The organism is Haloplanus sp. GCM10025708, assembly GCF_042663985.1.
Taxonomy (GTDB): domain Archaea; phylum Halobacteriota; class Halobacteria; order Halobacteriales; family Haloferacaceae; genus Salinirarus; species Salinirarus marinus.
This window is the reverse complement of record NZ_JBHSZA010000011.1, coordinates 1,228,189-1,454,866: the sequence shown is the minus strand read 5'-3', so window position 1 is coordinate 1,454,866 and position 226,678 is coordinate 1,228,189. Positions and strand designations below refer to the sequence as shown.

Sequence of the window (226,678 nt, the reverse complement as noted above, 5' to 3'; positions counted from 1 at the left end):
CGGGGACTTCGACGACAGTGCCGCCGACGTCCGCGCCGGCGAGGAGCGCGATCATGCGCCGCCCGGCGATGGCTCCGGCGAGGCGGACGGCGCTCCGGTCGCCCGTTGGCGACTCGCCCCGCTCCCCGTCGCGCGTCGACGCCACTCGCGCCCGGAGGTCGGCGTAGCCGGCCGACCCGGTGTCGAACACCGAAACGGCGGCGTCGAGGTCGGGGAACGCGTGGCCGCCGAGGCCGCCGATTTCGACCGCGACCCACCGATCGGCGGCGTCGGCGGCGGCGTCGAACGCCCCGCCCCCGCGGGCGCGACGACGGCACCGAAGTCGACGGCACCGAGGTCGGCGGGGTCGGCGTCGCTCACCGTCGCGTCGACGTCGGCACACGCGGCCCGGAACGCCTCGGCGGCGGGCCCCGTCCCGACGAGTCCTGCGTGCATGCGTCGGGAGAGGGACGACGGGGTGAAAAAAGTACAGTCGCCGGGTCGGGCGTTCCGGTCGCGTCCGCAGCCGGCGTCAGGCGAGCAGCGACGTCGCGACGGCGGCGAGTTCGTCCGCGTCGGCCCCGCGCAGCCGGTCGTCGCCGAGTTTCAGGCGGAGGCGCGGGCGGCCGACGTCGATGGGGACCTTCTCGGTGTCGACGAGTCCCCGGTCTTCGAGTCTCGTCTTCGTCCGGGAGAACGTGGCCTTGCTCGCGATGCCGACGTCCTCGCCCCACTTGCTGATGTCGTAGAGGAGGACGTCGTTTTTGGCGGCGACGAGGAGACAGAGCGTCACCTCGTCGATCCCGTCGCCGTCCCCGCGGACGGCGTCGAGCGACGACAGGACGGCGTCGAAGTCGTCGCGGGTCGCCTCGCCGATCTCCTCCGCGAGCGTCTCGCGCACCCGCGAAAGCGGCGGCGTCCGGAGGTTGTACGGGTCGGCGTCGTCCCACGCCGTCTCGTAGGTCTCCTCGACGGCGGCGACGAAGTCGGGGTCGTCGTCGGCGAGGGCCGCCACCCGGTCGCCCGCCGAGACGAGCGCCAACACGGTCTCGTCGGTCAGGACCAGGGCGTTCTCCGCGTCGCCGTCCGGCGTCCGCAGGTCGAGCACGTCGGACGCGACGAGGTCGGCGGCGTTGCTGGCGACGAGGAAGTCGTCCAGCACCGACTTGAGGAGCGACCCGTCGGCGAGGATCCGTACCGACGGCGACTCGTCTCCGAACTCGGTGGCGACGTCCGTCACCCCCTCGACCACTTCCGCGGTCGGATTCACGACGAACAAACCGTCCGTCGACGCCTCGAACAGTTCGTCGACGAGCCCCCTCACGTCTGCGGCGTGGCGGTTCGAATCAATCGTCATGGCGCGAATATTGTGGTATCTCTATTTAATTTTAACGTCGTCGACGATCCGTAAAGAGCGTTTTCCGGGGCCGGCTTCGGCGACGGGTTCCCCGCGGCGGCGACGCCCGTCGCCGTGGGCGGTCGGTGGAAGGATACACTTATTGGTCGCTTTGCCGGGGTTGTACGTATGGAGTACGAACACGTCCGCGACGTCGATCCGGCGGTCGCAGACGCCCTCGCCGGCGAAGTAGAACGGCAGCGAGACACGCTGGCGATGATCGCGAGCGAGAACCACGCCAGCAGGGCGGTTCTCGAAGCGCAGGGGAGCGTCTTCACCAACAAGTACGCCGAGGGGTATCCGGGCGCGCGCTACTACGCCGGCTGTGAGTACGCCGACGAGATCGAATCGCTCGCCATCGAACGCGCGAAGGACCTCTGGGGGCCGAACACGTCAACGTCCAGCCCCACAGCGGGACGCAGGCGAACATGGGCGTCTACCTGGCCGTCCTCGAACCGGGCGACCGCATCCTCTCGCTCGAACTCGAACACGGCGGCCACCTGAGCCACGGCCACCCCGCGAACTTCGCGGGCAAGCTCTTCGACGTCGAACATTACCGAGTCGATCCCGAGACGGGCTACGTCGACTACGAGGGCCTCGCCGAGACGGCCGACGAGTTCGACCCGGACATGATCGTCTCCGGCTTCTCGGCGTACCCCCGCGAGGTCGAGTGGGAGCGCGTGCAGGCGGTCGCGGACGCCGTCGACGCCTACCACATGGCCGACATGGCCCACATCACCGGCCTCGTCGCCTCCGGCGTCCACGACTCGCCCGTCGGCGTCGCCGACTTCGTCACCGGGAGCACCCACAAGACCATCCGCGCCGGCCGCGGCGGCATCATCCTCACGAGCGAGGAACACGCGAGCGACGTCGACTCGGCGGTGTTCCCCGGCGCGCAGGGCGGCCCGCTCATGCACAACATCGCGGGCAAGGCCGTCGGATTCAGGAGGCGCTCCAGCCCGAATTCGACGAGTACGCCCGGCAAGTCGTCGAGAACGCGAAGGCGCTCGGTGAGGCCTTCGTCGACCACGGCCTCTCGCTGGTCTCCGGCGGCACCGACACCCACCTCGTCCTCGTCGACCTCCGGGACTCCCATCCCGACCTGACCGGCGGCGACGCCGAGGAATCCCTCGAATCGACGGGCATCGTCCTCAACGCGAACACCGTCCCCGGCGAGACACGGTCGGCGTTCAACCCCAGCGGGATCCGCGCCGGCACCGCCGCCCTCACCGCCCGCGGGTTCGACGCCGAAGCCACCCGCGAAGTCGGCGACCTCATCTGCCGCGTCGTCGACGCCCCCGACGACGAGAGCGTGCTCGACGACGTGAGCGCCCGGGTCGACGACCTCTGTTCGGAGTTCACCCTCTACGAGTAGGGACCGGCCGCTCCGTTATACACGCATGTGAGCATTTTGGTGGTCCTTGACCACGTATTATGCACGAATCCGAGCATTGAAGGGCGAGGCACGCCCTCTTTCGTCCATGACCGAGACGATCGACGGGAACGCCGTCGCCGAGGAGATCCGTGCGGGCCTCGACAGCGCCGTGGGAACGCTGGCCGACGCCGGCGTCACGCCGTCGCTGGCGACCGTCCTGATGTCGGACGACCCCGCGAGCGAGACGTACGTCTCGATGAAACAGCGGGACTGCGAGGAGGTCGGCATCGACGCCGTCGACGTGGAACTCGATCCGGACGCGCCCGCCGACGACCTGTACGAGACGGTCGACGAACTGAACGCCGACCCGTCGGTCCACGGCGTCCTCGTCCAGATGCCCGTCCCGGACCACGTCGAGAAGAGTTCGGTCCTCCGTCGCATCGACCCGATGAAAGACGTCGACGGCTTCCACCCCGAGAACGTGGGCCGCCTCGTCGCCGGCGATCCGCGGTACAAACCCTGTACGCCCCACGGCATCCAGAAACTGCTCGACCACGCGGGCGTCGACCCCGAAGGGAAAGACGTCGTCGTCCTCGGTCGGTCGGACATCGTCGGCAAGCCGATGGCCAACCTGCTGCTCCAGAAGGCCGAGGGCGGTAACGCCACCGTCACCGTCTGTCACTCGCGGACGCAGAACCTCGCGGAGAAGACGCGTAACGCGGACGTCCTCGTCGCCGCCGTCGGCGTCCCCGAACTCGTGGACGGGTCGATGCTCTCTCCCGGCGTCGTGGTCGTCGACGTCGGGGTCAACCGCGTCGACGCCGACAACGACAAGGGGTACGAACTCGTCGGCGACGTCGACTTCGACAGCGCCGTCGAGAAGGCCAGCGCCATCACGCCGGTCCCCGGCGGCGTCGGCCCGATGACGCGCGCGATGTTGCTCTACAACACCGTCAAGGCGGCCAGCCTGCAGGAAGGCGTCGCCGTCGACTTACCTTAGAGGCGGTCGCGCGCCGACGCGAGCGCCGCCTCGTCGCCCTCGCGGAGGTAGGTCGCGATCTCCCGCGTCGCCGTGACCAGACGCTCGGCGTCCCGCGGCGACACGTCTCCCTCCAGCGCCTGAACGCGTTTCACCCGTTCGCTGACCGTTCCCAGTGCCGTCCGCCCCGCCGGATCGGGGTTCTCGTCGAGCCAGTCGACGGCGTCGCTCCGGTAGGCCTCGACGGCGTCGGCGTAGCCGAGGCCGCGAGCCGCTGCCATCGACTCGGGGACGTCGTCCGGTGCCGGTCGCTCGCCGGCGTCGGCCCCGCGCAACAGCGAGAGGACGTACAGTCGGTCGTCGTCGCTCGGATCGCGGGCCCGGGCGTAGACGTCGATCGCCTGGAGCAGTTCGTGGGCCGCGAGGAAGGCGTCGTTGAGGTCGGCGAGGTCGCCGGCGTCGACGAACCCGCGCTGTCGGACGTACTCCCGGAGGTCGGACTTCAGATCGTCGGCGAGGTCGGTGGGGTCGCCCCCGTCGAACGCGTCGCGGTGCGAGGAGAGGTCCAGCGACACCGGCGTCGCCGTGTGGAACGTCCGTTCGTCGACGCCGACGCTCCGGAGGCTCCCGCAGTTCGGACACTCAACGCGTCCCGTGTCGTAGTAGGACCACTGGCGGCCGCAGTCGTTGCACTCCCGGTGGCCGCGGACTCTCATGGCAGGCGGTAGGTGAGCGGGCCGCAAAAGGACGGCGTTCCTCACTCCGCGTCCCCGACTCGCCGGTAGGCGGCGGCGTCGACGCTGCTCGACCCGCGGGATTTATACGTCGCTCGCGCCTCGAAGCCAGTACTCATGTCGTCACAGGGTTCGGCAGATCCCGAGACGGAGGATAGAGGAAGTCGCCACCGCGCGGCTGAGCGGGAAATTCTCCCGGCAGTCTGAGTCCCGGTCGACCGACGCCGGCGACGTGGCCGTCGCGGCCGACGGAGCGGATCTGACGCTCGTTCTCGACGGCGTCGAGCGGTCGCTCTCGCGCGAGGCGGCGACGGCGCTGCGCGACGAACTCGCCGACGCGTTGACGCGCCGCGAGGAGTTCTTCCGGACGGCGGGCGAACACCGCGAGGACGGCAGCTACGTCGTCTCGCGGCGCGGCGTGGAGTCGGCGGGCCACCGCAAGGTGTTCGACTCCTTCGAGGGGCTGTGTCGGCTCTACGACCGGCTCCCCGGGAGTTCACCGCTTCCGACGTCGGCCGGACGGGTCTCACCGGCGGCCGGCGGCACATGGTGCTTCGCCACTTCGTCGAACATCCGGCCTTCGACTGCGAACTGGTGAACCGACAGCCGCTCCGCGTCCGCAAGTCGACCGCGGCGAGCGAGGGGGTGACGTCCGCCGACTGACGCCATCCCGGGGTTCTTGACGCCCCGGACGCAAGGGGCGTCCATGCGCGACGAGGAGGAAGTCCGCGAGCAGTACGAGTTTCTGAAAGCGCAACTCGACAGCGACGAGATGAATCACCAGGGCGTACGACAGATGTTCACGCATTACAAGCGCGCGCTCGGATGGGTTCTGGAAGAGGAGTACATCTGACCTCGGGGACGCTGGCCACCGAGCGGACACCCGACGGACGCCGGTGCGACGCCCGTCGCCGGTGTCGGGGCGGTCCAGCGACGCTCGACGACACACGCCGCCCCGGCGCAGAATCGGTCGCCTGTATCAAAAGCCAGTTGACGGGGTGGGTCCAACGTGGAGTATGCGAATCCAGAGCCGTGGTCGCGGCGAGGAGGGGCGGACCCGTCTCACCGTGGTCCCCGAGAACGTCGACGACCTCTGGCATCTCTCTCACGTCCTCGAACCCGGAGATCTGGTCGAGGGCGACACCACCCGCCGAATCCAGCGGGACGACGAGCAGATGCGCGACACCGGCGGGCAGCGCGAGCACCTCTACGTGACCCTCGAAGTCGAGGACGTGGAGTTCGCCCGCTTCGCCAACCGCCTCCGGGTCGGCGGCGTCATCGTCGACTGCTCGCGCGAAGACGAACTCGGCCACCACCACACCCTCAACGTCGAGGAACACTCCGAGATAACCATCGAGAAACATTTCAAGCCGGACCAGATGGCCCGCATCGAGGAGGCGGAGGAAGCGGCCGAGAACCCCGACGTCGCCATCGCCACCGTCGAGGAGGGGAAGCCCACGTCCACACCGTCGCTCAGCACGGAACCGAGGAGTACGCCTCCTTCACGCGCCCCACCGGCAAGGGCGAATACGCCCGCCCGCGGGCGGAACTGTTCGACGAACTCGGCTCGGCGCTCTCTCATCTCGACGCCGACGCCGTCATCCTCGCCGGTCCGGGCTTCACCAAACAGGACGCCCGCGACCACATCGCGGAGAACTACCCCGAGGTGAGCGAGAAACTCACCGTCGTCGACACGTCGAGCGTCGGCGACAGGGGCGTCCACGAGGTGCTCAAACGCGGGGCCGTCGAGGAGGTACAGGCGGAGACGCGCATCGCGCGCGAGGCGGAACTCATCGACGAACTGATGGAGCGCATCGCGGAGGGCACGAAGGTGGCCTACGGCATCGACGAGGTGGCGGAAGCCGCCGACTTCGGAGCCGTCGAGGACCTCCTCATCGTCGACGAGCGACTCCGCGAGGAGCGACAGGGCGAGGGCGACTGGGACGTCGACGTCAACGACGTCATCGAATCCGTCGAGCAGAAAGGCGGCGAGGTGACCGTCTTCTCCTCGGAGTTCGACCCCGGCCGCCAGCTGAAGAACCTCGGCGGCATCGCCGCGCTGTTGCGCTACCGCCTGGACTGACCGCCTCGCCGCCGCCCCTCCCCGTCGCCGCTACTCCCGTCCCGTGAGCGCGTCGCTCGCGGCCGCGAAGGGGATCGTCTCGCCGAGGTTTTCGGCGCTTGCCTTCTCGTAGACGAGGGCCGCACCGGCGGCCGTTTCGATGGCCGTGCCGCCGCTGTCGAAGACGGTCACCTCGTCGGGGTCGGTGCGTCCCGCCGCGTCGCCGGCGATGACCTCGCCGAGTTCGGCGTGGACGTGGTCCTCGTCGACCACGCCCGACTCGACGGCGTGGATGAACGACCCGGCGTCGCGCATGACTCGGTCACGCAGGTCCGGAACGTAGGTGGCGCGGGCGACGGTGTCGGCGTCGAGTTCGCGTTTCTTGGGGTTGTACTGACCCATCGCCGTGACGTGTGCGCCGTCTTCGAGGTTGTCGCTGTCGAAGACCGGTTCCGATGCGTTCGTCGCCGTGACGACGACGTCCGCCCCTTCGACGGCGGCGGCGGCGGAGGAGACGGCAGCCACCGCCGCGTCGAGTTCCCGGTCCATCTCGCCGGCGAACGTCTCGCGGTGCTCCTTGGTCGGCGAGTAGACCCAGACGGAGTCGAGGTCGCGAACCGTCGCGACGGCGCGCAACTGGCCCCGGGCCTGCGCGCCGCTTCCGAAGAGCGCGAGCGTCGAGGCGTCCTCGCGGGCGAGGGCGTCGACGCCGACGGCCCCCACCGCGCCCGTCTTGAAGGGGTTCATGCTCGCGCCGTCGATCAGCGCGAGCGGTTCGCCCGACTCCGAATCGAACAGCGGCGTCATGAAGTACGCGTCGCGTTCGCCGAACCCGGCCGAGTAGGTGTAGCCGCCCATGACGCCCGTCTCGGGGAGGATGGCGACGTACGACGTGAGCATTCCCGGTGGGTCGCGGTTCACCAGCGCGGTGCGTGGTTCCGCCGGGGCTCCCTCGCCCCGCTGTCGGTACGCGTCGCGGACTGCGTCGACGTACTCCGCGGGCGTCGCGAGCCCGGACACGTCGGCACTCGTGAGAAACAGCGCGTCGGCCATACCCGCGAATGGGGTGGCCCGCACTTCAAGCGTCGGGTATCAGTCGGCGTTGACCGGTTTCGCCGTCGGGGGCGCGTCGACGGGCGCGTTGACGAACAGGGCGTGCCCGATGACGAGAACGGCCCCTCCCGCCCCGACGGGGACGGCCTGCGTCAGTTGCAGTCCGACGCCGCTGAGGACTGCGGTGATTCCGATGAGCACGAGCGGAATGACGCCGAGCACGTAGTCGTAGTAGCCTGTCATAATATGCCTCTACATAATAATATGCATTACATTCATATAATTCTTTCCCGTAGGCGACGCCTAACCGTAACGGCGGATTCTAAAATAGCACTCATAAGTTTTAAATGAACAATAGTGACGTATCTGCGGGGCTTGCCTCCACGTCGAGAGTTAACTGGGCGGGGACACAGAGTTCGAGTGTGAACCGGAACGACCGCGCGATCGTCGGCCTCGTGATGCTCGCTCACGCGATGGTCCACACCTACGAACTCTCGGTTCCCATCTTCGTGACCATCTGGCTGGCCGAGTTCGAGACGATCCAGTTCGCGGGCCTGCAGGTGGGCGTCACCGAGGCGACGTTGGGTCTCGTCGTCACCGCCGGCTACGGTCTGTTCGGCCTCGGCGCGTTGCCGGGGGCGTCCTCGTGGATCGCATCGGATCGCGTCGCCTCATCAGCCTCTGTCTGTTCGGGATGGGCGGCGCGTTCCTCCTCCTCGGGGCGGCACCCGGCCTCGTCGCCGTCGCCGTCGCCCTCCTGTTGTGGGGGCGTCGGCCAGCGTCTACCACCCCGCCGGTCTGACCCTCCTCAGTAAGGGCGTCGAGAAACGCGGGACGGGCTTTGCCTACCACGGCATGGCCGGCAACCTCGGTATCGGCCTCGGACCGTTGGTGACGGCCGTTTTGCTCCTCTTTCTCGGCTGGACGGCCGTCGCCGCCCTCCTCGCGATCCCGGCGCTGGCGGCCGGGGTGTACGCCACGCGCGCACAGTTCGACGAGACGGCGGCCGTCACCGCCACCGACGGCGGCGAGTCGAGGGCCGGGGGCGGCGTCTCGTCGCTCGCGGAGTTTCTCGTGGAGTCGAAGACGCTGTTCGGCGGCCTCTTCGTCGCCGTCTTCGCCATCGTGATGTGTTCCGGCCTCTACTACCGGGGGTGTTGACGTTCATGCCGAACCTCCTCGAGGGCCTTCCCGGATTCGAGCCGATCCCGCTCGACTCGCTCGTCCCCGGCGTCGACGGCGGCCGAACCATCCACCCCGAGCGATACTTCTACTCCGGCCTACTCATCGTCGGCGTCGTCGGCCAGTACGTCGGCGGGAAGCTCACCGACCGGATGCCCGCCGAATACGGCATCGTCGCCACGTTCGCGGGACTCGCCGTCATCGCCCTCCTCTTCCTGCCGGCGGCGTCGCTCGGCGTCGGTCCCCTCCTCGTCCTCGGGGCGGCGCTCGGCTTCTTCCTGTTTTTCGCCCAGCCGTTCTATCAGGCCACCGTCGCCGAGTACACCCCCGCCGACACCCGCGGCCTCTCCTACGGCTACACCTATCTCGGCGTCTTCGGCGTCGGCTCCCTCGGCGGGGCCGTCGCCGGCGGCATCCTCGCCTACGCGAATCCGCAGACGCTCTTTTTCGCGCTCGCGGGGTTCGCGTCCGTCGCGCTGCTCATCGGCGTCTATCTGGTCCGCGTTCGGTCGGCGTGAACGTCAGCGCAGTTCGAAAAAGAGGACGCGCCAGACGCCCAGGCCGACGGCACCCACCAGCAGCGTGACGGCCGCGAAGAGAGTTGGACGCCGCCGTGGAAGACGGGCGTCGCCCGGAGGCCGAGGCCGACGACGTCGGCGACGACCCACGACCGGAGGGCGAGCGGAACGGCGGCTTTCGCCGTCTCCGTCGCGCCGGGAGCGTAGGCTCCGAGCACCGGCGCTGCGACGACCCAGCCGAGGAGGAACGGCGCGAGGACGCCGGCGAGATACACCGGGTTCGAGAGGACGAAATCGAGTCCGTTGTGACGGACGGTGCCGCCGGTCAGGAGGAGGGCGATGACGAGGACGTCACCCACCGCGATCGGGGTCGCTCGGGCGTCGATGCGACGATCGAGGAACGACGCGACTGCGCTCGCCATGCACGCCCTTTCCCGTCGTCCCTATTGGCTTCCCCGCTTTACGCCGGCGACGGTGTAGCCGAAGCCCCGATCGAGCACGGCGGCGTCGAGGCCGGCGTCGGCGACCAGGCGGGCCAGCGCGTCGGGCCCGTCGAACGTCGAATCCATGCCCATCACCCGTTCGCTCGAAACGAGCAACCGGCCGAGGAGCGTTCCGGGGTCGAAATCGCGGACGACCAGCACGCCCCCGTCGGCGAGGGCCCGCGCCGCCTCCGCGAGGGCCGCCTGTCGGTCGGGGACGTGATGGAGCGCGTCCACGACGATCACCGCGTCGACCGTCCCGTCCCGGAGCGGGAGCGTCGCCGCGTCGGCCTGGGCGGCGTCGAGACCGTGCGCGACGGCGCGGCGGAGCATCCCGCGCGACGCGTCGACGACGAGCGGTCGGTCGACATCTAGCGCGCGGACCGCGCGCCCCGTGCCGCCGCCGAGGTCGACTACCCGCTCGACGTCGCGTTCGGCGAGCGCCAACCCCTCTCGAAGCGGCGCGCGCCGCGCCGAAGGCATCACGAAGTCGTACGCCCGGGCGAATCGGTCGAAAAAGCGGACGTCGCCGAAGCCGTGCATACGCCGTCTCGTCGCCGACGAACCAAAGGTCTACCCGCTCGCCGGCCTATCCGAATCCATGGATCCGGCCTTTCGCGTCCTCGGCTGGCCGCCGGACGGCCCGCAACTCCGTCTGGACTACCGGCGCTTTCGCTACGCCGGCAAGTTCGTCATGTCGAATACGGGCAAAGCCGTCGCCTGCGACCCGGACGCGACGCGCGAGGGCGAGTACGACGCCGCCCTCGCGGCGGTCGCGTTCAACGAAGATCGGACCGATCCGGCGACGTGGTGGCTCCGGTATATCACCGTCCGCGACGATCTGCGCGGCGAGGGCCTCGGCGCGCGCCTCGCGGCGTTCGCGGCCGACCGCATCGAGTCCCGGGGCGGGGACCGAATCCGCATCGCCGTCAACAACCCCTTCGCGTACCAGGCCCTCTACAAGGCGGGGTTCGGCTTCACGGGCGAGGAGACCGGCATCGCCGAACTCGTCCTCGAACGCCCCGATCCGCGGGATACGGAGGCGTACCAGTCGGGACTCGACCGCTACCGCACCCGCGACCCCGGCGACCCCGAGGCGACGTTCCTCGACGACAAGCGGGGGCCTCGCCGCCCGGCCGCGTCGACGCGGGACCTTGAAACCCCCTGCGCGCGTACGGTCGCCAAATGGGTAACGCAGACCTGCGGGCGCTCGCGGCGCTCTCGGACGTGGCGTGGGCCGACATCGAGGGGAGCGTCGTCGCCGTCGACGCGCACAACTGGCTGTATCGCTACCTCACGACGACGGTGAAGTGGACCCGCGACGAGATCTACACGACCGAGGGCGGCGAGGAGGTGGCGAACCTCGTCGGCGTCGTCCAGGGCCTCCCGAAGTTCTTCGAACACGACCTGACCCCCGTCTTCGTCTTCGACGGCGGCGTCACCGAACTGAAAAGCGCCGAAGTGGCCGAACGCCGCGAGAAGCGCGAACGCGCCGAGGAGCGCTTGGCCGAGGCGCGCGAACGCGGCGACCAGGTGGAGGCGGCCCGCCTCTCGGCCCGGACCCAGCGACTCACCGACGTCATCCTCGAGACGACCCACGGACTGCTGGACCTGCTGGACGTACCCGTAATCGAGGCACCTGCTGAAGGCGAAGCACAGGCCGCCCACATGGCTCGCGTCGGCGACGTCGACTACGCGGGCAGCGAGGATTACGACACGCTGTTGTTCGGCGCGCCGCTGACGCTCCGCCAGCTCACGAGCAAGGGCGCGCCGGAACTGATGGACCTCGACGCCACGCTCGACCGCCACGACCTGACGCTCGAACAGCTCGTCGACGTCGCCATCCTCTGCGGGACGGACTTCAACTCCGGCGTCTCGGGCGTCGGCCCGAAGACGGCGCTCTCGGCGATCAAAGAGCACGGCGACCTCTGGGCCGCGATGGAGGCCAACGACTGGCACGTCGAGAACGCCGACCGCATCCGCGAACTGTTTCGCGATCCGCCGGTGACCGACGACTACGCGCTCGATCTCGACCTGAACCCCGACCTCGACGCCGCCCGCGACTACGTCACCGACGAGTGGGAGGTCGACGCCGACGAAGTCGAACGCGGCTTCGAACGCATCGAGGCGTCGGTCGTCCAGACCGGCCTCGACCGCTGGACGTAGTCGCCCGCGACGGGATCCAGACGCGTCGCCACCGGTCGCCGTCGGGAGGGCCGTCGCGTTCCGTCGGCGACGGAACCGGCGTAACCGGGCGGCTCCCGCGACAGGCTTTTCCCGACCGCCGTTTCCCTTGTGGTATGGCGTTCCACGACGTCGATCGATTCCGGATCGGCTGGTGGCTGTTCGGCCTCGCCCTCGGCGTCGCCCTCACGTACGTCGTCTACGCCTTCGTCGGAACGTTCGTCTTCGGCCTGTTTCTCTACTACGCGACGCGGCCGATCTACCGCCACATCCGACGGCGGGTGTATCCGCCGAGTCTGGCCGCCGCGATCGCCCTCTTCGCGCTGGCGCTGCCGGCGCTCCTGCTCGTCATCTACTCGCTGAGCGTCGCCGTCCGGGAACTGCAGAAGCTCCTCGACGGCCAGGGCATCGACGTGGTTCAGTATCTCTCGATCGATCAGCAGTTGCTCAACCGCGTCGTCGACCCGGCGACGCTCCTGCAGCTGGACCTCGAACGGTATCTCACGTCCGGGGGATTCTCCTCGATGATCCAGTCGCTGACGTCCGCCGCCGACACGCTCGCGTTCGTCGGCGTGGGGCTCGTCCACCTGTTCGCCATGATCGCCCTCGCGTTCTACCTGCTCCGTGACGACCGGAAACTCTCGCGGTGGGTCCTCTCGCGATTCGGCGACGAACGGGGCATCCTCCGGGCGTACGTCCGCACCGTCGACCGCGATTTCAACGGCATCTTCTTCGGCAACATCCTCAACGCCGTCCTCACCGCCACCATCGGCGTCATCGCCTTCTCGCTGCTGAACACGGCCGCACCGGCCGGCGCGAAAATCCCCGCCGCCGCGCTGGTGGGGCTGCTCGCGGGCGTCGCGAGCCTCATCCCCGTCGTCGGCATGAAACTCGTCTACTTCCCCGTGGCGATCTACGTCGGGATCCGCGCCTTCCTCGTCGACCCCCAGACTCTCTGGTTCGTCGCCGTGTTCGCCCTCGTCGCCTTCGTCGTCGTCGACACCATCCCCGACCTGGTCCTCCGGCCGTACGTCTCCGGGCGGAGTCTCCACGTCGGCGCGCTGATGATCGCCTACACCTTCGGACCGCTCCTGTTCGGCTGGTACGGCATCTTCCTCATGCCGATGCTGCTGGTGCTGACGATGCATTTCGCTCGGCTCGTCCTGCCGGAGCTGTTGACGTCGAAACAGCTCCAGCCGTACGCGGTCGATCCGGGGTATCTCACGGACCCGACGGACGAGCGGGCGGAGGACGACGGAGAGCTGCCGACCGACTAGAAGTCGACGTACTGCTGTTCCCACTCGCGTCGCGCTTCGAGTTCCCGGCGGCCGCGGCGGGTGAGCGTGTAGTAGTTCGTCCGGCGGTCGCGCTGTCCCTTGTCCACGAGCCCTTTCTCGACGAGCGTGTCGAGGTTCGGATAGAGCCGCCCGTGATGGATTTCTTTCTCGTAGTACTCCTCGAGTTCCTCCTTTATCGCCAACCCGTGTGGTTCGTCGAGTCCGGCCACGACATACAGCAGGTCGCGCTGGAATCCTGTCAGGTCGTACATCGGTATTCTCTACTCGCCGATTAGTGTTCGATTGGAATAAATATGTCGAAGCGACACGTTCCGAGTCGGTGACATACCCGGTAAATCGCCCGACACAACGGGTTCCGAAAAGGTCACCAAATCGAATAATACCCCGCACGAATCAGATAGCATATCTTTCGAAGCGAGTACTTATTTCGCTGGCGACCGTACTGGCGGTCGTGCCCGAAGAAATCCTGTTCGAGACGGAGTCGAAACGGAGTCGTGACGACGTCGCCGAGATGCTGCGGTCCATCGCCACCAAGGTCGAACGCGGCGACCTCACGCTTCGCGCCGGGGACCAGTCGGTGTCGATCGACATCCCCCAACAGCCCACGTTCGAAGTCAAGGTCGAACGCGAGACGTCCGCCACCGGTCCGTCGGAACTCGGCCTCGAACTCGAACTCGAGTGGACCGAAGGCGAGGGCGGCGACGGCGACCTCTCTATCGAGTAACGTCGCTCCCGAACTGACGTCGAAAAGGTAGCAAGCCACGCGAAAAACGCGTGGTGCTTGCCGCCCTGAATTGGTCCCCGCTGACGCTTCGGCCCTCCAGACGAAGCGTCACCGACGACTCTTACACGATTCCACTTAAAGATACCGACGCCGTGGACGTTCGGCAGCGACACCCACACCCCGCGACCGCCTCACTCCTCGACGATGGTGCTTCCGCCCGGCGGAAGGAACTCCTGGATCAGGTCGGCGCTCGCCACCTTGCGGACGAACGACTCGTCGGCGAACCGGTCGCGGAACTCCCGGTAACACCGCGTCGCGACGTCGTTCTGCGCGAACTTCCCGGGTTCGAGGCGGATCGACGTCTCCGCCCGGGGTTCGATGGCCGTCGGCGGCCCGCCGATGACCCGCGTCTCCTCCTCGCAGGTGATGCCGACGGCGACGCCGACGCTCACGTCGCGGAAGTAGGTCCGGTCGCCTCGGATGGCGAAGCCGCCCTTCTCCAGGTACTCGCCGCTCTCGGGCGTCTTCGACACCTGGTCCGGCGACACCACGTACGCGTCGCCGGCGAACCGCCCCTCCTTCCACACCGACGAGTACGAGACGGCGAACTGCGCCGCCTCGTCCAGACTCGACTCGGGGAACTCCACCTCCCGGGAGGGTTCGCTCGGCCCCGTCGCCTTCAGGAGCGTCACCGGGCCGCCGTGGGCCTGCGCGTGGAAGAACCGGTCGTTGGCGTCCATATACTTCTTGACGAGTTCCTCGTTCTGGTCGGCGTTGCGCCCGCCGATGACGAGGAAGTCGTCGCTGGTGTGGAACCACCGGAACCGCTCGTACCAGTGGTCGGGCTGGCGGACCGGAATCGACGACCGGGAGAGCCAGTCGACCTCTTCTGGCTCCGCCGCTTCGCTCTCCTCGGGTTCCTCCTCGCTCTCCTCCCACTCTTCGCGGCGGCGTTCGAGTTCCGCGAGGCGCTCGCGGGTGTCCTCGATGGCCGCCTCCGCTCCCTCCTTTTTCCCCTCGATGCGTTTGGCTTCGTTGTAGAGGCGGTCGGCGTTTTCTCGACGCCCGTCGACACGTCGAGAGGGACGCGGGTGTCGTCGAGTTCGACGGTGACCATCCCTTCGGCTTCGTCCACGTCGACGACGGCCTCCGCGGCGGGGATGTCCCGTTCGGCCCCCGCTTCGAGTTTCTCCTCGATTTCGTCCCACGGGACGTTCGCTTCCCGCGCCTCGCGGACCGTCGTCAGCACCTCGTCGACCAGGTCGTAGTTGGCGTAGAGCAGTTCCGCCCGTTCCCGTTCGGCCTCCGCCTGCTCCTCGAACCCCTCGATCGCCTCCTTTTGCTGTTCGATGATGCGCCGTTGTTTCTCGATCTGCGCCTCGAAGTCCGGGCGTTCGGTCGTCCCCTGTTTCTCCTCGCTCTCGCTCTCGCGTTCGAGACGGACGAAGTACTCGTCGAGGGCGGTGTTGAACGAGTCGTAGGCCTCGCTGTCGAGGCCGGCGCGTTCTTCGAGGGGAAACGGCGTCGCGTCCACCACCCGGTCGTCGTCGAGGTAGACCCGCGGGTCGAACTCGCCCGACTGGAGCTGCTCGGCGAGGCGGGAGATGGCGTCGTAGACGCGTTCGTACTCCGACTCGCCCGCGTCGGCGATGTCGAGCGTCTTCTCGACGCCCGCCCGCGAGCAGAGTTCCTCGCCGTAGAGGCCGCCGAAGTTCAACTGCGTCGCGATGGTCCGCACCACGTCGGTGTCGGACTCCTCCATTCGCTGGACGAACGCCTCGTAACTCATCGTGAGGGGTTGATTCGGGACTGGGGGAACTCGTACTGTGACCCCGGCGCGACGGTTCGCGACTTCAGCCGGACGGTTTCGAGGCTCTGGACCACCTCGCCGTTCTCGTCTAAGACGGCGACGTTCCCCTCGCCGAACAGTTCGACAACGATCTTCGTGTTGGCGTCCTCGCGTTCGAACTCGAAGACGAGGATGCGGTCGAACTCGAACTGCTCGACGCCCGCGAGGTCGGCCCCCGACAGGCGGTTGCGCAGCATCATCGCGAAGTTCGGCGGCCGTCCCGGCGCTTCCGGGACGTTTTCGGGGGCGGCGACGTGGGCCCGTTTCACGTCGCCGACCTCCAACAGCAACTCGACCCGCCCCCGGTCGAAGTCCCGCATCCGCAGTCTCAGAAGGTCGTCGTCGTAGAGGTAGGCCTTGTCGACCTTCGCGCCCGCGTAGCCCCGGAGTTCGGTGACGAGGGCGGCGAGGTCGACGCTCGTCAACTCCCGCTTCGGTTCCATGTCCTCCCGTAGTCGGCCCGGCCGAAAAGGCGTGTCGTTACCGTCGGACGGTATCAGGCGGCCGCGACGGCGGCGCGGACGCGGCCGACGAGCCGTCGGCCGCCCGCGCCGACGAGAAAGCCCGCCGCGCCGAAGACGACGGCGTAGCCCGTCCCCGTCGCCAGCGCCCGCAACACCGTCTCACTCGGGTACGTGAGTTCGAAGATCGCCAGCGGGAGGTAGTAGCCGAGCGACGGCCCGCCGGCGAGGGCGACACAGACCAGCAGGCCGTCGTTGAGGTAGCCGCCGACGACCGACAGGACGAACATCAGCGCGAACAGCGCGGGGAGAAAGAGGCCGAACGGCGTCGACAGCGACCCGACGAGCCGCGGCGGCAGGTGGACGAGCGCGGTCAGGAGGAAGGCGACACCGGCGACCGACGAGAGCTTGATCGCCAGCCGGGGGTCTCGGCCGAGGAACAACCGGTCTGCGGCGTCGGAGAGCGACATACCGTGACCGTCGGTGGGCAGGTACGTGGATTTTTGGGTCCTACAGTCGCTTCGAGACGTACGGCCCGTCCTGGTGGTAGCCGAGTTTCTCGCGGTAGTACTGGCGGACGCCGATGCCGCTGATGACGGCGAGTTTGTCGAAGCCGGCGTCGGCCGCGCGGCGTTCCGCCGCTCGGAGGAGGCGGCGGCCGTAGCCCCGGTGTTGCCAGTCGTCCTCGCCGCCGTCTCGCGGCGTTCCGCCGCTCGATTGCTTCGAGGCGCGTCGCGCCTCGCTAATCCCGACTTCGCTCCCGTAGACGTGGAGTTCGCGGACGAGGGCGGCGTCGTCGAGTTCGCGCCGCACCGGGTCGCCGGGGAAGCGCAGGCGACAGAAGCCGACCAGCAGGTCCTCGACGGGGTCCTCGAAACTGATGAACTGCTCGGTGCCCCCGGCTGCCTCGTACTCCAGCACGTCGAGTTCGACCCGGTCGGGATCCGGGTCCGCATCGTTCATTCCCGCCTCGCGGGCGCGGATGTCCCGGGGCTCGATGCCCTGCTCCTCGGCGCGTCGGGCGGCGAGTTGCCTGAGGTTCGACTTCCAGACGCCGGCGTCGATGAAGTCCGCGGGGATGTCGCGTTGCACCCGCTGGAGGCGGGTGTACTTGGGGATCATCCCCATCACCTCGGCGACGAGGTCGGCGGCCTGCTCGTTCGTCAGGGGGTCGTAGTCGTCGCGCCGCCACATGTCGTAGGTGCGGGTACCGCGGACGACGAGCGTCGGATAGATCTTGAGGTAGTCGGGCCGCCACCGGGGATCATCGAACAGTTGGCGGAAATCTTCGAGGCACATCTCCTCGGTCATCCCGGGCTGGCCGGGCATCATGTGAAAGCCAACCTTGAAGGCGGCGTCGCGCAGGCGGCGGTTCGCGTCTATCGACGCCTGGATGCCGTGGCCGCGGTGCATCTCGCGGTTGATGCGCTCGTAGGTCGTCTGGACGCCCACCTCCACCTTGGTCGCGCCCAGATCGAGCATCCGGTCGATCTGTTCGGGGTCGCACCAGTCCGGCTTCGTCTCGAAGGTCGTGCCGATGTTGCGGACGTCGGCCGTCTCGTTTTCCGCGATGACGTCCTCCAGATACCGGAACTCGCGCTCCTCGGGGTCCTGTGCGAACGACCGCCCCTCGGCCGGGTTCGGCTCCGAGTCGACGTCGTAGTCGTTCAGCGCCTCCAGCGCCCGCTTGACGAACCACTCCTGGTAGTCGTGGCTGCGGGCGGTCATCGTCCCGCCCATGAGGATGAGTTCCACCTTGTCGACGGGGTGGCCGATGTGGCGCAACTGTTCGAGGCGGAGCGTCACCTGGCCGTACGGGTCGTAGTCGTTCTGTTCTCCCCTCGCGGCCGCCGGTTCGTGGCCCGTGTAGCTCTGGGAACTGTCGAACTCGGAGGCCGGGCCGCCGGGACAGTAGAGACACTTCCCGTGCGGGCACATGTGGGGGCTGGTCATGATGGCGACGGGCGAGACGCCGGAGGCGGTGCGGACCGGTTTGCGCTGGACCACCTCCCGTACCTCGTCGCGTCGCTCGTCGGGGGCGTACTGGAGGATGTCGGCGTTTTTCGGCACCTTCGACGCGGAGTGTTCCGAACAGGCCTCCAGTTTCGCCGACTCCAGATCGTCGCGGTCGACTGCTCCCGAGAGGATCCGCGCGACGAGGTCCTCGCAGACGCGTTCGAACGCCTCGGTCTCTTCGGCGGCGTCCGTGCTCATGCGGTCACCTCGCGGGGAGTCATTACTCTCAGTTGGTGGATTCGGGCGGTTAAGGATGTCGTTCGGTCGCGCCGACGACGTCGCGGCTTACGCCTGTTCGACCGTGGCGTCGATGACGGCCTCCGTCGTCGCCTCGCGCATCCCGGAGAGGAACTCGAGTTTCCCTTCGCGGACGCTCGCGGTGTCGACGTCGGCCTCGGGGACGCGTTCGGCGGCCGCCGCGGCGACGTCGCGGACATCCATCGGGAACGTACTCCGGAGCCAGAGTTCGTCCGTTCCGAGCCCGACGGTCACGAAGTCGCCCTCGCGGTTGCGCCGGTGGAGTTCGTCTACCAGCAGCCCCGTCGGCGGGAAGTCGAAGCGGTGGGTGTAGGCGTCAGTGTCGAGGACGGCGACGCCGACGCCGTTCTCGTCACGGCGTTCGAGGTTCGCCTGCGCCGTCTCGATTTCGTCTTCGAGTTTGATGCGGAACTGCTCGCTGACGTGGCCGGCGAGGCGACCCGTCGGCGCGGGCGTCTCGCTCTCGCCGCGCGCGCCCGCTTCGCTCTCGTCGAACAGGAGGTCGGTGATGAGTTCGCGCTTGTCCTCGTAGGACTGGTAGTAGGCTTCGAGCGCCACGGCCTCGCGGAGTTCGCGGACGCGGTCGGCGTCGTAGCCGGCGTCGGCCGCGAGGTCGACGTAGGCCCGCGGCGTCGCCTCCCAGTAACTCACCGCCGGCAGGTGGGTGAGGTCGTCGCGCACGTCGTCGTTGACGGCGGCCGCGAGGTTGGCCGACAGCGCGCCCGTCGAGAGGTCGTCGGCGTCGACGCCGGCGAGTTCGGGGTTCACCAGCACTTCCGTCTCGCCGTCGACGGCCTCGTCGGCCGCGGCGGCGTCGACGACGATTCGTCGCGCGCCGTAGACGCCGAGCAAGCCGAGCCCGTCGCTCGATTCGACGGTGCTGCCGATGCCGACGAGGACCACGAGCGGGAGTTTCTCGTCGAACCGGTCGCGCCCCTGGAGCATGTTCGTCACGTCGTTCGTGGCGGCGTCCATGTCGTAGACGGTCGAGTCGAGGGGGCGACGGTCGAAGTAGTGGTACTCGGCGTCGGACGTGGCGTACTCCTCGCGGACGAGCGGGAGCACGGCGCGCTCGATGGCCGCGCCGGCGACGTAGCCGTCGGCGGTGGCGGCGTGGCGGACGACGACCGGCCGGGATTCGAGGACGGCCCGGCGAATCGCCTCTGCGGCGTCGCGCAGGCGGTCGCTCACGGCGTCGACGGCCTCGTGACCCGCCAGCGGATCGATCTCGTCCGGGCGCGCCTCCGCGGTCATCGCGTCGGCGAGTCGCTCCTCGACCGCGGCGGCGTCCTCGCCCGTCAGACGCGTCAGTTCCTCGGTCTCGATCTGGAGTTCGTCGCGCCGGAGTTCGACTTCGCCGTCGAGGCGAACGACGTGTCCGACCTCGACCTCGGGGTAGGCGCGGACGCCCGCTTCCACGAAGGCCGCACAGTCGACGACGCCCGTCTCGTCCGAGAGTTCGAACACCGTCGGCCCGCTGGTCTGCCGGACGCCGACGACTTCGCCCTCGACGCGGACGACGTCGCCGACGCGGTCACTCAGGGAGTCGACGGTGACGCGTTCGAGTTCCCGGGCGGCCGGCTCGGCGCGCGGCTCGGTCGGTTCGGGCTCAGTCTCCGTTTCGGGCTCAGTCTCCGTTTCGGGCTCAGCCTCCGTTTCGGCCTCCGTCTCGGCTGCTTCGCGGCCGTCGCGCGTCGTCCGGTCGCCGCCTTCCTCGCGCGGTTTCGGCGTCGTCCGCACCGGTTTCTCGCGCTCCGTTTCCTCGCTCTCGATGGGTTCGCCGTCGTGTTCGCCCTCGGGGTCGTGGATGCGAGCGCCCCGGAACTCGCTCTCGCGCTGTCGTTTCGACCATCCGAGGTCGACGTCGCCGTTCTCGCGGACGTTTTTCACCTGGACGAAGACGGTGTCGCCCGGGTCCCAGTCGAGACTTTCGAGACGGCGGTCGAGTTCGCTACGGTGTAAGAGCCCGGTGACGCCGGGCGAGAGGTCGACGAAGACGCCGAAGTCAGCGAACCCGTCTACCGTTCCCTTGTAGTACCGGTTGGGTTTCAGCTGCTTCGGGTCCGACCCGCGAAAGTCGAACCAGACGTCTTCCTCGTGCGTTATCCAATCCATTACCGATACCGAATAGGCCCAAAGTAAAACGATTGTCGAAAGCTACTCGGAGATCGGCCCCTCCTCGCGCAGCACCTCGACGGCCTCGACGAGCGAGGACACCTGCTCAGGATCGAGGGCGATCTCCACCTCGTTGCCCTCCTCGTCGTCGAACGCGAGTTTCACCTGGCTGTCGCCGAACTGGCGGGCCGTCGCCGCCGTCGCGTGGTAGAGTTTCACCGTCGCGCTCGTCGTCGACGCGCCGACGTGTTTGACGGTTCCGTCTTTGAGTTCGAACGCGAAGTCGTCGACGTCGATCGTGAGCATACGCCCCCTTCGCCCCCAGTCAGATAATATACCAGTCCCGGAGCAGGAACAGGACGGCGTCGAAGCCGCCGAAGCCGTAGCCGAACAACAGCGCCGCCGGAATCACCGTAGCGGCGACGGCCCGGCGGGTCGTCGTCTCGTGAACGTCGCGGACGCCGACGGCGAGGAGCGCCGCGCCGTACAGACAGCATCCCGCGCGGAGTTCGGGAACGGGGAGGCCGGCGGCGACGCAGGGGGCCGTCGCGTACGCGACGACCTGGACGGTCTCGCTCACGCCCGCCCGGTCGCGCACGAACGCCATCAACAGGAGCGTCTGCAGCGCGGCCAGCAGGTGGAGCGTCGCGGGCGCGATCAGGAGGCCGACGGCAAGAAAGACGAAAGCCGTCGTGAGCGGTCCAGCGCCGCCGACGACGGGGAGCGCCGCTGGAACGCGGAGGGTGCCGGCGACGAGGGAGACGCCGAGATAGAGGAGCGCGACGCCGACGCCGAAGACGAGGCCAGGAGCCTGGTCGCCCGGGACGACGCGCTCCCGGAAGAACCGCTTCGGGTGGACGAGCACCGCCGCCCACGCCTGAACGAGGCCCCGTGGTCCGCGTGCCCGCCCACCGGTCGAGGGATCACCACTCGCCATCACGCCCGGAACTGACGCCGCCGGTGGCATAGAGATTCCGACAGCGAGCGGCCGTCCCCGCGGTCGCGACGCCGCTATCCGTCGGCACCGACGTTCTGTCCGCTCTCGAACGTCGGCGGATCGGGTTCGATGGCGGCGTACTCGACGGCCCGGCGACCGAGCGTCAGGACGCGCTCTTCGAGGTCCTCGTCGGCGAACTCGCCGTCGTCGAACGCCGACGACGCGCGCGGGATCGCGGCCTGGTGGGGCAACACCCAGGCGTCCAGCGCACGGCACACCGACCGCAGATGTTCGAGCGCCGTGATGGGGAAGGCACCACCGGCGACGGCCAGCAGCCCCACCGTCTTGCCGTCGAACTCGTCGAACCCGCAGTGGTCGAGGCCGTTCTTCAGGACGCCCGAGAACGACCCGTGGTACGTCGGCGTCCCGAGGACGACGGCGTCCGCCTCGCGCACCCGGCGCGCGAACGCGGCGCTGTCGCCCTGTTCGTCGCGGTCCGGATTCAACGGCGGTAGCTCGAACTCCCGGAGGTCGAGCATTGTTCCCTCCCACCGGCGTCCTCCACGCCGCGCAGGGCGTGTGTGAGCGCCGTTCGGGTGTGGCTGTTCTCGCGGAGGCTGCCGGCGATCGCGGTGACTTCGACTGGCACGGCCCGGATATGGAGACGGGGCGACAAAGTTCCTTACCGCTCGGCGCTCACGGCGTTCGTGTCTCTGGACTCCGGTCACGGTACTCCGTGACCCTCACTCGGATCGGTCGTCAGATCGACCCCGGATATTTATGGCGTTGGTTTCGGAAATGATGGCTGTGCTAGCATATCGGATAGCGAACGTTCGGTGGGGATCCCCGAGATGCGCTTGATGGTCGACCTGTCCGCGCGAGCGGACGCGACATACCAAAACAATTACCACAACAAGCTCCGGGGACGGCTCTGGCGTTCGCTCCAGGGGACGCGATTCGAGGAGGAACACGGCGACGGACGGCCGATGGGGCTCTCCTTTTCGAACGTCTTTCCGTGGGGCGAACTCTCCGAAGGCGACGAGCGGACGCTCCTCGTCGCGTCGCCGCGGGAGGAACTGCTCGCGGCGATCGCCGAGAACCTGCAGGCCGACCGGGAATTTAACGTCGGTGAGATGCCGTTCGAGGTCGACGGGCTCACACCCGTCGACGTCGACGTGGGAGAGCCAGGAACCCGAGGCGTCGTCGAGACGTCGACCGGTGTCGTCGTTCGGTTGTACGAGCGCCACCGCGACGAGTACGGTATCGACGGCGACCACGGCGACACGCCGACGTACTGGCGACCGGAGTACACCATCGAGCCGTTTCGGGACGCGATTACGGAGAACCTCCAGCGGAAACACGAACGGTTCGCACCGGAGTACGTTCCCGGTCCCGACGATGTCGAATCGGATCTGTTCGACGGGTACGAGTTCCTCAAGACGTACGCGTTGCCGACGACGGTCACGGAGGGCGTCGAACTGGAGCTGGTCGTGAGCAAGTGGCGATTCGACTACCGCGTCCGAGACGACACCCACCGGCGACATCTGAACCTCGCGCTCGACACCGGCATCGGGGGTCGAAACGGCCTCGGCTTCGGATTCGTCAACGTCGTCGATCGGACGCGACCGGGCGAGACGGAACTGGAGGAGAGGATGCTTTCGCCTGAGGAGTTCCGCGAGGAGTACTCGGAGGACGAACTCGCAGACGAACTTCCGGACTCGCCGATCGGGTCACTCCGCGACGTCCAGTACCTCTACGGCAAACTCTACACGCTCGCGACGACGGGCGGTGGCGACTACGCGCCCTACCTCACGCCGGACGCCGCGAGCGACATCATCGACACCGACGACAGCCTCGTCGTCGTCCGCGTGGACCTGTCAGGAGACGAGTCACGACTCGCTGCCGACGACGAACGCGGCCCGGTGTGGGTGACGCGTTACAGCGACGACCTGGTCGAGAAAGTCGCACACTGCAAGTACCCCGCGGCCCGCGGCATCGACCACAGCGTCACCCATCAGGCCGGCCGGAACAGCGGTCCGGAGAAACTCGCCCGCTACGCGAAAGAGCGGCTGACGAAGTGGGCTCGCGACGACGTCGTCGCCGAAGCGGCTGACGCACACGAGGACGGCTGGATCATCGACGCCCTCGCGGAGATCGGGGCAGACGAGGATGCACTCGACGCCATCGAAGACGCGCTCACGACCGCTCTCGGCGGCGAATCCGCGACGGCGTTGCTCACGGTGAAAGTTCGGCTCGACGCGGACGAGGCGTATCGGTGGCCGGGGAACTCGACGTGTTCGCCGAGGCGATGCGTCGCCGGAAACTCTCGAAGCTCGTTACGAAAAACGGGGCGGACGATTCGTCGGGCGACGCGACGGACCTCGTCACCGGCGAACCGGCGCGAACGGTCGGCACGTCCGAGGACCCGCAGAACTACTTCCTCGGCAAGCAACTGGAGACGTTTCCCGGCCTCGACGTCGAGGAAGCGTGGCGGACACATCCGATCTCGGAGGACGCGGCAGTGACCGTGATGAACGCGGACACGTTCGTCGAGGCGTGTACCTACCGGACGTTCGGCGCGAAGGTGTACTATCTGCCGTACGTGTGGGGTCGCTTTTCGGCGGCGAACGCACACGATCTGTACGAACTGCTGTACCTCGCTACCACTGAGGAGGACGACCTGACGCCGGTCGAGCGCGCGTACCGCGAGCGGGACGAACTGTTCGGCGACGCCGAGCTCCGCTTCTACGTCTCGGCCGTGATGCCCCACCAGATGTCGCGATACGACGTCTTCGGCGAGACGCTGAACGGACGACTGCTCTACCCGAAGGAACTCGCCGTCACGCACGACCGCCTCGTCAGAAACGCGGCCGCGTTTCGCTCCGAAACGGAGTGGACCGCACCGCTGCCGACCCACGAGAACTGGGCCCTGCTCGCCGGCGACGACGGTCGTCTCCACTCCGTCGCGACGGGCTGGTACTTCTATCAGACGTTCGCCGAGCGGGAAGACGACGACGCCGACGCCGACGATCCGCGTATCCAGGCGCTCGTTGCCGTGTTGAGCGGCGACGCGATTTCGGTCGAGACGGTGCTGGAAGAGTACGTCGACCGCATCGTCGACGAAGAGACCGACCAAGACGTCGAGGGTTTCCTTCCTTTCGCGTCGCTGGCCAGTTCGCACAGCTGTGTGCGCTCGCGACCGACGAACTCGGCCTGCTGACGACGACCGACGAGGAAAAGAACCGATCGCGCGGGAACCGACCTACGAGGAACACACGATGGAAATCCAACACGAACTACTCGCAGCCGACGGCGGAGACCCCGCCGCAAAACTCGACTCGTTCATCGAAGACACGCCGGCGCTCGCGCGAGACGCCGACGCGCCGCACAACGACCAGCGACGCGGCGCGTTCCTGCTTGGCGCACTCGTCGGAGAGATCGGAAGTTATCAGGAGTACGATCAGGATCGATCGACGACGCTCGTCGACCAGTTCCCGGTGAAATCCATCACCAGCTCGCGGATCAAGAAGGTGACACAGGAGACCATCGGGAAGACGCTCACGTACACGCGGCAGGAGAAAAAGAGCGGCCGGAGTTATCCGGGAACGAAGGCCGAGCACGTCGTCGAGCGGCTTCGTGAGGCGATACTCCGGCCCGACCCGGACGAGTGGACCCTCGACACCGACGATCTCCGGTTCTACTACGCCCTCGGTGTCACCTACGGTATGAACGATCACCCGGACTGGAACAGCGCGGAAACCGACGACGCCGAGGAGGAACTCTAACATGACCGACACCACCGACACCGTCACGAATCGCTCCGAAATCGTCTTTCTGTACGACGCGGTCGACGCGAATCCGAACGGCAACCCGCTGAGTAGTGCGAACCGGCCGCGAATCGACCCCCAGACCCAGCAGGCCATCGTCACGGACGTCCGGCTGAAGCGCTACCTCCGTGACCAGCTCGACGACGACGGCCACGGGGTCTACATCCGGAACGTACAGGAGGAAGGCGAGCAGTACACGCGGGCGGACCTGCTCGAAGACCGGCTGAAGGCGGTCGATCCGGACGACTACGACCTCGACGACGACGCATCGGCCGAACAGTTCCGCGAAGACGTCTTCGGCGAGTATCTCGCCGAGAGCGCCGACGTCAGATACTTCGGCGCGACGATGTCCGTCGACGCCGACGACGAGTACGCAACCCACCTCCCGGGCCATTTCACCGGCCCGGTGCAGTTTTCGCCCGGGAAGTCCATGCACGCCGTCAACGAGAACGAGGAGTACGACAGTCTCACGAGCGTCATCGCGACACAGGAGGGAAAAGAGCAGGGCGGGTTCGATCTGGACGACCACCGCATCCAGTACGGGCTCGTTCGGTTCCACGGGCTCGTCGACGAACACGGGGCCACGGATACGAAACTCACGACGGCCGACGTCGAGCGACTCGACACGCTCTGTTGGCGTGCGCTGAAGAATCAGACGATAAGCCGCAGCAAGGTGGGCCAGGAGCCGCGTCTCTACTGCCGCGTCGAGTACGTGGAAGGGAGCTTCCACCTGGGCGGACTCGACAAGGACCTCGCGCTCGACGCCGACGAATCGAAGGCCGACGAGGAACTCCGGAACGTCAGGGATCTCGCTGTGGAGACGGACGCGTTCGTCGGCCGACTCGCGGATGCGAGCGAGCAGATCGAACGCGTTCGGGTCGTCGCGAGCGACGTGCTCCGGTTCACGCACGACGGGGAACTCGGTGGTCCGGACCTGTTCTACGACGCGCTTCGCGAGGCCGTCGGTGACGACGCCGTCGACGTCGTGGACGTGTACGAGGAGTACCCCGAGACGCTCCCCGCGGACGACGCGACGTGACGATGGACCAGGAATCGCTCGACGAGTGGACGGACGACCGGGAGTGGTCCCCGGAACGGTGTCTGTCACTCACGGTCCGCGGTCCGTGGGGACATTTCCGCCGCGTGGAGGGAAACGTCGTCAAGCAGACGTATCGGATAATCCCCCGAACGACCGTCGCGGGGCTTCTCGCGGCCGTCCTCGGTATCGAGCGCGACGGCTACTACCAACTGTTCGGCCTGGAGCGGTCGGCCGTCGCCATCGAACCCGTCCGGGAGATCCGGACGCTGAATATGCCGGTGAACGCGCTGTCGACTGCCGCCGAGAACCTCCGCTCGCTCAACGGCCGCGGCAAACTCAGCGTGAAGCTGCCCGACCCGACCGACCTCCGCCAACAGCACAACTACGAGGTTCTCGTGGACCCGGCCTACCGCCTCGACGTCGCGCTCGCGGATGAGGACAGATATCAACGGCTCCGCGAGCTGCTCGCTGCCGGGAAGTCACACTACGTTCCGAGCCTCGGGCTCTCCGAACACCTCGCCGAAATCGAGTTCCACGGCGAGTTCGACGTCACCCCGGGGCCGGACGAGGGCATCACTGCCGTCGATTCGGCCGTACCGAACGCCGTCGACGACATCGTTCTGGGGCGTGAGACACGGTGTGGGATCGAGGAGTCTCCCGCGTTCATGGCCGCGGACTCGGGCGGTCGAACGACCACCGCGTTCGCGACGTACGCGTACAACCCCGACGCGGAACCGCTCGAAGTTCGTGGGATCGAGTCGTCACGAGTCGACGAACGCACCGTGGTGTTCGTCTGAGATGCCCCCGCCTACTCACATCCCCCCGATGGCGACCGGGACGGAGTCGAACTCCGAGATCACCTCGCCGACGTCGCCGGACGAGTTCGTCACGTCGTCCCCGCGGACGCGACGACCCCAACCGGAGAACCGCTCCGTCCCGTCGTCGAGACGCTCGGGCACGTCCACGACCTCGGCAAGGCGACGACGTTCTTCCAGGCGTATCTGCTCGACGGGCGCGATCCGGACATCCCAGCGCGCCGACACCACGCGCCCCTCGGTTCGTTCGCTGCGTATTACGCCCTCGACGAACGGGGGTTCGGAGCGGAGACCTGTCTGGCCGGCTTCGTCGCCGTCGCGAAACACCACGGTCGACTCCCGGACGTCGCCGACTACGTCCACACCAGCGCCTACCGTCGCGACGGCGTCTCAGGAGTGGACATGAACTCGGCAGAGCGACGACAGGCCGCCGTCGCCACCCAGATTCACGATATCGACGAGCACGCGCCGAACCTCGCCACGGACGTGCTCGACGACGCCACCGCCGGCAGCGGGGGTTGGGCGTCGTTTCGGGATGGGTTCGGGGACCTGCTCGGCGACGTCGCGTCGACGGTTGCGACGTCGGGTACCGTCCCCGGTGTCGACCGCGATGCGCTCTCGGCGTCGTGTTACGGCCTCGTCCTCCAGTCCTGGAGTACGCTCGTGCTCGCCGACAAGACGAGTGCGGCCGGGACGGACGACGCTCCGCGAACGTACGCGGCACAGCCTCCGTCGTCGAGTCGCCTCGACGAGCACGTGGCGGAGTTAGAAGCGGCGGCGAACGCAGATCCTGACGGATCGCGCGCGGAGCGACTCGACCACCTCAGATCGTGCGCCCGCAGGTCCGCCCTCGACGGCACCGAGTCGTTCGCCGAGACCGGCGGCGGCGTGGCGACGCTCACGCTCCCGACGGGGATGGGGAAGACGCTCACCGGTCTCTCTGCCGCGTTCGACCTCCGCGACCGGTTCGGCGGGGAGCGAGTCGTCTACGCGCTCCCGTTTACGAGCATCATCGACCAGGTCGTCGACGAAGTCGCGGACGTCTACGACACCGACGCGACCGGGAGGCTCCTCACTGCACACCATCACCTCGCGGAGACGGTCGTTAGAGACGAGACTGACGCGGAGGACGCCGACCGCTACGACGACGTTGCGGGGATGCTCGCCGAGAGTTGGCGTGCGGGCTTGACGGTGACGACGTTCGTCCAGTTGTTCGAGAGCCTCGCCGGCCCGGCGAACCGCCAGTCGATGAAACTTCCCGCCCTGCAAAACAGCGTCGTCGTACTCGACGAGCCACAGAGCCTCCCGCTCGGCTGGTGGAAACTCGTCCCCCGGCTCGTTTCGATGCTGACCGAGCAGTACGACGCGACGGTCATCGCGATGACGGCGACGCAGCCGAAGTTGTTCGAGGACGCGACCGAACTCGTCGACGATCCGGATCGCTACTTCGAGGCCGTCGAGCGCGTCACCTACGAACTCGACGAGTCGACGACGCGGTACATCGACGAACAGGCGGGTGCGAAGTCGTACGACGACGCTGCCGACGCGCTCTGTGGGTCGCTCGCCGACGGGGAATCTGCCCTCGCGATCTGTAACACGATAGACAGCGCACGCAAGCTCACCGAATACGTGGACGAACGTGCCGATCCGGTGGACGTCGCCGAGCGATACGCGGCCGAACTCGACGCAGCGGGTAAAGCGACGTCCGTCGACGCGGCGGCGGTCGCGAACCGAGTCGAAGCACGCGGGGAGCCCGCTCTCTTGCATCTATCGACACGACTCCGCCCCGCGGACCGACTGACGCTCGTCGAGGCCGCGAAGGCGCTCACGGAAAGCGGCCATCCGCTCGTCGTCGTCTCGACCCAGCTTGTCGAGGCCGGGGTAGACATCAGTTTCGACCGGGTGTATCGAGACCTCGCGCCGATCGACAGCGTCGTCCAGGCAGCGGGTCGCTGTAACCGCTCGTTCGAACGAGAAATCGGGCGGGTCACGGTCTGGTGGCTCGATGCACCCGACGGACAGCGCAAGACGCCTGCGGCGGCCGTCTACAACCGCGGCACGTCGCTTCTCCCCGTCGCCGCGGCGACGCTCGACTCCGTCCGGGCCGACGACGGAACGCTCTCGGAGACGGCGGTCGCCCGGACCGCCGTCGAGCGGTACTACGAACGGCTCCGCGCCGACAAGGACGTGGGAACACGGGCCTACGCCGAGTACGTCGACGACGCGAGAGCAGACGCGCTGGGCGAGCTATCGCTCATCGACCAGCGCCGGGCGGCAGACGTCTTCGTCTCTCGAACCGACGCCGAACGGGACATCGCCGAACGGATTCGCGAGACGACGGCTGCCGCCGACTTCGCGACGCTCCGGTCGCTGCTCGACGAGACGAAGCCGCTCCGGGTGTCGGTTCCGTACGACCGGCCGGACAGCGAGACGGCCGACGCCATCACGGACCTCCCGACGCTCGTCGAGGACGAGGGTGTGTACCACCTCGACGTCCGACGATACGGATCGTATTTCGACGAATCTACCGGGTTCGTCGTCCCCGAAAGCGCCGTCGAACACCAGTTCTTATGAGCGACGACCGATCTGCCCCCGACGATCCGGTCGAGAAACTCCTGCGCTCCGCCCGCAACGAGGCGGTCGACGAGCAGTTCCACGTCACGGGCGTGATGATGCAGTATTACGAGGTCTGTGAGCGCGAACTCTGGTTCGCGTCGCGGCATCTCGAAATCGACCGTGATAATCCGGCCGTCGTCCAGGGGACACAGGTCGACGACGACGCCTACGCGGAGAAGCGCCGAAACGTCTCTATCGATGGCACCATCGCGATCGACGTCCTCGACGACGGCCGCATACTGGAGGTCAAACCCTCCTCTTCGCTGGTCGAACCGGCGAAGCTCCAGCTGCTGTACTATCTCTGGTATCTCGACCGGGTCGTCGGCGTCGAACGCGAGGGAGTCCTCGCACATCCGACCGAGCGCCGACGAGAGTCCGTCGAGCTCTCGGACGCGAACGCGGAGTGGGTCGAGGAATCGATCCGGGGCGTCCATCGCGTCGTCACCGGCGACAGCCCGCCACCAGCCGACGAGAAGCCGTTCTGTGACTCCTGTGCGTATCACGATTTCTGCTGGAGCTGTTGATCACTATGAACGACAACTATCACGTCTTCAGCGACGGTCGACTCGAACGGCACAACGACACCATCCGTCTCGTGACCGCGGCCGACGAGAAGAAGTACCTCCCCGTCGAGAACGCGGAGGCGCTGTTCCTTCACGGGCAGATCGACTACAACACGCGACTCGTGTCGTTTCTCAACGACCTGGGCGTCGCACTCCACGTCTTCGGATGGAACGACTACTACGCCGGGTCGGTGATGCCGGAACGCGGTCAGACGTCGGGTCGGACGCTGGTCGAACAGGTTCGCGCGTACGATACGCCCGAGCGACGCCGGAAAATCGCCCGGAAAATCATCCGTGGAAGCGTCCACAACATGCGAGCGAACGTCAAATATTACGACGGCCGGGGATACGAGTTCGGCGGCGTAATCGAGCGGCTGAAACCCAGCAAGGATCGCTCTCCCCGGAGATGGATACGAACGAACTGATGGGCGTCGAAGCGACCGCACGGCGCGCCTACTACTCCATCTTCGACGACGTACTCCCCGAGGGGTTCGTCTTCGCCGGTCGTCAGTACAACCCACCGGACAACGAGGTGAACAGCCTCATCTCCTTCGCCAACTCGCTCGTCTACGCGAACGTCGTCTCCGCGATTCGCGCCACCGCGCTCGATCCGGCCGTGAGCTTCCTCCACGAACCCGGTGAGCGACGCTACTCGCTCGCGCTCGACCTCGCCGACCTCTTCAAACCCGTCCTCGCCGATCGCGTGATCTTCCGCGTCGTGAACCGGAAGCAACTCGGACTCGACGAGTTCGAGGACGAACTGAACGCCTGTCTCCTGACCGAGACGGGGCGAAAGACGTTCTCGAAAGCGTTCGAGGAGACGCTCGACGAGACCGTCGAACATCCGCGGTTGAATCGAAAGGTGAGCTATCAGTACCTCCTCCGCGTCGAGGCGTACAAATTGAAGAAACATCTCCTTACCGGCGAGGAGTACGTCCCGTTCGAGCGGTGGTGGTGATACGTGCCTTACGTCATCGTCGTCTACGACGTACAGGCCGACCGGACCGCGAAGTTCCTGAAGTATCTCCGACGATTCCTTACCCACGTCCAGAACTCCGTGTTCGAGGGCGAACTCACCGAGGGCACCCTGAAGGAAGTGAAGGGCACCCTCGAATCGATGCTCGAATCCGAGGAATCCGTGATGGTGTACCGGATGTCCTCGGAGAAGTACGTCGAGCGATCGGTGTTCGGTGACGATCCGATGGAAGACGACCAGTTCCTGTAAGTCCGTCATCGACCTCCCCGGGTGACGACGGGTATTGCGGGTCGACGGAAGTTCTAAGTCATGAGTGTCGAATACATGGGCTGAGTGCCCAGAATAGGGCATGGTTTCAGACGAACCCTTGTGGGGTTGAAGCACTCCCACCGTACTGATAGAAATAAGATTGATTTAGTTTCAGACGAACCCTTGTGGGGTTGAAGCAATGCCACGCCTTAGCATGGATAAGTTGGCCACTGGTTTCAGACGAACCCTTGTGGGGTTGAAGCCTCTTTGCTACAGTAAGGACATTTTTTACTCATTGTTTCAGACGAACCCTTGTGGGGTTGAAGCGCTATACGAGTCGTATGCCACGATGGTACTGACTGATGGTTTCAGACGAACCCTTGTGGGGTTGAAGCCCTGTATTTGCATGGAATTATCGCAAGTAAGGCAAAGTTTCAGACGAACCCTTGTGGGGTTGAAGCCACTTGAAACAATATCACGGGCGTGGCTGTAAGCGTGTTTCAGACGAACCCTTGTGGGGTTGAAGCTATTTTCGCCACGTTACTAAGAGAAACGGCATTGTTTCAGACGAACCCTTGTGGGGTTGAAGCCTCAACGTCTTCACGAAGGAACGGCGTTCGTGCGAGTTTCAGACGAACCCTTGTGGGGTTGAAGCTTAAAGCCGAGTCTAAAGAAGAGTTAAAAGAGATTGTTTCAGACGAACCCTTGTGGGGTTGAAGCTTCTTCGATGGTGTCGTAGTCGGTCTGGTTCATGGTTTCAGACGAACCCTTGTGGGGTTGAAGCGCTCGTCCGTTGCTCGTCATGACGGTCGCCCGGACCGTTTCAGACGAACCCTTGTGGGGTTGAAGCCACGCTTAAACACGAGGGACGACCCGTCCTCACTGTTTCAGACGAACCCTTGTGGGGTTGAAGCGCTGGAATCCATCCGGTCGTCGAGTTGATCGAGGGGTTTCAGACGAACCCTTGTGGGGTTGAAGCGACATGTCGAAGACGAGTCGGTACTCCGACTGCCGGAGTTTCAGACGAACCCTTGTGGGGTTGAAGCTTGGTGCGAGACAGGCGATCGCGACGAGAGTCGGGGTTTCAGACGAACCCTTGTGGGGTTGAAGCCGCGACCCGACCGGATCGGGGGCGGCGACGACCGGGTTTCAGACGAACCCTTGTGGGGTTGAAGCGTGTGCTCCTGGATCGAGGTCGACGGCCGCTCCGAGTTTCAGACGAACCCTTGTGGGGTTGAAGCGACCGGCGTCGAGCCGTCCTCGACGTCGAACCATGTTTCAGACGAACCCTTGTGGGGTTGAAGCGGCGGCCGAGCCAGCTGCGAGGCCGACAGTAAGTCCGTTTCAGACGAACCCTTGTGGGGTTGAAGCCGGTGAGGGTTCGACGGATTCACGACGACGAGCACGGTTTCAGACGAACCCTTGTGGGGTTGAAGCGAGGACCGCCCCGACGTGCTCCGCTGGATGCAGGACGTTTCAGACGAACCCTTGTGGGGTTGAAGCCTCGGCGATGGAGACCTTGCCGCCCGTACCCTGCGTTTCAGACGAACCCTTGTGGGGTTGAAGCGGCGTCTTCACGGGGCTCGATCAGGGCTTTCGCGCGTTTCAGACGAACCCTTGTGGGGTTGAAGCGCCCAGCCGACGACAGTCTCGGGAAGCGTGCCACCGGTTTCAGACGAACCCTTGTGGGGTTGAAGCCCGTCGGGATTGCGTCCGGTGCCGAATTCGCGCTCGTTTCAGACGAACCCTTGTGGGGTTGAAGCTCATGATTATCTTCTCCCCACGTTGAACAGGACTGGTTTCAGACGAACCCTTGTGGGGTTGAAGCTCTCGTTGTTTTCTGCGGGGAGATTCGCCGCCCGTGTTTCAGACGAACCCTTGTGGGGTTGAAGCAGCTCGTCTTTGACCTTCGTGGTGTAGAAGTCCTTGTTTCAGACGAACCCTTGTGGGGTTGAAGCCTCCAACAGGCTGGCCTCGACCTTGAACCATCTGTTTCAGACGAACCCTTGTGGGGTTGAAGCTGTTCAACTCCCCCTCTGATTGGGCGTCGTCACTCGTTTCAGACGAACCCTTGTGGGGTTGAAGCGTTTCGGTTTCGAGTTCGAGCCCGACATCCAGCCCGTTTCAGACGAACCCTTGTGGGGTTGAAGCGAGGAGTTAGCCCACATCCGGGAGTACTACCGACCAGGTTTCAGACGAACCCTTGTGGGGTTGAAGCCAACCGCTAATGGGAACAGTGGGAACAGACCGCTGGTTTCAGACGAACCCTTGTGGGGTTGAAGCGACGATGGCGAGTATCACGTCGTTGAGTACGACCCGTTTCAGACGAACCCTTGTGGGGTTGAAGCACAAAAGACTCTGGGTCCGTAACGTCCCTCAAGCCTGTTTCAGACGAACCCTTGTGGGGTTGAAGCCTCGGCAGTTCGTCGACGGTCGACCCCTCGATGAGTTTCAGACGAGCCCTCGTGGGATCGCCACCGAACCCACAGTCAGATCACATCTTCGGTCTCCTGCCGTCGCAATCGGTCGATTCGGTCCCCGAGGGCGACGTTGATCGAGAGCGGATTTGGAAAACGTCGGCGTGTCGGCTCCAGGGCGTGGACGTCGGCGTACCGTTCGAGCGCTTCCGCGACGGCCGCCGGGGTCGTCCGTTCGCCCGCGTAGTCGTCAGCAGTTCGGACGGCCCGGCGAGAGCACCAGAAGCCGCCGAGAAGAACGGCGAGAGATACGCCGAGCAGCGGCCAGCGCGGCCCCACGCCGGTGACCGAGGCGACGAGGGCGAGCCCCGCGACGACGACGGTGCTCGCGCGAAGTTCGAGCAGGGACGCGCGAAGGCGGCCCGCCTCGACCGCCAGCAGCGCCGTCGCCGTCCCGTCGTCGAAGCGTTCCAGGAACGTGGTCGTGACGAACAGCCGTCGGTAGCCCGGCGGCCCACGGACGAGCGTGTTCGCCGTCTCTTCGTCGTCCGTGTCGAGGACGTGGACGTCTCGGACGTCCAGGCCGGCGCGCCGACAGAGCGTGGTCAACCGCTCGGCCGTCCCGTCGGTCGGGGCTTTCGTCGAACGGAGGATCGGAACGAGCCACGGCGAGGCGTACAGGAACCCGAGCCCGATACACGCGAGCCCGATCCCCAACACGAGCGGTGAATCGCCCGACGGAACGATCTGCAACGGGGTGACCACCGACGTCATAACGACGCTCAGTCCGACGACGTAGCGGCCCATCTTGGAGAGGGCCTGCCGAGTCGACAGTTCGAGGTCGCGAACGTCGCGGACGCCTCGTACTGTGGGTGCGTACGCCACGAGCCAGACGAGTCCCGCAGCGAGGAACTCGACGAAGTTGGCGACGCCGCGGCCGAGTATCTCGGTGGGAACGTGCAGCCAGTCCGCCAGGGCGGGTCCGAGTCCGAGAAACGCGAGAAACGCGTACGAGAGGAGTACGAGCGGAAAGAGCACAGCGGCGTACAGCAGCCGATACTTTCCCACGGGGTTCGGCAGCCGCCGGACGACGGCGTCCCCGAGCGCGCCGGCGGCGAACCCGACGAGGAGGAGTACCGGGATCACGGCAACTGCGGGACCGAGAGAGGCGGGAGCCGTCTGGAGGGAGACCATGTCTCGGTGACCGAACTGAGATGCCAAAGTCGTGTCGAACCGTCCGGTGACACAGCGCGGACCGCGGGACGCTCCGTCCCCGAAGCAGTGTGTTCGGGGGCGATCAGCCTGCTGTCGGTGTGTGCGACGGCGTCGTTCCTCGCTCAGATGTGGCAACAGGGGTGTGCCCCAGCGTGTCAACGACGACGAGACTTACTCCGCCTGGTTCGGGAGGAATCTCCGTTCGGAGGTCGATCGTGTCTCTACGCCGACGAACGCTACTCCGCTTGACCGGGCTCGGGACCGCCGCGACTGCCGGGTGTACGCTCGAGTTCGGAGGAACGAGCGACGAGGTCGGCGTCGCCCTCGAAAACCAGACGGATACCGTACATCGGCTCTCGGTCACCGTCTCGTTCGAGAGTTCGACGCTCGTCGACGAGACGGTCACGCTCCGACGAGTCGCGAAACGAGAGGGCGACGGCTCCGTCGCGGGATCGACGCTCCCGCGGTCAGTCGTGTCCGATCCCGTCGCCGGGTAGCCGACGAGGAGACAGCACTTTTCTCGTTCGCACGGGAACGGGGTGTATGGTCCCAGCCCTCCGCACGGTGCTCGTCGGCCACGCCCGCAGTCGCTTTCAGTGGACGCTCGACGTTCTCTTTGCCGTCTCGATCCTCGTGGCGACGTTTGTCGCGTACGCGCTCGGGCTGTTTCAGGCGTCGGGCGGTGTGATCGTCCTGCCGGCAGACGCGACGCTCGTCGGGTTCGCGGTCGCCGTCGGGGTCGGCGCTCATCGGGGCGGACTGCTCGTCGCGTGGCTCGTCCAGTTCGCGGCCTACGTCGGCTTCCGGGCCGACTGGGCGTTCCTGGGGCTCTCGAGTCACTCGCTCGGCGGGAAACTCGCGTTCCTCTTCGATCCGGTCGGACTGGCGGTACTTGGCGTCGCTACCCTCACCATCGGTACGTTCGGGTTCGGCGTCGGGTACGTTGGCCGGTGGAGCATCGAGCGACTCAGAGAGCGGACGGGATCGCAACAGTCCCATGACTGAACACGCGCTTCTCACGGTCGGAGCCGGGATTTTCGTCGGCGTCCTCGGCGTGCTGATCAAGTACGCGGGGATGACGGAGCTGGTCGCTGGATACGACCCCGAGAGAGTCACCGACGAGGAGGGATTGGCCGACTTCGTCGGAACGAACGCGCTCTACGTTGCCGTTCTGACGATCTGTGTCGGCGTTCTGGAACTCAGGTCATCGACGGCGGACGCCGAGTGGTACTGGATCGTCTTCGTGATCGCCGTCGTCGCCATCGCGGTCCGGATGATTCGCGGCGCTCGCCGATACGAATCGTCCACCGAACGGAGAAACGCCGACTGAAGGCCAAAGACGAACGTCGCTCTCGGAACTGTCGCGAGCCACAGAGCCGGCGCGATCGGGACACTACCAGAACGGAAATCCTCGAGTGCTCACGACGCGCCGTCCGGACACGCCGTCGGGCGCTGGTCGGGAAACGACCTGGCGGTCGACCCCGGGATCGAGTGCGAACTCGCCCCCGACAGAGACCGCCAGGTGCTTCTAACGCGCAGCGAGACGCGACGGGAACGCCCGTTCGGTTCGACGGGTCGCGACGCGTCTTTGGACGGGTCGTCGGGACACCGTGTAGTTATCCCCGGTAATCTTTGTCAGACACCGCGTCTCGCCGAGCGAGGCGATTCCATGCACACCATCCGAATCGGGACGTGTGGCTACCGGGATTACGACCCGGAGGAGGGCTGGAAGGACGACTACGAGAGCAAACTCCAGGCCTACTCGGACGCGTTCGCGGTCGGCGAACTCAACCGCACGTTCTACGAACTGCCGCAGGTGTCGACTACGGAGCGCTGGCGACGCGAGGCGGTCGACGATTTCGAGTTCACGCTGAAAGCCTGGCAAGCGATCACACACCCCTGGAGAAGCCCGACGTGGAACAGCCACCGCGACGCGGTGTCCGAGGACCGCACCGACGAACTCGGCTATCTCCGGTCGACGGAGTTCGTCGAAGAGGCGTGGAAACGGACGCGAAAACGCGCAGACGCCTTGGATGCCGGCGTCGTCGTGATACAGACGCCTCCCAGTTTCGACTACTCCGAGGACCACGAGGCGAACGTGCGAGACTTCTTTGCCGAGGCCGATCGCGGCGGCTTCGACGTCGGATGGGGGCCCCGCGGGGACTGGCCGGACCACCCCGACCGCGTCGGCGCGATCTGTGACGACTTCGATCTGATCCACGTCGTCGACCTCATGCGCGACGACCCCCTCACCGACCGTTCTGCCGTCTACACGCGGCTTCACGGGCTCAACGACGACCCCTACGACTACGATTACGACTACTCGGCCGACGAACTCGACGAACTCGCGGTGAAACTCCGGGAGTACGCCGCCAGCCACGAGCGAGTCTACTGTCTGTTCAACAACTACGAGATGTATCCGAACGCCCGGTCGCTCCGGACGCGACTGGGGCGGTAGCCGGGACGCGCCGTCTCACTCCTCTATCGCCCGATGCGGGGCGATATGCGGCCCGGTCGCGCTCTCGCCGTCGACGCTGGCGTCAACGCTGGCGTCGACGCGGAAGACGTCGGCCAGCAGTTCCTCGGTCACGACGTCTGCCGGTGGCCCCCAGTCGTACAGGCCGCCGTCTTTCATCGCGACGAGGTTGTCCGCGAACCGCGCCGCCTGCCCGATGTCGTGGAGGACGATGCCGACGGTGACGCCCTCCTCGTGGTTGAGCGTCCGGACGACCTCCATGACTCGCAGTTGGTGGTGGAGGTCGAGGAACGTCGTCGGCTCGTCGAGCAACAGGAGGTCGGTGTCCTGTGCGAGCACCATCGCGATCCACGCGAGTTGTTTCTGCCCGCCGCTGAGGTTGCTCATCTCCTTGTCACGCAGGTGTTCGACGCCGGCAAGCCCTATCGCTCGGTCGACCGCCGCGTGGTCGTCGTCGCTGAGCGAGTCGAAGAAGCCACGGTGTGGATACCGCCCGTGATACGCGAGGTCCTCGACGGTCAGGCTGCCGGGCGATTCGTTCTCTTGCGAGAGCAATCCCAGTTCCTGGGCCAGCGTCTTCGAATCGAGCGTCTGGACGGACTCGCCGTCGAGAAGAATCCGACCGTCCGCGGGCGAGAGCTGGTTCGCCATCGCTTTCAGGAGCGTGCTCTTTCCGCTCCCGTTCGGCCCGACGAGCGCCGTCACCTCACCTTCGGGGAGGACGACGGTCTCACACTCTACCACCGGTTCGTCCGTCGTGGGATAGCCGACAGCGAGCCCTTCGCCGACGAGCTTGTGCGTCGTGGTCCGTTCGTTCCCTCCGTCTCGTTTCCCGTTCGTCCGCGGATCCCCGGATCGATCGGAGTCGGAAGCGAACGAGCCCGTTCCGAATCTCTCGTTCGACATTCAGATCTCCCCCATTCGGTCCTGTTTGCGCATCAGGTACAGGAAGTACGGGCCGCCGACGAGACCGGTGACGACGCCGACCGGAATCTGGACGGGGTTCAACGCGAGGCGCGCCCCCACGTCGGCGGCGACCATCAACGCCGGCCCGGCGAAGATACAGCCGACGACGAGGTTCTTGTAGTCGCTCCCGACGACGTTGCGGACCATGTGCGGGACGATGAGCCCGACGAAGCCGACGATGCCCGCGACGGCGATGCTCGCCGCCGCCGCGAGGACGGCGACTCCGGAGAGCGCGAAGCGGACCTTCTCGACCGACATCCCGAGCGACTTCGCCGTCCGCTCCCCGAGGAGGAGGACGTTCAGTTGTCGCGAGCCCAGGAGGGCGAGCGACATCGCGACGACGGTCCACGGGAGCGCCATCCGGACCTGCTCCCAGTCCGCCCCGGTCAGCGACCCCGTCGTCCACGCGATGGCCGGCTGGACCACGCCGATGTCGTCGGCGAAGAAAAACAGCGCCGTCTGGACGGAGCCGAAGACGGTGCCGACGATGACGCCCGCCAGTACGAGGCGAACGGGTGACGTGCCGTTCTTCCACGCGATGACGTAGACGACGAGGAAGGCGACGGCTCCGCCCACGGCGGCAACGAGCGGCAGGAACGCGGTCAGCCCGGAGAACACCACGAGCGTGACGAGAATCATCAGCCCCGCGCCCGAGGAGACGCCGAGGATGAACGGACTCGCGAGTTCGTTCCGGGTGACCGCCTGGAAGATCGCTCCGGAGACGGCGAGATTCATCCCGACGAGGATACCGACGAACACGCGCGGGAGCCGGATGTTCCAGACGATGAGGCTCCGCTCGTTCATCTCGGGGAGTTCCCCCCGAACAGGAACGCGTTCCACGCGCGGCTATCGAAGACCACCTCGGGGTTGAAGACGGCCTGCCACGCTTCGACCAGGGTCATCGAGAACGCGCCGAAACTCACCTGCACCAACCCGCCGGCGACGACGACGAGGAGACTCCCGAGACAGAGCGCGAACAGCGACCCGTCGAACCGACTGAGCCACCGTTCTCTACGCGTCGTCCCGGGGCTGCTGGCGGTTTCGCTCGCCATTCAGTCACTCACCCCGACCCCCGCCGATCGGCGTCGAGGAACGCTCGAATCGCGCCGGCGTCCGTCGCATCGAGGAGCGCCCGTCACCGACGACGTCGTGATCGAACGGGGAGTCCGTCGCCGTGGTGGTCCGCATGCTCAGTCGCCCTCCTCGACGATAGCCGCGACGCGCTGTCGGTCGAACAGCGCTCCCTCGAAGCCGTACAGTTGTCGCGCCGTGCGCTCGGTGAGAACGAGGTTCGTAATCGGCCCCTGATACAGCCCACCGGCGCGGTAGACGTCGCCGTTTTCCACTGCCGTGAGTTCGTTCGCCGTCCCGTGGCCGGCGAGGAAGTCGACGACCGAGGTCCGGAACTCGGATTCGGATTTGGACTCGTATCCGCGGAGCATGAGCACCTCGGGGTCGACGTCGAGCAGGGTTTCGAGGTCGATGGCCGCTCGACTCCCGTGGAAGTCTTTGACGTCCGTGTCCGCGAGCGCGTCACGCACTCCGAGGTCGCGGAAGTGTTTGAAGCCGGTGCCGCCGCCGACGATGTACGGGTAGAACTTCTCGGGCTGGTCGCCGACGCCCCAGAGGACGCCGACCGACGGGCGTTGGTCCTGCCCGGGGACGACGGATGCCAGATTCTGCTGGAAGTCGTCGTGGACGCTTTCGAAGGCCTCGTAGCGGTCGGTCCGTTGGAACACCTGCGCGAGCCTCTCGAACCCCTCGTAGAGCGAGTAGTATCGGTAGTCCGAGTGCCACGGATAGTGCTGGGCGTAGATGCAGTTCCCGAAGAACGGCGCGACGTTCTCCCGGAGTTCGTCGACGTCCGACCGTTCCCAGCCTTTGAATCGATTCAGGAGGAAGTTGGGGTCCAGCACGTGGACGTCCCCGTCGAGCTCGTAGAACAGCTCCTTGCTCACGCTGTCCCGATAGAGAGAGACCATGTCGCTCTTGTCGACCGACACGCCCGGGATCGCGTCGTAATACTGGGTGTGATACCGTCCCGTGAGCCAGACGGCCTTCGGCGGTTCGAGGCCGAGCGCGACGCCCATATCCGCCCAGCTCCCGTTGTTCGCGACCCACGTCTCCGGAACGGATTCGAACGTCACCTCGCCGACGGGCTCCATCGAAACAGCGTACGAGCCGTCCGCCGAGGACGCCGCCCGGGTTTTCGTGTCTGCTCGCGTCGGCGTCGTGGACTCCGGCGTCGAGGCCGCTCCCGTATCCTCTGCACAGCCGGCGAGGAGGCCGCCGCTGACGAGCGCACCGCCGTATTTCAGATACGCCCGCCGCGTCGGTGTCCCACGGCCGTCCGTCTCGTTCGACATGTGGTTTAGGCCTGCCTAAATGGATATATCACTTTCGAACTTTGGGCAAGCCTAAAAATAAATCCGCTGTCAGGAGGGCGGATGTCGCTCCCGGACGGACAGCTGTTATCGGAGTCGAGCGACCGTCTCGCCGTCCCGTACGTTCACGTCGACGAGGCCGTCGTCGGCGAGGTCGGAGAGCAACTCGCGGAGCCACTCCCGTCCGTACTCGCCGTCGGGCGCGTAGTCGACCCGGATCCGCGGCCCGAGTTCGTCCAACGCGAGTTCGTCGTGCTCGCCGAGCGTTCGAACGATTCGCCCCCGGAACTGCCGCCGGCTCCCGTCGAAACTCGGCTGTGTCGGCACGTCGGGAGCAGTGAAATCGCCCGTCTCGTAGGCGTGACACCAGCGCCGCCACGGGCAGCCTTCCTCGTCGCATCGCGGTTTCTTCCCGCAGGCGACGCCGCCGAGTTCCATGATGGCGTTGTTCCATACCCGCGACTCCCCCTCGGGCATCAGTTCTCCCGCCGCCCGCTCGAACGCGTCGTCCGAGTCCTCGACGCCGAACGCGCGGTGCAACACGCGTTTGACGTTCGTGTCGACGACGGCGTCGCCGGCGTCGAACGCGAAACTCGCGACGGCGTTGGCGGTGTACGGGCCGACGCCCATCAACTCGGAGAGGCCCGCGGGCGTGCGAGGAAGTCGCCGTCGTAGTCGTCCCGGATCTGTCGGGCGGCCTCGTGGAGATACTTCGCACGGTTGTTGTAGCCGAGGCGGTGGTCGGTCCAGAACCGTACGACGTCAGCCCGATCGGCGGCGGCGAGCGCGTCGGCGGTCGGCCAGCGATCGAGAAACGCCTCCCAAGCGTCGACGACCCGGTCGAGCTGGGTCTGCTGGCTCATCACCTCCGAGACGAGGATCTCGTAGGGGTCGTCGGTCCGTCGCCACGGGAAGTCGCGGTGGTCGCGTTCGTACCACTCGACGAGTGCCTCGCGGACCGCCTCGACGTCCTCGGGGAGCGACGGCGCGCCGTCGGTCATCACCTGGGGTTGGGCGGACCGCCGCTTATCGACTGCGGTTCGGGACGGGCGCGGAGTCGAAAGGGGTATTCCGCGTCCGCCCTTTGCCGGGTGCATGACCCTCGACGAACTGAACGCCGACGTGAAAGAGGCGTACAGCGGACTCGACGACGAGATCGGCGTCGAACTCGACCGAGAGACGAAAAACGAACTGGCGATGCTCGCGGCCGTCTTCGACGCGACGGACGTGGACGAACTGATCCGGCGGGGCGTCCACGCGCTCTTCCGGTCGACCGTCGACACCGGCGACCTGGATTTCCACCTCCGGCAGGGGTACGACGTGACCTACGACGAGTATCTTGCGGGGATGACTTACGACGAGATGACCGGCGAGGACCAGTATCCACAGCGGGACGACGAACGCCGCTATCAGATGTAGGGCGGCGACGCGTTCCGGACGGCTCGTCCCGGGGACCGCCCGCTTTTTATTCGTCGGCCCCGCCACGTCGGGTATGGATACGGACCGCATCGAGCGCATCATCGAGGAGAGCATCGAAGACGCGACGGCGAGCGTGCAGACGACGCGCCACCCGGAAGACGAGGACCACTTCGCCGCGGTCGTCGTCTCGCCCGCGTTCGAGGACGTCCCCCTCGTCCAGCAACACCAGATGGTGTACGACGCCCTCGGCGACCACATGACGACGGACATCCACGCCCTCGAAATCCAGACGTACACGCCCGAGGAGTACGACGCGGCGTAGCCGGACCGACCGAACGTGGACGGTTTCGGTAGGTTTTACCACCGCACCTCACGTCCTCGGGCGTATGAGCGAGGATTACCGAATCGAGCGCGACAGTCTCGGAGAGATGCAGGTGCCGGCGGAGGCCTACTGGGGCGCACAGACCCAGCGCGCGATCGAGAACTTCCCCATCTCGGGCATCACGTTCGGCTGGCGATTCGTCCGCGCGCTCGGCGTCGTCAAGAAGGCGGCCGCGCAGGCCAACCGCGACCTCGACCTGATCGACGCGGACGTCGCAGACGCCGTCGTCGCCGCCGCGGACGAGGTCATCGCCGGCGACCTCGACGACCAGTTCCCCGTCGACGTCTTCCAGACGGGGTCGGGCACCTCCTCGAACATGAACGCCAACGAGGTCATCGCCAACCGGGCCGCCGAGATCATGGGCGAGGAGATCGGCGACCGGGTCGTCCACCCCAACGACCACGTCAACTTCGGGCAGTCCTCGAACGACGTCGTCCCGACGGCGATGCACGTCGCCTCTCTCGAAGCGGTCGAGAAGGACCTCCTGCCCGCCCTCGAAACCCTCCGCGACGCCCTCGACGAGAAGGCCGAGGCGTTCGACGGCGTCGTCAAGACGGGCCGGACGCACCTGCAGGACGCGACTCCCGTTCGTCTCGGGCAGGAGTTCGGCGGCTACCGCACGCAGGTCGAGAAAGGCGTCACGCGCGTCGAGAACGTCCGCGCCCACCTTGGCGAACTCGCCCTCGGCGGGACGGCGACGGGGACGGGTCTCAACACCCACCCCGACTTCCCGGAACTCGCCGCGGAGTACATCTCCGAGGAGACGGGCGTCGACTTCCGCGAGGCCGACGACCACTTCGAGGCGCAGGCCGCCCACGACGCGATGGGCGAGGCCCACGGGGCCCTGCGGACCGTCGCGGGGTCGCTCAATAAAATCGCCAACGACCTGCGACTCCTCGCCTCCGGCCCGCGCAACGGCCTCGGCGAAATCGAGCAACCCGAGAACCAGCCCGGGTCGTCGATTATGCCCGGCAAAATCAACCCCGTCGTCGCCGAGGCGGTCAATCAGGTCCACAAACAGGTCGTCGGCAACGACGCCGCCGTCGCCGCCGGCGCGGCGGAGGGCCAGATCGACCTCAACCTCTACAAGCCCGTCCTCGCGCACAACTTCCTCCAGTCGGCCGAACTGCTCGCGAACGCCTCCGAGACGTTCGCCGAGAAGTTCGTCGCCAAACTCGAGGCCAACGAGGAATACTGCGCCGAACAGGTCGAGCGCTCGATGGCGCTCGCCACCGCGCTCAACCCCGCCATCGGCTACGACAAGGCGTCCGAAGTCGCCAAGGCGGCGCTCAAGGAGGACAAGACGGTCCGGGAAGTCGCCGTCGAGAAGGGGTATCTCACCGAATCGGAGGCCGACGAGGTGCTCGACCCCGAGAAGATGACCCACCGGGGCATCCTCGGCGACGACTGACGCTCGAACGGCCGAGTTGGTCGACCGATCGAAAGTCGGAGACGCCGCCGCGAACGCCCCAATTCGCCGCCGTCGCGTCGCGTACTGCGCGGAAGCGACACGTTGAAGCCGGTAGCAGGTGACCCTCGGAGTATGCGGGGAACCCAACTCTCCAAGGAGCGCGGTCGGGACTTGCTCGCCTGTCGAAACTGTGGTGCGGAGTTCCCCGAGGGACGTGCCACGAAAGACGGCTGGTACTACCAGTGTCCGGAGTGTGAGGAGGGCGAGGGGCTCGGCGACGGCCTCCGGCGAGTCTGACGCCGTCACGTTCTGGACGCGGCGACCAGTAGCGCCGCGAGCGCCGCTGCGATGCCGAATCCGGGAGCCATCGCCTCCGTTTTCGTCGGCGTCACCGGCTCGGTCGCGGTCGGCGTCGACGATTCCGTCGCTGTCGGCGTCGCGGTCGGCGTCGGCGTCGCCGTGATGCGGTCGGGATTCGTCGGGTAGCGGTCCGCCGCGTCGTCGACGCCGTCGCCGTCGGTGTCGCGTTGCGTCGGGTCCGTACCGATCTCGAGTTCGCGCCCGTCGTCGACGCCGTCGCCGTCGGTGTCGTTCAGGAACGGATTCGTTCCGACGTCCCGCTCGCGGCCGCTCGTCAGACCGTCGTCGTCGGGGTCGAGTTCCTCGCCGACGACGTAGCGCGACGGCTCGTTCGGGAGCGGCGGCAACGCGCCCGTCGTGACGTATCTGTCGAGCCACGGCCCCAGCGACTCTTCGCCGGTCACTTCGACGACGGCCGACCGGAACGACGCGTAGCCGTCGAACTCCTCCGGATGGCGTACGTAGACGTCCCGGAGGGTGCGCGCGCCGTTCGTTCGCTGGCGAATCTCCGCGTCCAGCGCCGCGAGTACGTGCGCGCCTTTCTCGTAGTTGCCGAGGTTGTTCGACCACGTCGACCGGTTTTCGAGGACGACGCGGGTTCCGTTCGGGCCGAACGACTCCGCCGAGATCTGCCGCCGGAACTGGTCGTAGGAGCCGACGCCGTAGTTGAGCGCGAAGACGTGACCGTAGTACTCGGCGCTCGCCTCGTTCAGCCACTTGGCCCCGTCGGCACCGACCGTGCCGAGTCGTGTGTGGACGTACTCGTGGGGGAAGACGGCGCTCACGTCGTCGATGCGGACGCCGGGTTCGGTCACCCAGAAGGAGGCTTCGATCGTCGCGCCCGCGACGTGTTCGACGCCCCGCGACTGCAACGGCAGGACGAACACCGTCGTCTCGTCGCGCTCGGCGTCGAAGCCGAACCGTCGATGGGCGACTTCGAGAAAGCCCGTCGCGTCCGAGAGATTGACGTCCGCATCCGCACCGAGGACGAACGTCGTCCGTTCGCCGTCGACCGACACCGACCGCGTCCGGTACGGGCCGACGTAGGCCATGTGGTCTCTGACGTAGCCCTCGCCGTCGACGGCGAACTCCTGTGAGTACTCCGGCGGCGCGCCGCGGTAACTCCACCTGACGTTCGTGTTCGGTTCGACGACGAAGGCCCACTCGTCCCCTTCGACGCCGTGGACGCCCCGCGCCATCCCCTCGCCGACGCCGAGGCGCAGCGTGATCGAGGGGGTGGCCGTCCGCTCGTCCCACTCGAACCGGGCCGTCCCCGAACGGCGGAAGCCGCTGCCGGAGACGACGGTCGCTTCGCCGTCCGCGACGGCGGGGACGTCCACGGCGAGATTCGTGACCTGCGACGGAACGGTGTAGGTCGCAGTGACGGTAACCGTCCCCGAGTCCGGGTTCCGGACGACGATCATCTCCTGGTGGAGCGTTCCGCTCTCGACCTGTGCCGTGCTTCCGCCGACGTCTCCCGGCGACCGACCGGCGTCTCTCGCTCCCGACGCGTCGGCGGTGACGGGAGCGGCGACTCCCCCGACGAGCAGGAGGCAGACGAGAAACGCCCGGCCGGCGACAGCGCTTCGCATGGCCTCCGATTCGACCCCTGTCGACTTAGGCCTGCATCCCACGCACCTTCCGGCGGGGCGTCAGGTCCGCTTGCCGATCTCCTCGCGCAGGACCTCGCTGACGACTTCGCCGTCGGCTTTCCCGCGGAGCGCGCCCATCGCCTCGCCCATCAGCGCCGAGAAGGCACCCATGCCCTGCTCTTTCACCTGCTGTTCGTTGCGTTCGACGACGTCGACGACGGCCTCGCGGACCTCCTCCTCGCCGACGCCCGCGAGGCCGGCCTCCTCGATCGCCTCTTCGGCGGTCAGACCGGGCGACTCGGCGAGCGTCGTCAACACGTCGCCCACGCCCTCCTTGGCGAGGTCGCCGTCCTCGACGAGGTGAAGCACCGAGAGCAGGTGGTCGTCGGTGAGGTTCTCGACGGGCACGTCGTCGCGCCGGAGTTCCGTGAGCGTGCTCTCCAGGGTTCCGGCGGCGAAGGTGGCGTCGATGCCCTCCTCGACCGCCTGCTCGAACAGCGGCATCCGTCGACCGTACGCCACCTGCTCGGCGAGGCCGGCGTCGAGGCCGTACTCCGCCTGGTAACGCTCGACCTTCTCGGTGAGGAGTTCGGGCGTCTCGACGTCCGAGGGGTTGGGTTCGACCGGTGGCACGTCCGTCTCGGGGTACATCCGCGCCGCGCCGGGGAGCGGTCGGAGATAGCGGGTCGTGCCGTCCTCGTTCGCGCCGCGCGTCTCCTCGGGGACGCCCTCGAGAGCGCCCGCCGCCCGATCCGCGACGGCGTCGATGGCGAGTTCGGCCGTCTCCGCGCCGGCGGCGACGATGGCGACGGCGTCGCCCTCGCCCGCGTCGACGGCGTCGTAGAGGGCCTCGACCTCCGCTTCGGTGATGCCGTACGCCGGGAGTTCGTCGGTGTGGAAGATGCCGCCCGCGCCGTGGCGTTTGGCGTGGTCCGAGAGCTCCGTTCCGAGGCGGCGGTCGGGCTGAATCTCCCTACCCACGACGCCGTCGAAGCCGTAGAGCGGGACGGCAGTCACCTTGCCACCTGCGTCCAACGCGCCGCGGACGACGCCGCTGTCGGTGTCGGCGAAGACGCTCGTCACGTCCCGTACCGCGCCGACGTCGGCGTCGCGCTCCCGGAGCGTCTCGGCCACGTCGAGCAGTTCGACCTGCCGGCCGACTTCGAGTCGGACGATCTCCGAGATCTGGTCGAGCGCCTGCACGCCCTTGATCTCGACGCGCGCCCCTCCGCGATGGAGACGTTCACGTCCTGTCGGATGGTGCCGAGGCCGCGTTTCACCGTCCCCGTCGACCGGAGCAACATCCCGATGCGTTCGGCCGCCTCGCGGGCCTGTTCGGGCGAGCGGATGTCCGGTTTCGTCCCGATTTCGACCAGCGGGATGCCGAGTCGGTCGAGGCTGTACCGGACGCCTGACTCGGTCCCGGCGACCTGACCGGCGCTCTCCTCTTCGAGGAGGAGGTCCTCGACGCCGACGGGGCCCTCGCTCGTCTCGATCTGGCCGTCCTGTCCGACGAGTGCCGTCCGCTGGAAGCCGGAGGTGTTCGACCCGTCGACGACGATCTTTCGCATGACGTGTGCCTGGTCGACCACCGTCATGTCGAGGAGTTCGGCGATCTGCAGGGCGACGTCGAGGGCCTCGTCGTCGATGCGGTGGGGCGGCTCGTCGTCCGCTTCGACCAGACAGGTCGAATCGAACGCGAGATACTCGAACTCGCGGTCGACCATGCTCTCCTCGACGGCCGCCTCGTCGAGTTCGCCGAGTTCGCTCTTGGTCGGGTGGAGATAGCGGGTGAACGTCCGCACCGTCTCCTCGGGTTCCCGGCGCTCCGTCGGACACTCGCAGAACAGCTTCGTCGCGGTGTCGAGTTGCTGGTGGATCTCCAGCCCCGCGACGAGTCCGAGTGCCTCGTAGTCGTACTCGCTCATTGCCGATACGTGGACGCGGGGGAGTAAAAGGATTCAGTCTGGCCTCGCCCCGGGAGCAACTTTCATGTCGATAGCCGGCAACCGCCAATCGATGACGGTCTTTCTCGACGACGTCGACACCTGGGACGGCGAGAGCTACGGCGAGTACGAGATGACTCGTGAGGAGATCGTGGAGTTCGCCGAACAGTACGACCCACAGTGGTTCCACACGGACCCCGAACGGGCGAAAGACTCCATCTACGACGGCCTCATCGCCAGCGGGTGGCACACCGCGTCGGCGTCGATGCGCCTGTTCGTCGACGGCTTCCTCTCCGAGACGGCGACTCTCGGCGCGAAAGGCGTCGACAGACTGCGGTGGCCGCACCCGGTCTATCCGGGCGACGTACTCACCATCCACTCCGAGATTCTCGACGTCGACCCGATAGACGACGAGCGGGGATTCGTTCGCTGGAAGGTCGACGCGACGACGCAGGACGGCGACACCGTCTTCTCGATGGAGGCGTTGCCGCTCTTGGAGCGCGAGTAGGAGGAGACGCTCCGCGGAGCGTCGAGTCAGGACAGCCGGTCGGGCTCGTCCGATTCGGCCACCAGTTCGTTGCGGTGGCGGAGCTGTCGGTTCGCCCGCCGGAAGAGCCCCATGAGCGTGTGGATCTCCCGATTCGTCGGGTGGGAGCGACCGACGAGCCGGCGCAGCAGGCGACCCGTCTTGGCGCGCTTGTGGTCGCCGTAGCCCGTCGCGTCGAGGAACTCCTCGAAGAAGTCGTAGAAGCGTTCGACGTCGGCCTCGTCGGCGCGTTCGCGTTCGACGTCCGGCAACTGCGTCTCGTCGACGGTCAGCTCCCGGAGTTCGTAGAGGAGGACGGTGGCGGCCTGCCCCAGATTCAACACGGGGTACTCCGCGCTCGCGGGGATGGAACACACCTCGTCGATCCGCGAGAGCTCGTCGTTGTTCAGGCCGGTTCCCTCGCGGCCGAACACCAGTGCGGTCCGCGTCTCGACCGTCTTCAGGCTCTCTCTCAGTTCGACGGGCGTCTTGAAGGGATAGCGGACGTGTCGCCGGCTGTCTTCGCCCGTGATGGCGGTACAGCCGACGGTGTGGTAGTTCTCGACGACTTCGTCGAACCTCACCTCCTCGGCGTTCGGGAGGACGTCCTCGCGGGCGTGACCGGCGAAGCCGTACGCCTCGCTGTCGCGGCCGAAGTCGGGCGGGTTCACGAGTTTCAGATCGGTCAGCCCGAAATTCTTCATCGCCCGGGCGATGGTGCCGACGTTCCCCGGCGTCTCGGGTTCGACGACCACGACGACCGGTTTCTCGCGGGTCATCGCGTCGGATAGTCGGTGTCGAGGTCGACGGCGTCGAGGTCGAGGTCCTCGCCGTCTTCCCGCGCGCCTTCGTCGCCGTCGCCGTACTCGTGGAGGTCGATGCGCCGCCCTTCGAACTCGGCTTCGGCTTCGATCCGTTCCTGGACCTCCTTCGGGTCCGGCGGGTCGGGGAGGGCGTCGGGGTCGGTCTCGACGTGGTCGAGACCCGCGTACCCTCCGGCGCGCGGCCGCCGTCCGCGAACCACTCGTGGAAGGCGTCGCGAAACTCCGCCTCGCCGCGGTACTGCTTCCCGCCCGCCTCGCGATACCAGTAGAGGAAGTCCGCCTCGTGGTCGTCACAGAGGACGACCTCCTCCAGCGGTTCGCCGTAGACGATGGTCGCCTGATTGCACCGTCGCTTCTCTCCTTCCCCGTAGACGAGATAGCAGGCGTCGCAGGGCTCTTCGACGAGGTCGATGAGGCGGAGGAGGCGCTGGCGCGCGTCGTCCGGCACCTCGTCGAGCGGTCGGAACTCGCCGTCTCCGGTGAACACCTCGCGCTCGTCGAACCGCCAGCCTCGCAGTCCGATGCTGACTTTGGCCATCGACCGAATCTACCGCGCCAGCGGATAAAAAGAGCCTGACTCGCGACCGCACATCGGACTTCCTTTGGTCGTCGCGCACGACCGATCCGACATGCGAAACGTGGACGCCGCGGGCCTCGGCATCGGCGACGACTACCCGCCTCGAATCATGGGCGTGTTGAACGTGAGCCGGGAGTCGCCGTACGAACCGAGCGTCTTCGACGACCCCGGCGAGGCCGCCGAGTACGTCGACACCGAGCTGATCGACGAGGGGGCCGACATCGTCGACGTGGGGCTGGAATCCGCGAACAAGCGCTTCGAGGTGCTGTCGGCCGCGGAGGAACTGGAGCGCCTCGACGTCGCCCTCGAAACCCTCGAGAGCGTCTCCGGCGACGCCGTCTTCTCCATCGAGACGCGGTATCACGAGGTGGCCGAGGCGGCCCTCTCGGCCGGGTTCGACGTGGTCAACGACATCTGTGGGTTCACTGACCCCGAGATGCCCCGCGTCTGCGAGGCGTACGACGCCGCCGTCGTCAAGATGGCGAGCCCGCCGGACCTCACCCGCCCGGGTGCCGTCGAGGACGTCGACGACATCTACGAGGCGCTGCAACGCGAGGGGCTGACCGAGAAGACCATCGTCGACCCCGCGTTCGGCGGGTGGAGCGAGGAGAAGACCCTCGCCGACGACCGGGAGACGTTCCATCGGCTCCGCGAGTTCAGAGGGTTGGGACAGCCGATTCTCGTCTCCATCAACCGGAAGAACTTCCTGCGAGACATCGCCGGCCGGTCGACGGAGGCGGCGCTACCGGTCAGCCTCGCGGCCACGTCGATGGCCGTCGAGCGCGGCGCGCACGTCGTCCGCACTCACGACGTCGCCGAGACGCGGGACGCCGCCCTCGTCGGCGAGGCGTTCGCCCGCGACCGCGTCCGCCACGGGGACGGCATCGAGGTGGAGGAACTCGACGTGACGACGACCCGCGAGGCCGCCAGACACGTCGAACGCGTCGGCGGCGACGCGGACGCCGCGGCGTCGAGCGTCGTCCGCGTCTTCGAACTTCGGGGGCTCTCCGACGCCGAACGGGCCGCCCTCGACGGCGCGGCCGCCTCGGCCGGCGTCACCCTCGTCGCGGGAACGGACGGCACGCTGGTGATGGGGACGCCGTCCGCGCTCCGATCGTTCGCGGCGGGCGCGAGCGGGGTCTCCTCGGCGCTCGACGCCGCCCTCGCCGCCGTCGACGAACCTCCGAGGTAAGAGAAAACTTATGCCGGACCCTCCTGAAACCACGTTCTGGAAGCCGGGACGGCACACAGGTAGGGGTACTTGGTGCCACTCCGGCTCATACAGTATTCTGCCCCGGGAGCGACGGCCGTGAACTTCGCGGAGTGGGAACCCGTCTACGAGCGGATATTGTCGGATTTCGGCTACGACCGCGCGGCGGACGAACGCGCCCGGGACGTCCTCGCCGGCTACGCCCGGCCGTTCGACCGGTCGCGCCTCGACGACGTGGCCGACGCGACCGTCGCCGTCGCCGGTGCCGGGCCGTCCCTGGTCGGTGAGGTCGACCGCGCCGCCTCGGCGGATTTCGTCTTCGCCGCCTCGACGGCTGCGGACGTCCTCCGCGATGCGGGCGTCGCCGTCGACGTGATGGTGACCGACCTCGACAAGAACCCCGAGACCGCCGCCGAACTGAGCCGTCGGGGCGTCCCGGTGGCCGTCCACGCCCACGGCGACAACGTCGCTGCGATCGACCGGTGGCTCCCCGAATTCGACGTCGACGACGTCCTCGCGACGACGCAGGCGCGACCGGTCGACGCCGTCGTGAACCCCGGTGGCTTCACCGACGGCGACCGGGCGGCCTTCCTCGCCGACGAACTCGCCGCCGGCGGGCTGCGATTCGTCGGGTGGGATTTCGACGACCCGTCGATCGACGCCGCGAAACGGAAGAAACTGGCGTGGGCCGAACGACTCCTGGCGTGGCTCGAATCCCGGCGCGACGACCGATTCGACGTCCTCGACGGTCGACGGGCGGCCATCGAACCGATACGCTGACGCGGACCCCGACGCGAGACCGCTACCACGCGGCCGCGAGATGCCAGGCGACGACCGCGGTCGCGAACAGATACGCGAGCAGGACGAGCGCGTTCCGCCGCGGAGCACGCGGGCGAATCCCGGGCAGACGGTGAATCGGAGCGAAGACGCGGCGTCCCCCGGATCACTCCGCGGAACCACTCGCGTCTCCGCCGGCGTCGCCATCGCCGGAGTCCCCAGCCGAACCGCCCGCGTCACCGTCGCTGACACTCCCGCCGACGGATTGCGTTCCAGCGTCGCCGTCCGTGGAGTCGCTGGCGTCGTCCGTGGAGTCGCTGGTGTCGTCGTCACCGTCGCCGCCGGGCGCACCGTCACCGTCGCCGTCGGCTGCCTCGGTGTCTCCGTCGTCCGTGGCGTCGTCAGAGTCGCCCGTCGCATCACCGGAGTCGTCACTCACGGCCGGATCTCCCGCTTCGACCTCGTCGTCGGAGCGATCGGCGTCGCCGGAGGCCTCGTCGTCGGAGCGATCGGCGTCCGGTGTCTCGGGCTCGCTGGCCCCGCGGGAGTCCGCCGTGGCGTCCGGTGCGTCGGTGGCGCTCGTGGCGGGATCCGACCGGGTATCGTTGCCGCCGGCCGAATCGAGGGCTGCGTCGGTCGCGTTGCCACCGGGCGGGACGCCTGACACGCTCACGGGTACGGGGGTTCGGGCGTCGGCAGGTCGTCGCTGATCTCGACGGTGACGGGGACGGATGCGGTGTCGGTGAACGTCGCCACGGTGACGCCGCCGGCGAACGTCGCCACGAACAGGCAACCCACCACGGCGGCGGCGGAGAGTGGGGAGGTCATCGTGCTCGCTCCCCTCCGTCGGAGTCGGCCGCCGCGTCGTCGTCGTCTCCGGAACTGTCCGCCTCGCTCCCGTCGAAAACCGCGCCGTGGCTGTAGACCACGTCGCCATCGACGACGAGGTACGTGCCGTCGGCGGCGTCCTCGACGATCGGCCGGTGGGCCTCGGACGCCAGGTCGGCGAGGTCGGCGAGCGAATCGACGCGCACGCGGGGGAGCGATCGGTACTCGTCGTCGACGGACACTTTCGGGATGTGGCGCGTCGTCGCCACCGGTGTCGGAGACGGTCGAACCGCGGGGTCCGCGGCGTCGTCCGCCGCGGTCGTTCCGCCGTCGGTCTGAGGCGTGGCGGCGGGAGCCATCCCGAACTGCCGGACGCCGACGGCGAGCAGGAAGGCCGTCGCGGAGCCGACGGCGACGGTCACCGAGAGCGGTGTCGCCCCGTTCAGGGCGACGTAGCCGCTGTAGAGGGCGAACGCCGCCAGTCCGACGCTGGTGAGCGTGAGGTCGTCTCGGGTGAGCATGAGGTAGGTATCGTCGGTCGTGGTGTCGATCGTAGCGTCGGGCGTAGCGTCGGTCACCGCGACGTCGTCGGGTTCCACGTCCGTCGCCGAGTCGTCGCGCCCGGGAGCTCGCATCCCGAGGACGAACTCTCCGATCTCGGTGATCAGGAGGACGCCGAGGGGAACGACCACCAGCGCGAGGAAGCCGTACTGTGAGTTGACGAAACTGACGACGTGGCCGATATACGGGATCGTCAGTGTCACGACGCCGACGACGGCGGCGGCGGGGACCGGCGAGGCGTCGGGGTCCTCGTTGGCGTCGCCCCGCGTCTGGAACAGCAGGCCGTCGTCGCTCTCTATCACCTCGGCGACGCGGTGGGTCACCGGGATCTCGCCGCGGCCCCGCTGGTGGGTGATTACGTCGTCGACGCGGATTCTCCTCGGGTCGACGGCGGTGACGACGACGACGTCGCCGGGATCGATGGCCGGTGCCATGCTGGCCGTCAGGACGACGTAGCTCTCGTCGGCACCGACGGTTTGCGGGACCGAGTAGACGACGAACGGGACGACGAGCGCGACCAGGAGAACGACCCCGAGGACGTTCAGCCAGGTTCGCGCGGTGTAGTTCAGGGGATTCATTGGATGGGATTCGTGTATCGCGTCGGTGCGCGCGCCGACGGCCGTGTGGCCGTGCGCGGGGTCCGTACTCGTCTGCGCGTCGGGGCGCTCCCCGCCGGAGTGCCGGCGGTCACCGCTTCGGCCCTCCGCCCGGGTCACTCGGGCCACCGGGAGCGCTCGGGCCACCAGACTCGTCCGAGTCGTCGTCGCCGGCGTCCGGTCTACCGGATCCCGGCTTCCGCCCGGTCGAGTCGTCGTCCCAGCCGCCGCCGTTCCAGTCGAATTTGACGCCGGCCGAACCGTCCGGACAGGGCGCGCTCGGCGTCACCGACCCCGGCGTGCCGCCGTCGGCGCTCACCGTGCCCGACGTGGCACCGCCGACGTCGTAGCGCTGCCCGCCGTCCCCGGCTTTGACGATGACGGTGTCGACGGGGACCGTCGACGTCCAGTCGACCACGTACGGGTCGCCGTCCTTCCACGAGGCGACGGTGAGGGTGACGTCGCCCCCGTCGACGCCGCCGTCGGCACAGAACGCGAGGAAACTGATCGCCGGTTCGTCTTTCGACTCCACCGGCGGTTCGCACGGCGGCACCGTACACGCCGACGTGAACGGGTTCGACGCGACGACGTGTCGCGTCTGCTCGGCCACCGCGTCGAATCCGAGGCGCAGGTTCGCTCCGCGGACGTCCTCGATCGCCGCCTGATCAGGTCGGACGGCAGCGACAGCGTCAGGACGAGACAGATCTCGTCGTCGTCGCCCGCGAGGTGTTCTCGATCGTTCCCGGCCACGAGGACGCCCTCGGACAGCGATCGGCCGTCGAAGGCGACGCCCGTAAGGACGTCGTAGAGCGAGCCGCTGACGGTCACGTCTCCGGCGAAGTCGCTCGCGCCGGTGATCGTCGCTTCCGCGTCGAGGACGCACAGGACGGACGCGTCGCTTTCGGCGACGCAGAGTCGGATCCACGTCCACGCGGGATTCGAACCGTCCGCGAGACTGACACAGAGCTCGCCGACTTCGACGTCTCCGAGGCCGACGTCGTCGAAGTCGAGAATCGTGCTTTCGACGCCGTCGGTCTCGCCGTGCGCGTCGAGCACGACCGTCCCAGCCGTTACGTTCGCCGGCACGCGCTCCGTATCGAGCAGGTACGAGGCGGTGCCGACGCCGGTGAGCGATCCGACCGCACCCATCGCCGTCAGTCCGGCGAGAAGCGCCCGCCGGGAGACCTTCGGTTCCTCGCTCATTGGTCGCCTCCGGTCGGGGTGGTCGCGTCGTCGAACGGATTGTTCGTGTCGTCGCAGGTGGTGACGCCGAACTCGATCGTGAACGCGACCGAGTCGGTCTGGATGACGTTGCCCACGTCGGGCGCGACCCGCCACTCCAGCCCGAGACAGCGCTCGCGACCCACGGGAAGACAGCCGTCGTCGAGAAGGCCGAAGTCGAGGCCGCCCCCTCGCCCAGCGCGGCGTCGGCGCTCAGATCGGTGAGCGTGCCGTCCGCTCGCGGGCTGGCGCTCGTCTCGGGGAGGGCGACGAGCGACTCCACGGCGGCGTCGTAGACGCCGTTACAGCCGACGACCATGCCGGTGTCGAGGACGCCCGTGTCGTACCAGAGGCGGACGTCCACGTACTCCTGAAGCTCGCCGCCGCCGGTGACGAGGCTGCCGTCGCTCCCGAAGACGTCGTCCGTCGTGTCGGCGTCGACGATCTCCGGTTCGGTTAGGCGGTTCTCGCGGAACTCGGCAGCGGCCAGTCGGAGCCAGACGCGGGCGTCGGCGTTCTCCGCGAGGAGGCCGAGGACGAGCGTCCCGCTGTCGCCGGGGTGGACGTTCGGCAGGTCGACGACCGGCGGCGCGTCCACCTGATTCGGACCGGTCCGGTCGACGAATCTCTCGGCTGTCGCCGATTCGTTGAACGAGTCGGAGGTGTTTTCGAGCTTCTCGCCGTCGGTGAAGCGGTTGCTGTCTTCCCGATACTCGCCATTGTAGGTTTCGTACCACGCTACACGGAGGTCCGGACCGTCCTCCGTCGTCTGGGCGTAGGTGTAGTTCGCGTACGGCGGCTGTCCCCGGAGGGCGCGCACGACTCCCGGTCCGGTGGCTACGAGACCGACTGTCCCGAGGCCGGCGAGGAGCGTCCGCCGCGAGAGCCGTGGTGAATCGTGTGTCATAGTGAATCCCCGGGGAAGCCCGTCGACGGAGTCGAACCGCCGACCCGGCCGGGACAGCGTCGATCGACTCGACACGTCCGCCGCGCGGGCGTCGGAGGTTCGACTCCGACAGACCGAGTTAGGAGACGACGCTTCCGACGATAGGTATAGTGCGCGTACCTGGATATTCCGGTCGGTAAGGCGTCCATACCGGTGATCGGCCGATATTTCGTGCACCTCACGCCGGCGCATTCGCCCCACCTGTGTCGGTCGGTTCGGTCGGCGCGCCAGCGCCGTCCTTGTGGCGGCACTGTTCGGCGTAGAAGCCGACGTCGAAGGCCACGCTGTCGGACTGGGCCGCGTTGCCGACGGAGCGGGGGAGCCACCAGCCGATGCCGACGTAGCCGCCGGAGTCGGCGGCGAAACAGCTCCGGTCGGTCGCAGTCCCGTCCGCGGGTTCGCCCGCGTAGCAGACGGCGATTCGGCGAATCGTCCCCGGGTCGCCGTCCGGCGGGTCCGGGGCCGAGAGGCCGCTCCCCGATGTCGCACCGTCGGCGGATTCGTAGACGTTCGCGGCCTCTTCGCCGGCGACGACGACCGCCCGCATCGGGAAGGCGGCGGTGACGTCGACGCTCGCGACGCCGTCGACGCCCGGTTGGACCGCCGTCACGGTCACGTCACCGACGGGCGTCTCGTAGGTGCCGGCCGACAGGTCGACCGCGGCCACGTCGAGCGCGCGGAGCAGGCCCCGGTCACCGCAGGTCGGGTAGCCGGGCGTCGGGCTCTCGGCTGCGAGGGTGAGCGTTCCGCCGCCGTCGCCGACGGCGACGACGCCGGTGAGGTCGGTCACTGCGCCGCCGCCGAACGGAATCCCGTGTCCCGTGTTCAGGAGCGCGGCGACCGACGAAAGCGCCCCCGAGACGATGAGGGGTTCGTCATCGCCGGGGACGCCGTCACCGTCGTCGTCCCAGACGGTGACGAGGAGTTCGTCCGCGAGTTCGCCGGCGGCGGTGCCGTCCTCGCCGTGCGCTCCCATCTCGGAGTCGACGATCCCGTTCTCGTCGTCCCCGAGGAGTTCGCCCTGCATCCAGACGTAGCCGGGATTGCCACAGAGGTGATAACTCAGGGTGAGCGACCCCGAATCGCCCGGTTTCACGTCCGGGAGATCGAGCAGGGGATCACCGGATTCGGTGCGGTGGCCGCCGACCGTGCCGCGGGTCCGCAGGTCGGACGAGAGCCCCGACGGCACGTCGGCGTACACGTCACAGGGCGCGTCGGGCGTGGCGTCGCGTCGGCCGTCGTCGTTCGCGTCGGGGGAGGCCTCGACGGCCGTCGCGTCCGCGAACCTCGCGAGGTCGGTGACGACGCGCCGATCTTCGCCGAAGGGCCAGACGAACTCGCCCGGACCGGGAGCATCGCCGTCGCCGAGGGGGCGGACGACGGCCGCCTCGTCGCCGCTGCCGTCGACGTAGCGTTCCTCCCAGTCGACCGTGAGGTCGAGCGCGCCGGCGACGAGGTCGACCCGGGCCGTCTCGCCGTCGCTGAGGAACGCGGCGGTGCCGAGGCCGGCACCAATCGCGGCTACGCCGGCCGTCCCGAGGCCGGCGAGGAGCGTCCGACGAGAGAGCGAAATAGGGGTATCGCGTGTCATATAGTTCCCGCGTGGGGAGGCCCACCGGCGGAGTCGAACCGCCGCCGAACCCGTTCCGGGGTTCACGAGGCCGCTGTGGGTCGGGGGTAGTCAGGTGGCTACGCGAGTCGCACGCAGACGAGCAGTCCGGCCGGGTTCCCGCCGGTCCCCGAGTGGTTCTCCACGACTGCTCTGAGCGTGTGTTGGCCCGGTTCGACGTTCGGAACCGGGGCGATCGTCGGGTTCGACGGGATGTCGGCGAACGCGCTCGCCCCGCTGGATCCGCCGATGGAGGTGCCGTCGAGGAAGAACTCGACGGAGTTGTCGGCCCCGTAGGCGTCGACGTACAGCGTGTTCAGTGCGGCCGGTTCCGTCGCCTCGAAGGTCAGTTCGTAGACGTACGTCCCGACCGGATCGGCGACGAGACCTCCGGTTCCGTACGGGTCGATCCAGTCGGCGCAGGCGACCGCGTCCCACGCGCTCGGCGCGCTGATGGTCTGGGCGACGCCGGTCGTGCCGTCGGGGCTCTGGACGACTTCCCAGTCGACTAGACCGGTGCTGTACGTGTGGTTCTCGTCGACGCCAGCGCCGTCGTTGTGGCGGCACTGTTCGGCGTAGAAACCCACGTCGAAGCGAACGGAGTCGGACTGAATCTCGTTCGCGTGGTCGACCGGGAGGTGCCAGCGGAAGCCGACGCAGTAGGTCGTGGAGTTGGCGAAACAGTCGCGCGCGCCGCTGACGCCGTCCGCGACGCCGAGGTCGGCGTCCGGGAGCCCGTCGCCGTCGGTGTCGTCGCCCGTAACCGCCGCGTACGGGGTCGACGAGTCGGCATCGAGCGGGATGCCGGTCCCCGACGAGAGCAGGGAGAGCGCGTCCGCGAGCGACCCGCGGAAGACGTAGTCGTCGGCGTCGCCGTCGTACTCGCCGTCGCAGTCCGCGTCGTACCAGACGTCGACTCGGATCGCGTCGGCGAGTTCGCCGCTGGTCGCGGTGCCGCTGTCGGGACCGAGCGGGTCGTCCTCCTGTGGATCCTTCGATTCGGGTTCGTTGACGCCGTTCTCGGCGTCGTCGAGCAGGACGCCCTGCATCCAGATGTAGCCGGGATTGTCGAAGAGATGGAGGCTGAAGCTCAGTCGTCCCTCGTCGCCGGGTTTGACGTCGTCTATCTCGACGAGCGCGCGTTCCAGCGGAGCGAAGTAGTCCGGGACGTCCTCGAACTGGCTCCGGAACACCGACTCCACTTGCGGGTCGTCGACGCCGAGCGACAGATTCGCTGCGATCTCCTCCCGAGTGAAGATCGGGTCGCGGACGGCGTCTGATCCCTGTTCGGGAAAGCCCATCTGGTCGCGCTGGAGTTGGTCCGGATTCGCGGGGTCGTTGACGTAGCTATCCGGGTAGGCGTTGACGTACACCGTCCCCTCGGGGCCCGTGTAGGTCTGCTGCCAGTCGAGTTTGAGGTCGAACTCGCCGACGGTCAGCTCGTTGTCCTCGTAGGTCTCGACGTCGCTGAAGTACGCGGAGGTGCCGAGGCCCGCGCCCATGGAGGCGAGGCCGATGGTGCCGAGCCCGGTGAGGAGCTTTCGCCGATTGAGATCGAACGTGCGTTTCGGTTGTGTCATGGTCGAATCGTGAGTCCCCGGTTCGGGGAGGACCCGCCGGCGGAGTCGAACCGCCGGGCGTGCTTCCGGGCGCGGGTCGGGGGCGTGAATCAGGCCGTCGCGTGCAACGGGTGCAGCGAAGTCGCTGAGACGGCTACTGTTGGGGCGTCGGGGTCGACGTCTGGGTCGGCGTCGGGGAGGGCTCGGCGGCTTGGCCGCTGCCGTCGTTGTGGCGGCACTGTTCGGTGTAGAAGCCGAGGTTGAACTCCACGGAGTCGGACTGAATCTCGTTGGCGTGGTCGACCGGGAGCCACCACGCGAAACCGACCATGTTCGTCGTCGAGTCGACGAAACAGTCACGACCTTCCATCGTGCCGTCGTTGACTTCGCCGTTGACGATTTCGTCGTAGGCGGTCGCGCGATTACCGTCCAGCGGGATGCCGTGGTTCTGTTCGAGAACGTCGAACATCTCCTGGAGGGTGCCGCGGAAGAACACTTGCTCGCCGACCAGGATCTGGGCGATCTGGCCGAGGATCTGGTTGAGTTCCGCGGGGCTGGCCGCGAAGCCGACGTGTGCGTCGTCGACGGGGTGGGCGAACGTTTCGAGGCTGGTCTCGGTTGCGCCGCCGGTCCCGACCGCGAAGATCTCGTCGGTGTAGTCGTCGGCGTCGGTGCCGGTGACGTCATCGGCCGCGATACCGGGATTCTGGCCGGCGTTGTTCTCGCCATCGGTAATGACAATCATGACGTGCTGGAGGCCGTCGGGATCGTTCTGGAAATCCTCGTCGGCCGTCAGGATGCCCTCTCCGATGGCAGTGTCGCTGCCGTTCGCCGGGAGCGTGTCGATGACACCGTGCACTTCGCTGACGTCCTTTGGAGCGTCGACGGTGTCGCTGTCAGTGTCGTCCGTGCTACCGACCGACAGCTGCACTTGCGCGCTCTCGTCGTATCCGTCGCCACTGAAGAACGTCACGCCCACGCGGTTGTCGGGGTTGGCGGTGAGGACGTCCTGGGCGAGCGTTTTCGCTGCAGTCTTGGCCTCGGTGTTGCGAGACCCCTCCATCGAGCCGGAGGCGTCGAGGACGATCTGAACCGCGACAGGTTCGCCTTCGTTCCCGCTCTGGTAGATGTTGTCGCCGTTCTCGTCGTACCAGAGCATCGTCTGGATGGAGCCGGCGAGTTCGCCCATCGACGTCCCGTCTTCCTGCGGATCCTTCGATTCGGGCTCGGTCAGGCCGTTTTCGGCGTTTGCGAGGAGTTCGCCCTGCATCCACACGTAGCCGGGATTGTCACAGAGGTGGAAACTGAGCGTGAGTTCGCCGAAGTCGCCGGGCTTGACGTCGTCGAGCGAGACGAGCGGTTTGTACCCCGTGGGCATCTCGCCATCGCCGAAGATGAGCGTGTCCTCGTTGGCCGTGCGGAGTGCGTCGTCGCCGCGCGGATCGAGGTCGGCGGGCGTGTCCGCGAAATCGACACACGCGTCGTATTCGAGGAGATCGTCCTGGACGCGGTCGTTGTTTTCGTCCGGGTACGACTCGAGCGTCGTGTTGTCCATGAAGACCGGGACGTCGTCAGCGTGGATGTAGACGAGCGGGGATTCGGGGTCGGGGAAGCCGACGTACTGGTCGGCGTTAGCCACACCGTCGAGCGAGCGGCGGATGGCGTTCTGGAGGCCTTCCTTCTCGCTCGCGGCGTCGTGGAAGTAGTGTTCTTCCCAATCGACCTTGAGGTCGAGCGAGCCCGCGGTGAGCACGTTGTCCTCGTACGTTTCGACGTCGCTGAAGTACGCGGAGGTACCGAGGCCTGCGCCCGCGGAGGCGATGCCGATGGTGCCGAGCCCGGCGAGTACCTTGCGCCGCGAAATTCGGAATTGGTTGTCGGATGTCATTGGTCTGTTTTCTCCCGCCGTCGGTCGAGGCCCGCAGTGGGTCGTCCGGCGTCGGACTGCCGCGGTCGGGAACAGCTACCACTCTACCGGGAGGGGTCTTAGGTAAGAACTGCCCCCGTGAGGCTACGCCCTCCATAGCGCCTCACAACGCCGAATTCAGCTATTTCAACGGGATCGTCGGGCATCGTAACCACACCGTACCGGTCTGCGAGCGACGGACAGACACTCCCTACCGTTTCGGTAGGCGGTGGCTATACAGTCCCGCACACGCGGACGGCGGTCCATACCTATGTCCTCGCCGCGTCTCCCATACGTCGACAACGCGCCACTCGGCCACGGGTCGGGACGGCGACGGAGTTCACCATGTTTCAGGTACGACGCCACACCCTACCCGAATGTCAGATCCACCAGATTCTCGCCAATCCGCGGCGGCGGGCCATCTTCCAGCATCTCGGCTCGTCCTCGTCGGGCGCGATAACGATCCGTGCGCTCTCGGAATCCATCGCCACCGCGGAGTCGGGCCAGTCCCCCGCGCCGCGGAAGGTCCGCGAGAGCGTCTACACCTCGCTCCACCAGACACACCTGCCCAAACTCGACGCGCTCGGCGTCGTCGAGTACGACCGCACCCGGAGCGAGGTCCGCGTCCTCGACCGCGCTCGCGACGTCGATCGCTACATGGACGTCGTCACCGGCGCGGGCGTGACGTGGGGCGAGTACTACCTCGGCCTCGGCGTGTTCAGCCTCGTCGTGATCGTCACGGCGCTCGCGGGCATCCCGGGCGTTGGCCTCGTCGACCCGTTGCTCTGGGCAGCGGCGCGCTCGCGACGTTCGCCCTCTCAGCGGGCTACCAGCTGTGGACCGACCGCTGGGGCGTCCTCCGAACGCTCCGGCGCTGACTCGCCCGTCCACGTTCGATCACGACCGGCTGATCCGATACTCGACAACGGCGTGACCGTCGCCACGCCCGACCCCCGCGACGGACACCAACACATGCACGTCTCAACCCTCGTCGACTCGATTCGACAGCCCGAATACACCGGCGCGAACCGGTGTCTCCCCTGTACCGTCACGAACCTCGCCATCGCGGCCGTCATCTCGGTGGTCGTCGGCGCGTTCGTCCCGCCGGCCGGTCTCGTCCTGTTCGTCGTCGCCGTCGCCGCCGTCTACCTGCGCGGCTACCTCGTCCCCGGGACGCCGGCGTTCACCCGCCGGTACCTCCCCGATCGGCTCCTTGCCGTCTTCGAGAAAGGCTCCCTGTCCCCAGATCTCGCGGCGCTCGACGTCGAGACGTTCCTCGTCGACGCCGGCGTCGTCGTCGAGACGGCCGACGACCTCGATCTCGACTCCGACTTCGAGGCGGCGTGGTACGACCGGATGCGCGGCCTCGACGACGGCGAGACGGACGTCGACGAACTCGCCGTCCTCGCGGGACTTCCGCCCGAGGAGTTCCGCATCGACTGGCACGGCGACGCCTTCGTCGCGCTCCTCGGTCAGGAACGCGTCGGCCAGTGGGAGTCCCGCGCCGCGTTCGTCGCCGACGTCGCCGCCGCGCGCGAACTCGCGGCCCGCTCCCCGGCGTGGGCCGACGCCCCCTCGCGTACCGCAGTCGCGTCCTCGGTGCGCTCCGGCTCTTCCTGGAGCGGTGCCCGACCTGCGACGGCGAGGTCGAACTCGCCCAGGAGGTCGTCCAGTCGTGCTGTCGGAACTACGACGTCGTCGCCGCGAACTGCGTCGACTGCGGCGCGCGACTGCTCGAAGCCGACTTCGACACGTCCGCCCTCGAGGGCGACGCAGCCTGACGAATCTTTCCGACTTCGCTCCGTTTTCACCCTCACTTTGACGCCCGCGGCGGCCGAGAGCGCCCGTATGTACCTCCACTGGCACCGACGCGACCTGCGCGCGAGCGACAACCGGGCGCTCGCGGCCGCCGCGGCCGACGGCTCGGTCGTCCCCGTCTTCGTCTTCGACGACGCCCTCCTCGCTCACGCGAGCGCGCCGCGCGTCCGGTTCATGCTCGACGCGCTCCGCTCGCTCCGGGCGGACTACCGCGAGCGCGGGAGCGACCTCGTCGTCGCCCGGGGGATCCACGGGACGTCCTTCCGGACCTGCTCGACGGCTACGACGCCGACGGCCTGACGTGGAACCGGGACTACTCGGCGGTTGCTCGGCGGCGCGACACGGCAGTGCGGGACGCCGTCGACGTCCCGGTGGAGGCGTCTCACGACGCCCTCCTCCACGAACCGGGGTCGATAACGACGAACGCGGGCGATCACTACTCGGTCTACTCGTACTTCTGGGAGAAGTGGCGCGACCGAGAGAAAGCCGACCCGCGTCCGACGCCGACGGACGCCCTCGCCGACGCCGACGGCGACCCCTCCCCACCGTCTCCGATCTCGGCTTCGACGACCCCGCGGCGTCGACCCCGAAAGCGGGGACGACGGCGGCCCGGCGGCGACTCGCCGAGTTCTGTACCGGACCGATCTTTCGCTACGAGCGGGACCGCGACTACCCCGCCCGCGAGGGGACGTCCCGCCTCTCGGCCGATCTGAAGTGGGGCACCGTCGGGATCCGGGAGGTGTACGCCGTCACGGAGGAAGCGATGGCGGACGCCGAGGACGACGCGGCGCGAGCGTCTGTCACGGAGTTTCGGTCGCAGCTGGCGTGGCGGGAGTTCTACGCGCACGTCCTCGCCGCCGAACCCCGGATCGTCTCGGAGAATTACCGCGAGTACGAACACGACGTCGAGTGGCGAAACGACCCCGCGGAGATCGAGGCGTGGAAACGCGGCGAGACGGGCTACCCCATCGTCGACGCCGGAATGCGGCAGTTGCGAGAGGAGGCGTACCTGCACAACCGAGTGCGGATGATCGTCGCCTCCTTTCTGACGAAAGACCTCATGGTCGACTGGCGGGTGGGGTACGACTGGTTCCGCGAGCGACTCGCCGACCACGACGCCGCGAACGACAGCGGCGGGTGGCAGTGGGCCGCCTCCACCGGCACCGACGCCCAGCCCTACTTCCGGATCTTCAATCCGACGACGCAGGGGAACGCTACGATCCCGACGCCGAGTACATCACGACCTACGTCCCCGAACTCCGCGGCGTCGCCCCCGAGACGATTCACTCCTGGCCCGACTGTTCGCCCGCGGAACGCGAGGCGGTCGCCCCCGACTACTTCGACCCCGTCGTGGACCACGACGACCGCCGGGCGGATGCACTGGCGATGTTCGAGGCGGCACGAGGCGACGATTAGGCGACGACCGATCGCTCTTCGTCCGGCGGTATCTCTATCCTCCGGGCGGTTCTACCCGGCGGTATCTCTATCCTCCGGGCGGTTCTGCCCGGCGGTACCTCTATCCCCGCTCCCGTGGACTGGTACCTATGGACACACGAGTGGAGATAATCGTCTACGACGGATTCGACGAGCTCGACGCCGTCGGCCCGTACGAGGTGTTCGAGATGGCCGAGGAGAACGGTGCGGACCTCGACACGTCGCTCGTCACTCTCCTCGAAACCGACCGGATCACGGCGGCTCACGGCCTCCGTCTGGAACCCGAGGGGACGCTCTCCCGGGACGACCCGGCGGACATCGTCGTCGTCCCGGGCGGCGGATGGAACGACCGCCGCCCGGTCGGTGCACGCGCCGAGGCCGAACGCGGAGCGATCCCCGAGGCGTTGCGCGACCTCCACGCGGCGGGGACGACCGTCGCGGGCGTCTGTACCGGAGGGATGTTGCTCGCGCGCGCGGGTCTGACTGAGGGCCGACCCTCCGTGACTCACCGCGGCGCGCTCGACGAACTTCACGCATCGGGCGCGAACGTCGTCGACGCCCGCGTCGTCGACGACGGCGACGTGGTGACGGCGGGGGTATCACCTCGGGTCTCGACCTCGCGCTCCATCTCGTCGAACGCGTCGCCGGCGAGGCGGTCGCCGAGGACGTCGCGGCCCAGATGGAGTACGACCGCCGGGGCGACGTCATCGAAGCCGAGGACTAACGGCGAGGCGGCCGACGAAGAGGGCCGCGACGAGGGTACAGGTCCCGAGGGCGTACCACCCGGTCGCGTAGCCGGCGGTGTCGACGAGGTAGCCGAACGCCGGCGGCGCGACGAGGCCGCCGATGTTGAGCGTCAGTTGGCCGCCGGCGGTGGCCGCGCCGACCCGGTCGTCGGGGACGAGCGCGGTCATACAGGAGTAGTAGATGGCGGGGACGCCGAGGGTGAACACGCCGAGGACGCCGAACGCGAGGGCGGCGGCGAGGGGGTCTCGACGAGAGCGACGACGACGAACAGGGCGGTGGCGAGGACGCCCTGCGCGACCAACACCTGAGCGCTCGCCCGCGCGTCGGCGGCCGGGAGTCGATCAACGAGCGCGCCGCCGCCGATGCGGCCCGCGCTTCCGGTTAGCTGGACCAGCGCGAGCACGCCCCCGCGACGCCGGCGGCCGTGCCCACGGACTCCGTGAGGTGGAGGACGACGTAGCCGGTGGTACAGAAGACGGCGGCCCCGAAAAAGAGGCCGGCGACGACGAGCAACTGGTAGCCGGGGAGTCGAGCAGGCTCCGCACGTCGGGGACGGCGAGCGCCCCCGACCCGCCGTCGCCGTCGTAGCCGGCGGCGAAGACGAGGGTGACGACGAACGCGAGGGCGGCGACGACGAGAAAGCTCGCTCGCCACCCGAACCGGGTCGCCGCGATGCCCGTCACGAGGAGGGCGCTCAGGCCGCTCCCGGCGGTGACGCCGACCTGTTTGACGCTCATCGCGAGGTTGCGCCGACCGTCGGGGGCGACGGCGAGAACGGCCCGATTCGTCGCGGGCATCGCCGTGGCGTAGGTCGCGCCGACGAGAAGCAACGCCGCGAGCAGCGTCGGATACGACGGGGCGACGGCGACGCCGACCGAGCCGATACCGAGGCCGAGGAGACCGCCGATCATCACCGGCCGTTCTCCGTAGCCGTCGACCGCCGCCCCCATCGCGAACAACAGGAGCGTGTAGCCGAGCATGGTCGCGGTCACCGTCACGCCGACGAGCGTCCGCGAGAGACCGAACGTCTCGCGGACGAACGCCGTGCCGGCGAAGATGGCGTAGAAACAGACGCTCGCGGTCAGTTGCCACCCGCCGACCAGTCCGACGCCGCGCCACTCACGCATTGACGGGGTCGTCGTCGATGGACGTACAAGGGCCTGCTCATTTCGACGTGTGCGTCGTGTTACCGTACGCTTCCTCAAAGTTTAACAGGTTTCCGACTGTTCTGTTTCTGGAGGTTTCATTCCATGAGCTACGAACTCGACCCACTGCCGTACGACTACGACGCGCTGGAGCCCGACATCTCGGAACAGGTGATGACGTGGCACCACGACACCCACCATCAGGGCTACGTCAACGGCTGGAACAGCGCGGAGGAGACACTGGAAGCGAACCGCGAGGAGGGCGACTTCGGCTCCTCGCCGGGGGCGATTCGGAACGTCACCCACAACGGTTCCGGTCACGTCCTCCACTCGCTGTTCTGGCAGTGTATGTCGCCCGAGGGCGGCGACGAACCCGCCGGCGCGCTCGCCGCTCGCATTCAGGAGGACTTCGGCTCCTACGAGGCGTGGAAAGGCGAGTTCGAGGCCGCGGCCTCTGCCGCCGGCGGCTGGGCGCTCCTCGTGTACGACTCGTTCTCGAACCAGCTTCGGAACGTCGTCGTCGACAAACACGACCAAGGGGCGCTCTGGGGCTCGCACCCCATCCTCGCGCTCGACGTCTGGGAGCACTCCTACTACTACGACTACGGTCCGGCCCGCGGCGACTTCATCGACGCGTTCTTCAACGTCGTCGACTGGGAAGAGCCCGCCGACCGCTACGAGGAGTGCGTCGCTCGCTTCGAGTAGACCCGGTCTACCTTCTTCGATTTTTCGCCGGCCACCCAGTGGCGTCGCGACGGCGACCTCACGCCCGTTCGGGTTCGCGGACCGGTAGCGTTTACGCGACGGACGCCCTACGCGCGGCCATGCCGAGGCCGAAATCCGAGTTCGACGGCGTCTACCCGTGTGACTTCTACACGCCGGCGGAGTTGCTCGACCCCGGTCAGATGTACACCGTCTACGAGATCGCCCGCCTCCTGCAGGGCCTGGAGTCCGACGCCGAAATCGACGAGGGAACCGAGGCGATACTCCTCGACTGGGCGATCCCGTGGATCATGAACAACGCCGACGACCTGGTCGTGGCCGAACCGCCGACGGAGGCCGACCCCGGCTACTACGGCCTGAAAGAGGACTAACCGAGGCGGGCGGCCCGACTCGCCAGTTCGATGTCGTCGTAGGGCCGGCCGGTGACGCTCGGCCCGTGACCGACGTGCATCGCCGCCAGATCCTCGTCGACGACCGAGAGGAGTCGGTCGATGCTCCGGATCAGCGTCTCCCGGTCGCCCTCGTCGAGGTCGGTCCGGCCGAAGCCGCCGTTCTCGAAGACGAGGTCGCCCGCGAAGAGGACCTCCGCCGTCGACGCGTAGAGACAGACGTGGTCGTCTTTGTGTCCGGGCGTGTGGAGGACGCGGTAGTCGTGATCGCCCATCCGGACGTCGTCGCCGTCGGCCAGTTCGTGGTCGACCGACGGCTGGGCGGGGTCGAACCCCCACGTCTCGACGTCGAACGCGTCGCGGACGGCGTCGACGTTGCCGACGTGGTCCGAGTGGGTGTGCGTGAGGACGACGGCGTCGACGTGGTCGCGGATTTTCGAAACGACGTCGAAGTTCGCGCCGGCGTCGACGACCACCGTCCGGTCGCCGGTCACGAGGAAAGCGTTGCTGGTGAACGCGCGGACGTCGCGAGCGAGGTTCGGTATCACGGACAGTGGTACGTCGTCGCGCTCCCTTTGGTGTTCCCATAGCGTTTTGTGGGCTGGGGTCCCCGTCCCGTCCATGGACGTTCGCCTGCTCGAAGCCACGCCCGATCCGGAACGCACGATCTGTACGGCGGCGCGCAACGACTACATGTCGGAGTTCGTCGGCGACCGCTCGTTCGAGGAGATCATGGAGTCCGTCGAGGGCGACACCCTCGAGGAGAAACAGCGGACGCTCGTCGGTCACCTCCTCGACCACGGTCACTTCGGCCCGTTCGAACACGCCCAGGCCACCTTCGCCGTCGAGGGCGTCAGTCGGTCCTGTATGGCCCAGATCACGCGCCACCGCCACGTCAGTTTCGACGTCCAGAGCATGCGCTACGTCTCTTTCGACGACGTCGACCCCGCGGCCGTCGAGGCGGGCGAGATGGTCGTCACGCCGCCGTCGGCCACCGACCCCGACTGGGTCGGTCGCAATCAGAAGACGGGTGCCGTCGACGCCGAGACGGTCGAGAAACGCGAGGAGCTCTTCCGGGAGTCGGTGCGCCAGTCGGTCGAGGCGTACCAGGAGCTGCTGGACCTCGGAATGCCGCCCGAGGACGCCCGATTCGTCCTCCCCATCGGCACCGAGGTCAACATGGTGATGTCGATGAACGCCCGGATGCTGATGCACGTCGCGGACATGCGGGCGGCCGCAGACGCCCAGTGGGAGATCCGGACGCTGACCGAGGAGATCCTCGACCTCGCCGCCGAGTGGTGTCCCATCACCTTCGACCACTACGAGAAACACATGAAAAACCGGAAGAACCGCCTCGCGCCCTGACCGTCCCGTACCTATTTGCGGCGCTCGTGCGAATAGGCCGTTTATGAGCGCGAACGACGCGCCGGTCACGAGCGGCGAGACGCACGTTCTCGAAATCAGGGAACTCGGCTCCGAAGGCGACGGCGTCGGCTACGTCGGCGACTTCGCCGTCCTCGTCCCCAACGGCGATCTCGGCGAAATCGTCCGCGTCGAGATCACCGACGTCGGACCGAACTTCGCCCGCGCCGACATCCTCGAACGCGAGTTCGGTGGGTAATCTCGGTACGTAATTCGAGCAAAGACGTTTCACGGTGGCTCCCGAACGTCCCGGATATGGGTGCGACGTTCGAACTCTTCGAGGACGACGCGGGCGAATGGCGCTGGCATCTCCGCCACGACAACGGCAACATCATCGCCGACAGCGGCGAGGGGTACGCGACGAAACAGAAGGCGAGACAGGGCTTAGAGAGCGTCAAGCGCAACGCTCCGGACGCGGCCGTCGTCGAGGCGGCGGACTGATCGGTCGTCGATGGCGGACCGCCGCGGTGGCGCGCCTGACCGTCCGTCGAGGGACCGAACCGTCTCCAGCGGGACCGCCGCTCCGGTCACCAGCCGTCGAACTTGTCGCGTCGATAGAGGTCGATCTCGTGGACCGTCGAGCGCTCCTGTGACGCGGCGAAGGCGATGGCCTCGGCGACCTCTTCGGGTTCGGTCACCTCTCCCGGGTCGAAGTGGTCTTCGAAGGCGGTGTCTGATTCGCTGGCGAACTCCGTGCGCACCTCCGTGGGGTTGACGACGCTGACGCCGACGCCGTCCGGGCCGATCTGCCCTCGAGGCTGTGTGCGAAGCCACGGACCCACCACTTCGTCGCCGCGTAGGTCGGATTTCCGGGCCGGGGGTACTGCCCCGCGAAGCTCCCGACGAACACGAGGTTCCCGTCCGTCTCGCGAAGGTGGGGGATGGCCGCCTGCGTCGCGAAGAAGACGCCGTCGACGTTCGTCTCCATCATCAGGCGATACTCGTCCGTCGTCACGTCCGCGACGTCGCCGCCGACGCCGACCCCCGCGTTGTTCACGAGGACGTCGAGCCGGCCGAACTCCTCGACTGTCGTCCGGACCATCGCCTCGACTGCCTCCTCGTCGCGGACGTCCGTCGGGACGACGAGCGTCTCCACACCGAACGCCGACGCGAGTTCGTCCGCGAGCCCTTCGAGCCGTTCCTCGCGCCGCGCCGCGAGCGCGACGTTCGCCCCTTCCCGCGCGAGGACGCGCGCCGTGTCTTCGCCGATGCCCGCGCTGGCCCCCGTGACGAGTGCGTACTTGTCCTGTAACGTCATAATCGGTGCGTCGCCACCGAGGCCCTTGATTCCTCGCCCGAGCCGACGCCGCGTCCGGCGTCGTCCGTTCCGCGAGATCGCGTAGCGTCGAGAGCGGTTCCGCCTGCGAATCTACCTCACGGCGTGGCCAAAGCGGAACTGTTTTACTTCATTCCCCAATAACTGAGATTGCGCTCCGTTGGTGTAGTCCGGCCAATCATCTTGCCCTCTCACGGCAAGGACCAGGGTTCGAATCCCTGACGGAGCATTGCAGCGAGCGTCACTGCGTGACGCGAGCGAAATGCGGACGAAGGGATTCGAGCAAGCGAGTCGCAGCGACCGAGCGAAGTGAGGTCGACCGTCTCGCCGAGTTCGAATCCCTGACGGAGCACTCCTTTCCCTTCGCCTTCTCGCAGTTTTCCCTCGTTCTCAACGACGAAGGCAGACTACGAGGAGCAAGCCAATTCAGTCGACCGAATCACCCAACCGCTATCAATGTGGACCAGCCAGCAGCCCGGCTGCCATTGTCTCGAGGAGGGCGCGATGCGATAGCGGGGGATTCGACTGCGGAAAACGAGTGGCGAAAGCGTTCGGGTTTCGGGGTTCGCCTGTTGGTGATTACCCGATTCCGCCCCACTTCCACCGGCAACCGACTTTCCTCTCGACACTGAGACGGACTCGGTGCTCGAGCGCCTTCCAACCGTCACCCATCGAGTATCGTGACGCTCGCCCCTCGGACTTTTCGACGATGTTCTCCAGCGTGTGAGGGCGGCGGGATGTTCGATAGTAGCGGTCGCGACCGCGAGGCGGACTGTCATCGAGAGCGCTTCCAGAGACCGGCGGTCGCCAGCTCACTCGCCGTCAAGAACGTTCGCCGCGTCGTCGCATGCCATTGAGGATATCATTATTTCGCCCATAGCCGGCTCCACGGCGGGAGAGTCGTCCGTACTCTCTCCCTGTTCACCTCGCCAGCAGATCTTCCCCGACGACGTCGACCACGGGACCCGCTCACTGGCCGACGATTCACCGCATCGTCGGTCCACCGTAATTCAACGGCTAGAACATTTTTCACAGGAGGGCGAGACTGGATAGTATGTCGCTACCAGTCCTCCAATTCGGCGTCCCGGGCGGCCCTGAACTCCTGATCATCCTCGTCATCACGTTCCTCTCGTTCGTCGTCCCGCTCGTAATCTCCGTTTTCATCTACCGAGATGCGAAAGGGCGCGGGAGCAGTCACGCCCTCGCGTGGGGGTCGGCGCGTTCTTCGGAAGCCTCGTCGTCTGGGTTCTCTACTTCGTCGTGCGTGACGAAGTCGGTGGGCGCGGGACGGCGTAGTGATGACTGTGTCCACTCTCCCAACACGTCGAGTCGCTCCCCGAAAGCGATGAATCGTCGTCAGATTCTCACCCTCTTCGCGAGCGGCGTCCCTCTCGCGGGATGTACGGGCGGTCCTAACGACCCGATCACGATGCTCGCTGTCAATCAGGACGACGTCGCTCACTCGGTGACCATCTGGGTCGTCCGGCGCGAGCGATTAGTGGTGGCGAATACTGTCGACGTGTCGAGCGAAGGAACGAATCAACTCGGGCAGATGCCGTGGAAGAACGGTCGATACCGCATAACTGTACAGGTCGACAGCGACGTCGTCCTCGCTCACGAATTCCGGTCCGAGGAGTGGTTCAATCAGCTCGACGTCTTCGTCGATAGCGGCGGATCGGTCGAACTGAACCGCGGTAGGGCTGCCTGAGACGCCGTCTCACGACACGTATCCACTCGTTCGACCAGATGGCGAGGAACTCGAGACGACAGAAGTGTCATTCACACGATGATTGTGTTCGGTGGGAAAGAAAATCCGCGCGACGTACATCGGTGAGCCGAGACGTTCGGTGATAGACCGATAGCTAACGGGATGTTCCTCACGTCCGACGGCACGAATCCGGTTTTCAGCGGGGTTCTCAGAGGATACCGTAGCGCCCGATACGACGACGACCTACGGGATACCGCCGAGTAGCCTCGTCAGTCCATTCGGGTGCACAAGGAGGTAGAAGGCAGGCCGACGACGTCGCCGGGATACAGCGTCTGGATCGCCACGTCGCCGCCGTGAGTGATCAGTACGGCGAGGGCCCACCACGTGGGGTCGGTCTGCTCGGGCAGCGACCAGTCGTGCTGGGCATGGCCGCCGTCGGTCGTGGACACCGAGAGAGAATACTCCCCGGCCGTGCGAGTCACCCCCGGTTGCACAGTTAGCGGGAGCGAGGTTCGGTAGTCTCGATCCAGTACGGATTCCCCATCGGCGTCGGAGACGCGGACGTCCACCTCGTGACCACCCCGATCCGGCTGGTCGTAGTTCGGCGGGGTTTCGAAATCGTAGATCTGGAACCGTGCCGACGATCCGCCACCCCCTCGTCGGATTCGGTGACGACCGGCTCCTCACACCGATAGGCGTTGAAGGGAATCCGCCGGTGGACGTCCGACCCGACGAAGTGGGCGACGCTGGCGGCGTTTCGTCCCGCTCGGCTCGGTGAGCCGTCCGGGTCGTAGTACCGAGCGGAGCCACGACACGTCGACAACAGATAGTAGCCCCCGGCAGTGGTGTACCCGACGGCAGCGTCCGTGGACTCGACGGTGATTTTGGTCGCGGGTTGGGTAGTTCCGAACCCGTCGACGAGTTCGTTATAGACGTACCGCCGTTCGTGCGTCTCGACGAACGATCGCGCGGCCGTCTCGTTCGAGACGTCATCCGGGGTCGGCAGCGGCTTTTTCTCGGTGAGGGTACCCACGTCCGGAGGCACCGTCGGCTCCGGTGTCGGGCTCAGCTCTCGGTTCGGTCCGGGATCAGTCGAACACCCGGACAGCGCTCCGATTCCACACGCCGCTGCTGCGAGGAAGTCACGACGTCTCATCGGTACCGTATGTGGAGACGCCGTGAGAACGGTCGAACTGTCTGGAGGGCATGGGACGGATGTTCGTGGGGCGGATACTCAAGCCTCACGGACTCGTCACACGTGGCGTCGTCAGGCTGCGACCGGAGTGACTCGATCTCTCGACGATCGTACGAAACGCACTGTCTATTCCCGCTTGCAGAATACACACCCCCGAACGACACCGTCAATTACCCGGGTACCGATCGAAGACACGCCGCATGTCCCTCCACTCTGAATTCGCAGTCCGCCAAACGAGACTCGCCGTCGTGATCATCGGCGGTACCGTATACTCGATCGCGGTCCTCTGGTGGCTGTTCTCGTCAGGTGTTTCCGTCTCCGGCCGTGGCCTCGCGGCGGTCGCCGGGATGGGATACGCGTGGCTCGGGATGTTTCTGACGGCCGCTGTGTCCCTGTATCTGTTCGGACGCTTCTCACTCGTCTCCCCGCCGCTCGTAACGCTCTGGATACTGGGGAATACGGTGTATCAGTGGCTATACGGAGCGCATCTGCATCCGCTCTCGTCGTATCTCACCGTCTGGCCCCTTCTTTTGGGCGTCACGCCAGCGATCACACTCGGTGAAGCACTATTCAGAACCGCTCTCGACCGTACTCTCGGGCGATTTGGACTTCGTCCGGTCTTCTAATCACCGACGTCGTGTTTCGATTGCCACGGCTCCGCACCCGACTCTCGTCCGCGACACCCGCCTCCACGAGGCTGTTTAGGTGGACGTTCTGGAGCGGGGTGTCGACGTCGGTGACGTCGTTCGCAGTGCGGTCCATCATACAGAACCGAGCCCTACTGACTGGCGTTTTTCGACGGATTCTCTCCTTCCTTCTTCGGGAGATTCCTTCGCTCCGTGAAGTAGTATAGGATCACGACGAACCCTGCGGCGGGTATCACTACTCCCAGCCAGTATATCTCTGGGTTCTTGAGACCGAGTCGCTTCGCGTCGAGATACATCAAAATCCCTATCGGAATTTGGATAGCAACAGCGCCAACGAGGAGCAGAGGGACCAGATCGGCCATAGCTAACTGTTTATTGCGCTGTGGCATTAAGTCTCTGTCAGGTAATGGGTGGCTCTACGACGAGCATCTGCGGTCCTTCGGACGCTGGTGGCTTTGCCGACCATCTCAGCAGGGTTTCTTCGAAAGTTCGTCAGGTACACCGAGTGTGTCGATTGACGATGGAGGAACCCCTGCGTCCACCCTCTACGAACGGAACGAGTTCGACGCCGGCGAGCCCACTCAATTTATTGACCCTGACTCGTTCCAACAGCCGAATCAGCAACAGTCAGTAGCAGGTTCCTCCTGTGGGTAGTTCACGGAAATAGCGGCCTCGGTTTGAGTGAGCCCTACTGTTCTCCGACGACGAACTCGGGGGCGAAGACGGTAGTGGCGAGAAGATCCATCAAGACGAGCATCGCCGTTACGCGGAAGACGCCGGCTGTTCGACGTCGATCCTTCGGAAGGGATTCGGCGATGCCAGACAGACCGGTCCCGGCCGCCATAACAACTAGCCAACTGCTCGAGGAAGAGTCGCCCAGAACGGCGGCGTACACGTAGAGACTCAAGAAGAGGAGTGACCCGGAGAACATGACCACTGCATGGGTTCGGCCGGATGGTTCACTCAATAGAACTCGAGTGAGCGTGGAGGGCATCGAGCGTACATCCCTCGCCACGTGTAAGTAGGTGACTACCCTGGCCTTCGCGGTGAAAGGCCGGCCGCAGAAACCCCAAGTAACGCCTGTACTGTGTCGTCCTGGGCAGAAGGCTTTTCTCTGAACGTGGTCCACCAGTTACCCATGACCGATCCCCCTGCGTTCGAATCAGCGTCGTCCCCCTACGACATCTCCACGGTCGACCTCGACGACGACCGCTACGAGGTCAAGCAGTCGGTGATCCGGAACAAGTACGTCGTCCGCGACAGCGCTGGCGATGTCGTCCTGCGCGGGAAGCAGAAGATGTTCAAAATGAAAGAGGAGTTCCCGTTTCTCACCGGCGACGACGAGGACGCGTTCACGGTGAAGGCCGGCGGCATCATGGACATCGCGGGCAACTACGCCATCACGGACGCGGGCACCGGCGAAGAGGTCGTCGTCCTCGACGAGGACTTCTCGCTGTTCGTGGAAAACTGGACGGTTCGAGACCCCGACACGGGGGAGGCGCTGGCGACCATTCGTTCCAAGAGCAAGCCCCTCGCGGCACTCCGGCACCTCGTCTCCGTTGCGAACCTCATCCCGAACAAGTACGAGATATTCGACGCTGACGGCGACCACGTCGGCGACATCGAGGGGCAGTTCTCGCTGCGGGACACCTACACGGTCAGCATCGACGACGCCAGCAACGTCCCGAAAGAGGCGGTGATCGCTGCCGCCTGCGTTCTCGACGCCCTCGAAAACAAGTGATCTGAAATCCCACACGCCGCCTACGCCGATACCCCCGTTGGTGCTTCATCGAGGATATGACAGACGACAACGATCCCGCGTCGTCAGACGGAACTGACGAGGAGAGAGGCAAATTAGACGAGATCGTCGGCGTGGTTCTGGAATTACTCGGTCTGATATGAGACGTTCGGGAGATGTGTACGCCGACGCCGTTCTCACCGAGATGACTACAGCCCTCCTATCCCTTCCAGCTAGACGCCGCTGCCGTACTGCAGCCGGTAGTCGATCGCAGATAACTCCATCGGAACGACGAAACTGACCACGGCGAAGGCGAGGACAATATCCCACGCTCATCCCATCGTAGAGAGGCGCGAAAGGAGGAGCCGACGACGACCGACGCGCCCGGGTGGCGTCGTGCGTTCGGGCCGAAAAGTCTGCTCGGGACGGTCGAGCGCGGTCGATTGGCTACAGTCCCCGCCGGTTCGATCGACTCACCGGATGGTGGCTCGTACGCCCACTCGCGTTCGAAGTAGGACGCCTCGTCGGAGGCAGCCAACCGGTTGTGGTACAGTCCTCCGAGATCGAAGCCGAACTTCACGACGTCTGCCGTCTCGATCGGACGGACGCTCCGTCGTCCGGCTGGCGAGAGCCGATCCTCCGGTCAGAGGTCGTCAATACCTTTGCCGCCGATCCGTGGATGTGGACGACCGCCGTCCGTCAGCACAACCGCGATCAGAATCTCGGAGGGCCGTGGTGCGTCCGGGACGCGAACCTCCATAGCGTCCCAGTGACTGGCCACCCATTCGTCGTCTTTGTAGTGTACTGGGACGTCTATCGTCGTCCCCGGGGTTCCCATCTTCTTCGTGCTCGGTATGATGGCCTCACCTCCTCCGATCTCGTCTCTCATGGGCGCTCCGAGTTCCGGATGGAGGATCGCCGCGACGTGTTCTCGTTCCCCGTCTACGCCGACGATACCGCCTTTCCCGTAACTCTCGACCGCTTCCTCCCCGCCGAGTTCCGCCACGGCCGTCGAGGTGAGTTTCTCGCCCAGGACCTCTCCCCATTCGGTCAACTCGCTCAGATCCTCCTCCCAGGACCCAGCGTAGGGATTCGAGAGGACGGCCACAGCCGCTACCTTGCTGATGGGGCTCTCGAGCTCCCGTCCGCCTTCGCGTTCGATCGATTCCGTCACGGTGGTCCATCTCTGAATCGGGAGATTGGCCATATCAGTGATGAGGAGGGACGTCATAAAAAATCACGTGAGCCTCGAGCGTGGACGGTATTCTACCGATGCGTGCCGAGCAAAGCCGCCGTCCCTGTACCGCTACCTGACACTCGACATCACAGACACGAGGCGTCGTGGCCGACCGCCGTCGTGCCGTTAGGCTATTCGCGTTGCACGACCGATTCACGTAACTTCCACGTATCCGTCGCTGGCTCCAGGTTCGACGGCTCGCTCCCACGCGAAGTCAGAATCCCTGCGTGGTACAGCATCGCCTTGAGCTGGAAGACCGTCGGCGAGTGAAAGACGCTCCCGTCCCTCAGCGCTTCGTACTGTAACTCGCCGTCGGCGTTCAGGACGCGGCTACGAACCTCCTCGTCACCGCGGACGAACAGCTCGATAGCGAACGAAGGATGGAGTTCGTGGAGATACTCCACGACCTGTGGAAGCGTCGGCTCCGCGATCCCGTCCTCGTGCATCCGCTGGACCTCTTCGACGAGGAGTTTCGTCGCCGGGTACTCGTAGACGACGCGGCGAGTGAGCGCCCCCACTTCGGCGCGACGTCGACAAACCGCTTTCGCGACCGTTTCCAGGCGTCGAACTGCCGAAGCGCGTCGTCGACCGATCCACACTCCCGGAGGCCGAATCTGACGACTTCCTTCCCGAGCGACGTCAGTCGGACGCGGTCGGGGTCGTCGTCCACGAGATTCAAGAACGCCGCTCCTTTCCGGGCGTCGTCGACGGCGCGGACGACGAACTCGGCGAGAATTTCTCTCGTCCCCGCCGGGTGGTGAACTGCCAGCGGGTACGCGAGGTAGTTTTTCGGATGGTTGAGACCGAACGACTTGTTCGCGACGCCCTGTGCGCTGGCCTGAAAGCGGATTGCGTTGGTTTCGGTCGTCGTGCGGTTGCCGACGAGGCGTGGTACTTCGATCGGCTCGACGGTCCCGCCCGTGCCGACGCCGAGAACGCCCACGTTCAATTCGCGCGCGAGCGTTCGAGCGGACTGTGAGACGGCGCGCGTGGGCGCGGCCACGTACGCCGCGTTGGCTTCGTGGAGACGGTCGTACGCCTGCACGACGCCGCGCTCTACGTCGACGCTACCGCGATCCGTGTAGCCTTTCGCTTCGACGACGACTAACGGCGGTTCGTCACCTGCCGATCCACTGCCAGGAGGTCGTCGTCGAGGATTCGGACGCCGACGAGGTCGGGATAGCCGGAGCCGACTCGGACGTGGTTGAACGGCGAGAGCGTCTCCTGGACGTCCGGATCGATCGCCCGCGTCGCGAGCCACCGGTCCGAGGAGAACTGCGTGTCTGTGACGACGTACCCCTCGTCCGCGTCGGGGAAGAGACGGCGTTTCGTGTGTGCTAACACGTGTGGCTCGGTTAACTCGGCCGCACTCGCCATGCCCGGCCAGTTTCGCGACCGGACACATCAAGATTCGGTTCGTCCCGGCGTCACACTCCCGCGGCGTCGGATCTCGAAGTATCTCGGCGACGTAGACGCCGCCTCCACGGGCGTGTCCGACTTCGCCGTACCACCTCCGCGCGAACGCGAGCATCGCCGTCCGTATCGCGACGAGAGCGGCGGACGCGACGGCCACAGCCGGCGTGGCTACGTCTTTGCGACATCGCGGTTCGCCACCCGGCGTGGCTCACAGGAGGTCCGGGGCGGCCGTTCGCGGCCTTGGATCCCTCGTCGAAGTCGGGACTGACGTCGGCCGGCGGGCCGGCACCGGATCGGCCGGCGGGGTCAGTCCCCGTTCGTCGGTAGTTCGGCGCTGGTTTCGGCGAGGTCGACTCTGGTTTCGGTGAGGTCGCTCGCTCGCCACGTCCCACGGCGATACCACGCGTAGGCGATCGTCGCACCTACCACGTTCGAAATCGCGAACGACAGCCAGACGCCGGATTCTCCCAGCGGGCCGGCGGCGATCCACGCGATCGGGAAGCGGACGACACCGAGCATCAGCACGGAGATGGCTGCGGCGGTGAGCGTCTTTCCGGCACCGCGAAAGCTACCGGTGTAGGCCCGCATGATCCCGATGAATCCGAAGGTCAACGCGACGTAGCGGAGGAACTGAGCGGCGATTTCGACGACGTCGGGATTCGTCGTGAACAGATCAGCGATCGGGACTGCGGTGACCAAGATGAGGACGCCGGCGACGGTGAGTACGCCGAAAAGCACCTTCGCTGCGAGCCCCGCCGCTCGTTCGGCGCGATCGGGTTTACCGGCCCCCATGTTCTGGCCGGTCATCGTCTCGACGCCGCGCGCGACCGCGATAGCCGGCAGGAAGACGACCGAGAACACGCGCGTGCCGATGCCGTAGGCGGCGACGACCGTGTCCGGGAACATCGCCACGATAACTAACAGGAGGTTCATCGACAGCGCGCGACCGGTGCCCTCTATCGACGCCGGGAGGCCGATGCGAACGAGTCGGCGGAGATACGAGAGATCCGGGGCCATGTCGCCGAGGTGAATCTGGACCCCGCGATCGCCGCGGAACATGATCGCTGCCCGACGAGCAAGGCGAGTCCGCGCGAGAACACGGTCGCGATGGCGGCCCCTGGATTCCGAGTTCGGGGACGGAGAGCGTCCCGACGAGCGGGGCGTTCTCGACCACCGTCCACCCGAAGATGAGAAACGGGTCGATAGCGATGTTGAGAACGACCGACCCGAACATGACGAGCATCGGAGTGATCGTATCGCCGTATCCTCGCATGAGCGCGACGAAGACGAAAAAGCCGAACATGAACAGCAGGCCCAGCGAGATGGCTTCCATGTAGCTCGCCGCCATCGGCAGGACGTCCTCGGACGCGCCCAGCAGGCCGAGGAACGTGTCGACGCCGAAGTAGCCGACGACACCGAGGGCGACGGATACGACGACGGCGAACGTGACCGTCTGCGAGGCGGCGTACTCGGCTTCGCGTTCCTCGTTTGCGCCGGTGAACTGGGCGACGAGAACGCTGCCGGCGACGGAGATGCCCATGCCGAGCGAGATGAGCAGAAACACCATCGGGAACGCGAAACTAATCGCCGCCAGCGCGTCCGTGCTGTACTGGCCGAGCCAGAACGTATCCGCGAGATTGTACGCGGTCTGAAAGAGGTTCGTGACGACGATCGGCATCGAGAGGAAAAACAGCGGCTTCCCGATGCCGCCCGACGTGAGGTCGAACTCCTCGGGCCCCCTGAACAGCGAACCGACGTGACTTCGAATCCCCATCAGCGGGTCGCCTCCGACGGTTCGTCTACGACCGGGTGGGTTTCAACGTCCCGCGGTATCGTCTCGAAGGGCTGTTCGGACGAGCGAGCTACGGCGACGCGTCGCGCACGAGCGAAAGGTGTCGCCGTCACGGGGCGGTCGACAGCGACGTCTCCGAGAGTGGGGTCCGCGTATCCCCGCCGGCGGCGGGCACGAACCGTCGCCGCTACAAGTTCGGTAGCCGCGTCGTCGTCTATCACGCTCTTATCTCACTTACTAACTAATTAGTCAAAAGGCTTGGGACCCACGAAGAGTCGGGGCGGGCTATCGATGGTTGGAACCCCTTACTCGTCACGTAGGCCACGATCGGTATCCGACGGAGGTGAACACAACGCCTAATCGCTAACGTCGCTGGATCGGCCTTTGCGGAGCGGCCTTCGGCTCCCCGTTGGCCGGTCGTACTGGCGTTCAGCGCTCGTTCGCGTCGGCATCTTCAGGGCCAGAAACCTCGAAATCGGGGAGTTCGGCCGTACACCAGTGACAGAAGTCGAGGTCGGAGTCGAGTTCGTTACCACAGCCCGGACAGTGGGTGAGCCGTCCGTCCGTGGCGACCGTCGTTCGTGCGACCGCGTTCTGGGCGCGGGCGAGGAGGTACGCGTCGGCGACGCTGAGACTCCCGACGACGACGATCGGCGCGATCGCCAGCGGATCGACGACGGTTCCGCTCGCGAGTGCGTCCAGTGCCGACGGGTCGACGAAGAAGTAGCTCACTCCGAAGAGAACCGTGAGCCATCCGAGGCCACGCCGCCAGCGCCGGAGATAGAGGTGACCGAGCCCTGTCGCGAGCGTCCCCAGTACGGCCGCGAGCCAGGGTCGCTTCTGTGAAACCGATCGGCTCATACGAAACTTCAGTAAACAGTCAGCCATAAGTCTTCTCCCGTCGGGCACAAGTTCTTTGACGGAGACGACGAATTGACACGTATGGCGGTATCGCTACTACTCGGTGTACTCGGACTGTTGGAGGTACTGGCACCGAAGCGCGTCGTCGATCTCTGGTACGAACTCGCCACGGAAGGCGACGATCACGAACTGCGCTCGTGGGTGTATACGGCGGCGCGGATCGAGGGTGTACTCATTCTCCTGTGGATTCTGTCGCGCAGACGACGCCGGTCCGGGGAGACGTAGCGAGGAGAGGCAGCCACGTACCGCACGGCGCACTCGCCGTTCACAGCAACGTCGCGTCGACGTATTCAGTCGCGGTTCGCCGCCCCGTCGCGAGCGCGTCCGCCTCTCCCAGAACCACCGTTCGTGTACGCGCGCCGTCGACGATCGTCATCAGCGAACGAGCCACGCGGTCGGCGTCGACGTCGTCGAACGCGCCTTCGTCGATTCCGTGGTTGATGACTGCTTTGAGCATATACCGAACGTACTCGTCGTTCTGCTGGAATCGCTCACGGAACGCCTCCTTGTACGGGGCTTGACTCCGCATTTCCAGTATCGCGATCAGTAGATCCCGGTGCTCCTCGGCGTCGACGAGCAGTCTGTCGAGGAGGAGGCTCAGCCGCCGTTCGGGGTCGGTCGTTTCGACGTCCTGTATCTCGTCTACGAACCGTTCGAGCAGGTAGTCGAGAAAGGCGGCGAGGAGTTCGTCTTTCGTGTCGTAGTAGTAGTGTACCGCCGCGGTCGATTTCCCGTACTCGTCCGCGATCCGTTTGATCGTGAGGTCAGCGTACCCGTGTTCGCGAAGGGCCCGGTAGGTCGCCCGCATGATCTCCTCGTTTCCCTCCGAGAAGGTCCGCTCCGATGGGCTGGTCATTGGTTACCGAGTTCGTCCACGGGCGGATAACGGTTTTTGTCCCGACCGTTCGCATCCGGCCGAATGTATCGTCCGATCAGGCGCTATCGAGGGTTATTACCGCTGTGAACGCGGCTGTGGGGGAGCACCTCTATACGCTGTATTTGAACTAACCGGTTAGCCATCTCGGCGTCGGCGGCGACCCGGACACCGGACTTTCGCGGCGACGGGGAGCGGTCGCTTTCGTGAGCGACCGCCGGGTGTCGGCCTGTCACCGATCTCGTCGAACACAACCCTTATAGCCGCCAGTCCCTGCGCTGTTAGTAGAAATGTACAAACAGTCTCGACGGCGCTTCGGACACCCCCGTTCTGCGTCGACGTTCACCGATCTGCGAGGGCCGTAGATGCGGACTCCCGCGTCTCGGACCGCTGTTTTCAGCCTCCTTTTCGCCCTCTTCGTGGTCGCGTCGGGCGTCACGCCGGTCGCCGCACAGACGGCCGGAAGTTCGGGGCAGGTGATCGGTGAGCCAGACCTCACCGTCCTCACTTCCACCGAGGAGTTCGAACCGGGGACGAAAGCGCAGCTTCGGCTGTCGGTCTTGAATCGAGGGCGCATCGACAAGGGCGGTCCGTCACAGTACGAGAACCGCGTCACCACCGCGAGGGGGCTCACCGTTACGGTGAACGCGGGCGACGCGCCCATCGAAGTCAACACCGGAAGCCTCGGCGTGGGGAACGTCCCCACCGGAACCACGGCCGTCGACCCCGTCGACATCACCGTCTCGGAGGACGCAGAGCCCGGGACGTATCGGGTTCCCGTCGAGTTCTCGTACGCGTACACGCGCGGCGTTAATTACGACGTCTACGGCGCGGAGTACAACGACTTCACGCGCACCGAGACGGCGTATCTCACGATCCGCGTTCGCGACCAGGCCCGGTTCGAGGTCGTCGACAGCGCCACGTCGGCACAGGTCGGCGACACCGGCGATCTCGCGGTGACCGTCGAGAACGTCGGGACTCGGACGGCCCGCGACGCGAGTGCGACCCTGACGTCCCGGAGTGACGAACTGACGTTCGGCTCGGCGTCGGCCAGTTCCACGGCGTACGTCGGTGGGTGGAAACCCGGCGAGCGCCGAACGGCCAACTACACGGTCGCTCTCGCCGACGACGCGGCGGTACGGGGATACACGCTCGACCTGCGCGTCGATTACACCGACACCGACGGGATCAGCCGCTCCTCGCGACCGCTGAACATCGGCGTTCGTCCGATGGGCGAACAGCGATTCTCCCTGGAAGGGGTCTCGACGTCGCTCCGCGTCGGTCAGGACGGAACGCTGCGAGGCACCGTCGTCAACGACGGCCCGAGTACGGTGTACAACCCCGTCGTTCGGTTCCGCTCCACCAACCCGAACATCGACGTCGACTCGTCCGAATACGCGCTGTCGACGCTCGCCCCCGGCGAACGCGCCGACTTCCAGTACACGGTCGGCGTGAGCAGCGCCGCCAGCGCGAGCGTACAGCAGTTCAACCTCACCGTGAAATACCGGAATCAGCGCGGCGACGTCCGGTACAGTGACGGCCTCGAAACGAAAGCCGACATCGCCCCACAGCGGGACCGATTCGTCGTCGAAGTCGCCGACGACACGATCGAGGCCGGCGGTGAAACCGCGCTCCGGGTTCGCGTCACCAACAACGGCGACGAGCCGCTCACCAACGTCGAGGCGAAGGCCTTCGTGAACGACCCGCTCGCGAGCGACAACGACGAAGGAATCATCGCCGCGCTCGCACCGGGCGAATCCGCCGAGTTCACGATCGCCCTGAGTGCGGCCGGGAACGCGTTGCCGAAGACCTACCCCGTCTCGTTCGACTTCCAGTACGAACTCCCGGACGGCGACAGCGAGGTCTCGCAGACGTACAAAGTTCCCATCTCGGTGACGCCGTCGCAAGGCGGCGGCTTCCCCACCGGTCTCGTCGTCGGGGCGATCGCGGTCGTCGGCCTGATCGGCGCGGTCGGATGGCGACGCCGGAACGGTAACTGATGCGCCTCCAAGTCGACTATCAGCGATACATCGACGTCGTCGACGGGTGGATAGCCGATCGGCCGAAGACCGTCATCGTCGTGTTCCTCCTGCTGTCTGCCGGATTTATGATGGGGCTCGGTCAGTCCGGGACCGAGTCGGGGACGACCCAGTTCACCGACGACGTCCCCGCACAGGAGGCCTACGACGACGTCAACGACAACTTCGAACGGGTGACATTCGGGGACGACACGGGGAGGACCCAGCTCATCCAGCCGGGGACGAACGTCCTCTCCAAGCCGGAACTCCTGCGGATGCTCCGGGCGCAACAGCGGCTGCAGGCGAATCCGGAGCTACAGGTGGCGGGCACGACGAGCGTCGCTCGCGCAGTCGCTCGGACCCTCGATCCGTCCGCCGCGACGATCGAAGACGAGATCGACGCGGTCGAGCGGGCGACGCCCTCGGAAATCGACGCGGCCGTCGCGACGGCAGTCGATCGAAATCCGGGGCTGACGGCGACGCTGAGCGAGGACTTCAACGCGAAGTCGGCCTCCGCCTCGTCGACGATCGGCGTCGTGACGCACTCGCTCTCGGCCGACGTGTCGGATTCGGCCGGAACGGGCGGGTCGAGTCCGCTGACCGAACTCCAACATCACGCCGAGTTCGTCGTCGACTCGGTCGGCGGAGACATCACCGTCTTCGGAAGCGGGATCATCTCCGAGGAGTTCTCGCACGTCATCGGCGACTCGCTGGCGCTCGTCGTGCCGGCCGCGGTCGTGCTCATCCTGTTTTTCCTGATCATCGCGTATCGCGACCCGATCGATCTCCTCATCGGCCTGGTCTCGCTGGCGATGGCCATCCTCTGGACGTTCGGTTTCATGGGACTCGCTGGGATCGCGTTTTCGCAGATGTTGATCGCCGTCCCACCACTGTTGCTCGCCGTCGGTATCGACTTCGGTATCCACGCGATCAACCGCTACCGCGAGGAGCGCGTCGACGGGATCGGCGTCCGCGATTCGATGCGAACCGCCACCGACCAGTTGCTCGTCGCGTTCACTATCGTCACGGGGACGACCGTCATCGGCTTCGCGGCGAACGCGAGCAGCGACCTCGGTCCGATCCGGGACTTCGGCGTCGTCGCGGCCATCGGCATCGTCTTTACGGCCCTCATCTTCGGGATTTTCCTCCCCGCGACCAAGGTGTACGCGGACACGCTCCGCGAGCGGGTCGGCTTCCCCGAGTTCGGCTCGAAACCGCTCGGCTCCGAGGATTCGATGCTCGGAAAGGTCCTGCCCGTGGGTATCCACATCGGGCGACTGGCCCCGCGCGCGTTCCTCCTCCTCCTGTTCGTGAGTACGGCGTGGATGGGCTATTACGGCGCTGGCGTCGACAGTCGATTCACGCAAGACGACTTCCTCCCGCCGGAGGACAACCCGGAGTATCTCGAACTCCTCCCCCAGCAGCTTCAGCCACAGGACTACACCGTCACCGAGACGACGAACTTCCTAGAGGACAACTTCCGGACCGGCGAGTCGGACGTGACGACGGTTTACGTCGAGGGGTCGCTCACGAACGGCGGAGCCCTCGAGTCGATCTGGCGCGCCGGCGAGAGCCCCCGGACAGTTTCGTCGTCGACGACGGACACGCGAGGGAGACGAGCATCGTTACCGTCATCCGAAGCCACGCGCGACGCGACCCCGAATTCGCGGCGCTCGTCGCGAGGAACGACCGGAACGCGAACGGGATTCCCGACGACAATCTCGAAACGGTTTACGACGCGTTGCTCGCGTCGCCCGCCCGTGAACGTGCCCTCGCCTACATCACCGACGACTACACGTCCGCACGGGTCGAGTACGCGGTCGAGTCCGACGCCTCGCAAGCGGCGGTGACCGCCGACACGAAAGCGGTCGCGAATCGCTACCGGTTCGAAGCGACGGCGACGGGGAGCGTCGTCGTCCTCAAGGCGGTCTCCGACGTCATCGCCCAGCCGGCGTTCGTCAGTCTCGTGCTCGCGCTCTTGGGCTCGGCGGCCTTCCTGGTCCTCATCTACGCGCTCCTCGAGGGCGGCCGTCGCTCGGACTGGTGAATCTCCTCCCGATCGTGGTGACCGTCGCGGCGATCGCGGCGACGATGCGGTATCTCGACATCCCGTTCAACGTCCTGACGGGGACGACCCTGTCGATCGGAATCGGGCTCGGCATCGACTACTCGGCACACCTGGTCCACCGGTTCGCGGAGGAGTACGACGAATCCGCCGACGTCTTCGCTGCGCTGACCGTCTCCGTTCGCGGGACGGGCGGCGCGCTCACGGGGAGTATGCTGACGACGGTGACGGGGATCGGCGTGCTCGTCATCGCCATCACGCCGATCCTCGGTCAGTTCGGCCTGTTGACCGGCGTGAGCATCCTCTACTCGTATCTGTGTTCGCTCGTCGTGCTCCCGCCGGCACTCGTCGTGTGGGCCCAACTCGTCGACGGCCGCGACGCCGACCCGGCGAAGAACGAACGCGCAACGACCGGTAATCCGGCAGTAGGCGAATGAGCACGGCCGCCCCCGATGACAGAGCTCAGACACTCGACCCCCGTTCGACCCCTCCACTGACACGATGAACGAAACAGATCACGAAAAAGCGGTCGACGCCCTCAAAGAACTCGGCCTCAGCACCTACGAAGCGCGCGTGTTCATGGCGCTCGTGCGGTTAGGGAGCGCCACCGCAAGCGACGTGGCAGACGTCTCCGACGTGCCCCGGTCACAGGTGTACGCGGCGGCACAGCAACTCGAAGACCACGGGCTAATCAGCCGGCAACGGGCGAGTCCACAGGTGTTCCGCCCGGTGTCGCTGGACGAGGCGCGAGCGCAGCAGAACACCGGTTCGAGAGTCGACGCGACACGGCGTTCGAGTTTCTCGAAGCCGTCGAACGGCAGTCGGCCCCGTCGTCCGAGCGGGACGAAGACGTGTGGTCGATCACCGGCGAAGACGCCGTCACGGAGCGGATCATCCAGCTCGTCAAGCAAGCCGACGAGCGAGTGGTGTACGGCTCGGCGGCGATCGGAGCGTCCGACGTCGGGCTTCTCCGGACGCTCGACTCGCGTTGTGGCGCGGGCGTCGACGTGTCCCTCGTTCGGGAGCCCGATCAGTCGTTGCCGACCGAGTGGACCGAAATATCGTGCCTGACCGACCACCAGTTACCCTCGGAGTGGCAAAGCAACGACTACGCCGAACGGATGCTCGTCGTGGACTCCGACGTGTTCCTGTTCAGTATCCGACCGCAGATCGAGGCCGAGGGCCCCGAGGAGATCGCCATCTGGAGCGCGCGCACGACGTTCGCGACCGCGTTCGTCCAGCTCATGATCGGCGGCTTCCCCGATTCGATCCGACGGGCGCTCGGTACGGAACCGCCGGACCCCGAGTCGACCTGAGGCGATTTCTCGGCGGGACGAAGGGGCGCGTCTCGCATCGCCCCGTCTTCTCCGACCCGTGCGCGCCCCGAAACCGGAGGCATCACCTTGAACTGTGCTGCGGGTGACGCGGTAGAACGTATGCCCTCCAGCCGAGCGGTCGTCGCCGGTCTCGTGGTCGGCCTCGTCCACGCAGCGGGGTTGCTCGTCGTCGCACTCGACCTCGGATACTCGGTCGGTCCCGCGGAGTATTCGCTCGTCGGCCTCGGCTGGCGATACGGCGGACTCGTCGCCGTGGCAGCGGTCCCGGTCTGGATCGCTCTGCGATATCGACTCGTCGGGCCCGTCGTCGCGCTCGTCCTCACCTCCGGGTACGTCGTCGGGATGGAGCTCGCGCCGCCCGGACCGACCTTTCGAGACGTGGCCGAACTCGAGCGGCTCGCCGAACCGACCGGTATCGTGGTCGTCGAGAACGGACTGTACATCGTGCGCTACATGGTCAACGCGTCGGTCTGGACCGTCGGCTTCCTGTTTCTCGGGCTCGTCGAGTACGTCGCTCGAACTGCGTGGGACGTGCTTCCGTCCGTTCCGGAGCCCGCTCCGTGGCTGTCGGTCCCGTCCTCGCGCCGGCGAGCAATCGCGGTGGCGACGGCAGGCGGGCTCTTTCACGCCGCCGCGATGGTGTGGTTCGCCGCCCGTCTCGGCGTGACGGTCACTGACGGGATCGACTGGCTGCTGTATCTCTACGGTGCGGTCGGCATGTGGGTGCTCGCGGCGGGGCCGCTCTACCTGCTGATTCGCCACCGACTGGTCGCCCCGGCTGCGCTGTTGACCCTGTTCGTTCTCCTCGACGCTCGGGCCGAGTTCACCGCGAGCGTGGACGGCCCCCACGCGCTCTACTTCGGTGCGTGGTTTCTCTATCTCGCTCTCCTGCTCGTCGCCGCGGGCGTCGAGTACGGCCTCCGGCGAATCGACGCCTACCGACGGTTCGTCTCCGGAGCCTGATCGCTCGACGTGCGTTTCGGTGGGCGTCCTGCAGCGGTGGCCGGGCGCTCGGAGGGCGGGCCCATTCCGGTCGGATTCACACTCCGAACCGCCGCAGTCCGTACGCCTCGACGCAGACGTCGTCGAGGGTCTGGCCGCGATACGCGACCTGCCCCTCGTCGAGAATCGCGAAGGCGTCGCCGACCGCCGAGGCGAACCCGGGGTAGTGCGTGGAGACGACGAACGTGATGCCCTCGTCGGTCAGGCCACGAATCAGGTCGACGAGCGCGCGGGTGCCGTCACCGTCGAGGCCGGCGGTCGGTTCGTCCAGCACGACGTAGTCGGGGTCCATGGCGAGCACGCCCGCGAGGGCGACGCGTTTCCGTTCGCCGTTGCTCAGGCGACTGCAGAGACGGTCGTCGTAGCCGTCGAGGCCGACCCGGGAGAGCGCCCACTCCACGTTCTCGGTCGCGCCATCGTCGCGGTTGGCGGGGCCGAACGCGACGTCCTGTCGGACGGTCGGCGCGACGAGCTGGTCTTCCGGGCGCTGGAAGACGAAGCCGACGCGACGGCGGACGGCTCTCAGCGCATCGTCGTCGTATTCGACCCGCTCGCCGTCGACCGCGACGCGCCCGCGGTCGGGTTCCAGCAGCCCGTTGAAATGTTTGAGCAGGCTCGATTTCCCGGCCCCGTTGCGCCCGAGGAGGGCGGTCACCTCCCCGACGCGGCGGTGAAGTCGACGCCGCGAAGCACGGGGCGGTCCCCGTAGCCGAAACGGAGGTCGGTGGTTTCGATCACGCGATCCACCTCGCCGCGACGAGAACGACGAGGACGAACCCGGCGGTGGCGTGTCCTCCGCTCTCGTACTCGGGGACGGGCATCCGTCCGGCGTAGTTCCGCGACTCCATGGCGGTCCCGAAGGCTTCCGCCCTGTCGAGCGAACTCACCAGCAGCGACGACGCGACGAGCTTCGTCGTTCGAAACAGCGTTCGCCGGGACTCGAAACCGCCGCGGAGTCGCGCCGCCGTGTCGAGCCGGACCGCCTGTTCGACGAGGACCTGAACGCCGCGGTACACCAACAGCATGAGTTCGATTATCGATTCCGGGAGTCTGAGTTCGTCGAGAGCGGCGACCAGTTGGGGGACCGTCGTCGTCAGCGACAGAAACGACAGCACCGAGAGGGACGCTATCGCTCGCAGTCCGGCGGTGGTCGCGGTCCGAACGCCGCGTTCGGAGACGTCCAGCGTCCAGAGTTCGAACGCGGGATCCCCGGGGTGAGGAACGCGATCAGGAGCAGGCTCGGGAGGAGAAACGAGACCGGATACCGGAGAAGCGAGACGTAGGCGCGTCCCACGGCGTGTGTCGACAGGGCGGCGAACGTCACGATGGCGACGGCGTAGACGCTCGTCCGCGTCGTCGTCGCCGTGAGAAGCAGCGCGGCGAGGACGAAATACACCCGTAGCGGCCCCTCTACGGCGGGCGTCGCGTCCACCTGCACGGCTTCAAGCGTCCGGTGCATCGCTCGTCCGGAGTCGGTCGAGGTAGTAGCCGAGCACCGCCGCGCCGACGCCCCCTGGAGGGCGAACAGGGCGGCTTCGGTCGTCGCTCCCGGGGCCCACGCGGGCGACGCCCACGGGTCGTACTCCGGCGCTCGCTCCTGAACGGCCGACACCGCCTGCTGGTCCGTCCCGGTGTAGCCGCTCCCGAACGTCGCGAGCAGGAGGACGACCGCCGCGACGGCGACGCCGAACAGCAGGAGCCGCTTCACGACGGCACCCCCAGTCGCCGCTCGCTGACCGTCTCGATTCGGTGCAGATACCCCATCATCGCTGCCGCGAGGAGCCCTCGAGGACGCCGATCGGTATCTGTGTGACCGCGAAGATGGCCGCGAAGTCGAGCGTCGCCGTCGCGACGCCGCCGACGTCGCTGCCGGCGGGGAAGGCTGCCCGAGCTGAAGCGACGTCGTCAGATACGTCGCCCAGTCCGTAACCGCCGCCGCGACGAACGTCGCCTGCTGAATCGTCAACTGGGAACGGACGAGCCGGTAGGCCGCCCACCCCACGAAGGGGCCGACGATGCCCATCGACGTGACGTTGGCTCCGAGCGTCGTCAGCCCCCGTGGGCGAGGAGGACGGTCTGGTACAGGAGAACGATGACGGAGACGAACGCCGTGATCGCCGGTCCGAAGAGAACGACCATGACGCCCGTCCCCGTCGGATGCGACGAACTGCCGGCTACGGAGGGGAGCTTGAGCGCCGAGAGGACGAATACGAACGCCGCGGCGACGGCGACGAGCGCCTTCGTTCGGGCGCTCATCCGGACGGTCGACAGCGTCCGGCGCGCGCCGTACGCGACGAACGGGAGGGCGACTATCGTCCAGAGAATCGCCCAGAACGGGGGAAGGAACCCTTCCATGATGTGCACGTTGAAATCACTCCGTGTGGGTGCCGATTACCTCACCCACAAAAACAATACCGCTTGCCATAACGAAAGTGCGTTTTCGACGCCGGCGTCCGCTTCGCTCCAACTAATACAAGTAGATTGAAGTTACTGCAACTATCCCTTATGTCCCGATGGAGGACGACACCGCTCGCGGGTCGGGGGAGCCGTCGGCGTCGTCCGGGACGGACGGGCCTGACGTGGACGATTCCGGAACCTCGGCGTCCGTGCGCGGCGTCTCGCCGCTGCCGTTCGACGCCCGGTCGAGCGTTCCCGAACGGTCACGCGCGACGAAGGGAACGGTGTATCTGGTCGGTGCGGGTCCGGGCGATCCGGATCTGCTGACGGTGCGCGCGCGACGGCTGATAGAGACGGCGGACGTGGTGTTGCACGACGCCCTCACGCGCGACGCGCTCGTCGACCGCATCCCGACGTCGGCACGGGTCGTCGACGTGGGCAAGCGCGTCGAGTACAAGACGCCGCAGGCGGAGATCAACGAACGACTGGTCGATCACGCCTCGTCCGGCGACGCCGTCGTCCGGCTGAAGGGTGGTGATCCGTTCGTCTTCGGACGCGGTGGTGAAGAGGCCCAGCACCTCGCCGATCACGGCGTCCCCTTCGAAGTCGTCCCGGGGTCTCCAGCGTCATCGCGGCTCCCGGGCTGGCCGGAATCCCGCTCACCCACCGCGACGTCTCCTCCCGATTCACGGTGATTACGGGCCACGAGACGCCCGACAAAGAGGAGTTCGCTGGACTGGTCGGCGATCGCCAGCGAGATCGAAAGTGGCTCGACGCTCGTCGTGCTCATGGGCGTTCGAACGCTGGAGCGCAACGTCGCGGCGCTTTGCTCTCACGGCGTCGGCGGTGACGTTCCGGTCGCTCTCGTGCAGAAAGCGGCGTGGGAAGACCAGCGCGTGATCCGCGGGACGCTCGAAACCATCGTCGAGGCAGCGGACCGGGCCTCGATTTCCCCGCCTGCGACCACCGTCGTCGGCGACGTGGTGTCGGTCCGGGGGACGTGGCAGACGAACTCGACGACTTCGATCCCGCCTGAGGCCGACCGCGGCGGCCGAGCGCGGTCGGTCTCGTTGCCGCCGACCGTAGTGAAAGTATGTTTTGGGTAGAGCAAGGACAATTGTTTTTACGCGGGGCTGAAATGGTGGGGTTGATGCTCGAGTAGCGCTTCCGCACGACGCGAAAGCCGGCCCGACGAAATCGGAGATACGGGCGGTGACGATCCGGAAGTTGGACTTACGACCGGACGACCACTTCGTCGACGTCGGCTCCTGTACCGGCGCGGTCACCATCGAAGCGGCGCGACGCGCCGGCCGGGTGACGGCGATCGAACGGAAACCCGACCGACTGGACGTGACGCGAAAGAACCTCGGCGAAAACGAGTACGACGCCGAGGTGTCGCTTCGCGAGGCGGAAGCGCCGACGGGGCTTCCGGACGACGCGGACGCGATGTTCGTCGGGGGAGTCGGAACTTCGAGGCCGTCCTCGACCACGCCGTCGAGACGGGCGTCGATCGAATCGTGATGAACGTCTCCCGCGTCGAAGTCGCGGGCGACGCCATCGACGCCTTCCGGGACCGCGACCTGCTCTCGGAGGTGCTCCAGATGCAGGTGAACCACGGCTACGAACTCGCCGGCGCGACGAGTTTCCGTGCCGACAACCCCGTCTACGTCGTCGTCGGGGAGCGCGGCGCGGGAGGGGACGCATGACCGTCTACGGCGTCGGCCTCGGTCCCGGTGAGGCCGACCTCGTCACCGTCCGCGGGCGGCGCGTCCTCGAATCCGTGGACACCGTCTACTCGCCGGGACGGCTCTCCCGGTCGGTCGCGCGGGAGTACGTCCCCGAGTCGAAGCTCGGCGACCTCGATTTCCCGATGACGCGCGACCCGGAGAAACTCCGGGCGGCGTGGCGGGAGGCCGCCGGTGCCGTCGCCGACGCGGCGACCGACGGCGACGTGGCGTTCGTGACGCTCGGCGATCCGAACGTCTACTCGACGTTCGGTCACCTCCGGCGGACGCTGACGCCTTCCACCCGGCCGTCGACGTGGAAGTCGTCCCCGGCGTCAGCGCCGTCACGGCGTTCGCGACGGCGCTCGGCGTCGAAATCGAGGCCGGGACCGGGCTCTCGCTCCGGGAAGCCGCCGACGGGGCGGCACCCACGGGGCCCGACCGGATGATTCTCTTCAAGGTCACCGACGCGGAGACCACCCACGAGAAACTCGCCGCCGCCGGCTACGACGTCCGGTACGGCCGCCGGCTCTTCATGGAACAGGGCGAGACCGTCGTCACGTCGGACCCGGCCGACGTGGCGGAGCGCGATTACTACACGCTCGCGTACGCCGAGAAACGGGGCTCGACCGCGACCTCGCGACCGCGGAGTTCGACGAGGCCGAGACGGAGGGGTCGGCGTGAGCGACGAGTACACCGCCGGCGACGTGCGCGAGGGCGTCCCGTTCATCGGCGCTGGACCGGGTGACCCGGGGCTCCTCACGGTCACGGGTAAACGGCTGGTCGAAGACGCCGACCTCGTCGTCCACGCGGGCTCTCTGGTGAACAGCGAACTGCTGGACGAGTACTGCGCCGACGCGGAGCAGGTCTCCAGCGTCGGCAAGGACCTCGAAGAACTGGTGCCGCTGATGGCGGAGGCCTACGAGGACGGACGGACGACCGTTCGCCTGCACAGCGGCGATCCGGCCGTCTACGGGGCCGCGCTGGAGCAGATGGACGCCCTCGAAGCGAACGGCGTCCCGACCTACTTCGTCCCCGGCGTCACCTCGGCGTTCGCCGCCAGCGCGACGCTCGGGACGCAGTTGACGCTCAACGAGGTCGCCAACCACGTCGCGTTCACCCGGCCACAGGGCAAGACCCTCTCCGAGGAGGAGGACCACATCAGCGACTTCGTCGGCTTCGGCGACGTGACGACGTGCATCTACCTGGGGACCCACGCCGTCGCCGAGACGATGGACCGCCTCCTCGACGACGGCCACGACCCCGAGACGCCCGTCGCCGTCGTCTACCACGCGTCGTGGCCCGACGAGGACGTGATTCGGGGCACCGTCGGCACCATCGGCGAGAAGGTCGAGGCGGCCGGCTACCGCGCGTCGGCGCTGGTCGTGATCGGCGAGGCGGCGACCGGGACCGGGTACGAGCGCTCGTACCTGTACGGCGACTGGGCGAAAAGCAGCGACGACCGTTCGACCGAGGGGAAGACAGATGACTGACACCAACGACAACGACTGTAGCACACCGGACAGCGACGGGGAGGTCGCCGACGAGATCGCGATCGTTAGCTTCGAACGCAACTGGACACGGCCGAGGATATCGAGGCCGGACTCGCGGACGACTACGACCGGATCGACCTCCTCGAGTATCACGGCGACGTCTTCGCGGAGCACTGGGGCGAGTACGACTGTTTCGTCGGCCTGATGGCGAGCGGCATCGCCATGCGAAAGACCGCCCCGCTGCTCGACGACAAGTGGGAGGACCCCGCCGTGGTCGTCGTCGACGAGGAGTTGACGTGGGCGATTCCGCTCACCGGCGGCCACCACGGCGCGAATCAGGTCGCCTACGACCTCTCGAAACTCGGGGCCGTTCCGGCGATGACGACGGCCTCCGAGGCGGCCGGGAAACAGGGCGTCGAGAGCCGAGCGAAGGCACTGGACACCCACGTCGTCAACGGCGATTCGACGGTGGCGACGAATCTGCCGTCCTCAACGAGGAGTTGGGGCCTGTGGCCCGCCTCGACGGGCCGAGAGCGGTCCTCGTCGGCGACGACGTAACCGTCCTCAAGCGCAATACGGACGAGGGCGTCGTCCTCGGCACGGGCAGCGTCTCGGGCGCGGCAAAAGAGCAGTTCCTGACGGCGTGGACCGACGCGCTGGACGAGGCTGACCTGACGCCGGACGACGTGGAGTTCGTCGCGACGGCGACCCGGAAGGAGGACGAACCGGGTCTCGTCGAGGCCGCGCGGGAGTTCGGCGTCGGCGTCGCGTACCTCGACAAGGAGACGCTGAGGGGTTCGAGGGGCCGACCCCGTCCAAGTCGAAGGAACTCATCGGCTGGCCCGGCATCGCGGAGGCGAGCGCCATCGCCGCCGGCCGGGACCACGAACTCCTCCTCGAGAAACGTCGGCACGACGACGCCGTCACCGTGGCGGTGGGACGATGAGCGACGACTACGGCACGCTCTACGTCGTCGGCATCGGTCCGGGGCTCCCCGACCACATGACCCAGCGGGCCCGCGACGTCATCGCCACCGCCGACTGCGTCATCGCCTCGAACCTCTACCAAGAGTTCCTCCGACGGGACGGGACGCTCCCGCCCGAGGGCGAAGCGAACGAGGACGACCCCGAAATCGTCCGCTCGTCGATGGGCCAGCAGGTCGAACTCACCCGCGAAGCGTTCGAACGGGTACGGGACGGCGAGGACGTCGCGCACGTCTCCGGTGGCGATCCGAACGTGTACGGCAAGTCGGACCTCGTGTTCACGATGGCCGACGCCGACGACGCGACGGACGTTCCCATCGAAATCGTCTCCGGTGTCACGGCGGCACTCGGCGGCGCGGCGATGATGGGCGCGCCCCTGTCGAACGACTTCTGTACGGTGTCGCTGTCGGACAAGTGGCGCGGCTGGGACGAAATCGAGGAAAAGCTCCGCGCCGCCGCCGTCAGCGACTTCGTCATCGTCCTCTACAACTGCTGGCGGAACTACACGCGAGCCATCGACATCATCCGCGAGGAACGGTCCGACGACGTGCCGGTCGGCATCTTCAACGACGCCGGCCGGGGCGACGCCGGGCGGAACGTGGACGGCGAGACGTTCACCGTCACGACGCTCGGCGAGGCGGACACACACGACGAGGAGGTCGGCGGCATGGGGACGTCAATCCTCGTCGGCACGCACGAGACGGACACCTGGAGCAACGACTACCAAACGTACCTCGTCACCCCGCGCGGCGGGCGTGACGTCGACGACTTCTGACAATGAGCGAGGACACAGCATCCGATTCGAAATGTGGCGCGACGACCGACTCGACCGACGCGAGTTCGAAATGTGGCGGTTCCACGACCGACGCCAGCAGTTCGAAATGCGGCGGCTCGAAATCGACCGACGGCTCTTCGGCATCGAAATGCGGCGGCTCGAAGTCCGATACAACTGAAGAGCAGGTCACGGCGACGGCCGACGACTTCGACGCCGACCCCGGACGACTGGTGGCCGTCGGTCTCGGCCCCGGGCAACCGAGTGGCATGACCACCCGGGCGAAGGAGGCGCTCCGGGCCGTCGACCACATCGTCGGGTACACGACGTACATCGACCTCCTGCCGGACGACATCGTCGAGGCGGCCGAAGACATCTACTCGACGCCGATGTGCGGCGAGGTGTCCCGAACGGAGGAGTCCGTGGACAGAACGCTCGCCGGCAACGACGTCGCCATCGTCGGCAGCGGCGACCCGAACGTCTACGCGCTGGGCGGTCTCGCGCTGGAAATCCTCGAATCCAAGGGCGGGTCGGCCAGCGCGGTCGACTTCGAGGTGGTGCCGGGCGTCCCGGCCGCGCAGTCGTGTGCGGCCCGCCTCGGCGCGCCGCTGGTGAACGACACCGTCAGCATCAGCCTCTCGGATCACCTGACGCCGATGCCGACCATCGAGTCCCGCCTGCACGCGGCCGCCAAGGAGGGGTTCACCATCGCCATCTACAACCCGTGGAGTCGCAAGCGCCGGGACAACTACGAGAAATGTTGCGAGATCCTCCTCGAACACCGCGACCCCGAGACGCCCGTCGGCGTCGTCCACGCCGCGGGTCGGGAGGACGAAGAGACGGAAATCGTCGAACTGCGCGACCTGCCCGAACTCGGCGAGACCGACCTCATCGACATGACGACCACGCTTCTGGTCGGGAACGACGAGACGTACGTCTGGGACGGACGGATGGTGACGCCGCGGGGCTACGAGCGGAAATACGACTACTGATGTACCGAGTCGAACTCGACCGGGTCGCCTGCGACGGCATCTTCGCGTGTCTCGTCCGCGACGAGCGGTTCGTCGAAGACGAAACCGGGCTGGCGACGGTCGATCCGGAGGCCGAGGGCGTCGTGAGCGTCGACCGGACGGACGACCGGGTCGTCGCGACGTTCGACGGCGACGTCGATGACGCGACGTTGGCCGCGAGCGCCTGTCCCCCGGCGCGATCACCGTTCGGGAGGCCGAAGAATGACCGACGGCGCTCCCACGGACCTGCTGGCGTGTCATCCCGAGACGGCCTACTTCTGGGGCCACGTCGCCGGCGACGGCGACGTTCGGACGGACGAGATAACCGTCCGGGCCCCCGACGAGGCGTGTGCGGATCGCCTCGTCGCCGTCGCGGGCGGCGGCGCGGTCGACCACCGGCGGACCGAACGGCCGTACGCCCACGACGCCACCGTCACCCGGACCGAAGACGAGTACCGCGTCACCGTGACCGGCGACGTCGCCGCCCGTGCCAGCGCGGCGTTCGGCCTCCCGACGGGGGACGAGCGCGGCGGCTATCGGCTGGACGTCTTCGCCGACGCCGAGCGCCAGCTCCTCCGGGGCTCCTCGAGAGTTGCGGGACGGTCTGTTTCAAGTCGTCATCCGGCACCGTCGGCGTCTCCTTCGTCCACGACGACCGGACCCTGCTCGACACCGTCGCTGGACTGCTCGACACCTGTCCCGTGGACGCACCGACCGACGAGATACAGGCGTCGTCCTCGGGCGGCTACTGGTTCGGCGTCGCCGACGAGGCCGCCGACGCGTTCGGCCGCTGGGTGTACGACGGGAGCGAGGAGACGGACCTGTTCGCGCCGACGCGTCGCCGAAAGCTCGTGCGGAGCCTGGAGCAAGCGGAGAACGCATGACGACCGAGTCGCCGCTCGACGACGACGCGGTCCTCCTCGTCGGCCACGGGTCCCGCCGGGAGAAGTCGAACGAGCAGGTCCGAACGCTGGCCGCGAAACTCGAATCCGAGCTGGGCCTCCCGGTCGACGTCGCCTACCTCGAACTCGCGGAGCCGGCGGTTTCGGACGCGATCGACGCGGTCGCTCCGGCGTGCCGGACGCTGACGGTCGTTCCGCTGTCGCTGTTCGGAGCGAGCCACGTCAAAAACGACGTGCCCCTGGCCGTGCAGACGGCGCGCACCCGACACGAGGATCTGACGATCCGCTACGGGTCGCATCTCGGCGTGCATCCCTCACTCGTCGACCTGCTGGACGAGCGCGTGCGCGCCGTCGAATCCGACCTCGGCGTCGACCGCGGGGCGGACGACGTGACCGTCGTCGTCTGCGCCCGGGGGTCGAGCGACCCCGATTCCAACGCCGACGTCCACAAACTGGCGCGTCTCCTCTACGAGGGGCGCGAGTTCGACCGCGTCGCGGCGTCCTTCATCGGCGTGACGACGCCGCTCCTCGACGAGACGCTCCACACCGTCACCAAGGACCGGCCGGACGCGGTGGCGGTCGTTCCCTACATGCTCGGTGACGGCACGCTGACCCAGCGAATCGCGGACCGGACGGCGGCGTTCGACGACGAGTATCCGTACGTCGCCGCCGCCGCCAGCGATCCGCTCGGAGCGAGCGACCGCGTCGTCGACGTCCTCGCCGACCGCTTTCGGGAAGCCCGGTCGGACAGCGTCGAGATGTCCTGTGACACCTGCAAGTACAAGGTCGAACTCGCGGGCTACGAGGAGGACCAGGGCGGCGCGCGAGCGATGTTGCGCTCGCTCGTCCACCAGGCCGAACACGCCGACCGCGAGTCGGTGGGCGACGACCCGCACGTCCACGACGCGCCCGGAAAACACGTCGCGATCTGTACGAACCAGACGTGTGCCGAAAGCGGCGCGGCCACGGTCGTCGAACGGTTGCGACAGGGCGTCCGCGACGCCGACGACTGCGAGGCCCGCATCACCCGCACGTCCTGCCTCGGCCAGTGCGGCGACGGCCCGATGGTCGCCGTCTACCCCGACGGCGTCTGGTACGGCGGCGTCACCGCGGGCGACACCGACCGCATCGTCTCGTCCCACCTCGAACGGGACCGCATCGTCTCCGACCTCGTACACCAGACACTGTAATATGGCCTGTGAAGAACTCGAAGCGCTCCGACTCGCACTGATGAATCTGAACGGCACCGTCGACGAGAGCGTCCGGCGACACGCCGAAGCCGAAATCGGCGACGCGCTCGACGAAGACGGCCCGATAGCGGCGCTGGCGAACGCGTCGACGCTGGACGAAATCCAGCGACACCTCGACGCCGCCCTGATCGACCTCGAAGCGGAGGCGATGCAGGCCGACGCCGACGACCCCGAGGGGGCGTACCTCCGGGGCCGCGTCGTCGCCGTCCGAGACGCCGAGCGCACGGTGCGTCGCCTCCGTGAGCAGACCGATGCCGTGCTCGACGACCTCGGCGAAGCCCACCACACGCTCCACGAAACCTTCCCCACCGAGGAATGACGGACGTGCTCACCGACGAACGGCGGTGTTCGCTGGGCGAACTCGACCCCGCGGGGAGCCGTCACAACTGGGCCCGCTCCGCGGTGACCGTCGCCGACGACGCCGTCTTCGCGGGCGGGCCCGGCGGGCGCGTGACCGCACATCGCCCGGACGCGACGCCGATCGAAGGGTGGTCGGCGACGGGCGACACGTCCACCCACGACCCAGCAGCGTCCCCGGGCAGCTACGTCGTGTCGCTGGCGGAGCGCGACGGCGTCCTCGTCGCCGGCGAACGCGGCCCGGACGGCTACGTCTCCGCCCTGTCGTCGGCGACGGGCGAGCGCCGGTGGCGGTACGCAACCGCCGAGGACGTGGGGACGGCGACGAAGGAATCCTCCTCTTCCAACCGTACGTCGTCGACGTCGCCGTGGCTGGGGGACGACCGTCGCCGCTGCCAGACGGTACGAGCGCGACGGCGAGGCCCGAGACTGGTCGAGCGCCGTCCTCGGATTCGGACCGGACGGCGACGTTCGGTGGCGCTACCGCGCCCACGCGTCGCCGATCGCCCTCGACGTCGACGACGGGCGCGTCGCCGTCGCGTACAACCGCTGTACGGAACAGCACGTCCACGGACTGGTCGTCCTCGACGCCGACTCGGGCGACCCCGTCGCGAACTGGGATCCCGGAACCGAAGGCGACCGGCGCGTCGGCGACGTGGCGTTCGCGGACGACGGCATCGCCATCGCCAGCCACGGCGACAAACACGGCTACCTGCTGGACGCCGACGGCGGCGAACGGTGGCGCGTCGATCTGGCGAGCGAGCAGTCCGTCGACGGCGAGACGGTCTACGCCTATCCGAACCACGTCCGTGTCGCTGCCGGCACCCCCGTCTTCGTGACGGGCAACACCTACGCCGAGTCGACCCGCGACCCGGACGCGCGCCACCCCGCGAACACACGGCCGTCGCCGTCGACGGCGGCGACGTGGCGTGGACGCACGACGTCGGCGGCTTCGCCCGCGGCGTCTCGGCGAACGGGTCGCTCGTCGCCGTGCCGTCGGCGCAGAACTTCCGCGAGCGAACGGCCGACACGCACGCCGTGCATCTCTTCGACGCGCGCCGGGGTCACCTCGACTCGCAGTCGGTTCCCGGCATCGCGTCGGCCGCGGCGCTCGGCGACGACGCGCTCGCCGTCGTCGAGGAGCCGGTCGAATACCACGACGAGGGCGTCACGCGCGGGGCCTACCGCCTGCACGCGTGGCAGGTCGACGGCGACGCACGCTGACGGCTACTCCTCGCGTGCCGACGCCGCGGCGTCGGCCACGCGTTCCGCAGTCAGGTCGGCCAGCGGGATCCGCCGCCCGCCGGTCTCGGTTTCGACGACGTCCGTCAGTCCCGCGCCGTCGTCGCCGGCATCGACGAGGACGACCGACGCGTCACTTTTCGCCAGCTGCCGCGCCGCGGCGCGCGTCGCCTGCGTCGGACTGCCGTCGGCGACGTTCGCGCGGCCGTCGGTCACCACGACGACGAGGCCGGCGTCCGCGTCGGCCCGGGTCACGAGTCGACGGGCGGTGGAAAGGCCGTCGGGGAGCGGCGTCCGGTCGCCCGTCGGGAGGTCTTTCAGATGGCGAGCCGCCAGCGTGACGCTGTTCGTCGGCGGGAGCAGTATCTCGGCCTCGTCGCCGGCGACGGCGACGAACGCGACTTCGTCGCGCTGTTCGTAGGCGTCGCGGAGGAGCGACATGACCGTCCCCTTGGCCTCGCGCATCGCCGGCCGCATCGACGCGCTGGCGTCGACGACGAACACGACGAGCGTCCCCGCGCTCCCGCTCCGAACCGACGTTCGCAGGTCGCGTTCTTCGACCCGCGTTCGCCCCGCGGCCGCGGCGGCCCGGGCCGAAGCGGCCGCGTCGACGTCGCCGTCGGACGTCGCCCGCTCGGTTCGAACCCGCGGCCCGCGGCCCCGGCCCGAAGATTCGACCCGTGCCCGTGATCCGCTCTCCGACGCCGTCGACTCCAGATCCACGTCGTCGACGGGCGGCCGTTCGGCGTCGCCCACCTCCGCCCGCCTCTGACCCGGGACGAGCGGCGTCGCCTCGGTGTCGGCGTCGTCGGAGGAGTCGCCGCCTTCGCCGTCGCCCGATTCGTCATCTCCGCCGTCGCCCGACTCCCCTCGGCGGGCGACGGATTCGGCTGCCGAGTCGGCCCGCCCGAATCGTCGGCGTCTGCGTCGCTACCCTCGCCGTCGCCGGTCGCGTCGTCGTCGGGTCCTTCACCGTCGGCGTCTGCGCCGTCGTCGGTTCCTCACCGCCGGTGCCCGCACCGGTTCCTCGCCGTCGGCGTCGCCGCCCTCGGAGGCGTCTCCACGCTCGTTCGCCTCGTCGCCGTCGTCTCTCTCCCCGTCACCGCCGTCCCCGTCCGGCCCCTCGTCTTCGTCGAAGTGGTCGTCGAGGACGTCGTCCATCTCCGGCGGGTCGTCGAAGGGTCGCCGCTGGAGTCGATGGGGAGCGCGAACGTCGCCGCCTCGCGAACGTCGGAACGGAGCACCTTCGTTCGGCCGTCGAGCGCCGCGAACGTCACCGCGGTGCGCGCGACGGCGATGTCCGCCCGGTGGCCGTCGACGCCGGCGTCCCGACAGAGCTCGGCGATGTCGACCTTGAACTCCGCGGGGAGAGCTACGTCGTCGACGAGTCGCCGCGCCGTGCGCAGTCGGTCGCGCAGGGCGTCGGTCTCGTCGTCGTACGCCGCGACGAACGTCTTCGGGTCGTCGCGTCTGTCGAGGGCGCGGTCGATGACCGCGACCCGGTCGTCGACGGACTCACAGCCCGCGACCGTCGCCTGGAGCGCGAACCGGTCGCGGAGCTGTGGCCGGAGGTCGCCCTCTTCGGGGTTCATCGTCCCGACGAGCGTGAAGTCGGCCGGGTGCTCGACGCTCACGCCGTCGCGTTCGACGCGGTTGACGCCGCTCGCGGCCGCGTCGAGGAGGACGTCCACCAGGTGGTCGTCGAGGAGGTTCACTTCGTCGACGTAGAGAACGCCCCGGTTCGCGCGGGCGAGCAGGCCGGGGTCGAACTCGGCGTCGCCGTCGAGCGCGTCGGCCACCGACAGCGTGCCGACCACGCGGTCGCGCGTCGCCCCGAGCGGGAGCGTCACGAGCGGGACCGGGCGCGTCTCGACGTCGAACTCCGCGCGCGACCGACACGACTGACACTGCCGATCCCGGTCGTCCGGCGGACAGCCGTACGGACAGTCCGCGACCGCGCGTTGCTCCGGGAGCAACTCGGCCAGCGCCCGGACCGCCGTGGACTTGGCCGTCCCCCTCTCGCCCCGAACGAGCAGGCCGTCGAGCGCGTCGTTCGCGCCGACGGCGAGCAGCGCCCGCTTCAACTCCGCCTGTCCGACGATCGCTGGAAACGGTGTGTGGCGACGTTCCATGTGGATACGAAAGTTTACTTGTAGTACCGAAATAATGCTTTATCAAATCATGCCGAAAATCGGGCTGTATACGGCGACGGAAAACGAGCTGGAGCGGTACAGCAGGCCGCGGGGCGACTCGACGGCATCGACCTCGTGGTGCGCTCCGAGAGCGACCTGGAAGACGAAGCCGACGTCGACGCGTTCGTCGACGACGTCGAGTCCGCGTCCGCCGTGGTGCTCTGGTTACACGGCGCAGAGGAGAGTATGCCCGGCTACGATCACGCCGTGGACCGACTCACCGAGGCGGGCGTCCCGCTCGTCGTCAAGTCGACGGGCGACGCGTTCGCGTTCGAAGACACCACCGTCGCCGAGCGCGACAGGGACCGCGCGTACGACTTCCTCGAATCCGGCGGCGTGGTGAATCTCGCGAACCTCTGTCGGTTCCTCGCGACCGAGTACGACGACGTCGACGCCGACTACGACGACCCCGTGTCGCTGCCGACTGAGGGTGTCTACCACCCCGACCATCCAAGCGTCGAGTACGAGGAGTTGCTGGCGAGTCACGATCCGGAGAAGCCGACTATCGGCGTCTGGTTCTACGAGTCCCACTGGACGCACGCGAACACCAGATACGTGGACGCACTCGTCCGGAAACTGGAAGCGGCGGGCGCGAACGTCCTCCCGGCGTTCTGTAATCCGGCGACGGACGAGGAGGGCCAGGAGAACGCCGAGTGGGTCGCGCGCAACTGGTTCAGCGACGACGACGGACCCCTCGTCGACGCCGTCGTGAGTTCGTTCATGTTCTCGCTCTCGATGAGCGAACGCGGCCGCGACGCGAGCGACGAGGGCGAGGACGCGGAGGAAGTCTTCCTCACCGAACTCGGCGTCCCCGTCCTTCAGGCCATCACGACGATGCGCTCCCGCTCCCGATACGAACGCAGCGACACGGGCGTGATGGGCTTCGAACTCGCCCTGTCGGTCGCGCTCCCCGAGTTCGACGGCAACGTCATCACCCACCCCGTCAGCGGCAAGGAACGCATGGACGACGAGGCGAGCATCGGGAGCGCGCCGAAACAACACTTCCCCATCGACGACCGAATCGACCACGTCGCCCGGTTGGCCGTCAACTGGGCGCGACTCCGGCATCTGCCGAACGAGGAGAAAGACGTCGCCGTCGTCCTGCACAACTACCCGCCGAGCGACGACGGCATCGGCACCGCGTTCGGCCTCGACAGCCCCGAGAGCACCGTCAATCTCCTCGAAGAGTTCGACGCGCGGGGCTACGCCGTTTCCGACCTGCCCGCGGACGGCGAGGAGCTCATCGACCGCCTCACGTCGCAGTTGACGCTCGACTCCCGGTGGGTCGCGCCCGAAGACGTTCGGGAGATGAGCGTCGACGTCGTGTCGCCCGACCAGTACGCCGAGTGGTTCGCGGACGCCGACGACCGATTCCGCGATCAGGTCGTCGACGAGTGGGGCGACCCGCCGGACCGGCCGTTCGCCATCCCCGGCGTCGAGTACGGGGACATCCTCGTGACTGTCCAGCCGCCGCGCGGGTTCGGGATGGACCCCTCGAAGGTCTACCACGATTCCGACCTCCAGCCGCCACACGACTACTACGCCTTCTACGCGTGGCTCCGCGAGGAGTTCGAGGCCGACGCCGTCGTCCACCTCGGGACGCACGGGAGTCTGGAGTGGCTCCCCGGCAAGACCGTCGGGCTGAACGGCGAGAGCGCCCCGGACCAGTTGATAGACGACCTGCCGAACGTCTATCCCTACATCATCAACAACCCCGGCGAGGGGACGCAGGCAAAACGGCGGTCCTACGCGGCCGTCGTCGACTACCTGACGCCGGTCATGCGAGCGGCCGGCACCTACGACGAACTCGCCGACCTCGAAGAACTCGTCCGGGAGTACCGCGAGGCGGGCATGGAGGACGCCCGCACCGACAGCGGCGAACAACTCCGAGAACGAATCGAAGCGTCGGTCGCGGAACTCGACCTCGCCACCGACCTCGGCGTCGACGACGTGGACGAACTGGCGTTCGAGGACCTCGTCGGGCGAGTTCACGAGTATCTCACCGACGTGAAGACCACGCAGATCCGGATGGGGCTCCACACGATGGGCGAGCCACCGGGAGGCGACCGACTCGTCGAGTATCTGGTCGCGCTCACGCGCCTGTCGAATCCGGGAGCGCCGAGCCTCCGCGAAGCCGTCGCGGGCGTCCTCGGCGTCGACTACGACCGGATGCTGGAGGAACCCGGAAGCTACGACGAGGAGTTGGGAATGTACCTCTCGGAAGCGGCCGACCACGTCTACGACCAGTCGGTCGAACTCGTCGAGGAACTCGCGCGCCACGACTTCGACGTGCCGGAGTCGGAGGCGGAAGCGGGTCCCGACGACGAGGTGAACATGAACCTGCTCGTCGTCGATGTCGACCCCTCGGCGACGCCCGCGCCGAACCGGGCGCACACGACTCGCTCCGCGAAGTCCTCGCGTTCATCTGCGAGGAGGCGGCCCCGCGGGTCGCCGGCGCGGCCGAGGAGATTCCACGGACGGCGGACGCCCTGAACGGGGAGTACGTCCCGCCGGGCGGGAGCGGCGCGCCGACGCGCGGCGGCGTCGACCTCCTGCCGACGGCGCGGAACTTCTACACGCTCGACCCCGGAAGGTCCCCGCCAAGACGGCGTGGGACGTGGGCAGGCGCGTCGCCGACGGCGTCGCCAAACGCCACCGCGACGAACAGGGGGCGTACCCCGAGGAAATCGGCGTCGTTGCGTGGGGGACGCCGACGGTGCGGACCCGCGGCGAGACCATCGCGCAGGTGCTCGCGCTCATGGGCGTCGAACCGGTGTGGACCGACGCGGGCCGCGTCGACGACGTGGAACCAATACCACCGGAGGAACTCGGGCGGCCGCGCATCGACGTGACGACGCGGGTCTCCGGGCTCTTCCGCGACGCCTTCCCGCAGGCCGCGAGCGTCGTCCACGACGCCGTCGACGCCGTCGTCGAACTCGACGAACCCCACGAGACGAACTACGTGAAGAAACACGTCGAGGAGGAGGCCGCGGACCTCGAAGCCGACGGCGTCGACCCCGAGGAGGCCGACGAGCGGGCCAGACACCGCGTCTTCACGACCAAGCCCGGCGGCTACGGCGCAGGGACGAACAAGGCCGTCGACGAGGGCAACTGGGACGACCGGAGTGACCTCGCCGACGTCTACGTGCAGTGGGGCGGCTACGCCCTCGGCTCTCGGGGACGGGTCTCCGAGGCCCACGAGAGCTTCGAGCGCCGGCTCGGCTCCGTCGACGCGACGGTGAAAATCGAGGACACGGCCGAACAGGACGAGTTCGACTCCTCGGACTGGTACGCCTTCCACGGCGGCTTCGTCTCGGCCGTCGGCGAGATCTCGGGGTCGGACCCCGCCTCGTACGTCGGCGACTCCAGCGACCCCGACGACGTGACCGTCTACACGAACGAGGAGAAAGTGCGGAAGGCGATGCGGGCGCGGGTCCTCAACCCGGACTGGCTGGACAGCATGGAGGAACACGGCTACAAGGGCGCGGGCGACCTCTCGACGACCGTCGACGTGGCACTCGGCTGGGACGCGACGACGGGCGTCGTGAGCGACGCGCTCTGGTCGGATCTCGCGGACGCCTACGCGTTCGACGAGGACAGGCGGGAGTGGATGCGGGACGTGAACCCGTGGGCCGTCGAGAGCATCACGGCGACGCTCCTCGAAGCCATCGACCGCGGCCTGTGGGACGCCGCCCCCGACGTGGCGGACAGATTACGGGACATTAACCTCTCCGTCGAAGGCGACCTGGAAGCGCGGACGACCGAACCCAGCGAGATGATTTCCGATGACTGAAGACGAATACGCGGACCTCGGCGCGACGACGCAGCAAGCGATGGACATCGCGGAGACGAGCATGGACATCGTCCGGACGTTCGTCCCGGACGAGACGCTCGAAGACCGCATCGGGGGAAGGCGGTCCACTCGACCGGCTCCCCCGACTTCCAGCACCTCATGCGGTTCCACAACGACCCCGTCGTCGCGGGCGCGAGGGCCGTCCTCGACGAACGTCCCATCGTCACGGACATCACGATGGCCAAATCGGGCATCACGAGCCGCGGCCACGACTGCCCCGTCCGGAAGGCCATCGGGAACGGCGCGGACCTGGCCGCCGAGACGGGGATGACTCGAACCGCGGCGTCCGTCCTCGAGCTCGACCGCGAAGGGGCGTACGACGGAGCGATCGCCGTCGTCGGGAACGCCCCGACCGGCGCGCTGGCGCTGGCCGACTGCATCGAAGACGGCACCCGTCCGGCCGTCGTCGTCGCGACGCCGGTCGGCTTCGTCAAGGCGGCCGACAGCCGCAAGCGCATTCGTGCTGTCGCGGCCGAGTACGGCGTCCCGGCCATCACGAACGTCGGCACGCGCGGCGGGAGCGGCCTCGGCGCGGCGCTGGTGAACGAACTCGTCCACGTCGCCAGTGACGCGCGCGAGGGCGACGTCGACCTGTCGGCCCATGAGTGAGGGGTACGACCTCGACGCCGGGCCGGATCCGGCGACGTTCGCCGCCGCGACGCCGGAGCAGCCCCGGGAAGACGCCGAAAATACTGTCTACGCGGTCGGTATCGGCCCCGGAAATCCGGAGTATCTCACCCGCCGCGGCGCGCGCGCCGTCCGCGAGGCCGACGTCGTCGTCGGCTTCGAAACCGTCGTCGACTTCGTGGCCGACGAGACGGAGGCCGACCTGCTCGCCTGTGGCTACGCCGACGAGGCGGAGACGCTCGACGCGTTCGCCCAGCGAGTCGAAGACGGCGACCGCGGGACGGCCGTCCTGATGGGGGACCCGAACCACTCGGGCTACCAGCTTCTCGGCAAGGTCGAACGGGCGGTCGACGCCCCCGTGACGGTGATCCCCGGCGTCTCGTCGCTACAGATCGCGGCGAGTCGGGCGCGCACGCCGATGGAGGACGCCGAGTTCGTCACCCTCCACAAGAGCGGTGACCTCGACGCCGACCTCGACCGACTCGTCGGCGCGGTCGGCGATCGCCACCTGCTCGTCCTCCCGCGTCCCTTCGACTGGATGCCCGGCGACGTCGCCGAGCTGCTCGTCGACGCCGGGGGCGACCCCGACCTCGACGCCCTCGTCCTCGAACGGTTGACACACGCGGACGAACGCGTGACGCGGTCGACCCTCGGCGACCTTCGCGAGTCGTCGGGAGGTTCCGACCGCGAGTCGACGCCGTACTCGGACCTCTCCGTACTCGTGGTGCGCGCGGAGGAGGTAGCATGAACGGGATCGTCGTCGGCGGTACCCGATCGGGCGTCGGGAAGACGGTGGCAACGCTCGCAATCGTCCGCGCCCTCCGAGCGCGGGGCCACGACGTCCAGCCCGCGAAAGCCGGCCCCGACTTCATCGACCCGAGCCACCACGAAGCCGTGGCGGGGAAACCCTCCCGGACCCTCGACCTGTGGCTCGAAGGCCGGGAGGATGCGTCGAAACTACCACCGCGGCGACGGCGACGTCTGCGTCGTCGAGGGCGTGATGGGCCTCTACGACGGCGACTGCTCCAGCACCGCGATGGTCGCGGAGGAACTTGACCTCCCGGTGGTGCTGGTCGTCGACGCGAAAGCGGGGATGGAGAGTGTCGCCGCGACGGCACACGGCTTCCGCGAGTACGCGGAACACGCCGGACGCGACGTCGACGTCGCCGGCGTCGTCGCCCAGCGCGCCCACGGCGGCCGCCACGAGCGGGGCATCCGCGACGCGCTCCCCGACGACCTGGCGTACTTCGGTCGCATCCCGCCACGCTCCGCGCTCGAAATCCCGGACCGGCACCTCGGGCTCCACATGGGCGAGGAGGCGGCCCTCGACGAGGCGGCCCTCGACGAAGCCGCCGAATCGATCAACACGGATCGGCTGCTCGACGTCGCGCGGACGCCACCGCGCCCCGAGAGCGGGGCGGTCGGCGACCGAACCGACGCGCGCATCGCCGTCGCTCGCGACGCGGCGTTCTGTTTCGCCTATCCGGCCACGGTCGAACGCCTGCGCGAACGGGCGGACGTCGTCACGTTCTCGCCGCTCGCGGGCGACGACCTGCCCGCGTGCGACGGCGTCTACCTCCCGGGCGGCTACCCCGAACTCCACGCGCGGGCGCTCGAAGACAGTTCGACGATGGACGCCGTCGCTGCCGCCGCCGCCGACGGCGTCGCTGTACTCGGAGAGTGCGGTGGCCTGATGGCGCTGTCCGAGTCGCTGACGACGACCGACGAGGAGACCTACGAGATGGCCGGCGTCCTGCCGGCGGAGGTACGGATGCACGACCGGTATCAGGCGCTCGACCACGTCGAACTACGGGCGACGCGGGACACCCTGACGGCCGCGGCAGACGACCGACGGCGCGGCCACGAGTTCCACTACTCCAACGCCGACGTCGACGGGGACGCCCGGTTCGCGTTCGACGTCGTCCGGGGTCCGGCATCCGCGACGATCGAGACGGCCTGTGCGAACACCGAACGGTCGGCACTTACTGCCACCTGCACCCCGAGAGCGGTGCCTTCGACGCGTTCGTGGAGGGTGCGAGATGAGATCGATCGGGCCGTCGGAGGCAAAGCGCTCATCCCTGCCGCCGGACACACGGAGACACCGATGACCGACGACTCGACCGACGACGAGGACGAACGACTCGCGCGAACACCGGGCCGAGGAGAGGCCCCGAAAGCCCGCAGTATCACGCCGTCGGCCCCCGACGAGTTCGGTCTCGTGCAGGTCTGGTGGGGTGACGGGAAAGGCAAGACCACTGCGGCTATGGGCATGGGGTTCCGTGCTGCGGGGCACGGCTACCGCGTTCACATGCTCCAGTTCATGAAAGGCGGCGCGTCGAGCGTCGAGGACGTCCGTGGCGAATACAACGCTATCGCCCGGATGCCCGGATTCTCCTACGAGAACTCGGGCCACTACGGGTGGCACGGCTTCCTCGACGAGTCGGACGAGGACGAACACGTCGCGAAGGCCCGCGGCGGACTGACCCGCGCCCGAGAGCTCGTCGCCGCGGCCGACGACGCGGATCTACAGTCACCGCTCCCGCTGGACGGCCCCGCAGACGACGGCGTCCACATGCTCGTTCTCGACGAAATCCTCTACGCCGCGAACAGGGGCCTCGTCGACCCCGAAGCGGTCGTCGACCTCGCGGACACCAAACCCGACGACCTCGAACTCGTCCTCACGGGCGGCCACGAGCACCCCGACTACGTCTGTGAACGCGCGGACCTCGTCACGAACGTCCGAAAGGAGACCCACCCCATCGAAGCGGGGCGACGCGCCCGAAAGGGAACCGAATACTGATGGCTCGGACCCTCCTCGTCGCCGGAACTGCGAGCCACGCCGGCAAGAGCACGGTGGTGGCCGGCCTCTGTCGCCACCTGTCCGACCGCGGCGTCGACGTCGTCCCGTTCAAGGGACAGAACATGAGCAACAACGCCCGGGCCGTCCTCGCGGCCGGCGACACCGACGCCGACTGGGGCGAAATCGGCGTCTCGCAGTACGTGCAGGCACGGGCCGCGCGGGTGACGCCGACGACGGATTCGAATCCGGTCTTGCTCAAACCCCGCGGCGACGGCGAGAGTCAGGTAGTGGTTCAGGGCGAGGCGGTGGGTCACTTCGAAGCGGGCGAATATTACGAGCACCGATGGGACCAGTCTCTCGACGCCGCCAGAGAGTCGTATCGGCGACTCGCCGAGGCCCACGAGGTCGTCGTCGCCGAGGGCGCTGGGAGTCTCGCGGAGCCGAACCTCCGCCACCGCGATCTGGCGAACGTGGAAACTGCGCGCTTCGCCGACGCCGACGTCCTCCTCGTCGCGGACATCGAACGCGGCGGGGCGTTCGCCAGCATCGTCGGGACGCTCGAACTCGCGCCCGACGACGTCGCTGACCGCGTCGTCGGCGTCGTCATCACGAAGTTCCGCGGCGATCGAGCCATCCTCGACCCTGCCATCGAAGACGTGGAGGAGCGAACCGGGGTCCCGGTGCTCGGCGTCCTCCCGTACGACGACCCCGGACTGCCCGAAGAGGACAGCGTCTCGCTCCCCGACGTCGAGGGCGTCCGCGGCGACGACGACGACGCCCCACCGAACCGGACCGTCACCGTCGGCGTCCCGCACCTCCCTCGCGTGTCGAATTTCACCGACCTCGAACCGCTGGCTCGCGTCCCCGGCATCCGCGTCGCGTATCTGCCACTGGACGCGTCGCTCGCGGACGTCGACGCCGTCGTCGTCCCCGGGACGAAAAACACCGTCGACGACCTGATCGCCGTTCGCGACGCGGGCTTCGACGACGAACTGGCGGCGTTCGACGGGCCGATGGTCGGCATCTGCGGCGGCTATCAGTTACTCGGCGAACGCGTCGAAAACGCACACGTCGAAGGCACCGGCGACCAGCGAGTCGTCGAAGGCGTCGGTCGACTGCCGGTGCGGACGACGTTCGCGACCGACAAGCGCGTCGCGCCGGTGACGTGGGAGATGACGGGCGCGGGTCCGCTGGCCGGTGCGAGCGGCGACGTCACCGGATACGAGATTCACACGGGCGAGACCCGCGCGACGGAACCGGTCGACCGGCCCGTCGGCCCCGAGAGCGCCGCCGTCGGCACCGTCGCGGGGACGTATCTCCACGGCCTCTTCGAGAACCGCGGGGTTCGGGACGCGTTCGTCGACGCCGTCTACGAGTCGACGGGACGGACGCGACCCGAGCCGAAGGGCGACCGACGGTCGCCCTTCGACGCGGCGGCGGCGCTCGTTCGAGATCACGTGGACGTGGAAGGCGCTCTGCCCGACGGCTGAGCGTTCGCGCTGCCGACCCTGTGCACCTCGAACGGCGTCGCCAGCGAGAACCGACGCCGTCGAGACGGCGCACACGGGACTCTCAGGATCGATCTGTACGCGCGCGGCGCAGCGACGTCCGGCGGCGACGTACGGAACGCCGACGGTGCGCGCCGCAGGAGATTAGTGTCCGGGTGGCAGTCGAGTACGTATGGCCCGCACGACGTACACCTGCGATTGCGGTGCCACCCTCCGATTCAAGCAGGATCTCGAGCGGGAACCGGGAACGGTCTACCCCACGTGGAAATGCAGACACTGCCACACGCCCGTCCCCGGGCAGATCGCCGAAAAACTCAGACACCAGCACCCCTCGTGACCTGATCGGAGCGACCGCCAGCGGCCGAGTCGACGCCGCCCCGGCGCGACTCTCGACCCCCGTGGCCGATCTCTGCCGTCGGAAACGCGAATCCCCGGTCGTCTCTCGTCGAACGGCGGCCAGTCGGGCCGGCACGCGTCGGCGATCAGATAAGTATCCTGACATACGTGCTGCCCCGGTACGACCGTCCGTTCGACGTTCGATTTCGGGACCGGGGACGGGGTGAACGATCGTTCGGATTTAGCTGATGAGAAAAATATTTTCCAATTGTAAAATTATAAGTCGATAGCGAACCAACTGGCGGACGCAATGAGCACGCAGAAGACCGTTCGTCAGAAGGCGGGCACAGTCGTCGAGAACCCGGTTCGACTGGACGAGGAGAAAGCCGAGGAGATCGTCGAAGCGCTGAACGCGGACCTCGCCGACGCGTACGTCCTCTACCATCAGCTCCACAAGCACCACTGGAACGTCGAGGGCGCGGAACACCGCGACATCCACGTGTTCCTTCAGGAGGCGTACGAGGAGGTCGAGGAAGCCGCCGACGAGCTCGCCGAACGCGCGCAGGCCATCGGCGGCGTCCCACACGCGAGCATGGCGACCCTCTCGGAGGTCGCGACCGTCGACCCCGAGGACGAGGACGTTTACGACATCCGGACGTCGCTGGCCAACGACCTCGAGATGTACGGCGACATCATCGAGAGCTACCGCGACCACATCGAACTCGCGGAGGGACTCGGTGACTACGCGACGGCGGAGATGCTCCGCGACCACCTCGAAGACCTCGAGGAACACGTCCACGTCATCGACCACTACCTCGAAGACGACACGCTGGTCGCCGACACGCGGTAAGGAGAGTCGGCCCCGCGAAGACGAATCAGTCGTCGACGCTCTCTCGTACAGCGTCCTCCCGCCTCGTGACGGGGCGGGAACTGCGTTCGAATCCTCGCTCCGTCCGACGTTCGCCGGAGCGACGGTCGTCTCGGCGTTTTTGCCGTCGTTATCGGACCACTCCGACGGTCACGTCGCTCGCGATCCAGCCGTCGGTGTTCCCCGATTCGAGGAACACGGATCGACCGGGACAGCTCTCACAGACGGATATCTCGGGTCTCCCGAGCCGTTCGGGAGGGGGCGAAGCGTCCGAACGCGACTGAGTTCCGGCGGCCATCGGATTTCTTTAGGCATACCTAAAATAAAAAGAGTGCGGTTTCCGCGACGGCGGCCGGAGCTTCGGACGCCGGTCGGATCGGCGTCCCCGCTCCTGTGGGTTCCGACCGGCGACTCGACGCGACGGTCGACGGCGAACTCGCCCCCGACGGACCGGTGGGGTACAGACGACCCCGAAGCGGTCCGTATTCTCACCGACTGGGAACAGCAGGCGGATTAGTTGTGTTCGTGCCGGCTACTCCCCGTCAGAGCGGTGTCCAGTACGAGACGGATCATCGTGGCCGGGGGTGGCCGCGTCGGCCTGGAGACGGCGAGACTTCTCGACGAGCGCGGACACACGGTCATCCTCGTCGAGGAGGACCCGGACCGGAGCGAGGCGGTCGCGGACGAGCACGTCGCGTCGGTCATCAACGGCGACGCGACGCGGCCGTCGTCGTCGTGGTGATCGCGGTCAACGACGGGGCGTTTCTCCGCTTTCTCGCGCGACATGCGGGGCTGGCGTCACCGGCCGCCGCGTCGCGGTTCGTCGCGACGAACGGAGAGGTAGCGATGGCCCAGGCCGCCAGATACTACCTCGGCGACGCCGGATTCTACGTGTTCGTCGTCGGGGCGCTCCTCTCGATGATCTCGGCGGCGAACGCCACCATCCTCGCCGGGTCGCGGGTGAAACTCGCGATGGCCCGCCACGACCATCTCCCCGACGGCGTCGGGGCGATCCACCCCTCCTACGGAATCCCCTACCGGGCGATTCTGCTGACCGGAGGGATCACGCTCGGCTTCGTCGTCCTGTTCAGCGTCGCGTTCGGTCGGCAACCGGGGACCGGCGGCGGATCGGCGGCACCGCTGCTGGGGCTCGGGGCGCTCGCACATCTGGCGGATTTCCTCCACCTTGGCGACCTCGCGTTCGTCAACGTCACGCTCGTCCAGTCGCGGCGGAAATACCCCGACAGAGTCCGTCGGTTCCGAGTGCCCGGCGTTCCCTGGGTCCCGGCTCTCGCCGTCGCGTCGAACCTCGCGTTGCTCACGAACGTCGAGCCGACGAGCCTCGCGCTCGGCGTCGCCGCGGTGGCCGTCGGCGCGGTCCTCTGGACGCTGGACCTGTGGTAACGACGCCGGTTCGCGGTCCGGATTCGAAGCGCTCTCTCGCGAATCACTCCGCGAACAGCCGTTCGACGAGCGTGACGAGGAGGTAGGCACCGAGCGTCTGCGTCGACGCGGTCGGGTCGTACGTCGGCGACACCTCCATCAGATCGGCTCCGCCGACGGCGTCGTGCCTCCCGACGACCTCCATCACTCGGAGCGCCTGGTGGGGGCTGAGGCCGTCGGGTTCGGGCGTCCCCGTTCCGGGGGCGACGCTCGGGTCGACGGAGTCGATGTCGAAGGTCACGTACACGGCGTCGGCGTCCGTCGCTGCCGCGTCGACGGCGTCGGCGACGACGTCCGCGACGCCGCGCTCGTGGACCTCGCGCATCGGGTAGAGATTCAGCCCCGTCTCGTCGACGAATTCGAGGAAGTCGGGGCCCTCGTAGCCGCGGACGCCGACCTGACTGACGCGTTCGTAGTCACCGAACGGCGACTCCGCGACGAGACGCGTACTCGACCCGTGGTAATGCGCCCCGAAAACGTCGCTCTCGGCCACCGTGTCGCTGTGGGCGTCGATCTGGACGAGCCCGATCGAGTCCGCGTCGATGCCGCGGGCGAACCCCGGACTGCGGGATACGTACAGTAGTGGTCGCCTCCGAGCAGGAGGGGAAGGCCCGTTCCGCGACGGTGGCGACGTGGGCTTCGATGCTGTCGGCGGTCCGCTCGTGGTCCATCGGGAAGACGGGGACGTCGCCGCAGTCGGCGACCTCGACCCCGAGAAATCCACCCGCTTTCCCGTGTTCACGTTCGTGAGCCCGCCCTTGTAGTTCGCCAGGTAGGCCCACCATCCGCTGGCCCTGCGAATCGCCTCCGGGCCGTAGCGCGCGCCCGGCCGGTTGCTGAGCGCGCCGTCGTACGGCGCGCCGAGGATACCGACGTCGACGTCGTCGAGGTCGGAGACGTCGCGCGCCTCGGCTTTCAGAAACGTGTTCCGACCCGCGTAAGCCAGCTCCACGCCCGCACCGTCCTCGGTCGCGCGGAACTCGTCGGCGGGCGTTCGGTCGGAGTCGCTCACCGGCCGTCACCTCGCCGAATCGCGGACGCCGAGGCGCTCGTCGTTCCAGTCATTGGATCCATATCGCTACTGCCCGGCAAAATCGTTGTGCCCGTCCGTCGCCTCCGGCCGTCGAGCGGGGCGGCGGCGACCGGCGGCCTGGCGCCTTCCGAACCGCCCTCGGCGGGCGGTTAGAGATCCTTGCCGCCGTTGACGTCGATGACCTCGCCGGTGATGAACGAGGAACGGTCGCTGGCGAGGAACGCGACGACTTCGGCGACTTCCTCGACGGTGCCGAGTCGACCGAGCGGCGTGTCGTCCTCGATGCGCTGTTTGACCTTTTCGGAGAGTTCTTCGACCATCCGGGTTCGGATGAAGCCGGGAGCGACGCAGTTGGCGGTCGATCCCTCGCGGGCGAGTTCGAGCGCCAGCGTCCGCGTGAATCCGAAGATGCCCGCCTTCGCAGTCGCGTAGTTGGCCTGTCCCAGGTTCCCACCTTTCCCGACGATGCTGGAGATGTTGACGAGCCGCCCCTCGTCGGCGTCCGCGAGGTCGTCGTAGAACGTCTGCGTGCAGTGGAACGCCCCGTCGAGGTGGACGTCCAGCACCACGTCCCAGTCCTCGTGGGACATCTCTTCGAACATGATGTCCTGGTTGATCCCCGCGTTGTTGACGAGTACGTCGATCCCCCGAACTCCTCGTGGGTCCGGTCGCGCATTTCGTCGACCTGCGCCTGGTCGGTGACGTCGGCCTGAACGGCGATCGCCGACCCGCCGGCTTCCTCTATCCTCCGGACCGTCTCGTCGGCCGGCTCCTTCGAGCTCCGGTAGTTGACTACTACCTCACAGCCCTCCGCGCCGAACCGCTCTGCGATTCCCCGTCCGATGCCCGTCGACGAGCCGGTGACCACGCACGTTTTCGGTTGCATCGACTCACACGTACGCGACCGGGGCCTAAAAACTACCACCGCCCGTACAGAACGTGCGAGGCGAAACCCACGGCGTTCCCGGAGACGCCGAACCCCGGCCGAGCGAACCCCGCCGCCGGCCGTGAACGGATTTCGGTAGTCGGCGTACGCGGAAAGTATCATATTTCTATTCTGTATCTGTAGCTGATGCTTTAGTGATCGGAGTCGATCTGCGTCTCACTGCCTGCGTGGCCGCACGTCGGTCACTGGTGTCCGTGCATTGCCCCGGGTCGAGACTCCATCGCCACGCGGTCCTCGTCGATCCGCGCGACGATACGTGACCGATAACGCGCATAATTCTGTTATCTCGGCGCGACGACGCGACCGACGGCGTCGAGCCAGCCGTCGGATCGCTCGGTCGTCTCGCGTCGGGCGGTCACTCCCCGTTGCCGACGCGGAGGATCTGGAGCAAGGAGTACACCGGGACGTCCGCCAGTTCTTCGACGCCTCGCTTGTCCACGAGGACGACACACGCCATCGGCGTGCCGCCCTCCTCGCGGACGGCGTCGACCGTCTCGCGCATCGTCGTGCCGCTGGTGATGGTGTCGTCGACGACGTAGCACTCGCGGTCGCGGATGTCCGCGAAATTCCGCGAGAACGACCCGCCCAGCTCTTCGATGTCTCCTCTTCCCACTGGTGTTTGCGGGGCGTGTACGTTCCGAGGTCCGTGTCGAGTTCGCGCGCGATGGCCGTCGCCAGCGGCGTGCCGGCCTTTTCGATGCCGATGGTGAGGTCCACGCCGTCACCTCGGCTACTCAGCAGGTCGGCCATCGCCGCGCTGACGTAATGGAGGCGCGCGCTGTCGCGGCCGACGCTGCTCCAGTCCACGTGGACGTCGTGCGGGCGCTCCGCCGCCGGCTCTGAGGGACGCGAGCTGACGTCGCTCCGCTCGACTAGCCAGCTCGCCGTCTCCCGGGAGACGTTGAGTTCGTCCGCGATTTCGCCCTTCGGGAGCCCTCGGTCCGCGAGCTCCGCGGCACTCTCGATGAGATCGTCGACGTCCTTCATACTGTGTCGCGTTCGGCGGGGCCGTTCATCGTTCTTTCGTCGGCGGTTGTCGCCGCGAAACGGATAGTCTGTTTACATCTATTCCATTTCCCTTTCGAGGTTGTATCATAAATCTGTCGTGTATAAGCTACGTCGTTCTCCCTCGATCCGTCACGGCGGTCTCGGTGTGAATTGCGCGCTAGACACCGGAATATCGGGATGTACTGCTCTTTCTGCCACACACGGCGGGTCGTTCCGGCGTCGCAGTCGACGGGTCACCCCCGCCAGAAGCCGCGGGTGAACAACACGAGTATCGTCAGGATCTCGAGTCGACCGAGTATCATGAACGCGGCGAGGAGGAGTTTCGTCCCCGTCGGGAAGTGGAGGTAGTTCCGCATCGGGCCGACGAAGTCGACGCCGGGCCCGACGTTTCCGAGCGTTGCCGCGGCCGCGCTCATCGACTCCTGTACAGTCAGCGCGTGGCCGACCGTCGTCCCGTTCGCGAGGACGAGCACCGACCCGGCGAAAAAGAGGACGACGTACAGCAGCGTGAAGGTGTGGACGTCCCGGACCGTCGAGGATTTGACGACGGTCTCACCGATCCGTATCGAGCGCAACGCCGAGGGATGGGCCGTCGTGAACAGCGTTCGAACGATCGACTTTCCGACGATGAGCCACCGGACGATCTTGATCGCGCTCCCGGTGCTGCCGGCGCTCCCGCCCAGGAACATCGCCAGCACCAGGAGCGTCTGTGCCGTCTCCGACCAGGCGTTGAAATCGACGCTCGCGTACCCCGTGGTCGTGACGATCGAGACGGCCTGGAAGACCCCGTGACGGACGGCCGCGCCGACGGCGTAGTCCCCGTTCGCGAACAGCACGCCGACGAGAACGACGGCGACGGCGACGAGGACGCCGAGATAGGTCCGAAACTCCGGATCGTCACGGAACGCGTCCAAGTCGCCCTGGTACGCCCGCGAAAACAGCGCGAAGTTCACGCCGGCCGCGGCCATGAACGGGACGATCACCCACTGTACGGCGGTCGAGAACGCCGCGATCGACCGGGCGGCGGGCGAGAATCCCCCGTCGCCATCGTCGTGAAGCCGTGCGCGACCGCCAGATACAGTGACATATCCGGTGCGAAGCCGCCGAGATGGAGCGCGTACAGGAGCGCGATTTCGGTCGCGGTGACGAGGACGTACACCTTCCAGAGGACGCGAGCGGTCTCGGCGAGCTTGGGCGTGAGCTTTCGCATCCGAGGACCGGGGGCTTCCCGCTCGACGAGCTGGACTCCGCCGACCGAGAGATTCGGAAAGAGCGCCACGGCGAGAACGACGATGCCCATCCCCCGAGCCACTGGCTCTCCTGTCGCCACATCATGATCGCCCGCGAGTGGGTGTCCGTCGACACCTCTGCCATGACCGTGGCACCGGTCGTCGTGAACCCGCTCACGCTCTCGAACAGCGCGTTGACGGGCGTTGCGACCGTCCCGGTGCCGGCGAGCACGTACGGCAGTGCCCCGACGATCCCGACCGTGGTCCAGACCAGCGACACCAGGAGAATGGCCTCGCGCGAGTCGATGTCTCCCTGTCGACCGTACCGTTCGAGGGCGACCGATCCCAGAAGCGAGTGCGATCGTCGCGCCGAACGCGACCACGTCTTCTCCGGACGCGACGGCGAGTGCGAACGGCAACAGCAGTGCCGCTGCCATCCACCGGAGGACGACGCCCGTGTAGCCGAGACTCACTCGCCAGTTGACGCGGACCATGTCAGTCGTCGGCGTGCCGGCGCTGGGCGGTCACAGTCGGCTGAGCACTTCGTCGCTCACGTCCGCCGAGGCGAACGCGACGACGCGGTCCCCTTCCTGGAACGTGATACTCGGATGGGGGTGGTGGTAGTCGCCGTCGCGCGTGAGAGCGCAGACGACCACGCTCTCGGGGAGCGTGTCCTCGACTTCGTTGACGGTGTGGTCGACCAGCAGGCTACTCGACTCGACCGCGACTTCGAACACCTCGGCGACGCCCCGTTCGACGATGGCCACGTTCTCGGCGTTGCGTCCCCGCGTGAACCGGGAGATCGCCTCGGCGGCCTCCGCTCGGGGGTGGACGGCGACGTCGATGCCGGCCGCCTCGAACAGGGTGTCGTATTCGGGTTCGTCGACGATGGTCATCGTCCGGTCCGCGCCCTGCTGGCGCGCGAGCATCGACCCCAACAGTCCGCGCTGGTCGTCGTCGAAGCCGACGAGCACGACGTCGGCGTCGCCGACGTGCTCGCGTTCGAGAAACGAGGGATCGGTCGGATCGTGGACGAGCAGCGTGGTCTCGGTGAGGTCGGCCCGGAGGTCGTTCGCTCGCGACCGGTCTTCGACGACCATTCGCGGCGACCGTCCTTGCGATTCGAGATGCCGGGCGACGTGTTCGGCGGTCGCGGACCCGCCCAACAGGACGACGTCGTCGATCGACTCGGCGTACCGCTCCGGGGTGATTCGCTCCGAACACGCGGCCACCGCCCGCTCGGTTCCGGCGGCGACGAGGCGGTCTCCGCCTCGAGCGAGACCCCGTTCGCGGTCAGGATAGCGCCGTCCCGGAGCACCGCCACCGGGACGAGTTCGTCCTCGCGGAGTTCGTCGAGCGGCGTCTCGACGACGACGCTCTCGGCCCCGATCTCGAACTCGACGAGCTGGACGCGTCCGTTCGCGAACGTCTCGAGGTCGTGTGCCATCGGCAGATCGACGATGCGGGCGATCGCTTGCGCCGCTCGGAGTCGGGAGTTCACGAGGTAGTTCGCGCCGAACGTGCCGTGGGTGTTGCGCCAGGTCCGCACGTAGGTCTGTTTGGTCACCTGAGCGATGGTGAACGTGTCGCTCGTCGAACTCACGGTTCCACAGACCGCGAGGTTCGTCTCGTCGTGATCGGTAGCGCCGATGGCGATGTCCGTCTCCTCGATGTCGGCCGCTTCGAGCGCCTCGAGCGACGTACCGTCGCCCTCGATCACCAACACGTCGAGCGATCCGCGGACGGACTCGGCCCGTTCCGGATCGACTTCGAGGATGACGACGTCGTGTGCGTCGGCGAGTCCGGACGCGACGTTGGTGCCGACCTCGCCGCCGCCGACGATGAGGATCCGCATGGTTCTCTGTTTCCGCGTTCACCTCCTGTACGGAAGTGTTTTTTCGCCGACGCCCCGATAGAAACGACGCTCGCTCCCGACGCGACTACGAACGTGGACTCGCCGCCCGTGTAGCGAGCGCTCGGCTCGTGTACCGCGGGTGCCGTCGTCGTTGGAAACGACCGTTAGAAGCCGACGTTTTCCACCCCTTTGGTGTCGAACAGCCCGCGGACCTGGGCCGGCGTCGCCGGTTCACGCCCCGCGACGCTCCACGCGAGGTCGACGATCTTCTCGACTTGTTCGGCGTTGCTCTCGGCCATCCGCTCCGGCGAGAGATACAGGTTGTCTTCCAACCCGACGCGGACGTGACCGCCTCGCGACACCGCTTCGACGCCGAGCGGGAACTGCGCCTTGCCCGCGCCGATGACGCTCCACGACGCGTCGTCTCCGAACAGGCGTTCGGTCGTCTCGATCATGTGATCGAGGTGGGACGACTCGGCGGCGATCCCGCCGAGGACGCCCATCACGAACTGGATTCGCAGCGGCGGTTCGAGCACGCCCCGGTCGTAGAGATGCTTCGCGGTGTGCAGGTGACCGACGTCGTAACACTCCAGTTCGGGGTGAACGCCGTGTTCCGTGAACATCGACCCCGCCTCGTGAAGCGTCGAGAACGAGTTCGGGACGATGTTCTCGTACGTGTTCTCCAGATACTCGCGTTCCCACTCGTATTCGAACTCGTCCATCTTCTCGGCCATCGGATACAGCCCGAAGTTCATGCTCCCCATGTTGAACGACGCCATCTCGGGTTGCAGTTCCGGGATGACCGAGAAGCGCTCCTCGACGGTCTGATTGAAGCCACCGCCGGTAGTCGGCTGGACGATGGCGTCGGTTTCGGCCTGAATCCCCGACGCGACTTCCCTGAAGAGATCCAGATCGCTCACCGGCTCGCCGGTCTCGGGGTCCCGAACGTGGATGTGGATGATGCTCGCACCGGCCTCTGCCGCCGCGATGCCCTCCTCGACGAGTTCGTCGGGGGTGATCGGCAGGTGCTCCGACATCGAGGGGTGTGAATCGACCCGGTCAGCGCACACGCGACGATAACGTCGTCCATGCCGCCTTCGGTAGTGTCTGGCATAGTAGGGACACAATTCAATCGGGCGATCATAAATGTTCAGGAGGTGTGACCGGTGGGTGCGGGCGTGAGACTCGGCGTCGCCGAGCGGAAGTCGAGGGGCCGATTACAGATCGAGTCCGAGGAGTCGATCGAGGCCCAGCGCCAGGACCACGACGGACAGCAAGGCCGCCACGACCCCGTAGGCGACCTCCCATCCCGAAATCTCGGCGAGCGTGCCCGTGACGACGCTCCCGGCGGATCCGAGCAGGACGTACAGCGAGCGTGCCAACCCGTAGCCGGTCGACCGATCCTGTGAGGGGATGTGTGTCATGAGTCGCGACGCGAGGACGCCGCCCCAGCTCATCCCGACGCCGAGCAGCGCGGTACCGACGAACGCCCACGCCATCGTCGCGGTGCCGAGCAACAGAGCGATCCCCGCGATCATACAGCCGGTGGTCGCCACGAGCACGGTATCGGGGCCGATCGCGTCCGAGATCCGCCCGGTGATCGGCGAGGTCAGAATCCACAACAGGTAGATAGCGGCGTAGAAGGTGCTCGCCACGCCGGGGTCGACGCCCCAGTACTCGACGAAAAACGTCGGAAAGAACGAGAAGACGGCCTGAAAGGCGAACATGAGACACGCGCCGAGCGCGATCGTAAACAGCAACTCCCGGCCCGAGAGCAGTCGTATCAGCGTCGCCGGAGCGGCGATTTCTCGCAGCGACCGGGTGTCGCGTTCGATCTGATCCGGGTCTGTCGGATCGAGATACCGCGTACACAGAACGAGGACGGGGAACCCGATCACGGCACCGAGCGCGAGCGCGGGCCGCCAGCCGTAGACGGCGGCGATCGACGTGGCGGCGACGGGGACGACGACGCCCGCCGAATCGCCGCCGCTGATGTGGACGCCGAGAACCTGTCCGGTGTCGTCGAAGAGGCGCGTTAGCAACGACGCCGCGGCGGGAAAGTACACGCCCGAACCGACGCCGACGAGAGCGGCGGCGACGACGAACGACGGATATCCCGGCGCGGCGGCGAGCGCGACGCTGGCGAGCACGGTGATGGCGAGCGCGACGAGAACGAACGGCCGTTCACCGTACCGCGTCGCCAGCACGCCGGCCGGGAGCTGCACCACCGCGTACGTCGCCCACATCCCCGTCAGCGCGAACCCGATCGTCCCGTTCGTCACGCCGAACACGGCCGTGATCGTCGGCACGAGCGGGTTGACGACGACCCTCGCGGTCATCGTGCTGAAAAACGCCCCCATGAGTAACGCGAGGATCACGTGCCGTCGCTGTGCCGACGTCGCAGCGGCGGCGACGCGCCGTGCCCGCTTCATCAGTTACGACCACCCCAGGTCGATCAATAAGTTCACTGGTGACGCGGTCGGTCGCCGTCGTCGACCGCGCCGTCAAACGGCCGGTCACGTCCGCCCGTCGGTTCGATGCGGTGAGCGATTTCCGCCGTAGCTCGGCCGTCTCGCACCGGTCCGTCGATCCCGATCTGAACGGCACCCCCGGGAGGCGAAAGGACTTTGATTCGGCCCCTTGAACGACGTTACCATAGTCTGACCCAGAGTTAGTCGAACCCGCAGGTCGGACGGACCCACAATGACTACCAGAGAGCGAGAACGACTCGACGAAACCGGAATCGCGATGAGAGAACTGACTCCCGAATCGACGAAGCTGTTTCCGCGCAAGTTCACGGAGATGCCGGAAATCGTCCGTGGAGAGGGCGCGTACATCTACGACTCGAACGGGAACGAATACTTCGACGCCGTCGGCGGCAACCAGTGTTCGAACATCGGCCACGGGGTGACGGAGATCGCCGACGCCGCCGCCGAGCAGATGAAACAGCTCGAATACACCTCGAGCATCCTGTTCGTCAACGACCAGAGCCAGGCGTTCGCCGAACGGATGGCGGAGTTCCTCCCGGAGGGATTCGAACACACGTGGATGGTCTCCGGCGGTTCCGAGGCGAACGAGTCGGCGATCAAGATGGCCCGGGAGTACCACCGCGAGACGGGCAACCCCGAGAAACAGATGGTGATCGGTCGCCGTCTCGCCTTCCACGGCAATACCCTCGGGACGCTGGCGACCGCGGGCCTCCCCGCCCGCCGCGAGCCCTTCGTTCCCATGATGAAAGACTGGCCGCACGCGCCAGCCGCCTATCCGTACCGCTGTCGGTTCTGTGACGACGAGGCCTCGTGTGGCGAGCACGGAGCGGAGTGCGCCAAACAGCTCGAGACGGTGATCCGTGACGCGGGCCCGGAGTACGTCGCGGCGTTCATCGCCGAACCGGTCGTCGGAGCAGCGAACGCTGCCGCCGTCCCGGGCGACGAGTACTTCGACGTCGTGCGCGAGATCTGCGACGAGTACGACGTCCTCTTCATCGCCGACGAGGTCATGTCCGGGATGGGTCGGACCGGCGAGAACTTCGCGATGGAACACTGGGACGTCCGCCCGGACATCTTCACCAGCGCGAAGGGGATGAGCGCGGGCTACACCCCGCTCGGCGGTGCGATGCCGCGCGATTACATCTCCGAGGTGTTCGCCGACAAGGAAGACGGATTCACTCACGGACACACCTACAGTTTCAACCCGACCACCAGCGCCGTCGCGAGCGCCGTCCTCGATTACATGAACGAACACGACGTCGTCGAGAACGTACGGGAGGTGGGCGGTCACGTCACCGACCGCTTCGAGGAGTTCTACGACTACGATTTCGTGGGGGACGTCCGCGGCAAGGGGCTGATGCTCGGCGTCGAGTTCGTGGAAGACAGGGAGACGAAAGAGCCCCTCGAGAACGGGGGCCCCGAGTTCCGAGAGCAACTCCTCCACACCGCGCTGGACAACGGCGTAACCGTCTACCCCGGTGGCGGATCGGTGGACGGGGAGCGCGGGGATCACATGCTCATCACGCCTCCGCTCACCATCTCCCGTGAGGAGGCCGACGAGATGGTGGACCGACTCCACGCCACGTTCCAGGACCTGGACCCGTTATCGACGACGTGAGGTAGACGGTGCCGGGTCGGAGCGACTCGCCGACTTGCCCGTCACTCCGCCGACGTAAGCCGAAATTCCGTCTCTCTCGACCGGCCCGTTTGATCCGAGGAGGCAGTAATTAACACCTAATATATGGTTAAATAAACATGATTATTATCTGATGGCTATAGCTACATTTTAATACCCCTTGTCCAATTGTGCACTTATGCCACAGGCAGATGGTACGAAAAACGACGCTTCGAGCCGAACGACCCGTTCGACGGTCAGCCGCCGCCGATGGCTCTCCGCTGCCGGGGCGGTTGGGGCCGTCGGCCTCGCCGGGTGTGCGAGTAGCATCGGTGGGGGGCGGTTCGGGACAACCGGACTCCATTCGCTATCTAGGCTGGGGCGGGAACACTCAGGATTCGGCGAGACAGCTGTTCGAGAAGTGGAGCGAAGAGACCGGCATCGAGGTTAATCACCAGTCCGCCGGCGGGGACACGGAGTTCATCTCGATCATCGAGCAGAATCCAGGGAGTATCGACGTCGTCAACTTCAGTTCCTACGGGATCGCGCTCGCTCGCGAACGGGACCTGCTCGCCGAGATCGACTACGGACAGCTCCCGAACTACACGGAGAACATGCAGGAGTCGTTCCAGAACGCTCCGTACGTGAAACCCGAGGAGGAGAGCGACACGGTGTTCCGCGACCCCGTCACCCAGGGGTACACGTACAACACGGAGCAAGTCGACATGGAGATGACGTCGTGGGACGACATCATCGACCCCTCGCTGGAGGGTGATATCGCCCTGCGCGACGCCGCGCTCCCCGGTTCGGGAACGCTTCGCTCGCCGTCGGCACGAACATCAACGAGGTGGCGACGGACGAGGCGGCGTACCAGGAGACCTACGAGCGTATGCAGGAAGAGCACACGAACGTGTTCAAATACTGGGGTTCGGGGGCGCAGGCGATCCAGTTCCTCCGCGAGGAGAACGCCTACGTCGCCGAGATGTGGGGCGGTCGAACGCTCGCGCTGGAGGAGGCGGGCTACGACCAGATGGAGTACGTCATCCCCGAAGAGGGGACGTTCGTGCTGGACGAGAACTACAACTTCCCCAAATCGAGCGAAAAACAGGACGCCGCGCTCGACCTGATCAACTGGAGTTTCCAACGCGAGAACGCCATCGAACTCACGAAGAACCTCGGCTATCCGCTCATGATCAAGAACCCGCCCGAAGCGATCACGAGCCTCCCGGACTACGTCGACAGCATCGACTCGCTCAGCTGGCCCGAGTGGTCGACCGCGCTCGAGAAACAAGAGCAGATGACGCGGGACTTCCAGAAGATCAAACAGTCGTAGCGACACGACACCTGCCGTCACTACACCCTACCATATACTTACATTCGCACCATGTTAGAGGTCAGAAACCTAACAAAGAACTACGGAGATCTGGTCGCGGTCGACGACCTCTCGTTCGAGGTCGACGAAGGCGACTTCGTCACGCTTCTCGGACCCAGCGGCTGCGGGAAGAGCACGACGCTGCACAGCATCGCGGGGCTCGTCGATCCGACGAACGGCCAGATTCTCCTCCACGGAGACGACATCACCGACACGCCCCCGAACGAGCGGAACATCGGGATGGCGTTCCAGCACAACGCGCTGTTCCCGCACATGACCGCCGTCGAGAACATCGAGTACGGGCTGAAGATGCACGGCTACTCCCAGAAAGACGTCGACGATCGCGTCGACGAACTCCTGGAACTGGTCCAGATGTCCGAGCACGGCGACCACAAGCCAGGAGAACTCAGCGGCGGGCAACAGCAGCGCATCTCTCTCGCTCGCGCCGTGGCTTACGAGCCGGACCTGCTGCTCCTCGACGAACCGCTGACCGGTCTGGACCGCGTCCTCCGCGAGGAGATGCGTCGGGAGATCAAGCGCATCCAGGACGAAGTCGGCGTCACGACCCTGTACGTCACTCACGACCAGGAGGAGGCGCTGTCTCTGTCGGACAAGATCGTCGTCCTCTGGAACGGGATGAAACAACAGGAAGGGAGTGCGGACGAACTGTACGAGTCGCCGATCAACGAATTCGTCGCCGAATTCGTGGGGAAGTCGTCCAAGTTCACCGGCGAGGTCGTTTCGGTAGCCGACCGAGTCGTCGACACCAGCGCCGGCGAAATGTATCTCGACGGGTCGATGTCGTTCGAGGAGGGACAGGAGATCGCGCTGTACGTCCGCCCCGAGCACGTCGAGGTTTCGCCGTCGTCGGTCGAGGGGAAAACGTCTTCACCGGTCGGGCGCGACAGGTGACGAATCTCGGGAGCTACGCGGAGGTAATCGTCGAACTCGCTAACGGCATGACGGTCCTCGCGGAGACCGAGAGCTTCCCGAGCATTCAGAACGGCGACGACGTGTACATTCAGTTCGATCCGGAGGACGTCATCGCGCTATGATCGTCAAGAACCTCCCGATTCCCAAGCGACTGTCCACTCGGATGACGAGTCGCACCCTCGTAGTTATCGGTCTCGGCTGGCTGGGGGTGTTCTTCATCGTGCCGCTGCTGATGCTCGCGATGACGAGCCTCAACCTCGACGGCGGAGCGGTGTGGGAGAACTACGCCGTCGCGCTCAGCGGCGTCTACATCTCCGCCATCGTCAGGTCGTTCTACTACGGGCTGGTGACGACTGCCATCTCGCTGATACTGGCGTACGCCCTCGCCTACTACATCGTGTTCTACTCGGAGAACGAACGGTTCATGCTGGGGCTGGTCATCCTCCCGTTCTGGGTGGCGTACATCATCCGATATCTCGGCATACAGCTGTTCTTCTCGCCGAACGGCCCCTTCGTGGACGTGTTCGGGAGTAACATGGGACTCCTGTTCAGTACCGAAGGGGTGATCATCGGGCTGACCAGCGCGCTGCTGCCGTTCGCGATCCTCCCGATCTACAACTCGCTCAAATCCATCGACCAGGAACTCATCAACGCCTCGTACACGCTCGGTGCGGGGTCCTATCGGACGCTCGTGTCCATCATCTTCCCGCTCAGCCTCTCGGGCGTCGTCGCCGCCGCCATAATCGAGTTCATTCTCGCGACCGGGTCGTTCCTCGGTCCGGCGCTCCTGGGCGGCCCTGGTAACACGATGATCGCCAACATCATCGCCACGACGTTCCGGGCGGGCTTCAACATCGAACTCGCCTCGGCGATCGCGATCATCTACACGGTCATCCTCACCACCGTTCTCGTCACGTTCAACTCGGTGGTGAATATCGGGGAGGTGCTCAGCGACCTATGACGACGGACCGCTTCCTCCGGCGGTCGGGGCTGTTGAGCGTCGCCGTCTTCGTGTACGCGGTGTTGCTCGTCCCGATCGTGGTCATCATCCTCACGTCGTTCACGCCGCGGCCGTTCCCGACCATTCCGACACGGGGAATCTCGTTCGAGTGGTACCTCGCGCTGCTCGAAAACAGCCAGCTGATCGGCGCGCTCGGCGTGAGCCTGGTCATCGCCGCGTTCACGTCGGTGACGTCGGGGACGCTCGGGACGATCACGGCCTTTGGCTTCGTTCGCTCCGACATTCCCTACAAGGAGACGCTCTCGACGCTGATGTTGCTCCCGCTGATGATCTCGCCGGTCATCACCGGTCTCGCGCTCGTCCGGTTCGCCGGACAGCTCCGGATCGGCTCGGGGTTCGTCGCCGTCGTCCTCGGTCACACGGTCCTCACTCTCCCGTACGTGTTCCTCATCGTCAGAGCCGAACTGGTCACGTTCGACCGGGAGCTGGAGTCGGCGTCCCGGATACTGGGTGCCGGTCCCGTCGAGAGCGTGTTCAACATCACGCTCCCGGTCATCTCGCCGGCGGTGATCTCCTCGATGCTCATCGCGTTCGTCGTCTCGTTCGGCGAGTTCACTGCGACGCAGTTCCTGGTCTCGTCCGGGACGACGACCGTTCCGGTGATCATCTACACGATGACCCGGTCGGGGCTCAACCCACAGATCAGCGCGCTATCGACCGTCCTGATTGGCGTGATGTTCGTCGCCGCCCTCGTGAGCGGGCTGGTGAACCGATGACCGGGGTTCGGGGTCGATCCCGCCGCTCGGGGGCGTAGATGCCGAAAGCGTACGCCTCGATCGACGTTCGGGAGTGGGCGGACGCGACGTACGAGGAGCTCGTCGAGCGATTCGAGTGGGACGTGCCCGAGCGGTACAACGTCGCGACGGAGATCTGTACGGCGCACCGCGGCGACGGGACCGCCCTCCTGTTCGACCGGTCGGACGGCGAGACGGTCGAGCGTACGTTCGCCCAACTCGACGAGCAGTCGTCGCGCCTCGCGTCGTGGCTCGCCGACCGGGGCGTCGGGTTCGGGGACCGGATCGGCATCGCGCTCTCGCAGGCACCGGAGACGCCCGTCGCCCACTTCGCGGCCTACAAACTCGGGGCCGTCGCGGTTCCGATCTCCGTGTTGATGGGACAGGAGAGCATCGACTACCGCCTCGAGAAAGCGGACGTCTCGTGTATCGTGGCGACCGACGAGATGGCGACGCGGATCGAGGGCGTCGAGACGCTCGTCGCCGTCGGCGACGCGCCGGGAGCACCCTCGTTCGACGACGCGCTCTCCGCCGGCGACCCGGCGTTCGACCCCGCCACGACGCGCGCCGACGACCCCTCCCTGATCACCTTCACGAGCGGAACGTCCGGGGAACCCAAGGGCGTCGTCTACGGGCATCGGAGTCTCGCGTCCGCGCTGCCAGCCTTCGAGTTGATGTGTGAGTTCCCCGGCGACGACGCGGTCTTTTTCACCCCCGCCGACTGGGCGTGGGTCGCCGGCACGCTCGACACGGCCTTCCCGGCGTGGTGGGGCGGCAGAACCGTCGTCGGCTACGAATCGGAGGGGTTCGACCCCGAACGGGTGTTCTCCGTGATGGAGGCGTACGGCGTCACGCACGCGTTCTTGACGCCCACGATGCTCCGGATGCTCCGGAAGTCGTACGAGCGCCCGAACGACGCGTTCGACCTGTCGCTCGAGGTCGCCTACACCGGCGGCGAACCGACCGGAGACACGCTGTTCGAGTGGGTGGACGAGGGGTTCTCGGACGTCTCCCTCAACGAACATTACGGGCAGTCGGAGGCCGACCTCCTGACGACGAACTCCGGCTGCGTCATCGGCACGAAACCGGGTTCGATCGGACGCCCCGTTCCCGGCCACGACGTCGAAATCCTCGACGAGAACGGCGACCCTCTCCCGCCCGGCGAGATCGGGACCATCGCGCTCCGGACGCCGGATCCGGCGGTGATGCTCGAGCTGGAACGCGCCGGAACGCACCGCGAACGCCTTCCGCGGCGACTGGCTCGACACGGGCGACACGGGCTATCGCGACGAGGACGGGTTCTTCTGGTTCGCTGGCCGCGGCGACGACCTCATCATCTCCAGCGGTTATCGCATCTCGCCGACCGAAGTCGAACAGGCGTTGGCGGCACACGAAGGCGTCGACGAGATGGTGGTCGTCGGCGAACCCGACGACGTCAGGGGGAGATCGTCTCGGCCATCGTGGTCCCGACCGACGACTCTCCCGACCCGGAGAAACTCCGGGAGGAGCTCCGCGAAGCGGTCCGGAACCAGTTGTCGAAGTACAAGTATCCCCGGAACATTCGGTTCGTCGAGTCGCTTCCACGAACGACCACCGGGAAGATCGACCGACGGGAAGTACAGACGGAGTTCGCCGAGGATTCCTGACGACGAAACTATTTTCACGGAGCTAACTGAACCCCGAGCGAGGCCCGGCCGACGACGGGAGCGGCCTCCCCGCGGTCGGGCGAATTCACAATGACCACAGACGATCTATACGGTAGCCGCGACCGCTCCGTTCGGAAACTGACCCCCGTCCGTTCGATCGGGAACGCCCCCGTGCTCGTCGGGGACGGAGATCACACGGGCGGCGTGCAGCGAGTCCGATCTCAGCCGGGGGCCCGAGATGACGGACTACGAACACACGCCCGTGACCGTCGACGGCAAGACCGCCGTCGTCATCGGCGGGACCAGCGGCATCGGCGAGGCGATCGCGCTCGGGTTCGCGAGCGAGGGCGCGGACGTCGTCGCGACCAGCCGGTCGTCGGAGCGCGTGCGCGACACCGCCGCAAAACTCCGCGAACTCGGCGCGGAAACCGTCGAACGCCCCTGTGACGTGACCGACCGCGCGACGCTCGAACGACTCCGGGACGAAGTCGACGACGAACTCGGCGAGGTCGACGTGCTGGTGACCTCCGCGGGTGCCGTGTCGCGGGACCGGGTGCTCGACGTCTCCGAGTCCGAGTGGCGACGCGTCGTCGACGTCCAACTCGACGGCGTCTACCGGGCCGTCCAGACGTTCGCCCGCGAGATGAGCGGCGGGAGCGTCGTCGCCATCTCGTCGGTCGCCGCGGAACTGGCGATGTCGCATCTGCCGGCTTATTCCGCGGCCAAAGGCGGGACCGACGCGTTCGTGCGCGCCGCCGCGAAAGAACTCGCGCCGGACGTTCGGGTGAACGCCCTCTCGCCGGGGTTCGTCATCACGCCACAGAACGCCGAGACGTACGCCGAAGGCACCGAGAAGCGGGAACGACTCGACCGACGGACGCCGATGAAACGCGTCGCCGACCGCGAGGAGATGGTCGGCGCGGCGATCTATCTCGCGAGCGACGCGTCCAGTTTCACGACGGGCGAAGTGATTCGGGTAGACGGCGGATTCGCGCCGAGCGCGCTTTGAGCTACCAGTTCAGCTCTCCCCGCTCGCTTCGTTCTCGGCGTTGAGTAGCCGCTCGTACTCGAGCGCCTCCTCTATCGGGAAGGTGTGATTGAACGCCCGTTTGTGGATTCCGAGTACGGTTTCGGATTTGTTCTCCACGAGGTCTCTCGCACGGTCGAGGACCTCGCGTTCGAGTTCGTCGGGGTCGTACACCCCGGAGACGAGGCCGTGACGCTCGGCCTCCGCCGCGCTCATCTCGCGACTCGTGTACACCAGGTCCTGTGCGACGCCGAGGCCGACGTACAACGGGAGGAGCTTGGTCGACGCGTTCGATATCGGGACGCCGAGTTCGGTCTCGGGCATCTTGAACACCGTTCCGGTCGCGGCGTACCGGAGATCGAACGAGAGGCTGAACTCGAGGCCCCCGCCGACGGCGTATCCGTGTAGCTTGCCGATCACTATGCCGTCGAACCCGCGAACGGCGCGCGTGATCTCCTGAATCAGGTCGATGTCCTCGCCTTCCTCGCTCGCCTCGTCGAGATCCGCGCCCGAACAGAACGCGTCCCCGGACCCCTCGACGACGACGACCTGTCTCCCCCCGTTCCGCCTCCTCGAACGCCGCGGGGATCTCGCGCAGGAGTTCCGTGTTCAATGCGTTCAGCGTCTCCGGTCGGTTCAGCGTCAGCCGAAGTATCTCGTCGGTGATCGCTTCTCGCTGCAGGACGGTCATACGTCGACATCGGAGCACCGGTATTTCAATGCACCTGTGGCAGCGGCCGCCGGCCTCGCGGACCGGCGCACGTGACAGGTCGTCGATATCACCGGCTCGTCAATCTTTATGTAGTTCGGATAAGATTAGCACGCATGGCCAGTGATAACCAGCGGAAGTCGATAAGTCTCGCCGAGCTCGAACGTCGCTATCGCGACCGGAACGACGAGTCCGAGAGGCTGTTCGAGCAGGCTCGGACGGTGCTCCCGGGCGGCGACACGCGGTCGGTCACGTACACACAGCCGTATCCGACGTTCATCGACGAGGCCTCGGGCTGTCGAATGACGACGGTCGACGGCGACGAAGTCATCGACTTTCTCAACAACTACACGCAGGCGATTCACGGCCACGCACCCGAGGACGTCGTCGAGGTGATGACGGACCGCATCCGGAAGGGGAACGGTCTCGGCTCGCCGACGAAAGACGTCATCGACCTCGCAGAGCGGCTCGTCGATCGGTTCCCGTCCATCGAGCAGGTCCGATTCGGAAATTCGGGCACGGAAGCGACGATGAACGCGATTCGAGCGGCCATCGCGTACACCGAGCGCGACCGGGTGCTCAAAGTCGCGGGCGGATATCACGGCACGCACGACACCGTCGAAATCGGCATCTCCGGCGAGGGTCGCGAACACAAGGGCGTCCCGAGCACCGTCGAGAGCCGCGTCGACACCGTCGCCTACAACGACCCCGAGGCGCTGAAGTCGACGTTCGAGGCCCACGGCGACGAGTACGCCTGTTTCATCCTCGAACCGATACTGGGGGCGAGCGGCATGATCCCCGCCACCGACGAGTATCTCGAAGCCGCGCGCGACCTCACCGAAGCCCACGACAGCCTGCTGATCTTCGACGAAGTGATGTCGTCCCGGCTCTCGACGGGCGGTGCTCAGCAAAAACGCGGCGTGATTCCGGATCTCACGACGCTCGGGAAGTACATCGGCGGCGGCCTGCCGATCGGTGCGTTCGGCGGCCGAACGGACGTCATGAACGTGTTCCACCCGGACGAGGGCGACGTGGGCCACTCCGGCACGTTCAACGGGAACCCCGCGACGATGGCCGGGGTGCCGTCGCGCTCGACGCGCTCGACGCAGCGGCGATCGACGAACTGGACGCCCACGGAGAGACGGTTCGCGAGCGAGTCCAGGCAGCGGGCGACGCCGTCGACGTCCCCGTGACCGTGACCGGCGAAGGGTCGCTGTTCCACGTCCACTTCACCGAAGGCCCGGTGACGGACATGGCGTCCGCGGGTGCCGGACTCGAGGACAGCAGCGAGGACGACGACCACTCGCTGGCGTTCTATCTCGCGATGCGCGAACGCGACATCTTCATGGCCCCGCGCGGGATGGGGAACATCTCCACGCCGATGTCCGGCGAGGAAATCGACGCGTTCACCCAAGCGGCCGAGGCGGCCCTCCGTGACGTCGAGCAGATCGTCTAACTGATTCGTCAGTTCCCGCTCGGCGTCCCCAGAGGACGGTCCCGTGCTTTTTGTCCGGGAGTTCCTTCTCGACGTCCTCGTAGAACGCGAAGCGGGCCCGGAGTTCGTCCCGGAGCGTACTCGGCGGGACGATCTCGTCGATGACCGCCTCGCTCGCCATCCGGTGGACGTCGATGTCGCGGCGATACTCCTCGCGGAGTTCCTCCTCTTTCCGCTCGCGCTCTTCCTCGTCGTCGATTTCGGCAGCTTCCGGGCGTAGACGGCGTTGATGGCCGCTTCCGGCCCCATGATGGCGATTTCACCGCTCGGGAGCGCGATGGTTGATTCGGGGTCGTAGGCGGGCCCGGACATGGCGTAGATACCCGCGCCGTAGGCCTTGCGCACGACGACGCACTGCTTCGGGACCGTGGCCGACGACGTGGCGTAAATCATCTTCTTGCCCTTCTCCAGGATGGCGTCTTTCTCGACGTCGGAACCGGCCATGAATCCGGGCGTATCAGCGAGGTAGAGCAACGGGACGTTGTAGGCGTCGCACGTCCAGATGAACTGCGCGGCCTTCTCCGCGGCGTCGGGGAAGATCGCGCCCGCTCGCTGGGTCGGCTGATTGGCGACGATGCCGATCGGACGACCGTCGATGCGGGCGAAGCCGGTCAGAATCTCCTTGCCGTACTCGGGCTTGAGTTCGAACCACGACCCCGCGTCGGTTACCCGGCGGATGATGCTCTCCATGTCGTAGCCGCGGTTCGGTTCCTTCGGGATGACGCCGTCGATGCCCTCCGGCGACAGCGACGGGGCTTTGCCCTCCGTCTGTGGCGGGTCCTCGTCGCAGTTCTTCGGGAGGTAGGAGACGAGTTGAGCGACCAGTTCGCGGGCGTGTTCTTCGTCCTCGGCGACGAGGTCGGCGCTGCCGGAGTGTTCGGCGTGCACGTCCGGGCCGCCGAGCTCCTCCATCGAGATGTCTTCGCCGGTGACCATCTGTACCATCCGCGGACTCGCGATCGCCATGGCGGACATCCCTTCGACCATGACGGTGAAGTCGGCGAAGACGGGGGTGTAAGCCGCGCCGGCGATACAGGGACCGTAGAGGACGCAGATCTGCGGAACGCGCCCGGAGAGCCTCGAGTGGTTGTAGTAGTATTTCCCGATGCCTTCGCGGTTGGCGAAAAAGCCGGTCTGCTGGTCGATGCGTCCGCCGGAGGAGTCCATCAGATACAGAACCGGCTGTCCCGTCTTGAGCGCGCGTTGTTGCATCCGGAGGAACTTCTCGACGCCCTTGGCGGCCATGCTCCCGCGCTTGACAGTGTAGTCGTTGGCCATGAAGTGGACGTCGCGGCCCTCGAAATCCGCGGCACCCGTGATGAGACCGTCGGCGGGCAGCTGATCGGACGCGTCGAACTCGGCGAATTTGCCGTCCTCGAAGTGGAGGCCGCCCTCGCCGAACCAGAGGTCGAGCCGGTCGCGGACGAACTTCTTGCCTTGCTCGGGCAGTTGCTCTTTGTACTTCTCGGGACCTCCGCGTTCGATCTCCTCGATTTCCTCCCACAGGCGCTCTTCACGCTCGGTCGGACCGAGGTCGTCGTCGAACTTCGACGGAGCGGACTCGTCGACGCCCGTGCCGCTGTAGGTGGCGCTCCCGAGTACGTCGCCGCTCCGGCTCGCCACGGACACGTCGCTCTCGAATCGCTCGGCGAACGCCTCGGCGATCGCCTGTGCCTCGTCCGCACTCACCTCGTCTGAAACGCTAACTTTCATTGTTCACTCCACGACGATGAGGGTGTCACCCGTGCCGACTGACTCTCTTTCTTGGGCGGCGACGGCTGCCACCGTGCCGTCCCCGGTGTGACCACGTCGCTTTCCATCGCCGTGGCTTCGGGGACACAGAGCACGTCGCCTCGCGCGATCCCGCCTCGACCGGCGACGAGTAGCTTGCCGAACATGGATCAGTACGATTCCGGGAAGCCGATCTGCTGGCTGATGTGGTTGTACGCCATCTGTTGAGTGACGGGCGCGAGCCGGGTCAGGTTGATTTCGCGCCACCACCGCTCGACGTCGTACTCCGTGGCGTACCCCCACCCACCGAACGCCTGCATCGACTGTTTGACGGCCTCGATACCGGCGGAGACCGCTGTCGCCTTGGCGACGTTCGTCTCGTACGCGCAGTCCTCACCCTGGTCGTAGAGCCACTCCGCCTTGTTCCGCATCAGCGTGGACGCCTCCAGGCGGGCGTAGGGCTTGGTTATCGGGAAGGAGACGCCCTGATAGGCACCGACTGGCTGTCCGAACACTTCGCGGTCGTTGGTGTACTCGATGGCCGTGTGTGCCGCAGCTTGCCGATTCCGACCCCCGCGGCGGCGAACCCGATCCGCTCGGGGTTGAGCATGTCGACGAGGACCCACCAACCGTCCCCTTCTTCGCCGAGCAGATCGCCTTCGGACACTCGAACGTCTTCGAGGAACACCTCGCAGGACTTCGAGTAGTTCATCGCGTGTTTCGGAATCGGAGAGACGCTGATCCCGGGATCGTCCATATCCACGACGAACAGGCTGATCCCGTCCGTACTCCGCTCCACCTCGTCGATCGGCGTCGTCCGCGTCACGAGGATCATGTCGTCGGCGCGGTCCGCAAAGGTGATCCACGCCTTCTGGCCGTTCAGGACGTACTCGTCACCGTCCCGCTCGGCACGGGTCGCGACGTCGAGCGTGTTCGTCCCGGCCTCCGGTTCCGTGATGCCGATAGAGAAATTCCGGTCGCCGGTAGCGATGTCGGTCAGATACTCCTCTTTCTGGCGCTCCGTACCGTACTCCCGCAGGCCAACGGCGGCCATTCCGGCCGTCAAAACCAGATACCAGGTGCCGGCCATGCCACATCCTTCGGCACAGAGCGTTTCCATGGCCAGGCCCATCTCCTGCATGCCCATGCCAACTCCGCGATACTCTTCGGGGACGAGTAGACCGTGGAAGCCAGCGTCGCCGAGTTCGTCCCAGAAATCCCGGGCAAATTCCCCGTTCTCCTCTTTCTCCCTCCAGTATTCTGGTCCGAACTCCTCGGCGATCTCCGTCGCCGTCGACCGGATCATCGAGTGCTCAGGCCCCGTGTCGAAGTTCATTTCCTCGTACTATCGGGTACGTGCATCGCATTTGTAGTTTGTGCTCAAAACGGTGTGCCGCCGTTTACGGCCGCGGACACCTCGTGTCGCGTGACGACTCCGCTGTTCCGCCCGGCGAGCACGGTCGAGAATACGCTCCGCTCGGGTGACGAGCGGCGCGTCTCTGGCCGTCGATTTCACACCCCGTTCGCTCGGTCGCCTTGCGCATGAGATCGGGCCCGCCGCCGGGAGCGAACAGGGGGCTCCGACGAACCACGACACCCGTTCCGTGGAGTAAGCTACTGGATCGCGTGTCAGATTCGGTCACGATCACCGAGCCGATGCCGCTATATTAATAAGTCCGATCAATCTGTATCTATATCAGCTAACGATCGACGGACGGAGAACGAACAGTGAAACTATCCGTTGTCTTACTCGTATCGGGGCGTGAATCGGCCTTCACCGGTCTCGTTTTCGGATCTTCTACTCTCTAAATATAACGGGAGTATGGGTGTTATCCTCGAGAACTCGCGTCGACGATCCGACGTCACTTCGCCCCGGGCCGATACTCCGACGCGATCCGGTCTTCCAGCTCCGAGGCGGCGTTAAGCACCTCTCTCGGAATCCTCTCGCGGTAATACTCCCCTTCGAATCGATAGGACGGACCACCCACGCTGAGGGCCCCGTAGACGCGTCCGTCGGGAAGGACGACAGGTGCAGCTACCGCTCTGAGGCCGTCGCTGTACTCTTCGTCGGTGTACGCGTACCCTCGTTTTTCCACCCGCCCGAGTTCCTCCTCGAACTCCGATTTCGAGGTTATCGTGTGGTCCGTCAGTTTGACCATCTCTATCCGGTCGAGGACGTCCTCGACCCTCGTGTCGGAGGACTTTGCGAGGATCGCTTTCCCTGCCGCTGACGTGTGGGGGCGGAACTGCCTCCCCATTCGAAAGTACGGATCGTTCGGGGTCACGACCTCGTTGAAGACCGCGTAGACGGTGCTTTGCTCGAGAACGCAGAAGTCTACACCCTCCTCGACTCTCTCGGCTAACTCCGTCACCATCGCGTCCGCCAGCGGATAGGCTTCGTGTCTCGTCCGTGCGGATTCGCCCATCCCCAGTAGTTTCATACCGACGACGTACTTCCCGCCGAATCGCGCCACGTATTCGTTCTCGTAGAGGGTGTTGATGTGGTTGTACGCGGTGCTTTTCGGGAGGTCGAACTCCTCCACGATCTCCGCCGTCGTCGCACCGCCGGCTTCTTCGATGTACTCCAAAATCGCTAACGACTGTCTCGTCGTTTTCACCGGCCCCTCGTGTCTCCCTGTCCCATGCCGTGTGTTGTCCACTGTTACACAATAAAAATTTCCTATATCTGGAGTAATGGCGGGAGTACGCGTTTCCCCGAGACAGCGTTCGCGATCGATTTCTCAGCGGCACTCGGATCGGCGCGAGAAATACATCTATAAATTGGCTTGTTCGAAGTTTTAGTTCTTAAGAGACATATTTGGCAACGTCGCACCTCTGTTTGCTTCGCACTGAAGTCAGGATCCGAGACGGTTGCGGACCACCTGTAATCGGGATGCGTCGTCGACGCGAGAGACGGCGTCGGAGACTCGCGTTCGCTCGGCTGACTCGTTTTGTATCCTAGTAAGAGCCCAAATGCGCAGATAACGAGGCCTACGAATAACCCGATTTGAACGAAGCCGGTGTTCGGTCCGTAATCTCTTCCGTACCGAATCAAGTCGTGGATGAGAGTAAATTCGTTCGTCAAGATTACTGCGATTCCGAACAGTAGTGGCCTTATTCCTGCGATATTCGTCATCGTCAAGTTTTAGCAAAGATTTCGATAAATACGTTCTCAAGATAGAATTTCAACGGAGCACTACGGCCATAACGAATCCTGTTCGCCTCTGGATCGGTAGCAACACGGCCAGTACCGGTCGTCGTCGGTTCGGATCCGCCTCCGCATCGATCGCAACGCGACCCGAGCGTTCACCGCCGGCCGGCTGTAGATCGACCGTTTGCACCCAATTTCGAACGGCGATCCGACTCTATTTCGCCATAATTATATGAAATCATAACTGTACTCCGAGATGACTATATTGCGGGAGAACGGTGGGTAGATTTTCGATAGATCTCGCCTGGTGTCCGATTTCGATTCTCCGTGGTCGCGGTGCCTCGCTACCCGCTGTCCTGCCTCGCGTGGCCAACGAGCGGCCCTCCCTGGAACTTCTCGAACGCGGTTCCAGAAAAATTGTACGCTTAAATATCTTCGACTGGAGACTTCACGGCTGTAGCCACGAGGGTACGCCACGCGACCGCTCGCTGCGACCTCCGCGTTCAGGACCGATCGCATCGCCCTCGGTTTGGTCGTGGTACTTTCCCGAACAGATGGTATGTTACCGTATGCTATGACGACTCCCCCACCGGAGAGACGACTCGTCGACAAACTGCGCCGGGGGCCGATCCCGACCCGACACGACTTCGCACTCTTGATTATTCCGGCGATCTACGGCGTCGCGGCGACGATTTTCTACCTCTATCCGATCGACGTTTACCTGTTGCTCGGCGGTGCCTCGGTGGTCGCGTGGGGAGTGATCGCGAATCTCCTGTTCTTTCATCCACCGTGACCTCCCTGGGTCTCCCACGGGGTGTCGTCTCCGGGAGGGGCGCTGGACGCTACGATTCGCTGCCGGGAATCGGCTGGTGAATCCGGGACCAGCGAGGCCGGTTTGCCGTCCCCGAGGCCGGATCGACCCCGGAGGCGTTCTCGCAGCGAACGATCGTGCATCTGTCAGTCAACACGCTTATTCGCCCGCAACTGCCAACGTCACTCATGGACAAACGGGCCGCAGCCTCTGCAACCGCGTTCTGGGGGAGGCAGGCGACGCCGAAGCCCGTGAACGCTATCAGGCGCTCGTGAATTCGATCGACGACGCGATCTACCACCTCGACGCCGAAGGTCACTTCGTCGCCGTGAACGACGTCGTCGTCGCGGAGACGGGGTACTCGCGCGAAGAGCTCCTCGGAGAGCACGCCTCCCTGCTCTTCGACGAGACCGACGGTTCGGCCGTCGAGTGCGGATCGGGGCCGCCCGGCGCGACTACTCCCGGACGGAGCGAACCGATCGTACTCCCCGTCGAGACTGCGTCGGGAGAGCAGATCCTCTGGGAACTGCGGACGACGCCGCTCGTCGAGGACGACTCCGATCGGGGCGCTATCGGAGTCGCTCGCGACGTCACCGACCAACGGGGGCGCTGGCGGGACCTGAAGCAGTACGAGACGATCGTCGAGACGGTCAACGACGGCGTGTACGTCGTCGACGAGGAGGGCCGGTTCACGATGGTGAACGACGCGTACGCGGAGATGCTCGGCTACGATCGCGAGGACCTGATCGGGGAACCCGTCTCGCTCGTCGTCGACGCGGACGCGGCGGCGCGCGCACAGGAGATAGAGGCGGCGATTGACGAGGACGAAACGGCCGAACCGTCGATCGAGGCGGAACTGAAGACGGCCGACGGGGATCGGATCGTGGCGGAAGCGACGTTCGCGTTGCTGCCCGGCGACGACCGACGCTGGCACCGAGTCGGCGTCGTCCGGGACACGACCGAGCGTCGGGAGCGAAAGCGGGAACTGAAAAAGTACGAGGCGATCGTCGAGACGATCGACGACGGCATCTACGTGAAAGACGAGGAGGGCCGGTTCACGATGGTCAACGAGGCGTACGCGGAGCTGACCGGCTACGATCGCGAGGAACTGATCGGGGAACACGCTTCGCTCGTCGTCGACGAGGACGTGATCGAACAGTCGCGCGAGTGGCGGACGTCGACGGCGGACGACGAGGCGTCTCCGCCGGCGGTGGAAGCCCCCTTCGGACGGCGGACGGTGACACCGTCCCCACGGAGGGCGTCTCCTCGACGCTCCGGACGGGCGACGGCGAGCAAAAGGAAGTCGGCGTCGTCAGAGACATCACGGAGCGAAAGGAACAGCGACGCAGGATCGAGGAGAGCGAGCGCCGCTATCGGACGCTCGTCGAGAACTTCCCGAACGGTGCCGTGGGGCTGTTCGACGAGGACCTCCGCTACACGGCCGCCGGCGGGCAGTTCCTGGACGACGCCGACATCCCGGTCCAGGACCGGGTCGGGCACAGCGTGTACGAACTCTACCCCGACGACCTCGTCGACGAGGTCGAACCGTACTTCCGGGCCGCGCTCGAGGGCGAGAAACACTCCTTCGAGGTCGAGTACCACGACCGTCACCTGTTCGCCCACACGCTGCCGGTCGGGGACGACGAGGACGTGTCCGTCGGGATGCTCGTCATCCAGGACGTCACCGAACGACGCGAGGCTCAGCGGGACCTGCGCGAGAGCGAGGCGCGGTTCAGGCTGCTCGCCGAGAACCTGGAGGAGATCGTCTGGATGGCCACCGCCGACGCCGAGGAGTTCGTCTACATCAACCCTGCGTTCGAGGACGTCTGGGGACGCGACCGGGACGCCCTGTACGAGGAGCCGCTGTCTTTCCTCGACGGGGTCCATCCCGACGACTTGGACCGGATTCGAGAGGCGTTCACCGCGCTCCCGGAGGGGAGTTCGACGAGGAGTTCCGGATCGTTCGACCCGACGGCGAAGTCAGGTGGATTCACGCGCGGGGAACCCGGGTGTACGACGAGGACGAGGAGATGGCTCGGATCGTCGGAATCGGCGACGACGTCACCCAGCGAAAACAGCGCGAGCAACAGCTCGAAGAGTCCGAACGTCTGTACCGAACGCTGGCCGAGAACTTCCCGAACGGTGCCGTCGGCGTCTACGACCACGACCTCCGGTACACGCTGGTGGCCGGTGAGAAGGTTGGGGACCCCTTGCCAGCGTGGAGGCACACGAGGGGACGCGGATGCCGGAGCGGTACCCCGCTGCCGTCGTCGACGACCTCGAACCGGTGTTTCGAGCGGCCGTCGAGGACGGCGAGACCGAGAGCGTCGAGACCACGTTCGCCGACCGGAACTGGCGGGTGTGGGCGACGCCGCTGCGCGACGCGGACGGCGAGATTTTCGCGGGGCTGGGCCTCGCCCAGGACATCACCGAGCAGGTCGAGCGGAAGGCACAGCTCCGGCGTTCGAACGAGCAACTCGCCGCGCGAAATCGCCTCAACCAGATCGCCCGCGACATCAACTGGCAACTGGCACAGCAGTCGACCCGCGAGGAGATCGAAGCGGCGGTCTGTGAGCACCTCGCGGAATCGGACGCCTACGAATTCGCCTGGATCGGCGTCGCGGACGGAGACACCGACGAGGTCGTCCCGTCGGCGGCGGCGAACGCGCAGGGGTATCTCGACGAGGTGACCATCACCGTCGACGAGAGCCCGACCGGTCGAGGGCCGACCGGGACGGCGCTTCGCACGGGCGAGTCCCAGATCGTCCACAGCGTCGAGAACGCCCCCGAGTACGACCCCTGGCGCGAGCAGGCGGCCGAGCGGGGGATCCGCTCCTCGGCGGCGATCCCGATCGTTTACGAGGACCAGCAGTACGGCGTGCTGAACGTCTACTCGACCCGAGAACGGGCGTTCGACGACGACAAGTACGAGGTCCTCCGTCAGCTCGGCGAGATCACGGGCCTGGCGATCGCCGCCTTCGAGCGCGAGCGGCAGGTCCACTACGAACGCGAGCGCCTCGAATTCGTCAATCGGCTGCTCCGACACAACCTCCTCAACGGGCTGAACGTGATCCAGGCACAGGCGGGGTTGCTCGAACCGCACGTTCGGGCCGAGGGCAGTCGCTATCTGGAGACGGTCCGCAAACGGGCCGACGATCTGATCAGCCTCATCGAGACGATGCGCTCGCTGATGGCGATCGTTACCGACGAGAACCAGGAACTGCAGGCGGTCGACCTCGAATCCATCCTCCGGGAGGAGCTCCAACAGGTCAGCAAGAGCTATCGCGACGCCGAATTCGAGCTCCGCGGCGACCTCGGTGACGTCGACGCCGTCCACGCGAACGAGGTTCTCCCGGAGGTGTTCGAGAACCTCCTGGTGAACGCCGTCCGGCACAACGACGCGGAGACGCCGGAAGTCACGGTCTCCGTCGAGAGCGCGGCCGACACTGTCACCGTCCACGTCGAGGACAACGGCCCCGGCGTCCCGGACGAACTGAAAGACCGCGTCTTCGAGAAAGGCGAGAAGAACTTCGACAGCCCCGGGACCGGGTTCGGGCTCTACCTGGCCCGTGAAATCGTCGAGAGCTGCGGGGGGACGATCAGCGTCGCCGACGGCGACACCACCGGGGCCGTCTTCTCAGTCAGCCTACAGCGCGCGTGAGGCCCCGGCCGCGTCCGTAGCAAGTAGAGACGGCGGTGACGACCCCCAAACGCCGCTGTGAATGCTTTTTCCCTCGCTATCGCCTTCGTTCGGTGTGTCTTTCTCTTCGATCGGTCTGGCGATTCACGGCGTCGCTTCGGGGCCGGTGACGGTCGACATGGCCGTCGTGTTCGCGCTCATTCTTCTGGCACTCGTGCTGTTCGCGACCGAGCGGCTTCCCGTCGACGTCACCGCTCTCCTAGTGATGGTCCTGTTGATCGTCCTCGAACCGTGGACGCGGATCTCCGCACGCGAGGGCATCTCCGGATTCTCCAGTCCCGCCACCATCACCGTGTTGGCGATGCTCATCCTGAGCACGGGCGTCAACCGGACGGGAATCGTCCAGTCGATCGGTCGAAAGATGTCCGACTTCGCCGGACTCGACCGCCGCAAGCAACTCGCCGCGACCATCGGCGTCACCGGGCCGATCTCGGGGGTCGTCAACAACACTCCGGTCGTGGCGATTCTGGTCCCGGTCATCACCGACCTCGCACACAACGGGAAGACGTCGCCGTCGAAACTGCTCATTCCGCTGTCGTTCGCGTCGATGCTCGGGGGACGCTGACGCTCGTCGGAACGTCGACGAACATCCTCGCGAGCGACATTGCGGCCCGGATCGGTGCGGAATCGCCCGAACTCGGCCTCCACGCGTTCGGGATGTTCGAGTTCACCAAGCTCGGCGTCGTCGTGTTCGCGGTCGGGACGCTCTATCTCATGACGATCGGCGTCCGGTTGCTCCCCGAACGCGTGCCCGCCGAGGACGACCTCGTCGAGGAGTACGATCTTCAGGAGTACCTCGCGGACGTCGTCGTGCCCGCGAATTCGCCCTTCGTCGGACAGACCGTCGAAGAAGCCTTCGAAGACGGCGAATTCGACGTCGACGTGTTACAGCTGATCCGATACGGGGAACGGTTCGACGAACCGCTCGCCCGAAAGGAGATCCACGAGAACGACACCCTCCGCGTCCGGGCGAACCGAGAGTCGCTCGAACGCATCATGGACGCGGAGGGGCTCACCTTCTCCGGCGGCCCTCGCACGGAAGACGACCTCCATCCCGGCGAGGAGGAGCCGGTCCTCGTCGAAGTCGTCATACCGTCGGGGTCGTTTCTCGTCGGGGAGACGCTCGCCAGTTCGACGTTTCGACAGCGCTACACCGCGAACGTCCTCGCGTTCCGAAGCCGCGGCGACGTGGTCCGTGAGCGATTCGAGGACATTCATATCCGAGTCGGTGACACCCTCCTCGTGCAGGCACCACCCGACAGCCTCACCCGCCTCGTCCAGAACGAGGACTTCATCGTGGCCCACGAGTTCGAGGGCACCGACTACCGGAGCGAGAAAATCCCGTTCGCCGTCGCCATCGTCGCCGGGGTCGTGGCGCTGCCGGCGCTGAACATTCTCCCCATCGTCGTCTCCGCGCTCGCGGGGGTCGTGACGATGATCCTCACCGGCGTTCTCAAGCCGAACGAACTGTATCGATCCGTCGAGTGGAACGTGATATTCCTGCTGGCGGGCGTCATTCCGCTCGGACTCGCGCTCCAGCAGACCGGGGCCGCGGAACTCCTCGGGAACGTCGTCGCGTCGACGGAGACGTTCCTTCCGGTGATCGGCGTCCTGTGGGTCTTCTACGTCGCGACGGGGCTGTTGACGAGTGTCATCAGCAACAACGCGAGCGTCGTGTTGATGATCCCCGTCGCGGCGAGTGCCGCCCAGTCGATCGGGGCGAACGCGTTCGCGTTCGTCCTCGCCGTGACGTTCGCCGCCTCGACGGCGTTCATGACGCCGGTCGGCTACCAGACGAATCTCTTCGTCTACGGACCCGGTGGATACACGTTCTCGGACTTCCTCCGGGTCGGCGCGCCCCTGCAGATGCTCCTTTCCGTCGTCACGGTGCTCGGTATCGCGTACTTCTGGGGCGTTCGCGTGTGACTGCCGGCGACCGTCGCTGAGTCCCGTTACGCCGCCCGCCGGTGGGAACTGCTGATACCTCGGAAGCGTCCGGTCGTTGTGCCGAATCGTCCACGTCGTCTGCTCAGAACGTATCTTGTGGACGAATTAACTCAGTTAGCATGGTAATTGAATATATGTCCACTGTATGTTCGGAATAGCGGGTGTAATACGGAACTCTTAACCGTACACCGAAAGTACGTTTAGTCGCAATGGCAAACGGTAAAGTTGACTTCTTCAACGACACTGGCGGTTACGGTTTCATCTCGACGGACGACTCTGACGACGACGTATTCTTCCACATGGAAGACGTCGGCGGCGAGGATCTGACGGAAGGGACGGAAATCGACTTCGACATCGAACAGGCCCCCAAGGGCCCCCGCGCGACGAACGTCGTTCGCAACTAACGTAGTTTCGCACCGTCGCCACACGGCGACACGACGTACTTTCGCTTCTCGGCAAATCGACCGGTGAGAGTCGTCGCCGTACCTGCTCTACCGTGTCCCACGCAGTTCGTCCCCCGGAAACGCGCCAGCGACACCGTCGACGATCGTCGGTCCGCAAGCCGCTCACCCGGTCGCACCTCGCGAGAGCGGTCCTGACCGCCGCCGAACCCTTATCCCCCTGGCAGCCGTTCCGTAGAGACGATGAACCCCTTTCGGAAACTCGGCCGGCAGGTCGAACGGTTCAAATCGAACGCCGAGGAGGCGGCCGGAGAACGCCCCCGGTATCAGTGTACGGAGTGCGAGGCGCGCTTCGACGAGGCACACCCGCGCTGTCCCGAGTGCGACGCCGCGAACGTCGTCTCCATCGACGACAAAGCGGAGTCGTAGTCCGTGAACCACCGTCTTCGAGAGCCTGGCGAGTCGGACGATGCCGACGTCCGCCCGGGCGCGTCGCTGGAACGACCGCCCGGAACGGTTCGGGCGGCGAATTCGCCTCGCAGGTGAGCCGTCCGAGAGTCGAGCGGATTTCCTGGCTTATTTACTGTGGGACTCGGTAGCATTGAGTGATGACCCCGCTCGAGCTCGCTCTCCGGTTGGCCGCTGGTCTCTTTCTCATCTTGACTAACGGCTTTTTCGTGGCCATCGAATTCGCACTGACCCGGGCCCGGCAGTTCACCGAATCGGAGTTCGTCGACGGCACCCCGGCGCTCGAACGGGCCTGGGAGATGACGAACGAGCTGAGATCTATCTGACGACGTGTCAGGTCGGGATCACGGCATCCAGTATCGCGGTCGGGATCGTCGCCGAACCCGCATTGGCCGCCCTGTTCGAGCCGTATTTCGCCAACACCCCGCTCGCGTCGATCGGCGCGGGCGCGGTCATCGCGTTCGGTATCATCAATCTCCTGCATCTCACCCACGGCGAGCAGACGCCGACCTACCTCGGCGTCGAGCGCTCCCGGATGGTGTGTCGGTACGGAGCCGCGCCCTCTACTGGTTCAACTGGCTGATCTCGCCGCTCATCACGGTCGGCGACTGGATCGCGAAGGGGACTCTCAAACTGTTCGGCATCGAGATGACGGGCGCGTGGCTCGAAACCGAGGAGGAGGTGCTCGAATCGCGGGCGCAGCTCCGGAATCGGCTCCATTCGCTGCTCGAAGAGGGCGAGCTTCCCGAGGAACGGCGCGACGAAGTTCTCAGCGCGCTGGACGTCGGCGAACTGCCGATCCGCGAGATCATGGTGCCCGCGGACGAACTCGTCGCGCTGTCGACGACCGTCTCCGTCGAGGAGAACTTCGAACGGATCCGAAATACGCCACACACTCGGTTTCCGCTCGTCGGGGACGACCCGACCGACTTCCACGGCATCGTCTACGCGCCCTCGATAATCGACCACTACGAGGAGCTACGGGCGGGCGATCTGTCCTTCACCGAGATCGCCGCGCCCCCGATGACGCTGGCGGCGGAGACGAGCGTCAGCGACGCGTTCGATCAGTTCCAGGCGGAAGACCAGGAGCTGCGCTCGTCTTCGAGGGCGGTGAGGTCGTGGGGCTTCTCACGGCGACCGACGCGCTCGAAGCGGTGATGGGCGAACTCGAAGACCCGCTCGACTAGTCCGGACCACCGCCGCGAATCGTCCGCCGCGTGCGCGAGCGATAACCGCTGTTGTCGCCCGCCGGCCGGTCGGATCGCTCGTCGGCGTCGACTGCACCAGGCCGTCGCCGAAGACGAGGGCCTCCGTCTACCCGGAACGTCGTCGGGCGCGGGATGCCTGTCGGTCCGAGGGCAGTGACCCGGGCGGTTCGCGCTGCCGGGAGCGGCTTCGCCGAGAGAGGCTGTGAGCCGAACTGACGGCGTTCGGCAGATCAGCACCTGGGTCACCGATTATATCCCGTCGCATCCGACCACGAGGCGGTGTGAGCGCGACCGTATTTCTCGAGACTCCGCTGGACGACGAGCACAAAATCGAGTGCGCCGAGGCGAAGATAGTCGGGGACGTCGTCTTGGCGACCCCGGACGGCGACGGGAAAGATCGGGTAATCCCGGTGTCGAACGTGACCGGCGTCACTGGCGACGAGGTCGAACAAGACGTCGAGGAGGTCGAGTTCCCGGGCGGACGGGTCACCGAACTCATCACCTACCTCTACTGAGGTCTCGGCTGCGAGGCGAAAGTCGGCCCGGACGTTCTCGACGCGCGGCTACGTCGAGGAGAACAGCGCCGCGTAGTTCGGACCGAGCTGCTCGCGGGCGCGTTCCATCTCGTCGTGCGCGACGCTGTCGAGGGCCCGGACCACGCGCTTGGCGTAGTCGCGGGCCGACGTCTCGTCGATCCCCTCCCGCTCGGCGACTCGCTCGACGAACTCGTCGCCGTCGAAGGCGGCGGAATCAGGTGATTCGCGGTCGACGAGGGCCGCGGCTTCCCGCTCGGTGAGATAGGCGGCGACGTCCTCGGCCTCGCCGAGCGTGAGTCGCTCACCCAGCGTCTCGAGGACCGACTCCGTTGCGTCCCGGGCGTCCTCCTCGGGGATGTCCGTTTCGATGGCGAGCGCACCGGAGAGCGTCACTTCCACAGCGAGTGCGTCCTCGTCGAACAGCGGACCGTACTCCTCGGGGAGCTGGCCCCGGATGCTCTCGTACTCGAACTCGTCGAGGGCGCGGTACAGCGCGAGTATCACCGCCTGCGCGCGTGCCAGAGCCACCTCGCGGTCGAACCCGGACTCCTCGCTCACTCGGTCGAGGAACGCCGGAAACTCCAGTGGGGCAGCCTCCTCCTGCTCGTCGACTAGCAAGTGCCCCGCGAACTCCGGCGGGAGCTGTGGCGCGGCGTCTTCGGCCTCGCCCCGAGCGATACATTCGCTGAGCGCTTCGAGAACGGCCGCGATCGTCCGTTGGGCGTCCTCGGACGATTCGAATCCGCCGTGCTGGCGAACGATCTCCGTGAAAACGTTGGCGTCCATCATCGTTCAGAAGCGGGGGATTGGGCTTCGATGACGTCTTCGGCGGCGTCGTACTCCTCCTGGATGACGAACAACAGGTCGTCCAGCGACAGCAGGCCGACGAGTTCCCCGTCGGCATCGACGACCGGGGCCCGCCGGACGCCCTCCTCGCTGAGAGTCTGGGCCGCCTGGAACACCGTCGCGCTTTCGAGGATCGTCTCGACGTCGCGCGTCATCAGTTCGTCGACCGTCTCGTGACCGACTTCCGGATCGTCGGCGAATCCGAGCGCGAGTTGTCGATCGGTGACGATTCGACCGGCAACGACTCCTCTTCTACCACGACGCTTCCGACGTGTTCGTCTCGCATGACTCCGGCGACGTCACTGAGTGTATCGTTTCTCGCCGCCGTCACGACGTCGGACGCGGCGATGTCTCTTGCTGTGGCCATTGGATCCACAAAAGACTGCTCCCCGAACGCGGGTTAAACGAGCACCTACATAGCGAAGGGAAACTGGTTTTATTAAATTCTCCTTCGAAAACGGGACGAATGTACGATCGGATCTTGCTGTCGACGGACGGAACCGTCGCGTCCGAGGAAGCCGAATCACACGCGATCGCGCTCGCAGAGGCCCACGACGCCGTTCTTCACGTGCTCTACGTCGTCGACGAGGACGTCGTGACTGCGTACAGCGGCGACGAGTACGTCGACGAGGCCGAAGGGCCGGAACACGGCCTCGAGGAACACGGACGGGAAACGCTCGCAGAGGTGCGTGCCGAAGCGAGCGACACCGGGGTCGAAGTCGTGGAGACGATGCGTCACGGCCGACCGGCTGAGACGATCGTTACGTACGCCGAAGAGGAGGACGTGGATCTGATCGTTCTCGGCACGAAACGACGGCCGGAAGCGTACCGGGCCCTCCTCGGAAGCGTGACCGATCGAGTCCTCCGACTGACGACGCGGCCGTCGACCGTCGTGAAAACCGACGTGAGCGAGTAGGCAGCGATCCGTCACTGGGCCTGTCACGGACGGCTAGTCCTCCACGGCCCGACACGGCCGACGTCCGCCGGGGGCCCGACCCCTTCGCGCTCGAACCGACTCGTTCGGGGCGGCCAGTCGCGTTCTCGGCCCCTCTTCGGTGTCGTCGACGACACCTAGCCGCCTCGGCAGAACTGGAATCCGCGGTTTCAGGCCAGTATGCCCGCTTCGTCAATCGTCCTCGGTGACAGTGTCCGAAGACAGATTGAGATCGCCAGAGATCCCCTCGCTCCAGTCGAGTCGCCGCTGGAAGTACAGGGCAACGTTGACCAACGCGAGCAGCACTGGCACTTCGATCAGCGGGCCAACGACCGTCGTGAACGCGACGCCGGAGCCGACACCGAACACCGCGACTGCGACGGCAATTGCCAGTTCGAAGTTGTTCGATGCGGCAGTGAACCCGATAGCCGTCGTCGTCGAGTAGTCCGCACCGATCCCTCTCCCCATACCGAAGCTCACCAGGAACATCACCACGAAGTAAATCGTCAGCGGCACGGCGATCACGAGGACACTCTCCGGCGACGCGACGATATTCTCGCCCTGCGTTGCGAACATCACAATCACGGTGAACAGCAGTGCGACGAGCGTCAGTGGATCGATTTTCGGGACGAGTACGTCGTCGTACCACTCTTCGCTCTTCGCAGGATTCCGACGTAGCGGGTCAGGAATCCGCCGACGAACGGGATTCCGAGGAAGATAACAATCGCCTGGAACACTTGCATCGGCGTGATGTCGAACGTCTCGATCCCGGCGACGAGCGTCTCCATGCCGAGCAGTGGCGGGAGGACGAGTCCGAAAAACCAGACGTACACCCCGTAGGTGAGTATCTGGAAGAGACTGTTGAACGCGACCAATCCAGTGACGTATTCGGTCGAGCCCTCGGCCAACTCGTTCCAGACGAGTACCATCGCGATACAGCGGGCCATCCCGATGAAGACCAGACCGAGGAAGTACTCGGGACGAGCAGGCAGTCCGGGAACGAGACCGCTGAAGAAGACGACGGCCAGTCCGAACATCAGCGTCGGTCCGATGAGCCAGTTCTGGACGAGGCTCAGTCCGAGGACGCGCCAGTTGCTAAACACGGTCGGGAGCCGCGAGTAATCCGCCTTCGCTAGCGGCGGATACATCATCAGAATCAATCCGATTTCGACGAGGTAGAGATTCTGAATCGGCTGTGTCACCGACGGGGCGACGAATCCGAGTCCGACACCGACGGCCATCGCACCGAAGATCCAGACGGTGAGATACTTGTCGAGGAAATCCATCGACCGCGGATCTCCGCAACTCTCGCAGTCACAGTTCGGTCCGTGTTCGTGGATATCGACGTTACTCATCGGTAATCACTCCGGTTTCCGCCCGGTAATGCTCGCAGAGACGAGGAATTCGCTCACGTCGTATTCGTCGTCCCATTCGCGGATGAACCGGTCGCTGTCGTCTTTCGGGGAAATTTCGACTTGCTCGAATCCGGCGTCAGTGAGCATCTCTCGGAGTCGGTCGATGGTCGCTGCGCCCGCGACGCAGGAGACGACAGAGTCCGGGTCGGCACGGACGCCCTCTGGGACATCGGCGGTCATGACGAGATCCGAGATAGCGAGTCGCCCACCCGACCGGAGTACACGGAACGCCTCCCGGAAGACCTGTGGCTTGTTCGGGGAGAGATTCACCACGCAGTTCGAGATGACGACGTCGGTGCTGTCGTCGCCGACTGGCAGATGCTCGATCTCACCCAGCCGAAATTCGACGTTCTCACTCTCGTTCTCGTCGGCGTTCGCGCGGGCTTTCTCGACCATTTCCGGCGTCATATCGACCCCGATCACCTGGCCTGCTTCACCTACTCCCTGGGCTGCGAGGAAGCAGTCGAAGCCGGCCCCGGACCCGAGATCCAAGACAGTTTCGCCGTTAGATATCGATGCGAGCGCCTGTGGGTTGCCGCAGCCGAGACCGAGATTTGCCTCGCCTTCGACGCTCTCGACGTCAGCGGTCGAGTAGCCGAGTTGCGCTGCCGTCTCGGCGGTTCCTTCTGTAGCAGAAGCACCGTCTGTGCAACACTCGTCCGAGGAACTGCGACTACTTTCCGCCTCGGTTTCCGTCGCGATCCGGGCGTACCGTTCACGAACGACGCGCCGTTGCGTCGCCGGATCGAGCGGACCGTCGGTCTCCGTCGGTTCGGAGTCAGACACGCTGGGCCACCTCTTCTTCGATCTCGTCGAAGAGTTCACGAACTCGCTGTCGGATCTCCTCCCGGATTTCGCGTACCTCGCCGAGATCCTTTCCATCGGGATCATCGAGTGCCCAATCTCGAACGTCGACCGCCGTGTCGTCAGCGTCGAAGTCGAGCGTCGAGCAGCCCATTGTCGCCACGTAATCACAGGATTCGAGTTCCGACGTCGTGATCTCACGTGGTGTCCGGTCAGAAAGGTCGAACCCCACTTCCTCCATTACTTCGACGACGATCTCGTGGACGTGATCTGCCGGGTGCGTTCCGCCAGTGAGGATTTCGACCTCGTTCTCGAGTCCTCGGTCTCGCCGTTCTTGTTCGGCGAAGGCGGTCGCCGTCTGGCTTCGTCCCGCGTTTTGGACGCATATGAACGCCACTCGAACAGGAGCGTGACTCATCGAGATCGCTCCCTGGTCTCGTCGAGTGCACCGAGGAGAGCAACTGCCCGCTCGGTTGCTTCGTAATATCGCCAAGTGCCATCCTTGCGGCGCGAGACGAGACCGGTATCGTACAGATCGGAGAGCGCGTGGCTTACCGCGCTATCGCTGACGTCGACGACGGGCGTGATTTCACACACGCACAACTCGCGCTCGGCAACGGCCAGGAGTCGAACGATCGTGTAGCGAGTGTCGTTACTGAGAGCTTTGAGTGCCGCCTGATCCCGAGCGGTATCCGGTGGGAAATCCGTAACGTGACGTTCGAGCGTTTCGACCCGTGTTTCGATATCGGCGGCGCAGCACTCGCCTTCCTGATCGGTGATCAACCGCTCGAGTCGTTCTGACTGTCGGCTCATAGATGATTATCTGAACAGCCTATCAGATAACTATTGCGGATTACACGACTTATCTCTCATGCGTATGCTTCGAACTCCTCGCCGAATACAGCGAAATATCCCGCTCCTGAAGGCCAACGACGGTAGCGAGCGTGAACGCCAGTGACGGGTTCTGTCCGTACAGCCAACCGCCAACGGCGGCACTGGGAACGACGATGGTGTTCCGGAGGAGATAGTACGTCCCGGTAACACGTCCACCGGTGTTTTCCTGTGCCGGACCGACGATCATCGCCTTGTGTGCTGGGAGGCCGGCGAACCGCAGGCCAGAGTACGCGAACAACGCGACCAAGACCCACTGGCTTGCGGGGGCGTTGATCAACAGAATCGGGAACGTCGCATAGACGAAGAAGCCGAGCCCGACGACCGGCTTCAATCCGGTATACTCCGCGAGCTTCGAGATGGGTGCCTTCGTGAGAATTGCGATCACCATCTCGATGCCGAGCAGCACACCGAAGAACGCGTCCGGTCGGAGAGTTATCCCGAACCCTTGGAAACCGACGCTGAGGAAGTCGGTAACGACGATGACGAAGAAGACGTAGACCATCCCGTTCGCGAACCGAACGAGGGTATCCGCGACGAGCAGTGGCCGGAGCGTTTCTGGCATCTCTCCGAGGTCACGTCGGATCTGGTCAAGCCCCTCGAAGGAGTCACCAATCGCATCTTCGCTCGCATCGTAGAGGACGTGTTGGGCGACGGTGGCAACGATACCGAACGCGATCCCGAGTAACAGGATTCGCTGGAAGCCCCCGACGAACGTGGCCGAAATAGCGAGCAGACCCGCGGCGAGTAGCGGACCGATGAGGAAGCCGATCCGGCGGAAAATCTCGGTCGAAGCGAACCCCATCGCCAACTTCTCCGGCGGGACGCTCTGCTTGACGATGGCAAACGTCGCTCCGAGCCCGAACGATTTCCAGGCCTGTGCGAGGAACAACCCGATGAAGATCCACGACCACGCGGGGACCGTTGCGCTTCCGACCGTTATCGGGCCGAGTTCGGGTGCGAGCCACCAGAGCGCGAATCCGACTGTCGTCACCACTGCGAATCCGGTAAGCGCGATGCGCGAGCCTACGCGGTCTGAGAGCGCGCCACCGGGATACGGATACACCGCGCTGACGAGATTACTGACGCTGCCGTACAGTCCGATAGCGCCCGCTCCAGCCCCCAGAACGCGCATGTACTCGGGAACGTAGCGACTCGTCATCTGGAAGCTAAGACTGAACGCCAGCATCGCCAGTGAGAGCACGAGGACGTCGCGTTCAAGGGCGAAGAACTGGCGGAACGAGTCGAACAGGTCGTACGAATCCGTTTCGTGTTCGGTTGCCATGGGTTGTTACGGGGTGAAGAAGACGCCGGCACCGTGGATGCCGTCGACGTTGACCAATACGACTTCCTTGCCGGAGAACGTCCGTTCTCCACTAATCAATCGAGCACGTCCGGTGGCTCCCGGTCACCCGTCCCGTTGTCGGATGGGTCGACTCCCGCTCTCGAAGTTCCTCGTCGGTGGTTCGCTCCATCTCTGGTCGAACCGGCCATGCTATCTACGAGTAACGAGAGGCGTCGAATAAGCGTTTGGCCGACAGACCATCGGACCATATCTATTCGAACCACCAACGTTTACCGCCCGTTAAAGAGCCTGTATCCCCGCTAACGCGATATTCGAAATGGGCGCCTAACACTACCGGGCGAGAATCCACCAGTAGCTCGGTGAAACTGAGAACACTCCGTAATAGCAGAAAATCGAGTAATTCACTCAGCAGCCGGGTAATTCAGGGGGTTACTCGTCTTCGAGGGCGTCGTAGATATCGCGATGTTCGTCCCGGTCGGCCTTGGCAACACGGAGTACGAGTTCGTGCCGAATGTCCTCCATCACGTCGTCGAGTGGAGTGCTTTCGCCCTGTTGCTCTTCGGTCGCCATGAGTGTGCCTTGTCCGCGGGCGTGGTTAATCGTTCGGGTCCGACGGCTCGTCCGTCAGTTGTTCGAGTCCGTGCCGAACGAGTTCGTCTCGCCATCGTTCGATTTCTTCGGCAAGGTCTATCTCCTCGGAATTCGCTCGTAGGTAGTCGATAATTCGTTCTTCGCTCACCGTCGTTTCGTCCGTGCCGAATCGTTTCAGAACGTCTATAATATCGTCGTCGTAATCGAATCGATAGCCGTTGAGGAGATAGAACACGACGACCGTGTTGAGTGCCGTCCGCTTGTTTCCGTCCACGAACGGATGATTGGCAACGAGCAGCCGAAGCAGGTGAAACGCCTTCTCGTCAATCGTTTCGGGAACCGCTCCGAAACTCCCCTCTTCGATATATTGGAGGGCAAACTCCACGTCACCTCGATTCTGGACGCCAGGGCTGGTATCCGAGTACTCCGAGACGATGTCGTCGTGGATATCGAGGATATCCTCGACTGACGGATACCAGAGCGGATCACTCATTCGTATGTGCCCACCGAAGCCGAGAAGATGTAGCTTTTCACGAGGCGGTTGGCTCGGCTCTCGCTGGTACTCAGTTCCAAAATGTACGCCTGGAACACTACCGGCCGAGTTTCTACCAGTAAGCCCGGTGGAAGTATCACAGTCCAACGTCCGGCGACCGAGCGGTTCGGAGAGCCCGGTAGGTCGCCGGTTCACTCGCGCGAACGGACGTGAGCGCGAGGCCGACGAGCGACTAAGCGCCGAAGGCGCGCTGGAGCGAGGAGTGCTGGTCGAGCTTTTGCAAGCGAGCGTAGCGAGCGCTGCAAAAGCTCGTAGTGTACGCCCGGAACACTACCGGGCGAGTTTCTACTAGTGAACACGCATATGAAGTACGGCAGTACATTCATTACATCAGCACTCCAATCTCACAGTATGCCCGTGAGCATCGACGAGTTCGAATCGGGGGATTTGCCGGAGGGGCCGAGCGTGCCCGAGCAGGTGATTACACACCTCCACACGCACCGGGACGCGGCGTTCACCCGGTCGGAGATAGCTACAGCCATCGGCGAGGACCCGAACACGGTCGGCACCGCGCTCACGCGATTGAAAGAGCGTGACCTCGTCCGCCATCGAGGGCAGTACTGGGCAATTACGGAGGACGAACAGCGGGTCGCCGCAGCGTACGATCTGCACGACGTGAGCGAACAGCTCGACGAAGCCGACGGCGGAATCGAGTCGGAGCACTGGGACGCTGTCGCACCCGACCAGCCGCATCCGAGCGAACAGGATTCGAGCGAGGACGAGTAATCGATGGAGCCGGAACGCGGCGATGTCGTCAGGAGTACCGATCCGTTCAAACTCGGCACTGATCGCCAGCGACCGTGGCTCGTCGTGAACAACAGTTCCCACCCGTTCGCCGACGAGCAACACGTCGCGGTCGCTATCTCGACGAAGGAATACGACGACTCGCTTCGTCTCGGGGAGGACGTCTGGGAAACGGGCGGGGTTCCACGAGAGTCGTTCGTTTCGCCGTGGGCGATCCACTCGCCCCGGAGCGAAGACCTCGTCGCGTGGCAGGGCCGAGTCACTGACGACTTCGTGGATCGCGTCGTAGACTCACTGGAGACGTATCTGCGGTAGTTCGAAAGTGTACGCCCGGAACACTACCGGGCGAAGATCTACTAGTAGGCTCAGTGGATGTGAAATCGAGTGAGTGGTCTCTGCTCAGTATAGTCTAACTTAATCTCGAATTACTAGCACGGTATTTAGTTTCGGGTCAAATTATCTGATCAATCGTATTTAATCATACAATAGACCGTGTTAAATGTTAGCACAATATTTTTCCCAACGTTCGGACAATCATTGGTAATGGGCGAGTCTATACACATTCTTCACGTTGATGATGATCTGAGTTTCGCCGATACAGCAGCAAGACTTCTCGAACGTGAAGATGACCGATTCATCGTCGAAACGGTGACTGATCCCGGTGAAGGGATGGATATACTCTCCACCAGCGAATTCGACTGCATCGTCTCCGACTACGAGATGCCTCAGACAGACGGTATTGAATTCCTCAAAGCCGTCCGCGAGGACCATCCCGAGTTGCCGTTCATTCTATTCACCGGCAAAGGATCCGAGGATGTCGCCAGCGACGCACTCTCTGCCGGTGCAACCGATTATCTTCAAAAGGGAAGCGGAACCGACCGGTACGAACTGCTTGCAAACCGGATTCAGAATAGTGTCGAACAGTATCACAACAAGCAACGCCGGGCGGTGCTCGAACGGATCCGCAGAATCGTTAATGATGTGAATCAGGCGCTTATCCGAGCGTCATCCCACCAGCAAATCGAAACCCAGGTCTGTGACATACTTGCCGACGCCGATCCGTATCGATTCGCGGTAGTTGCCGATGTCGATGAAGAAACGAAGCAAATTCAACCATCTACGTGGGCTGGCAAGGGCGAAGAGTTTCTTGACAGGTTCGAGATGTCCGTCGCAGAGGATGCACCGGGGCGAAAGGCTCCCGGCGGCCGTGCGTTCCACAAGCGAGAAATCGCTATCGCTCAGGACATCCAGTCGGATCCCACGTATGAGCACTGGCGAAGTCTTGCGTTAGAACACGGGTTTCAATCGCTCGCTGTCGTCCCACTGGACTACGACACTGAATTCTACGGGCTTCTGGCTGTCCTCGCCGACCGTCCGAATGCATTTGAAGAGTCCGAGCAAGAAGCGCTTGAAGAACTCGGTGACGATATTGCCCACGCCTTGGCGTCGCTGAATGTCCGAAATGAACTCGAACGCTATCAGGAGTACACGGAGCGTATGCTTGATGCCATCGATGACTTGTTTTTTGTCCACGATACCGAAGGCAACCTGCAACGGTGGAATAACGCCTTCACCGAGGTCACGGGCTATTCGGACGAGGAAATTGCGTCGATGAAGGGCATAGATTTCGTCCCCGAGGAGCACCGCGAGCGAACAGCAGCAGCGATCGAACGAGTCTTCGAGACGGGACATACGCGACTCGAAGCCTCTCTCTTGACGAAAAGTGGGGAAACTATCCCCTACGAGTATGCGGCAGATCGGGTTGAACATCCCGACGGCGAGCCGCGTCTCGTCGGTGTCGGGCGGGACATCAGCAAGCGCAGAAAGCGTGAACAGGAGTTGAGGGAGAGTGAACGTCGCTACCGCACTCTCGCGGAAAACTTCCCGAACGGCGGCGTCTTTCTACTTGATGAGGATCTTCGTTACCAGCTCGTCTCTGGCGCTGGATTCGATGCGATTGAAACGTCGCCTGACGATCTGACCGGCAATACCGTTGCTGAGGTTGATCCGTATTCGGACGAGATCGTTGAACTCTTGGAAACCACGTTTACACGGGCGCTGGAAGGCGAAACGACAACGACTGAACTGACGTACGTAGAACACATATACGATCTTCGGGCTGTGCCTGTGCGCGATCACGAGGGAGCCGTCACGCAGGTATTAGCAATCACACAGGATATGACTGAGCGTAAAGAGCAGAAACGTGAACTCAAACGCCAGAACGACCGACTCCAAGAGTTTGCCAGTATTGTCAGCCACGACCTTCGGAATCCGTTGAACGTTGTAGGGGGCGGCTCGAACTGGCTCACGAAGATTGTGACAGTGAGCATCTTGAGTATGCGGCGTCCGCTCTTGATCGGAGTCTCACGCTGATTGAAGACCTCTTGACGCTCGCCCGTGAAGGCGTCCACGTAGGGGAATTCGAGTCGGTTGACCTCGGGAAACTTATCAAGAACTGCTGGCAGACTGTCCCGACTGCCGAGGCAACGCTGGTCACTGATACCGATCGGGAGATTCAGGCCGATAGTAGTCGTCTGGAGCAATTGGTGGAGAATCTGATTCGGAACGCAGTCGAACACGGCGGAAATGATGTCACGATCACGATCGGTGATATTGATGATGGATTTTATGTTGCCGATGATGGACCAGGCATTCCCGAGGATGAGCGTGAGCAGGTGTTTGAATCCGGCTACTCGACAGCAAAAGAGGGATCAGGCTTCGGGCTCTCAATCGTGAAGGAGATCGTTGACGCACATAGGTGGAATATCCGCGTGGTCGAGAGCGAGACCGGCGGTGCACGGTTTGAGATTACCGATGTGACATTTACTGCTGAGTAGCTGATTGCATCGAGAAAGAGATGAGTGACGGAATCTCAGTAATTGTGGGATGATCTGTGGCTTGCTTAGTTTGCAGTTCTACCGGATGAGTAGTTCAACACGAACCACGTGAAATAAACGAGACTATGGGAGTGTAACGAACTACAGCCTACAGTCGGATTACAAGGAATCTTTGACGGGGGTAGCGAAAACCCCCATCGAATCCTATCTGTTTGGCCATACTGGCAGGTTTAGACCGTTGTAATTCATATTATTTTCAAATTATCTGAGTGGCATATCAAAATTATACGCCCGGAACACTAACGACCGGCCTCATCCCGAGGCGGCGTGCCGCGTCGGCCGGGAAACCCTCGTGCCGGGCGGCCGTCGAACGCGTGGGACGGCACCACTGTCGCGTGCCCGGGTTCGCCGCGCTGTCATCGCTCCCCGGTGGGGAGTACTCGGGCGGGGACTAAAGGCACGCAGTGGGTTTAGGACGGCGAGTGACTAACGGCTTGCGGAACCCGTTCCGTCGACGTTTCACGGGCGTCGGCGTCGCGGCCGTCGACGGCGGACGCCTCAGTACACGTATTCGTCGTCCCGGATCTGGACGCATCGACTGCCGCGGAGGCCGAACTTCCGCCACTTGTAGCCGGCCAGAAGCTTCATCGCGTCCCACCCGGCCGCCAGCGTCCGGTCGAACATCTCGTAGCCCTCGCGTCCCGCGAGCATCTTCCGGGCGGTCCGGAACGCCCGGTCCCAGTCGTCCGGGCCGTAGTCGCGGACCATGTCGGCCATGGCGACGTTGCGCCGGACCTCGTTACCGATGGCGTCTTTCCACGCGTCGTTGTACCGGGAGAGGTCGCCCGCGGCCGCGAGTTCGCCGGCGATGCGCCCGGTCCGGATGGCGACGTGGTCGCCGCCTTCGTGGAACGCCGACGTCGCCCCCATCGCGCCGCCGGCGACGGCGACACCGGCGTCGACGGGCGAATCGACGGGGCGCGTCGAGGAGATGGCGTACGTCTCCGTCCCGCCGCGCTTGCCCCGGTCCTCGACGAGCGGGAAGTCGTCGGGCACGTCGTACTCGTCGCCGTACTCCTGTTCGAGGAGGCGGCGGACGTACTCGCGGCCCTGCGGGATGCGGTCGTCCTCCGAACGGAGGAGGCGGTATTTCTCTCGGTCATCGACCGTCGAGAGGTCGACGCCGATCGGCATCGTCAGGCCGATGCGGGCGACGTCGCCGTCGTTCGGGAAGATCCACGGGTAGGCGGTGTGGCCCGGGATGTACCCCCACCAGAAGCGGATGGCTCCCCGCACGTCTTCGGCGACGGCCGGCGGGAGGCGTCGGTGTTCCTGATAGGCGATGTGGTTGACCTCCGTCGAGTCGAGGCGGTCGGTCACGTCGAAGGGGAGGTAGCGATCGAGGACGCGGTTCGTGACGGTCCGCTGGGGGCCGTCGGCGAGGACGAGGAAGTCGGCCGCGAGTTCGTCCCCGTTGGCGAGGCTGAGGACGTGCCGCGGCGACTCGTCGAGATCCGTCTCGACGCCTTTGACCGACGTGCCGACGCGATACGCCGCGCCCGCGTCCTCGGCGCGCTCGCGAAGCCAGTCGTCGAACTTCGCGCGGTGGAAGGTGAATCCGAATCCGTCGTAGGAGGCGTCGATACCGGTGTCGTGGAGCATACACGACTCGTGCGGGCCGACGAACTCCGCCCGGTCGAGTTCGTGTAACACCACGTCGTCGGGCATCTCGTCGGGGTGGATGCCCATGATGTCGACCCAGTAGTCGAGGATGCCCGCCGCGTCGGTGGAGTCGGGCCCGAGGCCCTCGCGGTCGGCCCGCGGGACGCCTTTCTCGAAGACGACAGCGGACGCTCCGTTCGCGGCGGCGGCGTGTGCCGCTGAGGACCCCGCCGGCCCGCCGCCGACGACGGCGACGTCGACGTGCTCGGTCATCGCGTCGCCCCCGTCGACCCTCGGTCGACCGACTGTGCCGGACCGCGGCCGGGAGCGACCCCGCGTGTCTCGGCTACGAGGCGCTGTTGGGCCTGCGACCACGTCGACGGTGCTGCGTTCGGCTCCATCGTTGCTTCTGTAACAGGGGACTACGGTGAAACGTTTACTGTTCGACGCGCAGCGACTCGGACGACTCGGCCGTACCATCTGGGCGACTCGACCGTCCCACTTGGGCGACTCGGCCATCTCATTCGAAGCCGTCGGATGGGGTCCTCCCGACCTGCGATGACGAACACTGATATGTGACGGCGAAGACCCGTACCCCATGAGCGATCCCGACATCGCGGTCCTGCGACAGAAGATTCACGGAATGCCGGCAGCGGACTACGCCGACGAGATCCGGCCCCGTCTCCCGGACCACGAGGTGGCCGTGGCGACGACGCCGGAGGAGGAGCGCGAGCTACTCCGGACGGTGCGCGTGGCGACGGGTATCACCTTCCCCACCGAACTGCTCCCCGAGGCGTCGAATCTCGAACTGTTCGCGTGTGCGTACGCGGGAACGAGCCACCTCGACGTCGACGAGTTCGCGGCCCACGACGTCGCCGTGACCAGCGCGTCGGGCGTTCACGGGCCGAACATCGCCGAATACGCCGTCGGCGCGATGGTCTACTTCACCCGCGGTTTCGGACAGGCGCGCGAACAGCAGGAGCAGCGCCGCTGGCAGTCCTATCCCGGCGACGAACTCATGGGGAGCACCGTCACCGTCGTCGGCCTCGGGGCCATCGGCGAGACGCTGGTCGACCGCCTCGATCCGTTCGGCGTCGAGACGCTCGGCGTCCGCTACTCGCCCGAGAAGGGCGGTCCTACCGACGAGGTGTTCGGCTTCGACGAGATTCACGAAGCGCTGGCGCGAACCGACTATCTGGTCCTCGCCTGTCCGCTGACCGAGACGACGCGCGGCCTCCTCGGCGACGACGAGTTCCGGACGCTCCCCGCGGAGTCGCTCCTGATCAACGTCGCGCGCGGCCCCGTCGTCGACACCGACGCACTGCTGGGCGCGTTGCGGTCGAACGACGTGCGCGGTGCCGTCCTCGACGTGACTGATCCCGAGCCCCTCCCCGAGAACCATCCGCTCTGGGGGTTCGACGACGTCCTCATCACGCCACACAACGCGGGTCACACGCCGAAATACTACGACCGACTGGCGGACATCCTCGCGGAGAACGTCGAACGCGCGGCGGAGACCGGAGCGTTCGAGGAGCTGGAAAATCAGGTCGTGTGAGGGACGCGACCGGTCAGGCTTCGGGTTCCGCGATCGTGTTCCGGAGGGTGCCGACGCCCTCGTAGTGGATTTCGACGTCGTCGCCGGGTTCGACGAGGCCCGGGTTGGCGGGGCTGCCGAAGGCGACGACGTCGCCCGGGCGGAAGGTGAATCGCTCGGAGAGATAGGAGACGATCTCGTACGGGCCGAACAGCATCAGTTCGGTGTTGGCCTCCTGTCGCCGCTCGCCGGCGACGTCGGTGTGCATGTCGATGGCCGTCGGATCGAGGTCGGTCTCGATCCACGGCCCGAGCGGGCCCGAGGCGTCCCAGGCCTTGCGCGCGGTTCGTCCCTGCTGGTCGAGGGCGTCCATGTCGTTCATGATGGTGAACCCGAGGAGGGCGTCGGGGACCTCGTCGGGGTCGAGACGGTGACACCGCTCGCCGACGACGGCCGCGAGTTCGCCCGCGTAGGTGACCTCCTCGGAGAAGGTGGGATACGGGACGTCGTCCCCGGGACCGACGACCGACGCCGGCGGCTTGATGAAAAAGTCCGGTTCGTCGGGCGTCTCGTACTCCATCTGTTCGAGGGTCTCGGCGTAGTTGCGGCCGACGCAGTACAGCGACGACGGCTCACAGGGCGCGACGAGTTCGGCGTCTTCGCCGACGACGTACTCGCCGTCGTCCGTCGAGACGACGCCGTCCTCGTACTCTCCGGAGACGACACCCGCGTCGGTTTCGATGCGTGCGAGTCGCATGGGCGGTGCTCGCTTTCGACCCCTAAACCGGTTGTGAATCCCGGCGACGCTCGCGGCCGAGGTAGCTTTATGCAGCCGGGAGCGCACGGGACGTCAGGACGATGACAGACGACGTCGAACTCCGGCGGACGCAGCTGGCGACGCCCGCCCCCGACCGCCAGTACGTAGAGAGCGCCGCGAACTCGGCCGCCGACGAGGTGTTTCTCGACCTGGAGGACGCCGTCGCACCGACCGAGAGGGCCGACGCCCGCGAGTCGCTTATCGCGGCCGCGCGCGACCTCGACTGGGACGACACGATTCTCTCCTATCGCATCAACGGGATCGACACCCGGTGGTGGTACGACGACGTCATCGACGTCGTCTCCGCGGCCGGCGAGTACATCGACGACGTCGTCGTTCCGAAGGTGACCTGCGCGAGCGACGTCCACACCGTCGAGGACCTCCTCGAACAGGTGGAGGTCAACGTCGGTCTCGACGTCGGTGCCATCGGCCTCGAACCCCAGGTCGAGGACGGCGAAGGGATGCACAACGTCCACGAGATCGCACACGCCTCGGACCGCCTCAGCGCCCTCCTCTTTGGCCCCGGCGACTACTCGGCCGCGATGGGGACGCCCGGACTCGACATCGGCCAGTTCCCCGACTATCCGGGCCACTACTGGCACCACGCGCTCGCTCAGTGCAACACCGCCGCCAAGAGCGCCGACCTGCCTCTCATCGACGGTCCGTACGGGGACGTCGACGACCTCGACGGCTTCCGCGAGTCGGCCGAACGCGCCCACATGCTCGGCTGTGACGGCAAAGGCGTCGTCCACCCGAACCAGATCGCGGTGGGGAACGAGGTGTTCTCCCCGATCCCGAGGTGGTCGAACGCGCGAAGCGGCTCGTCGACGCCTACGCCGAGGCGAGAGCGGACGGCAAGGGCGCGGTGAAAGTCGACGGACAGCTCGTCGACGAGGCCACGGACCGGATGGCGCGCGACGTCGTCGCCAAGGCGCGGGCGGCGGGGATCCTCTAAGCGGTGGAGCGATCTCGCGGGGTCCGTCCGACTACTCCAGCGGCTGGACGAGTTCGACCACGTGGCCGTCCGGGTCGCGGACGAACGCCGTTCGCGCGCCCGCAGCGGGCTGGTCGGCGGGCTTGCTCTCGACGCCGTAGTGGTCGATCTCCTCGAACACCGCGTCGACGTCGTCGACGCCGATGGCGAGGTGGTCCCACGCGGTCCCCTCCTCGAACTCCGTCTCCCCTTCCGTCTCCGACAACTGGAGTTCGACCCCGTTCTCGTCGGCGACGTAGCGGTTGACGGTCTCTCCGTCCGGCGTCTCGAACGACCACGACTCCTCGAAGCCGAACTGTTCGTAGAAGGCGATCGACTCGTCGGCGTCCGCGACGTTCAGACAGACGTGGATGAGTTCCATTGCACACCCGTCTCGCTCCGACGAGTGCATAAAGGCGCGGGTTCTCCCGCTCCGTTAATTCGGATCCGAAACGGTCGGGAAAAACCGCGTATTCCTCACGATCGTTCGACGGGATTCGGACAGGAGAGGCAGTATCTTACCGAAAAATGGGCGTATTTCTCCGACGACGGGCTGATAGTTCGTAGCACTTAACACCGCAAGGTACGTCCACCACTCACATGGCCGTCGAGGATCAGTTCTACGATCCGCAAGACTTGGAAACCTCCGTCGACGCTCTGGGACACGACCACCCGGACGTCGAAGAGTACCGTGACCTTGCTGCGGACCTACGAGAGAGCGTCGTTGGCGACGTCGCCTTCGACGAGTACGCACAGGTATTGTACGCGACCGACGGGAGCATCTACAGCGCCCGTCCCGCGGGCGTCGTCTTCCCGACGGACGTCGACGACGTGAAAGCCGCCGTGAACGTCGCCACCGACCACGAGGTTCCGATCCTCCCCGGGGCGCTGGCTCGTCGCTCGGCGGCCAGACGGTGGGTCCGGGCTGTGTCGTCCTGGACTTCACCCGGCACATGGACGACATCCTCGACGTCGACCCCGACGGGAAACGGGCGACGATCCAACCGGGCGTCGTACAGGACCACCTCGACGCCGAACTCGACGACTACGGGCTGAAGTTCGCGCCCGATCCGGCGTCGTCCAACCGGGCGACCGTCGGCGGCGGCATCGGGAACAACTCCACCGGCGCACACTCGGTGCGCTACGGCATCACCGACGCCTACACCGAGGAACTGGAGGTCGTCCTCGCCGACGGTTCCCAGATACGCACCCGCGAAGTCGTCCTCGATAGCGACGAGTGGGACGACATCGTGAGCGAGGACACCCTCGAAGCGGACGTCTACGAGACGGTGCGCGGCCTCGTCGAGGAACACGAGGACGAGATCGAGGAGCGCTACCCCGAACTGAAGCGGAGCGTCTCGGGCTACAACCTCCAGAAAGTCATCTACGAGAACGACCAGGGGAAGAAGTCATCAACCTCTCGAAACTGTTCGTCGGTTCGGAGGGGACGCTCGGCGTCATCGTCGAGGCCGAGGTTTCGCTCGTGACCAAACCCGAGGAGACGGCGCTGGTGCTCTACTGCTTCGAGAACCTCGTCGACGCGATGGAGGCCGTCCCGCAGGCCCTCCAGTTCGACGTGAGCATCGTCGAACTGATGGACGACGAGGTGTTCCGTCTGGCGGCCGACTCCACGGAGTTCGCCCAGTACGCCGAACCCATCCCCGAGGGGACGGCGGCGGCGCTGATGCTGGAGTACGACTCCGAACTCGTCGACGACTTCGAGGCGGCCATCGCCGAGACGAACGACTACTTCGTCGAGAACGGCGAGGCCTTCGACGCGCTGGAGGCCTACTCCGAGAAGGACCAGAAGGACATGTGGAAGCTCCGCAAGGCGGCGATTCCGCTCCTGATGGGGCTGCAGGGCGACCCCAAGCCCTACCCGTTCATCGAGGACGCAACGGTGCCGCCCGAGGAGCTGGCGGAGTACGTCATGGAGTTCGAGGAAGTCCTCGAAAACCACGGCACGTCGGCCGCGTACTTCGCTCACGCCGGTAGCGGGACGCTCCACATCCGCCCCATCCTCAACCTCAAAGAGGAGGAGGGCATCGAGACGATGCACTCCATCACGGAGGACGTGACCGACCTCGTCCTCAAACACCACGGGTCGTTCTCGGGCGAACACGGCGACGGGATGGCGCGCACGGAGTTCAACCCCAAGATGTACGGGGACGAACTCTGGGAGGCGTTCAAGGAACTGAAGACGGCGTTCGACCCCGAGTGGCTCATGCATCCGGGCAACGTCGTCTACCGCGACGGCCCCGAGGACGTCGGCCCGGACAACGAACGCGGCGTCGGCGCGGACATGCGCGAGAACCTCCGCTACGGCGCGGACTACTCCTCGGTCGAACCGCAGACGGCGCTCGACTTCGAAGACGAGGGCGGCTTCTCCCATCTGGTCGAGCTCTGTAACGGCTGTGGGACCTGCCGACAGACCGAATCCGAAGTCATGTGCCCGACCTACCGCGCCTCGAAAGAGGAGATCCAGGCCACGCGCGGCCGCGGGAACATGCTCCGGGCGGCCATCAGCGGGGAACTCCCCGAAGACGAAATCTACTCCGACCGCTTCCAGGAGGAGGTTCTCGACCTCTGTGTCGGCTGTAAGGGGTGTAAGAGCGACTGTCCGACCGGCGTCGACATGGCGAAACTCAAGACGGAGGTGAAACACCAGTACCACCAGGAGGAGGGCGTTTCCCTCCGCGAACGCATCTTCGCTAACATCGACACGCTCTCGAAACTCGGGAGCGCCCTCGCGCCCGTCGCCAACGTCGGGCCCAAGCTCCCGGGTGCGCGCAAGGTGATGCGGAAAGTCGCCGGCATCGCGCCCGACCGAAAGCTCCCGAAATTCACCAGCGAGTCGCTGGTCGACTGGTTCGACGCGCGCGGTGGCTGTCAGGTCGCACCCTCGAACGCCAACGACCAGGTGCTCCTGTTCCCCGACACCTTCACGAACTACATGTATCCCGAAGCGGGGAAGGCGGCCGTCGAGGTCCTCGAAGCGGCGAACGTCTACGTCCGGATCCCGGAGAACCTCGCTCCGAGTGGTCGGGCGGCGTTCTCCAGCGGGATGCTCGACGTCACGCGCGAACGCGCCGAGGCGAACGTCCGCGAACTGCGGCCCCTCGTCGACGAGGGCTGGTCCGTGGTGTTCGTCGAGCCGTCCGACGCCGTGATGTTCCAGGACGAGTATCTCGACTTGCTCTCGGGCGACGCCGTCGAAGCCGTCGCCGGGAACGCCTACGGCGTCCTGGAGTACTTCGACACCTTCGGCGTGGACGACCAGCTCGACTTCGACAATCCCCACGAGACGCTGACGTACCACGGCCACTGCAACCAGAAGGCGACGAACAAGGACCACCACGCCGTCGGCGTCCTCAAACGCGCCGGTTACGACGTCGACGCCCTCGATTCGAGCTGCTGTGGGATGGCCGGGTCGTTCGGCTACCACGACGAACATTACGAACTCTCGAAGGCCATCGGCCGCATCGTTTACCGGCAGGCCGAACAGAGTCCGGGCGACGTCGTCACCGCGCCCGGCGGTTCCTGCCGGTCTCAGTTCGGCGACCGCGAGGGCCACGACAACCCGCCCCACCCGATAGAGAAACTCCGCGAAGCGCTGGCGTAAGCACCTACACTTTTTAGCCGTCCGGTCTCTCCTGACACATGAGCGATTTCGCCATCGCCGTCGACGACGTGGAACTGCCGGCGACGTGGACCGACGACAGCCCCGAGACGCGACGCGCCGTCGCGGACGCGTTACCGGTCGAAGGCGACGCCGCTCGCTGAGGCGACGAACTCTACTTCGGCGTCCCGGTCGACGTCCCGGCCGAGAACGCCCGCGAGGAAGTCCCGGTCGGGGGCGTCGCCTACTGGCCCCGGGGGAACGCGCTCTGTCTATTCTGGGGGTCGACACCCGCGAGTCGGGGCGACGAACCGCGGGCGGCCTCGCCGGTGAACGTCGTCGCCCAAATCGACGATGTGGGGCCGCTCGCGTCCGTCTCGGGCGGAGCGACGGTGCGCGTCGAGCGGCGATAACCCCCGACGATCGGCGTGTGTTTTCGAGACTGTGAGCGACGGCGCAGTGTTTGCGGCGAAATCAACCGACACGTCGTCGCCTCTATATTGTTAAATTCCTACAATTCCGATGAATATATATGACATCGTACTACACGGTAACACGCACCACGCGGTGTGATACAATAGCACAGAAAGACGGCAACGCGGGCGGTATCACGCAGGAGGGGACACAATGTCAGACAAAAACGAGACACGCCCCGTCGAGACGGATGGGGGAGTGACGAAAGACGACGTCCACGCGACGAAAGAGGTAGGGGAACAGTATCGGGAATCAGTGTATCGGGAGGTCGACTACGAATCTCTCGAAGTAGCTCCCGAAACGAGCGAATACCCGAAGACCGACGGCAAGGAGGGGTTCCGAAAACAGGACATGCCGAAGGTTCCGAAGGTGTCCCACATCGTCGGACCGAGCGCGATTATGCTCGGTGCGTCGCTGGGGAGTGGGGAGACGATGTTCTGGCCGACGCTCATCGCCCAGAACGGCTGGGGGCTGTACTGGGCCTTCTGGATCGGCGTCATCACGCAGTTTTTCATCAACACCGAACTCCAGCGGTGGACCATCGCGACGGGGAGAGCATCTTCCGCGCGCTCGACCGCGTCCACGGCGTCTGGCCGTGGTTCTTCCTGGTCGCCGGCTTCTTCCACGTCGGCTGGCCGGGGTGGGCCGCCGGGGCCTCTGAGGTGTTGGCGGCGTGGACCGGCATCGTCCCGCGGGCCGAGTGGTGGATCATCGGCGTCGCGTCGATGGTCTTCATCTGGCTCACCTACCAGGCGGGACCGATCCTGTACAACGTCGTCGAGAAGTTCCAGGTGGCGTTGATGCTGACCGCCGTCCTGGCAGCCGTCGTGCTCGTGTTCTTCGTCGGCTCCATCGGCCAGCTAGTGAACGTCCCCGCGGGCGCGGTGAACTTCGGCGCGCTTCCGGCGGATATGAACATCGCCGTCTTCCTCGGCGGACTCGCTTACGCCGGTGCGGGGGATACATCAACCTCGCACAGGGCGTGTGGGCGCGTGAGAAGGGCTACGGCATGGGTTCCTACCAAGGCCGGGTGAAGAACCCGCTCCGCGGTGTCGAACCCGAAGAGGTCCACGGCGGCTTCACCTTCGAACCGACCGAGAAGAACCTCAAGCGCTGGAAGGCGTGGTGGAAGGTCACCCAGCAGGAACACTTCCTGTCGTTCGTGCTCGGCCTGCTCATCGTCGCGACCATCGCGATGACCATCTCGGCCGAGTTCGCCAGCGGGACCGACGTCGGTGCCATCGACATGTGGCTCTCCGTCGTCATCCCCGAACTCGGTGGCGTCGCGGCACTGTTGCTGTACGCGGTGTTGTTCATCGCCCTGTTCAGCACGCAGTACGCCATCTTCGAGGCGTTCGTCCGCAACAGCGTCGACATCCTCTACGAGGGCTACGGCCGGAAAGCCGGCTGGAGTCTCCCGCGGACGTTCCTCGGCCTGATGACGCTGTTCACGCTCTGGGGCATCGCCATCATCGGCGCGCAGTTCCAGCAGCCGTGGATTCTGCTGGTCATCGGTGCGGCCATCGCGGGCGTGATGATGTGGCCGTACAACGCCCTCACCGTCATCCTCAACACGACGCGTCTCCCCGAACACACCCAGCCAGGGTGGGCCCGCGTCGCCGCGATGTGGTGGGCGACGGGCTTCTTCGGCTACTTCAGCGTGCTGCTCATCGGTGACACGCTGGTCAGCCGCCTCGGCCTCGACGCCTTCGCCACGACGGTGAACGTCGTCGACAGCGCCGGCGGCGGCTACCTCCTGTGGGTCCTGTTCCTCGTGGTACAGGTCTACACGATGTATCGCTCCGGTCGGGCGAAACTCGACGCGTCGGGAACCGTGGCCAACTCCGACGAGGCCCACGGCTTCCTCGCCTGAATCGCGATACACCCGACCGTTTATTTATCGCGACGTCACAAGCTACGCTATGGCTTCCCACACCAGAGAGACCGGTCTGTCGCATATCTTCCGGTTTCTCGTCGCCTACCGAATAGTCATCTATCTCGGCGGCCTCGTCGCCATCGGCGTCCCGCTCTTTCTCGCGCGGGCGTTCGACTATCACGTCTCGGCCGGCGCACGGACGGCTATCGTCCTCGTGAGCCTCGCTGTGATGATCGTGACCTACGTGGGCGAACGACGGGTCGGCGACGACCACATCGACGACCGAACCGGGAAATCGGTCGAGTCGTACTCGCTCCGGATGCGCCTGTCCGTCGGACTGGCCGTCCTCGGCATCGCGGTCGGCGTCTACGTCGCCGTCGAAATGCACCTCGTCGCCGGACTGCTGTTCGTGCTCGGCGCGTACCTGTTCGGCTACCTCGGCTACCGCAGCGAGGGCACCGATGGCGACTGAGACCGACGTCGATCCGGCGCAGTTCGAGGACCTGCCGAACACGGACATCGAAGTCGACCTCCACGTCCACTTCGGCATGGCCGGGTCGTTCCCGCTCCGCCTCGCGGATCTCTTTTCGCGAGCGACGGCCTCCACGTCGTGGAGTACAGCTACATCACTCCCATGTTCGGCCTCGGGATGAAGAAACACCACCGCGAAGCCGACGCGATGCAGGACGTCTACGACGTCCACGGCCTCGACGAAGTGCTGTTGCAGGGTGACTCCGTCGTCTGGCTCAGCTACTCGAACGTCGATCGGGTTCTCGTCCACCGGGGCGGTTGGGCCGGCCGGCCGAAACTCACCGTCTACGCCGCCGACGGGACGTCGTACGCCTTCCGCCTCCACGGCGTCGACGTCGTGGATGAACTGGTCGCCGACCTCGAAGCCGTCGGCGAGGATCACGGATTCGACGTCGAGGCGAAGTCGGGCGTCGGCTTCGCTCCGATGGAGAACCTCCGGCGCCTTTTCGGCTAGTCGCGACGGGCGCTCTCGCGGCCGTTCGGCCCGCCCGTCGTCGACAGCCAGAGGTGGGCCGCGGCCGCCAGACAGACGCCGACGACGTACAGCGCCGTCAGCGAGAGCGACCGGAGCGTCCGGCCGGTTGCGCCCGATTCCTCGCGACGGCGAGCGACGGCCCCACACCGTTCGACGAGCCACCGGACGAGCCGAGTCGACCGGGCGTCGGGATGGCGCGCCAGCGTGGCCGCGATGGGCGGACTCACGGCGTCGTACACCCACAGGAGCGCTCGCCCCGGTCGCGACGCGGTCATCACGCCGTCGCGAAAGCCACGGAGGGCGTCGAGCGTCGGTCCGTCGCCCGCCGTCGCAGTCGTAATGAAACAAGCCGCGTGGTGCTGTGTCACCTCCACGCGTTCGAGATTCGCCTTCCGGTAGCGCGTCGTCTCGGCCGCCGGAAACTCCGCCTCCGGGGAAACGGCGAACCCCTCCTCGGAGTGGCGGAGGTAGACGTCGCCGTGGGTGACCTCCGTACCCGCTTCCGTGACGACGGTGACGTGTTTCTCCCGGCCGTCGCCGACTTCCACCGGACCGTCGTCTTCGTCGACGGCGTCGGCCGGGCTTTCGTCTTCGTCGACGGCGTCGGCGTCACCGGGAGGTTCGCTCGCTGTGTCTGCTCCCGTCTCCGCGTCGGCCGGGCCCTCGGTCGTCGACTCGTCGACCGATCGGGAGTCGGCGCTCGCGTCCCCGTCCGGGTTGCTCCCCTCCTCGCTCATACGGTGTCACTGACGGCCCGAACCAAAAGCGTTCGGCGCGAATCGGTCGATTCGGCGACCGATCTGAGGATTTTTGTTGGAAGAAGTACAATTCGACCCGTGACTGACTACCTCTCGGCGCTCCTCGGAGCCCTGCTCGTCAGGGCGATTCTCGTGGGTGCCGTCCTCGTCGCGATGAGGTTCCTCTGGGCGGGCCAGTACGCGCTCACCGCCGCGCTCGTCCTGCCGTTGCTCGTCTTCCTGTATCTGGTCGGGACCGACGCGGCGCTGCTCGAATGAGCCTGCAGTGGCCGCTCAGAGGTAGCCGTTCTCCGCGAGGAGTTCGCCGTTGAGGACGCTCGCGCCCGCGGCACCGCGGACGGTGTTGTGCGCGAGGCAGTTGTACTTCACGCCGCGGGGCGTCTCCTGGACCCCGCCGACGGAGATCTGCATGCCGTCGCCGCGCATCCGGTCGAGACGCGGCTGGGGTCGCGAGGGATCGTCGAAGACGTGCATGAGCTGGTTCGGTGCGCTCGGCAGGTCGACGCCGGGGTATTCGCGCATCGCCTCGGCGACGTCGCCGGGCGAAGGGTCCTCGCTCAGGTCCGCGAAGACGTTCTCGAGGTGGCCGTCGAGCGACGCGACGCGGTTACACGAAGCGGAGACGTCGACGTCGTGCCAGTCGACTTCCGCGCCGTCGAAGGTGCCCAGGAGCTTCTGGGATTCGGTCTCCATCTTGTCCTCCTCGCCGCCGATGTGGGGGAGGACGTTGTCGATGATCTCCATCGAGGTGACGCCGGAGTAGCCCGCGCCGGAGACGGCCTGGAGCGTCGCCACGTCGACGCGTTCGAGGCCGAAGCGGTCGAGGGCGGCCAGCGTCGGGACCATGGTGATCGTCGAGCAGTTCGGGTTCTTGACGAGCGCGCCGTCCCAGCCGCGTTCGTCGCGCTGGACCTCGATGAGGTCGAGGTGGTCGGGGTTGATCTCGGGGATCGTCAGCGGCACGTCCTCGGCGAGGCGGTCGTTCGAGGAGTTCGAGGAGACGACGTACCCCGCTTCGAGAAACGCCGGTTCGACGTCGGCGGCGACGCTCGACGGCAGCGACGAGAACAGCAGATCCACGTCTGCGGGCACGTCCGCGGGGTCGGTCTTTCGGACCGTCATCTCGGCGACGTCCGCCGGGATCGGGGTGTCGACGCGCCACTTGGCCGCCTTTCGGTACGACTTGCCCGCGCTCTCGTCGCTCGCGGTGAGCGCCGCGAGTTCGAACGTGGGGTGGTCGTCGAGCAGTTGGATGAATCGTTGGCCGACTGCGCCGGTTGCGCCAAGGATTCCGACTCGTACTGACATTGTTTGACGTAGGGTGACACTCACATAAGGCCGTTTGGATTCGGTCCGCCCACGAGGCGACGGAATCCGCTATTCGTGCAGTACATCGGGCGTATGTCACGATTACTGTGACGAGCGTCCGATCGATTCCCGTATCGGTGTACGTTCCACCATCCGTTTCGACTCCCGGCGCTGGAACCGACGCGGCACGGGACGACGTCGGTTCGGGCGGCGACGTCGACGCGGGCGGCGTCAGCGGCCCGCGGATTCGCCGGCCCGACCGTCGGGAATCCGGAGGCGGGAGGACCCAACCGATAAAGTGAGGGGGTGGTACGAGTAGGCCGAGGCATGTTCAGCAAGGTTCTCGTCGCGAATCGGGGGAAATCGCAGTGCGCGTCATGCGCGCCTGCGAGGAACTCGGAGTCCGAACGGTCGCCGTCTACAGCGAGGCGGACAAACACGCCGGCCACGTCCGCTACGCCGACGAAGCCTACAACGTCGGCCCGGCGCGGGCCGCCGACTCGTATCTCGACCAGGAGGCGATCCTCGACGCCGCCCGGAAGGCCGGTGCGGACGCCATCCACCCCGGCTACGGCTTCCTCGCGGAGAACGCTTCGTTCGCCGAGAAAGTCGAGGCGAGCGACGTGACGTGGATCGGGCCCCCGTCCGACGCGATGGAACGGCTCGGAGAGAAGACGAAAGCCCGGAAGGTGATGCAGGCGGCGGACGTCCCCGTCGTGCCGGGGACGACAGACCCCATCGAGACGCCCGACGAAGTCGCGGCGTTCGGCGAGGAGTACGGCTACCCCATCGCCATCAAAGCCGAGGGCGGCGGCGGCGGGCGCGGCCTGAAAGTGGTCGAGACCCCCGACGAAATCGAGGACCAACTCGAGACGGCCAAACGCGAGGGCGAGGCCTACTTCGACAACCCAACGGTCTATCTGGAGAAGTATCTCGAAGCCCCTCGTCACATCGAGGTGCAGATCGTCGCCGACCAGCACGGCAACGTGCGCCACCTGGGCGAACGCGACTGCTCGCTCCAGCGCCGCCACCAGAAGATCATCGAGGAGGGGCCGAGTCCGGCGCTGAGCGAGGAACTCCGCGAACGCATCGGCAACGCCGCCCGCCGGGGCATCAGCGAGACGGAGTACACCAACGCCGGCACCGTCGAGTTTCTCGTCGAAGACACCGTTGCGTCGGAGACGCAACGAGCAGACGGCGAAGCCGTCGACGGGGAGTTCTACTTCCTCGAGGTCAACACTCGAATCCAGGTCGAACACCCCGTCACCGAACAGATCACCGGGATCGACATCGTCAAAGAGCAGCTGCGCATCGCCGCCGGCGAGAGAATCGGCTTCGACCAGAGCGACGTCGACGTCGAGGGCCACGCGATGGAGTTCCGCATCAACGCCGAGAACGCCGCCCAGGAGTTCGCCCCGGCGACGGGCAAACTCGAGACGTACGACCCGCCGGGGGGATCGGCGTCCGCATGGACGACGCGGTGCGACAGGGCGACGACGTCGGCGGCGACTACGACTCGATGATCGCCAAACTCATCGTCTCCGCCTCGGACCGCGAGGAGTGTCTCGCCCGGTCCGAACGCGCCCTCAAGGAGTTCGACGTCGAGGGCTTTCACACGGTCATCCCGTTCCACCGGCTCATGGTGACCGACGAGACGTTCGTCGCGGGCGAACACACGACGAACTACCTCGACGAGGAACTCGACCCCGAACGCATCGACCGGGCCGTCGAGCAGTGGGGGTCGACCGAAGCGGCCGAGGCGGCAGAAGAGGAGGTCACCGAACGCGAGTTCACCGTCGAGGTGAACGGCAAGCGATTCGAGGTGAACCTCGAGGAGCGCGGCGCGCCCGCGATTCCGACGGGCGGCGGTGGCGGCGAGACGACCGAGCGCCCGCCACAGGCCACCGAGGAGACGAGCGGCGAGGAACAGGTCGCCGCCAGCGGCGAGCAGATCACCGCCGAGATGCAGGGGACGATCCTCTCGGTCGAAGTCGACGAGGGCGACGAGGTGGCGGCCGGCGACGTGGTCTGTGTCCTCGAAGCCATGAAGATGGAAAATGACGTGGTGACCGAACGCGGCGGCACCGTCGCCCAGATTCTCGTCGGCGAGGGCGAGAGCGTCGACATGGGCGACCCGCTCGTCGTCCTCGAATAGGCAGAATCTTCCCGCCCGACGCCGACGCTCGGTCATGAACGACACGCGCCGGGCCGTCCTCGACGCGCTCGCCGAGGGTCCCGTCTCCGGGCCCGAACTCGCCGACCGACTCGGCGTGTCGCGCGCGGCGGTCTGGAAACACGTCGACGCCCTCCGCGACGCCGGATTCGACGTCGAGAGCACCGACGCGGGCTACGTCGTCGCCGAGGTTCCCGACTACGGCGCGGCCGCCGTCGAGTTCGGTCTCGACGCCCCCTACCGGGTCGAACACCACGACAGCGTCGCGAGTACGAACGACCGGGCGCGGGACCTCGCCGCCGACGGTGCGTCCGACGTCGTCGTCGTCGCCGACGAACAGACGGGGGTCGGGGGCGACTGAAGCGGGCGTGGTCGTCTCCGTCCGGCGGCGTCTGGGCGAGTCTCGTCCTGCGACCGGACCGCCCGCCGGCGCACGTCCCCGTCTTCACGCTCGCGGCGGCGGTGGCGGTGGCCCGCGCCTGCCGCGAGGCCGGCGCACCCGCGGTCATCAAGTGGCCGAACGACGTCCTCGTCGACGGGAGCGAGCGGAAACTCGCCGGGGTGCTGACGGAGATGGAAGGCGAGGCCGACCGGGTGTCGTGGCTCGTCGTCGGCGCGGGTGTGAACGCCAACGTCGACGCCGACGCCCTACCGCCGGGAGCCACGAGCGTCCGCGAAGAGGCCGGCGACGTCGACAGACGCCGATTCCTCCAGCGAACGCTCGAAACGTTCCACGAGCTGTGGGAGGACCCCGATCGGATCTTACCGGCGTGGCGGGAGCTGTCGGTGACGCTCGACCGGCGAGTGCGCGTCGAGACGGCGACGGAGGTACTCGAAGGCGAGGCCGTCGACGTGACGTTTCCCGGAGCGCTGGTCGTGCGGACGGCGGACGGTCGACGGACGATCCACGCCGGTGAGTGTGAACACTTGCGGCCGGCGTGACGGCGGCCCGCATGAACACCTGCGGCCGGCACGACGGCGGCCCGCATGAGAAAGCAGACGGCGTGGGTCAGACGCGGCGCGGTGACACGTCATCCGTCTCCTCCCGGACGTTCACGGTCAGGACGGGGACGCTCGAACTCCGGACGACGGCCTCGGCGACGCTCCCGAGGAGCAATCGGTCGATACCGCCCCGTCCGTGCGTTCCCATCACGACGGCGTCGCAGTCCTCGCGTTCGGCGTACTCGACGATTTCGCGGCTCGGTTTTCCCTCCGCGACGGCCGTCGCCACGTCGATACCGGACGTGGTCGCGAGTTCGCGCACTCGCTCGACCGCTTCCTCGGCGTCCTCCCGGAGGAACCGGTCGACGCTCTCCCACGACGCCTCCATCGGTAACCCCGTGAACGTCTTCGTACTGACGACGTACAGCGCGTGGATCGACGCGTCGTTGGTCGACGCGAGTTCGATCGCGTGGTCGACGGCGCGTTCTACCTCCGTCGACCCGTCCGTCGGGACCAGAATCCGGTCGTACATCTACGCGTGTGGAACGGTACCACACCACTATAACTCTTCGTCCGACTACCGGATCACGCGTTCGACGTCGGCGACGCCGGCGCGGCGGACGACCGCGCGGGCGGGGTCGCGCGCGCCACAGAGATTGTCGGAGTCGGCGTCGAGCACGAGGAGTTTGGCGTCGCGGCCGGATTCGACGAGGCCGCAGTTCAGGCCCGCGAGGTCCGCGCCGTTGACCGTCGCCATCCGGAGCACTTCGGGAGCCGACAGGTCGGCGAGTTTGGCGGCGAACTCCATCTCGCGGAACATCGACGGGCTGTTGAGCATCACGTTGTCGGTGCCGAGGGCGACGGTCGTGCGGTCCAGCAGTTCGCGGAGGGGCGGCACGCCGACGCGGGTGACGAGGTTCGACCGGGGACAGACGACGACGGGGACGTCCTCGTCCTCGATCCGGTCGAGGTGGCGCGGTTCGGGGTGGACGACGTGGACGAGGAAGTCCGGGGCCAGGTCGAGCGCCGGATCCAGGTCGAGGAGTCGCGTTCGCCGGCGTGGATGCCGAACAGTTTGCCGGCCTCGCGGGTGGTCTCGCGCAGGTCGCCGAACTCGGCGTCGCGCGCGCCGCTCGCGCCGAAGCCGTCGGCCACGTGCATCGCGTCCGCGCTCTCGCGCCCGAGGACGACGGCCTCCAGGTCGAAGCCGTCGAGCGCCGTCCGGAGGGTCTCGACGCCGGCGACGCCGCCCTCGCGGAACTCGATGCAGGCGGCAGTCCCCGACCGTTCCATGAATCGGATCGTCCGGCGGATGGCGGCGACTTTCTCCTCGGCCGACGCCTCCCGGAGGAGGCGGTGTTTGAGGCCGTCCGGCGGCGCGACGAGTTCGTCGAGCGAGAGGCCTCTGCCCGCCTCCTTGGCGATGGAGTCGGCGAGGTGGGTGTGGGCGTTGACGAACGCCGGCAAGACGATGGCGTCGGCGTCCGTGCTCGTCTCCTCGACCGCGACGATCTCGCCGTCCTCGACGACGACGCGCCCGTCTATCGGCTCGAACTCGCGTCCTCGGAGAATCGTGCCCTCGACGTGCATCACCGGACCCACGGCGGAGACGCCCTTGAACTAATCGAACTGGGGCGTGTCTCGGACTCCCCGACCTCGGCGATGGCTAATGCGCCTCGGACTCCCCGACCTCGGCGATGACCGAAGCGCCTCGGACTACCTGAACTCGGCGATGACCGAAGCGCCTCGGACTACCTGAACTCGTCGAGGGTGGCGTGGCGGCCGGCGCGGACCTCGCGGACGAGCGACCCGTCCATGTCGAGGCCGAGGGCGCGGGCGGCGGCCCGCCCGACTCGGTCGGTGGCGGACTCTGGCGCGTAGACGCCGAGCCGCCACTGATTTCGCTGGGCGGTGCGGAGCGCGCTCACGAGCGGCGACTGCCGGTCGAGTCGCCGTATCTCCCCGTTGACGACGACCCGCGAGGTGGACTCGCGCATCGACGGTTCGGGCGGCACGTCGACGACGACGGAGTCGGGGTCCGCGTCCGCGTCGGCCGCGATCTCGGCTTCGAGTTCGTGGATCGTCTCGTGGTCGGCGTCCCTGAGCGACTCCGGGACGTCCGACAGCTCCGCCCAGACCGCTCGCTTGAACAGATCGCGGGTCGAGAGCCGACTTGCCGCGTCCGCCGTCTCCTCGTTCGTTCGCAGCGCGACCAGCAGATCCGCGTCGTCCATCCGGCGGACCGTCTCGGCGTCGTAGTCGCCGCGGAGCAGTCGGCCGGTGGCGCGCCGGAGCATCGCCTTGCTGATGCGGGCGACGTGGTGTTGGTACACCGTGGGGTTCATCAGCGCCCGCGCGAGGAGCAGGCTCTCGGCCGTCTGGACGTTTCCCTCCGCGAGAACGAGCTTTCCGTCAACGAACGTCAGCTCGCGGACGAGCCGGCCGTGGTCGATGGTGCCGTAGGGGACGCCCGTGTGGTGGGCGTCGCGCACGAGGTAATCCATCCGGTCGACGTCGAGTTCGCCCGAGACGAGCTGGCCGTACTGGCCCTCGCCGGCGACCAGGCCCGCCACCGTCTCCGGGTCGAGACCGTGGTCGCGAAGCGCCTCACCCACCTCCCCCGACGCGAGGAGCTCGTCCACGTCGTCGTGGTACTTTCCGGTGTGTCGCTGGACGAGCGATTCGACGTTGTGACTGAACGGGCAGTGGCCCACGTCGTGCAGCAGGGCGGCGGCGCGGACGCGCTCGGCGGTGCGCCCCTCGACGCCGAGGTGAGACAGCGCTCGCGACGCGAGGTGGTAGACCCCGAGGCTGTGTTCGAAGCGCGTGTGGTTCGCCGACGGGTAGACGAACTGGACCGTCCCCAGTTGCCGGACGCGCCTGAGGCGTTGCATCGCCGGCGTGTCCAGCAACGCCTCCGCAACGCCCTCCACCTCGATGTGGTCGTGGACGCTGTCCTTGATGGTGAGCATCACGGGAACGTTCGCCGTCGTCGCCTAATAAATCTCCCACGCGGAACCCGCCGCGTTCGACGTCGGTGTGGCGTCTCGAACGCCGACGGTCGCCACGCCAGGCACCACCGGACTTCGACGGACCGCGTCGAACCGACGATCACGCCCCTATCGGCCGCGGTCGGAACAGACAAGCCCGGGCGTGGGCAACGTCGTCTATGGTCACGTTCCTCGCCGGGGGCACCGGTACGCCGAAGCTACTGGACGGGGCCAGCGAGGTGTTCGACCCCGCCGAGACGAGCGTCGTCTGCAACACCGGCGACGACGTCGAACTCGGCGGACTCCTCGTCTGTCCCGACGTCGACACCGTCCTCTTTCACGGCGGCGGCGTCCTCGACACCGACACGTGGTGGGGCATCGCGGACGACACCGCCGAGACGCACGCCGAACTCCACCGCCTCGCGGAGGCGGCCGGACTCGAATCCGGGCCGCGTTACCTCCCGGCCGACCGTCAAACCGCCGGCCGCGACATCGCCCGCTGGCGGCGGTTCTCCGGAGTCGCCGAGTTCATGGAGATCGGCGACCGCGACCGCGCGGTCCACGTCACGCGGACCAGCCTCCTCGACGAGGGCCGGACCCTGACGGAGGTGACGCGGACGCTCGCCGACGCCTTCGGTCTCGACGTCGACCTCCTGCCGATGAGCGACGACCCCGTGGCGACCGTCGTCCACACCGACGAGGGACCGATGCATTTCCAGGCGTTCTGGGTCGCCCGCCGCGCCGGCCCCGCCGTCGAGGACGTGGAGTTCCGCGGCGCGGAGACGGCCGACCCGACGCCCGAGACGCTGGCCGCCCTCGACGATCGGGTCGTCGTCGGTCCGTCGAACCCGGTGACGAGCATCGGGCCGATGCTCGCGCTGGACGGCGTCGAGGCGGCGCTCGAATCCACGCCCGTCGTCGCCGTCTCGCCGTTCGTCGAGGACCGCGTCTTCTCCGGGCCGGCGGCCGAACTGATGGCCGGCGTCGGTCGGGACCCCAGCACCGCCGGCGTCGCTGAGGCCTACCCCTTCGCCGACGCGTTCGTCCTCGACACCGACGACGGCACCGACCTCGACCGACCCGTCGTCCGCACCGACACCGACATGTCGGACGCCGACGACGCCGCGCGCGTGGCCCGCGCCGTCGCCGACGCGTTCGCGGAGGTGGCGTGATGCGTCTCGTCCTCGCCAGTCTGAGCGGGCAGTCGGACGCCGACTGGGCGCGAGCGGGCGCAGCGTACGCCGACGCGGCCGTCCTCGGCGGCATCGCGCTGGACGAACGGTCCCGCGCCGCCGCGGCGGCGATGGTCGCCCGCGACAGGGACGAGTTCCTGCCGGCCGATCCGCTGACGTTCGTCGACCGGCAGCTGTCGGCGCTCGGCGACGCGCCGTTGCGACCGGGATTCAACGTCCGCAGCACGACGACCACGCACGTCCGCGCGGCGTCCGAAATCTGCGCCGACCACGACGCCGTCGTCGAGGTGAACGCCCACTGCCGGCAGGACGAACTCTGCGCGGTGGGGTGTGGCGAGACGCTCCTGCGGGACCTCGACCGCCTCGGTTCGTACGTCGCGGCGGCGGCGGAGACGGGCGCGACGGTGAGCGTGAAAGTCCGCGCCGAGGTTCCCGGCGTCGACCTGGTGGAGACGGCCCGACGCATCGAGGCGGCGGGCGCGACGGCGATACACGTCGACGCGATGGACACCGAATCCGTCGTCGCCGACGTCGCCGCGGCGACCGACCTCTATCTCGTCGCCAACAACGGCGTCAGGGACCGCGCGACGGTTCGGGAGTACGCCGACTACGGCGCGGACGCGGTGAGCGTCGGCCGCCCGAGCGACGACCCGCGCGTCCTCGCGCGGGTCCGCGACGCCGTCGACGACCTGTCCCGGGAGGCGTCGCCGTGAGCCCTCGCTCCACCGCGACCGACCCGCGCCCCTCGATGTCGCCCGCGGACCACGCCCAACTCGCCCTCCTGCTCGAGGTGGCGGCGACGCCGAAACCCGGCAACGTCGACCGCGAACGCGACTACCCCAATCTGCGCTTCGAACATTTCCTCGCCGGTGCGGTGGGGTCGGCGGCGGGCCTTCGGATGGCGAACGAACGCGGACCGACCGCCCCGTCCGTCGGCGAGGCGTTCGAACGCGCCGTCGCCGGCATGAGCCAACAGGACGGCGGCAACACGCAGTTCGGCTGTCTCCTCTTGCTCGTCCCGCTCGTCCGCGGGGCGGCCCGCGGCGACCTCTCGCCGGCAGGGGTCACCGAGGTGGTCGAGGATACCACCGTCGAGGACGCCGCCGACTTCTACCGCGCGTTCGAACACGTCGACGTCGCGGTGGACGACCCGCCGGCGGACGCCCCCGACCTCGACGTCCGCCGGGGGAGCGACGCGATTCCGGCGCTCGACGAACGCGGTCTGACGCTCGCCGACGTGATGGCGTTGAGCGCCGACGGCGACGCCAACGCCCGCGAGTGGGTCGGGGGCTTCGAGCGCACCTTCGACGCCGCCGCGGCCGTCGTCGACGACGACGGCCCGATCCTCGACCGCGTCGCCCGGGCGTTCCTGAAACTGCTCGCGGAGGAACCGGACTCGCTGGTGGCCGTCGAACACGGAGGCGAAGTCGCCGAGGAAGTGCGCCGGAAGGCGGAGGCGGCGCGGGGCGACCCCGAGTCGGTCGCCGCGCTCGCCGACGAGTTCGTCGAGCGGGGCGTCAATCCGGGGACGACGGCCGACCTCACCGCCGCGGCCATCTTCGTCGCCCTCGAACGCGGGGTGCCGGTGTGAGCTGGCCCGTCGCCCTCCGCGGCGTCACGGAGTCGGTAGTGACGACGCGCGGCCCAAACGACCGGTGGAACGCGGCCGCGCTCGGGTTGCACGCCGGTGACCCGGTGACGGCGACGACCTGGGGAACCACGCGGACGCGCCGGAACTTCCACCGCGAGGGCGGCGGCGTCGTTCAGTTCACGACCGACCCCCGCGAGTTCGTCGACGCCGCGCTGACGATCCGCGAAGCCGACGACCCCGTGTTACCGAACGCCGACGCGTGGGTCGAAATCGAGGCGGAGTCGGTAGCGACGGGCGAAGACGAGGGAACGGAGTGGGAGCGGTGGGAACTGCGTTCGGTGGAGAGCGAGGTGCGCCACGAGTACGTGCCGACCATCAATCGGGGGTTCTGTGCCGTCGTCGACGCGACCGTCGCGGCGTCGCGACTGGACGTCCCCGCCTACGACACCGACGCCCTCCTCGACAGACTCGCCTACTTCGCCGACGTGGTAGACCGGTGTGGCGGCCCGGCCGAACGCGAGGCGTTCGCTCGCATCGACGCGGCGACGGGGTGGCGCGAGAGACGGAACGAATCGTTTTAGTGAACGACGCCGGTAGTTCCTCCTATGCCGATCAAGCCGAAGTACGTCAAGCAGCTCGGGAGTCTCCTCCTGGAGCGCTACCCGCAGGCGTTCAACACGGATTTCGCGACGAACAAGGAGAGCGTCGAGAAACTGACCAACGTCGAATCCAAGGGCGTTCGCAACCGCATCGCGGGCTACATCACGCGCAAGAAAGCCGGCGCAGCGGCCCAGGCGTAACCCGCTTCGGTTTCTGACGCACTTCGACCGGTGAGCGGAGCGTATCGTACTTCGAGCGTCTGCTGTCGGCGTCGGTCGGAGCCTTCGGGGACGGCACATCGACGCGGAAGGTACGCTCCTACGTACCGCCATAGCCGGCCAGTGAGTTATTGGCCCAGGTCTGAACTACGGGTGCCATGCCCGAAACCATGCAGGCAGTCGTCGTCGACGAACCGGGGGCGGACTTTCAGGTGGTCGAGCGCGACGTTCCCGAACCCGGCCCGGACGAGGTTCGGGTCGCCATCGAGGCCTGCGGTGTCTGTCACGGCGACGCCAACGTGAAGGAGGAACGCATCCAAGCGTCTCCTATCCGCGGATTCCGGGCCACGAAATCGCCGGCCGGGTCGACGCCGTCGGCGACGACGTCGAGCGGTGGACGCCCGGTGACCGCGTCGGCGTCGGCTACCACGGCGGACACTGTTTCATCTGCGAACCCTGCCAGCGGGGAAACTTCCGCCAGTGTGAGAACGGCGACATCACGGGGCTGACCTTCGACGGGGGTTACGCCGAGTACGCCACCGTCCCCGCCGAGGCCGTCGTCGCCGTCCCCGACGACCTCGACTCCGTCGACGCCGCGCCCTTGCTCTGTGCCGGTGTGACGACCTACAACGCCCTCCGGAACAGTCACGCCGACCCCGGTGATCTCGTGGCCGTCCAGGGGATCGGCGGTCTGGGTCACCTCGGTATCCAGTACGCCCACGCCGCCGGCTTCGAGACAGTCGCGCTCTCGCGGAGTTCCGACAAGGAGGATTTGGCGCTCGAGTTGGGTGCCGACCACTTCGTGAACACCGCCGAGACGGACCCGACCGAGCGGTTGCGGGCACTGGGCGGCGCGGACGTGGTGCTGGCCACCGCGCCCGTCAGCGACGCCATCGAGTCCGTCGTCGGCGGCCTCGGAATCGACGGCCGAGCGGTCGTCATCGGCGTCCCCGGCGAGCAGATAGCCGTCGACGGACGGAAGTTGGTCGGGTCCCGAGCCGGCGTCGAAGGGTGGGCGTCAGGCCACGCTCGCGACTCTCAGGATGCCCTGGCGTTCAGTGCGCTGCGAGAAATCACACCCGAGATAGAGACGTACCCGCTGGAGGAAGTCGCGGCCGCCTACGAGCGGATGATGGAGAACGAGGCCCGGTTCCGAGTCGTTCTGGAACTCTGAGTAGCACGGGACGCGTTTTCTCTCTCGCTCGTTCGTGTCGTCACCGTCGTCCGTCGACGGCGACCAGCCGACGAGGGCGTAACGCGAGCTAAAACCGATCCGTCCGCCCGGCCGCCGCCCACGCGTCCGTCGGCGCACCCTCCGGGATGCGGATAGACCGACCCTGTAACGACTCCATCCGACCGGCGAAGGACCACCGCTCGCCGTCCCACGTCTCCCCCTCATCCGCCCCTTCGGCGGCGACAGCGGCGGCCCGTCGGTCGCGCAGGTGTGCACCCACGGCGGCAGCGATGGCGGCCGCCTCCGCGTCGTCGGCGTCGTCCGGTACGTCGAGTGCGTCGAGGAGGCTCATATCGGGATGTTCCCGTGTTTCTTCTCGGGGTACTCCTTGCGCTTGCTCTCGAGCATCTCGAGGTCCTCGACGAGTCGCTCGCGCGTCTCCGGCGGCCGGATGACGTCGTCGACGTAGCCGTAGTCGGCCGCCGTGTAGGGGTTGGCGAACTCCTCGCGGTACTCCTCGATGAGTTCGTCCCGTCGGGCCTCGGTGTCGTCGGCGGCGTCGAGTTCGTCGCTGTAGAGGATGTTGACGGCACCCTGGGGACCCATGACGGCGATCTCGGCCGTCGGCCACGCGTAGTTGACGTCCGCGCCGAGATGTTTCGACGACATGACGCAGTAGGCCCCGCCGTAGGCCTTGCGCGTGATGACCGTCAGGAGGGGAACGGTGGCCTCGGAGAAGGCGTACAGGAGTTTCGCCCCGTGGCGGATGATGCCGCCGTGTTCCTGGTCGGTGCCGGGCATGAACCCCGGCACGTCGACGAAGGTGAGGATGGGGACGTTGAAGGCGTCACAGAAGCGGACGAACCGCGAGGCCTTCTGGGAGGCCTCGATGTCGAGGGTGCCGGCGTTGACCCTGGGCTGGTTGGCGACGACGCCGACCGAGCGGCCGTCGAGGCGGGAGAAGCCGACGACGACGTTCTTCGCGAAGTTCTCGTGCACCTCGAAAAAGGAGCCCTCGTCGACGACGCCCTCGATGACGTTCGTCATGTCGTAGGGTTTCTGTGGTTCGTCGGGGACGACGGTGTTGAGGTCCTCGTCGGCGCGTTCCGGGTCGTCCCAGGGATCGACGCGCGGCGGGTCCTCGACGTTGTTCTGCGGGAGATACGAGAGGAGGCGGGCGATCTTGTCGAGGGCTTCCTCTTCGGTGTCGGTGGCGAAGTGGGCGACGCCGCTGGTCCCGCTGTGGGTGAGCGCGCCGCCGAGTTCCTCGAAGGAGACCTCCTCCCCGGTGACCGTCTCGACGACGTCCGGGCCGGTGATGAACATGTGGCTGGTGTCTTTCACCATGAAGGTGAAGTCGGTGATCGCCGGCGAGTAGACCGCGCCGCCCGCACAGGGACCCATGATGGAGGAGATCTGCGGGACGACGCCGCTGGCTTCCGTGTTTCGCCGGAAGATCTCGGCGTAGCCGGCGAGGCTCTGGACGCCCTCTTGGATCCGCGCGCCGGCGGAGTCGTTGAGGCCGACGACGGGCGCGCCGACTTCCATCGCCTTGTCCATCACCTTACAGACCTTCTCGGCCATCACTTCGCCGAGCGATCCGCCGAAGACGGTGAAGTCGTGGGCGAAGACGAACACCGTCCGTCCGTTGACTTCGCCGTACCCCGTGACGACGCCGTCGCCGGGCAGTTGCTTCTCCTCCATCCCGAACTTGTGTGTGCGGTGGGTTCGGAACTGGTCGAACTCGTTGAACGTGTCGTCGTCGAGGAAGTAGTCGACGCGCTCTCGCGCGGTCATCTTCCCGCGGTCGTGCTGGGCCTCGATGCGCTCCTCCCCGCCGCCTTTCAGCGCGCGTTCGCGCTTCCGCTCGAGTTCCTCGATGCGGTCTTCCATCGTCATACCTGACCACTACTCATAACCGAGAACACGCACGACGCGAATCAAAAGGATTCCGCAACGGCGGCCGGGAACGGCTCACACGACCGACTCGGGGCGACGGAGGCCGAGGAAAGCGATCGCCGCGAGGACGACGGCGACGCCGGCGGTGGGCCAGAAGCCGACGCGGGCGTCGACGCCGACGGTCGTGAGCAGGGTAAAAACGAGGAACGTGGGGATGAGAACGCCGACGGCGAGCAGCCACGGCGTCCCGAGGGCGTTCGCCAGGCCGCCGGCCCCCGCCCGGTACTCGACGAGCGCCTCGCGGCCCAGCACCCACCCGGTGAACAGGAGAAACGCGGTCAGTCCGGCGGTGAGAAGCAGGTCGACGAGGATGCCGGCGACGACGTCGAAGGCGGGTGGCACGAGCGCGGTCACGGTGCCCGTCAGGGCGACCACGCCGACCAGACCGGTCACGGCGGACCGGCGCGAGAGGCCGAACTCGTCGACGAGGAAGGCGACGGGGATCTCCAGCATGCTGATGGAACTCGAAAGGGCCGCGAGCGCGACGACGCCGAAGAAGACGACGGCCAGCATCCCGCCGCCGGGCAGGCGGGCGAACGCGCCGGCGATGCCGACGAACAACGCGCCCGGACCGCCGGTGCCGGGGTCGATGCCCTGCGAGAACAGGAGGGGAAAGACGACCAGTCCCGCGAGGACGCCGACGGCGGTGTTACAGACCGCGATGACGGTGCCGTCGAAGGCGAGCGAACGGTCCTCGCCGAGATAGGAGGCGTAGGTGACCATCGTCCCCGCCCCGAGCGAGAGGGTGAACAGCGCCTGCCCGGCGGCGGGCGCGAGGACGGCAAAGAAGTTCGATCGGAGCGTCGCCAGGTCGAACGAGAGGAAGAACTCGTAGCCGGCGGCGGCGTTCGGCTGGGTTCCGGCCCACGCCGCGAGACCGACGAGGAGCGCGACGACGGCGGGCATCATCACCTTCGTCCCGAGTTCGATGCCGCGGCGGACGCCGCCGCCGACGAGGGCGGCCGTCGAGAGCAGAAAGACCAGGTGGAAGGCGGCGGCTTCGGGGCCGTACGCGACGGCGTCGAAGTACGCACCCGGCGCGTCGAAGTAGGGCGCGCGGGAGTACGCACCCGGCGCGTCGAAGTAGGGCGCGCTCCCGAGGAGTCCGGCGACGCTGACGGCGAAGTAGCGGAGGATCCACCCGCCGACGACGCTGTAGAAAGAGAGGAGGGCGACGGCGGTGACGACGGAGAGCGCGCCGACGTAGCCCCACCGCTTCGACCCCGAGAGCGAGCGGAGCGCGCCGGCGGGGTTTCGCTTGGCCCGTCGTCCGATGACGAACTCGCCGAGAAGCCCCGGGACGCCGACGGCCAACACGACGAGCAGGTAGACGACGAGGAAGGCACCGCCGCCGTTCTCCGCCGTCATCCAGGGGAAGCGCCAGATGTTGCCGAGCCCGACCGCGCTGCCGACGGCCGCGAGGATGAAGCCGACGCGGGTCGCCCACGTCTCACGTGCCATTGCCCGAGACTGGGGAACGGCGCTAAAGTGGGTTTCGAGTCTCGAGGCGTCAGCTACGGAGCATAACGGTCGGTAGGGAAACTCCGACGTCCGCGGACGGGCTCCGCGTTAGACGATCGGACTCGCCAGCAGACCGGCGTTCACCGCGAGCGTCTGGATGCCGAGCAGGAGCGTCACCAGCACGGCGAGCGGGACGACGGTACGGACGACCCAGAGCCAGGCGAGGCCGAACGTGCTCCCGATGTCGGTCCCGCGGCGGAGTTCGTCGACGGCGTCGTACGTGTCGACCCAGCCGACGAACAGCAGGAGGAGGAGGACCGAGAGGGGGAGCAGGAGGTTGTACGCGACGGAGTTGTACCAGCCGAGCGTCGAGAGGCCGAAGGCGCTGGGGAGGCCGAGCAGGAAGATGCCCGTCCCCAGACCGACGGCGAGTTTCGGACGCGAGAAACGCGTGTTGTCGACGAGATACGACGTGACGACTTCGAGGAGGGAAATCGCGCTCGACAGCGCCGCCAGGAGCAAGACGACGAAGAAGACGACGCCGAGCACGCGGCCGGCCGGCAACTGCGCGAACGCGCCCGCGAGGGTGATGAAGGCCGCACCCAGTCCACCGGATCCGGGTTCGACGCCGAGGGCGAAGAGGATGGGGAAGACGACGAAGCCCGCGAGGAGGCCGACGAGGGTGTTGAGGACGACGATCGTCGCCCCGTCGGCCGGCAGGCTGTCGTCCTCGCCGAGGTAGGAAGCGTAGGTGACCATCGCCCCCATCCCGAGCGAGAGGGTGAAGAAGGCTTGACCGACGGCGGCGGGGAGGATGGTGCCGATGTTCGAGACGAGCGCGTCGACGTCGGGCGAGAGGTAGTAGTCGTAGCCCGCGGCCGCGCCCTCGAGCGTCCCCGCCCAGACGCCGAGGCCGAGCAGGAGGACGACGATGCTCGGCACCATGAATTTGGTCGCGCGCTCGATCCCGCCGGCGACGCCGAGGGCGACGATGCCGACGGTCACCGCCATGAAGGCGGCGTGGAGGACGACTGCTTCGGGTCCGGCGGCGACGGCGTTGAAGTACGCCTCGGCCCGGCCGAAGTACGCGCCCGTGGCGCTGCCGGCGATGTACCGGATGACCCAGCCGCCGACGACGCTGTAGAACGCGAGGATCCAGAACGCCGTCGCCGTGCCGATGATGCCGACGACCTTCCAGTCGCCGTGGCCGAGGCGTTCGAACGCGTCGATGGGGTTTCGTTCCGCCCGACGACCGACGACGAACTCGACCAGCATCGCGGGGAAGCCGATGAGCAACACTGCCAGCAGGTAGACGACGATGAACGCCGCGCCGCCGTTCTGTCCGGTCTGGAACGGGAACTGCCAGATGTTACCGAGGCCGACGGCGCTGCCGACGGCCGCGAGGATGAAGCCGACTCGTGACGCCCACGTCTCTCGTTCGGTCATCGTATTCGCCCTATCGGGACCTCGAAAGTGAGACTTGCGGTACGAGCAGCCGTGATATCCATGGACGACTCACTGTGTGGGGCGTCGCCCGAAACGGCTAAAAACGGCCCCCTAACCGCCGTTCAGGCCTCGCCGTAGACGGGGACGGCGGCACCGCTCGTCACCCCGGCCGCGTCCGAACAGAGGAAGGCGACGACGCGGGCGATGTCCGCCGGGTCGACCCACGACGAGTGGTCGGCGTCGGGCATCATCTCGCGGTTCGCCGGCGTGTCGATGACGCTCGGCATCACGGCGTTGGCTCGCACCGTCCCGAGGTTCTCCTCGGCGATGGTTTCGGTCAGGAGCCGTACGCCGGCCTTGGCGGCGCGATACGGGCCGTCGCCCGCGCCGCCTTCGAGCGACGACCGGGCGGAGACGGAGACGACGCTCCCCGCCGTCTCGCGGAGGTGCGGGAGAGCGTGTTTCGACGCCAGGAACATCGTCTTGAGGTTCACGTCGAACAGCAGATCGAACGTCTCGACGTCGGTCTCGTCGAGCGGGGCTCCGCCGCGCCACGTCCCCGCGACGTTCACCAGGAAGTCGAGGCGACCGTGGTCGGCGACTACCTCCTCGACGACGCGTTCGGCGTCGGCTTCGTCGGTGAAGTCGCCCTCGTAGAAGGGGACGGACGAGTCGAGGTGTGGCGAATCGGCTGGCAGGACGACGTCCGTCGCGGCGACGGTCGCGTTCGCGTCGGCGAACGTTTCGACGACGGCGCTGCCGAGGACGCCGCTCCCACCGGTGACCAGTGCGACGCGATCCGAGAAGTCGAAGCTGACCGACATGGACTGGTGTACGTCACCGAGTGCCAATAAACGTCGTCCCGTAGCGTTCCCTCGGCGTCGCGCTCCCGTTCGGTGTCAGTGACGGGCGGCCCGCGTTCGGCGCACCGGAGCGCGCGACGACAGCGAACGGAACGAGCGCGAACAGGAGAAACGGCGGGCCGGCCCGCTGGCTGAAAAACAGGCTGAGGACGACCCCGAGAAGCGTCGAACAGGGGACGGGGAGTGCGTCGATGCGACGGCGGCGAGCAGGGGTCACGTCGTCGTACGCGCGGGAGTCGTGAAATCGCCGGCCGGAGTTGGCCGCGATCCGAGGCTCCCGGCTCAGGGCGTGATGACGAGTTTACCGAGGAAGCTCTCGTTCATCACGTCGCGCTGGGCGTCGACCGCCTCGTCGAGGCCGTAGGTGTCGGCGACTTCGATCTCGACGTCGCTCTCGCCGAGCAGGTACGCGAGTTTCCGGAGGGGCACCGACAGATCGGGAGTGTTGAACATGCTCATGAACTGGACGGCGAGGTCCTTGCCGCGGGCGACGCCGTCGTTGGTGAGGGCGACGTGGGGGTCGTTCTCGCCAATGCCGACGACGCGGGCGCGCGGGGCGGCCACGTCGGCGTCGAACTGGAAGTAGTCGTCGAGGCGGTGATCGAGGACGACGTCGACGCCGCCGTCGCTGGCGTCCGTGACGGCGTCTTCGAGGTCGTCGCGCCCGTAGTCGAGGACGGCGTCGGCACCCAGCCCCGACAGACGGTCGTGGTACGCCGGAGCGGCCGTCGTGACGACGTGTGCGCCCGTCGCGGCGGCGAGCTGGACGGCGGCGTGACCGACGCCCCCGCTCCCGCCGTGAATCAGAACGCGGTCGCTCGGTTCGAGGTCGGCGTGGTCGACGAGCGCGCGCCAGGCCGTGACGGCGGCGACGCCCGCTCCGCCCGCGGCGACGAGGTCGACGCTCTCGGGGAGGTGAGCGAGGCGGTCCGTGGGGACGGCGACGTACTCCGCGTACGCGCCGTAGTGGTCGCGGCCGAGCCCCGTGCCGTACACCCGGTCGCCCACGTCGTAGTCGTCGACGGCCTCGCCGACTTCGACGACGTCGCCGGCCACGTCGACGCCGGGAATCATCGGGAGCGTGAACGGGGTGTACGACCCGTCGCGGAAGTACGTGTCCACGGGGTTGACGCCCGCGCTGTGGACTTCGACCACGACCTCGTGTTCCGCCGCCTCCGGCCTGTCGACGTCTTCTACTCGCAGGACCTCCGGACCGCCGTGTTCGTGATGTCGGACTGCGCGCATAGCGGACGTACGCGGGAGCCGCCGATAAAAGTGGTCGGTCAGAAGCGAGTAAGACGACGTCGTCTCCCACGAACCGACGGCTCTCGCTCGCACGGATAGAATCACCAGAAAAACAGCTATTCGGTAGTTCTATTTATTATACTATATTTTGTGACGTCGCTCCGAATCCAGCGACGTCCTGAAGCCGTGCTGGACGTGATCGTCCCGGGCGGACGATCGTCTACCGGCGGCTTCTGCCGCACATCTGCGGATTCAACATCTCAAAACCGGAACTCACCCCGTCGGGGACGGCGGTAGCAGTCGTGGAGAGCGGACCTCGACGACAGCGCGGTCGATTCCGCTCAGCGCCGTGAACGAAACTACTTGCCGGCGACAAGAGGGCGATTTCACGCCGCGTAGCGCGGGGGAAACGACGTCTGGACGTTGCTCGGCGTCGCGGAACCTATTGAGATCGGAGAACGCTGCTATCGACATATCAAATGTGGATGCGATATATTGAAAGTATGTATCGGTAGTAACACATACAAGAGATGTCGTCGCGTCCTCGCTTTCGAACGACGCCCCTCGTTCGCGGATGCGAACTGCAGTTCCCGACGAAGCAGGTCGGTTATTCTACTGCTGGATTCACGCTTCACCTCTCGAACCGATCTGCGGCGGCGTGGAAACGGCCGACGGCGGCGTGATTGCAGCAGGGCAGGGGAAAATATAAATGCTGATTCGATACATGTCGAGACGGGATGGCCAAGATTACGGGCATCAGCGCGGAGGAAATCGTCGACTGTCGGCAGAGCCGACGTTACGAGTAACGGTCGAAACGGAGTCGGGCACCGGCCGAGCGGACGTCCCGTGTGGACGCTCACGCGGGGAAAACGAGGCGGTCGATCTCAGAGACGGCGGGGAACGGTACGCTGGTCTCGGCGTGAGAGACGCCGTGAGTAACGTCAACGACACCATCGCTCCGGCCCTCGTCGGGCAGAACGCGCTACACCAGCGGACGATCGACGAGGAGTTACGCTCGTTGGACGGCACGGAGGACAAATCGAGATTGGGCGGAAACGCGCTCACGGGGGTGTCTCTGGGCGTCCTCAAGGCCGCTGCCGCGAGTCGAAACGTCCCCCTCTATCAGTATATCGGCGGCGTCAACGCCCACGCGCTTCCGATTCCGTTTTTCGATCTCATCGAGGGCGGAGAGCTCGCGGCGGGCAATCTGGCGTTCCAGGAACACCAGGTCGTCCCGGTCGGCGTGGATTCGTTCGCCGAAGCCGTACGAACGAGCGCAGAGGTGTATTACGAACTCGGGCGTCTCCTGAAAGAGGAGTACGGAGAATCCGCACTAAACGTCGGCTACGAAGGCGGATATACGCCGACGGAGATGTCCGATCCCCGGGACGCGTTCGAGATCGAACTGAGAGCTATCGAAGAGCTCGGATACGAAGACGAGTTCGTATTGGCGGCCGACGTAGCGGCGAGCCATTTCTACGACCCGACCGAGGAGACGTACTCTTTGATGGGAGAACGGTTCTCTCGGGGAGAACTGATCGACTTTTACGACGAACTCACTTCGACGTATCCGATCGCGTCGTTGGAAGACCCCTTACACGAGGAGGATTTCGGCGGCTTCCGGGCGTTGACGGAGGAACTGGACGTCCAGATTATCGGCGACGACCTGTTCGTCTCGAACCCGTCCCGCCTGCGAGAAGGTATCGACGACGGTGCCGCCAACGCGTTGTTGCTGAAGGTGAATCAGGTGGGTACCGTGAGCGAAGCCATCGACGCCGCTTCGATCGCTCATCGAAACGGCTACGCGGTACAGGTCTCGGAGCGGTCGGGGCAGACGGCCGATACTTGGCTCGCCGACCTTGCATTCGGATTGAACGCGGGACAGATAAAAACTGGCGTCACCCGGAGCGAGAGGACGGAGCAGTACAATCGGCTCTTTGCGATCGAACGCGAGCAGATGCCGCCGCCTATCCGAAGAATCTCGCGTCGGTCTTCGCGTAGTCGAGGGATTCTCATGTTCGAAAACGAAACTCGGCTGACCGACCACGGCAACGAATCCATCAGAGAACCGCTGCTGACCGTCTGTGAGTACGCACTCCGTCGCGTGCATCCGTCCGTCTCCGTCGAGAACGCCGTTAGCTCGGTCGACGGGACGCTCTCCGTGGACGGGGTCGAATACGATCTGGACGCTGTCGACGACGTCTACGTTATCGCCGCTGGAAAGGGATCCAGTGCCGCCGCCGAGACGCTCCAGCGAATACTGGGAGACGATCTGACGGCGGGGATAGTCGTCGAAAAACACGGGCAGAAACGCGACGTTAGTGGCGTCGAAGTGCTCGAAGCGAGTCATCCGATTCCTGACGAGACGGGGAGCGACGCCGCGAGGAAAGTCACGGCGCTCGCCGACGAGGCTGGCGAAAATGACGTCGTATTCGCGTGTATCACCGGAGGTGCCTCCGCCCAACTCGTGAGCCCACCCGAAGGGGTTACCGTCGACGAGTTGGCGACTCTCACTCGACTCCTCCTCAACGCCGGTGTGAGAATCGACGAGGTGAACGCCGTCCGGAAACACGTCTCCGACATCAAAGGCGGGCAACTCCGTGAAAGTATCGAGCCGGCGACTCCGATAACGCTGGTACTCGTCGACGAGGTCGCCGGCGAACCCTGGGGACCGACGGCACCCGACGAAACCACGTACCACGACGCGATACGCGTGCTGCGACGGCACGACCTGTGGGAAGAGACCCCCGATCGATTCGAACCCATCTCCGAAGAGGAGCGAACGGGGAAATACCGGAGACGCCGTCCGAAATCCGCCAGGAGACGGGACGGACTGTCGTGCTCGCGGATGCGACCGACGTCTGTGAAGCGGCCTGTGGGAAAGCGCGCGAACTGGGATACAATTCGACGATCCTATCCAGTGTCATCGAAGGCGAGAGCCAGGACGTCGGCATCGTCCTCGCGTCCATCGGAAAAGAGATCAGCCGGTCCGACCGGCCGATAGAGACCCCGTGCATACTCGTGTCGGGTGGAGAGACGACAGTGAGTCTCGACGACGACGGAGGACGTGGCGGACCGAACCAGGAACTCGCCGTCCGAGTTGCAACAGAAATCGACCGAATAACCGACGTCGGGTTGCTCGCGATTGGGACGGACGGAACGGACGGACCGACGGACATTGCCGGTGGCCTCGTAGACGATCGGACGGCGGGTCGCGCCCGCGAGCAGAACGTCGACCTCTTCGATCACCTCGCTCGTCACGATACCTCACCCGCCTTAGAGTCCCTGAGCGACGCGGTGTACACCGGCGCAACCGGAACGAACGTGATGGACCTCCGACTCCTCATCGTGGAGTAGCGGAACTCGGGGACGTTCTCGCGCGCTCGAAGAAACGCTTCACGAGCGCGAAAGCGATGGATGCGGGAGACATTTTGACCGCCCTCTCACTACCTTTCGGGACGTGGCACCGACCCTCCGAGCGTTTTCGACTCTCGTTTCGATCCGAAAAGAAGAATATATTGCATATAAATATTTCGACATGAATAGGGTATAAAATTTCACTGATATTCTCCGCAAAATATCATTCGGGCAAAGTGAATGGCCATCGACGCATCCACGTACTCGCCGAGTACTTTCCAGTTCGCCTCCGTCTCGTATCCGATCCCGGTCAGTTCCGGTACTACTAACTCGGGTTCCTGACGAAATACTGGACAGCAACAAATGAAACTCCACGAGTACCAGGCCAAGGACGTCTTCGCCGACGCCGGGATTCCCGTGCCGGAATCCCGCCTGGCGACGACCGTCGACGAAGTGCTCGACGCAGTCGAGGAAGTCGGCTTCCCGGCAGCCATCAAGGCACAGGTCCACGTCGGCGGCCGCGGCAAGGCCGGCGGCATCAAGATCGCGACCGACGAGGAGGAGGCCCGCGAGTACGCCGACGACATCCTCGGGATGGACCTCAAGGGCTTCACCGTCGACAAGGTCCTCGTCGAGGCGGGCGTGGACTTCGTCGACGAACTCTACGTCGGCGTGACGATGGACCGCGGCGAGGGCGAACCCGTCGCGATGGTGTCCGAGCAAGGCGGCGTCGACATCGAAGCGGTCGCGGAGCGAGATCCCGACGCCATCGCTCGCGAACACGTCGACCCGGCGTTCGGGATGCACCCCTACCAGGCGCGCAAGGCCGTCTACGACGCGGGCATCGACCGCGACGTGGCGGGCGACGTCGCCTCCGTGCTGACGACGCTGTACGACCTGTGGGAGGAAAAAGACGCCAGCGACGTCGAAATCAACCCCCTGATGGTGACGGCCGAGGGCGAGATCGTCGCCGCCGACGCCGTGATGAACGTCGACGACGACGCCCTCTTCCGGCACCCCGACCTCACCGAACTCCGCGAGGAGACCTACGAGGACGAACTCGAACGCAAGGCGGGCGAGTACGGCTTCGATTACGTGCGCCTCTCGGGCAACGTCGGCATCATCGGTAACGGGGCCGGCCTCGTGATGACGACGCTGGACCTCGTGGATTACTACGGCGGGTCGCCCGCGAACTTCCTCGACATCGGCGGCGGCGCGAAGGCCGAGCGCGTGACCAACGCCCTCGATATGGTGTTCTCGGACGAGAACGTCGACGCCGTCGTCTTCAACATCTTCGGCGGCATCACCCGCGGCGACGAGGTGGCGAAAGGCATCAACGAGGCGCTCGAACAGTTCGACGAGATTCCGAAACCGGTCGTCGTCCGACTCGCCGGGACCAACGCAGGAGAAGGCATGGAGATCCTGAACACGGACCTCGTGGAGGTCGAATCGACGCTCGAAGACGCGGTGCAGCGTGCGGTCGCCCGCGCCGAGGAGGTGGCAACATGAGCGTTCTGGTCGGCGACGACACCCGCGTCGTCGTGCAGGGAATCACCGGCGGCGAGGGGGCTTCCACGCTGAACAGATGATCGAGTACGGGACGAACGTCGTCGCCGGCGCGGTGCCCGGCAAAGGTGGCCAGGAGGTCCACGGCGTCCCCGTCTACGACACCGTCCACGAAGCGGCCCGGAGAGAGGACGCGGACGCCTCCGTCGTCTTCGTCCCGCCGGCGTTCGCGGCCGACGCCATGTTCGAGGCGCTCGACTCCCCGATCGACCTCGTGGTGGCCATCACCGAGGGCGTCCCCACGCAGGACATGGCGAAGGTGAAAAAGCGCCTCAGCGAGGTGGACACCCGCCTCATCGGGCCGAACTGCCCCGGAATCATCACCCCCGGCGAGGCCAAACTCGGTATCCTCCCCGGCAACATCTTCTCGTCGGGGAACGTCGGCCTCGTCTCTCGGTCCGGCACGCTCACCTACCAGGTGGTCGACAACCTCACCAGTCGCGGCATCGGACAGACGACGGCCATCGGCATCGGCGGCGACCCCATCATCGGCACGACGTTCGTCGACGCCCTCGAACTGTTCGAGGCTGACGAGGAGACGGAGGCCATCGTCATGTGCGGCGAAATCGGAGGCGAAGACGAGGAGGAAGCGGCGAACTACATCGCGCAGTACATGGATACGCCCGTCGCCGGGTTCATCGCGGGGCGGACGGCTCCCCCGGGCAAGCGCATGGGCCACGCCGGCGCTATCGTCTCCGGATCCGGCACCGGCACCGCCGAATCGAAGATCGACGCGCTCAACGACGCCGGCGTCCCCGTGGGCGACACGCCCGAGCAAGTCACCGACTACGTCGAGGAGTATCTGTGACGGCGGCGGAGACCCGAACGCGGACCGCCGGGCGTTCGAATCGCTGACGGACTGCCGTTGTGGACGCCACCGGCGCTCGTACGACATCTACGTCGCCGAGCGCGATCGGTCGGCCGCGAAGGCGTTGTCGCGTCGGGTTCGTTCTCGGGGCAGACCGTTACGGCTCTGCGGCGTCGAGCGGGCCGGTGCGCGTCGACTTGTAGCCCAGCAGCGTCGAGTGGCCGTCGTCGGACATCAACACGGGCCAGAACTCCCGGTCGGCGCGCAACTCCCGGTCGCCCGACTCGGCGAACACCTCTCCCTCGGGGATGCGCTCGAAGTTCTCGCCGTGGAAGCGATACGGCCGGCCGCGCTCCTTCTCGACGGCCTCGAACACCTCGTACCGCGCGGTGCTGGTCGAGGGAGCGGTCCCCGGGAGGACGTCCAGCGCCCGGAGGAAGCGGACGATGCAGTCGTAGGCGTTCTCGGCGGCCTGTTCGGTGCGTTGGAGGCCGGCCTCGACGTCGACGAACCCCGGGAGTTCCACGCACCGCCCGTCGGCGACGGCGGAGAAGTCGACGACTTTCGAGACGGGGAGCCGCGAGACCAGTTCGTGGTCGTTCGCCGTCGCGTTCGCGACGTTGGCGAACGCCTCCGGGTACGACACGGTCGAGTGGATGCCCAGGGCGGTACAGCCCTCGATTTCCTGCATGAGTTCGTGGGCGAGTCGCTCCTCGTAGAGCGTGCTCTCGGGGTCGCCCGGAATCGCCCGATTGAGATCCGTCTCGACGTAGCGGACGTCCTTGCGGAGCGCTCGCTCGTTCGCGATGATCAGTTTCGCCGGTCGACGGACGTCGTGGTCGTCGGCGAGAAAGCGCTGTATCGCACGTGCGCCGCAGGGTTCGTCCCCGTGGAGTGCACCGACGACGGCGACGTCCGGCGTGCCCGTCCCGACCGTTTCGACCTGCATGGACGACTCTCCGGGTGGGAGGCCCGAAAACCTGTCGCGACGGACCGCCGTCGTCACCGAGCCGTCGGATCACGCCTCGGCCGGCGGGTGGCGCGTCAGCGACAGCGTCTCGGGATCAAGCGTGTAGTACGCCTCCCAGACGGGAGCGAGACAGACGACGTGCGTCTCGCCGAAGGTGCTCTCGGCGTGTTCGTGGTGGTGGCCGACGAGACAGAGGTCCGGCGTGAGTTCTTCGAGGATGCGGTCGACGTGCGTACAGCCGACGTCGTAGTCCTCGCTGACCAGGAGGCCGTGGGGCGCTTCGTGGGTGAGAAAGACATCCACCCCCGAGAGGTCGAGCGCGCGCTCGACGTCCTCGTGGGTGAAGTGGCGGCGACGGCCGCCCGAGAGGTCCGCCCGGTCGCAGTCGTACCGTGTAGGCGAGTAGTTTCCCGAGAGACCGGCGACCCGGAGGCCGGCGAGTTCGACGGCGTCGGAGGCGAGGAGGTGGGCGTTCGTCGTTTCCGGCGTCGACTCGCCGTGTCGAAGCGCCTCGATGACGTCCTGGTCTTCGTTGTTGCCGGCGACGAACCACGTCGACGTCGGCAGGTCGTACCATTCGAGGTCCCCGACCTGGAGGGCGACGTCCGCGTCGGATTCGCGGTAGGTGGCGCGCAACGCCCGGCGGTGGGCCCGGTCCGAGCCGTGGGCGTCGCCCAGCACCAGCACCATATCCCGACTGCGGCCCGCCGACGGAAAAGCTGGTATCCGGCGGGGCCGGCGGCACTCACTGGTACATGCTCGGCGACGGCGGCTGCTGACCCTGCGACTGCTGTTGCTGTTTGAGCTGCTGGGCGATCTGCTGTTTCTGCTGGCGGATGCGGTCGGCCTGTTCGACCAGCTCGCTCGTGTCGACGTCGAAGTGGACCAGCGGTTCGAGCGCTTCCTCGATGAGCGTCCGGGCCGCGCCCGGGTCCGGGAGATACGGCGTCGCCCGGACGACCAGTACGGCGGCGGGGACGTCGGCGTGGTAACACTCCGAGACCAGCGCGCCGGTGACGCCGCCGAGCAAGCCGGGGCCGTCGGCGAGTTCGATGCCGGCGTCCTGAAGTTGGGATTCGACCGCTTCCGTCGTCGCGACGCCGGAGATGTCGCCGCGCTGGTCCTCGTTCTCGGCGGGAACGCCGGCGAGGAAGACGGCCCGGTCGAACACGTCGGTCAGGTCGTCGAGGATGCACTGCGAGAGCGAATCGAACGCGTTCGGGGGAACCGGGAGGTCGCTCTGGAGCGTCATGACCGTCGGTTCGGCACCTGCGTTCACGCGAACCAGGTCGTGGACGCGGCCGTTCTCGAACGTCGTGATCGGCGGGAGGTCTTCCGAGCGAACCACGCCGTAGTTGTCGAGTCCCAACTGCTTGGTTATCTGGTCGGTGGCGATCGACGCGACCATCCCCAGTCCCGGGAAGCCTTCGATTAGCGTGGGTGACTCGAGTGCGAGATCGCTCTGTCGCTCGAACCAAGTGTCGTTCTGCGCCATGGTCTACAGGGACGTACGCCCGCAGGCATTAAGGAATCCCCGCCTTCCCGTCGAGTGACGATCGGGACGCGACCGTTCGATCCCGGGCGACCGACGGAACGGACGTCGGCGACGGGGCGTCGCCCGACGCTACCGGGAGCGCGCCGGCGGATCGTTTCGCGGTTCGCCGGCCACGCTCAGGTGCGCCGCCGGAATCGACGTGTCGACGGGGACGTCCACGGACGCCCCGAGGGCGGCCGCGGTGAGCGTCGTCGCGAACGCGTCGGCGTCGTCGCCGAGTACCGGCCGCAGGTCGGCGTCCGCGGGTAGGGGTCGCTCGGCGTCGACAGCGCGTCGCACCGCCGCCGCGTCGGCGTCCGCGGGGAGCGACTCGCGCAGGCGGAGCACGCGGAGCCACGTCGCCACGGTCGCGACGAGTATCTCTCGGGCGCGCGCTGCCGGATCGGTCACCGTGGGCACCGTCGAGAGGTAGCGCGCGGCCGCCGTCGCCGAGACGTCGCGCTCGCCCCCGAGCCAGCGACGGATCCGATCGCGCGAGGCGTCGGTTGGGAGCGCGTCGGCGGCGCGGCGACAGAGCGTCCGTTCCTCCGTGGCGACGTCGTGGAAGGCGTTGCCGACGACGACGGCGTCCGCGCCCGCGTCGAGAACGGCGTCGACGCGGGCGGCGGAGTCGAGGCCGCCCCCGTACCAGACGCGGGGCCACGAGACGGCGTCGCTGACGGCGTCGAGGACGGCCGTCGCCTCCTCGCCGCCGAACGTCCCCGAGTATTCGAGGTAGAGTATCTCGCTCCCCAGCCGCCGATCGGCAGCCATGGCGCGCCGCTTGGCCTCTCTCGGGTCGAGGCGGTCCGCCTCGGTGACCCCCGCTTCGCGCGCCGCGGCGCTCTCGGCGTTCTGGATGACGTAGGCCTCGAAGACGGCGTCGCGGAGGAACCACGTCGTGGCGAACTCGGCCAGTCGTTCGCGGACGACGGCCGGCGTCCACCACGGGAGTTTCCGATCCAGCAGGCCGGGGACGAGTTCCTCGCGGACGTGTTCGATCCCGCGTCCGAGGGTCCCGACGAGCGATTCGACGGTGCCGTTCACCACCTCGGGAATGGCGACGAACGCGGCCCGGTCCCGGGTCGTCTCGGTGACGTGTGCGGGGGCGCTCGGTTCGTGGACGGCCGGGACGGGCGTCCAGTCGAGCGCGCCGAACGTCGCCTCGGTGTTCGCGGCGGTGACGTCGCTCGACCCACCGACCGACACGGCGTCCGTGTGGCGGAGGTAGAGCGGGTAGAGCAGCGGCAGGCGTCTGTCGAGCTCCGGGTCGACCTTGGTGACGTGTCGCCACCGCGGCACCGGGTTCGTGTCGACTCGCAGCAGCGTTCGAACGGCCGTCTCGGCCGCCGCGACGGCGCGGCCGAGCGCTCGCGGCGTCGTCCCCGACATGGACGTAGCCTCCCGTCCCGTCGTCTTAACCCCCGCGAATGGAGGGCGAGTATGACAAATTTGAAGCCCGTCGGTCGGTCAACGAGTGGTAGATGACGACACAGAGCGATTCGCGGCCCGCGTTCCGGGCCCGCCCCGCGGCCGGGGGACGATGAGCGACGTCGGGGTCGGCACGGGGGACGGCCCCGTGCGGCGACTCGCGGAGTGGGGCGCGCGGCGCGACTCGCTCCCGACGTCGCTCCGGGCGGTCCTGGGCTACTACGCCGCCACTGGCGAGTTCGACTCCCAGGCCGTCCTGCTCAAACGCCGGGTCGACGAGACGATGGATCGCCTCCTCGCGGACCTCTACGAAACCGTCGAGACGGCTCTCGAAGCCGAGTTCGACGTCGCGGCGGCGACGTTTCGCTACGAGACGAAACTGACGCTCCCGGCGGAGCTGACGCTCGGCTACCTCTACCGACAGGCGACCGAGCGGGCGACGGGACGCTTCGACCCGGTGACGGGGACGCGGAGCCGGCTGTTCGGGCTCGGCGGCGACACGGCCAACCGGACGCCGCCGCCGAACCTCTCGGCGACGAACCGGGAGGCCGTCGCGTTCGTCGACCGCGCCGAGGGCGTGACGGACCTCATCGTGAAGGCCCTCCTCGACGGCGACATGCGCGACGCCATCAACGACGCCGAGTTCGAGGACTTCGAAGTGAACGACGAACTGTCGCGGGCGGCGTCGATCCAGCGCGTCGCCGAAGTGGCCCAGGAGACGCTCCGGGCCGAGACGGAGCGCCTGTTCGATCGCTACCCCGACGAGGTGCGTGCGGCCTACGACCGGGCGGTCGACATCTCCGAATCCCACCAGGACGAGGACGACGCGTTCCGGGCGACGCTCCGGGACGCCCGCGCCGGTGAGCCGGGGCTCGCGACGAGATCGAGTCGGCGTACAAGCACGCCTCGTTCCCCGGCGACGACCACCCGTTCACCGACGAGGAACGCGACGTGCCGTATCTCAAAACCCAGTACGACCGGGTGGGCGTCATCTACGACGGCATGATCGACATGTACCGCGGTGCGGGGTTCGACATCCCGACGGCGTTCGAGAAGTCCGTCGTCCTGGCGATCGTCGGGGCGCAGATCTGGCTCGACGACGTCGACGACTACCGCGACGACTACGAGGAGGGTCAGCTGACCCCGTCACGGCCGAGTACGTCCTCTCGCCGGACGACCGGACGGCCTACGAGAACGTCGTCGACATCTCCGAACGGTACTTCGAGCTGGCGGTGGCGTACGCTACCGAAGCCGGGTCGCCGCTCAACGGGATCGCCATCGAGTACATCGTCCGCTCCGGTGACCCGACGATCCTCCCCGGTAGCGACGGGTGATCACCCGGCTCCGCCAGCGCCAGCGCCGCCGGCGTACATCCGTCCTTCCTCTTCGACCGCGTCCGTCCCGCAGCTCTCGCAGGCCGCGTCGGACGGCGCGTCGCTCGTCGTGAACGTCGTGTCACACTCCGTACACCGGTAGTCGTACAGCACTGTCTCCTCCGTATCCGGAGCGAGCATGTCCTTGACTTTGTCTAGCACGCCCATGGCACTCCCCTCCACGCTCTCGTAGGGGACGTTCACTGTTAATCGTTATCGTTATTTCGGCGTCGGAGCGACCCGATGGCTTTTGGCGGTGGTCGCCCAACGACTGGGTGGCGCAACTGCGCCGGTTCCCATGCCCGAGATAGAACTCAGCGACGAACTCGTACGCCGACTCGACAGCCATCGAGAAGCGGACGAAACCTACGAGGACCTCATCTCCGAGCTCGTCTCAATGTACGAGAGTGAGGGCCGCTTCCTACAGGAAGGCTACTCGGAGGACTGACGAGGACGACGCGCGCGGACGGTCGAGCGGCCGTCAGGCGTTAGTCCGCCACGACACTTCGACGTCGCCCTGTCGGTAGCTCTGGGACCACTCGACGACGACGTCCGCGACAGCGGAGCCGTCGGGAACGGCGAACGCGAGCGGTTCCTGATAGATGGTCCGTCCGTCGAGAGAGACGCTGTGGTATCGGTCGGTCGCCGGGCCCACGGGCTGTGGGACGAACGTCTCGTCGCCGACGGTGAGAGAAAAGGTGTCGGCGGTCGGGATCTGCTGAGCGGACTGTCCGTAGTTCCGTACGCGAACGTAGGTCGCGAGCCACGTCTTGCCGTCGGGCGCAGCGACGGGCGTCGGGGTGGCAGTCGGCGTCGGGGTGGCAGTCGGCGTCGGGGTACTGTCATCCGACTCCTCGTCTCGGGGCGGGAATTGGGATTCGAACGCGCCGCCGACGACGTTCACGCTGAGATTCGTCGGCGTCCGGTGACGGGTCCCGAACGCGACTCTCCGGGACACCGCCTCCAGCGTCCATCGCGCGTCGAGCGCGTCGAGTCGGAACTCGTAGGTCCCGAGGAAGAACTGCCTCGCGCGCGGACTGTCCCACGTGGCCGTCTCGCCGGGCGGAACGTCGATTTCGAGCGGCTGACTGATCGGTTGCCACTGGCCGTCGCCCGAGCGAACGCTGATGGGCGAGGTGAACGTCCGCCGGCGGTCGCCCGTGTTTCGAATCGTCACGTGGAACCGGTACGTCTCGTTGAGCTGGACCTGGGTCGGGATGTCGACGCCGGCGAATTCGAAGGTGCCGGTGTCCCCGCCGGAAGCGGTGCCCGCGGTGGGCGTCGCCCCGTCGTCGGGTGTCGACCCGTCGGACGGCGTGTTCGAACAACCGGCGACGGACGCGAGGCCGACACCGAGCGTCGCGAGGAGTGAGCGGCGGCGCATACCGACGATAGGTGAGCGAGCCCTGGTAAAGCTGATGAGACGCGTTCGGGGACGCCGAACGGTCGGGAGCGGCGGCGACTCGGCGTTCAGTACCCGCCGTTCGGCCGTCCGTGGACGGGTGTGGCCGTCCTCCCACTCGGGCCGTGTCGCGGTCAGTCGTCCGGCCGACCGAGAACGTCGACGAGCGTGTCGAGTTCGTAGTCGTTCAGTGGTGAGGATTCGTTTTTGACCGTCGTGATGACGAACTTCGAGCTGGTGCGGTTGACGGCGTCGATGGTCTCGAAATCCCCGATCAGCTCCTCGACCATCTCGCGGTTGGCCACGTGTGAGATGACGACGAAGTCGGTGTCGCCCATGGTGAAATAGACCTGATTGACGCCCTCGACGTCAGCGAGTTTCTCGCCGACGTCGTTGTGATACCCCTCTTCGAACTCGGCCCACACCTCCGAGATGAGTGTGATAGAGAGGCCGAGTTTCCCCAGGTCGATCTCGAACAGGTCGTTTTTGATGATGCCCTCCTCTCTGAGTTGGTTGATGCGGTAGTGAACCGTCGAGGCGGGAATGTCGGTTTCCTGGTGGATCTTCTCGGGACTCCCCGTCGCTTTCTCGGTGATCGCCGCGAGGATGCGGATGTCTTTCTCGTCCATGCGTACGAAATACGTCCTCCGTTAGCGGGTCCGGTGTTAGTTCTGTCGATGGGGCGAAATACGCGGCCCGCGACGTGTGGGCCTCCAATCCGCGCGCGCTCGGCGTGCCGATTCGGCGGCGACGAGCGTCGCGTCTCCTCAGGCGTGGGTTCGGATGGCGTCGCAGACGACGTCCATGGCGATTTCCGCCTGTTCGTCCGTGAGGACCAGCGGCGGGATCAGACGGAGGACGTTGCTACGGCGACCCGCAGACCACACGAGGACGCCCGATTCGTAGCAGGTCTGCTGAATGTCCTCGACGAGTTCCTTGCCCGTGACGTCGTCGCCGTCGGTGAACTCCGCGCCGACGAACATCCCCCGTCCTCGCACGTCGCCGAGGCGGTCGGTATCGGCTCCCGCTTCGCGGACGCGCGTGCGGAGATACTCGCCGACTCTCCGGCCGTGTTCCAGCAGGTCGTTCTGCCGGATGTACTCGATCGCGCGGACGCCGGCGACCATCGCGGGGGCGTGGCCGCGATAGGTCCCGACGTGGCCGCCGGACTCCCACGTGTCGAGGTCCTCGTGGTACATCGTCCCCGAGAGGGGAGTCCGATGCCGCCGATGGCCTTCGCCATCGGCATGATGTCGGGCGTCACGTCCTCCCAGTCGCTCGCGAACCACTGGCCCGTCCGGCCGAATCCGGTCTGGATCTCGTCGACGATGAGCGGAACGTCGTGTTCGGTCGCGAGTTCCTTCAGTTCGGGCAGAAAGCCCTCCGGGGGCGTCACGATACCGCCCTCACCCTGGATCGGCTCGACCCAGATACCGGCCGGGTTCGCGACGCCGCTGTACGGGTCTTCGAGCAGTTCGCGCACGTTGTCGAGCGCGCGCGCTTTGGCCTCCGCCGGCGAGAGGTCCTGGCCGAACGGGTAGGGGTACGGCACGTGGTGGACGTCGGGCAAAAGCGGCGTGTAGTCTTTCTTGTATTTCTTCCCGGCCGTGAGGCTGAGCGCGCCGGAACTGGCACCGTGATACGCGCCGCGGAACGCGATGAGCGCGTCGCCGCCGGTGTTGTATTTCGCGAGTTTGATGGACGCCTCGATGGCGTCGCTACCGGTCGGACCGCCGAAGACGACGCGGTTGTTGTCCGGGAGCGCGCCCGGCGCGATCTCGTTTAGCTCCTCGATGAGGTCGAGACGCGCCTCCGTCGGGAAATCCACCGTGTGGACGAACTCACCCATCTGCTCTTGGACCGCTTCCAGTACGTAGGGGTTGGAGTGACCGACGTTGAGGACGCCGATCCCCGCAAACATGTCGATGAACGTGTTGCCGTCGACGTCGCGGAGCGTCGCGCCGCGCGCTTCGTCGAGCGCGATGGGGACGCTCTTCGGGTAGGCGACGGCGCTGCTGTCGATCCGCTCCTGTTTGTCGAGGAGGCGTTTCGACTTCGGGCCGGGAATCGCGGTCTCGACGTCGGGTGCGTCGGCGAAGTGAATGTCGTGAATCGACGGTTCGATGGCCATGGTACACACGCGTACCGTCGTCCACTAATACTTTGCTCTAGATCCGAGATTATGGAGTATTCCTGCACTGTAGCCGGTAATATATCGCGTCGTAGCATTTTACGCCAATACTCCCGTCGAACAAACGGACTTCGGACACTCGACAAGCGTCGGGGACCGAGAATCGAGGCGCGTCGGCGAGCGTCCCCCGTTCGGCGGCGACGACGAAAAACGTCGGAGGCGACCGTCGTGACGCACGGACGCAGTCTCCGGGACGCACGTCACTCGCCGGTGACGGGGGTCGATCCCGTCCCGCTTTCGTCGAGAGCCAGTCGCCGAACGTCGCCCCGACGACCCCGAGCGCCGCCGCCAGGCCGAACGCGAACGCGGCGACCGCCAGCGCCGCGCCGAGACCGAGGCCGACGGCCGTGACGCGGAACCACGCTGGCCCAGCGGCCCCGGTGACGGCCGCGAACAGGTCGACCAGGAGCCAGAGCGCCGGCAGCGCGCCGACGACGCCGGCCCGAGCGCCGACTCGCCGGTGGTTCGCGTCGCAGAGGTAGCCGGCGACGACGCCGCCGAACAGGATCGGGCCGAGCGAGAGCCGGTTCGCCGACTGCCAGTAGAAGCTGGCCGTCCACGGCAACGACGCGAATCCGCCGATTATCGCGTATCTCCACGAGTCGTCCGGGGGAGGGGACCAATTCGGGACACGACCGGATCGTGTGGCGTCGAACGAATAAATCTGTTGAGACGTTCGGGGCTGTGGACCCGACCCGCGTCTCCCGAATCCGGCGCATTACGAGCAGCGGCCGCGTCCGGGGAAGTTACGCTTCCGTCGCGGTCTTCGTCCGTGTGCGGCCGTCCCGATCTTCGTCCGGCCGCTTCGGCCAGTCTCTCCGACGACCGTTCGTCGTCTCCCTCGAACCCCGCCACGGCGTCGAGTCGAGCAGTCCCGCCGTCTGCGATCCGGTTCAATCTTTATGTGTGAGGCGGCCGCCAGACCATGTGGGAAAAGACACATGACGTCGAACATACAGACGCAGTTACTCGGGAGGAACGTCTCGTTCGCGGTGTCGGAGGTGTGGCTCGCCTACTGGCTTCTGTTCATGCGACTGATCGTCGGCTGGTGGCTGTTACACGCTGGGCTCGACAAGTTCCTCGCCTGGCCGTTCGACGCGAGCTGGTTCGTCGGCAACGCCGCCCAGGGGACGAGCGTCGGGCCGCTCGTGACGATGTTCAGCGACGGCGTGTTGCTCACGTTCACCAACATCGCCGTTCCCGTCGGGCAGGTGTTGATCGGACTCGGACTCGTCCTCGGTGCGCTGACGCGCCTCGCGGCCTTTTTCGGCGGATTCATGATGGTGTTTTTCTACTTCATCAACGGCGAAACCGGTGGCTGGTCCCACGGCGTCGTCACCGGGGAACTGCTCGGCATCGTCATCCTGGCCGCCATCGCGACGCTCGGTGCCGGACGCGTCCTCGGCATCGACGCGATGCTGGTTGACACGCCGTTCGTCGAACGACATCCGAAACTGCGGTACTTCATCGGCTAACGGGGGACACCATGAGTCAACTCACCACTGCGGATGAAATCGCACTGTATCTGGGCGGCGGCCTCGTCCTCCTCGGAACGGTGGGCGTCGGCCTCCTGGAGATGATCGCCGGCAGTCCACACCCCGTTTCGGGCGAGGGCCAGATCGTCCACGAGGCGCTGGTTCCCCTCCACATCAGGTCGTACATCATCCTGCTGGGACTGGCCATCTGGGGCGCGTACGCCGTCTACAAGGTGGTCGCCACGACGCCGGAGACCGGACAGACGCGGCGCACGCTCTGACCGTCAGTCCGGCGTCACGACGGCGTCGCACGCCGGACACTCGGCGTAGACGCCGCGGGAGCCGTCGGTCCGTTCGTACTCGACGAGGACGCGTTCGGCGTGGAGACGTCGCCCGCACTCCGGACAGGTGCCCGCGGTCGAGTTACCGTGAGTCATGGCTGGACGAGCGAGCGCTCATCGTCTAGTTCTGACATCTCGTTAACTAAAAGCGTTCGTCAGACGGGCGTACGACTCGCGCGTCGCCACGGGCCGTCCGTCGACGTCGCGATTCCCGGCTCTCGATCACCGGTGTCAGGTATTTTAATCCGGCCGCCGAACACGGGGTATGGCCGACTACCCGCTGAAACAGCGCTTCGTCCTCGACACGTCGACGTTTCTCACCGAGGAGATACGCCGCGAGGACGAGGATCTGGAGACGGCGCTCGTCCGGTTGCTCGACACCGTCGCCGAGGCGCGCCTGCGGCTCAACATCTCCTGTTACGTGCCGCCGTCGATCCACGACGAGCTGACGACCATGCTCCGGGACCGGGACGTCTCCGAGGAGGTGTACTCGAAGCTGAACACGTGGGTCATCAAGAAGAGCCCGGCCCATTTCGAGGTCATGATTCCGGCCGAGATCGTCTACGGATTCATCGACGAGATGAGCGACCGAGTGGACCAGGGGCTCCGCGTCGCCGAGAAGGCGGTCCGGCGCGCCGGGGAGTCCGCCGAGCAACCGGTCGACGAACACGAGTACATGACGCAGGTAGACCAGGTCGTCTCCGATCTGCGCGACGAGTACCGGCGCAAACTCCGGCAGGGCGTCCTCGACTCCTACGAGGACTTCGACCTACTCGTCCTCGCGCGCGAACTCGAGGCCGGCGTCGTCACCGAGGACCGCGGTATCATCGGATGGGCCGACGAGTTCGGCCTGCGCTATCTCAAGGGCCGCGATTTCCCGGTGTTGCTGGACGAGTATCTCCGCGCCGTCGGCACCGAGGAGTGACTCACCGGGCGCGAACGTACTTCGTCCCGCTCCAGGCCGTGACGACGACGCCGACGACGAACACGCCGAGGGCCGCCAACAGCGCCATCGGTTCGAGCGTCGCGCCGCCGAGAAACGGCCCCCGGACGATGAGATAGCCGGACGCGACGGTGACGACCAGGCCGACGAGCGTGACAGACGACAGGACGACCTCCGCGAGCGTCGCCATCAGGCGGCCTCGGTCGGTGGGGACGTCGGCGTCATCGGCGAACCCGGAAGCCGCTCTCCCCTCGGGCGGTTCGTCGTCGACGCGCACGTCCTCGACGCGAGCGGCCGGACTCCCGTCGCGACACCACTCGACCATCGACTCGACGTCGTCCTCGGCACCCTCGAAGACGGCCTCGACGCGGCCGTCGTCGAGGTTCCTGACCCACCCGTCGACGCCGCGTTCGCGGGCCGCGTCCCGCGTGTTCGCGCGGTAGTAGACGCCCTGTACCCGCCCGGAGACGAAGACGTGCGCGCGCGTTCGCTCGGACATAGACGCCCGTTGGTCGTCGCCCGGCAAAAATCCGCCCACCGAACCCGAGACGCCGGCGGTTATATGCCTCGACCCTGACGTTGGAGCATGGAACTGTTCGGGACGGCGGGGATACGCGGCGGCGTCGAGCGCGAAGTGACGCCCGAACTCGCGCTGTCGGTCGGGCGGGCGGTCGGCCGCTACGCCCGCGAGCGGGGAGAGACGGAGTTCGTCGTCGGCCGCGACGGCCGCACGACGGGGACGGCGCTGGCGGCCGCCGTGGAGGCCGGTCTGGAGTCGGCCGGCCTCGACGTGGCGCGGGCGGGCGTGGTGCCGACGCCCGCGCTCGCGTTCGCGTCGCGGGGTCGCCACGGCGTCGTGCTCACCGCCTCGCACAACCCGCCCGGCGACAACGGCATCAAGCTCTTCGCCGACGGCGTCGAGTTCGACCGGGACGCCGAACGCGCCGTCGAGGAGCGCGTCGTCGCCGGCACCGACCCGTCGCCGTGGGACGGGTGGGGCGACGCCGTCGACGAGGCGATTCTGGATCGCTACCGCGACGCCGTCGTCGACTACGCCCGGAATCGCGGCGCGCCGCTGGCGGGGCTTCCCGTCGCCGTCGACTGCGGCAACGGCGTCTCGGCGCTGGGCACGCCACAGGTCCTGCGCGCACTCGGCGCGCGCGTCGTGGCGCTCAACGCCAACGTCGACGGCCACTTCCCCGGCCGGGCGAGCAAGCCGACGCCCGAGACGCTCTCCGATCTGCGGGACTTCGTCGCCGACGGCGAGTTCGCCCTCGGCGTCGGCCACGACGGCGACGCCGACAGAATCGTGCTCGTCGACTCCGCGGGCGACGTCGTCCACGAGGACACCGTGGTGGCCATCCTCGCCGAACGGTACGTCCGCGAGAGCGACGTCGCGGACCCCGTGGTCGTGACGACGCCGAACGCCTCGGCGCGCATCGACGAGCGCGTCCGCGAAGCGGGCGGACGCGTCGAACGGGTGCGACTCGGCGCGCTCCACGAAGGCGTCGCCGCGGGCCGGGCGGCGGGCGGCGACGTCGTGTTCGCGGCCGAACCGTGGAAACACGTCCACCCCGCATTCGGTGGGTGGATAGACGGCGTCGTCAGCGCCGCCGTCCTCGCCCGCCTCGTCGCCGCCGACAGCCTCGACGCGCTGCGCGCGCCGGTGACCGAGCGCCCCTACCGGAAGGTGAGCGTCGCCTGTCCGGACGACCTGAAGGAGGCGGTGATGGATCGCCTGGAGACTGAACTGCCGGAGGCGTTCCCCGACGCGAGCGAGGACACCGAGTACGGCGTCCGCCTCGAACGGCCGGACGGGTCGTGGGTGCTGGTCCGTCCGAGCGGGACCGAACCGTACGTGCGCGTCTACGCCGAAGCGGACGACGTGGACGCGCTCGTCGCGACGGCCCGGGACGCGGTCGAGTCGGCGGTCGACGCCGCGTCTGACTGACCCGATCCAGGCGTATCCGTCGTCTCGGGAGGCGACAGAACGGGGATAAAGAGTTTTCCCGTCGGCCCCGACACTCCAACCAATGACGACCCACGAGTACGACGTCGCCGTCGTCGGGGCGGGGACCGCGGGGTGTTACGCTGCGGCCACCGCGGCACGCGAAGGGCTGGACGTCGTCGTTATCGAGCGAAAGACCGAACAGGAGGCCGGTCACATCGCCTGCGGCGACGCCCTGAAGGGCGCGGACGCCTTCCCGGACGCCATCCCGAAGTCACAGATCGAGCCCTCGTTTACGAACACGGGCGTCGATCACGGCCGCTTCGAGATCCCGCAGCACGACACCGTCCTCGAAATCCCGATCCCGGGTGAACTCGCCGTCATCGACCGCTTCGACTACGGCAAGCGCCTCATCGAAGGGGCCGACCGGGCGGGCGCGGAGTTCCACTACGACACCGTCGTCCAGGACGTGAACCAGGACGACGACGGGCACGTCCGCGGCGTCCGCGCGCGACGGAAGGGCAACCCCGTCGAGTATCGCGCCACCGTCACCGTCGACGCCGCGGGATCGCTCTCGCTCCTGCAGGACAAGGCCGACTTCTCGGCGGCGACCTTCGACACCAACGTCTCCTACTCGCAGTTCTGTTCGGCCTACCGCGAAATCGTCGAAGTGCCCGAGGAAGTCGAGTGGAAGGACGCCCTCGTCTTCAAGCCGACCAAGCGAGCCGCGGGCTATCTCTGGTACTTCCCGCGCACGGGCACGGAGATCAACGCCGGTCTCGGCTTCCAGATGAACGAACAGCCGATGAAACTCGTCGAGGACCTCAGACGCGACCTGCGGAATCGCGCGGAGTTCGCGGACGCGACGGTGAAAGACAAACTCGGCGCGGCGCTGCCGACGCGCCGCCCCTACGATTCGGCCGTCGCTCCCGGGTTCGTCGCCGCCGGCGACGCGGCGGGACACGTCAACCCCACGACGGGCGGCGGCATCGCGGGCGCGGCCTACGCCGGTCAGTACGCCGCCGAACGCGCCGTCCGCGCCGTCGAGACGGGCGATCCGAGCGAGGAAACACTCTGGAAATACAACGAGCGCGTGATGGACCACTTCGGGACGCGCTACGCCGGCCTCGACGTCTACAACGTCCTCTCGACTGCCGTCGACGTCGACGACCTGATGGGGCTGTTGGCCGCCCTGCCGGGCGAGAAACTCGCCGAGGCGCTGTATTCGGGGTCGACCCAGATGAGCCTCCTGCTCAAACTCCAGAGCGCGATCAAGAGCTTCGGCTACTGGCGGACCATCTGGACGTTCTACGAGACGAAACAGCTCGCCGAGGAGCTGATGGATCACTACGGGCGCTACCCCGACTCGCCGTCGGCCCTCGACGGCTGGCAGTCCGAGCGCGACGAGTTGATGGACCGCATCTACGAGACGACGGGCGCAGAGCCTAAATACCAGGGCCGTCGCCGTCCGATCTCTTCGACCGCCGTCGCGAGCACGTCGACGCCGATCGACAGCGACGCCTCGTCCACGTCGAACGTCGGCGTGTGGTGGCCGCCGGGGTGGTCGGTGCCGACGCAGACGTACGCCGCGAGGCCGCCGTTTTCCTGTACCTTGTTCATCAGGTACGTCGCGTCCTCGCTGCCGCCGAGTTCGTCGCGCCGGGTCACCGTGTCGACGCCGTCGGTCACCTCGGCCGCGTCGGCGACGACGGCGACGAGTTCCTCGTCGCTCTCGCCACTCGGCGCGCGTCCCACCTGCGTCACCGCCACCTCGCAGTCGTGCATCGCGGCGGCGTGGTCGACGACGCGTCGCGCGCGGTCGTCGACGTACTCCATCAACTCGGTCGTCTCGCCGCGCACCTCGGCGTCGACGAAGGCCTCCTCGGGGACGATGTTGCTGGCGGTGCCCCCGCCAACCCGACCGGCGTTGACGCGCGTCGCGCCGTCGGCGTGGCGCGGAATCGCGTAGAGGTTCTGGACGGCCGCGGCCATCGCCTGGACGGCGTTGCGCCCGCGTTCGGGATGACCGCCGGCGTGGGCCGCCTCGCCGGTGAAGTCGGCCCGGAACTGACTCACCGCGAGAAATCCGCCGATGCCGGCGACCACTTCGCCCGTCGGATGGTCGAGGCCGACGTGCACGGCCAGGAGGAGTCCACGTCGTCGAGGTGGCCGCCCTCGGCCATCGATCTCCCGCCGGCGACCATCTCCTCGCCGGGCTGGAAAAAGACCTTCAGCGTCCCCGAGAAGTCGCTCTCCGCGACGGCGTCGAGGACTCCGACGCCGATAGCGGCGTGGGCGTCGTGCCCGCAGGCGTGCATGTATCCCTCGTTCGCCGAGCGAAAGCCCTCCGCGGCGGGTCGGTGGTCGTCGGCGTCGGATTCGGTGATCGGCAGGCCGTCGATGTCGACCCGGAGGCCGACGGTGGGTCCCTCGCCGCGGCGGAGGACGGCCACTGCGCCGGTGTTGCCGCCGCGTAGTCGGTCGAGGAGGTCGGCGCGGGCCCCCGCTTCCCGCGCGCGGTCGTACCACTCGTCGAGTTCCGCCTCGTCGGGGACGGCCGTCCGGTCCTCGCCCAGCACTTCGGGGCCGACGTGGAGTTCGTCCACCGTGCGCGTCTCCAGTTCGTCGACGATGCGGGCGGTGGTGTAGAACTCGCGCCACGCGGGTTCCGGGTGGCGGTGGAGGTCGCGTCGGAGTTCGACCAGCGTGTCGTGCATACGGACGCCGACGCCGGCCACCGCAATAACGATGGGCCACGCGGCATCCGAACTGTCGCACGGGAACGACTGTGGCGTGCGAACGCGGACGCCCACGAGGACACCGGCACGACTCCCGGCGTTCGCCGGCGGCCGTAAGGTCGGCAAAAGGCTCCTCGAACGGTCGCAGGCTGGTTCTGTCGGTGGCCGAGCGGTTTCTTCTGGTCGACTTCGATCTCGACGTGGACGCTCTCGGGGAACTCCCGCTGGGCGATGCGGCGCGCGACGGCCTCGTTACCGTGGATTTCGAGGCGGCGAGAGTAGACGGTGTACGTCCACGGGGAGTACTCGTCGCCCGGGGCGAGATTCCGGTACTGCGGGGCGCGGACGTGGTCCGGTTGCGCGGAGTGTGGGCCGGTACACTCGGCACCTTTCCGTTCGACCGCCCGTTTCAGGTCCGACACCAGGTCGTCGAGGACCGCTCGGTCCCCGCTCTGGAAACTGAGTTTTGTGACGAAGGTCATGGCTGGGGCTTGTGACAACGTGCGCGCCGCAGGCAGAAAAACGCATCTACCGAGCTGAGCCGCACTCTCCGATATTCTCTTTACCCGTGACCGATTACAACGCCCAATGACGGTCGAAGCGACCAGCGCTGGAGCCATCCTCTTCCGCGACACCCGCGGCCATCGGGAGTACTTGCTCCTGAAGAGCCGACCGGGGACTGGGAGTTCCCCAAAGGCGGGGTCGAAGGCGACGAGGAGCTCCAGCAGACGGCGATTCGAGAAGTGACTGAAGAGGCCGGTATCGAGGATTTCAGACTCATCGACGGCTTCCGAGAGGAGTACGACTACGTCTTCGAAGCGGGCGGCAAGACCATCCACAAGACGGTACATCTGTTCATCGCCCGGTCGTTCGAGGCGAGCGCGGAACTGTCGAACGAACACCGCGACCTGCAGTGGCGCGACTACGAACAGGCGGTCAACACCATCACGCAGGACGGCCCGCGGGACATCCTCCGGGAGGCCCACGACTACCTCGACGACCTGGTCGACGGCGAGGAGCAGAGCCGGTCGTATCTCGCCCAGGGCACCGATACGGTTTAGCGACGTGGCTCCCGAAGTGGGGCCGTGAGCGACGGCGCTCCCTACCCCGGCGGCACCGAGTTCGGCTTCGAGCTGCTGACCTGCCGGTGGGCCGAACGCGCGTGGCCGCCGACCGACGAGGGCGACGGCGTCCCCGTGGTCGCCCGCCAACTCGGCACGAAACGGCGGCGCTGGGACACCATCGTCGTCGAAGCCGACCCCGAGGGGCTGGCCGCTCGCCGCGAGTTCGGCGCGCGGGCCCTCGACTCCGACCTCCTCCACGTCGTGCGCAACGCGCCCGCCGAGTGGGCGTGGTATCGCGACGCCCTCCCCGACCCGGGCTACCCCTGGCGGTACGTCCGTGCGGCGGTCCACCGCGCCGACGCCCGCGGCGTCGTGGAGACGCGACGCGACGGCAACCGCGTCCAGATTCGACGGGTCGCCCCCTATCCCGACTGGGTGAACCGCCTCGTCGCCGTCGAGAACAAACCGGACCTCGACGCGTCGGCGGCGCGCGCGCTCGGCGACCAGTTGCGACACGACGTCGACGCGGGTCTGGCCGACGAGGTGTGGGTAGCGACGGCGGCGACCGGCGACACCGTCGAACCCGCGCTGCTGGAGGACGTCCCCGTCGAGGTGGGCGTGTTGACGCTCTCGTTCGGCGACCGGACGACGGCCGAGGTGGCGTGGTATCCGAGTCGGCTCGACCCGCCGAGCGAGGGCGATGGCGCGGCTAAACGCCTCGAAATCGCCGAACGGGCGTACGGTTCCGGATGGCGGTCGTACGTCGAGACGATGCGTCCCGACTGTCGGTACTTCGAACTCCGGCGCGAGGGAGCGGCGCTGGTGCCGTGGTGCGCGTCGAAGGCGTGTCACCAGACGGGAGCGGAGTGTGCCGGATCGTGTCCGGCGTTCGAACCCGAACCGCCGTCGTGGCGGACGCGCGGGTGGCCCGTCGAGGGCGGACCGGGAAAGGGCATCAGCCGACTGCTGGAGCGACGGCGCGAGCGTCGGCGGTAGGCTACTGGCCTTCGAGTTCCTCGTCTAACTCCGCGTCGTCTCTAGCTCCTCCGTCGCTCGCCCGCCGTCGGCGGCGTCCTGTCAGTCGCTCGCGGAATTCGTCGTCTCCGGCGCGTCGACGCGTTCGACGTCGACGTCGTCGCGGTCGACGGACAGTTTGAACGTCGGGACGGCTCGGTAGACGACGTCGACGACGCCCTTGCGCCGGAGGCTCTGGAGGGCGCGCCGGACGTCGTCGGCAGTCGGATCGACGTCGAACTGCGCTCGCACCTTGTGGAGGACGCTCACGACGGACTCGGATCGGTCGTCCGGGCCGGCGAGGACGTCGAACACCTGCGCTTCGAGTTCGGGGACGCGGATGATCTGCGGCCCCGACTCGCCCCCGCCTTCGACGCCGGGTTCCACGTCGACGAGGCCGGCCGCCTCGGACGTCGCGCGGATGTAGCTGTCGTCGTCGCGGTAGTAGTAGTCCTTGAGGTGGTTCTCGAGATACTGGTGGACCTCGCTCCCGCTCTCGAGACCCCAGCTATCCTGTAGTTCCCGGTTTTTCGTCGGCTGTAGTCGGACGACGTCGGCGAGTCGCTCGCGCTCCTCCTCGGTGAGCGTCATCGGCGGAGAGTTCGGACAGCATCCATATGCGTGTTCTGGAAGACGGACGGACCGACCGTCGCGCTGCAGTACAGTTAACACGCTGGCTGTCGTCGACCCGGCGTATGTCCTGGAACACGGTGACACTCGACGTCGACGACGGCGTGGCGACGCTGACCGTCGACCGTCCGGACGCGCTGAACGCGATGAACAGGGAGACGCTCGGCGAACTCGACGAGGCCATCGACGAGGCGAAAGCCGAGGACGCCCCGGTGCTCGTCCTCACGGGCGCGGGCGACGACGCGTTCATCGCGGGCGCGGACATCTCCTACATGAAAGACATCGACACGCCGGAGGCGCAGGCGTACGCGGAACGCGGCCAGCGCATCGTCCGCGACCTCTACGAGTACCCCGGCGTCACCGTCGCCGCCATCAACGGCTACGCCTTCGGCGGCGGCTGTGAGTTCGCGCTGGCCTGTGACCTCCGCGTCGCGAGCGAACGCGCCGTCATCGGCCAGACCGAGATTGATCTCGGCATCATTCCGGGCTGGGGCGGCACGCAGCTCCTCCAGCAACTGGTCTCGGACGAAGTCGCCCGCCGTCTCGTCTTCTTCGGCGAGCGCATCGACGCACAGGATGCCCACGAGTACGGTCTCGTCGGCGAAGTCGTCGCCCACGACGAACTGTACGACCACGTCGACGAGATGGCGCGCGAACTCGCCGAGAAGCCGAGCTACGCCCTCGCCGCCGCGAAGGAGGCCCTGAACGTGTACCACGAAGCCGATCAGAGCGCGGGGCTCGCCTTCGAGCGCCGGACGTGGAGCGGGCTGTTCGGCACGCCCGACCAGCGCGAGGGGATGGAGGCGTTCGTTGAGAAGCGCGACCCCGACTTCGAGTAGTCAGTCCTGCGGCGCGGTGGGTGCTGTGCCGGCGCGTCCCTCGCGCGTCTCTTCGACCTGCGTGGCGACGAGTCCCAGCGACAGCACCGCGAGGACGCCGCCCGCGAGGAAGGGAACGGCGAAGCCGAACCGTTCGAGAAAGCCCGACGCGAGCGGACCGATGGCGATTCCGAGGCCGAACGCCATCGTCAGCACGGAGAGCGTCGTCCCCGACTCCCCTCGCGAGCGAGGTCGCCGGCGACGGCGAGGAGGGGGCGAACACCATGGCGACGGCGATGCCGAGGACGAACCTCGTGAGCACCATCAGCCACGGATCGAGGACGTACCCCTGTGCGATCGTCGCCGGAACCAGCAGCGCGAACCCGCCGAGCAGGAAGGGCCGTCGGCCGTAAGCGTCGCTCCCGCGACCGATGGGGATCTGGAAGACGACGTTGGCGATGGTCACCGCGCCGAACTGGATGCCGAAGAGGAAGGTCCCCTGATCGAGGCGGGCGTTGATCTGCCCTTCGAGCGTGGCGAACATGGCGATACAGATCCCCATCGCCACCGTCCCGACGCCGAGCGCGAACACGGGGTCGAGCAGTTTCTCGCCCGGGCCGCGGACGGCGATAGAGAGGTCGTCGCCGGCCGACGTCTCGGGCCGTTCCGGGTCGGAGACGAGCAGCGTGACGAGGGCGAAACTCGCGAACGCGCCGACGACGGCGACGGCGAAGGCGGCGTTGAAGCCCCACGTCTCGACGACGACGCCGGCGACGATCGGGCCGAAGCCGAAGCCGATCAGGCGGAACGTGTTGAACACGCCGAAGTTGTTGCCGCGGGTCGAGGTGGTCGCGAGTTCGTTCACCAGCGCGACCGTACAGGGAATGGTGAAGGCCGCGCCGACGCCCTGGAGGACGCGCAACAGCAGGACGGCCCAGTACGACGAGGCGAACGCGTAAGCACCGCTGGCGGCTCCGAGGAGGGCCAGTCCGAACAGGATGTAGATCTTCCGCTTGCCGGTGCGGTCCGAGAGCCGGCCGGTGAACGGCTGGGTGAAGCTGTTGAGGAAGCCGAACATCGAGAGGACGATCCCGATGAGCAGCCACTCGGTGAGGGCGAACTCGAAGCCGAAGGCGGCGTAGGTGCCGACCAGCCCTTCGATGGGAATCCGCCCGCTGGCGATGTACAGCGGGAGGACCACGATGAGAAAGGAGTTGCCGACTGCGTCCGCCATCCGCGCGAGTGCCAGAACCAGCACTCGTCGATCGACACCGAAGGGGTTCATCGAATCCGGATTGCTCGGCCCGGCGTATCACCGTTGCGTTCTCTCGACGCCGCTCGCCTCACGACGACTGCCACCGCGCCAGCAGTTCCCGGTTGCCGTCCTCCGGGAGCCAGTACAGGCGTATCACCTGCGTCGACCTGGCGTGGAGCGCGCCCGAGTCCCCGCGCGTGAGAACCCCCGTCCACGAGACGCTCCGTTCCCGCCCGTCGACGGTGACCACGAGGTTCGAGGCGTGCGTCCGCTCGCCGCCCGCGTGTGCGATCCGGACGTGCGTCTCGTTGACCCGCGAGAGCGACCACTCGGTGTCGGGGCCCGCGGCGGTGGCGGGCCCCTCGGACGCGACGACGACGAGCAGTCCCAGCGAGGCGATCAGCGCCAGCACTAACGCCGCGCCGACGAGGTTCAGTATCCGATCGCCGTCTTCGAGCATCGTTCGGTGGTATCGTACAGTCGTCCGGTCGGACACGCATACGCGTTTCGGTGGTCGAGGGCCGACCCGCGGTCCGTCAGGTCGCGTCGAGGAGGTCGCGCGAGGAGTTCGCCACGACCAGCAGGCTACTCGACGCCATCGCCACCGTCGCGAACAGGGGGTTGAGCAGGCCGACCACCGCCAGCGGGACGGCGACGCCGTTGTAGAGAAACGCCCACCCGACGTTCCGCCGGATGCGCCGCCCCGTGGCCGACGCGAGGTCGAACACCGTCCCGACGGACGCGAGGTCGTCGTCGACGACGGCGACGTCGGCGGCGTCTACGGCGAGCGCCGTCCCGCCCCCGAGGGCGATGCCGAGGTCCGCGCTCGCGAGCGCCGGCCCGTCGTTCGTGCCGTCGCCGATCATCGCCACCGACCCGTCGGCTCCCAACCGCCGGACGGTCTCCGCTTTCGCTTCCGGCGGGACGCCCGCGAACACCCGGTCGATGGCCGGATGGTCGCGGAACTCGCTCGTCGCCGTGTCGTCGTCACCGGTCAGCAAGACGACGTCCATCCCGCGGTCGCTCAGGGCCTGGACCGTCTCCGCCCAGCCCTCGCGCGGGTCGTCTCCCAGAACGACGAGGCCCTCGGCGCGACCGTCGCGCCCGAGGACGACGGGCAGGTGGCCCGCATCGCGGGCGGTCGCCGCGCGATCCGCGAGCGACACCGGGAGCGTCCAGCCACGGTCCGCGAACAGATCCGGGTGGCCGACGAGGACCGTCTCGTCGTCGACGACGCCCTCGACCCCCCGCTGGTGGCTCCGGAAGTCGGTGGGCTGGGCGTGCTTCGCCTCTTCTCCGACGGGTCCCCCGTCCGCGCTGACCCGTTCGTCGCCGAACGCCGCGACGACGGCCTCGGCGACGGGGTGTGCGGACCGGCGTTCGACGGCCGCCGCGGCGGCGCGGAGGTCCTCGGGCGCGTCGACGTCGCGAACGGACAACGCGCCCGTCGTGAGCGTCCCCGTCTTGTCGAAGGCCACGACGTCGACCGTTCGCAGGCGTTCGAAGACAGTGTCGTCGAAGACGACGACGCCGCGCTCCAGCGCTTCGCGGACGCCCGACGCGACGGCCAGCGGCGTCGCCAGACCCAGCGCGCACGGACACGAGACGAGCAGCACCGTCAGCGCGACCAGGAGGGCGCGCGCGACGCCCGCCCCCGTCAGGAAGTACGCGCCGCCGACGAGGACGGCGAGCGCGAGCACGCTCGGGACGAAGACGGTGGCGAGGCGGTCGGCGAGCTTCTGGATTCCGTGGGACGTGCTCTGGAGGTTCCAGACGAGGTCGGCGATCCGATCGACGCTGCTGGTCGCTCCCTCGCCGACCATCACCACGGCCGCGCCGTCGGTCACGACGGACCCGCCGATCACCTCGTCGCCCTCGCGCTTGCCGACGGGGAGCGATTCGCCCGTGACGACGGCCTCGTTCACGGTACACTCGCCGTCCCACACGGTGCCGTCGACGGGAATCCGGTCGCCCTCGCGGACGAGCACCCGATCGCTCGCGTCGAGTTCGTCGGGCGAGACGTCGACCGTCGACCCGTCGTCCCGGTAGCGGTGGGCCCGCTCCACCTGCGCGGACTGCACCGTCGAGAGCAGGTCGGTCGCGCGGCGTTTCGTCGACGACTCGTAGTACCGCCCGGCGGTGACGACGACGACGATGGCGACGGTCACGTCGTAGTAGACGTCGATTCGGCCGAGGGCGACGGCGAGCGTGCTGTAGAGATAGGCGCTCACGGCCGCAACCGCGATCAGCAGGTCCATGTTCGGCTGTCTCGATCTGAGGCTGACAGCGGCCCCCGGAGGATCGGGGCACCCGTGTAGGCCACGACGAGCGACGTGAACACGAACAGGAGATAGAAGAAGTAGCTCCCGTCGGCGAGCTGTGCCCGGACGAGTTCCAGCATCCACTCGGGGTAGAGTCCGAAGTGGAGGGGGTAGATGTAGATGACGTAGGGGAGCATCACCATCATGCCGAGCATGACGCCGCCGACGAGCCGCCAGAGGACGTCGTCATCCGGCCGCTCCCGGCCGAGCGCGTCGTCCCGTCGAGAGGCAGTGTAGCCCGCCGCACTCAGGAGCTCCGGCAGTTCGTCCTCGGTCACTCGGTCCGGATCGTAGTCGACTCGGACCGTTTCGGTGACGTAGCTCGATTCCGCCCTACTGACGCCGTCGTGACTCATCGCCAGCGATTCGACGAACGACTCGCAGGTGGTGCAGTGCATCCCGTCGACGCGGAGAAACGCCCGTTCGTGGCCGGCCGGCGGTGGCGCGTCCGCGTCGCGCCCCGCGTCCGTCGAACCGCCGCGAAGGTCGGACTCGTCGACACCGGCCGCGTCGTCGAGGGCGGCGTGGACGTCGCGACAGCCGACACAGCAGAACGACTCGCCCGCGTCGTTCGTAATCCGATCGCCCGGAGCCGGTAGCCCGCACAGTCGGCAGTCCGTGTCGGTCCCTTCCATGGTTCGATATCCCGCGCGGTACGCCCATACAGCGGTGACCGAGGGATAAGTGAGTCGATATTTATATGGGATATGACACATGAGCCGAGCGCGGGTTCGCCAGTCGCTATAAGTGGGTCGCCGCGGTACGTGATGGCATGAGTGACCGCATCAAACTGAGCCGAGTCGAATCCCGGTTCGCCGAACTCGAATATCCGGTCACCCGCGACGACGCCGCCTCGGAGTTCGCCGACGTGACGGTGACGTTCGCCGAGGGCGAGGAGAACCTCGGCCGACTCATCTCCAAACTCGGGAGCGACGTCTTCGCGGGGACGGACGAACTCTACGCCGAGTTACAGAACGCCCTCCCCGTGGAGGTCGTCGGCGAACCCGGACAGTCCGAAGGCGACGCGTAGGACGGCGGCTGGCTCCCAGAAACCCGGTGTTTAAATATACCGACCGGCTGGTAATTAGCCAAGAATGGAATTCTGCGACGAGTGCGGTTCGATGATGCAGACACAGGACGGGAAGTGGGTCTGTACGAACGCCGACTGTGGCTTCACGAAGCCTCGTAACGAGGAACAAGAGAAGGTCAGTATGACCACGACGGACGCACAGGAGGAGAGCGAAATCATCGAATCGACGGGCGGGTCGAGCGGTCTCCCGACGACCGAGGCCAACTGTCCGAACTGCGACAACGACACCGCCTACTGGTACATGCAGCAGATTCGCTCGGCCGACGAGTCCGAGACGCGCTTTTTCGTCTGCACGGAGTGTGAACACAAGTGGCGGGAGGACGACCACTGACGCTCAGTTTCCTTCGACGAGATTCCTGAGGGCGGTCTGTTCCTCGCGCGTCCCGATGGCGACGAGCAGGTCCCCCGCCTCGACTTCGAACCCGGGGTCCGGATTGGACACCGTCTCCCCGTCACGCTGTATCGCGATGACGGAGACGCCGGTTTCGCTCCGCACTCCCGACTCGCCGAGGGCCGTCCCGACGAGCGGCGAGTCCGACGGGACGTCCACCCACTCGATGATGGCGTCGCCGAGCGGGACGGTCAGCGCGTCGAGATCGACGGATTCGAAGTAGGCCCCTTCCAGTATCGACCCGAGTTTGTTCGCCTCGTCGCTCGTCAGATCGAGGATTTTCCGCCCGTCCGACTCGTCGTTCTCCCGGTAGTACAGTTCGCAGCGTCCGTCGTGGTGGACGACGACGACGACCCGCGCCCCGCCCCGTAGTTCGAGTTCGAACTTGCGGCCGACGCCCGGGACGTCCGTCTCGTAGACGCTCATACCCCCGTTCGACGCGTGGAGAGAAAACAGTACGGGAGTGTCGACGACGCCGTCGCCGGTCACTCGCGGACGAGGAGCGATTCGATGTGCGGTGCAAATTGCATCAGCACCGTCCCGAGGATGCTCATGACCAGCACGTAGCCGACGGCGAACGCGTAAATCCGCTGGGCGGTCGTCGACGTCAGCGTCGCTCCCGCGCCGGCGAGGGCCACCGCGCCGATGATGAGGAGAACTCCCCGCGCGTGACCATCCCGAGGCCGACCCGGAGCGACCGGCGCGCGTCGAGGTCGTAGACCCGCCCGCCGTAGAAGCCGGTGAGGAGTTTCGTGGGGGTCGTCACCGCCACGGCGACGGCGAGCAGGCCGACGACGCCGAACAGCGACAGGGGGTCGGTGACCAGCCCGATCCAGAAGAAGAAGACGGCCGCGAACGTGTCCCGGAGCGGCGAGAGCGCGACCTCCAGGTCGTGGACCGCGCTCGTCGAACTGAACGCCATCCCGACGAAGAAGGCGGCGACGGCCTCGCTGACGCCGACGGCCAGCGCCGCGCCCGCGAGCAGGACCGTGACACCCACCGCGCGGAGGATGAAGTACTCGGTGGACGACGTTCGGAGCAGGCGTTCGAAGAGCGCGGTGCCGAAGTAGACGAGCAGGGCAGCAGCAGGATGAACCCCATCGCGACGCCGACGGATCGGGCCGTCGCTCCGAGACTGCCCTCGCCGACGACGACGGCGGAGACGACCGCGAGGTAGACGGCGATCACGAGGTCCTCGAAGACGAGCGTGCCGAGCATGGGCGTGCTCTCGGGGTTGGCGATCCACCCCAGATCGAGGAGCGTCTTCGTGATGACCGCGCTCGACGAGACGTAGACGATGCCGGCGACGAGGACGGCCGGGATCACCGCACCGAAGGCGAGATAGCCCACCACCAGACCGACGCCGAAGTTCACGCCGAAGTCGACGGCTCCGGCTTTGCCGATGTGGGCGCGGTCGGCGAGGAGGCGGTCCAGGTTGAACTCGAGGCCGAGAAAGAAGAGGAGAAAGACGATACCGAGTTCGGCACCGACCGTGACGAACGCCGTCTCGGTGACGTAAGGCAGCCCGAGACGGCCGACGACGAACTCGTTCGCCAGCATCCCCACGCCGATGTAGAAGGGGATCGGCGAGAGTTCGAACCGGGCCGTGAGAAACCCCACCCCGGCGATGGCAGCGAACATCACGCCGACTTCGAGTAACAGCGTCCCCGCCATCGTAGCTGGGGGTTACTCCGTCCGGCCGCGGCTAAGGTGTTCCGATGGCGGCGGGCGGGCGGTCACCGCCACGCCCGAACCGCGGCGCGCACCACGCCGCTCGCGCTGACCCGTACCGGAGCGACGCCGAGCAGCGACGAGGCGACACCGGGCGAGACGTCGGGACCGGCGCGGGCGACGCTCGCTCCCCGAACGCGAACGTCGACCGTCACCCTGGGGGTCGGCTTCGAAAACGGAGCGGCGGCCGCTGCCGTACGGAGGCGAGCGACAGTCGGCCGGAGACGGGCCGCTGCCGCGAGGGACGGCGCGTCGACGACGACGGTGCGCCCGTCGCCGTCGATCGAAAACTCGTCGTCGCCGCGTTCGAGCGTCAGGTCAGCCTCGAGCGCCGTCACCGCTCGGAGTCGCGGGTGCGGATCCGAACCGATCCGTTGAGCCGCCAGTGGGCGTGGTCGGCGTCCTCGCCGATCCTGTCCGGCACCTCCACTACCAGGTCGTCGAACTCGTAGGTTATCTCCGCGCCGCGCCCGGTGAGTCGCTCGTAGAGGCCGAGTGCGAGTTCGGGCCACGTCCGCGCCTCGTCGATGTCCGCGCCGTCCTCGGTGCTCATGCGCGTCCGTTTCGGAGCGACCTACTTAGAACTGTGCGCGTCACTCGTTGCGCGCGAAGGTGAGATAGCCCGTGTGGCCGACGCCCGCCGTCGAGGGGCGCGATCCGCGCTCGCCGAAGTCCATCCGGCGCTGAATCGTCTCGTACGTGTCGATGGCCGAGAGGTCCGCCTCCCGGGCCGCCTCGACCGTCGCCCGCGAGTTCTCGACGAACGGGGAGTAGACCGCGACGAATCCTCCCGAGACGAGCAGGTCGGCGGCGTGTGCCACCACCCCGGGGGCGTCCTCGGTGTCGAGGGTCAGAAGGTCGAACCCCGAGAGGTCGTCCAGGTCGTCGGTGACGTCGCCCGTTCGGACGTCGACGGCGTCGTCGACGCCGGCGAGTCGCATGTTCTCGCGAGCCACGCCGGCGAAGTCCGGATCGCGTTCGTAGGTCGTCACGTCGGCCCCGATTCGACCGAGGTAGGCCGCGAGGACGCCCGTGCCGGTGCCGGCGTCGAGGATGCGGTCACCGCTGGCCGCGCCGGTGTGGCCGACGACGAGGCCGACGTCGCGGGGCATCATCGGCGCGCCCGTCCGCTCGAAGTGGTTGAACAGGTCGGGCCCCGGGGTTCGCGCACGACGAACTCCTCGCCGAGGTGGGTCTCCAGCGTCTGTCCGGGTTCGACGTCCTCGGGGACGGTGAGGACGCCGAGGTCCGTCTGGAGTTCCTCGCCGGGGGCGCGGAGATACTCCCGGTCGCCGCGGACGAGCAGTATCACTCCAATCGCGCGATCGCGGCCGCGAGGTCGCCGTCCTCGGCTTCGAGGGCCGCGCGGGCGTCGTCCTCGCTCACGCCCGCCCGCTGGGCGACGAGGTTCACGTCGTCGTCGGGGATGCCACCGGCTTCGTCGGCCTCCTCACCGGCCGCTTCCTCTTCGTCCCCGGATTCGAGCGCCCCCGCCTCCCGGCTCTCGGGTTCGCCGACGATCTGGTAGGTCTCCTGGCCCTGTGCGTCCATGCGCGTCACCTGCGGATCCGAGAAGACGAGGTCTTCCTCCGGCGTCCGGATGACGACCTCCTGGGTCTCGAGTTCGGACACGTCGATGCCCATCTGTTTCATCATCTGTTTCATCTTCCGCGGATTCATGCCGCCTCCACCAAACATACCGCACGCGTCGGCGTCCGTCGGCAAAAGCATGGCGAAGGGCGGTCCGAACGACCGATTTCGCCACGGGTCGACGCGCTCGCTCGTCGCCGTCGCTGCCGACGCCGCGCCGACCTCCCGACGCTGGCGGACAGCGGGATAAATCGCCGCGACCTGCCGACTTTTGAGGCCGGCGGTGGAGGTAGGTGTATGTATATCGCCGACCAGGCGTGGCCGGACCTCGAAGACTACGTCGAATCGGAGTCGCTGGCCGTCGTACCGCTGGGATCGACCGAGCAACACGGGCCGCACCTGCCGCTGGCGACGGACCATCTCATCGCCGAGGGCCTCGCCCGCGAGGCGGCCGACCGCACGGGCTTTCTCTGCACGCCGACCGTGAACGTCGGCGTCAGCACTCACCACCGGCAGTTCCACGGCACGATGTGGGTCGACCCGCCGGCCTTTCGCGACTACGTCGAGAGCATGACGCGGAATCTCGCCTACCACGGCGTCGACCGGGTCGTCTTCGTCAACGCCCACGGCGGCAACGTCCAGCACCTGCGCGAGGTGGGACGTCGACTCCGCGACGACGGCACGGCCTACGCCATCGAGTGGATGTGGGACGAGTCCATCCCGGACCTCGTCGACGATCTGTTCGAACACAACGGCCCCCACGGCGGGCCGAAGGAGACGGCCATGATCCAGCATCTCGCGGGCGACCTCGTCCGCGAGGAGCGACTCGACGACGCCCGCGACGGCGGCGTCGTCGACTACGGTCGGAACACCGGCCGGACCTTCGGCGCGCGAACGTACTACGACGCCGTCGACAACAGCGACAACGGCGTCTTCGGCGACCAGACGGACGCCACAGCCGAGAAGGGCGAGCAGCTGTTCGAGGCGGCCACGGAGCAACTGGTGCGACTGCTGGAGTGGCTCGACGAACGGGCGTTCGAGGACCTCGCCCCGAAGCCACACGTCGAGCCCGAGCCGGGGAGCCGTCGCAGAGGGGCCGGATCGACATCTCGGCGGACCGGATGGCCCGGTCGGTGACGCTCCGATGTGTGGATGGCCGCGGGCGACACTGCCGTGGCGACCATCACGACCGGCGAGGCATCTGGACGTCGCCGGCGGGACGCCAGGACGACGCCGAGGGAGCGCGGTGTGCCGTCCCGACGCACCCGCATCGAAAGCTTAAGGCGACGGCTACCCTCGGTTCGAAGTATGTTCGACCCCGAGGACCTCGAAGCGATACGCGAGGCGAAAGCGGAGTGGGAGGAGGAGACGTACAGCCCGACGGTGGAGCGATTCGGGGAGCGCAAAGAGGAGTTCACGACGGACACGGGCGGCCAGACGGTCGACCCCCTGTACACGCCGGACGACATCGCCGACAAGGACTATCAGGCGGACGTCGGCTTCCCCGGCGAGGAGCCGTACACGCGGGGCGTCTACTCGACGATGCACCGGGGGCGCTTCTGGACGATGCGCCAGTACGCGGGGATGGGGACCGCCGAGGAGACCAACGAGCGGTTCCTCTATCTCATGGACCAGGGTCAGACGGGCCTCTCGATGGCGTTCGATCTGCCGACGCAGATGGGTTACGACTCCGACGCCGCGATGGCGCTGGGCGAAGTCGGCAAGTCCGGCGTCGCCATCGACAGCCTCCGCGACATGGAGACGGTGTTCGAGGGGATTCCGCTGGACGAGGTGTCGACCAGCATGACCATCAACGCGCCAGCGAGCATCCTGTTGGCGATGTACATCGCCATCGGCGACAAACAGGGCGTCGACCGGGCGGAACTCCGGGGCACCGTCCAGAACGACATCATGAAAGAGTACGTCGCCCGCAACCTCTACATCTACCCGCCCGAGCAGTCGATGCGCCTCATCACCGACATCTTCGAGTTCTGCGCCGAGGAGACGCCGAAGTTCAACACCATCTCGATCTCGGGCTACCACATCCGCGAGGCGGGATCGACGGCCGCCCAGGAGATCGCCTTCACCCTCGGAAACGGCATCGAGTACGTCCAGGCCGCCATCGACGCCGGCCTCGACGTCGACGGCTTCGCTCCACAGCTCTCGTTTTTCTTCAACGCGCACAACAACGTCCTCGAAGAGGTGGCGAAGTTCCGCGCCGCCCGCCGGATGTGGGCGAAAATCATGGAGGAGCGCTTCGGCGCGGAGAACCCCAAATCGAAGCAGCTCAAATTCCACACCCAGACCGGCGGGTCGACGCTGACCGCCCAGCAGGTGGAGAACAACGTCGTCCGCGTGGCCTATCAGGCGATGGCGGCCGTCCTCGGCGGGACCCAGAGCCTCCACACCAACGGCAAAGACGAGGCGCTGGCGCTGCCCACGGAAAAGAGCGTCCGGACGGCGCTCAGAACGCAGCAGATCCTCGCTCACGAGTCCGGCGTCGCCGACACCATCGACCCCCTGGCAGGGAGTTACTACGTCGAGGCGCTCACCGACGACTTGGAGGAGGAGGCGTTCGAGATTCTAGACGAGGTAGACCGCCGCGAGGGGATGTTAGAGGCCGTCAAAAGCCAGTGGGTTCAGGGACAGATCCAGGACGTCGCCTTCGAGCGCCAGCGGGAGATCGAGTCGGGCGAGCGCGTCATCGTCGGCGTCAACGAGTACCAGGTGGACGAGGAACCGGAGATGGACCTCGAGGAGGTCTCCGAGGAGG

General features: G+C 66.6%; 174 protein-coding genes, 1 tRNA gene, 72 pseudogenes and 1 CRISPR repeat array (2 of these 248 running past the window's edge). Of the genes and pseudogenes, 133 read left to right on the top strand and 114 right to left on the bottom strand.

What is annotated here, in order from left to right:
* Both ACFQJD_RS11090 and tbsP read right to left on the bottom strand, forming a co-directional pair.
* Nucleotides 1-435: pseudogene (locus ACFQJD_RS11090) on the bottom strand (YcaO-like family protein) (it extends 1,259 nt beyond the left edge of the window).
* 76 nt (nt 436-511) lie between these two features.
* Nucleotides 512-1,336 carry a transcriptional regulator TbsP gene (tbsP, locus tag ACFQJD_RS11085; protein WP_379798231.1) on the bottom strand — a complete coding sequence of 275 codons (825 nt, stop codon included), beginning with the start codon at nt 1,334-1,336 and terminating at the stop codon, nt 512-514.
* Between the two features lie 168 nt (nt 1,337-1,504).
* Here tbsP and glyA point away from each other — a divergent pair.
* Nucleotides 1,505-2,594 (top strand): annotated as a pseudogene (gene glyA, locus ACFQJD_RS11080) (serine hydroxymethyltransferase); the annotation flags it as partial.
* A 262-nt stretch (nt 2,595-2,856) separates the two neighbouring features.
* On the top strand, nt 2,857-3,750 hold the full coding sequence (locus ACFQJD_RS11075; RefSeq protein WP_379798229.1) for a tetrahydrofolate dehydrogenase/cyclohydrolase catalytic domain-containing protein: 894 nt from the start codon (nt 2,857-2,859) through the stop codon (nt 3,748-3,750).
* Here the strand turns inward: ACFQJD_RS11075 and ACFQJD_RS11070 are convergent.
* Nucleotides 3,747-4,445, bottom strand: a complete 699-nt coding sequence (locus ACFQJD_RS11070) for a DUF7117 family protein (RefSeq protein ID WP_379798226.1) — start codon at nt 4,443-4,445, stop codon at nt 3,747-3,749. The two genes, ACFQJD_RS11075 and ACFQJD_RS11070, sit on opposite strands and share 4 nt — an antisense overlap.
* A 277-nt stretch (nt 4,446-4,722) precedes the next feature.
* Here ACFQJD_RS11070 and ACFQJD_RS11065 point away from each other — a divergent pair.
* The 3 genes and pseudogenes from ACFQJD_RS11065 to ACFQJD_RS11055 all read left to right on the top strand — a co-directional run bounded on the left by ACFQJD_RS11065 (nt 4,723) and on the right by ACFQJD_RS11055 (nt 6,546).
* A pseudogene (locus tag ACFQJD_RS11065) lies at nt 4,723-5,126 on the top strand (hypothetical protein).
* Nucleotides 5,127-5,169: 43 nt separating this feature from the next.
* Nucleotides 5,170-5,316: a hypothetical protein gene (locus ACFQJD_RS11060; RefSeq protein ID WP_379798224.1), complete on the top strand. Its 147-nt coding sequence runs from the start codon at nt 5,170-5,172 to the stop codon at nt 5,314-5,316.
* A gap of 163 nt (nt 5,317-5,479) precedes the next feature.
* Nucleotides 5,480-6,546: pseudogene (locus ACFQJD_RS11055) on the top strand (mRNA surveillance protein pelota).
* 30 nt (nt 6,547-6,576) lie between these two features.
* Here the strand turns inward: ACFQJD_RS11055 and ACFQJD_RS11050 are convergent.
* Nucleotides 6,577-7,578 (bottom strand): ornithine cyclodeaminase family protein, encoded by a 1,002-nt coding sequence (locus ACFQJD_RS11050; protein WP_379798222.1) that lies wholly within the window; start codon nt 7,576-7,578, stop codon nt 6,577-6,579.
* Nucleotides 7,579-7,617: 39 nt separating this feature from the next.
* Nucleotides 7,618-7,821: a hypothetical protein gene (locus ACFQJD_RS11045; protein ID WP_379798220.1), complete on the bottom strand. Its 204-nt coding sequence runs from the start codon at nt 7,819-7,821 to the stop codon at nt 7,618-7,620.
* A gap of 215 nt (nt 7,822-8,036) precedes the next feature.
* Here ACFQJD_RS11045 and ACFQJD_RS11040 point away from each other — a divergent pair.
* A pseudogene (locus tag ACFQJD_RS11040) lies at nt 8,037-9,278 on the top strand (MFS transporter).
* On the opposite strand, the gene ACFQJD_RS11035 reads toward ACFQJD_RS11040, so the two are convergent.
* Nucleotides 9,251-9,700: a DUF3054 domain-containing protein gene (locus ACFQJD_RS11035; RefSeq protein WP_379798217.1), complete on the bottom strand. Its 450-nt coding sequence runs from the start codon at nt 9,698-9,700 to the stop codon at nt 9,251-9,253. The pseudogene ACFQJD_RS11040 and the gene ACFQJD_RS11035 sit on opposite strands and share 28 nt — an antisense overlap.
* Before the next feature lie 21 nt (nt 9,701-9,721).
* Entirely contained in the window at nt 9,722-10,303 is a 582-nt protein-coding gene (locus ACFQJD_RS11030; protein ID WP_379798214.1) for a class I SAM-dependent methyltransferase, read from the bottom strand.
* A 58-nt stretch (nt 10,304-10,361) separates the two neighbouring features.
* Between ACFQJD_RS11030 and ACFQJD_RS11025 the strand changes: the two genes are divergently transcribed.
* The 3 genes from ACFQJD_RS11025 (at nt 10,362) to ACFQJD_RS11015 (ending at nt 13,221) form a co-directional block, all read left to right on the top strand.
* The gene (locus tag ACFQJD_RS11025; RefSeq protein ID WP_379798211.1) at nt 10,362-11,069 is read left to right on the top strand and encodes a GNAT family N-acetyltransferase; all 708 of its coding nucleotides are present in this window, start codon (nt 10,362-10,364) and stop codon (nt 11,067-11,069) included.
* Complete coding sequence (gene fen / locus ACFQJD_RS11020; RefSeq protein ID WP_379800496.1) at nt 10,988-11,926, top strand: flap endonuclease-1; 939 nt, start codon at nt 10,988-10,990, stop codon at nt 11,924-11,926. The genes ACFQJD_RS11025 and fen overlap by 82 nt, the downstream gene beginning before the upstream one ends.
* A gap of 134 nt (nt 11,927-12,060) precedes the next feature.
* The gene (locus ACFQJD_RS11015) at nt 12,061-13,221 is read left to right on the top strand and encodes an AI-2E family transporter (RefSeq protein ID WP_379798209.1); all 1,161 of its coding nucleotides are present in this window, start codon (nt 12,061-12,063) and stop codon (nt 13,219-13,221) included.
* Here ACFQJD_RS11015 and ACFQJD_RS11010 read toward each other — a convergent pair.
* On the bottom strand, nt 13,218-13,493 hold the full coding sequence (locus tag ACFQJD_RS11010; RefSeq protein ID WP_379798206.1) for a PadR family transcriptional regulator: 276 nt from the start codon (nt 13,491-13,493) through the stop codon (nt 13,218-13,220). The genes ACFQJD_RS11015 and ACFQJD_RS11010 overlap by 4 nt on opposite strands.
* Before the next feature lie 200 nt (nt 13,494-13,693).
* Here ACFQJD_RS11010 and ACFQJD_RS11005 point away from each other — a divergent pair, with 200 nt between their 5' ends.
* On the top strand, nt 13,694-13,966 hold the full coding sequence (locus tag ACFQJD_RS11005) for an amphi-Trp domain-containing protein (RefSeq protein WP_379798205.1): 273 nt from the start codon (nt 13,694-13,696) through the stop codon (nt 13,964-13,966).
* Between the two features lie 191 nt (nt 13,967-14,157).
* Here the strand turns inward: ACFQJD_RS11005 and rqcH are convergent.
* From rqcH to ACFQJD_RS10970, 7 genes and pseudogenes are all read right to left on the bottom strand, one after another.
* Nucleotides 14,158-16,258 (bottom strand): annotated as a pseudogene (rqcH, locus tag ACFQJD_RS11000) (ribosome rescue protein RqcH).
* Nucleotides 16,259-16,311: 53 nt separating this feature from the next.
* Nucleotides 16,312-16,746, bottom strand: a complete 435-nt coding sequence (locus tag ACFQJD_RS10995; protein WP_379798203.1) for a hypothetical protein — start codon at nt 16,744-16,746, stop codon at nt 16,312-16,314.
* 40 nt (nt 16,747-16,786) lie between these two features.
* Nucleotides 16,787-18,490: a tRNA uridine(34) 5-carboxymethylaminomethyl modification radical SAM/GNAT enzyme Elp3 gene (locus ACFQJD_RS10990; RefSeq protein WP_379798200.1), complete on the bottom strand. Its 1,704-nt coding sequence runs from the start codon at nt 18,488-18,490 to the stop codon at nt 16,787-16,789.
* A gap of 87 nt (nt 18,491-18,577) precedes the next feature.
* A complete protein-coding gene (locus tag ACFQJD_RS10985) occupies nt 18,578-20,665 on the bottom strand; it encodes a DHH family phosphoesterase (RefSeq protein ID WP_379798198.1) in 2,088 nt (695 codons plus the stop codon).
* Nucleotides 20,666-20,707: 42 nt separating this feature from the next.
* Nucleotides 20,708-20,971 (bottom strand): hypothetical protein, encoded by a 264-nt coding sequence (locus tag ACFQJD_RS10980; protein WP_379798196.1) that lies wholly within the window; start codon nt 20,969-20,971, stop codon nt 20,708-20,710.
* A gap of 19 nt (nt 20,972-20,990) precedes the next feature.
* The gene (locus ACFQJD_RS10975) at nt 20,991-21,602 is read right to left on the bottom strand and encodes a YIP1 family protein (protein WP_379798194.1); all 612 of its coding nucleotides are present in this window, start codon (nt 21,600-21,602) and stop codon (nt 20,991-20,993) included.
* A gap of 74 nt (nt 21,603-21,676) precedes the next feature.
* Nucleotides 21,677-22,251: pseudogene (locus ACFQJD_RS10970) on the bottom strand (NADPH-dependent FMN reductase).
* A 202-nt stretch (nt 22,252-22,453) separates the two neighbouring features.
* Here ACFQJD_RS10970 and ACFQJD_RS10965 point away from each other — a divergent pair.
* The 9 genes and pseudogenes from ACFQJD_RS10965 to cas2 all read left to right on the top strand — a co-directional run.
* Nucleotides 22,454-23,152 (top strand): annotated as a pseudogene (locus tag ACFQJD_RS10965) (CRISPR-associated protein Cas6); the annotation flags it as partial.
* A 102-nt stretch (nt 23,153-23,254) separates the two neighbouring features.
* A pseudogene (gene cas8b / locus ACFQJD_RS10960) lies at nt 23,255-25,387 on the top strand (type I-B CRISPR-associated protein Cas8b/Csh1).
* A 1-nt stretch (nt 25,388) separates the two neighbouring features.
* Nucleotides 25,389-26,468, top strand: a complete 1,080-nt coding sequence (gene cas7b, locus ACFQJD_RS10955) for a type I-B CRISPR-associated protein Cas7/Csh2 (protein ID WP_379798192.1) — start codon at nt 25,389-25,391, stop codon at nt 26,466-26,468.
* Between the two features lie 2 nt (nt 26,469-26,470).
* Nucleotides 26,471-27,265: a type I-B CRISPR-associated protein Cas5b gene (cas5b, locus tag ACFQJD_RS10950; protein ID WP_379798190.1), complete on the top strand. Its 795-nt coding sequence runs from the start codon at nt 26,471-26,473 to the stop codon at nt 27,263-27,265.
* 102 nt (nt 27,266-27,367) lie between these two features.
* Nucleotides 27,368-27,910, top strand: a pseudogene (locus ACFQJD_RS10945) (CRISPR-associated endonuclease Cas3''); the annotation flags it as partial.
* Nucleotides 27,911-28,198: 288 nt separating this feature from the next.
* The gene (locus ACFQJD_RS10940; protein ID WP_379800494.1) at nt 28,199-29,857 is read left to right on the top strand and encodes a CRISPR-associated helicase/endonuclease Cas3; all 1,659 of its coding nucleotides are present in this window, start codon (nt 28,199-28,201) and stop codon (nt 29,855-29,857) included.
* Nucleotides 29,854-30,423, top strand: a complete 570-nt coding sequence (locus tag ACFQJD_RS10935; protein WP_379798188.1) for a CRISPR-associated protein Cas4 — start codon at nt 29,854-29,856, stop codon at nt 30,421-30,423. Before ACFQJD_RS10940 ends, ACFQJD_RS10935 begins: the two co-directional genes overlap by 4 nt.
* Before the next feature lie 5 nt (nt 30,424-30,428).
* Nucleotides 30,429-31,420, top strand: a pseudogene (gene cas1b / locus ACFQJD_RS10930) (type I-B CRISPR-associated endonuclease Cas1b).
* 3 nt (nt 31,421-31,423) lie between these two features.
* Entirely contained in the window at nt 31,424-31,687 is a 264-nt protein-coding gene (cas2, locus tag ACFQJD_RS10925) for a CRISPR-associated endonuclease Cas2 (protein ID WP_379798186.1), read from the top strand.
* A 103-nt stretch (nt 31,688-31,790) separates the two neighbouring features.
* Nucleotides 31,791-34,101: direct repeats of the CRISPR family, unit length 30 nt; unit sequence GTTTCAGACGAACCCTTGTGGGGTTGAAGC.
* A gap of 75 nt (nt 34,102-34,176) precedes the next feature.
* Here cas2 and ACFQJD_RS10920 read toward each other — a convergent pair.
* A complete protein-coding gene (locus tag ACFQJD_RS10920) occupies nt 34,177-35,298 on the bottom strand; it encodes a peptidase (protein ID WP_379798184.1) in 1,122 nt (373 codons plus the stop codon).
* 266 nt (nt 35,299-35,564) lie between these two features.
* Between ACFQJD_RS10920 and ACFQJD_RS10915 the strand changes: the two genes are divergently transcribed.
* The 4 genes from ACFQJD_RS10915 (at nt 35,565) to ACFQJD_RS10900 (ending at nt 37,777) form a co-directional block, all read left to right on the top strand.
* Nucleotides 35,565-35,816 carry a hypothetical protein gene (locus ACFQJD_RS10915; RefSeq protein WP_379798182.1) on the top strand — a complete coding sequence of 84 codons (252 nt, stop codon included), beginning with the start codon at nt 35,565-35,567 and terminating at the stop codon, nt 35,814-35,816.
* 46 nt (nt 35,817-35,862) lie between these two features.
* The gene (locus ACFQJD_RS10910) at nt 35,863-36,324 is read left to right on the top strand and encodes a hypothetical protein (protein ID WP_379798180.1); all 462 of its coding nucleotides are present in this window, start codon (nt 35,863-35,865) and stop codon (nt 36,322-36,324) included.
* Nucleotides 36,317-36,649 (top strand): DUF3784 domain-containing protein, encoded by a 333-nt coding sequence (locus ACFQJD_RS10905; protein WP_379798177.1) that lies wholly within the window; start codon nt 36,317-36,319, stop codon nt 36,647-36,649. The genes ACFQJD_RS10910 and ACFQJD_RS10905 overlap by 8 nt, the downstream gene beginning before the upstream one ends.
* Nucleotides 36,650-36,988: 339 nt before the next feature.
* Nucleotides 36,989-37,777: a DUF72 domain-containing protein gene (locus ACFQJD_RS10900; protein ID WP_379798175.1), complete on the top strand. Its 789-nt coding sequence runs from the start codon at nt 36,989-36,991 to the stop codon at nt 37,775-37,777.
* A 15-nt stretch (nt 37,778-37,792) separates the two neighbouring features.
* Here the strand turns inward: ACFQJD_RS10900 and ACFQJD_RS10895 are convergent, their stop codons facing one another.
* From ACFQJD_RS10895 to ACFQJD_RS10875, 5 genes and pseudogenes are all read right to left on the bottom strand, one after another.
* Complete coding sequence (locus tag ACFQJD_RS10895; protein WP_379798173.1) at nt 37,793-38,701, bottom strand: ABC transporter ATP-binding protein; 909 nt, start codon at nt 38,699-38,701, stop codon at nt 37,793-37,795.
* Nucleotides 38,702-39,813: pseudogene (locus tag ACFQJD_RS10890) on the bottom strand (FecCD family ABC transporter permease).
* Between the two features lie 4 nt (nt 39,814-39,817).
* On the bottom strand, nt 39,818-39,949 hold the full coding sequence (locus ACFQJD_RS10885) for a hypothetical protein (protein WP_379798171.1): 132 nt from the start codon (nt 39,947-39,949) through the stop codon (nt 39,818-39,820).
* 2 nt (nt 39,950-39,951) lie between these two features.
* Nucleotides 39,952-41,127, bottom strand: coding sequence for an ABC transporter substrate-binding protein (locus ACFQJD_RS10880; protein WP_379798169.1), 1,176 nt, complete (start codon nt 41,125-41,127; stop codon nt 39,952-39,954).
* Nucleotides 41,128-41,232: 105 nt separating this feature from the next.
* Nucleotides 41,233-42,146 (bottom strand): annotated as a pseudogene (locus tag ACFQJD_RS10875) (A/G-specific adenine glycosylase).
* Between the two features lie 94 nt (nt 42,147-42,240).
* On the opposite strand from ACFQJD_RS10875, the gene ACFQJD_RS10870 reads away from it, so the two are divergent.
* From ACFQJD_RS10870 to ACFQJD_RS10855, 4 genes are all read left to right on the top strand, one after another.
* Entirely contained in the window at nt 42,241-42,564 is a 324-nt protein-coding gene (locus ACFQJD_RS10870) for a hypothetical protein (protein ID WP_379798168.1), read from the top strand.
* 73 nt (nt 42,565-42,637) lie between these two features.
* Nucleotides 42,638-42,886, top strand: a complete 249-nt coding sequence (locus ACFQJD_RS10865) for a BolA/IbaG family iron-sulfur metabolism protein (RefSeq protein WP_379798167.1) — start codon at nt 42,638-42,640, stop codon at nt 42,884-42,886.
* A gap of 64 nt (nt 42,887-42,950) precedes the next feature.
* Nucleotides 42,951-44,357: a class II fumarate hydratase gene (locus ACFQJD_RS10860; protein WP_379798165.1), complete on the top strand. Its 1,407-nt coding sequence runs from the start codon at nt 42,951-42,953 to the stop codon at nt 44,355-44,357.
* Between the two features lie 132 nt (nt 44,358-44,489).
* Nucleotides 44,490-44,654, top strand: coding sequence for an HVO_2901 family zinc finger protein (locus ACFQJD_RS10855; protein ID WP_379798163.1), 165 nt, complete (start codon nt 44,490-44,492; stop codon nt 44,652-44,654).
* Between the two features lie 5 nt (nt 44,655-44,659).
* Here ACFQJD_RS10855 and ACFQJD_RS10850 read toward each other — a convergent pair whose 3' ends face one another.
* Together ACFQJD_RS10850 and gatE are read right to left on the bottom strand one after the other, a co-directional pair.
* On the bottom strand, nt 44,660-46,309 hold the full coding sequence (locus ACFQJD_RS10850; protein WP_379798161.1) for a hypothetical protein: 1,650 nt from the start codon (nt 46,307-46,309) through the stop codon (nt 44,660-44,662).
* A 60-nt stretch (nt 46,310-46,369) separates the two neighbouring features.
* A pseudogene (gatE, locus tag ACFQJD_RS10845) lies at nt 46,370-48,237 on the bottom strand (Glu-tRNA(Gln) amidotransferase subunit GatE).
* Between the two features lie 91 nt (nt 48,238-48,328).
* Between gatE and ACFQJD_RS10840 the strand changes: the two are divergent.
* The gene (locus ACFQJD_RS10840) at nt 48,329-48,763 is read left to right on the top strand and encodes a MaoC family dehydratase (RefSeq protein WP_379798160.1); all 435 of its coding nucleotides are present in this window, start codon (nt 48,329-48,331) and stop codon (nt 48,761-48,763) included.
* A 26-nt stretch (nt 48,764-48,789) separates the two neighbouring features.
* Here ACFQJD_RS10840 and ACFQJD_RS10835 read toward each other — a convergent pair whose 3' ends face one another.
* The gene (locus ACFQJD_RS10835) at nt 48,790-49,560 is read right to left on the bottom strand and encodes an RNA methyltransferase (protein WP_379798159.1); all 771 of its coding nucleotides are present in this window, start codon (nt 49,558-49,560) and stop codon (nt 48,790-48,792) included.
* Nucleotides 49,557-50,143, bottom strand: a pseudogene (locus ACFQJD_RS10830) (hypothetical protein). Before ACFQJD_RS10830 ends, ACFQJD_RS10835 begins: the two are co-directional and overlap by 4 nt.
* A 91-nt stretch (nt 50,144-50,234) precedes the next feature.
* On the opposite strand from ACFQJD_RS10830, the gene folP reads away from it, so the two are divergent.
* Together folP and ACFQJD_RS10820 are read left to right on the top strand one after the other, a co-directional pair.
* Nucleotides 50,235-51,374: a dihydropteroate synthase gene (folP, locus tag ACFQJD_RS10825; protein ID WP_379798156.1), complete on the top strand. Its 1,140-nt coding sequence runs from the start codon at nt 50,235-50,237 to the stop codon at nt 51,372-51,374.
* A 117-nt stretch (nt 51,375-51,491) separates the two neighbouring features.
* Complete coding sequence (locus ACFQJD_RS10820) at nt 51,492-52,172, top strand: 6-hydroxymethylpterin diphosphokinase MptE-like protein (protein WP_379798154.1); 681 nt, start codon at nt 51,492-51,494, stop codon at nt 52,170-52,172.
* A gap of 163 nt (nt 52,173-52,335) precedes the next feature.
* Here ACFQJD_RS10820 and ACFQJD_RS10815 read toward each other — a convergent pair whose 3' ends face one another.
* The 7 genes from ACFQJD_RS10815 to ACFQJD_RS10785 form a co-directional block, all read right to left on the bottom strand.
* Nucleotides 52,336-52,842, bottom strand: a complete 507-nt coding sequence (locus ACFQJD_RS10815; RefSeq protein WP_379798152.1) for a hypothetical protein — start codon at nt 52,840-52,842, stop codon at nt 52,336-52,338.
* Entirely contained in the window at nt 52,839-52,997 is a 159-nt protein-coding gene (locus tag ACFQJD_RS10810; RefSeq protein WP_379798150.1) for a hypothetical protein, read from the bottom strand. Before ACFQJD_RS10810 ends, ACFQJD_RS10815 begins: the two co-directional genes overlap by 4 nt.
* Nucleotides 52,994-54,274, bottom strand: coding sequence for a signal peptidase I (locus ACFQJD_RS10805; protein ID WP_379798148.1), 1,281 nt, complete (start codon nt 54,272-54,274; stop codon nt 52,994-52,996). The genes ACFQJD_RS10810 and ACFQJD_RS10805 overlap by 4 nt, the downstream gene beginning before the upstream one ends.
* Complete coding sequence (locus ACFQJD_RS10800; protein ID WP_379798146.1) at nt 54,246-56,282, bottom strand: hypothetical protein; 2,037 nt, start codon at nt 56,280-56,282, stop codon at nt 54,246-54,248. The genes ACFQJD_RS10805 and ACFQJD_RS10800 overlap by 29 nt, the downstream gene beginning before the upstream one ends.
* Nucleotides 56,283-56,499: 217 nt before the next feature.
* Nucleotides 56,500-57,912, bottom strand: coding sequence for a hypothetical protein (locus ACFQJD_RS10795; protein WP_379798144.1), 1,413 nt, complete (start codon nt 57,910-57,912; stop codon nt 56,500-56,502).
* A gap of 98 nt (nt 57,913-58,010) precedes the next feature.
* Nucleotides 58,011-59,510: a SipW-dependent-type signal peptide-containing protein gene (locus ACFQJD_RS10790; protein WP_379798141.1), complete on the bottom strand. Its 1,500-nt coding sequence runs from the start codon at nt 59,508-59,510 to the stop codon at nt 58,011-58,013.
* Nucleotides 59,511-59,643: 133 nt separating this feature from the next.
* A complete protein-coding gene (locus ACFQJD_RS10785; RefSeq protein WP_379798139.1) occupies nt 59,644-61,377 on the bottom strand; it encodes a vWA domain-containing protein in 1,734 nt (577 codons plus the stop codon).
* Between the two features lie 1,866 nt (nt 61,378-63,243).
* Between ACFQJD_RS10785 and ACFQJD_RS10780 the strand changes: the two are divergent.
* Nucleotides 63,244-64,629: pseudogene (locus ACFQJD_RS10780) on the top strand (cryptochrome/photolyase family protein).
* A 128-nt stretch (nt 64,630-64,757) separates the two neighbouring features.
* Nucleotides 64,758-65,371, top strand: a pseudogene (locus tag ACFQJD_RS10775) (DJ-1/PfpI family protein).
* On the opposite strand, the gene ACFQJD_RS10770 reads toward ACFQJD_RS10775, so the two are convergent.
* The 3 genes from ACFQJD_RS10770 to ACFQJD_RS10760 are packed head-to-tail and all read right to left on the bottom strand — an operon-like array spanning nt 65,352 to nt 66,521.
* Nucleotides 65,352-65,600 (bottom strand): hypothetical protein, encoded by a 249-nt coding sequence (locus ACFQJD_RS10770; RefSeq protein ID WP_379798137.1) that lies wholly within the window; start codon nt 65,598-65,600, stop codon nt 65,352-65,354. The pseudogene ACFQJD_RS10775 and the gene ACFQJD_RS10770 sit on opposite strands and share 20 nt — an antisense overlap.
* Entirely contained in the window at nt 65,558-65,797 is a 240-nt protein-coding gene (locus tag ACFQJD_RS10765; RefSeq protein WP_379798135.1) for a hypothetical protein, read from the bottom strand. Before ACFQJD_RS10765 ends, ACFQJD_RS10770 begins: the two co-directional genes overlap by 43 nt.
* Nucleotides 65,736-66,521 carry an MFS transporter gene (locus ACFQJD_RS10760; RefSeq protein WP_379798133.1) on the bottom strand — a complete coding sequence of 262 codons (786 nt, stop codon included), beginning with the start codon at nt 66,519-66,521 and terminating at the stop codon, nt 65,736-65,738. The genes ACFQJD_RS10765 and ACFQJD_RS10760 overlap by 62 nt, the downstream gene beginning before the upstream one ends.
* Before the next feature lie 123 nt (nt 66,522-66,644).
* Here ACFQJD_RS10760 and sod point away from each other — a divergent pair, with 123 nt between their 5' ends.
* Together sod and ACFQJD_RS10750 are read left to right on the top strand one after the other, a co-directional pair.
* Nucleotides 66,645-67,244: a superoxide dismutase gene (gene sod / locus ACFQJD_RS10755; protein ID WP_379798131.1), complete on the top strand. Its 600-nt coding sequence runs from the start codon at nt 66,645-66,647 to the stop codon at nt 67,242-67,244.
* Between the two features lie 119 nt (nt 67,245-67,363).
* Nucleotides 67,364-67,633: a DUF5827 family protein gene (locus tag ACFQJD_RS10750; protein ID WP_379798129.1), complete on the top strand. Its 270-nt coding sequence runs from the start codon at nt 67,364-67,366 to the stop codon at nt 67,631-67,633.
* On the opposite strand, the gene ACFQJD_RS10745 is transcribed toward ACFQJD_RS10750, so the two are convergent.
* Nucleotides 67,630-68,199: an MBL fold metallo-hydrolase gene (locus ACFQJD_RS10745; protein WP_379798127.1), complete on the bottom strand. Its 570-nt coding sequence runs from the start codon at nt 68,197-68,199 to the stop codon at nt 67,630-67,632. The two genes, ACFQJD_RS10750 and ACFQJD_RS10745, sit on opposite strands and share 4 nt — an antisense overlap.
* A gap of 73 nt (nt 68,200-68,272) precedes the next feature.
* Here ACFQJD_RS10745 and thyX point away from each other — a divergent pair, with 73 nt between their 5' ends.
* The 3 genes and pseudogenes from thyX to ACFQJD_RS10730 form a co-directional block, all read left to right on the top strand.
* A complete protein-coding gene (thyX, locus tag ACFQJD_RS10740; RefSeq protein ID WP_379798125.1) occupies nt 68,273-69,016 on the top strand; it encodes an FAD-dependent thymidylate synthase in 744 nt (247 codons plus the stop codon).
* A 43-nt stretch (nt 69,017-69,059) separates the two neighbouring features.
* Nucleotides 69,060-69,272, top strand: a complete 213-nt coding sequence (locus ACFQJD_RS10735) for a TRAM domain-containing protein (protein ID WP_379798123.1) — start codon at nt 69,060-69,062, stop codon at nt 69,270-69,272.
* 62 nt (nt 69,273-69,334) lie between these two features.
* Nucleotides 69,335-69,514, top strand: a pseudogene (locus tag ACFQJD_RS10730) (HVO_2922 family protein); the annotation flags it as partial.
* An 86-nt stretch (nt 69,515-69,600) separates the two neighbouring features.
* Here ACFQJD_RS10730 and ACFQJD_RS10725 read toward each other — a convergent pair.
* Nucleotides 69,601-70,331 (bottom strand): annotated as a pseudogene (locus ACFQJD_RS10725) (SDR family oxidoreductase).
* A gap of 172 nt (nt 70,332-70,503) precedes the next feature.
* Here ACFQJD_RS10725 and ACFQJD_RS10720 point away from each other — a divergent pair.
* Both ACFQJD_RS10720 and ACFQJD_RS10715 read left to right on the top strand, forming a co-directional pair.
* Nucleotides 70,504-70,578 (top strand) — tRNA-Glu (locus tag ACFQJD_RS10720).
* Between the two features lie 825 nt (nt 70,579-71,403).
* Nucleotides 71,404-72,057 (top strand): hypothetical protein, encoded by a 654-nt coding sequence (locus tag ACFQJD_RS10715; RefSeq protein WP_379798121.1) that lies wholly within the window; start codon nt 71,404-71,406, stop codon nt 72,055-72,057.
* A 269-nt stretch (nt 72,058-72,326) separates the two neighbouring features.
* Here the strand turns inward: ACFQJD_RS10715 and ACFQJD_RS10710 are convergent, their stop codons facing one another.
* Together ACFQJD_RS10710 and ACFQJD_RS10705 are read right to left on the bottom strand one after the other, a co-directional pair.
* Nucleotides 72,327-72,506 (bottom strand): hypothetical protein, encoded by a 180-nt coding sequence (locus ACFQJD_RS10710; protein WP_379798119.1) that lies wholly within the window; start codon nt 72,504-72,506, stop codon nt 72,327-72,329.
* A gap of 47 nt (nt 72,507-72,553) precedes the next feature.
* Nucleotides 72,554-73,090, bottom strand: coding sequence for a hypothetical protein (locus tag ACFQJD_RS10705; protein ID WP_379798117.1), 537 nt, complete (start codon nt 73,088-73,090; stop codon nt 72,554-72,556).
* A gap of 362 nt (nt 73,091-73,452) precedes the next feature.
* Here ACFQJD_RS10705 and ACFQJD_RS10700 point away from each other — a divergent pair, with 362 nt between their 5' ends.
* A complete protein-coding gene (locus ACFQJD_RS10700) occupies nt 73,453-73,878 on the top strand; it encodes a hypothetical protein (RefSeq protein ID WP_379798115.1) in 426 nt (141 codons plus the stop codon).
* A 152-nt stretch (nt 73,879-74,030) separates the two neighbouring features.
* Here the strand turns inward: ACFQJD_RS10700 and ACFQJD_RS10695 are convergent, their stop codons facing one another.
* Together ACFQJD_RS10695 and ACFQJD_RS10690 are read right to left on the bottom strand one after the other, a co-directional pair.
* On the bottom strand, nt 74,031-74,261 hold the full coding sequence (locus ACFQJD_RS10695) for a hypothetical protein (protein WP_379798113.1): 231 nt from the start codon (nt 74,259-74,261) through the stop codon (nt 74,031-74,033).
* Between the two features lie 326 nt (nt 74,262-74,587).
* Nucleotides 74,588-74,830, bottom strand: coding sequence for a hypothetical protein (locus tag ACFQJD_RS10690; protein WP_379800492.1), 243 nt, complete (start codon nt 74,828-74,830; stop codon nt 74,588-74,590).
* A gap of 207 nt (nt 74,831-75,037) precedes the next feature.
* Between ACFQJD_RS10690 and ACFQJD_RS10685 the strand changes: the two genes are divergently transcribed.
* Nucleotides 75,038-75,640, top strand: a complete 603-nt coding sequence (locus ACFQJD_RS10685; RefSeq protein ID WP_379798111.1) for an LURP-one-related/scramblase family protein — start codon at nt 75,038-75,040, stop codon at nt 75,638-75,640.
* 640 nt (nt 75,641-76,280) lie between these two features.
* Here the strand turns inward: ACFQJD_RS10685 and ACFQJD_RS10680 are convergent.
* The 5 genes and pseudogenes from ACFQJD_RS10680 to ACFQJD_RS10660 form a co-directional block, all read right to left on the bottom strand.
* Complete coding sequence (locus tag ACFQJD_RS10680; protein WP_379798109.1) at nt 76,281-76,844, bottom strand: amino acid synthesis family protein; 564 nt, start codon at nt 76,842-76,844, stop codon at nt 76,281-76,283.
* 161 nt (nt 76,845-77,005) lie between these two features.
* Nucleotides 77,006-78,251: pseudogene (locus ACFQJD_RS10675) on the bottom strand (hypothetical protein).
* 345 nt (nt 78,252-78,596) lie between these two features.
* A pseudogene (locus tag ACFQJD_RS10670) lies at nt 78,597-80,064 on the bottom strand (MATE family efflux transporter).
* Nucleotides 80,064-80,303 carry a hypothetical protein gene (locus tag ACFQJD_RS10665; RefSeq protein WP_379798107.1) on the bottom strand — a complete coding sequence of 80 codons (240 nt, stop codon included), beginning with the start codon at nt 80,301-80,303 and terminating at the stop codon, nt 80,064-80,066. Before ACFQJD_RS10665 ends, ACFQJD_RS10670 begins: the two are co-directional and overlap by 1 nt.
* A gap of 208 nt (nt 80,304-80,511) precedes the next feature.
* Nucleotides 80,512-80,943, bottom strand: coding sequence for a DUF7575 domain-containing protein (locus ACFQJD_RS10660; protein ID WP_379798105.1), 432 nt, complete (start codon nt 80,941-80,943; stop codon nt 80,512-80,514).
* 81 nt (nt 80,944-81,024) lie between these two features.
* Between ACFQJD_RS10660 and ACFQJD_RS10655 the strand changes: the two genes are divergently transcribed.
* The gene (locus ACFQJD_RS10655; RefSeq protein WP_379798103.1) at nt 81,025-81,228 is read left to right on the top strand and encodes a hypothetical protein; all 204 of its coding nucleotides are present in this window, start codon (nt 81,025-81,027) and stop codon (nt 81,226-81,228) included.
* 40 nt (nt 81,229-81,268) lie between these two features.
* On the opposite strand, the gene ACFQJD_RS10650 is transcribed toward ACFQJD_RS10655, so the two are convergent.
* On the bottom strand, nt 81,269-81,859 hold the full coding sequence (locus tag ACFQJD_RS10650) for a TetR/AcrR family transcriptional regulator (RefSeq protein ID WP_379798101.1): 591 nt from the start codon (nt 81,857-81,859) through the stop codon (nt 81,269-81,271).
* Nucleotides 81,860-82,353: 494 nt separating this feature from the next.
* Between ACFQJD_RS10650 and ACFQJD_RS10645 the strand changes: the two genes are divergently transcribed.
* The 5 genes and pseudogenes from ACFQJD_RS10645 to ACFQJD_RS10625 all read left to right on the top strand — a co-directional run bounded on the left by ACFQJD_RS10645 (nt 82,354) and on the right by ACFQJD_RS10625 (nt 88,260).
* Nucleotides 82,354-83,877: a COG1361 S-layer family protein gene (locus ACFQJD_RS10645; protein ID WP_379800490.1), complete on the top strand. Its 1,524-nt coding sequence runs from the start codon at nt 82,354-82,356 to the stop codon at nt 83,875-83,877.
* A pseudogene (locus tag ACFQJD_RS10640) lies at nt 83,877-86,397 on the top strand (efflux RND transporter permease subunit). Before ACFQJD_RS10645 ends, ACFQJD_RS10640 begins: the two are co-directional and overlap by 1 nt.
* Nucleotides 86,398-86,461: 64 nt before the next feature.
* Nucleotides 86,462-86,638: pseudogene (locus ACFQJD_RS10635) on the top strand (helix-turn-helix domain-containing protein); the annotation flags it as partial.
* A 173-nt stretch (nt 86,639-86,811) separates the two neighbouring features.
* A complete protein-coding gene (locus ACFQJD_RS10630) occupies nt 86,812-87,276 on the top strand; it encodes a hypothetical protein (RefSeq protein WP_379800603.1) in 465 nt (154 codons plus the stop codon).
* Nucleotides 87,277-87,396: 120 nt separating this feature from the next.
* The gene (locus ACFQJD_RS10625; RefSeq protein WP_379798099.1) at nt 87,397-88,260 is read left to right on the top strand and encodes a hypothetical protein; all 864 of its coding nucleotides are present in this window, start codon (nt 87,397-87,399) and stop codon (nt 88,258-88,260) included.
* A 76-nt stretch (nt 88,261-88,336) separates the two neighbouring features.
* Here the strand turns inward: ACFQJD_RS10625 and ACFQJD_RS10620 are convergent.
* The 4 genes and pseudogenes from ACFQJD_RS10620 to ACFQJD_RS10605 form a co-directional block, all read right to left on the bottom strand.
* A pseudogene (locus ACFQJD_RS10620) lies at nt 88,337-89,037 on the bottom strand (energy-coupling factor ABC transporter ATP-binding protein).
* Nucleotides 89,034-89,483 carry an energy-coupling factor transporter transmembrane component T family protein gene (locus tag ACFQJD_RS10615; protein WP_379800488.1) on the bottom strand — a complete coding sequence of 150 codons (450 nt, stop codon included), beginning with the start codon at nt 89,481-89,483 and terminating at the stop codon, nt 89,034-89,036. The pseudogene ACFQJD_RS10620 and the gene ACFQJD_RS10615 overlap by 4 nt, the downstream one beginning before the upstream one ends.
* Nucleotides 89,426-90,007 (bottom strand): energy-coupling factor ABC transporter substrate-binding protein, encoded by a 582-nt coding sequence (locus ACFQJD_RS10610; RefSeq protein ID WP_379798098.1) that lies wholly within the window; start codon nt 90,005-90,007, stop codon nt 89,426-89,428. The genes ACFQJD_RS10615 and ACFQJD_RS10610 overlap by 58 nt, the downstream gene beginning before the upstream one ends.
* Nucleotides 90,004-90,663: pseudogene (locus ACFQJD_RS10605) on the bottom strand (energy-coupling factor ABC transporter permease). The gene ACFQJD_RS10610 and the pseudogene ACFQJD_RS10605 overlap by 4 nt, the downstream one beginning before the upstream one ends.
* Before the next feature lie 149 nt (nt 90,664-90,812).
* On the opposite strand from ACFQJD_RS10605, the pseudogene cobA reads away from it, so the two are divergent.
* The 13 genes and pseudogenes from cobA to ACFQJD_RS10540 all read left to right on the top strand — a co-directional run bounded on the left by cobA (nt 90,813) and on the right by ACFQJD_RS10540 (nt 100,411).
* A pseudogene (cobA, locus tag ACFQJD_RS10600) lies at nt 90,813-91,802 on the top strand (uroporphyrinogen-III C-methyltransferase).
* A 97-nt stretch (nt 91,803-91,899) separates the two neighbouring features.
* Nucleotides 91,900-92,402 (top strand): annotated as a pseudogene (gene cbiT, locus ACFQJD_RS10595) (precorrin-6Y C5,15-methyltransferase (decarboxylating) subunit CbiT).
* Nucleotides 92,399-93,104, top strand: a pseudogene (locus ACFQJD_RS10590) (cobalt-factor II C(20)-methyltransferase). The pseudogenes cbiT and ACFQJD_RS10590 overlap by 4 nt, the downstream one beginning before the upstream one ends.
* On the top strand, nt 93,101-93,913 hold the full coding sequence (locus ACFQJD_RS10585) for a cobalt-precorrin-4/precorrin-4 C(11)-methyltransferase (protein ID WP_379798096.1): 813 nt from the start codon (nt 93,101-93,103) through the stop codon (nt 93,911-93,913). The pseudogene ACFQJD_RS10590 and the gene ACFQJD_RS10585 overlap by 4 nt, the downstream one beginning before the upstream one ends.
* 204 nt (nt 93,914-94,117) lie before the next feature.
* Nucleotides 94,118-94,471, top strand: a complete 354-nt coding sequence (locus ACFQJD_RS10580; RefSeq protein WP_379798094.1) for a hypothetical protein — start codon at nt 94,118-94,120, stop codon at nt 94,469-94,471.
* Nucleotides 94,423-94,859, top strand: a pseudogene (locus tag ACFQJD_RS10575) (cobalamin biosynthesis protein). Before ACFQJD_RS10580 ends, ACFQJD_RS10575 begins: the two are co-directional and overlap by 49 nt.
* Nucleotides 94,856-95,671, top strand: coding sequence for a precorrin-3B C(17)-methyltransferase (locus tag ACFQJD_RS10570; protein ID WP_379798092.1), 816 nt, complete (start codon nt 94,856-94,858; stop codon nt 95,669-95,671). Before ACFQJD_RS10575 ends, ACFQJD_RS10570 begins: the two are co-directional and overlap by 4 nt.
* A 2-nt stretch (nt 95,672-95,673) precedes the next feature.
* On the top strand, nt 95,674-96,660 hold the full coding sequence (gene cobJ, locus ACFQJD_RS10565) for a precorrin-3B C(17)-methyltransferase (protein ID WP_379798090.1): 987 nt from the start codon (nt 95,674-95,676) through the stop codon (nt 96,658-96,660).
* Nucleotides 96,660-96,904, top strand: a pseudogene (locus ACFQJD_RS10560) (ferredoxin). The gene cobJ and the pseudogene ACFQJD_RS10560 overlap by 1 nt, the downstream one beginning before the upstream one ends.
* Nucleotides 96,901-97,562, top strand: a pseudogene (locus tag ACFQJD_RS10555) (cobalamin biosynthesis protein). The pseudogenes ACFQJD_RS10560 and ACFQJD_RS10555 overlap by 4 nt, the downstream one beginning before the upstream one ends.
* Entirely contained in the window at nt 97,559-98,770 is a 1,212-nt protein-coding gene (locus ACFQJD_RS10550) for a CbiX/SirB N-terminal domain-containing protein (protein ID WP_379798088.1), read from the top strand. The pseudogene ACFQJD_RS10555 and the gene ACFQJD_RS10550 overlap by 4 nt, the downstream one beginning before the upstream one ends.
* Before the next feature lies 1 nt (nt 98,771).
* Nucleotides 98,772-99,149 (top strand): DUF3209 family protein, encoded by a 378-nt coding sequence (locus tag ACFQJD_RS10545; RefSeq protein WP_379798086.1) that lies wholly within the window; start codon nt 98,772-98,774, stop codon nt 99,147-99,149.
* Nucleotides 99,146-100,411, top strand: a pseudogene (locus ACFQJD_RS10540) (PQQ-binding-like beta-propeller repeat protein). Before ACFQJD_RS10545 ends, ACFQJD_RS10540 begins: the two are co-directional and overlap by 4 nt.
* Nucleotides 100,412-100,414: 3 nt before the next feature.
* Here ACFQJD_RS10540 and ACFQJD_RS10535 read toward each other — a convergent pair.
* Nucleotides 100,415-102,561, bottom strand: a pseudogene (locus tag ACFQJD_RS10535) (ATP-binding protein).
* Between the two features lie 138 nt (nt 102,562-102,699).
* On the opposite strand from ACFQJD_RS10535, the gene ACFQJD_RS10530 reads away from it, so the two are divergent.
* The 12 genes and pseudogenes from ACFQJD_RS10530 (at nt 102,700) to ACFQJD_RS10475 (ending at nt 114,017) form a co-directional block, all read left to right on the top strand.
* A complete protein-coding gene (locus ACFQJD_RS10530; RefSeq protein WP_379798084.1) occupies nt 102,700-105,114 on the top strand; it encodes a cobaltochelatase subunit CobN in 2,415 nt (804 codons plus the stop codon).
* A pseudogene (locus ACFQJD_RS10525) lies at nt 105,045-106,414 on the top strand (cobaltochelatase subunit CobN). Before ACFQJD_RS10530 ends, ACFQJD_RS10525 begins: the two are co-directional and overlap by 70 nt.
* Nucleotides 106,407-107,083, top strand: a pseudogene (locus tag ACFQJD_RS10520) (precorrin-8X methylmutase). The pseudogenes ACFQJD_RS10525 and ACFQJD_RS10520 overlap by 8 nt, the downstream one beginning before the upstream one ends.
* A complete protein-coding gene (locus ACFQJD_RS10515; protein ID WP_379798082.1) occupies nt 107,076-107,849 on the top strand; it encodes a cobalt-precorrin-7 (C(5))-methyltransferase in 774 nt (257 codons plus the stop codon). The pseudogene ACFQJD_RS10520 and the gene ACFQJD_RS10515 overlap by 8 nt, the downstream one beginning before the upstream one ends.
* Nucleotides 107,846-109,144, top strand: a pseudogene (locus ACFQJD_RS10510) (cobyrinic acid a,c-diamide synthase). The gene ACFQJD_RS10515 and the pseudogene ACFQJD_RS10510 overlap by 4 nt, the downstream one beginning before the upstream one ends.
* Nucleotides 109,145-109,205: 61 nt before the next feature.
* Nucleotides 109,206-109,901, top strand: a complete 696-nt coding sequence (locus tag ACFQJD_RS10505) for a cob(I)yrinic acid a,c-diamide adenosyltransferase (protein WP_379800486.1) — start codon at nt 109,206-109,208, stop codon at nt 109,899-109,901.
* A complete protein-coding gene (locus ACFQJD_RS10500) occupies nt 109,901-111,391 on the top strand; it encodes a cobyric acid synthase (RefSeq protein ID WP_379798080.1) in 1,491 nt (496 codons plus the stop codon). The genes ACFQJD_RS10505 and ACFQJD_RS10500 overlap by 1 nt, the downstream gene beginning before the upstream one ends.
* A 190-nt stretch (nt 111,392-111,581) precedes the next feature.
* Nucleotides 111,582-111,746: a hypothetical protein gene (locus tag ACFQJD_RS10495; RefSeq protein WP_379798078.1), complete on the top strand. Its 165-nt coding sequence runs from the start codon at nt 111,582-111,584 to the stop codon at nt 111,744-111,746.
* A 309-nt stretch (nt 111,747-112,055) separates the two neighbouring features.
* Complete coding sequence (gene dpsA, locus ACFQJD_RS10490; RefSeq protein WP_379798076.1) at nt 112,056-112,595, top strand: DNA starvation/stationary phase protection protein DpsA; 540 nt, start codon at nt 112,056-112,058, stop codon at nt 112,593-112,595.
* A 349-nt stretch (nt 112,596-112,944) separates the two neighbouring features.
* A complete protein-coding gene (locus tag ACFQJD_RS10485) occupies nt 112,945-113,130 on the top strand; it encodes a hypothetical protein (RefSeq protein WP_379798074.1) in 186 nt (61 codons plus the stop codon).
* A 57-nt stretch (nt 113,131-113,187) separates the two neighbouring features.
* Nucleotides 113,188-113,355 (top strand): NAD-binding protein, encoded by a 168-nt coding sequence (locus ACFQJD_RS10480; RefSeq protein ID WP_379798072.1) that lies wholly within the window; start codon nt 113,188-113,190, stop codon nt 113,353-113,355.
* The gene (locus ACFQJD_RS10475) at nt 113,352-114,017 is read left to right on the top strand and encodes an APC family permease (protein WP_379798070.1); all 666 of its coding nucleotides are present in this window, start codon (nt 113,352-113,354) and stop codon (nt 114,015-114,017) included. Before ACFQJD_RS10480 ends, ACFQJD_RS10475 begins: the two co-directional genes overlap by 4 nt.
* A gap of 43 nt (nt 114,018-114,060) precedes the next feature.
* On the opposite strand, the pseudogene ACFQJD_RS10470 reads toward ACFQJD_RS10475, so the two are convergent.
* The 8 genes and pseudogenes from ACFQJD_RS10470 to ACFQJD_RS10435 all read right to left on the bottom strand — a co-directional run bounded on the left by ACFQJD_RS10470 (nt 114,061) and on the right by ACFQJD_RS10435 (nt 122,559).
* Nucleotides 114,061-115,068 (bottom strand): annotated as a pseudogene (locus ACFQJD_RS10470) (agmatinase family protein).
* Between the two features lie 170 nt (nt 115,069-115,238).
* Nucleotides 115,239-115,975: pseudogene (locus tag ACFQJD_RS10465) on the bottom strand (beta-ketoacyl-ACP reductase).
* Nucleotides 115,976-116,390: 415 nt separating this feature from the next.
* A pseudogene (gene gfcR / locus ACFQJD_RS10460) lies at nt 116,391-117,022 on the bottom strand (transcriptional regulator GfcR).
* A 254-nt stretch (nt 117,023-117,276) separates the two neighbouring features.
* A pseudogene (locus ACFQJD_RS10455) lies at nt 117,277-118,766 on the bottom strand (TrkH family potassium uptake protein).
* Nucleotides 118,767-118,796: 30 nt separating this feature from the next.
* Nucleotides 118,797-119,504 carry an NAD-binding protein gene (locus ACFQJD_RS10450; protein WP_379798068.1) on the bottom strand — a complete coding sequence of 236 codons (708 nt, stop codon included), beginning with the start codon at nt 119,502-119,504 and terminating at the stop codon, nt 118,797-118,799.
* Between the two features lie 284 nt (nt 119,505-119,788).
* Nucleotides 119,789-120,127 (bottom strand): annotated as a pseudogene (locus ACFQJD_RS10445) (NAD-binding protein); the annotation flags it as partial.
* Between the two features lie 164 nt (nt 120,128-120,291).
* Nucleotides 120,292-121,164, bottom strand: a complete 873-nt coding sequence (locus ACFQJD_RS10440) for a 3-keto-5-aminohexanoate cleavage protein (RefSeq protein ID WP_379798066.1) — start codon at nt 121,162-121,164, stop codon at nt 120,292-120,294.
* Nucleotides 121,165-121,344: 180 nt separating this feature from the next.
* On the bottom strand, nt 121,345-122,559 hold the full coding sequence (locus ACFQJD_RS10435) for an MFS transporter (protein ID WP_379798064.1): 1,215 nt from the start codon (nt 122,557-122,559) through the stop codon (nt 121,345-121,347).
* Nucleotides 122,560-122,875: 316 nt separating this feature from the next.
* Between ACFQJD_RS10435 and ACFQJD_RS10430 the strand changes: the two genes are divergently transcribed.
* The 9 genes and pseudogenes from ACFQJD_RS10430 to ACFQJD_RS10390 all read left to right on the top strand — a co-directional run bounded on the left by ACFQJD_RS10430 (nt 122,876) and on the right by ACFQJD_RS10390 (nt 130,946).
* The gene (locus ACFQJD_RS10430; RefSeq protein ID WP_379798062.1) at nt 122,876-124,234 is read left to right on the top strand and encodes an aspartate aminotransferase family protein; all 1,359 of its coding nucleotides are present in this window, start codon (nt 122,876-122,878) and stop codon (nt 124,232-124,234) included.
* An 835-nt stretch (nt 124,235-125,069) separates the two neighbouring features.
* Nucleotides 125,070-125,564: an extracellular solute-binding protein gene (locus ACFQJD_RS10425; RefSeq protein WP_379800485.1), complete on the top strand. Its 495-nt coding sequence runs from the start codon at nt 125,070-125,072 to the stop codon at nt 125,562-125,564.
* 51 nt (nt 125,565-125,615) lie between these two features.
* Nucleotides 125,616-126,032: pseudogene (locus tag ACFQJD_RS10420) on the top strand (ABC transporter ATP-binding protein); the annotation flags it as partial.
* Nucleotides 126,033-126,229: 197 nt separating this feature from the next.
* Nucleotides 126,230-126,658, top strand: coding sequence for a TOBE domain-containing protein (locus tag ACFQJD_RS10415; RefSeq protein ID WP_379800483.1), 429 nt, complete (start codon nt 126,230-126,232; stop codon nt 126,656-126,658).
* Between the two features lie 41 nt (nt 126,659-126,699).
* Nucleotides 126,700-127,497, top strand: a complete 798-nt coding sequence (locus tag ACFQJD_RS10410; protein ID WP_379798060.1) for an ABC transporter permease — start codon at nt 126,700-126,702, stop codon at nt 127,495-127,497.
* Nucleotides 127,494-128,273 carry an ABC transporter permease gene (locus ACFQJD_RS10405; protein ID WP_379798058.1) on the top strand — a complete coding sequence of 260 codons (780 nt, stop codon included), beginning with the start codon at nt 127,494-127,496 and terminating at the stop codon, nt 128,271-128,273. The genes ACFQJD_RS10410 and ACFQJD_RS10405 overlap by 4 nt, the downstream gene beginning before the upstream one ends.
* A 38-nt stretch (nt 128,274-128,311) precedes the next feature.
* Nucleotides 128,312-129,472 (top strand): annotated as a pseudogene (locus ACFQJD_RS10400) (acyl-CoA synthetase); the annotation flags it as partial.
* 226 nt (nt 129,473-129,698) lie between these two features.
* Nucleotides 129,699-129,937, top strand: a pseudogene (locus ACFQJD_RS10395) (AMP-binding enzyme).
* Between the two features lie 238 nt (nt 129,938-130,175).
* Nucleotides 130,176-130,946, top strand: coding sequence for an SDR family NAD(P)-dependent oxidoreductase (locus tag ACFQJD_RS10390; RefSeq protein WP_379798056.1), 771 nt, complete (start codon nt 130,176-130,178; stop codon nt 130,944-130,946).
* A gap of 9 nt (nt 130,947-130,955) precedes the next feature.
* Here ACFQJD_RS10390 and ACFQJD_RS10385 read toward each other — a convergent pair.
* A pseudogene (locus tag ACFQJD_RS10385) lies at nt 130,956-131,507 on the bottom strand (enoyl-CoA hydratase/isomerase family protein); the annotation flags it as partial.
* Nucleotides 131,508-131,789: 282 nt separating this feature from the next.
* On the opposite strand from ACFQJD_RS10385, the gene ACFQJD_RS10380 reads away from it, so the two are divergent.
* Together ACFQJD_RS10380 and ACFQJD_RS10375 are read left to right on the top strand one after the other, a co-directional pair.
* Complete coding sequence (locus ACFQJD_RS10380) at nt 131,790-132,866, top strand: aspartate aminotransferase family protein (protein WP_379798054.1); 1,077 nt, start codon at nt 131,790-131,792, stop codon at nt 132,864-132,866.
* 2 nt (nt 132,867-132,868) lie between these two features.
* Nucleotides 132,869-133,129 (top strand): hypothetical protein, encoded by a 261-nt coding sequence (locus tag ACFQJD_RS10375; RefSeq protein WP_379798052.1) that lies wholly within the window; start codon nt 132,869-132,871, stop codon nt 133,127-133,129.
* Nucleotides 133,130-133,160: 31 nt separating this feature from the next.
* Here ACFQJD_RS10375 and ACFQJD_RS10370 read toward each other — a convergent pair.
* The 3 genes and pseudogenes from ACFQJD_RS10370 to ACFQJD_RS10360 all read right to left on the bottom strand — a co-directional run.
* Nucleotides 133,161-134,881: pseudogene (locus tag ACFQJD_RS10370) on the bottom strand (acyl-CoA carboxylase subunit beta); the annotation flags it as partial.
* Nucleotides 134,882-135,069: 188 nt separating this feature from the next.
* Nucleotides 135,070-136,235 (bottom strand): annotated as a pseudogene (locus tag ACFQJD_RS10365) (acyl-CoA dehydrogenase family protein).
* Between the two features lie 526 nt (nt 136,236-136,761).
* A complete protein-coding gene (locus ACFQJD_RS10360; protein WP_379800481.1) occupies nt 136,762-137,517 on the bottom strand; it encodes an IclR family transcriptional regulator in 756 nt (251 codons plus the stop codon).
* A 1,188-nt stretch (nt 137,518-138,705) separates the two neighbouring features.
* Between ACFQJD_RS10360 and ACFQJD_RS10355 the strand changes: the two genes are divergently transcribed.
* The 9 genes and pseudogenes from ACFQJD_RS10355 (at nt 138,706) to ACFQJD_RS10315 (ending at nt 147,100) form a co-directional block, all read left to right on the top strand.
* Nucleotides 138,706-138,843, top strand: coding sequence for a hypothetical protein (locus ACFQJD_RS10355; RefSeq protein ID WP_379798049.1), 138 nt, complete (start codon nt 138,706-138,708; stop codon nt 138,841-138,843).
* 76 nt (nt 138,844-138,919) lie between these two features.
* A pseudogene (locus ACFQJD_RS10350) lies at nt 138,920-139,984 on the top strand (PAS domain S-box protein); the annotation flags it as partial.
* Nucleotides 139,985-140,028: 44 nt separating this feature from the next.
* A pseudogene (locus ACFQJD_RS10345) lies at nt 140,029-140,894 on the top strand (PAS domain-containing protein); the annotation flags it as partial.
* Nucleotides 140,895-141,079: 185 nt separating this feature from the next.
* Entirely contained in the window at nt 141,080-142,522 is a 1,443-nt protein-coding gene (locus tag ACFQJD_RS10340; RefSeq protein ID WP_379798047.1) for a sensor histidine kinase, read from the top strand.
* Nucleotides 142,523-142,679: 157 nt separating this feature from the next.
* Nucleotides 142,680-144,487 (top strand): annotated as a pseudogene (locus ACFQJD_RS10335) (SLC13 family permease).
* A 230-nt stretch (nt 144,488-144,717) separates the two neighbouring features.
* Nucleotides 144,718-144,912, top strand: coding sequence for a cold-shock protein (locus ACFQJD_RS10330; RefSeq protein ID WP_089822659.1), 195 nt, complete (start codon nt 144,718-144,720; stop codon nt 144,910-144,912).
* A gap of 240 nt (nt 144,913-145,152) precedes the next feature.
* Nucleotides 145,153-145,338, top strand: coding sequence for a hypothetical protein (locus tag ACFQJD_RS10325; protein ID WP_379798045.1), 186 nt, complete (start codon nt 145,153-145,155; stop codon nt 145,336-145,338).
* Between the two features lie 179 nt (nt 145,339-145,517).
* Nucleotides 145,518-146,564: pseudogene (locus ACFQJD_RS10320) on the top strand (CNNM domain-containing protein).
* 302 nt (nt 146,565-146,866) lie between these two features.
* The gene (locus ACFQJD_RS10315) at nt 146,867-147,100 is read left to right on the top strand and encodes a hypothetical protein (RefSeq protein WP_379798043.1); all 234 of its coding nucleotides are present in this window, start codon (nt 146,867-146,869) and stop codon (nt 147,098-147,100) included.
* A gap of 48 nt (nt 147,101-147,148) precedes the next feature.
* On the opposite strand, the gene ACFQJD_RS10310 is transcribed toward ACFQJD_RS10315, so the two are convergent.
* The 3 genes from ACFQJD_RS10310 to ACFQJD_RS10300 are packed head-to-tail and all read right to left on the bottom strand — an operon-like array spanning nt 147,149 to nt 148,334.
* Nucleotides 147,149-147,907: a DUF2267 domain-containing protein gene (locus ACFQJD_RS10310; protein WP_379798042.1), complete on the bottom strand. Its 759-nt coding sequence runs from the start codon at nt 147,905-147,907 to the stop codon at nt 147,149-147,151.
* On the bottom strand, nt 147,907-148,122 hold the full coding sequence (locus tag ACFQJD_RS10305) for an HPP family protein (protein ID WP_379798040.1): 216 nt from the start codon (nt 148,120-148,122) through the stop codon (nt 147,907-147,909). Before ACFQJD_RS10305 ends, ACFQJD_RS10310 begins: the two co-directional genes overlap by 1 nt.
* A complete protein-coding gene (locus ACFQJD_RS10300; protein WP_379798038.1) occupies nt 148,122-148,334 on the bottom strand; it encodes a CBS domain-containing protein in 213 nt (70 codons plus the stop codon). The genes ACFQJD_RS10305 and ACFQJD_RS10300 overlap by 1 nt, the downstream gene beginning before the upstream one ends.
* A gap of 99 nt (nt 148,335-148,433) precedes the next feature.
* On the opposite strand from ACFQJD_RS10300, the gene ACFQJD_RS10295 reads away from it, so the two are divergent.
* On the top strand, nt 148,434-148,883 hold the full coding sequence (locus tag ACFQJD_RS10295; protein WP_379798036.1) for a universal stress protein: 450 nt from the start codon (nt 148,434-148,436) through the stop codon (nt 148,881-148,883).
* 210 nt (nt 148,884-149,093) lie between these two features.
* On the opposite strand, the pseudogene arsB reads toward ACFQJD_RS10295, so the two are convergent.
* The 7 genes and pseudogenes from arsB to ACFQJD_RS10260 all read right to left on the bottom strand — a co-directional run bounded on the left by arsB (nt 149,094) and on the right by ACFQJD_RS10260 (nt 154,401).
* Nucleotides 149,094-150,256, bottom strand: a pseudogene (gene arsB / locus ACFQJD_RS10290) (ACR3 family arsenite efflux transporter).
* Between the two features lie 6 nt (nt 150,257-150,262).
* A complete protein-coding gene (gene arsM / locus ACFQJD_RS10285; protein WP_379798034.1) occupies nt 150,263-151,102 on the bottom strand; it encodes an arsenite methyltransferase in 840 nt (279 codons plus the stop codon).
* Nucleotides 151,095-151,538, bottom strand: coding sequence for a low molecular weight phosphatase family protein (locus tag ACFQJD_RS10280; RefSeq protein ID WP_379798032.1), 444 nt, complete (start codon nt 151,536-151,538; stop codon nt 151,095-151,097). The genes arsM and ACFQJD_RS10280 overlap by 8 nt, the downstream gene beginning before the upstream one ends.
* On the bottom strand, nt 151,535-151,933 hold the full coding sequence (locus ACFQJD_RS10275; protein WP_379798030.1) for an ArsR/SmtB family transcription factor: 399 nt from the start codon (nt 151,931-151,933) through the stop codon (nt 151,535-151,537). Before ACFQJD_RS10275 ends, ACFQJD_RS10280 begins: the two co-directional genes overlap by 4 nt.
* 56 nt (nt 151,934-151,989) lie before the next feature.
* Nucleotides 151,990-153,296, bottom strand: a pseudogene (locus tag ACFQJD_RS10270) (MFS transporter).
* 450 nt (nt 153,297-153,746) lie between these two features.
* Complete coding sequence (locus ACFQJD_RS10265; RefSeq protein ID WP_379798028.1) at nt 153,747-153,887, bottom strand: hypothetical protein; 141 nt, start codon at nt 153,885-153,887, stop codon at nt 153,747-153,749.
* A 25-nt stretch (nt 153,888-153,912) separates the two neighbouring features.
* A complete protein-coding gene (locus ACFQJD_RS10260) occupies nt 153,913-154,401 on the bottom strand; it encodes a type II toxin-antitoxin system death-on-curing family toxin (protein WP_379800479.1) in 489 nt (162 codons plus the stop codon).
* 411 nt (nt 154,402-154,812) lie between these two features.
* Here ACFQJD_RS10260 and ACFQJD_RS10255 point away from each other — a divergent pair, with 411 nt between their 5' ends.
* The 4 genes from ACFQJD_RS10255 (at nt 154,813) to ACFQJD_RS10240 (ending at nt 158,042) form a co-directional block, all read left to right on the top strand.
* Entirely contained in the window at nt 154,813-155,187 is a 375-nt protein-coding gene (locus ACFQJD_RS10255) for a hypothetical protein (RefSeq protein ID WP_379798026.1), read from the top strand.
* A gap of 3 nt (nt 155,188-155,190) precedes the next feature.
* Complete coding sequence (locus ACFQJD_RS10250) at nt 155,191-155,520, top strand: hypothetical protein (RefSeq protein ID WP_379798024.1); 330 nt, start codon at nt 155,191-155,193, stop codon at nt 155,518-155,520.
* 228 nt (nt 155,521-155,748) lie between these two features.
* Nucleotides 155,749-157,578 carry a PAS domain S-box protein gene (locus ACFQJD_RS10245; RefSeq protein ID WP_379798022.1) on the top strand — a complete coding sequence of 610 codons (1,830 nt, stop codon included), beginning with the start codon at nt 155,749-155,751 and terminating at the stop codon, nt 157,576-157,578.
* A gap of 11 nt (nt 157,579-157,589) precedes the next feature.
* Nucleotides 157,590-158,042 carry a sensor histidine kinase gene (locus ACFQJD_RS10240; protein WP_379798020.1) on the top strand — a complete coding sequence of 151 codons (453 nt, stop codon included), beginning with the start codon at nt 157,590-157,592 and terminating at the stop codon, nt 158,040-158,042.
* Nucleotides 158,043-158,600: 558 nt separating this feature from the next.
* Here the strand turns inward: ACFQJD_RS10240 and ACFQJD_RS10235 are convergent.
* Complete coding sequence (locus tag ACFQJD_RS10235; protein ID WP_379798018.1) at nt 158,601-159,977, bottom strand: NAD(P)/FAD-dependent oxidoreductase; 1,377 nt, start codon at nt 159,975-159,977, stop codon at nt 158,601-158,603.
* A 325-nt stretch (nt 159,978-160,302) separates the two neighbouring features.
* Here ACFQJD_RS10235 and ACFQJD_RS10230 point away from each other — a divergent pair, with 325 nt between their 5' ends.
* Complete coding sequence (locus tag ACFQJD_RS10230) at nt 160,303-161,259, top strand: D-2-hydroxyacid dehydrogenase (RefSeq protein WP_379798016.1); 957 nt, start codon at nt 160,303-160,305, stop codon at nt 161,257-161,259.
* Between the two features lie 13 nt (nt 161,260-161,272).
* Here ACFQJD_RS10230 and ACFQJD_RS10225 read toward each other — a convergent pair whose 3' ends face one another.
* A complete protein-coding gene (locus ACFQJD_RS10225; protein ID WP_379798014.1) occupies nt 161,273-161,995 on the bottom strand; it encodes a fumarylacetoacetate hydrolase family protein in 723 nt (240 codons plus the stop codon).
* A gap of 101 nt (nt 161,996-162,096) precedes the next feature.
* On the opposite strand from ACFQJD_RS10225, the pseudogene ACFQJD_RS10220 reads away from it, so the two are divergent.
* Nucleotides 162,097-163,010: pseudogene (locus ACFQJD_RS10220) on the top strand (HpcH/HpaI aldolase/citrate lyase family protein).
* 31 nt (nt 163,011-163,041) lie between these two features.
* On the opposite strand, the gene ACFQJD_RS10215 reads toward ACFQJD_RS10220, so the two are convergent.
* A complete protein-coding gene (locus ACFQJD_RS10215) occupies nt 163,042-163,410 on the bottom strand; it encodes a VOC family protein (protein ID WP_379798012.1) in 369 nt (122 codons plus the stop codon).
* 218 nt (nt 163,411-163,628) lie between these two features.
* Between ACFQJD_RS10215 and ACFQJD_RS10210 the strand changes: the two are divergent.
* From ACFQJD_RS10210 to ACFQJD_RS10200, 3 genes and pseudogenes are all read left to right on the top strand, one after another.
* Nucleotides 163,629-166,650 (top strand): annotated as a pseudogene (locus ACFQJD_RS10210) (FAD-binding and (Fe-S)-binding domain-containing protein).
* A gap of 38 nt (nt 166,651-166,688) precedes the next feature.
* On the top strand, nt 166,689-166,811 hold the full coding sequence (locus ACFQJD_RS10205; RefSeq protein ID WP_379798010.1) for a hypothetical protein: 123 nt from the start codon (nt 166,689-166,691) through the stop codon (nt 166,809-166,811).
* 12 nt (nt 166,812-166,823) lie between these two features.
* A pseudogene (locus tag ACFQJD_RS10200) lies at nt 166,824-167,060 on the top strand (cyclophilin-like family protein); the annotation flags it as partial.
* 333 nt (nt 167,061-167,393) lie between these two features.
* On the opposite strand, the gene ACFQJD_RS10195 reads toward ACFQJD_RS10200, so the two are convergent.
* Complete coding sequence (locus ACFQJD_RS10195; protein ID WP_379800601.1) at nt 167,394-167,663, bottom strand: hypothetical protein; 270 nt, start codon at nt 167,661-167,663, stop codon at nt 167,394-167,396.
* Here ACFQJD_RS10195 and ACFQJD_RS10190 point away from each other — a divergent pair.
* The 4 genes and pseudogenes from ACFQJD_RS10190 (at nt 167,554) to ACFQJD_RS10175 (ending at nt 169,982) form a co-directional block, all read left to right on the top strand.
* Nucleotides 167,554-168,994: pseudogene (locus tag ACFQJD_RS10190) on the top strand (Nramp family divalent metal transporter). The gene ACFQJD_RS10195 and the pseudogene ACFQJD_RS10190 overlap by 110 nt on opposite strands.
* Before the next feature lie 49 nt (nt 168,995-169,043).
* Nucleotides 169,044-169,469 (top strand): hypothetical protein, encoded by a 426-nt coding sequence (locus tag ACFQJD_RS10185; protein ID WP_379798008.1) that lies wholly within the window; start codon nt 169,044-169,046, stop codon nt 169,467-169,469.
* Complete coding sequence (locus tag ACFQJD_RS10180) at nt 169,459-169,650, top strand: hypothetical protein (protein WP_379798006.1); 192 nt, start codon at nt 169,459-169,461, stop codon at nt 169,648-169,650. The genes ACFQJD_RS10185 and ACFQJD_RS10180 overlap by 11 nt, the downstream gene beginning before the upstream one ends.
* On the top strand, nt 169,608-169,982 hold the full coding sequence (locus ACFQJD_RS10175; RefSeq protein ID WP_379798005.1) for a hypothetical protein: 375 nt from the start codon (nt 169,608-169,610) through the stop codon (nt 169,980-169,982). The genes ACFQJD_RS10180 and ACFQJD_RS10175 overlap by 43 nt, the downstream gene beginning before the upstream one ends.
* On the opposite strand, the gene ACFQJD_RS10170 is transcribed toward ACFQJD_RS10175, so the two are convergent.
* Nucleotides 169,979-170,740, bottom strand: coding sequence for a CFI-box-CTERM domain-containing protein (locus ACFQJD_RS10170; RefSeq protein WP_379798003.1), 762 nt, complete (start codon nt 170,738-170,740; stop codon nt 169,979-169,981). The two genes, ACFQJD_RS10175 and ACFQJD_RS10170, sit on opposite strands and share 4 nt — an antisense overlap.
* Before the next feature lie 99 nt (nt 170,741-170,839).
* Here ACFQJD_RS10170 and ACFQJD_RS10165 point away from each other — a divergent pair, with 99 nt between their 5' ends.
* The gene (locus ACFQJD_RS10165) at nt 170,840-171,019 is read left to right on the top strand and encodes a hypothetical protein (protein WP_379798001.1); all 180 of its coding nucleotides are present in this window, start codon (nt 170,840-170,842) and stop codon (nt 171,017-171,019) included.
* A 15-nt stretch (nt 171,020-171,034) separates the two neighbouring features.
* Here ACFQJD_RS10165 and asd read toward each other — a convergent pair whose 3' ends face one another.
* The gene (gene asd / locus ACFQJD_RS10160; RefSeq protein ID WP_379797999.1) at nt 171,035-172,069 is read right to left on the bottom strand and encodes an aspartate-semialdehyde dehydrogenase; all 1,035 of its coding nucleotides are present in this window, start codon (nt 172,067-172,069) and stop codon (nt 171,035-171,037) included.
* A gap of 327 nt (nt 172,070-172,396) precedes the next feature.
* Here asd and ACFQJD_RS10155 point away from each other — a divergent pair.
* Both ACFQJD_RS10155 and ACFQJD_RS10150 read left to right on the top strand, forming a co-directional pair.
* Nucleotides 172,397-174,224: pseudogene (locus ACFQJD_RS10155) on the top strand (acetyl-CoA carboxylase biotin carboxylase subunit).
* Nucleotides 174,225-174,258: 34 nt separating this feature from the next.
* A pseudogene (locus ACFQJD_RS10150) lies at nt 174,259-175,184 on the top strand (biotin--[acetyl-CoA-carboxylase] ligase).
* 67 nt (nt 175,185-175,251) lie between these two features.
* Here the strand turns inward: ACFQJD_RS10150 and ACFQJD_RS10145 are convergent.
* The 3 genes and pseudogenes from ACFQJD_RS10145 to ACFQJD_RS10135 all read right to left on the bottom strand — a co-directional run bounded on the left by ACFQJD_RS10145 (nt 175,252) and on the right by ACFQJD_RS10135 (nt 178,156).
* Nucleotides 175,252-175,716, bottom strand: coding sequence for a universal stress protein (locus tag ACFQJD_RS10145; protein ID WP_379797997.1), 465 nt, complete (start codon nt 175,714-175,716; stop codon nt 175,252-175,254).
* Between the two features lie 45 nt (nt 175,717-175,761).
* A pseudogene (locus ACFQJD_RS10140) lies at nt 175,762-176,774 on the bottom strand (amidohydrolase family protein).
* 161 nt (nt 176,775-176,935) lie between these two features.
* A complete protein-coding gene (locus ACFQJD_RS10135; protein WP_379800477.1) occupies nt 176,936-178,156 on the bottom strand; it encodes an HD domain-containing protein in 1,221 nt (406 codons plus the stop codon).
* A 197-nt stretch (nt 178,157-178,353) separates the two neighbouring features.
* Between ACFQJD_RS10135 and cofD the strand changes: the two genes are divergently transcribed.
* From cofD to ACFQJD_RS10105, 6 genes and pseudogenes are all read left to right on the top strand, one after another.
* On the top strand, nt 178,354-179,346 hold the full coding sequence (gene cofD / locus ACFQJD_RS10130) for a 2-phospho-L-lactate transferase (protein WP_379797994.1): 993 nt from the start codon (nt 178,354-178,356) through the stop codon (nt 179,344-179,346).
* Complete coding sequence (locus ACFQJD_RS10125; protein ID WP_379797992.1) at nt 179,346-180,080, top strand: tRNA-dihydrouridine synthase; 735 nt, start codon at nt 179,346-179,348, stop codon at nt 180,078-180,080. The genes cofD and ACFQJD_RS10125 overlap by 1 nt, the downstream gene beginning before the upstream one ends.
* A 35-nt stretch (nt 180,081-180,115) precedes the next feature.
* On the top strand, nt 180,116-180,958 hold the full coding sequence (locus tag ACFQJD_RS10120) for a triphosphoribosyl-dephospho-CoA synthase (RefSeq protein ID WP_379800475.1): 843 nt from the start codon (nt 180,116-180,118) through the stop codon (nt 180,956-180,958).
* Nucleotides 180,955-181,539 carry a DUF447 domain-containing protein gene (locus tag ACFQJD_RS10115; RefSeq protein WP_379797990.1) on the top strand — a complete coding sequence of 195 codons (585 nt, stop codon included), beginning with the start codon at nt 180,955-180,957 and terminating at the stop codon, nt 181,537-181,539. Before ACFQJD_RS10120 ends, ACFQJD_RS10115 begins: the two co-directional genes overlap by 4 nt.
* 24 nt (nt 181,540-181,563) lie before the next feature.
* Nucleotides 181,564-181,758 carry a 30S ribosomal protein S17e gene (locus ACFQJD_RS10110; protein ID WP_379797988.1) on the top strand — a complete coding sequence of 65 codons (195 nt, stop codon included), beginning with the start codon at nt 181,564-181,566 and terminating at the stop codon, nt 181,756-181,758.
* Nucleotides 181,759-181,946: 188 nt separating this feature from the next.
* Nucleotides 181,947-182,950 (top strand): annotated as a pseudogene (locus tag ACFQJD_RS10105) (alcohol dehydrogenase).
* A gap of 88 nt (nt 182,951-183,038) precedes the next feature.
* On the opposite strand, the gene ACFQJD_RS10100 reads toward ACFQJD_RS10105, so the two are convergent.
* The 7 genes from ACFQJD_RS10100 to ACFQJD_RS10070 form a co-directional block, all read right to left on the bottom strand.
* A complete protein-coding gene (locus ACFQJD_RS10100; RefSeq protein WP_379797986.1) occupies nt 183,039-183,302 on the bottom strand; it encodes an acc operon protein in 264 nt (87 codons plus the stop codon).
* Nucleotides 183,299-184,843 (bottom strand): acyl-CoA carboxylase subunit beta, encoded by a 1,545-nt coding sequence (locus tag ACFQJD_RS10095; RefSeq protein WP_379800473.1) that lies wholly within the window; start codon nt 184,841-184,843, stop codon nt 183,299-183,301. The genes ACFQJD_RS10100 and ACFQJD_RS10095 overlap by 4 nt, the downstream gene beginning before the upstream one ends.
* An 81-nt stretch (nt 184,844-184,924) precedes the next feature.
* A complete protein-coding gene (locus ACFQJD_RS10090; RefSeq protein WP_379797984.1) occupies nt 184,925-186,370 on the bottom strand; it encodes a sodium-dependent transporter in 1,446 nt (481 codons plus the stop codon).
* 108 nt (nt 186,371-186,478) lie between these two features.
* Nucleotides 186,479-187,816: a sodium-dependent transporter gene (locus ACFQJD_RS10085; protein ID WP_379797982.1), complete on the bottom strand. Its 1,338-nt coding sequence runs from the start codon at nt 187,814-187,816 to the stop codon at nt 186,479-186,481.
* A gap of 122 nt (nt 187,817-187,938) precedes the next feature.
* The gene (locus ACFQJD_RS10080) at nt 187,939-188,640 is read right to left on the bottom strand and encodes an SDR family oxidoreductase (protein WP_379797980.1); all 702 of its coding nucleotides are present in this window, start codon (nt 188,638-188,640) and stop codon (nt 187,939-187,941) included.
* Between the two features lie 13 nt (nt 188,641-188,653).
* Nucleotides 188,654-188,896: a hypothetical protein gene (locus ACFQJD_RS10075; protein WP_379797978.1), complete on the bottom strand. Its 243-nt coding sequence runs from the start codon at nt 188,894-188,896 to the stop codon at nt 188,654-188,656.
* A gap of 65 nt (nt 188,897-188,961) precedes the next feature.
* Nucleotides 188,962-189,924, bottom strand: coding sequence for an NADPH:quinone reductase (locus tag ACFQJD_RS10070; protein ID WP_379797976.1), 963 nt, complete (start codon nt 189,922-189,924; stop codon nt 188,962-188,964).
* Between the two features lie 709 nt (nt 189,925-190,633).
* Between ACFQJD_RS10070 and eno the strand changes: the two genes are divergently transcribed.
* The 4 genes and pseudogenes from eno to sucD all read left to right on the top strand — a co-directional run bounded on the left by eno (nt 190,634) and on the right by sucD (nt 195,655).
* On the top strand, nt 190,634-192,928 hold the full coding sequence (gene eno, locus ACFQJD_RS10065) for a phosphopyruvate hydratase (RefSeq protein WP_379797974.1): 2,295 nt from the start codon (nt 190,634-190,636) through the stop codon (nt 192,926-192,928).
* A 17-nt stretch (nt 192,929-192,945) separates the two neighbouring features.
* Nucleotides 192,946-193,281 carry an MOFRL family protein gene (locus ACFQJD_RS10060; RefSeq protein WP_379797972.1) on the top strand — a complete coding sequence of 112 codons (336 nt, stop codon included), beginning with the start codon at nt 192,946-192,948 and terminating at the stop codon, nt 193,279-193,281.
* 363 nt (nt 193,282-193,644) lie between these two features.
* Entirely contained in the window at nt 193,645-194,790 is a 1,146-nt protein-coding gene (gene sucC, locus ACFQJD_RS10055; RefSeq protein ID WP_379797970.1) for an ADP-forming succinate--CoA ligase subunit beta, read from the top strand.
* Nucleotides 194,787-195,655, top strand: a pseudogene (gene sucD, locus ACFQJD_RS10050) (succinate--CoA ligase subunit alpha). The gene sucC and the pseudogene sucD overlap by 4 nt, the downstream one beginning before the upstream one ends.
* A gap of 157 nt (nt 195,656-195,812) precedes the next feature.
* On the opposite strand, the gene ACFQJD_RS10045 reads toward sucD, so the two are convergent.
* From ACFQJD_RS10045 to ACFQJD_RS10030, 4 genes are all read right to left on the bottom strand, one after another.
* Complete coding sequence (locus ACFQJD_RS10045) at nt 195,813-196,604, bottom strand: succinylglutamate desuccinylase/aspartoacylase domain-containing protein (protein WP_379797968.1); 792 nt, start codon at nt 196,602-196,604, stop codon at nt 195,813-195,815.
* A gap of 69 nt (nt 196,605-196,673) precedes the next feature.
* Entirely contained in the window at nt 196,674-197,312 is a 639-nt protein-coding gene (locus ACFQJD_RS10040) for a metallophosphoesterase family protein (protein ID WP_379800471.1), read from the bottom strand.
* Between the two features lie 58 nt (nt 197,313-197,370).
* Complete coding sequence (locus tag ACFQJD_RS10035; RefSeq protein WP_379797966.1) at nt 197,371-198,120, bottom strand: proteasome assembly chaperone family protein; 750 nt, start codon at nt 198,118-198,120, stop codon at nt 197,371-197,373.
* A gap of 129 nt (nt 198,121-198,249) precedes the next feature.
* A complete protein-coding gene (locus tag ACFQJD_RS10030) occupies nt 198,250-199,551 on the bottom strand; it encodes a geranylgeranylglyceryl/heptaprenylglyceryl phosphate synthase (protein WP_379797964.1) in 1,302 nt (433 codons plus the stop codon).
* Between the two features lie 85 nt (nt 199,552-199,636).
* Between ACFQJD_RS10030 and ACFQJD_RS10025 the strand changes: the two genes are divergently transcribed.
* Entirely contained in the window at nt 199,637-200,596 is a 960-nt protein-coding gene (locus ACFQJD_RS10025; protein WP_379797962.1) for a hypothetical protein, read from the top strand.
* A 328-nt stretch (nt 200,597-200,924) separates the two neighbouring features.
* On the opposite strand, the gene ACFQJD_RS10020 is transcribed toward ACFQJD_RS10025, so the two are convergent.
* Nucleotides 200,925-201,131: a hypothetical protein gene (locus ACFQJD_RS10020; protein ID WP_379797960.1), complete on the bottom strand. Its 207-nt coding sequence runs from the start codon at nt 201,129-201,131 to the stop codon at nt 200,925-200,927.
* A 130-nt stretch (nt 201,132-201,261) separates the two neighbouring features.
* Here ACFQJD_RS10020 and ACFQJD_RS10015 point away from each other — a divergent pair, with 130 nt between their 5' ends.
* Nucleotides 201,262-201,411 carry a DUF7557 family protein gene (locus ACFQJD_RS10015; RefSeq protein ID WP_379797958.1) on the top strand — a complete coding sequence of 50 codons (150 nt, stop codon included), beginning with the start codon at nt 201,262-201,264 and terminating at the stop codon, nt 201,409-201,411.
* A 33-nt stretch (nt 201,412-201,444) separates the two neighbouring features.
* On the opposite strand, the gene ACFQJD_RS10010 is transcribed toward ACFQJD_RS10015, so the two are convergent.
* The 4 genes and pseudogenes from ACFQJD_RS10010 to ACFQJD_RS09995 form a co-directional block, all read right to left on the bottom strand.
* Nucleotides 201,445-202,347, bottom strand: a complete 903-nt coding sequence (locus ACFQJD_RS10010; protein WP_379797957.1) for a hypothetical protein — start codon at nt 202,345-202,347, stop codon at nt 201,445-201,447.
* Nucleotides 202,348-202,499: 152 nt separating this feature from the next.
* Nucleotides 202,500-202,994 (bottom strand): Lrp/AsnC family transcriptional regulator, encoded by a 495-nt coding sequence (locus tag ACFQJD_RS10005; protein WP_379797955.1) that lies wholly within the window; start codon nt 202,992-202,994, stop codon nt 202,500-202,502.
* A 138-nt stretch (nt 202,995-203,132) separates the two neighbouring features.
* Nucleotides 203,133-204,496 (bottom strand): annotated as a pseudogene (locus ACFQJD_RS10000) (aspartate aminotransferase family protein).
* 49 nt (nt 204,497-204,545) lie between these two features.
* Entirely contained in the window at nt 204,546-205,142 is a 597-nt protein-coding gene (locus tag ACFQJD_RS09995; protein ID WP_379800469.1) for a DUF5518 domain-containing protein, read from the bottom strand.
* Nucleotides 205,143-205,497: 355 nt separating this feature from the next.
* Here ACFQJD_RS09995 and ACFQJD_RS09990 point away from each other — a divergent pair, with 355 nt between their 5' ends.
* Nucleotides 205,498-206,031: a DoxX family protein gene (locus ACFQJD_RS09990; protein WP_379797953.1), complete on the top strand. Its 534-nt coding sequence runs from the start codon at nt 205,498-205,500 to the stop codon at nt 206,029-206,031.
* 11 nt (nt 206,032-206,042) lie between these two features.
* A complete protein-coding gene (locus ACFQJD_RS09985; RefSeq protein WP_379797950.1) occupies nt 206,043-206,312 on the top strand; it encodes a hypothetical protein in 270 nt (89 codons plus the stop codon).
* Nucleotides 206,313-206,315: 3 nt separating this feature from the next.
* Here the strand turns inward: ACFQJD_RS09985 and ACFQJD_RS09980 are convergent, their stop codons facing one another.
* A complete protein-coding gene (locus ACFQJD_RS09980) occupies nt 206,316-206,468 on the bottom strand; it encodes a hypothetical protein (protein WP_379797948.1) in 153 nt (50 codons plus the stop codon).
* 169 nt (nt 206,469-206,637) lie between these two features.
* Between ACFQJD_RS09980 and ACFQJD_RS09975 the strand changes: the two genes are divergently transcribed.
* On the top strand, nt 206,638-207,297 hold the full coding sequence (locus tag ACFQJD_RS09975) for an RNA ligase partner protein (protein ID WP_379797946.1): 660 nt from the start codon (nt 206,638-206,640) through the stop codon (nt 207,295-207,297).
* A gap of 1 nt (nt 207,298) precedes the next feature.
* On the opposite strand, the gene ACFQJD_RS09970 is transcribed toward ACFQJD_RS09975, so the two are convergent.
* Together ACFQJD_RS09970 and ACFQJD_RS09965 are read right to left on the bottom strand one after the other, a co-directional pair.
* Entirely contained in the window at nt 207,299-207,505 is a 207-nt protein-coding gene (locus ACFQJD_RS09970) for a hypothetical protein (protein ID WP_379797944.1), read from the bottom strand.
* Between the two features lie 31 nt (nt 207,506-207,536).
* Nucleotides 207,537-207,814: pseudogene (locus ACFQJD_RS09965) on the bottom strand (acylphosphatase).
* Between the two features lie 87 nt (nt 207,815-207,901).
* Between ACFQJD_RS09965 and ACFQJD_RS09960 the strand changes: the two are divergent.
* Together ACFQJD_RS09960 and ACFQJD_RS09955 are read left to right on the top strand one after the other, a co-directional pair.
* Entirely contained in the window at nt 207,902-209,266 is a 1,365-nt protein-coding gene (locus tag ACFQJD_RS09960; RefSeq protein ID WP_379797943.1) for a phosphomannomutase, read from the top strand.
* Nucleotides 209,267-209,348: 82 nt separating this feature from the next.
* A pseudogene (locus ACFQJD_RS09955) lies at nt 209,349-210,716 on the top strand (geranylgeranyl reductase family protein); the annotation flags it as partial.
* Here the strand turns inward: ACFQJD_RS09955 and ACFQJD_RS09950 are convergent.
* A pseudogene (locus ACFQJD_RS09950) lies at nt 210,686-211,980 on the bottom strand (amidohydrolase). The pseudogenes ACFQJD_RS09955 and ACFQJD_RS09950 overlap by 31 nt on opposite strands.
* Before the next feature lie 176 nt (nt 211,981-212,156).
* Nucleotides 212,157-212,483 (bottom strand): annotated as a pseudogene (locus tag ACFQJD_RS09945) (30S ribosomal protein S10); the annotation flags it as partial.
* Between the two features lie 106 nt (nt 212,484-212,589).
* On the opposite strand from ACFQJD_RS09945, the pseudogene ACFQJD_RS09940 reads away from it, so the two are divergent.
* Nucleotides 212,590-213,062 (top strand): annotated as a pseudogene (locus ACFQJD_RS09940) (bis(5'-nucleosyl)-tetraphosphatase).
* A gap of 24 nt (nt 213,063-213,086) precedes the next feature.
* Nucleotides 213,087-214,061 carry a DUF5787 family protein gene (locus ACFQJD_RS09935; protein WP_379797941.1) on the top strand — a complete coding sequence of 325 codons (975 nt, stop codon included), beginning with the start codon at nt 213,087-213,089 and terminating at the stop codon, nt 214,059-214,061.
* An 81-nt stretch (nt 214,062-214,142) separates the two neighbouring features.
* On the opposite strand, the gene ACFQJD_RS09930 is transcribed toward ACFQJD_RS09935, so the two are convergent.
* Nucleotides 214,143-214,670 (bottom strand): DUF5797 family protein, encoded by a 528-nt coding sequence (locus ACFQJD_RS09930; RefSeq protein ID WP_379797939.1) that lies wholly within the window; start codon nt 214,668-214,670, stop codon nt 214,143-214,145.
* Nucleotides 214,671-214,774: 104 nt separating this feature from the next.
* Between ACFQJD_RS09930 and ACFQJD_RS09925 the strand changes: the two genes are divergently transcribed.
* Entirely contained in the window at nt 214,775-215,548 is a 774-nt protein-coding gene (locus ACFQJD_RS09925; protein WP_379797937.1) for an enoyl-CoA hydratase/isomerase family protein, read from the top strand.
* Here ACFQJD_RS09925 and ACFQJD_RS09920 read toward each other — a convergent pair.
* From ACFQJD_RS09920 to ACFQJD_RS09910, 3 genes and pseudogenes are all read right to left on the bottom strand, one after another.
* Nucleotides 215,549-216,812, bottom strand: a pseudogene (locus ACFQJD_RS09920) (MFS transporter).
* Between the two features lie 58 nt (nt 216,813-216,870).
* Nucleotides 216,871-217,242 carry a hypothetical protein gene (locus ACFQJD_RS09915; RefSeq protein ID WP_379797935.1) on the bottom strand — a complete coding sequence of 124 codons (372 nt, stop codon included), beginning with the start codon at nt 217,240-217,242 and terminating at the stop codon, nt 216,871-216,873.
* A 76-nt stretch (nt 217,243-217,318) separates the two neighbouring features.
* Nucleotides 217,319-219,738: pseudogene (locus tag ACFQJD_RS09910) on the bottom strand (heavy metal translocating P-type ATPase).
* A 137-nt stretch (nt 219,739-219,875) separates the two neighbouring features.
* Here ACFQJD_RS09910 and ACFQJD_RS09905 point away from each other — a divergent pair.
* Both ACFQJD_RS09905 and ACFQJD_RS09900 read left to right on the top strand, forming a co-directional pair.
* Nucleotides 219,876-220,133, top strand: a complete 258-nt coding sequence (locus tag ACFQJD_RS09905; protein ID WP_379797933.1) for a hypothetical protein — start codon at nt 219,876-219,878, stop codon at nt 220,131-220,133.
* Nucleotides 220,134-220,197: 64 nt separating this feature from the next.
* Nucleotides 220,198-220,524, top strand: coding sequence for a transcription factor S (locus ACFQJD_RS09900; protein ID WP_379797931.1), 327 nt, complete (start codon nt 220,198-220,200; stop codon nt 220,522-220,524).
* 3 nt (nt 220,525-220,527) lie between these two features.
* Here the strand turns inward: ACFQJD_RS09900 and ACFQJD_RS09895 are convergent, their stop codons facing one another.
* The 6 genes and pseudogenes from ACFQJD_RS09895 to ACFQJD_RS09870 all read right to left on the bottom strand — a co-directional run bounded on the left by ACFQJD_RS09895 (nt 220,528) and on the right by ACFQJD_RS09870 (nt 224,013).
* Nucleotides 220,528-221,010 (bottom strand): cation:proton antiporter regulatory subunit, encoded by a 483-nt coding sequence (locus ACFQJD_RS09895; RefSeq protein WP_379797929.1) that lies wholly within the window; start codon nt 221,008-221,010, stop codon nt 220,528-220,530.
* A 59-nt stretch (nt 221,011-221,069) separates the two neighbouring features.
* Nucleotides 221,070-222,258, bottom strand: a pseudogene (locus tag ACFQJD_RS09890) (cation:proton antiporter).
* Nucleotides 222,259-222,320: 62 nt separating this feature from the next.
* Complete coding sequence (locus ACFQJD_RS09885; protein ID WP_379797927.1) at nt 222,321-222,653, bottom strand: hypothetical protein; 333 nt, start codon at nt 222,651-222,653, stop codon at nt 222,321-222,323.
* Nucleotides 222,650-222,868, bottom strand: coding sequence for a hypothetical protein (locus ACFQJD_RS09880; protein WP_379797925.1), 219 nt, complete (start codon nt 222,866-222,868; stop codon nt 222,650-222,652). The genes ACFQJD_RS09885 and ACFQJD_RS09880 overlap by 4 nt, the downstream gene beginning before the upstream one ends.
* Before the next feature lie 40 nt (nt 222,869-222,908).
* Nucleotides 222,909-223,627 (bottom strand): annotated as a pseudogene (locus ACFQJD_RS09875) (methyltransferase domain-containing protein).
* Nucleotides 223,624-224,013, bottom strand: coding sequence for a nascent polypeptide-associated complex protein (locus tag ACFQJD_RS09870; RefSeq protein WP_379797923.1), 390 nt, complete (start codon nt 224,011-224,013; stop codon nt 223,624-223,626). The pseudogene ACFQJD_RS09875 and the gene ACFQJD_RS09870 overlap by 4 nt, the downstream one beginning before the upstream one ends.
* A 189-nt stretch (nt 224,014-224,202) precedes the next feature.
* Between ACFQJD_RS09870 and ACFQJD_RS09865 the strand changes: the two genes are divergently transcribed.
* Together ACFQJD_RS09865 and ACFQJD_RS09860 are read left to right on the top strand one after the other, a co-directional pair.
* Entirely contained in the window at nt 224,203-225,042 is an 840-nt protein-coding gene (locus ACFQJD_RS09865; protein WP_379797921.1) for a creatininase family protein, read from the top strand.
* A gap of 171 nt (nt 225,043-225,213) precedes the next feature.
* Nucleotides 225,214-226,678, top strand: the 5' portion of a protein-coding gene (locus ACFQJD_RS09860; protein WP_379797919.1) for an acyl-CoA mutase large subunit family protein. It continues 218 nt past the right edge of the window; the window shows 1,465 of its 1,683 coding nt (coding positions 1-1,465); the start codon lies at nt 225,214-225,216; its stop codon lies off the right edge, out of view.

What these genes read in the sequence shown, in the direction of transcription:
- tbsP (WP_379798231.1), bottom strand. Translation starts at nt 1,336, where the DNA reads ATGACGATTGATTCGAACCGCCACGCCGCAGACGTGAGGGGGCTCGTC.
- ACFQJD_RS11075 (WP_379798229.1), top strand. Translation starts at nt 2,857, where the DNA reads ATGACCGAGACGATCGACGGGAACGCCGTCGCCGAGGAGATCCGTGCG.
- ACFQJD_RS11070 (WP_379798226.1), bottom strand. Translation starts at nt 4,445, where the DNA reads ATGAGAGTCCGCGGCCACCGGGAGTGCAACGACTGCGGCCGCCAGTGG.
- ACFQJD_RS11060 (WP_379798224.1), top strand. Translation starts at nt 5,170, where the DNA reads ATGCGCGACGAGGAGGAAGTCCGCGAGCAGTACGAGTTTCTGAAAGCG.
- ACFQJD_RS11050 (WP_379798222.1), bottom strand. Translation starts at nt 7,578, where the DNA reads ATGGCCGACGCGCTGTTTCTCACGAGTGCCGACGTGTCCGGGCTCGCG.
- ACFQJD_RS11045 (WP_379798220.1), bottom strand. Translation starts at nt 7,821, where the DNA reads ATGACAGGCTACTACGACTACGTGCTCGGCGTCATTCCGCTCGTGCTC.
- ACFQJD_RS11035 (WP_379798217.1), bottom strand. Translation starts at nt 9,700, where the DNA reads ATGGCGAGCGCAGTCGCGTCGTTCCTCGATCGTCGCATCGACGCCCGA.
- ACFQJD_RS11030 (WP_379798214.1), bottom strand. Translation starts at nt 10,303, where the DNA reads ATGCACGGCTTCGGCGACGTCCGCTTTTTCGACCGATTCGCCCGGGCG.
- ACFQJD_RS11025 (WP_379798211.1), top strand. Translation starts at nt 10,362, where the DNA reads ATGGATCCGGCCTTTCGCGTCCTCGGCTGGCCGCCGGACGGCCCGCAA.
- ACFQJD_RS11015 (WP_379798209.1), top strand. Translation starts at nt 12,061, where the DNA reads ATGGCGTTCCACGACGTCGATCGATTCCGGATCGGCTGGTGGCTGTTC.
- ACFQJD_RS11010 (WP_379798206.1), bottom strand. Translation starts at nt 13,493, where the DNA reads ATGTACGACCTGACAGGATTCCAGCGCGACCTGCTGTATGTCGTGGCC.
- ACFQJD_RS10995 (WP_379798203.1), bottom strand. Translation starts at nt 16,746, where the DNA reads ATGTCGCTCTCCGACGCCGCAGACCGGTTGTTCCTCGGCCGAGACCCC.
- ACFQJD_RS10990 (WP_379798200.1), bottom strand. Translation starts at nt 18,490, where the DNA reads ATGAGCACGGACGCCGCCGAAGAGACCGAGGCGTTCGAACGCGTCTGC.
- ACFQJD_RS10985 (WP_379798198.1), bottom strand. Translation starts at nt 20,665, where the DNA reads ATGGATTGGATAACGCACGAGGAAGACGTCTGGTTCGACTTTCGCGGG.
- ACFQJD_RS10980 (WP_379798196.1), bottom strand. Translation starts at nt 20,971, where the DNA reads ATGCTCACGATCGACGTCGACGACTTCGCGTTCGAACTCAAAGACGGA.
- ACFQJD_RS10975 (WP_379798194.1), bottom strand. Translation starts at nt 21,602, where the DNA reads ATGGCGAGTGGTGATCCCTCGACCGGTGGGCGGGCACGCGGACCACGG.
- cas7b (WP_379798192.1), top strand. Translation starts at nt 25,389, where the DNA reads ATGACCGACACCACCGACACCGTCACGAATCGCTCCGAAATCGTCTTT.
- cas5b (WP_379798190.1), top strand. Translation starts at nt 26,471, where the DNA reads ATGGACCAGGAATCGCTCGACGAGTGGACGGACGACCGGGAGTGGTCC.
- ACFQJD_RS10940 (WP_379800494.1), top strand. Translation starts at nt 28,199, where the DNA reads ATGGGGAAGACGCTCACCGGTCTCTCTGCCGCGTTCGACCTCCGCGAC.
- ACFQJD_RS10935 (WP_379798188.1), top strand. Translation starts at nt 29,854, where the DNA reads ATGAGCGACGACCGATCTGCCCCCGACGATCCGGTCGAGAAACTCCTG.
- ACFQJD_RS10920 (WP_379798184.1), bottom strand. Translation starts at nt 35,298, where the DNA reads ATGGTCTCCCTCCAGACGGCTCCCGCCTCTCTCGGTCCCGCAGTTGCC.
- ACFQJD_RS10910 (WP_379798180.1), top strand. Translation starts at nt 35,863, where the DNA reads ATGGTCCCAGCCCTCCGCACGGTGCTCGTCGGCCACGCCCGCAGTCGC.
- ACFQJD_RS10905 (WP_379798177.1), top strand. Translation starts at nt 36,317, where the DNA reads ATGACTGAACACGCGCTTCTCACGGTCGGAGCCGGGATTTTCGTCGGC.
- ACFQJD_RS10900 (WP_379798175.1), top strand. Translation starts at nt 36,989, where the DNA reads ATGCACACCATCCGAATCGGGACGTGTGGCTACCGGGATTACGACCCG.
- ACFQJD_RS10895 (WP_379798173.1), bottom strand. Translation starts at nt 38,701, where the DNA reads ATGTCGAACGAGAGATTCGGAACGGGCTCGTTCGCTTCCGACTCCGAT.
- ACFQJD_RS10885 (WP_379798171.1), bottom strand. Translation starts at nt 39,949, where the DNA reads ATGCGGACCACCACGGCGACGGACTCCCCGTTCGATCACGACGTCGTC.
- ACFQJD_RS10880 (WP_379798169.1), bottom strand. Translation starts at nt 41,127, where the DNA reads ATGTCGAACGAGACGGACGGCCGTGGGACACCGACGCGGCGGGCGTAT.
- ACFQJD_RS10870 (WP_379798168.1), top strand. Translation starts at nt 42,241, where the DNA reads ATGACCCTCGACGAACTGAACGCCGACGTGAAAGAGGCGTACAGCGGA.
- ACFQJD_RS10865 (WP_379798167.1), top strand. Translation starts at nt 42,638, where the DNA reads ATGGATACGGACCGCATCGAGCGCATCATCGAGGAGAGCATCGAAGAC.
- ACFQJD_RS10860 (WP_379798165.1), top strand. Translation starts at nt 42,951, where the DNA reads ATGAGCGAGGATTACCGAATCGAGCGCGACAGTCTCGGAGAGATGCAG.
- ACFQJD_RS10855 (WP_379798163.1), top strand. Translation starts at nt 44,490, where the DNA reads ATGCGGGGAACCCAACTCTCCAAGGAGCGCGGTCGGGACTTGCTCGCC.
- ACFQJD_RS10850 (WP_379798161.1), bottom strand. Translation starts at nt 46,309, where the DNA reads ATGCGAAGCGCTGTCGCCGGCCGGGCGTTTCTCGTCTGCCTCCTGCTC.
- ACFQJD_RS10840 (WP_379798160.1), top strand. Translation starts at nt 48,329, where the DNA reads ATGACGGTCTTTCTCGACGACGTCGACACCTGGGACGGCGAGAGCTAC.
- ACFQJD_RS10835 (WP_379798159.1), bottom strand. Translation starts at nt 49,560, where the DNA reads ATGACCCGCGAGAAACCGGTCGTCGTGGTCGTCGAACCCGAGACGCCG.
- folP (WP_379798156.1), top strand. Translation starts at nt 50,235, where the DNA reads ATGCGAAACGTGGACGCCGCGGGCCTCGGCATCGGCGACGACTACCCG.
- ACFQJD_RS10810 (WP_379798150.1), bottom strand. Translation starts at nt 52,997, where the DNA reads ATGACCTCCCCACTCTCCGCCGCCGCCGTGGTGGGTTGCCTGTTCGTG.
- ACFQJD_RS10800 (WP_379798146.1), bottom strand. Translation starts at nt 56,282, where the DNA reads ATGACACACGATTCACCACGGCTCTCGCGGCGGACGCTCCTCGCCGGC.
- ACFQJD_RS10795 (WP_379798144.1), bottom strand. Translation starts at nt 57,912, where the DNA reads ATGACACGCGATACCCCTATTTCGCTCTCTCGTCGGACGCTCCTCGCC.
- ACFQJD_RS10790 (WP_379798141.1), bottom strand. Translation starts at nt 59,510, where the DNA reads ATGACACAACCGAAACGCACGTTCGATCTCAATCGGCGAAAGCTCCTC.
- ACFQJD_RS10785 (WP_379798139.1), bottom strand. Translation starts at nt 61,377, where the DNA reads ATGACATCCGACAACCAATTCCGAATTTCGCGGCGCAAGGTACTCGCC.
- ACFQJD_RS10760 (WP_379798133.1), bottom strand. Translation starts at nt 66,521, where the DNA reads ATGCGTGAGTGGCGCGGCGTCGGACTGGTCGGCGGGTGGCAACTGACC.
- sod (WP_379798131.1), top strand. Translation starts at nt 66,645, where the DNA reads ATGAGCTACGAACTCGACCCACTGCCGTACGACTACGACGCGCTGGAG.
- ACFQJD_RS10750 (WP_379798129.1), top strand. Translation starts at nt 67,364, where the DNA reads ATGCCGAGGCCGAAATCCGAGTTCGACGGCGTCTACCCGTGTGACTTC.
- thyX (WP_379798125.1), top strand. Translation starts at nt 68,273, where the DNA reads ATGGACGTTCGCCTGCTCGAAGCCACGCCCGATCCGGAACGCACGATC.
- ACFQJD_RS10735 (WP_379798123.1), top strand. Translation starts at nt 69,060, where the DNA reads ATGAGCGCGAACGACGCGCCGGTCACGAGCGGCGAGACGCACGTTCTC.
- ACFQJD_RS10715 (WP_379798121.1), top strand. Translation starts at nt 71,404, where the DNA reads ATGTCGCTACCAGTCCTCCAATTCGGCGTCCCGGGCGGCCCTGAACTC.
- ACFQJD_RS10700 (WP_379798115.1), top strand. Translation starts at nt 73,453, where the DNA reads ATGTCCCTCCACTCTGAATTCGCAGTCCGCCAAACGAGACTCGCCGTC.
- ACFQJD_RS10695 (WP_379798113.1), bottom strand. Translation starts at nt 74,261, where the DNA reads ATGGCCGATCTGGTCCCTCTGCTCCTCGTTGGCGCTGTTGCTATCCAA.
- ACFQJD_RS10690 (WP_379800492.1), bottom strand. Translation starts at nt 74,830, where the DNA reads ATGTTCTCCGGGTCACTCCTCTTCTTGAGTCTCTACGTGTACGCCGCC.
- ACFQJD_RS10685 (WP_379798111.1), top strand. Translation starts at nt 75,038, where the DNA reads ATGACCGATCCCCCTGCGTTCGAATCAGCGTCGTCCCCCTACGACATC.
- ACFQJD_RS10680 (WP_379798109.1), bottom strand. Translation starts at nt 76,844, where the DNA reads ATGGCCAATCTCCCGATTCAGAGATGGACCACCGTGACGGAATCGATC.
- ACFQJD_RS10660 (WP_379798105.1), bottom strand. Translation starts at nt 80,943, where the DNA reads ATGAGCCGATCGGTTTCACAGAAGCGACCCTGGCTCGCGGCCGTACTG.
- ACFQJD_RS10655 (WP_379798103.1), top strand. Translation starts at nt 81,025, where the DNA reads ATGGCGGTATCGCTACTACTCGGTGTACTCGGACTGTTGGAGGTACTG.
- ACFQJD_RS10650 (WP_379798101.1), bottom strand. Translation starts at nt 81,859, where the DNA reads ATGACCAGCCCATCGGAGCGGACCTTCTCGGAGGGAAACGAGGAGATC.
- ACFQJD_RS10625 (WP_379798099.1), top strand. Translation starts at nt 87,397, where the DNA reads ATGCCCTCCAGCCGAGCGGTCGTCGCCGGTCTCGTGGTCGGCCTCGTC.
- ACFQJD_RS10580 (WP_379798094.1), top strand. Translation starts at nt 94,118, where the DNA reads ATGGCGAGCGGCATCGCCATGCGAAAGACCGCCCCGCTGCTCGACGAC.
- ACFQJD_RS10570 (WP_379798092.1), top strand. Translation starts at nt 94,856, where the DNA reads ATGAGCGACGACTACGGCACGCTCTACGTCGTCGGCATCGGTCCGGGG.
- cobJ (WP_379798090.1), top strand. Translation starts at nt 95,674, where the DNA reads ATGAGCGAGGACACAGCATCCGATTCGAAATGTGGCGCGACGACCGAC.
- ACFQJD_RS10550 (WP_379798088.1), top strand. Translation starts at nt 97,559, where the DNA reads ATGACGACCGAGTCGCCGCTCGACGACGACGCGGTCCTCCTCGTCGGC.
- ACFQJD_RS10545 (WP_379798086.1), top strand. Translation starts at nt 98,772, where the DNA reads ATGGCCTGTGAAGAACTCGAAGCGCTCCGACTCGCACTGATGAATCTG.
- ACFQJD_RS10515 (WP_379798082.1), top strand. Translation starts at nt 107,076, where the DNA reads ATGAGTGAGGGGTACGACCTCGACGCCGGGCCGGATCCGGCGACGTTC.
- ACFQJD_RS10505 (WP_379800486.1), top strand. Translation starts at nt 109,206, where the DNA reads ATGACCGACGACTCGACCGACGACGAGGACGAACGACTCGCGCGAACA.
- ACFQJD_RS10500 (WP_379798080.1), top strand. Translation starts at nt 109,901, where the DNA reads ATGGCTCGGACCCTCCTCGTCGCCGGAACTGCGAGCCACGCCGGCAAG.
- ACFQJD_RS10495 (WP_379798078.1), top strand. Translation starts at nt 111,582, where the DNA reads ATGGCCCGCACGACGTACACCTGCGATTGCGGTGCCACCCTCCGATTC.
- dpsA (WP_379798076.1), top strand. Translation starts at nt 112,056, where the DNA reads ATGAGCACGCAGAAGACCGTTCGTCAGAAGGCGGGCACAGTCGTCGAG.
- ACFQJD_RS10440 (WP_379798066.1), bottom strand. Translation starts at nt 121,164, where the DNA reads ATGTCGGAGCACCTGCCGATCACCCCCGACGAACTCGTCGAGGAGGGC.
- ACFQJD_RS10435 (WP_379798064.1), bottom strand. Translation starts at nt 122,559, where the DNA reads ATGAAGCGGGCACGGCGCGTCGCCGCCGCTGCGACGTCGGCACAGCGA.
- ACFQJD_RS10430 (WP_379798062.1), top strand. Translation starts at nt 122,876, where the DNA reads ATGAGAGAACTGACTCCCGAATCGACGAAGCTGTTTCCGCGCAAGTTC.
- ACFQJD_RS10410 (WP_379798060.1), top strand. Translation starts at nt 126,700, where the DNA reads ATGACGAGTCGCACCCTCGTAGTTATCGGTCTCGGCTGGCTGGGGGTG.
- ACFQJD_RS10405 (WP_379798058.1), top strand. Translation starts at nt 127,494, where the DNA reads ATGACGACGGACCGCTTCCTCCGGCGGTCGGGGCTGTTGAGCGTCGCC.
- ACFQJD_RS10390 (WP_379798056.1), top strand. Translation starts at nt 130,176, where the DNA reads ATGACGGACTACGAACACACGCCCGTGACCGTCGACGGCAAGACCGCC.
- ACFQJD_RS10380 (WP_379798054.1), top strand. Translation starts at nt 131,790, where the DNA reads ATGGCCAGTGATAACCAGCGGAAGTCGATAAGTCTCGCCGAGCTCGAA.
- ACFQJD_RS10330 (WP_089822659.1), top strand. Translation starts at nt 144,718, where the DNA reads ATGGCAAACGGTAAAGTTGACTTCTTCAACGACACTGGCGGTTACGGT.
- ACFQJD_RS10325 (WP_379798045.1), top strand. Translation starts at nt 145,153, where the DNA reads ATGAACCCCTTTCGGAAACTCGGCCGGCAGGTCGAACGGTTCAAATCG.
- ACFQJD_RS10310 (WP_379798042.1), bottom strand. Translation starts at nt 147,907, where the DNA reads ATGGACGCCAACGTTTTCACGGAGATCGTTCGCCAGCACGGCGGATTC.
- ACFQJD_RS10305 (WP_379798040.1), bottom strand. Translation starts at nt 148,122, where the DNA reads ATGACGCGCGACGTCGAGACGATCCTCGAAAGCGCGACGGTGTTCCAG.
- ACFQJD_RS10300 (WP_379798038.1), bottom strand. Translation starts at nt 148,334, where the DNA reads ATGGCCACAGCAAGAGACATCGCCGCGTCCGACGTCGTGACGGCGGCG.
- ACFQJD_RS10295 (WP_379798036.1), top strand. Translation starts at nt 148,434, where the DNA reads ATGTACGATCGGATCTTGCTGTCGACGGACGGAACCGTCGCGTCCGAG.
- ACFQJD_RS10280 (WP_379798032.1), bottom strand. Translation starts at nt 151,538, where the DNA reads ATGAGTCACGCTCCTGTTCGAGTGGCGTTCATATGCGTCCAAAACGCG.
- ACFQJD_RS10275 (WP_379798030.1), bottom strand. Translation starts at nt 151,933, where the DNA reads ATGAGCCGACAGTCAGAACGACTCGAGCGGTTGATCACCGATCAGGAA.
- ACFQJD_RS10265 (WP_379798028.1), bottom strand. Translation starts at nt 153,887, where the DNA reads ATGGCGACCGAAGAGCAACAGGGCGAAAGCACTCCACTCGACGACGTG.
- ACFQJD_RS10260 (WP_379800479.1), bottom strand. Translation starts at nt 154,401, where the DNA reads ATGAGTGATCCGCTCTGGTATCCGTCAGTCGAGGATATCCTCGATATC.
- ACFQJD_RS10255 (WP_379798026.1), top strand. Translation starts at nt 154,813, where the DNA reads ATGCCCGTGAGCATCGACGAGTTCGAATCGGGGGATTTGCCGGAGGGG.
- ACFQJD_RS10250 (WP_379798024.1), top strand. Translation starts at nt 155,191, where the DNA reads ATGGAGCCGGAACGCGGCGATGTCGTCAGGAGTACCGATCCGTTCAAA.
- ACFQJD_RS10245 (WP_379798022.1), top strand. Translation starts at nt 155,749, where the DNA reads ATGGGCGAGTCTATACACATTCTTCACGTTGATGATGATCTGAGTTTC.
- ACFQJD_RS10235 (WP_379798018.1), bottom strand. Translation starts at nt 159,977, where the DNA reads ATGACCGAGCACGTCGACGTCGCCGTCGTCGGCGGCGGGCCGGCGGGG.
- ACFQJD_RS10230 (WP_379798016.1), top strand. Translation starts at nt 160,303, where the DNA reads ATGAGCGATCCCGACATCGCGGTCCTGCGACAGAAGATTCACGGAATG.
- ACFQJD_RS10225 (WP_379798014.1), bottom strand. Translation starts at nt 161,995, where the DNA reads ATGCGACTCGCACGCATCGAAACCGACGCGGGTGTCGTCTCCGGAGAG.
- ACFQJD_RS10215 (WP_379798012.1), bottom strand. Translation starts at nt 163,410, where the DNA reads ATGGAACTCATCCACGTCTGTCTGAACGTCGCGGACGCCGACGAGTCG.
- ACFQJD_RS10205 (WP_379798010.1), top strand. Translation starts at nt 166,689, where the DNA reads ATGAGCGATTTCGCCATCGCCGTCGACGACGTGGAACTGCCGGCGACG.
- ACFQJD_RS10195 (WP_379800601.1), bottom strand. Translation starts at nt 167,663, where the DNA reads ATGGTCCACCGCTGGAGTTCGGTGTTGATGAAAAACTGCGTGATGACG.
- ACFQJD_RS10185 (WP_379798008.1), top strand. Translation starts at nt 169,044, where the DNA reads ATGGCTTCCCACACCAGAGAGACCGGTCTGTCGCATATCTTCCGGTTT.
- ACFQJD_RS10180 (WP_379798006.1), top strand. Translation starts at nt 169,459, where the DNA reads ATGGCGACTGAGACCGACGTCGATCCGGCGCAGTTCGAGGACCTGCCG.
- ACFQJD_RS10170 (WP_379798003.1), bottom strand. Translation starts at nt 170,740, where the DNA reads ATGAGCGAGGAGGGGAGCAACCCGGACGGGGACGCGAGCGCCGACTCC.
- asd (WP_379797999.1), bottom strand. Translation starts at nt 172,069, where the DNA reads ATGTCAGTACGAGTCGGAATCCTTGGCGCAACCGGCGCAGTCGGCCAA.
- ACFQJD_RS10145 (WP_379797997.1), bottom strand. Translation starts at nt 175,716, where the DNA reads ATGTACGACCGGATTCTGGTCCCGACGGACGGGTCGACGGAGGTAGAA.
- ACFQJD_RS10135 (WP_379800477.1), bottom strand. Translation starts at nt 178,156, where the DNA reads ATGCTCACCATCAAGGACAGCGTCCACGACCACATCGAGGTGGAGGGC.
- cofD (WP_379797994.1), top strand. Translation starts at nt 178,354, where the DNA reads ATGGTCACGTTCCTCGCCGGGGGCACCGGTACGCCGAAGCTACTGGAC.
- ACFQJD_RS10125 (WP_379797992.1), top strand. Translation starts at nt 179,346, where the DNA reads ATGCGTCTCGTCCTCGCCAGTCTGAGCGGGCAGTCGGACGCCGACTGG.
- ACFQJD_RS10120 (WP_379800475.1), top strand. Translation starts at nt 180,116, where the DNA reads ATGTCGCCCGCGGACCACGCCCAACTCGCCCTCCTGCTCGAGGTGGCG.
- ACFQJD_RS10110 (WP_379797988.1), top strand. Translation starts at nt 181,564, where the DNA reads ATGCCGATCAAGCCGAAGTACGTCAAGCAGCTCGGGAGTCTCCTCCTG.
- ACFQJD_RS10100 (WP_379797986.1), bottom strand. Translation starts at nt 183,302, where the DNA reads ATGAGCCTCCTCGACGCACTCGACGTACCGGACGACGCCGACGACGCG.
- ACFQJD_RS10095 (WP_379800473.1), bottom strand. Translation starts at nt 184,843, where the DNA reads ATGGAAGACCGCATCGAGGAACTCGAGCGGAAGCGCGAACGCGCGCTG.
- ACFQJD_RS10090 (WP_379797984.1), bottom strand. Translation starts at nt 186,370, where the DNA reads ATGGCACGTGAGACGTGGGCGACCCGCGTCGGCTTCATCCTCGCGGCC.
- ACFQJD_RS10085 (WP_379797982.1), bottom strand. Translation starts at nt 187,816, where the DNA reads ATGACCGAACGAGAGACGTGGGCGTCACGAGTCGGCTTCATCCTCGCG.
- ACFQJD_RS10080 (WP_379797980.1), bottom strand. Translation starts at nt 188,640, where the DNA reads ATGTCGGTCAGCTTCGACTTCTCGGATCGCGTCGCACTGGTCACCGGT.
- ACFQJD_RS10070 (WP_379797976.1), bottom strand. Translation starts at nt 189,924, where the DNA reads ATGCGCGCAGTCCGACATCACGAACACGGCGGTCCGGAGGTCCTGCGA.
- eno (WP_379797974.1), top strand. Translation starts at nt 190,634, where the DNA reads ATGCTGATTCGATACATGTCGAGACGGGATGGCCAAGATTACGGGCAT.
- sucC (WP_379797970.1), top strand. Translation starts at nt 193,645, where the DNA reads ATGAAACTCCACGAGTACCAGGCCAAGGACGTCTTCGCCGACGCCGGG.
- ACFQJD_RS10045 (WP_379797968.1), bottom strand. Translation starts at nt 196,604, where the DNA reads ATGCAGGTCGAAACGGTCGGGACGGGCACGCCGGACGTCGCCGTCGTC.
- ACFQJD_RS10035 (WP_379797966.1), bottom strand. Translation starts at nt 198,120, where the DNA reads ATGGCGCAGAACGACACTTGGTTCGAGCGACAGAGCGATCTCGCACTC.
- ACFQJD_RS10030 (WP_379797964.1), bottom strand. Translation starts at nt 199,551, where the DNA reads ATGTCGGGGACGACGCCGCGAGCGCTCGGCCGCGCCGTCGCGGCGGCC.
- ACFQJD_RS10020 (WP_379797960.1), bottom strand. Translation starts at nt 201,131, where the DNA reads ATGGGCGTGCTAGACAAAGTCAAGGACATGCTCGCTCCGGATACGGAG.
- ACFQJD_RS10015 (WP_379797958.1), top strand. Translation starts at nt 201,262, where the DNA reads ATGCCCGAGATAGAACTCAGCGACGAACTCGTACGCCGACTCGACAGC.
- ACFQJD_RS10010 (WP_379797957.1), bottom strand. Translation starts at nt 202,347, where the DNA reads ATGCGCCGCCGCTCACTCCTCGCGACGCTCGGTGTCGGCCTCGCGTCC.
- ACFQJD_RS10005 (WP_379797955.1), bottom strand. Translation starts at nt 202,994, where the DNA reads ATGGACGAGAAAGACATCCGCATCCTCGCGGCGATCACCGAGAAAGCG.
- ACFQJD_RS09990 (WP_379797953.1), top strand. Translation starts at nt 205,498, where the DNA reads ATGACGTCGAACATACAGACGCAGTTACTCGGGAGGAACGTCTCGTTC.
- ACFQJD_RS09985 (WP_379797950.1), top strand. Translation starts at nt 206,043, where the DNA reads ATGAGTCAACTCACCACTGCGGATGAAATCGCACTGTATCTGGGCGGC.
- ACFQJD_RS09980 (WP_379797948.1), bottom strand. Translation starts at nt 206,468, where the DNA reads ATGACTCACGGTAACTCGACCGCGGGCACCTGTCCGGAGTGCGGGCGA.
- ACFQJD_RS09975 (WP_379797946.1), top strand. Translation starts at nt 206,638, where the DNA reads ATGGCCGACTACCCGCTGAAACAGCGCTTCGTCCTCGACACGTCGACG.
- ACFQJD_RS09970 (WP_379797944.1), bottom strand. Translation starts at nt 207,505, where the DNA reads ATGGCGACGCTCGCGGAGGTCGTCCTGTCGTCTGTCACGCTCGTCGGC.
- ACFQJD_RS09960 (WP_379797943.1), top strand. Translation starts at nt 207,902, where the DNA reads ATGGAACTGTTCGGGACGGCGGGGATACGCGGCGGCGTCGAGCGCGAA.
- ACFQJD_RS09930 (WP_379797939.1), bottom strand. Translation starts at nt 214,670, where the DNA reads ATGACGCTCACCGAGGAGGAGCGCGAGCGACTCGCCGACGTCGTCCGA.
- ACFQJD_RS09925 (WP_379797937.1), top strand. Translation starts at nt 214,775, where the DNA reads ATGTCCTGGAACACGGTGACACTCGACGTCGACGACGGCGTGGCGACG.
- ACFQJD_RS09915 (WP_379797935.1), bottom strand. Translation starts at nt 217,242, where the DNA reads ATGCTCGAAGACGGCGATCGGATACTGAACCTCGTCGGCGCGGCGTTA.
- ACFQJD_RS09905 (WP_379797933.1), top strand. Translation starts at nt 219,876, where the DNA reads ATGAGTGACCGCATCAAACTGAGCCGAGTCGAATCCCGGTTCGCCGAA.
- ACFQJD_RS09900 (WP_379797931.1), top strand. Translation starts at nt 220,198, where the DNA reads ATGGAATTCTGCGACGAGTGCGGTTCGATGATGCAGACACAGGACGGG.
- ACFQJD_RS09895 (WP_379797929.1), bottom strand. Translation starts at nt 221,010, where the DNA reads ATGAGCGTCTACGAGACGGACGTCCCGGGCGTCGGCCGCAAGTTCGAA.
- ACFQJD_RS09880 (WP_379797925.1), bottom strand. Translation starts at nt 222,868, where the DNA reads ATGAGCACCGAGGACGGCGCGGACATCGACGAGGCGCGGACGTGGCCC.
- ACFQJD_RS09870 (WP_379797923.1), bottom strand. Translation starts at nt 224,013, where the DNA reads ATGTTTGGTGGAGGCGGCATGAATCCGCGGAAGATGAAACAGATGATG.
- ACFQJD_RS09865 (WP_379797921.1), top strand. Translation starts at nt 224,203, where the DNA reads ATGTATATCGCCGACCAGGCGTGGCCGGACCTCGAAGACTACGTCGAA.